The 230,686-nt window shown below is 44.7% G+C and carries 205 protein-coding genes, 1 tRNA gene and 1 other RNA gene (1 of these 207 cut by a window edge); 122 read left to right on the forward strand and 85 right to left on the reverse strand.

The features are described from left to right. The first annotated feature begins 486 nt into the window (after positions 1 to 486). From MMA19_RS13330 to luxS, 8 genes are all read left to right on the forward strand, one after another. Complete coding sequence (locus MMA19_RS13330; protein ID WP_006075158.1) at positions 487 to 744, forward strand: oxaloacetate decarboxylase subunit gamma; 258 nt, start codon at positions 487 to 489, stop codon at positions 742 to 744. A 32-nt stretch (positions 745 to 776) separates the two neighbouring features. Next, positions 777 to 2,564: a sodium-extruding oxaloacetate decarboxylase subunit alpha gene (gene oadA, locus MMA19_RS13335; protein WP_240206443.1), complete on the forward strand. Its 1,788-nt coding sequence runs from the start codon at positions 777 to 779 to the stop codon at positions 2,562 to 2,564. Positions 2,565 to 2,573: 9 nt separating this feature from the next. Next, the gene (locus tag MMA19_RS13340) at positions 2,574 to 3,704 is read left to right on the forward strand and encodes a sodium ion-translocating decarboxylase subunit beta (RefSeq protein ID WP_006075160.1); all 1,131 of its coding nucleotides are present in this window, start codon (positions 2,574 to 2,576) and stop codon (positions 3,702 to 3,704) included. A gap of 192 nt (positions 3,705 to 3,896) precedes the next feature. Further along, positions 3,897 to 4,847, forward strand: coding sequence for an NADP-dependent oxidoreductase (locus MMA19_RS13345; protein ID WP_031495420.1), 951 nt, complete (start codon positions 3,897 to 3,899; stop codon positions 4,845 to 4,847). Beyond that, positions 4,841 to 5,296 (forward strand): YqaA family protein, encoded by a 456-nt coding sequence (locus MMA19_RS13350; RefSeq protein ID WP_031495418.1) that lies wholly within the window; start codon positions 4,841 to 4,843, stop codon positions 5,294 to 5,296. Before MMA19_RS13345 ends, MMA19_RS13350 begins: the two co-directional genes overlap by 7 nt. A gap of 9 nt (positions 5,297 to 5,305) precedes the next feature. Continuing rightward, positions 5,306 to 8,164 (forward strand): pitrilysin family protein, encoded by a 2,859-nt coding sequence (locus MMA19_RS13355; RefSeq protein WP_240206444.1) that lies wholly within the window; start codon positions 5,306 to 5,308, stop codon positions 8,162 to 8,164. 111 nt (positions 8,165 to 8,275) lie between these two features. Continuing rightward, on the forward strand, positions 8,276 to 9,868 hold the full coding sequence (gshA, locus tag MMA19_RS13360; RefSeq protein ID WP_240206445.1) for a glutamate--cysteine ligase: 1,593 nt from the start codon (positions 8,276 to 8,278) through the stop codon (positions 9,866 to 9,868). 94 nt (positions 9,869 to 9,962) lie between these two features. After that, the gene (luxS, locus tag MMA19_RS13365) at positions 9,963 to 10,481 is read left to right on the forward strand and encodes an S-ribosylhomocysteine lyase (protein ID WP_031493706.1); all 519 of its coding nucleotides are present in this window, start codon (positions 9,963 to 9,965) and stop codon (positions 10,479 to 10,481) included. A gap of 90 nt (positions 10,482 to 10,571) precedes the next feature. Here luxS and ruvX read toward each other — a convergent pair whose 3' ends face one another. The 8 genes from ruvX to metK all read right to left on the reverse strand — a co-directional run bounded on the left by ruvX (position 10,572) and on the right by metK (position 17,104). Next, complete coding sequence (ruvX, locus tag MMA19_RS13370) at positions 10,572 to 10,997, reverse strand: Holliday junction resolvase RuvX (protein ID WP_006075166.1); 426 nt, start codon at positions 10,995 to 10,997, stop codon at positions 10,572 to 10,574. A gap of 42 nt (positions 10,998 to 11,039) precedes the next feature. Continuing rightward, a complete protein-coding gene (locus MMA19_RS13375) occupies positions 11,040 to 11,609 on the reverse strand; it encodes a YqgE/AlgH family protein (RefSeq protein WP_031493705.1) in 570 nt (189 codons plus the stop codon). A 17-nt stretch (positions 11,610 to 11,626) separates the two neighbouring features. Further along, entirely contained in the window at positions 11,627 to 12,574 is a 948-nt protein-coding gene (gene gshB, locus MMA19_RS13380; protein ID WP_063605854.1) for a glutathione synthase, read from the reverse strand. A gap of 13 nt (positions 12,575 to 12,587) precedes the next feature. Continuing rightward, positions 12,588 to 13,319 carry a 16S rRNA (uracil(1498)-N(3))-methyltransferase gene (gene rsmE, locus MMA19_RS13385; protein ID WP_240206446.1) on the reverse strand — a complete coding sequence of 244 codons (732 nt, stop codon included), beginning with the start codon at positions 13,317 to 13,319 and terminating at the stop codon, positions 12,588 to 12,590. An 80-nt stretch (positions 13,320 to 13,399) separates the two neighbouring features. Continuing rightward, the gene (locus MMA19_RS13390; protein WP_240206447.1) at positions 13,400 to 14,110 is read right to left on the reverse strand and encodes an endonuclease; all 711 of its coding nucleotides are present in this window, start codon (positions 14,108 to 14,110) and stop codon (positions 13,400 to 13,402) included. Between the two features lie 97 nt (positions 14,111 to 14,207). Then, positions 14,208 to 14,717, reverse strand: a complete 510-nt coding sequence (locus tag MMA19_RS13395; RefSeq protein ID WP_006075171.1) for a SprT family zinc-dependent metalloprotease — start codon at positions 14,715 to 14,717, stop codon at positions 14,208 to 14,210. 82 nt (positions 14,718 to 14,799) lie between these two features. After that, positions 14,800 to 15,594, reverse strand: coding sequence for a DUF2189 domain-containing protein (locus MMA19_RS13400; RefSeq protein WP_240206448.1), 795 nt, complete (start codon positions 15,592 to 15,594; stop codon positions 14,800 to 14,802). 358 nt (positions 15,595 to 15,952) lie between these two features. Further along, positions 15,953 to 17,104, reverse strand: a complete 1,152-nt coding sequence (gene metK / locus MMA19_RS13405; protein WP_006075173.1) for a methionine adenosyltransferase — start codon at positions 17,102 to 17,104, stop codon at positions 15,953 to 15,955. Between the two features lie 307 nt (positions 17,105 to 17,411). On the opposite strand from metK, the gene tkt reads away from it, so the two are divergent. After that, positions 17,412 to 19,424: a transketolase gene (gene tkt / locus MMA19_RS13410; RefSeq protein WP_240206576.1), complete on the forward strand. Its 2,013-nt coding sequence runs from the start codon at positions 17,412 to 17,414 to the stop codon at positions 19,422 to 19,424. Positions 19,425 to 19,491: 67 nt separating this feature from the next. Here tkt and MMA19_RS13415 read toward each other — a convergent pair whose 3' ends face one another. Next, positions 19,492 to 19,722 (reverse strand): hypothetical protein, encoded by a 231-nt coding sequence (locus tag MMA19_RS13415; protein WP_240206449.1) that lies wholly within the window; start codon positions 19,720 to 19,722, stop codon positions 19,492 to 19,494. A gap of 189 nt (positions 19,723 to 19,911) precedes the next feature. Here MMA19_RS13415 and epd point away from each other — a divergent pair, with 189 nt between their 5' ends. The 4 genes from epd to mscS all read left to right on the forward strand — a co-directional run bounded on the left by epd (position 19,912) and on the right by mscS (position 24,594). Next, positions 19,912 to 20,937, forward strand: a complete 1,026-nt coding sequence (epd, locus tag MMA19_RS13420; RefSeq protein WP_240206450.1) for an erythrose-4-phosphate dehydrogenase — start codon at positions 19,912 to 19,914, stop codon at positions 20,935 to 20,937. A 152-nt stretch (positions 20,938 to 21,089) separates the two neighbouring features. Then, positions 21,090 to 22,253 carry a phosphoglycerate kinase gene (locus MMA19_RS13425; RefSeq protein WP_006075685.1) on the forward strand — a complete coding sequence of 388 codons (1,164 nt, stop codon included), beginning with the start codon at positions 21,090 to 21,092 and terminating at the stop codon, positions 22,251 to 22,253. A gap of 136 nt (positions 22,254 to 22,389) precedes the next feature. Then, entirely contained in the window at positions 22,390 to 23,466 is a 1,077-nt protein-coding gene (gene fbaA, locus MMA19_RS13430) for a class II fructose-bisphosphate aldolase (RefSeq protein WP_031494713.1), read from the forward strand. 261 nt (positions 23,467 to 23,727) lie between these two features. Then, the gene (mscS, locus tag MMA19_RS13435) at positions 23,728 to 24,594 is read left to right on the forward strand and encodes a small-conductance mechanosensitive channel MscS (protein ID WP_038228944.1); all 867 of its coding nucleotides are present in this window, start codon (positions 23,728 to 23,730) and stop codon (positions 24,592 to 24,594) included. A 37-nt stretch (positions 24,595 to 24,631) separates the two neighbouring features. On the opposite strand, the gene MMA19_RS13440 is transcribed toward mscS, so the two are convergent. Then, on the reverse strand, positions 24,632 to 25,135 hold the full coding sequence (locus MMA19_RS13440; protein WP_038228947.1) for a YbaK/EbsC family protein: 504 nt from the start codon (positions 25,133 to 25,135) through the stop codon (positions 24,632 to 24,634). A gap of 2 nt (positions 25,136 to 25,137) precedes the next feature. Next, complete coding sequence (locus tag MMA19_RS13445; RefSeq protein WP_240206451.1) at positions 25,138 to 25,758, reverse strand: LysE/ArgO family amino acid transporter; 621 nt, start codon at positions 25,756 to 25,758, stop codon at positions 25,138 to 25,140. 142 nt (positions 25,759 to 25,900) lie between these two features. Between MMA19_RS13445 and MMA19_RS13450 the strand changes: the two genes are divergently transcribed. Both MMA19_RS13450 and MMA19_RS13455 read left to right on the forward strand, forming a co-directional pair. Beyond that, positions 25,901 to 26,797 (forward strand): LysR family transcriptional regulator ArgP, encoded by an 897-nt coding sequence (locus tag MMA19_RS13450; protein ID WP_006075602.1) that lies wholly within the window; start codon positions 25,901 to 25,903, stop codon positions 26,795 to 26,797. A 104-nt stretch (positions 26,798 to 26,901) separates the two neighbouring features. Continuing rightward, positions 26,902 to 27,597 carry an oxidative stress defense protein gene (locus tag MMA19_RS13455; protein ID WP_038228953.1) on the forward strand — a complete coding sequence of 232 codons (696 nt, stop codon included), beginning with the start codon at positions 26,902 to 26,904 and terminating at the stop codon, positions 27,595 to 27,597. 45 nt (positions 27,598 to 27,642) lie between these two features. On the opposite strand, the gene serA is transcribed toward MMA19_RS13455, so the two are convergent. The 5 genes from serA to zapA form a co-directional block, all read right to left on the reverse strand. Further along, positions 27,643 to 28,872, reverse strand: coding sequence for a phosphoglycerate dehydrogenase (gene serA, locus MMA19_RS13460; RefSeq protein ID WP_031493620.1), 1,230 nt, complete (start codon positions 28,870 to 28,872; stop codon positions 27,643 to 27,645). A gap of 291 nt (positions 28,873 to 29,163) precedes the next feature. Beyond that, positions 29,164 to 29,820: a ribose-5-phosphate isomerase RpiA gene (gene rpiA, locus MMA19_RS13465; RefSeq protein WP_006075606.1), complete on the reverse strand. Its 657-nt coding sequence runs from the start codon at positions 29,818 to 29,820 to the stop codon at positions 29,164 to 29,166. A 151-nt stretch (positions 29,821 to 29,971) separates the two neighbouring features. Further along, the gene (locus MMA19_RS13470) at positions 29,972 to 30,565 is read right to left on the reverse strand and encodes a 5-formyltetrahydrofolate cyclo-ligase (RefSeq protein WP_240206452.1); all 594 of its coding nucleotides are present in this window, start codon (positions 30,563 to 30,565) and stop codon (positions 29,972 to 29,974) included. A gap of 3 nt (positions 30,566 to 30,568) precedes the next feature. Further along, positions 30,569 to 30,752, reverse strand: a non-coding RNA gene (gene ssrS / locus MMA19_RS13475) — 6S RNA. Between the two features lies 1 nt (position 30,753). After that, on the reverse strand, positions 30,754 to 31,065 hold the full coding sequence (gene zapA / locus MMA19_RS13480) for a cell division protein ZapA (RefSeq protein WP_240206453.1): 312 nt from the start codon (positions 31,063 to 31,065) through the stop codon (positions 30,754 to 30,756). 285 nt (positions 31,066 to 31,350) lie between these two features. Here zapA and MMA19_RS13485 point away from each other — a divergent pair, with 285 nt between their 5' ends. From MMA19_RS13485 to MMA19_RS13495, 3 genes are read left to right on the forward strand one after another with little or no spacing between them, the layout of a single operon-like run. Beyond that, complete coding sequence (locus tag MMA19_RS13485; RefSeq protein ID WP_006075507.1) at positions 31,351 to 31,932, forward strand: YecA family protein; 582 nt, start codon at positions 31,351 to 31,353, stop codon at positions 31,930 to 31,932. A 32-nt stretch (positions 31,933 to 31,964) separates the two neighbouring features. Next, positions 31,965 to 33,158: a 2-octaprenyl-6-methoxyphenyl hydroxylase gene (gene ubiH, locus MMA19_RS13490; RefSeq protein WP_261359905.1), complete on the forward strand. Its 1,194-nt coding sequence runs from the start codon at positions 31,965 to 31,967 to the stop codon at positions 33,156 to 33,158. A 9-nt stretch (positions 33,159 to 33,167) separates the two neighbouring features. Next, positions 33,168 to 34,388, forward strand: coding sequence for an FAD-dependent 2-octaprenylphenol hydroxylase (locus MMA19_RS13495; RefSeq protein ID WP_031494012.1), 1,221 nt, complete (start codon positions 33,168 to 33,170; stop codon positions 34,386 to 34,388). A gap of 131 nt (positions 34,389 to 34,519) precedes the next feature. On the opposite strand, the gene MMA19_RS13500 is transcribed toward MMA19_RS13495, so the two are convergent. From MMA19_RS13500 to ygfZ, 3 genes are all read right to left on the reverse strand, one after another. Next, positions 34,520 to 34,726, reverse strand: a complete 207-nt coding sequence (locus MMA19_RS13500) for a DUF1107 domain-containing protein (RefSeq protein ID WP_006075511.1) — start codon at positions 34,724 to 34,726, stop codon at positions 34,520 to 34,522. 683 nt (positions 34,727 to 35,409) lie between these two features. Beyond that, a complete protein-coding gene (locus MMA19_RS13505; protein ID WP_038228967.1) occupies positions 35,410 to 35,874 on the reverse strand; it encodes a YbaK/EbsC family protein in 465 nt (154 codons plus the stop codon). 3 nt (positions 35,875 to 35,877) lie between these two features. Further along, positions 35,878 to 36,849, reverse strand: a complete 972-nt coding sequence (gene ygfZ / locus MMA19_RS13510) for a tRNA-modifying protein YgfZ (protein WP_240206454.1) — start codon at positions 36,847 to 36,849, stop codon at positions 35,878 to 35,880. 178 nt (positions 36,850 to 37,027) lie between these two features. On the opposite strand from ygfZ, the gene MMA19_RS13515 reads away from it, so the two are divergent. Further along, positions 37,028 to 37,288, forward strand: coding sequence for a succinate dehydrogenase assembly factor 2 (locus MMA19_RS13515; RefSeq protein WP_006075514.1), 261 nt, complete (start codon positions 37,028 to 37,030; stop codon positions 37,286 to 37,288). 440 nt (positions 37,289 to 37,728) lie between these two features. On the opposite strand, the gene nadB is transcribed toward MMA19_RS13515, so the two are convergent. Then, positions 37,729 to 39,351, reverse strand: a complete 1,623-nt coding sequence (gene nadB / locus MMA19_RS13520) for an L-aspartate oxidase (protein ID WP_006075515.1) — start codon at positions 39,349 to 39,351, stop codon at positions 37,729 to 37,731. 372 nt (positions 39,352 to 39,723) lie between these two features. On the opposite strand from nadB, the gene rpoE reads away from it, so the two are divergent. From rpoE to acpS, 11 genes are all read left to right on the forward strand, one after another. Next, positions 39,724 to 40,302, forward strand: a complete 579-nt coding sequence (gene rpoE / locus MMA19_RS13525) for an RNA polymerase sigma factor RpoE (RefSeq protein WP_038228970.1) — start codon at positions 39,724 to 39,726, stop codon at positions 40,300 to 40,302. Positions 40,303 to 40,328: 26 nt separating this feature from the next. Further along, positions 40,329 to 40,931: an RseA family anti-sigma factor gene (locus tag MMA19_RS13530; RefSeq protein ID WP_240206455.1), complete on the forward strand. Its 603-nt coding sequence runs from the start codon at positions 40,329 to 40,331 to the stop codon at positions 40,929 to 40,931. After that, positions 40,928 to 41,905, forward strand: coding sequence for a sigma-E factor regulatory protein RseB (gene rseB, locus MMA19_RS13535; protein ID WP_240206456.1), 978 nt, complete (start codon positions 40,928 to 40,930; stop codon positions 41,903 to 41,905). Before MMA19_RS13530 ends, rseB begins: the two co-directional genes overlap by 4 nt. Further along, on the forward strand, positions 41,902 to 42,372 hold the full coding sequence (locus MMA19_RS13540; protein WP_124940592.1) for a SoxR reducing system RseC family protein: 471 nt from the start codon (positions 41,902 to 41,904) through the stop codon (positions 42,370 to 42,372). The genes rseB and MMA19_RS13540 overlap by 4 nt, the downstream gene beginning before the upstream one ends. 124 nt (positions 42,373 to 42,496) lie before the next feature. Further along, positions 42,497 to 44,290 carry a translation elongation factor 4 gene (gene lepA / locus MMA19_RS13545; RefSeq protein ID WP_006075276.1) on the forward strand — a complete coding sequence of 598 codons (1,794 nt, stop codon included), beginning with the start codon at positions 42,497 to 42,499 and terminating at the stop codon, positions 44,288 to 44,290. Between the two features lie 101 nt (positions 44,291 to 44,391). Continuing rightward, on the forward strand, positions 44,392 to 45,288 hold the full coding sequence (lepB, locus tag MMA19_RS13550) for a signal peptidase I (RefSeq protein WP_031493910.1): 897 nt from the start codon (positions 44,392 to 44,394) through the stop codon (positions 45,286 to 45,288). A 10-nt stretch (positions 45,289 to 45,298) separates the two neighbouring features. Next, on the forward strand, positions 45,299 to 45,976 hold the full coding sequence (gene rnc / locus MMA19_RS13555; protein ID WP_006075278.1) for a ribonuclease III: 678 nt from the start codon (positions 45,299 to 45,301) through the stop codon (positions 45,974 to 45,976). Next, the gene (gene era, locus MMA19_RS13560; protein WP_006075279.1) at positions 45,969 to 46,958 is read left to right on the forward strand and encodes a GTPase Era; all 990 of its coding nucleotides are present in this window, start codon (positions 45,969 to 45,971) and stop codon (positions 46,956 to 46,958) included. Before rnc ends, era begins: the two co-directional genes overlap by 8 nt. Before the next feature lie 60 nt (positions 46,959 to 47,018). Then, positions 47,019 to 47,723 (forward strand): DNA repair protein RecO, encoded by a 705-nt coding sequence (gene recO, locus MMA19_RS13565; RefSeq protein ID WP_006075280.1) that lies wholly within the window; start codon positions 47,019 to 47,021, stop codon positions 47,721 to 47,723. Positions 47,724 to 47,740: 17 nt separating this feature from the next. Next, entirely contained in the window at positions 47,741 to 48,475 is a 735-nt protein-coding gene (pdxJ, locus tag MMA19_RS13570) for a pyridoxine 5'-phosphate synthase (protein WP_006075281.1), read from the forward strand. Between the two features lie 6 nt (positions 48,476 to 48,481). After that, entirely contained in the window at positions 48,482 to 48,862 is a 381-nt protein-coding gene (gene acpS, locus MMA19_RS13575) for a holo-ACP synthase (protein ID WP_006075282.1), read from the forward strand. 15 nt (positions 48,863 to 48,877) lie between these two features. Here acpS and barA read toward each other — a convergent pair whose 3' ends face one another. Next, on the reverse strand, positions 48,878 to 51,697 hold the full coding sequence (barA, locus tag MMA19_RS13580) for a two-component sensor histidine kinase BarA (protein WP_240206457.1): 2,820 nt from the start codon (positions 51,695 to 51,697) through the stop codon (positions 48,878 to 48,880). A 197-nt stretch (positions 51,698 to 51,894) separates the two neighbouring features. On the opposite strand from barA, the gene rlmD reads away from it, so the two are divergent. The 6 genes from rlmD (at position 51,895) to MMA19_RS13610 (ending at position 60,956) form a co-directional block, all read left to right on the forward strand. Beyond that, positions 51,895 to 53,208, forward strand: a complete 1,314-nt coding sequence (gene rlmD, locus MMA19_RS13585; RefSeq protein WP_240206458.1) for a 23S rRNA (uracil(1939)-C(5))-methyltransferase RlmD — start codon at positions 51,895 to 51,897, stop codon at positions 53,206 to 53,208. 69 nt (positions 53,209 to 53,277) lie between these two features. Then, positions 53,278 to 55,500 carry a GTP diphosphokinase gene (gene relA / locus MMA19_RS13590; protein ID WP_107306343.1) on the forward strand — a complete coding sequence of 741 codons (2,223 nt, stop codon included), beginning with the start codon at positions 53,278 to 53,280 and terminating at the stop codon, positions 55,498 to 55,500. A gap of 95 nt (positions 55,501 to 55,595) precedes the next feature. Then, positions 55,596 to 56,402 carry a nucleoside triphosphate pyrophosphohydrolase gene (mazG, locus tag MMA19_RS13595; RefSeq protein WP_240206459.1) on the forward strand — a complete coding sequence of 269 codons (807 nt, stop codon included), beginning with the start codon at positions 55,596 to 55,598 and terminating at the stop codon, positions 56,400 to 56,402. Positions 56,403 to 56,564: 162 nt separating this feature from the next. Then, positions 56,565 to 58,205: a CTP synthase gene (locus MMA19_RS13600; RefSeq protein WP_038228988.1), complete on the forward strand. Its 1,641-nt coding sequence runs from the start codon at positions 56,565 to 56,567 to the stop codon at positions 58,203 to 58,205. Between the two features lie 75 nt (positions 58,206 to 58,280). Then, positions 58,281 to 59,582: a phosphopyruvate hydratase gene (gene eno / locus MMA19_RS13605; protein ID WP_063605881.1), complete on the forward strand. Its 1,302-nt coding sequence runs from the start codon at positions 58,281 to 58,283 to the stop codon at positions 59,580 to 59,582. A gap of 198 nt (positions 59,583 to 59,780) precedes the next feature. After that, positions 59,781 to 60,956 (forward strand): Ldh family oxidoreductase, encoded by a 1,176-nt coding sequence (locus MMA19_RS13610; RefSeq protein ID WP_006075619.1) that lies wholly within the window; start codon positions 59,781 to 59,783, stop codon positions 60,954 to 60,956. A 24-nt stretch (positions 60,957 to 60,980) separates the two neighbouring features. Here the strand turns inward: MMA19_RS13610 and MMA19_RS13615 are convergent, their stop codons facing one another. Further along, positions 60,981 to 62,033: an AraC family transcriptional regulator gene (locus MMA19_RS13615; RefSeq protein ID WP_006075618.1), complete on the reverse strand. Its 1,053-nt coding sequence runs from the start codon at positions 62,031 to 62,033 to the stop codon at positions 60,981 to 60,983. A gap of 113 nt (positions 62,034 to 62,146) precedes the next feature. On the opposite strand from MMA19_RS13615, the gene MMA19_RS13620 reads away from it, so the two are divergent. Next, on the forward strand, positions 62,147 to 63,286 hold the full coding sequence (locus MMA19_RS13620) for an arginase family protein (RefSeq protein ID WP_006075617.1): 1,140 nt from the start codon (positions 62,147 to 62,149) through the stop codon (positions 63,284 to 63,286). Between the two features lie 88 nt (positions 63,287 to 63,374). On the opposite strand, the gene MMA19_RS13625 is transcribed toward MMA19_RS13620, so the two are convergent. From MMA19_RS13625 to MMA19_RS13635, 3 genes are all read right to left on the reverse strand, one after another. Continuing rightward, entirely contained in the window at positions 63,375 to 64,514 is a 1,140-nt protein-coding gene (locus tag MMA19_RS13625; protein ID WP_240206460.1) for a glycerate kinase, read from the reverse strand. A gap of 9 nt (positions 64,515 to 64,523) precedes the next feature. Then, entirely contained in the window at positions 64,524 to 65,789 is a 1,266-nt protein-coding gene (locus MMA19_RS13630) for a GntP family permease (RefSeq protein ID WP_031495021.1), read from the reverse strand. 161 nt (positions 65,790 to 65,950) lie between these two features. Continuing rightward, entirely contained in the window at positions 65,951 to 67,093 is a 1,143-nt protein-coding gene (locus tag MMA19_RS13635) for a sugar diacid recognition domain-containing protein (RefSeq protein ID WP_240206461.1), read from the reverse strand. A gap of 93 nt (positions 67,094 to 67,186) precedes the next feature. On the opposite strand from MMA19_RS13635, the gene MMA19_RS13640 reads away from it, so the two are divergent. The 6 genes from MMA19_RS13640 (at position 67,187) to MMA19_RS13665 (ending at position 73,239) form a co-directional block, all read left to right on the forward strand. Continuing rightward, on the forward strand, positions 67,187 to 67,558 hold the full coding sequence (locus MMA19_RS13640; protein WP_240206462.1) for a YacL family protein: 372 nt from the start codon (positions 67,187 to 67,189) through the stop codon (positions 67,556 to 67,558). A 207-nt stretch (positions 67,559 to 67,765) separates the two neighbouring features. Then, complete coding sequence (locus tag MMA19_RS13645) at positions 67,766 to 68,104, forward strand: P-II family nitrogen regulator (protein WP_038229080.1); 339 nt, start codon at positions 67,766 to 67,768, stop codon at positions 68,102 to 68,104. An 18-nt stretch (positions 68,105 to 68,122) separates the two neighbouring features. Then, positions 68,123 to 69,352: an ammonium transporter gene (locus tag MMA19_RS13650; protein WP_038229081.1), complete on the forward strand. Its 1,230-nt coding sequence runs from the start codon at positions 68,123 to 68,125 to the stop codon at positions 69,350 to 69,352. Between the two features lie 136 nt (positions 69,353 to 69,488). Further along, the gene (locus MMA19_RS13655) at positions 69,489 to 70,499 is read left to right on the forward strand and encodes a Fe(3+) ABC transporter substrate-binding protein (RefSeq protein WP_240206463.1); all 1,011 of its coding nucleotides are present in this window, start codon (positions 69,489 to 69,491) and stop codon (positions 70,497 to 70,499) included. Positions 70,500 to 70,582: 83 nt separating this feature from the next. Then, a complete protein-coding gene (locus tag MMA19_RS13660) occupies positions 70,583 to 72,208 on the forward strand; it encodes an iron ABC transporter permease (RefSeq protein ID WP_124940596.1) in 1,626 nt (541 codons plus the stop codon). Then, positions 72,208 to 73,239 carry an ABC transporter ATP-binding protein gene (locus MMA19_RS13665; RefSeq protein ID WP_240206464.1) on the forward strand — a complete coding sequence of 344 codons (1,032 nt, stop codon included), beginning with the start codon at positions 72,208 to 72,210 and terminating at the stop codon, positions 73,237 to 73,239. The genes MMA19_RS13660 and MMA19_RS13665 overlap by 1 nt, the downstream gene beginning before the upstream one ends. 209 nt (positions 73,240 to 73,448) lie before the next feature. Here the strand turns inward: MMA19_RS13665 and MMA19_RS13670 are convergent, their stop codons facing one another. The 16 genes from MMA19_RS13670 to rpsU all read right to left on the reverse strand — a co-directional run bounded on the left by MMA19_RS13670 (position 73,449) and on the right by rpsU (position 94,190). After that, positions 73,449 to 74,861, reverse strand: coding sequence for a phosphoglucomutase/phosphomannomutase family protein (locus tag MMA19_RS13670; RefSeq protein WP_240206465.1), 1,413 nt, complete (start codon positions 74,859 to 74,861; stop codon positions 73,449 to 73,451). A gap of 60 nt (positions 74,862 to 74,921) precedes the next feature. Further along, positions 74,922 to 77,327, reverse strand: a complete 2,406-nt coding sequence (locus tag MMA19_RS13675) for a N,N'-diacetylchitobiose phosphorylase (RefSeq protein ID WP_240206466.1) — start codon at positions 77,325 to 77,327, stop codon at positions 74,922 to 74,924. 21 nt (positions 77,328 to 77,348) lie between these two features. After that, positions 77,349 to 79,319 (reverse strand): beta-N-acetylhexosaminidase, encoded by a 1,971-nt coding sequence (locus tag MMA19_RS13680; RefSeq protein ID WP_240206467.1) that lies wholly within the window; start codon positions 79,317 to 79,319, stop codon positions 77,349 to 77,351. Between the two features lie 9 nt (positions 79,320 to 79,328). Then, a complete protein-coding gene (locus MMA19_RS13685) occupies positions 79,329 to 80,207 on the reverse strand; it encodes an N-acetylglucosamine kinase (protein WP_239920161.1) in 879 nt (292 codons plus the stop codon). Next, positions 80,200 to 81,921: a glycoside hydrolase family 9 protein gene (locus MMA19_RS13690; protein ID WP_240206468.1), complete on the reverse strand. Its 1,722-nt coding sequence runs from the start codon at positions 81,919 to 81,921 to the stop codon at positions 80,200 to 80,202. The genes MMA19_RS13685 and MMA19_RS13690 overlap by 8 nt, the downstream gene beginning before the upstream one ends. A gap of 53 nt (positions 81,922 to 81,974) precedes the next feature. Further along, complete coding sequence (locus MMA19_RS13695) at positions 81,975 to 82,967, reverse strand: ABC transporter ATP-binding protein (RefSeq protein ID WP_240206469.1); 993 nt, start codon at positions 82,965 to 82,967, stop codon at positions 81,975 to 81,977. 52 nt (positions 82,968 to 83,019) lie between these two features. After that, positions 83,020 to 84,009 (reverse strand): ABC transporter ATP-binding protein, encoded by a 990-nt coding sequence (locus MMA19_RS13700; RefSeq protein WP_006075060.1) that lies wholly within the window; start codon positions 84,007 to 84,009, stop codon positions 83,020 to 83,022. A gap of 2 nt (positions 84,010 to 84,011) precedes the next feature. Further along, on the reverse strand, positions 84,012 to 85,037 hold the full coding sequence (locus MMA19_RS13705; protein ID WP_006075061.1) for an ABC transporter permease: 1,026 nt from the start codon (positions 85,035 to 85,037) through the stop codon (positions 84,012 to 84,014). Positions 85,038 to 85,039: 2 nt separating this feature from the next. Then, positions 85,040 to 86,026: an ABC transporter permease gene (locus tag MMA19_RS13710; RefSeq protein WP_006075062.1), complete on the reverse strand. Its 987-nt coding sequence runs from the start codon at positions 86,024 to 86,026 to the stop codon at positions 85,040 to 85,042. A gap of 149 nt (positions 86,027 to 86,175) precedes the next feature. Beyond that, positions 86,176 to 87,858: an ABC transporter substrate-binding protein gene (locus MMA19_RS13715; protein WP_240206470.1), complete on the reverse strand. Its 1,683-nt coding sequence runs from the start codon at positions 87,856 to 87,858 to the stop codon at positions 86,176 to 86,178. Between the two features lie 693 nt (positions 87,859 to 88,551). Next, on the reverse strand, positions 88,552 to 89,247 hold the full coding sequence (locus MMA19_RS13720) for a VC0807 family protein (protein ID WP_006075064.1): 696 nt from the start codon (positions 89,245 to 89,247) through the stop codon (positions 88,552 to 88,554). Between the two features lie 241 nt (positions 89,248 to 89,488). After that, positions 89,489 to 89,564, reverse strand: a tRNA-Ile gene (locus tag MMA19_RS13725). 141 nt (positions 89,565 to 89,705) lie between these two features. Further along, positions 89,706 to 91,556 (reverse strand): RNA polymerase sigma factor RpoD, encoded by a 1,851-nt coding sequence (rpoD, locus tag MMA19_RS13730; RefSeq protein WP_006075065.1) that lies wholly within the window; start codon positions 91,554 to 91,556, stop codon positions 89,706 to 89,708. A 100-nt stretch (positions 91,557 to 91,656) separates the two neighbouring features. Then, on the reverse strand, positions 91,657 to 93,423 hold the full coding sequence (gene dnaG, locus MMA19_RS13735; protein ID WP_006075066.1) for a DNA primase: 1,767 nt from the start codon (positions 93,421 to 93,423) through the stop codon (positions 91,657 to 91,659). Positions 93,424 to 93,504: 81 nt separating this feature from the next. Then, complete coding sequence (locus MMA19_RS13740; protein ID WP_006075067.1) at positions 93,505 to 93,948, reverse strand: GatB/YqeY domain-containing protein; 444 nt, start codon at positions 93,946 to 93,948, stop codon at positions 93,505 to 93,507. A 26-nt stretch (positions 93,949 to 93,974) separates the two neighbouring features. Continuing rightward, positions 93,975 to 94,190 carry a 30S ribosomal protein S21 gene (rpsU, locus tag MMA19_RS13745; RefSeq protein WP_001145625.1) on the reverse strand — a complete coding sequence of 72 codons (216 nt, stop codon included), beginning with the start codon at positions 94,188 to 94,190 and terminating at the stop codon, positions 93,975 to 93,977. A gap of 242 nt (positions 94,191 to 94,432) precedes the next feature. Between rpsU and tsaD the strand changes: the two genes are divergently transcribed. Further along, positions 94,433 to 95,452 carry a tRNA (adenosine(37)-N6)-threonylcarbamoyltransferase complex transferase subunit TsaD gene (gene tsaD, locus MMA19_RS13750; RefSeq protein ID WP_038229098.1) on the forward strand — a complete coding sequence of 340 codons (1,020 nt, stop codon included), beginning with the start codon at positions 94,433 to 94,435 and terminating at the stop codon, positions 95,450 to 95,452. A gap of 111 nt (positions 95,453 to 95,563) precedes the next feature. Further along, positions 95,564 to 96,376 (forward strand): alpha/beta fold hydrolase, encoded by an 813-nt coding sequence (locus tag MMA19_RS13755; RefSeq protein ID WP_240206471.1) that lies wholly within the window; start codon positions 95,564 to 95,566, stop codon positions 96,374 to 96,376. A 78-nt stretch (positions 96,377 to 96,454) separates the two neighbouring features. Here the strand turns inward: MMA19_RS13755 and plsY are convergent, their stop codons facing one another. Beyond that, positions 96,455 to 97,051, reverse strand: coding sequence for a glycerol-3-phosphate 1-O-acyltransferase PlsY (plsY, locus tag MMA19_RS13760; RefSeq protein WP_038229101.1), 597 nt, complete (start codon positions 97,049 to 97,051; stop codon positions 96,455 to 96,457). A gap of 105 nt (positions 97,052 to 97,156) precedes the next feature. On the opposite strand from plsY, the gene folB reads away from it, so the two are divergent. Genes folB through MMA19_RS13775 form a run of 3 tightly spaced genes read left to right on the forward strand, consistent with a single transcriptional unit; the run spans position 97,157 to position 98,812 of the window. Next, positions 97,157 to 97,516 (forward strand): dihydroneopterin aldolase, encoded by a 360-nt coding sequence (gene folB, locus MMA19_RS13765; protein WP_240206472.1) that lies wholly within the window; start codon positions 97,157 to 97,159, stop codon positions 97,514 to 97,516. Continuing rightward, positions 97,513 to 97,995: a 2-amino-4-hydroxy-6-hydroxymethyldihydropteridine diphosphokinase gene (folK, locus tag MMA19_RS13770; RefSeq protein WP_038229104.1), complete on the forward strand. Its 483-nt coding sequence runs from the start codon at positions 97,513 to 97,515 to the stop codon at positions 97,993 to 97,995. Before folB ends, folK begins: the two co-directional genes overlap by 4 nt. A gap of 13 nt (positions 97,996 to 98,008) precedes the next feature. Next, positions 98,009 to 98,812 (forward strand): undecaprenyl-diphosphate phosphatase, encoded by an 804-nt coding sequence (locus tag MMA19_RS13775; protein ID WP_038229107.1) that lies wholly within the window; start codon positions 98,009 to 98,011, stop codon positions 98,810 to 98,812. Between the two features lie 11 nt (positions 98,813 to 98,823). Here the strand turns inward: MMA19_RS13775 and MMA19_RS13780 are convergent, their stop codons facing one another. Next, the gene (locus MMA19_RS13780; protein WP_240206473.1) at positions 98,824 to 100,050 is read right to left on the reverse strand and encodes a multifunctional CCA addition/repair protein; all 1,227 of its coding nucleotides are present in this window, start codon (positions 100,048 to 100,050) and stop codon (positions 98,824 to 98,826) included. An 86-nt stretch (positions 100,051 to 100,136) separates the two neighbouring features. Between MMA19_RS13780 and MMA19_RS13785 the strand changes: the two genes are divergently transcribed. Then, complete coding sequence (locus MMA19_RS13785; protein ID WP_171391568.1) at positions 100,137 to 101,801, forward strand: ExeA family protein; 1,665 nt, start codon at positions 100,137 to 100,139, stop codon at positions 101,799 to 101,801. Beyond that, positions 101,798 to 102,400, forward strand: a complete 603-nt coding sequence (locus MMA19_RS13790) for a general secretion pathway protein GspB (RefSeq protein WP_239914201.1) — start codon at positions 101,798 to 101,800, stop codon at positions 102,398 to 102,400. The genes MMA19_RS13785 and MMA19_RS13790 overlap by 4 nt, the downstream gene beginning before the upstream one ends. A 48-nt stretch (positions 102,401 to 102,448) precedes the next feature. On the opposite strand, the gene MMA19_RS13795 is transcribed toward MMA19_RS13790, so the two are convergent. From MMA19_RS13795 to MMA19_RS13810, 4 genes are all read right to left on the reverse strand, one after another. Further along, entirely contained in the window at positions 102,449 to 104,215 is a 1,767-nt protein-coding gene (locus MMA19_RS13795) for a PglL family O-oligosaccharyltransferase (protein ID WP_240206474.1), read from the reverse strand. A 70-nt stretch (positions 104,216 to 104,285) separates the two neighbouring features. After that, the gene (gene uvrA / locus MMA19_RS13800; RefSeq protein ID WP_038229114.1) at positions 104,286 to 107,114 is read right to left on the reverse strand and encodes an excinuclease ABC subunit UvrA; all 2,829 of its coding nucleotides are present in this window, start codon (positions 107,112 to 107,114) and stop codon (positions 104,286 to 104,288) included. Between the two features lie 163 nt (positions 107,115 to 107,277). Next, the gene (galU, locus tag MMA19_RS13805; RefSeq protein ID WP_006070978.1) at positions 107,278 to 108,147 is read right to left on the reverse strand and encodes a UTP--glucose-1-phosphate uridylyltransferase GalU; all 870 of its coding nucleotides are present in this window, start codon (positions 108,145 to 108,147) and stop codon (positions 107,278 to 107,280) included. Between the two features lie 176 nt (positions 108,148 to 108,323). Continuing rightward, entirely contained in the window at positions 108,324 to 108,974 is a 651-nt protein-coding gene (locus MMA19_RS13810) for a LuxR C-terminal-related transcriptional regulator (RefSeq protein WP_240206475.1), read from the reverse strand. Positions 108,975 to 109,234: 260 nt separating this feature from the next. Between MMA19_RS13810 and MMA19_RS13815 the strand changes: the two genes are divergently transcribed. The 26 genes from MMA19_RS13815 (at position 109,235) to tldD (ending at position 139,978) form a co-directional block, all read left to right on the forward strand. After that, positions 109,235 to 109,786, forward strand: a complete 552-nt coding sequence (locus MMA19_RS13815; protein WP_240206476.1) for a single-stranded DNA-binding protein — start codon at positions 109,235 to 109,237, stop codon at positions 109,784 to 109,786. A gap of 262 nt (positions 109,787 to 110,048) precedes the next feature. Further along, positions 110,049 to 112,040, forward strand: a complete 1,992-nt coding sequence (gene csrD, locus MMA19_RS13820) for an RNase E specificity factor CsrD (RefSeq protein WP_240206477.1) — start codon at positions 110,049 to 110,051, stop codon at positions 112,038 to 112,040. A gap of 12 nt (positions 112,041 to 112,052) precedes the next feature. After that, positions 112,053 to 113,561: an MSHA biogenesis protein MshI gene (locus MMA19_RS13825; RefSeq protein ID WP_240206478.1), complete on the forward strand. Its 1,509-nt coding sequence runs from the start codon at positions 112,053 to 112,055 to the stop codon at positions 113,559 to 113,561. Continuing rightward, a complete protein-coding gene (gene gspM / locus MMA19_RS13830) occupies positions 113,558 to 114,208 on the forward strand; it encodes a type II secretion system protein GspM (protein WP_088876670.1) in 651 nt (216 codons plus the stop codon). The genes MMA19_RS13825 and gspM overlap by 4 nt, the downstream gene beginning before the upstream one ends. Continuing rightward, a complete protein-coding gene (locus tag MMA19_RS13835; RefSeq protein ID WP_088876671.1) occupies positions 114,201 to 114,527 on the forward strand; it encodes an MSHA biogenesis protein MshK in 327 nt (108 codons plus the stop codon). Before gspM ends, MMA19_RS13835 begins: the two co-directional genes overlap by 8 nt. Before the next feature lie 15 nt (positions 114,528 to 114,542). After that, the gene (gene mshL, locus MMA19_RS13840) at positions 114,543 to 116,216 is read left to right on the forward strand and encodes a pilus (MSHA type) biogenesis protein MshL (RefSeq protein WP_088876672.1); all 1,674 of its coding nucleotides are present in this window, start codon (positions 114,543 to 114,545) and stop codon (positions 116,214 to 116,216) included. Positions 116,217 to 116,264: 48 nt separating this feature from the next. Further along, the gene (locus MMA19_RS13845) at positions 116,265 to 117,104 is read left to right on the forward strand and encodes an AAA family ATPase (protein WP_088876673.1); all 840 of its coding nucleotides are present in this window, start codon (positions 116,265 to 116,267) and stop codon (positions 117,102 to 117,104) included. Positions 117,105 to 117,106: 2 nt separating this feature from the next. Then, positions 117,107 to 118,180: a tetratricopeptide repeat protein gene (locus MMA19_RS13850; protein ID WP_240206479.1), complete on the forward strand. Its 1,074-nt coding sequence runs from the start codon at positions 117,107 to 117,109 to the stop codon at positions 118,178 to 118,180. Then, entirely contained in the window at positions 118,170 to 119,894 is a 1,725-nt protein-coding gene (locus MMA19_RS13855; RefSeq protein ID WP_240206480.1) for a GspE/PulE family protein, read from the forward strand. Before MMA19_RS13850 ends, MMA19_RS13855 begins: the two co-directional genes overlap by 11 nt. A gap of 29 nt (positions 119,895 to 119,923) precedes the next feature. Continuing rightward, on the forward strand, positions 119,924 to 121,147 hold the full coding sequence (locus tag MMA19_RS13860; RefSeq protein ID WP_240206481.1) for a type II secretion system F family protein: 1,224 nt from the start codon (positions 119,924 to 119,926) through the stop codon (positions 121,145 to 121,147). A gap of 6 nt (positions 121,148 to 121,153) precedes the next feature. After that, positions 121,154 to 121,552, forward strand: coding sequence for a hypothetical protein (locus MMA19_RS13865; RefSeq protein ID WP_240206482.1), 399 nt, complete (start codon positions 121,154 to 121,156; stop codon positions 121,550 to 121,552). A gap of 160 nt (positions 121,553 to 121,712) precedes the next feature. Continuing rightward, on the forward strand, positions 121,713 to 122,246 hold the full coding sequence (locus MMA19_RS13870) for a prepilin-type N-terminal cleavage/methylation domain-containing protein (RefSeq protein WP_082795477.1): 534 nt from the start codon (positions 121,713 to 121,715) through the stop codon (positions 122,244 to 122,246). A gap of 17 nt (positions 122,247 to 122,263) precedes the next feature. Further along, a complete protein-coding gene (locus MMA19_RS13875) occupies positions 122,264 to 122,740 on the forward strand; it encodes a type II secretion system protein (protein ID WP_038229135.1) in 477 nt (158 codons plus the stop codon). A gap of 147 nt (positions 122,741 to 122,887) precedes the next feature. After that, a complete protein-coding gene (locus MMA19_RS13880; protein WP_240206483.1) occupies positions 122,888 to 123,361 on the forward strand; it encodes a prepilin-type N-terminal cleavage/methylation domain-containing protein in 474 nt (157 codons plus the stop codon). Next, positions 123,351 to 123,929, forward strand: coding sequence for a type II secretion system protein (locus tag MMA19_RS13885; RefSeq protein WP_240206484.1), 579 nt, complete (start codon positions 123,351 to 123,353; stop codon positions 123,927 to 123,929). The genes MMA19_RS13880 and MMA19_RS13885 overlap by 11 nt, the downstream gene beginning before the upstream one ends. Beyond that, positions 123,929 to 124,657, forward strand: coding sequence for a type II secretion system protein (locus MMA19_RS13890; protein WP_240206485.1), 729 nt, complete (start codon positions 123,929 to 123,931; stop codon positions 124,655 to 124,657). Before MMA19_RS13885 ends, MMA19_RS13890 begins: the two co-directional genes overlap by 1 nt. Beyond that, positions 124,647 to 125,120, forward strand: a complete 474-nt coding sequence (locus tag MMA19_RS13895) for a hypothetical protein (RefSeq protein WP_038222235.1) — start codon at positions 124,647 to 124,649, stop codon at positions 125,118 to 125,120. Before MMA19_RS13890 ends, MMA19_RS13895 begins: the two co-directional genes overlap by 11 nt. Continuing rightward, a complete protein-coding gene (locus tag MMA19_RS13900; protein WP_240206486.1) occupies positions 125,117 to 129,091 on the forward strand; it encodes a DUF6701 domain-containing protein in 3,975 nt (1,324 codons plus the stop codon). The genes MMA19_RS13895 and MMA19_RS13900 overlap by 4 nt, the downstream gene beginning before the upstream one ends. 151 nt (positions 129,092 to 129,242) lie before the next feature. Further along, positions 129,243 to 130,286 carry a rod shape-determining protein gene (locus tag MMA19_RS13905; RefSeq protein WP_006071009.1) on the forward strand — a complete coding sequence of 348 codons (1,044 nt, stop codon included), beginning with the start codon at positions 129,243 to 129,245 and terminating at the stop codon, positions 130,284 to 130,286. Positions 130,287 to 130,347: 61 nt separating this feature from the next. Beyond that, complete coding sequence (gene mreC, locus MMA19_RS13910) at positions 130,348 to 131,211, forward strand: rod shape-determining protein MreC (protein ID WP_031493049.1); 864 nt, start codon at positions 130,348 to 130,350, stop codon at positions 131,209 to 131,211. A gap of 17 nt (positions 131,212 to 131,228) precedes the next feature. Further along, positions 131,229 to 131,717: a rod shape-determining protein MreD gene (gene mreD, locus MMA19_RS13915; RefSeq protein WP_240206487.1), complete on the forward strand. Its 489-nt coding sequence runs from the start codon at positions 131,229 to 131,231 to the stop codon at positions 131,715 to 131,717. 4 nt (positions 131,718 to 131,721) lie between these two features. Beyond that, positions 131,722 to 132,291, forward strand: coding sequence for a Maf family protein (locus MMA19_RS13920; protein ID WP_031493050.1), 570 nt, complete (start codon positions 131,722 to 131,724; stop codon positions 132,289 to 132,291). Between the two features lie 18 nt (positions 132,292 to 132,309). Next, a complete protein-coding gene (gene rng / locus MMA19_RS13925; protein ID WP_006071014.1) occupies positions 132,310 to 133,779 on the forward strand; it encodes a ribonuclease G in 1,470 nt (489 codons plus the stop codon). Between the two features lie 10 nt (positions 133,780 to 133,789). After that, positions 133,790 to 137,683, forward strand: coding sequence for a YhdP family protein (locus tag MMA19_RS13930; protein ID WP_240206488.1), 3,894 nt, complete (start codon positions 133,790 to 133,792; stop codon positions 137,681 to 137,683). A 4-nt stretch (positions 137,684 to 137,687) separates the two neighbouring features. Then, entirely contained in the window at positions 137,688 to 138,512 is an 825-nt protein-coding gene (locus tag MMA19_RS13935) for a carbon-nitrogen hydrolase family protein (RefSeq protein WP_006071019.1), read from the forward strand. 26 nt (positions 138,513 to 138,538) lie between these two features. Further along, on the forward strand, positions 138,539 to 139,978 hold the full coding sequence (gene tldD / locus MMA19_RS13940) for a metalloprotease TldD (protein WP_006071021.1): 1,440 nt from the start codon (positions 138,539 to 138,541) through the stop codon (positions 139,976 to 139,978). A 64-nt stretch (positions 139,979 to 140,042) separates the two neighbouring features. Here tldD and MMA19_RS13945 read toward each other — a convergent pair whose 3' ends face one another. After that, positions 140,043 to 141,419, reverse strand: a complete 1,377-nt coding sequence (locus tag MMA19_RS13945; protein WP_038229151.1) for a PhoH family protein — start codon at positions 141,417 to 141,419, stop codon at positions 140,043 to 140,045. 491 nt (positions 141,420 to 141,910) lie between these two features. On the opposite strand from MMA19_RS13945, the gene rapA reads away from it, so the two are divergent. From rapA to MMA19_RS13960, 3 genes are read left to right on the forward strand one after another with little or no spacing between them, the layout of a single operon-like run. Continuing rightward, positions 141,911 to 144,820, forward strand: coding sequence for an RNA polymerase-associated protein RapA (gene rapA / locus MMA19_RS13950; RefSeq protein WP_240206489.1), 2,910 nt, complete (start codon positions 141,911 to 141,913; stop codon positions 144,818 to 144,820). Positions 144,821 to 144,879: 59 nt separating this feature from the next. Next, positions 144,880 to 145,617 (forward strand): bifunctional tRNA pseudouridine(32) synthase/23S rRNA pseudouridine(746) synthase RluA, encoded by a 738-nt coding sequence (gene rluA, locus MMA19_RS13955; RefSeq protein WP_240206490.1) that lies wholly within the window; start codon positions 144,880 to 144,882, stop codon positions 145,615 to 145,617. A 32-nt stretch (positions 145,618 to 145,649) separates the two neighbouring features. Next, the gene (locus MMA19_RS13960; protein ID WP_240206491.1) at positions 145,650 to 146,612 is read left to right on the forward strand and encodes a D-2-hydroxyacid dehydrogenase; all 963 of its coding nucleotides are present in this window, start codon (positions 145,650 to 145,652) and stop codon (positions 146,610 to 146,612) included. A gap of 35 nt (positions 146,613 to 146,647) precedes the next feature. Here the strand turns inward: MMA19_RS13960 and MMA19_RS13965 are convergent, their stop codons facing one another. The 4 genes from MMA19_RS13965 to argR form a co-directional block, all read right to left on the reverse strand. Further along, positions 146,648 to 147,088: a universal stress protein gene (locus MMA19_RS13965; protein WP_006072878.1), complete on the reverse strand. Its 441-nt coding sequence runs from the start codon at positions 147,086 to 147,088 to the stop codon at positions 146,648 to 146,650. A gap of 125 nt (positions 147,089 to 147,213) precedes the next feature. Next, positions 147,214 to 149,793 carry a TRAP transporter permease gene (locus tag MMA19_RS13970; protein WP_006072879.1) on the reverse strand — a complete coding sequence of 860 codons (2,580 nt, stop codon included), beginning with the start codon at positions 149,791 to 149,793 and terminating at the stop codon, positions 147,214 to 147,216. Positions 149,794 to 150,047: 254 nt separating this feature from the next. After that, positions 150,048 to 151,016 carry a TAXI family TRAP transporter solute-binding subunit gene (locus MMA19_RS13975; protein WP_006072880.1) on the reverse strand — a complete coding sequence of 323 codons (969 nt, stop codon included), beginning with the start codon at positions 151,014 to 151,016 and terminating at the stop codon, positions 150,048 to 150,050. A gap of 334 nt (positions 151,017 to 151,350) precedes the next feature. Next, positions 151,351 to 151,821 carry a transcriptional regulator ArgR gene (gene argR / locus MMA19_RS13980; protein WP_006072881.1) on the reverse strand — a complete coding sequence of 157 codons (471 nt, stop codon included), beginning with the start codon at positions 151,819 to 151,821 and terminating at the stop codon, positions 151,351 to 151,353. 338 nt (positions 151,822 to 152,159) lie between these two features. Between argR and mdh the strand changes: the two genes are divergently transcribed. Both mdh and MMA19_RS13990 read left to right on the forward strand, forming a co-directional pair. Next, the gene (mdh, locus tag MMA19_RS13985) at positions 152,160 to 153,095 is read left to right on the forward strand and encodes a malate dehydrogenase (protein ID WP_038229161.1); all 936 of its coding nucleotides are present in this window, start codon (positions 152,160 to 152,162) and stop codon (positions 153,093 to 153,095) included. A 105-nt stretch (positions 153,096 to 153,200) separates the two neighbouring features. After that, positions 153,201 to 153,392: a hypothetical protein gene (locus MMA19_RS13990; RefSeq protein ID WP_031496916.1), complete on the forward strand. Its 192-nt coding sequence runs from the start codon at positions 153,201 to 153,203 to the stop codon at positions 153,390 to 153,392. Between the two features lie 55 nt (positions 153,393 to 153,447). On the opposite strand, the gene ispB is transcribed toward MMA19_RS13990, so the two are convergent. Further along, the gene (gene ispB, locus MMA19_RS13995; RefSeq protein ID WP_062456728.1) at positions 153,448 to 154,419 is read right to left on the reverse strand and encodes an octaprenyl diphosphate synthase; all 972 of its coding nucleotides are present in this window, start codon (positions 154,417 to 154,419) and stop codon (positions 153,448 to 153,450) included. A 272-nt stretch (positions 154,420 to 154,691) separates the two neighbouring features. Between ispB and rplU the strand changes: the two genes are divergently transcribed. The 7 genes from rplU (at position 154,692) to folA (ending at position 159,762) form a co-directional block, all read left to right on the forward strand. Then, a complete protein-coding gene (gene rplU / locus MMA19_RS14000; protein WP_006074830.1) occupies positions 154,692 to 155,003 on the forward strand; it encodes a 50S ribosomal protein L21 in 312 nt (103 codons plus the stop codon). Positions 155,004 to 155,024: 21 nt separating this feature from the next. After that, positions 155,025 to 155,282, forward strand: a complete 258-nt coding sequence (gene rpmA / locus MMA19_RS14005; protein WP_004409945.1) for a 50S ribosomal protein L27 — start codon at positions 155,025 to 155,027, stop codon at positions 155,280 to 155,282. A 268-nt stretch (positions 155,283 to 155,550) separates the two neighbouring features. After that, positions 155,551 to 156,717 carry an Obg family GTPase CgtA gene (gene cgtA / locus MMA19_RS14010; protein WP_240206492.1) on the forward strand — a complete coding sequence of 389 codons (1,167 nt, stop codon included), beginning with the start codon at positions 155,551 to 155,553 and terminating at the stop codon, positions 156,715 to 156,717. Between the two features lie 140 nt (positions 156,718 to 156,857). Next, positions 156,858 to 157,913, forward strand: coding sequence for an FUSC family protein (locus MMA19_RS14015; RefSeq protein ID WP_006074833.1), 1,056 nt, complete (start codon positions 156,858 to 156,860; stop codon positions 157,911 to 157,913). Positions 157,914 to 158,022: 109 nt separating this feature from the next. After that, the gene (locus MMA19_RS14020; RefSeq protein ID WP_031493074.1) at positions 158,023 to 158,790 is read left to right on the forward strand and encodes a threonine/serine exporter ThrE family protein; all 768 of its coding nucleotides are present in this window, start codon (positions 158,023 to 158,025) and stop codon (positions 158,788 to 158,790) included. Continuing rightward, a complete protein-coding gene (locus MMA19_RS14025; RefSeq protein ID WP_006074835.1) occupies positions 158,790 to 159,263 on the forward strand; it encodes a threonine/serine exporter family protein in 474 nt (157 codons plus the stop codon). The genes MMA19_RS14020 and MMA19_RS14025 overlap by 1 nt, the downstream gene beginning before the upstream one ends. 19 nt (positions 159,264 to 159,282) lie before the next feature. Then, entirely contained in the window at positions 159,283 to 159,762 is a 480-nt protein-coding gene (gene folA, locus MMA19_RS14030) for a type 3 dihydrofolate reductase (RefSeq protein ID WP_107306321.1), read from the forward strand. Positions 159,763 to 159,808: 46 nt separating this feature from the next. On the opposite strand, the gene MMA19_RS14035 is transcribed toward folA, so the two are convergent. The 6 genes from MMA19_RS14035 to lptD all read right to left on the reverse strand — a co-directional run bounded on the left by MMA19_RS14035 (position 159,809) and on the right by lptD (position 166,597). Beyond that, a complete protein-coding gene (locus MMA19_RS14035; protein ID WP_240206493.1) occupies positions 159,809 to 160,615 on the reverse strand; it encodes a symmetrical bis(5'-nucleosyl)-tetraphosphatase in 807 nt (268 codons plus the stop codon). Between the two features lie 8 nt (positions 160,616 to 160,623). Beyond that, the gene (gene apaG / locus MMA19_RS14040; RefSeq protein ID WP_006074838.1) at positions 160,624 to 161,004 is read right to left on the reverse strand and encodes a Co2+/Mg2+ efflux protein ApaG; all 381 of its coding nucleotides are present in this window, start codon (positions 161,002 to 161,004) and stop codon (positions 160,624 to 160,626) included. An 89-nt stretch (positions 161,005 to 161,093) separates the two neighbouring features. Next, positions 161,094 to 161,900, reverse strand: a complete 807-nt coding sequence (rsmA, locus tag MMA19_RS14045; RefSeq protein ID WP_006074840.1) for a 16S rRNA (adenine(1518)-N(6)/adenine(1519)-N(6))-dimethyltransferase RsmA — start codon at positions 161,898 to 161,900, stop codon at positions 161,094 to 161,096. After that, positions 161,897 to 162,883, reverse strand: coding sequence for a 4-hydroxythreonine-4-phosphate dehydrogenase PdxA (gene pdxA / locus MMA19_RS14050; protein WP_240206494.1), 987 nt, complete (start codon positions 162,881 to 162,883; stop codon positions 161,897 to 161,899). The genes rsmA and pdxA overlap by 4 nt, the downstream gene beginning before the upstream one ends. After that, entirely contained in the window at positions 162,873 to 164,177 is a 1,305-nt protein-coding gene (gene surA / locus MMA19_RS14055) for a peptidylprolyl isomerase SurA (protein ID WP_038223090.1), read from the reverse strand. Before surA ends, pdxA begins: the two co-directional genes overlap by 11 nt. Before the next feature lie 89 nt (positions 164,178 to 164,266). Further along, the gene (gene lptD, locus MMA19_RS14060; RefSeq protein ID WP_240206495.1) at positions 164,267 to 166,597 is read right to left on the reverse strand and encodes an LPS assembly protein LptD; all 2,331 of its coding nucleotides are present in this window, start codon (positions 166,595 to 166,597) and stop codon (positions 164,267 to 164,269) included. A 159-nt stretch (positions 166,598 to 166,756) separates the two neighbouring features. On the opposite strand from lptD, the gene djlA reads away from it, so the two are divergent. Together djlA and MMA19_RS14070 are read left to right on the forward strand one after the other, a co-directional pair. Further along, positions 166,757 to 167,605, forward strand: a complete 849-nt coding sequence (gene djlA, locus MMA19_RS14065) for a co-chaperone DjlA (protein WP_240206496.1) — start codon at positions 166,757 to 166,759, stop codon at positions 167,603 to 167,605. Continuing rightward, positions 167,605 to 168,147, forward strand: coding sequence for a DUF924 family protein (locus MMA19_RS14070; RefSeq protein WP_198557317.1), 543 nt, complete (start codon positions 167,605 to 167,607; stop codon positions 168,145 to 168,147). The genes djlA and MMA19_RS14070 overlap by 1 nt, the downstream gene beginning before the upstream one ends. A 40-nt stretch (positions 168,148 to 168,187) precedes the next feature. On the opposite strand, the gene MMA19_RS14075 is transcribed toward MMA19_RS14070, so the two are convergent. From MMA19_RS14075 to leuA, 5 genes are all read right to left on the reverse strand, one after another. Continuing rightward, the gene (locus MMA19_RS14075) at positions 168,188 to 168,979 is read right to left on the reverse strand and encodes a DUF547 domain-containing protein (RefSeq protein ID WP_240206497.1); all 792 of its coding nucleotides are present in this window, start codon (positions 168,977 to 168,979) and stop codon (positions 168,188 to 168,190) included. A gap of 118 nt (positions 168,980 to 169,097) precedes the next feature. Then, positions 169,098 to 169,700 (reverse strand): 3-isopropylmalate dehydratase small subunit, encoded by a 603-nt coding sequence (gene leuD, locus MMA19_RS14080; RefSeq protein ID WP_006074847.1) that lies wholly within the window; start codon positions 169,698 to 169,700, stop codon positions 169,098 to 169,100. A gap of 13 nt (positions 169,701 to 169,713) precedes the next feature. Further along, entirely contained in the window at positions 169,714 to 171,114 is a 1,401-nt protein-coding gene (gene leuC, locus MMA19_RS14085; RefSeq protein ID WP_006074848.1) for a 3-isopropylmalate dehydratase large subunit, read from the reverse strand. A 60-nt stretch (positions 171,115 to 171,174) separates the two neighbouring features. Then, positions 171,175 to 172,263, reverse strand: a complete 1,089-nt coding sequence (gene leuB, locus MMA19_RS14090; protein WP_240206498.1) for a 3-isopropylmalate dehydrogenase — start codon at positions 172,261 to 172,263, stop codon at positions 171,175 to 171,177. 120 nt (positions 172,264 to 172,383) lie between these two features. Next, the gene (leuA, locus tag MMA19_RS14095; protein ID WP_006074850.1) at positions 172,384 to 173,931 is read right to left on the reverse strand and encodes a 2-isopropylmalate synthase; all 1,548 of its coding nucleotides are present in this window, start codon (positions 173,929 to 173,931) and stop codon (positions 172,384 to 172,386) included. Between the two features lie 404 nt (positions 173,932 to 174,335). Here leuA and MMA19_RS14100 point away from each other — a divergent pair, with 404 nt between their 5' ends. The 7 genes from MMA19_RS14100 to MMA19_RS14130 all read left to right on the forward strand — a co-directional run bounded on the left by MMA19_RS14100 (position 174,336) and on the right by MMA19_RS14130 (position 184,655). Next, positions 174,336 to 174,992 (forward strand): TetR/AcrR family transcriptional regulator, encoded by a 657-nt coding sequence (locus tag MMA19_RS14100; RefSeq protein ID WP_006074851.1) that lies wholly within the window; start codon positions 174,336 to 174,338, stop codon positions 174,990 to 174,992. Positions 174,993 to 175,007: 15 nt separating this feature from the next. Then, complete coding sequence (locus MMA19_RS14105) at positions 175,008 to 176,309, forward strand: HlyD family efflux transporter periplasmic adaptor subunit (RefSeq protein ID WP_240206499.1); 1,302 nt, start codon at positions 175,008 to 175,010, stop codon at positions 176,307 to 176,309. Continuing rightward, complete coding sequence (locus MMA19_RS14110) at positions 176,306 to 179,407, forward strand: efflux RND transporter permease subunit (RefSeq protein ID WP_124940640.1); 3,102 nt, start codon at positions 176,306 to 176,308, stop codon at positions 179,405 to 179,407. The genes MMA19_RS14105 and MMA19_RS14110 overlap by 4 nt, the downstream gene beginning before the upstream one ends. Before the next feature lie 160 nt (positions 179,408 to 179,567). Then, on the forward strand, positions 179,568 to 180,101 hold the full coding sequence (locus MMA19_RS14115; RefSeq protein ID WP_038229191.1) for a phosphatase PAP2 family protein: 534 nt from the start codon (positions 179,568 to 179,570) through the stop codon (positions 180,099 to 180,101). Positions 180,102 to 180,113: 12 nt separating this feature from the next. Further along, a complete protein-coding gene (locus MMA19_RS14120) occupies positions 180,114 to 181,157 on the forward strand; it encodes an MJ1255/VC2487 family glycosyltransferase (protein ID WP_240206500.1) in 1,044 nt (347 codons plus the stop codon). 522 nt (positions 181,158 to 181,679) lie between these two features. Then, on the forward strand, positions 181,680 to 182,639 hold the full coding sequence (gene leuO, locus MMA19_RS14125; RefSeq protein ID WP_006074856.1) for a transcriptional regulator LeuO: 960 nt from the start codon (positions 181,680 to 181,682) through the stop codon (positions 182,637 to 182,639). A 204-nt stretch (positions 182,640 to 182,843) separates the two neighbouring features. After that, on the forward strand, positions 182,844 to 184,655 hold the full coding sequence (locus tag MMA19_RS14130) for a long-chain fatty acid--CoA ligase (RefSeq protein WP_038229195.1): 1,812 nt from the start codon (positions 182,844 to 182,846) through the stop codon (positions 184,653 to 184,655). Positions 184,656 to 184,739: 84 nt separating this feature from the next. On the opposite strand, the gene MMA19_RS14135 is transcribed toward MMA19_RS14130, so the two are convergent. Continuing rightward, positions 184,740 to 186,029, reverse strand: a complete 1,290-nt coding sequence (locus MMA19_RS14135) for a peptidoglycan DD-metalloendopeptidase family protein (RefSeq protein ID WP_107306313.1) — start codon at positions 186,027 to 186,029, stop codon at positions 184,740 to 184,742. A gap of 129 nt (positions 186,030 to 186,158) precedes the next feature. On the opposite strand from MMA19_RS14135, the gene tyrS reads away from it, so the two are divergent. Further along, positions 186,159 to 187,346: a tyrosine--tRNA ligase gene (gene tyrS, locus MMA19_RS14140; protein WP_240206501.1), complete on the forward strand. Its 1,188-nt coding sequence runs from the start codon at positions 186,159 to 186,161 to the stop codon at positions 187,344 to 187,346. A gap of 252 nt (positions 187,347 to 187,598) precedes the next feature. Here tyrS and grcA read toward each other — a convergent pair whose 3' ends face one another. Then, positions 187,599 to 187,976, reverse strand: coding sequence for an autonomous glycyl radical cofactor GrcA (grcA, locus tag MMA19_RS14145; RefSeq protein ID WP_031494358.1), 378 nt, complete (start codon positions 187,974 to 187,976; stop codon positions 187,599 to 187,601). Positions 187,977 to 188,348: 372 nt separating this feature from the next. Here grcA and nfo point away from each other — a divergent pair, with 372 nt between their 5' ends. The 3 genes from nfo to MMA19_RS14160 all read left to right on the forward strand — a co-directional run bounded on the left by nfo (position 188,349) and on the right by MMA19_RS14160 (position 190,874). After that, entirely contained in the window at positions 188,349 to 189,200 is an 852-nt protein-coding gene (gene nfo / locus MMA19_RS14150; RefSeq protein ID WP_240206502.1) for a deoxyribonuclease IV, read from the forward strand. A gap of 347 nt (positions 189,201 to 189,547) precedes the next feature. After that, on the forward strand, positions 189,548 to 190,222 hold the full coding sequence (gene ung / locus MMA19_RS14155; protein WP_240206503.1) for a uracil-DNA glycosylase: 675 nt from the start codon (positions 189,548 to 189,550) through the stop codon (positions 190,220 to 190,222). Between the two features lie 100 nt (positions 190,223 to 190,322). After that, on the forward strand, positions 190,323 to 190,874 hold the full coding sequence (locus tag MMA19_RS14160; protein WP_240206504.1) for a hemerythrin domain-containing protein: 552 nt from the start codon (positions 190,323 to 190,325) through the stop codon (positions 190,872 to 190,874). Positions 190,875 to 190,935: 61 nt separating this feature from the next. On the opposite strand, the gene MMA19_RS14165 is transcribed toward MMA19_RS14160, so the two are convergent. The 10 genes from MMA19_RS14165 to MMA19_RS14210 form a co-directional block, all read right to left on the reverse strand. After that, positions 190,936 to 192,123 (reverse strand): hypothetical protein, encoded by a 1,188-nt coding sequence (locus MMA19_RS14165; RefSeq protein ID WP_038225558.1) that lies wholly within the window; start codon positions 192,121 to 192,123, stop codon positions 190,936 to 190,938. Next, on the reverse strand, positions 192,120 to 192,746 hold the full coding sequence (locus tag MMA19_RS14170; RefSeq protein WP_006075431.1) for an energy transducer TonB: 627 nt from the start codon (positions 192,744 to 192,746) through the stop codon (positions 192,120 to 192,122). The genes MMA19_RS14165 and MMA19_RS14170 overlap by 4 nt, the downstream gene beginning before the upstream one ends. After that, positions 192,746 to 193,150, reverse strand: a complete 405-nt coding sequence (locus MMA19_RS14175) for a biopolymer transporter ExbD (RefSeq protein ID WP_006075432.1) — start codon at positions 193,148 to 193,150, stop codon at positions 192,746 to 192,748. The genes MMA19_RS14170 and MMA19_RS14175 overlap by 1 nt, the downstream gene beginning before the upstream one ends. Further along, positions 193,147 to 193,725: a MotA/TolQ/ExbB proton channel family protein gene (locus MMA19_RS14180; protein ID WP_038225556.1), complete on the reverse strand. Its 579-nt coding sequence runs from the start codon at positions 193,723 to 193,725 to the stop codon at positions 193,147 to 193,149. Before MMA19_RS14180 ends, MMA19_RS14175 begins: the two co-directional genes overlap by 4 nt. Further along, positions 193,715 to 195,040 carry a MotA/TolQ/ExbB proton channel family protein gene (locus MMA19_RS14185; RefSeq protein WP_240206578.1) on the reverse strand — a complete coding sequence of 442 codons (1,326 nt, stop codon included), beginning with the start codon at positions 195,038 to 195,040 and terminating at the stop codon, positions 193,715 to 193,717. Before MMA19_RS14185 ends, MMA19_RS14180 begins: the two co-directional genes overlap by 11 nt. Positions 195,041 to 195,072: 32 nt before the next feature. Further along, positions 195,073 to 195,855, reverse strand: coding sequence for a DUF3450 domain-containing protein (locus tag MMA19_RS14190; protein WP_088876712.1), 783 nt, complete (start codon positions 195,853 to 195,855; stop codon positions 195,073 to 195,075). A 339-nt stretch (positions 195,856 to 196,194) separates the two neighbouring features. Beyond that, on the reverse strand, positions 196,195 to 196,935 hold the full coding sequence (locus MMA19_RS14195) for a siderophore ferric iron reductase (RefSeq protein ID WP_240206505.1): 741 nt from the start codon (positions 196,933 to 196,935) through the stop codon (positions 196,195 to 196,197). A gap of 6 nt (positions 196,936 to 196,941) precedes the next feature. Next, on the reverse strand, positions 196,942 to 199,086 hold the full coding sequence (locus MMA19_RS14200) for a TonB-dependent siderophore receptor (RefSeq protein WP_206379133.1): 2,145 nt from the start codon (positions 199,084 to 199,086) through the stop codon (positions 196,942 to 196,944). A gap of 132 nt (positions 199,087 to 199,218) precedes the next feature. Further along, positions 199,219 to 200,136, reverse strand: coding sequence for an AraC family transcriptional regulator (locus tag MMA19_RS14205; protein WP_236109137.1), 918 nt, complete (start codon positions 200,134 to 200,136; stop codon positions 199,219 to 199,221). A gap of 152 nt (positions 200,137 to 200,288) precedes the next feature. Next, positions 200,289 to 200,474: a DUF3545 family protein gene (locus tag MMA19_RS14210; protein WP_006075440.1), complete on the reverse strand. Its 186-nt coding sequence runs from the start codon at positions 200,472 to 200,474 to the stop codon at positions 200,289 to 200,291. Between the two features lie 704 nt (positions 200,475 to 201,178). Between MMA19_RS14210 and MMA19_RS14215 the strand changes: the two genes are divergently transcribed. Continuing rightward, entirely contained in the window at positions 201,179 to 202,615 is a 1,437-nt protein-coding gene (locus MMA19_RS14215) for a sodium:alanine symporter family protein (RefSeq protein WP_038225549.1), read from the forward strand. 107 nt (positions 202,616 to 202,722) lie between these two features. After that, positions 202,723 to 203,496 carry a peroxide stress protein YaaA gene (yaaA, locus tag MMA19_RS14220; protein ID WP_240206579.1) on the forward strand — a complete coding sequence of 258 codons (774 nt, stop codon included), beginning with the start codon at positions 202,723 to 202,725 and terminating at the stop codon, positions 203,494 to 203,496. 99 nt (positions 203,497 to 203,595) lie between these two features. Here the strand turns inward: yaaA and srmB are convergent, their stop codons facing one another. Further along, positions 203,596 to 204,819, reverse strand: coding sequence for an ATP-dependent RNA helicase SrmB (gene srmB / locus MMA19_RS14225; protein ID WP_006075412.1), 1,224 nt, complete (start codon positions 204,817 to 204,819; stop codon positions 203,596 to 203,598). Positions 204,820 to 204,918: 99 nt separating this feature from the next. Next, positions 204,919 to 205,641, reverse strand: a complete 723-nt coding sequence (locus tag MMA19_RS14230) for a tRNA1(Val) (adenine(37)-N6)-methyltransferase (RefSeq protein WP_240206506.1) — start codon at positions 205,639 to 205,641, stop codon at positions 204,919 to 204,921. A 297-nt stretch (positions 205,642 to 205,938) separates the two neighbouring features. On the opposite strand from MMA19_RS14230, the gene brnQ reads away from it, so the two are divergent. Then, the gene (gene brnQ, locus MMA19_RS14235) at positions 205,939 to 207,249 is read left to right on the forward strand and encodes a branched-chain amino acid transport system II carrier protein (RefSeq protein WP_006075410.1); all 1,311 of its coding nucleotides are present in this window, start codon (positions 205,939 to 205,941) and stop codon (positions 207,247 to 207,249) included. Positions 207,250 to 207,324: 75 nt separating this feature from the next. Here brnQ and fldB read toward each other — a convergent pair whose 3' ends face one another. Then, positions 207,325 to 207,843, reverse strand: a complete 519-nt coding sequence (gene fldB / locus MMA19_RS14240; RefSeq protein ID WP_038225584.1) for a flavodoxin FldB — start codon at positions 207,841 to 207,843, stop codon at positions 207,325 to 207,327. A 141-nt stretch (positions 207,844 to 207,984) separates the two neighbouring features. Here fldB and xerD point away from each other — a divergent pair, with 141 nt between their 5' ends. The 8 genes from xerD to MMA19_RS14275 all read left to right on the forward strand — a co-directional run bounded on the left by xerD (position 207,985) and on the right by MMA19_RS14275 (position 216,647). Further along, positions 207,985 to 208,908 carry a site-specific tyrosine recombinase XerD gene (gene xerD / locus MMA19_RS14245; RefSeq protein ID WP_240206580.1) on the forward strand — a complete coding sequence of 308 codons (924 nt, stop codon included), beginning with the start codon at positions 207,985 to 207,987 and terminating at the stop codon, positions 208,906 to 208,908. 30 nt (positions 208,909 to 208,938) lie between these two features. Beyond that, positions 208,939 to 209,724, forward strand: coding sequence for a bifunctional protein-disulfide isomerase/oxidoreductase DsbC (gene dsbC, locus MMA19_RS14250; RefSeq protein ID WP_038225545.1), 786 nt, complete (start codon positions 208,939 to 208,941; stop codon positions 209,722 to 209,724). Positions 209,725 to 209,766: 42 nt separating this feature from the next. Beyond that, positions 209,767 to 211,506: a single-stranded-DNA-specific exonuclease RecJ gene (gene recJ, locus MMA19_RS14255; RefSeq protein ID WP_006075405.1), complete on the forward strand. Its 1,740-nt coding sequence runs from the start codon at positions 209,767 to 209,769 to the stop codon at positions 211,504 to 211,506. Between the two features lie 104 nt (positions 211,507 to 211,610). Beyond that, positions 211,611 to 212,709 (forward strand): peptide chain release factor 2 gene (gene prfB, locus MMA19_RS14260; RefSeq protein WP_096441785.1). Its coding sequence is split into 2 segments (ribosomal slippage): positions 211,611 to 211,685 and positions 211,687 to 212,709, totalling 1,098 coding nucleotides; the frame shifts between segments, so codons are not numbered across the junction. 34 nt (positions 212,710 to 212,743) lie between these two features. After that, positions 212,744 to 214,261 carry a lysine--tRNA ligase gene (gene lysS, locus MMA19_RS14265; RefSeq protein ID WP_006075403.1) on the forward strand — a complete coding sequence of 506 codons (1,518 nt, stop codon included), beginning with the start codon at positions 212,744 to 212,746 and terminating at the stop codon, positions 214,259 to 214,261. 216 nt (positions 214,262 to 214,477) lie between these two features. Beyond that, entirely contained in the window at positions 214,478 to 215,806 is a 1,329-nt protein-coding gene (locus MMA19_RS14270) for a sigma-54 dependent transcriptional regulator (protein ID WP_006075402.1), read from the forward strand. A 349-nt stretch (positions 215,807 to 216,155) separates the two neighbouring features. After that, positions 216,156 to 216,281 carry a hypothetical protein gene (locus MMA19_RS26560; RefSeq protein ID WP_256200709.1) on the forward strand — a complete coding sequence of 42 codons (126 nt, stop codon included), beginning with the start codon at positions 216,156 to 216,158 and terminating at the stop codon, positions 216,279 to 216,281. 114 nt (positions 216,282 to 216,395) lie between these two features. After that, on the forward strand, positions 216,396 to 216,647 hold the full coding sequence (locus MMA19_RS14275) for a hypothetical protein (protein WP_038225532.1): 252 nt from the start codon (positions 216,396 to 216,398) through the stop codon (positions 216,645 to 216,647). Positions 216,648 to 216,699: 52 nt separating this feature from the next. Here the strand turns inward: MMA19_RS14275 and MMA19_RS14280 are convergent, their stop codons facing one another. Next, complete coding sequence (locus tag MMA19_RS14280; RefSeq protein WP_171388977.1) at positions 216,700 to 217,734, reverse strand: NADP(H)-dependent aldo-keto reductase; 1,035 nt, start codon at positions 217,732 to 217,734, stop codon at positions 216,700 to 216,702. 146 nt (positions 217,735 to 217,880) lie between these two features. On the opposite strand from MMA19_RS14280, the gene MMA19_RS14285 reads away from it, so the two are divergent. Then, a complete protein-coding gene (locus tag MMA19_RS14285) occupies positions 217,881 to 218,186 on the forward strand; it encodes a DUF6482 family protein (protein ID WP_006075661.1) in 306 nt (101 codons plus the stop codon). A 20-nt stretch (positions 218,187 to 218,206) separates the two neighbouring features. Here MMA19_RS14285 and mutH read toward each other — a convergent pair whose 3' ends face one another. Then, positions 218,207 to 218,872 (reverse strand): DNA mismatch repair endonuclease MutH, encoded by a 666-nt coding sequence (gene mutH / locus MMA19_RS14290; RefSeq protein WP_031493629.1) that lies wholly within the window; start codon positions 218,870 to 218,872, stop codon positions 218,207 to 218,209. Between the two features lie 628 nt (positions 218,873 to 219,500). On the opposite strand from mutH, the gene rppH reads away from it, so the two are divergent. Genes rppH through MMA19_RS14315 form a run of 5 tightly spaced genes read left to right on the forward strand, consistent with a single transcriptional unit; the run spans position 219,501 to position 224,796 of the window. Next, a complete protein-coding gene (gene rppH, locus MMA19_RS14295) occupies positions 219,501 to 220,019 on the forward strand; it encodes an RNA pyrophosphohydrolase (RefSeq protein WP_038225527.1) in 519 nt (172 codons plus the stop codon). Between the two features lie 2 nt (positions 220,020 to 220,021). Further along, positions 220,022 to 222,271, forward strand: a complete 2,250-nt coding sequence (gene ptsP, locus MMA19_RS14300) for a phosphoenolpyruvate--protein phosphotransferase (protein ID WP_240206507.1) — start codon at positions 220,022 to 220,024, stop codon at positions 222,269 to 222,271. Between the two features lie 21 nt (positions 222,272 to 222,292). After that, positions 222,293 to 223,084 carry a sulfite exporter TauE/SafE family protein gene (locus MMA19_RS14305; RefSeq protein ID WP_006075641.1) on the forward strand — a complete coding sequence of 264 codons (792 nt, stop codon included), beginning with the start codon at positions 222,293 to 222,295 and terminating at the stop codon, positions 223,082 to 223,084. Positions 223,085 to 223,117: 33 nt separating this feature from the next. Beyond that, the gene (gene lgt, locus MMA19_RS14310; RefSeq protein WP_038225522.1) at positions 223,118 to 223,933 is read left to right on the forward strand and encodes a prolipoprotein diacylglyceryl transferase; all 816 of its coding nucleotides are present in this window, start codon (positions 223,118 to 223,120) and stop codon (positions 223,931 to 223,933) included. A gap of 11 nt (positions 223,934 to 223,944) precedes the next feature. Next, entirely contained in the window at positions 223,945 to 224,796 is an 852-nt protein-coding gene (locus tag MMA19_RS14315; RefSeq protein ID WP_240206508.1) for a thymidylate synthase, read from the forward strand. Between the two features lie 42 nt (positions 224,797 to 224,838). Here the strand turns inward: MMA19_RS14315 and MMA19_RS14320 are convergent, their stop codons facing one another. Together MMA19_RS14320 and MMA19_RS14325 are read right to left on the reverse strand one after the other, a co-directional pair. Then, a complete protein-coding gene (locus MMA19_RS14320) occupies positions 224,839 to 225,579 on the reverse strand; it encodes an SDR family NAD(P)-dependent oxidoreductase (RefSeq protein ID WP_240206509.1) in 741 nt (246 codons plus the stop codon). Between the two features lie 113 nt (positions 225,580 to 225,692). Then, positions 225,693 to 226,016 carry a hypothetical protein gene (locus tag MMA19_RS14325; RefSeq protein WP_240206510.1) on the reverse strand — a complete coding sequence of 108 codons (324 nt, stop codon included), beginning with the start codon at positions 226,014 to 226,016 and terminating at the stop codon, positions 225,693 to 225,695. 245 nt (positions 226,017 to 226,261) lie between these two features. On the opposite strand from MMA19_RS14325, the gene MMA19_RS14330 reads away from it, so the two are divergent. Next, complete coding sequence (locus MMA19_RS14330; RefSeq protein ID WP_240206511.1) at positions 226,262 to 226,831, forward strand: Slp family lipoprotein; 570 nt, start codon at positions 226,262 to 226,264, stop codon at positions 226,829 to 226,831. A 68-nt stretch (positions 226,832 to 226,899) separates the two neighbouring features. Here the strand turns inward: MMA19_RS14330 and MMA19_RS14335 are convergent, their stop codons facing one another. Beyond that, positions 226,900 to 228,045 (reverse strand): Na/Pi symporter, encoded by a 1,146-nt coding sequence (locus MMA19_RS14335; RefSeq protein WP_031493676.1) that lies wholly within the window; start codon positions 228,043 to 228,045, stop codon positions 226,900 to 226,902. A gap of 406 nt (positions 228,046 to 228,451) precedes the next feature. On the opposite strand from MMA19_RS14335, the gene nhaR reads away from it, so the two are divergent. Both nhaR and MMA19_RS14345 read left to right on the forward strand, forming a co-directional pair. Then, positions 228,452 to 229,345, forward strand: coding sequence for a transcriptional activator NhaR (gene nhaR / locus MMA19_RS14340; protein WP_006075376.1), 894 nt, complete (start codon positions 228,452 to 228,454; stop codon positions 229,343 to 229,345). Positions 229,346 to 229,522: 177 nt separating this feature from the next. Then, the gene (locus MMA19_RS14345) at positions 229,523 to 229,822 is read left to right on the forward strand and encodes a metalloregulator ArsR/SmtB family transcription factor (RefSeq protein WP_006075375.1); all 300 of its coding nucleotides are present in this window, start codon (positions 229,523 to 229,525) and stop codon (positions 229,820 to 229,822) included. A gap of 64 nt (positions 229,823 to 229,886) precedes the next feature. Here the strand turns inward: MMA19_RS14345 and rpsT are convergent, their stop codons facing one another. Then, a complete protein-coding gene (gene rpsT / locus MMA19_RS14350) occupies positions 229,887 to 230,147 on the reverse strand; it encodes a 30S ribosomal protein S20 (protein ID WP_031493675.1) in 261 nt (86 codons plus the stop codon). Positions 230,148 to 230,405: 258 nt separating this feature from the next. Between rpsT and murJ the strand changes: the two genes are divergently transcribed. Beyond that, on the forward strand, positions 230,406 to 230,686 hold the 5' portion of the coding sequence (gene murJ / locus MMA19_RS14355; protein ID WP_006075373.1) for a murein biosynthesis integral membrane protein MurJ. It continues 1,282 nt past the right edge of the window; the window shows 281 of its 1,563 coding nt (coding positions 1-281); the start codon lies at positions 230,406 to 230,408; its stop codon lies beyond the right edge, outside the window.

The raw sequence follows: 230,686 nt of genomic DNA on the forward strand, positions 1-230,686 counted from the left end.
GCTCGTAGCTCAGCTGGATAGAGTACCTGGCTACGAACCAGGCGGTCGAAGGTTCGAATCCTTCCGAGCGCGCCATTATTTAGAAACCTCGCTTAGGCGGGGTTTTTTATTAACAAAAATTTATCATATCAATAACCTTGTGATTACAACGTGATGTTTTTTAAGGATAAATCGCGGTAATTTTAAGCCTGTCTCAGTTTTCCAACCCCAGTTTGTTTATGTTGAAATCTATGGTTGAGTCATAGTATGAAGTTCTGTGTAAGTACAAATACACCATAAATTGTCGTGCTCATCATAGTTTTTCATTTGAATGACGTTTTAATGACGACTGTAGATTAAACAAAATTGACAAACTTTCACCAATCGAGATAATCCTAGACCTCTTGCAATGGATCAATGCAAGAACCATTGCTTGTCAATCTGTGTGCAGTGACGCCACGTTTTATGATTGAGTAACTTGTCAGGATGACAAAGAAAGGACGCAACATGACTAATATTGGAAGCCTGCTAGGAGACGCAGCCGCCCTAATGTTCACGGGTATGGCTGTTGTATTTGTATTCCTAACAATCCTCGTTTATCTCGTTCGGTTAATGTCGAAATTGGTACCAGAAGAAGTGCCCGAACCGATCGCAGTTCCTACAAAAATTAAAACACAACAATCCCCCTCAAATGGTGTTAGCCCAAGTGTTGTTGCAGCGATTTCTGCCGCTGTTCATCAATACCGCACTTCGGCCGCTAAATAGATTGAGTTAAAGCTTAAAAGGAGTTAATGAGCATGTCTAAACCACTAGCTATCACGGACGTGGTACTTCGTGACGCCCACCAGTCTCTGTTCGCAACGCGGATGCGTATTGAAGATATGTTACCTATCGCAGCTGAGCTCGATAAAGTGGGGTATTGGTCTTTAGAAACTTGGGGGGGCGCAACCTTTGATGCGTGTATTCGTTTCTTAGGGGAAGATCCTTGGGAACGCTTACGCGAACTTAAAAAAGCCATGCCAAACACACCAATGCAGATGCTATTGCGTGGACAAAACCTATTGGGTTACCGCCACTATGCTGATGATGTGGTGGAAGAATTTGTTGAACGTGCCCATGCCAATGGTATGGACGTGTTTCGTATTTTTGACGCGATGAATGATGTACGCAACTTTGAAAAAGCAGTAAAAGCTGCTGTTGATGTTGGTGCTCACGCGCAAGGTACACTGTCTTATACGACAAGCCCTGTACATAACACGGATACATGGGTTGATTTAGCCAAGCGCTTAGAAGACTTAGGTTGTCATTCTTTATGTATTAAAGACATGTCTGGCTTACTTAAACCTTATGAAGCCGAAGAACTTATCTCACGCATAAAATCATCATGTGAAGTGCCACTTGCGCTGCACTGTCATGCAACAACCGGGCTATCAACGGCAACGGCGGTTAAAGCAGTCGAAGCTGGGATAGATATTCTAGATACGGCTATCTCTTCAATGAGTCAGACTTATGGCCACACGCCTACAGAGACCGTTGTGGCAATGCTGCAAGGCACTGAACGTGATACTAATCTTAAGCTCGAGCAGATTGAACCTATCGCAGCGTATTTCCGTGAAGTTCGTAAGAAGTATGCGAAATGGGAGGGTCAACTGAAAGGTGTTGATTCACGTATCCTTATTGCGCAAGTTCCAGGTGGCATGCTGACCAATATGGAAGGGCAGCTAAAAGAACAAGGTGCAGCGGATCGTATTGATGAAGTTCTCGAAGAAATCCCAAGAGTTCGTGAAGATCTTGGCTTTATTCCTTTGGTGACGCCAACATCACAGATTGTTGGTACTCAAGCGGTGATCAACGTATTAACGGGTGAGCGCTATAAGAGTATTACTAAAGAGACAGCTGGTGTGCTTAAAGGGGAATACGGTAAGGCGCCAGCAGAAGTTAACGCTGAACTTCAAGCAAAAGTGCTCGATGGTGCCCAAGCGATTACCTGTCGTCCAGCTGATTTATTGGAAGCGGAACTCGACACATTGACGGAAGACCTACTGCAAAAAGCAAAATCCGATGGTATTTCCCTTGCCGAAGATACAGTGGATGATGTTCTTACTTATGCGCTCTTCCCTCAAGTAGGGCTTAAGTTCTTGAAAAATCGCCATAACCCTGATGCGTTTGAGCCTGCTCCTGGTAAAGAAGAAGCAAAACCTGCTGTCCCTGTTGCAGCTCCAACAGCAAGTGCCGCGGGAATTGAGTCTTATAGCGTGAAAGTCGATGGTCAGGTTTACGATGTTGAAGTGGGTCCAAAAGGTGAGCTTACTTCAGTGACACCTGCGTCCGTAGCACCTGCCACCACTCCAGCTCCTGCTGCTGCAACGAATGTTGAAGCGGTTTCTGCTCCGTTAGCGGGGAATATCTTTAAAGTTAATGTTGCATCTGGTGCTCAGGTTCAAGAAGGTGATGTGCTACTTATCTTAGAAGCGATGAAGATGGAAACAGAAGTGCGTGCTGCGCAAAGCGGCGTGGTTCAAGATGTACACGTGAAAGAAGGTGATGCTGTTGTTGTAGGCGCACCTCTTGTTAGCTTAGCGTAAGGGAGCACCATGGAAGGATTGATGACCTTATGGTCAGAAACAGGGATCGCTAACTTTGAATTCGGCCAAATCTGCATGATCTTGGTCGGATGCACCTTGCTGTTCTTAGCGATTCGTAAGGGCTTTGAACCACTACTACTTTTACCTATTGGCTTTGGCGCTATTTTAGCGAACATTCCAAATGCTGGTTTTACCGAGCCGGGTGGTTTGCTGTACTACGTCTATTATATCGGTATCGAGTCTGGCGTGTTCCCATTACTCATCTTTATGGGTGTCGGAGCAATGACTGACTTTGGAGCATTAATCGCTAACCCGAAAACCTTATGGTTAGGGGCTGCGGCTCAGTTTGGTATCTTCGCTACCTTGTTTGGTGCAATTTTGCTGAACTATGTACCGGGTATGGAGTTCTCGATGCAAGATGCTGCTTCCATTGCCATCATCGGTGGTGCGGATGGTCCAACAGCTATCTTCTTAGCAAGCCGACTTTCACCGGATCTTCTCGGTGCAATTGCGGTCGCTGCATATAGCTACATGGCATTGGTTCCTATTATCCAGCCACCGATTATGAAAGCACTGACCACGCCAGAAGAACGTACTATTAAGATGGCGCAACTTCGCCATGTTAGTAAAGGTGAAAAGATATTATTCCCATTGGCCGTCTTGTTGATGACTATCTTGTTCCTCCCTTCAGCAACACCTTTAGTGGGTATGTTCTGTCTGGGTAACTTGATGCGAGAGGCCGGCGTTGTCGACCGATTATCGAAGACGGCACAAAATGAGCTCATCAATATTGTGACGATCTTCTTAGGTCTTGGTGTGGGCTCGAAGCTTCAAGCAGAAGAGTTCCTAAATTTTGAGACCTTGGGTATTCTCGCTCTCGGCGCTGTTGCCTTTAGTATCGGTACTGGGGCTGGGGTGTTAATGGCGAAGCTGCTTAACAAATACTCTAAAGAAGATATTAACCCGTTGATTGGTGCAGCTGGTGTTTCTGCGGTACCTATGGCTGCGCGTGTCGTAAATAAGGTGGGCTTACAAGCTAACCCACAAAACTTCCTTTTGATGCATGCAATGGGTCCTAACGTAGCTGGCGTATTAGGCTCGGCAGTAGCTGCAGGTATCTTGTTAGCTCTGGTAGGCTAAATGCGAATCCATATTGTATTAATCGGGGGAGCTTAGGCTCCCCCTTTTTTATCTTTGGTTATCAGGCCAAGATAATGAGTCACAAAAGTGATTGAATTTGTTACATACTGGATGTGGGTTGATGAAAAGATAATCTAGACTCAAACAGGTATTTCGTTACTATGGAATCTCAAATTGGAAGAGGAAGCCGCGATGAAGTGTAAACAAATAGTCATCCCAGAATTTGGTTCAGCAGAAGTATTGGCATTTCAGGAGGTCGATATTCCTCAACCAAAAGCCGGTGAGGTGCTGGTAAAAGTCGCCTATGCTGGCATTAATCCTATTGATGTGAAGACGCGTGCTGGATTGGGGTGGGCGGCAGCTGAAAACAAAGATAACTTACCTTGGGTACCGGGTTATGATATCTCGGGCTCAATTGCTGGTTTAGGTAAAGGCGCACAGGCGTTTGAAGTAGGCCAAGAGGTCGTGGGATTTATTGGGTTTCCTCTTCGTGCAGGTGGTTATAGTCAATATGTGTGTGTACCCGAAACAGAGCTTACTGCGTTGCCTAACACGGTTGCCTTAGAGGCAGCAGCAGCGTTGCCATTGGCTGGGCAAACAGCAGCACAAGCAATTAATAAAGCTCAGGTGCAAGAGGGCGAGCGAGTGTTAATCCTAGCGGGTGCAGGTGGCGTTGGTCACATCGCGGTTCAACTAGCAGTGGCGACTAAAGCAGAGGTGTACACCACTTGCAGTGAGCGCAATCTCGATTATTTGGCTACATTAGGCGCTCATGCTATCAATTATGAATTCGCGCCAGCTTCAGAGCGACTAAGCGATGTCGATGTACTGATTGACCTAGTCGGTGGTGATGTCGCGTTAGATGCACTTAAGTGTCTTAAAGATAATGCTAGAGTTATCACCATTCCGACGATTACGGCAGAGCTAGTATGCGAAAAAGCCAAACTTCTTGGTTTTGAAGCGAGTGGAATGCTAGTGTCTCCCGATACCAAACAAATGGAAACCTTACTGTATATGGTAGGTGTTGGACTGTTAAAAACCGAAATTCAGCACGTTTTCCCTTATTCACAAGTGGTTGAGGCTCACCAACAAGTCGAAACCAGCCGCACTCGCGGCAAAGTCCTACTTGATATGCAATGCTAGAAACATTTTCTCAATACCTAGCGGAGTCATGGTTTGCCGACTCCGCACTCGCGGTTCTTTTTATTTCTGGGTTTTTAAGTGCGACCTTGCTTCCAGGTGGCTCAGAAGCCGGGCTAGTGGCAACCTTAAGTTTGCAACAATACACTCCGGCCATGGTGATTTTGGTTGCTACCATAGGGAATACTCTTGGAGGGTTAACCAACTACTGGATTGGTATTTGGTTGCCAAATCGAACTCAGGAAGAGAAACATGGTCATAAAGCCATGGCATGGATACAGAAATATGGTTACTGGACGTTATTGTTGAGTTGGTTACCCGTCATTGGCGACCCTTTGTGTTTAGCAGCAGGTTGGCTGCGGATGAAGTTTCTGCCATGTGTTGTGCTTATTGCGATTGGTAAAGCGCTACGTTATATCGCGCTGACCGCTATCTTCTACGGTCTTTTCTAAGGAGCATTTATGAAAAAGATCTGGCTCGGCGTTCTATCGCTGGTCTTTCTATACGGTTGCAGTAGTAACGAACCGTCAAATCAAGCCAGTAGTGTTTTACCTAAAGGTGTCACTCTAATTGAAGAGGCCAAAGCTGACCCAGACAAGGTCATGATTCCTTATTCTAAATACCGTTTGGAAAATGGCCTCACTGTTATCTTAGCGCCCGATGACTCGGATCCTTTAGTACATGTGGATGTCACCTATCATGTGGGATCGGCTCGTGAAGAGGTCGGAAAGTCCGGTTTCGCACACTTCTTTGAACATATGATGTTCCAGGGTTCAGAACACGTCGGTGATCAGCAACATTTTAAGATCATTACCGAAGCGGGTGGCACTTTAAACGGTACGACCACGCGCGATCGCACTAATTATTTTGAAACTGTTCCATCTAACCAATTAGAGAAAATGTTGTGGCTTGAAGCGGATCGTATGGGCTTTTTGCTTGGAGCAGTTTCTCAGAAAAAATTTGAAATTCAGCGTGATACGGTAAAAAACGAACGTGCTCAAAACTACGATAACCGTCCTTATGGCCTGATATGGGAGAAAATGGGTGAAGCCATGTTCCCTGAAGGGCACCCCTATTCTTGGCAGCCAATTGGGTATGTTGAAGATCTTGATCGTGTTGACGTGAATGATCTTAAAGCATTTTTCCTACGTTGGTATGGACCAAACAATGCCGTGCTCACCATTGGTGGTGACATCGATAAAGCACAAACATTGGCATGGGTAGAAAAATACTTCGGTTCTATTCCGAGAGGACCTGAAGTCGACAAAGCACCAAAACAGCCAGCAGTGCTGCCAAACGATCGTTACGTGACGTTAGAAGATCGTATTCGTCAGCCGATGGTAGTGATTGGTTGGCCTACGACGAGCTATCGAGGCGCAAAAGATCAAGCCGTGCTCGAGGCAATGGCTGACGCCATCGGTGGTGGCACCAATAGCTTGTTGTATCAAAAACTAATCAAGACGCAAAAGGCGCTCGATGCTGGGGCATTCAACGATTGTAATGAGCTAGCTTGTAACTTCTACGTGTACGCTATGGGCGCTTCAACAGATAAAGATGGTCTAAAAGCGCTATACAACGAGTTGTTAGCGACGTTAAATGAGTTTGAAAAACAAGGCATCAGTGAAGAGAGGCTGAAACAGATCACTGGCCTTTCTGAATCAGGTGCTGTTTTCGCACTGCAAAGTGTCAAAGGTAAGGTCTCTCAGTTAGCCTCTAACGAAACCTTCTTTGGGCAACCAGATCGCTTAGAACAGCAATTAAAGCAGATACGTGCGGTTACTCCTCAGGATGTGGCTAATGCTTACGACACCTTCATCAACGATAAGCATAAAGTCACCTTGAGTGTGGTGCCTAAAGGCCGTAAAGATATGGCGGTAGAGCCTGCTAACTTCGTGACTCCGCCTAGAACATTACCGAAATATAGCAAAGTGACGGAAGAGCAATTGGTATTCCGACGACCTGTTGACACCTTTGATCGCAGCGTTATGCCTAAAGTAGCGGAAGGGGTTAAAGCTAAGATGCCAGCACTTTACAGCTTGCAGTTTGATAATGGCAGTGAGCTACTAGGTACAGAAACACGAGAAACACCAACGGTGGAGATTCACTTCCAATTGCCTGCAGGCGATCGCTATGTTGCGAAAGGAAAAGAAGGCTTAGCGGGGCTAACAGCTTCCATGATGGAGGAAGGAACCACAACACGCAGCGTGGAAGAACTGCAAGCAGAGCTCGATCGATTAGGTAGCCGAATTGGGTTTAGCGCAGGAGCTTACACCACACGCGTGTCGGTCTCGGCTCTAGCGAAGAACTTGCCAGAGACCTTAGCGCTGCTCGAGGATGCGCTATTCCACCCTGCCATGAAACAGGAAGACTTTGACCGCTTGAAAGCACAAACGCTAGAAGGCTTGGTTTACCAACATCAGAAACCAAGCTGGATGGCATCACAAGCGACAAGAGAGGTGTTGTTTGGAGACTCTGTATTTGGCCGCTCATCTGATGGTACTGAAGCGTCGATTGCTTCAATTACGCTTGATGACGTGAAGCGCTTCTATCGCAAGCACTACACACCACAAGGGGCTCAAATAGTGGTGGTTGGCGATATTTCCCAGAAACAGATCAAGAAGCAATTGGCATTTTGGCAGTCTTGGAACGGAGAAGCGACACCACTGATTCGTCCGGAAGCAGTAGCGCCTTTAACTGGTCAACATATCTTCTTGGTAGATAAGCCAGCTGCACCACAAAGTATTGTACGGTTGGTGCGCCGAGGGTTGCCGTTTGACGCAACGGGCGAGCTGTATTTGAGTCGACTGGCTAACTTTAATTTGGCGGGTAACTTCAATAGCAGGATCAATCAGAATTTGCGAGAGGACAAAGGTTACACCTATGGTGCGAGTGGTTATTTCGCGAGTAATCGTGAAATTGGAGCGATTGTCTTTAGTGCTCAAGTGAGAGCTAACGCGACGATTCCTTCAATTGAAGAGCTCATTAAAGAGTTAAAAGACTACAGCCAAAATGGTATGACCGATGAAGAACTAGAGTTTATGCGCCTTGCTGTGGGACAACAAGATGCATTGACTTACGAAACACCAAGTCAAAAAGCCAGTTTGTTGTCGTCAATTTTAACCTATAGTTTGGATAAGGATTACCTCCAGCAGCGCAATGACATTGTAGAATCGGTCGACAAATCGGTGCTTAATGAGCTGGCTGCGAAGTGGTTCGATCCAAACCAATACCAAATCATAGTTGTGGGAGACGCGAAGAGTCTAAAACCGCAACTTGAGAAACTGAATATTCCAATTGAAGAACTTGAAATCACACAATAGAGTGACCATATAGAAGGGATGGGTGGCATCGGCTCTTGTTTATTCAATAAGATAGCGTGTATGGTGTCCCCAGTCTTCAATTGGAATAACGAACTATAAGCGAATCGCATTGTGACTAAATTTGCTGCGCGACTGGATCAAGTTGCTAAAGACCAAACCATTTTTAAACAGTTTGGACGAGGTGTGGAAAGGGAATCGTTGCGTTATACCGACGATGGCCACTTAGCGACAACGCCGCATCCAGAGGCGCTAGGCTCAGCCCTAACGAACGAATACATTACGACGGATTTCTCCGAATCACTACTGGAGTTTATTACACCAGTTTCTCGTGATGTTGATACGCTGATCAATCAGTTATCTGATATCCATCATTTTACTCAGACGAAATTAGGCAACGAGAAATTGTGGCCACTGTCTATGCCCTGTTATGTGGGCAGTGAAGATGATATCGCCTTAGCTCAATATGGCAGCTCGAACTCTGGACGTATGAAGACACTTTATCGTCAAGGACTAAAGCATCGCTACGGTAGCTTAATGCAGATCATTTCCGGCGTGCATTTTAACTTCTCATTCCCAGAGTCATTCTGGGATGCGCTATTTGGTGAGCAAGACGAAAAAGCACGCCAAGATGCGAAATCGGAAGCCTACTTCGGTCTTATCCGAAACTATTACCGTTTTGGCTGGTTAATTCCTTATTTCTTTGGTGCGTCACCGGCCATTTGCGCGTCTTTCCTGCAAGGAAAGGAGACTAAACTGCCATTTGAAAAAGTGGGCGGCACGCTCTATTTGCCAAAAGCAACGTCGCTGAGACTGAGTGATTTGGGTTATACCAATAGCGCTCAGAGTGCACTTAAAATTGGTTTTAACAGTCTTGACCAGTACCTTGAAGGGCTAAACCAAGCGATCCACACTCCTTCTGAAGATTTTGCCAAGATTGGCGTAAAAGTGGATGGAAAGTATCGCCAGCTTAACGACTATGTGTTGCAGATTGAGAATGAGCTGTATGCTCCGATTCGTCCTAAACGTGTGGCTCAAAGCGGTGAAAAACCATCAGAAGCGCTATCACGTGCAGGTGTTGAGTACATTGAAGTTCGCTCTTTAGATGTGAATCCATTTAGTCCAATTGGAATTACTGCGGATCAGATTCGTTTCTTAGATCTCTTCTTAACTTGGTGTGTTTTGAAAGACTCTGAGCCTATGGACAATTGTGAACTTGAATGTTGGCGTGAAAACTGGAACAAAGTGATTGTTGAAGGCCGACAAGTTGGACTTGAACTGAAAATCGGTTGTGACGGTGAAGTGCTTGATAGCCAATCATGGGTAAAACGTGTGTTCGTGGACCTTCGAGAAATCGCTAAACATATGGATGCTGCTCACGGTGGCAACGAATATCAAAAAGTGTGTGACACACTGGAAGCTTGGAACGACGACCCTGAACTGTCCATTTCTGGCCGTTTACTTGAGAAAACAAAGGCATTAGGTGGTCTAGGTAAAGTGGGTTGCGAGCTTGGTAAAGAATACCGCCAGAAGAACTTAGATCATCAATATCATGCTTATTCGTCTGATCTTATGGAAACGGAAGTGATTCGTTCGGTTGAAGTTCAGAAAGTGATTGAAGCTTCAGACAAAGAAAGTTTCGATGATTTCTTAACGAACTATTTTGCGTATCTCACCCCAGAACGTATGCAGGCGATTAACAAGTAAGTGTGGTTGCACCTCTAGGTGTAGCCCCTTACAATCGAGCCACTAATCACTTACTCACGGCTTTTGCGGTGAATAACGCTAAGGAGAATCAATCATGCCACTACTGGATAGCTTCACGGTAGACCACACAAAGATGCACGCACCAGCCGTACGTGTAGCGAAAACAATGCAAACCCCAAAAGGCGACACCATCACGGTGTTTGACTTACGTTTCACGGCGCCAAACAAAGATATCCTTTCTGAGAAAGGCATCCACACGCTTGAGCACCTATACGCTGGCTTTATGCGTGCACACCTAAATGGTGATGCTGTTGAAATCATCGATATTTCTCCAATGGGCTGCCGTACAGGTTTCTACATGAGCTTAATCGGTACACCTTCAGAGCAACAAGTAGCTGACGCTTGGTTAAGCGCGATGCAAGACGTTCTGAAAGTAGAAAGCCAGAACAAGATTCCTGAGCTAAATGAGTATCAGTGTGGTACGGCGGCTATGCACTCTTTAGAAGAGGCAAAAGCGATTGCGGAAGCGATTATTGCTGCGGGTATTCAAGTAAACAAAAACGACGAACTGGCTCTGCCAGAGTCAATGCTTCAAGAATTGAAAGTCGATTAATTACGTGTTTAATTAATGACCTTAGTAGGTTGAGTAGACATAATCGATTAAAAAGGATGACTCATTGGTCATCCTTTTTTGTTACTGAACTTAAGCCCATTGCGCTTCAAACCAGCTTTCTAAAATCACTACCGCTGACTGACAGTCAACATTGCCCTTCGATAGAGCTTTATAACCACCCATCTCAAATAATTCTGCTCGCGCTTCCGCGGTGGATAGACGCTCATCGTGCAACTCTACTTGAAGCCCAAATCGGCCATGAACTCGATTAGCAAACTTTTTCGCTCGTGCGGTAATTTCCTCTAGTGCTTTGCCATGCAGATCCGTCGGTAATCCAACAACGATCAGATCTGGTTGCCACTCTTTGAGCATAGCCTCAATATCATCCCAGTTTGGAATGCCGTCTTTGGCTTTGAAGGCTTTCAGTGGACTTGCGGTGCCAGTGACTTCTTGACCAATGGCGCTACCAATACTCTTGGTTCCATAATCGAAGGCGATAATGGTTCTGGATGTCATAGTGTTTTGTCTCTTACGTCGTACAGTAAACGATTCGGGAGGTTAGGCATGCCCGACTTGCGTGGATAACTGGGCAATATCAATGCCAAGCATAGCAACGGCGGTACTCCATCTTTCTTCGACTGGAGTATCAAAAATGATGCTAGGATCAGCTTCAATGGTTAACCAAGAGTTTTCAGCCAACTCAGATTCAAGTTGGCCGGCACTCCATCCAGAGTAGCCGAGAGCCACCAGATAGTTATCAGGCTGAGCATCAGTACCGAGTACCGCCAGAATATCTTTTGAGGTCGTGACAGAAACCTTGTCCGTGATCTGTATGCTTGATTGATATTTATCTTTAGGTTTATGGAGGATAAAACCTCGATCTTCAGACACTGGGCCTCCATTTAGCACCGGCTCATCGAGGCTCTTGCTGTGAGTGGTTTGAGAGGCAATGGGTAACTCGACCTGCACTTGCTTGAGCATGTTGGCAACGGTGACATCAATAGGGGTATTGATCATAATCCCCATTGCGCCTTCTTCATTATGTTCACACACATAAATGACGCTGCGCTGAAAGTAGGGATCTTGCATCCCCGGCATAGCAACAAGAAAATGGTTGGCTAGGTTCATCATGGCCTCTCCCACGGTTACTTCCCTAAACGGCGCTCGATGGCATCCATCAGCTTGCCAGTAATAGAGATGTCAAAGGCGGCCTCAATCTCACGAATGCAAGTTGGGCTGGTGACATTGATTTCAGTTAGTTTGTCGCCAATCACATCCAGACCTACAAATATTAGGCCTTTCTCTTTTAAAGTTGGAGCAACGGCTTCGGCTATTTGCTTATCTGTCTCACTTAAGGGACGAGCTTCACCACGGCCACCTGCAGCCAGGTTACCACGTGTTTCACCTTTCGCTGGAATGCGAGCTAAGCAATATGGCATAGGCTCTCCGTCAACGACGAGGATGCGCTTGTCACCATTGCTGATGTCAGGAACAAAAGTCTGTGCCATTGCGTAATTTTGACCGTGATTAGTCAACGTTTCAATAATAACGGACACGTTAGGGTCATCTTGCTTAACGCGGAAAATGGAGGCACCGCCCATACCATCTAGTGGCTTAAGAATAACGTCACCATGCTGGTCACGGAACTGCTTAATCTTGTCTGCTTTGCGGGTCACAATCGTCGTTGGAGTAAGCTCTGGGAACCAAGCTGTGAATAGCTTTTCGTTGCAGTCACGTAGACTTTGTGGCTTGTTAACGATTAATGTGCCTTTCTCCTCTGCGCGCTCGAGGATGTATGTCGCGTAAATGTATTCAGTATCAAATGGTGGATCCTTGCGCATCAATACGGCATCAAGTTCTGACAGCTCAATAGTTTGCTCAGAAGTGAATTCATACCAACCATTTGGGTCTTCTTTCAGCGTGACAATCTTGGTATCGGCAACGGCTGTACCTTGATCTAAATGCAGATCGTTCATTTCCATATAATGGATTTCATAACCACGACGTTGGGCTTCCAACATCATTGCGAAACTAGAATCTTTCTTAATGTTGATGGATGAAATTGGATCCATCACGATACCGAGTTTGAGCATTATTTTTCTCCCGTTAACCTAAATCGCCAAAGCGTACTTGCAGTGCAGTGATGGCTGTTAATGCCGCCGTTTCTGTTCGCAAAACACGAGGACCAAGCAGGGTTTCTTCGAATTGATATTGTTCTGTCATTTCAATTTCTTGCGCCGATAGACCTCCTTCAGGGCCTATAAGCAGGCGAACCTTAGTAACAGGTTCTGGCAAGGTATTGATTGAATATTTCGCTCTTGGATGTAGGTTGAGCTTAAGGGCTTCCGATGGCTCCGCACACCATTGCTCTAACGACATAATCGGTCGAATTTCAGGAATGGTGTTACGCCCGCATTGTTCGCAAGCACTGATAGCAATCTTTTGCCATTGCTGCAGTTTCTTTTCAAAGCGTTTAGCATCGAGCTTAACGCCGCAGCGCTCTGAGATAAGCGGGGTGATGGTATTGACGCCTAACTCAACCGACTTTTGAATAGTGAACTCCATTTTGTCACCACGAGAAATGACCTGACCTAAATGCAGATCCAAAGGTGATTCTATGCTGGCCGACGCTTTTTCTTGTATGTCGACGTCCACATTCTTTTTGCCAATCTGAGTAATAGTGGCTGGAAATTCATGGCCCGAGCCATCAAATAACAACACTTCTTGACCTTCTTTCATGCGCAATACGCGGCCCACATGGCCAGCGGCATCTTCACTTAGTGCAAGAGTCCCTAAAGCGTGGATTGGTTCAGGGTGATAGATACGAGGTATACGCATAAAAACTTCCAAAGAACAAAACTGTATAGAGGTATAAGATGGATGCCCGCCCATAAAATTACAAGGGCTGGCGTCTCGATTTAGCTAGGATTTTTACAGGCTTCTGCCACAAATGGGTTATCGTTGCCTTGAATACGCTTGATGCGTTCATTGCGAGTGCACTCCCAAGTGTCGACAGGGTAAGTTTTATTCCAGGCTTGCATTAACTGTGTTTGTTGTTTGGATAGCTTAAACCCGTACTCTTTACTCATATATAAGTAGGTGCGGGCGATGGAACCTTTAGCTCGGTCTGGTGGCATGACTTTGCGTTGTTTGAAGTTAACTTGCATCTCGCAACGACCATAACTGACGCCATCAATACCATTCCACTGAGAGAAGTTGTAATTGGAGCGGTCGCCATTGACTTCACCGATAGCCGGTGTGAGATTGTGTAAATCTGCCTCCATTAATTTGAAAGCTTTATCGTTTCGAGTGCAGTTCTTCCGGCCACCTTCTTGCCAGCATTGGCGCTGGTGGCCAAATTGCCATGCGGGAACGACATGTTCCCATTCAATACGACTCGCACGTTTCTGCTGTTTGCGGACTTGATAACCACAAGATGACAGGTCTGGAACGCCTTTTTTGCCTTGCCATTGAATATCACACCCACAGTAAAAACTGATAGGGTGATCCGCATAGATTTTGACGGCTTCTTTCTTCGCTTTGCTAAAGCTACTAGGTGGAGCACTAAGCGCTGAGAATGAGGTAAAACCGATGAATAGCGCCAAGACAAAAGATAAATAACGATTCATTGCAAGTCTTTAAAAAGGTTGAGATAACCTAGTTTAACTCGCAAAAAGTGCCTAATCTACCGATAGATATGTAGATTACTCGGCAAAGACCCTCAATTTAACTGAGTTGTTTGCCCGTGAATTCAATTTGGCTGCCACATTTTCGGCAACGATAACTGGCCTGCTGACGCATCACTTTGTTGTGTCTTCTTATGGATACGGGGAAAGTGTCGCACTGACAGCGGTATTCGAAGGTACGACCTTGAACGGATTGAACATTCATAGAATGTGTGGTCTTGGGTGTTAACGAAAAGACTTGGTTCATAACCATTTGCCACTCCATTCCATGTGGGCGCACTCGACCAAAGCAAGCAAACGTAATGAGGTGAGCGACTTCATGTGGAATCACTTCGTTGATAAAAGCTTGTTGGTTCTCGGCAAACAAGACAGGATTTAAACGTATCTCCCACGCTTGCAAGTAGGCTTTTCCCGCCGCTTTGCCACGAAGTTGGTAGTTGAGCGCGGGCATGCGAAAGTCTCGCTCAAAGTAGTGACGAGCCTTTTCGATACATTGTGCTAGTTTTTTTACTGCGAGGTAGTGCAGCTCTTCGGATGGAGATGATTTCATTTAACTCAATCAAAAAATAACGCCCAAATGAGGGCGTTATTCTAGAGACATTGGTTATGTTTGCAATATATTGCTCGATGGCTTAAGGATGATGTTTTTTCTTAATGGTCTCGTGATAAGCGTGCCATGTACCATAGCCTAGGATTGGCATAGTAATGATCATCCCAATGCCATAGGTAGCGAAGCCAATCAAGATACCGCCACAGATTACCAAAGCCCAAACAATCATGGCTGGTATATTCGATTTGACCGCATTGAAGCTAGTAAACACGGCGGTCATCACATCGACGCGTCTCTCCATCATGAGTGGAATCGAGAACGCTGAAATGCTGAAGATAATCGAAGCAATCACAGCTCCAATAACACTACCCGTAATCAAAAATGGTGCAAAATCAGTCAAGGGTGCGCCTTGCACAGAAGGGTAGAGAGCGTGCAACAAGGCTGCGATTCTCATCCAGAAAATCATCGCTACAGCGAGTAAAACAGCAAATGCCCACTGTGAGGTGGAATTTCTACCGATGGCGTTCATGGAGTGGAACAGACTGGGTTTGTGTCCTTTTTCTCTTTCCCAAGCAGCGTCATACAATCCAAGTGCCAAAAATGGCCCTATGAGCATATAAACCACCAAACTTGGCATGATGACCAGATGAGTTCCTTGCCATTGTACTAATAGCACAATCGCGACAGCGGCAGCAGTAAAGCATAAGCCATAAAATGCGCTGATAATTGGCATCCGAATAAGGTCATGCAAACCAAGTGCTAACCAGTGAAATGGTGCTGATACACTCAGTTGATTGCAAGGAATAGTTTTAGCGTAATCTTGATCCCTGACTTCGTGTTTCTTGTGGAAGTCGTCGGTATTTACAGTTCGAGGCATATGTCCTCCCTGATTTGACAAACTGGCCTACGTTTCTCAGGGCATGGCGCTAACTATGCTGGTCATTCAGCACGAACAGATCTAGCAAAATGTCGTTGTTTAGCGTCTTCCCCTCATAAGTGCTCTATTTACAGTACGAACCACAGACCTGAAAAGGTCTGTTTGCAAGGGCACTTTTGATTAACTATTAACCGAGTTGTGAGAAAACACAATTTTTAGAAGGGTATAAATCACGTGCTGCAATATCTATTTTTAACAATATTGCAACAAAGTGTTTGAAATGGTTAGCAATAAATACTAAAAAGCCTTCAAAAAATATTTTGAAGGCTTTTTAGAGTATTAGTTCAGAGTTGGCAGATTATAAACCAGCAAAGTCGCGTAGGATTGCTGCTTTGTCTGTCGCTTCCCATGGGAACTCTTCACGACCGAAGTGACCGTATGCTGCTGTCTTCTTATAAATTGGCTGAAGAAGGTTTAGCATCTCTTGCAGACCATATGGACGTAGGTCGAAGTTTTGACGTACTGCTTCGACGATGATGTCGTGAGATACTTTTTCAGTACCGAATGTTTCCACCATGATAGAGGTTGGATCAGCAACACCGATAGCGTAAGAAAGTTGGATTTCACAACGATCTGCCATACCAGCAGCAACAATGTTTTTCGCTACATAACGTGCTGCATATGCTGCAGAGCGGTCTACTTTTGATGGATCTTTACCAGAGAATGCACCACCACCGTGACGAGCTGCGCCGCCGTATGTATCAACGATGATCTTACGACCTGTTAGACCACAGTCACCCATTGGACCACCGATTACGAAACGACCGGTTGGGTTGATGAAGAAGTTAGTTTCTTTGTTGATCCACTCTGATGGTAGTACTGGTTTGATGATCTCTTCCATTACCGCTTCGCGTAGGTCTGGTGTAGAGATTGAATCACAGTGCTGAGTTGAAAGAACAACGGCATCGATACCAACTATCTTACCTTGGTCATATTGGAACGTTACTTGAGATTTAGCGTCAGGACGCAACCAAGGTAGAGTACCGTTCTTACGCACTTCTGCTTGTTTTTGAACAAGACGATGAGAGTAAGTAATAGGAGCTGGCATTAGGATGTCAGTTTCGTTAGTTGCGTAACCGAACATGATGCCTTGGTCACCAGCGCCTTGTTCTTTAGGGTCTGCTTTATCAACGCCCTGGTTGATGTCTGGAGACTGTTTACCGATAGTATTTAGTACCGCACAAGAATCAGCGTCAAAGCCCATATCTGAATGAACGTAACCGATCTCACGAACAGTTTCACGAGTCAATTCTTCGATATCAACCCATGCTGAAGTAGTGATCTCACCACCTACCATCACCATGCCAGTCTTAACGTACGTTTCACAAGCAACACGTGCTTTTGGGTCTTGTTCTAGGATTGCATCAAGTACCGCATCAGAAATTTGGTCAGCGATTTTATCTGGATGGCCTTCTGATACAGATTCAGAAGTAAACAGGTGCTTAGCCATGAGAGCTCCAATTACATTTTAAAGTGAGAATATCGTACTCACTTATAGAAAATTCAATGATATATTGTAGGTGTATCTACATCTAGACGTCTATTCTATTCATCAATGTTCGATTAGCAAGCGATTTTTGCTTTTAAGTTATAGCCAATCGTTTGCCTATTTTTGTCAACGAAACGCGCTTTAGTACGACATTATCGCGGCAAAAAGCCAAAAAATGACGGTAAAACGTTTGCAGAGAGTATGGGGCTTTGCGACAATAGCGCCGCTGATTATTCGTTCAGCTTATGAAAAACTTGGAATTCGCTTAATGCACTCAGGAGCCTACATGTCTTCTCGTAAACAACTCGCTAATGCAATCCGCGCGCTAAGCATGGATGGTGTTCAACAAGCTAACTCAGGTCACCCAGGTGCGCCAATGGGTATGGCTGATATCGCTGAAGTTCTTTGGCGTTCTCACCTAAATCACAACCCGTCAAACCCAGAGTGGGCTGACCGCGACCGTTTCGTACTATCAAACGGCCACGGCTCAATGCTGATTTACTCTCTGCTTCACCTAAGCGGCTACGAGCTATCAATTGACGATTTGAAAAACTTCCGTCAACTGCACTCTAAAACGCCAGGTCACCCAGAGTACGGCTATGCACCAGGTATCGAGACGACGACTGGTCCTCTAGGTCAAGGCATTACCAACGCGGTTGGTATGGCGATTGCTGAGAAATCTCTTGCAGCACAATTCAACAAAGAAGGTCACGACATCGTTGACCACTTCACTTATGTCTTCATGGGTGACGGCTGTCTGATGGAAGGTATCTCTCACGAAGCATGTTCTCTAGCAGGTACGCTAGGTCTAGGTAAGCTGATTGCTTTCTGGGATGACAACGGTATTTCTATCGATGGTGAAGTGGAAGGTTGGTTCTCTGATGACACACCTAAGCGCTTCGAAGCATACGGCTGGCACGTAATTCCTGCAGTAGACGGTCACGATGCTGATGCAATCAATGCAGCGATTGAAGCGGCAAAAGCGGATCCTCGTCCAACACTAATTTGTACTAAAACCATCATCGGTTTTGGTTCACCAAACAAAGCGGGCTCTCACGACTGTCACGGTGCACCACTAGGTCACGACGAAATTGCAGCAGCACGTGAATTCCTGGGTTGGGAACACGGTCCATTCGAAATCCCTGCTGACATTAAAGCAGAGTGGGATGCAAACGAAGCGGGTAGCGCAAAAGAAGCAGCTTGGAACGAGAAGCTAGCGGCTTATGAAGCGGCTTACCCAGAACTAGCGGCTGAGTTTAAGCGTCGTGTGAACGGTGAGCTTCCAGCTCAGTGGGAACAAGAAGCAAGCAAGATCATTGCTGATCTTCAAGCGAACCCAGCAAACATTGCATCTCGTAAAGCGTCTCAAAATGCTCTAGAAGCGTTCGGTAAGATGCTTCCAGAATTCATGGGCGGCTCTGCTGACCTAGCACCATCAAACCTCACCATGTGGTCTGGCTCTCAGTCGCTAACGGCTGACGATGCGTCTGGTAACTACATCCACTACGGTGTACGTGAATTCGGTATGACCGCGATCATCAATGGTATCGCTCTGCACGGTGGTTTCGTACCATACGGTGCAACCTTCTTAATGTTCATGGAATACGCTCGTAACGCAATGCGCATGGCTGCACTGATGAAAGTGCAAAACATCCAAGTTTACACTCACGATTCTATCGGTCTGGGTGAAGATGGCCCAACACACCAACCGGTTGAGCAAATCGCATCACTACGCGTAACACCAAACATGAGCACATGGCGTCCATGTGACCAAGTAGAGTCTGCGGTTGCTTGGAAATACGCGATTGAGCGTAAAGACGGTCCAACATCGCTCATCTTCTCTCGTCAAAATCTTGCACAACAAGCTCGTAACGCAGAGCAGCTAGCCAATGTTGCCAAGGGTGGTTACATCCTGAAAGACTGTGAAGGTACACCTGAGCTGATCCTTATCGCTACAGGCTCTGAAGTTGAGCTAGCAACAAACGCTTACGCTGAACTGACGGCTGAAGGTAAAAAGGTACGCGTAGTGTCTCTTCCTTCTACTGACGTATTTGATGCGCAAGATGAAGCATACCGTGAAGCAGTTCTTCCAGCGGCAGTGACTAAGCGTATTGCAGTTGAAGCAGGTATTGCGGATTACTGGTATAAGTATGTTGGCTTCGGTGGCAAGATTATCGGCATGACAACATTCGGTGAATCTGCGCCAGCGGGTGAGCTGTTTAAGATGTTTGGCTTCACAACTGAAAACGTTGTAAACACAGCAAAAGAGCTACTTGCTTAATTTAGAAGACTCAATAAGCATCGTTAGTACATGAAAAGCCGAGCCCTAGAGCTCGGCTTTTTTATGACTATTCAAATTCACTACCTTTGTTATCCAACTCGCGTCTGCCACAGGTTTGGCAAGTGACATAGCGGTCCATATCATAGTAGTGCCCGCCATTGATAAACGCGTGCAGCAATAACTTAATTCGACCAAGGATCTTTGGGTCTTTGTAATAGCGACTTGGTTTACGTATCAAGACTTCGTTATGAACAGTTTCTTTATTACATGATTGGCAGTAATGCTGACCAGTAAACATGGGGCACCTCCTGTGCAGTGAAAACGAGGTCGTTAAATGGCACGAGAGATGAACCCTTTAACCATGGTAGCAGAGTGAACTTTTAGTGGATGGCGTGTTTTGGAGACTTGCCTCGCAACTGTTAATGCGAAATGACAGTTGATCGGTTACTATGCACACCTTCATAACGTGAACTAAGGATGTAGTGCGATGTTAAAAGTGGCTATTAATGGCTTTGGTCGCATTGGACGAAATGTACTTCGAGCAATCTATGAAAGCGGTAAAAACGATAAAATACAAGTCGTCGCGGTCAACGAGCTTGCTCAACCTGAAGCAATGGCACATTTGCTTCAATACGATACTAGTCATGGTCGATTTGCCAAGAAGATCTCTCACGATCAAGAGCACCTGTATGTTAATCACAGCGATGGCAAGTTCGATACGATTCGAATTTTACACTCTGCTGAGATAAATTTGCTGCCTTGGCGTAATTTGGACGTTGAATTCGTCTTGGATTGCACCGGGGTATTTGGTTGCCGTGCCGATGGCCTAGAACATATCGCTGCGGGTGCTAAAAAAGTGCTATTTTCTCACCCTGGTTCACACGATCTTGATAACACTATTATTTATGGTGTGAATCATGACTCTTTGACACAAGAGCAGGTTATTGTTTCTAACGGCTCTTGCACCACTAACTGTATTGTTCCTGTCATTCAAGCGTTAGACGAAGCATTCGGCATCGATTCCGGTACCATTACCACTATTCACTCGGCGATGAATGACCAACAAGTTATTGATGCTTATCATAGTGACTTACGAAGAACGCGTGCTGCGAGCCATTCTATTATTCCAGTTGATACTAAATTGCATAAAGGTATTGAACGCATTTTTCCGAAATTTTCTAACAAATTTGAAGCAATTTCTGTCAGAGTGCCAACAATTAACGTCACCGCTATGGATTTAAGTGTAACTATAAATACGAATGTGAAAGTTAATGACGTAAATCAAGTCATTATTAACGCATCTCGGTGTACATTAGACGGCATTGTTGACTATACTGAAGCACCGCTGGTTTCGATAGACTTTAACCATGACCCACACAGTGCCATTGTCGATGGGACACAGACCCGAGTAAGCGATGGTCGCTTGGTCAAGATGTTGGTTTGGTGTGACAACGAGTGGGGCTTTGCTAATCGTATGTTAGACACTGCTTTAGCAATGCAGGCGTCCAAGTAGTATCAAGGGCGCAATTTGGGAAAATATTAATTTTGATGCTTGAAATTAATATTCATAAGCCCAATATAAGTAAGCAGTTGATGAATTCCAAAACTTGGCAAGAAGCCGGGTTTTCAAAAACTTTATTTATTTTTTAGTTGAGAGGACTAAACATGTCTGTAATCAAGATGACTGACCTGGAACTAGCAGGTAAACGCGTATTTATCCGTGCGGATCTGAACGTACCTGTAAAAGACGGTAAAGTAACTTCTGACGCGCGTATCCTAGCGTCTCTACCAACCATTAAGCACTGTCTAGAAGCTGGCGCTAAAGTAATGGTTACGTCTCACCTAGGTCGTCCTACTGAAGGCGAGTACGCAGAAGAGTTCTCTCTACAACCAGTTGTAAACTACCTAAACGACGCTCTTGATTGTGAAGTTAAGCTAGCAAAAGACTACCTAGAAGGTCTTGAGCTGAACACAGGTGAACTTGTTGTTCTTGAAAACGTTCGCTTCAACAAAGGCGAGAAGAAGAACGAGGAAGAGCTATCTAAGAAATACGCAGCACTATGTGACATCTTCGTTATGGATGCATTCGGTACAGCTCACCGTGCACAAGCATCTACTCACGGCGTTGGCATGAACGCACCAGTTGCGTGTGCAGGTCCTCTGCTAGCTAACGAACTAGAAGCGCTAGGTAAAGCAATGGATAAGCCAGCTCGTCCAATGGTTGCTATCGTAGGTGGTTCTAAAGTTTCTACTAAGCTAACGGTTCTTGAATCTCTATCTAAAATCGCTGACCAACTTGTTGTTGGTGGTGGTATTGCGAACACGTTCATCGCCGCTGCGGGTCACAACGTAGGTAAGTCTCTTTACGAAGCAGACCTAGTAGACACGGCTAAGAAGCTAATGGATGAGTGTGCAATTCCAGTGGCAACTGACGTTGCATGTGCAAAAGCATTCGACGAGAACGCTGAAGCAGAAATCAAACACGTTTCTGAAGTTCAAGACGACGATATGATTTTCGACCTAGGTCCAGACTCAACTGCTGAACTAGCGAAAATCCTAAAAGATGCTAAAACTATCCTATGGAACGGCCCTGTAGGTGTATTCGAGTTTAAGAACTTCGAAGCAGGTACTGAAGGCATTTCTAAAGCGATCGCTGAATCAGACGGTTTCTCTGTAGCAGGTGGTGGTGACACGCTAGCGGCTATCGACAAGTTCGGTATCAAAGCTGACGTTTCTTACATCTCTACAGGTGGCGGTGCATTCCTTGAGTTCGTTGAAGGTAAAGTACTACCAGCAGTAGCAATGCTTGAAGAGCGTGCTAAAGCATAATCATCTTTATAGAGCGGGCTTATTGGTCCGCTTTTATCTATGCTGCAATGGGTGATTAACTTTGATACAATGCCGCCCATTGTGAGCAAACGATTGCCAATTTTTATTTAAAACGACAGAAAATAGGACTTATTCCATGTCTAAGATCTTCGACTTCGTAAAACCAGGTGTTATCTCTGGCGATGACGTTCAAAAAGTATTTGAAGTTGCTAAAGAGAACAACTTCGCTCTTCCTGCAGTAAACGTAGTTAACACTGACTCTATCAACGGTGTTCTTGAAGCAGCAGCTAAAGTTAAAGCTCCAGTTGTTGTTCAGTTCTCTAACGGCGGTGCTGGCTTCTTCGCTGGTAAAGGCGTTAAGCTTGAAGGTCAAGGCGCGCAAATCCTAGGTGCAGTTGCTGGTGCAAAATACGTTCACGCAGTTGCTGAATCTTACGGTATCCCAGTAATCCTTCACACTGACCACGCTGCTAAGAAACTTCTACCTTGGATCGACGGTCTTCTAGATGCGGGTGAAGAGTTCTTCGCTCAAACTGGTAAGCCACTATTCTCTTCTCACATGATCGACCTTTCTGAAGAGTCTCTAGAAGAGAACATCGAAATCTCTGCTAAGTACCTAGCTCGCATGGCGAAAATGGGTATGACTCTTGAGATCGAACTAGGTTGTACTGGTGGTGAAGAAGATGGCGTTGATAACTCTCACATGGACGCATCTGAGCTATACACTTCTCCAGAAGACGTAGCATACGCATACGAGAAACTACACGCTGTTAGCCCACGTTTCACTATCGCTGCTTCTTTCGGGAACGTACACGGTGTATACAAGCCAGGTAACGTTGTTCTAACTCCAACTATCCTACGTGACTCTCAAGCATACTGTGCAGAGAAGTTCGGTATTGCACCTAACGCTCTAAACTTCGTATTCCACGGTGGTTCTGGTTCTACTGAAGCAGAAATCCAAGAGTCTATCGGCTACGGTGTTATCAAAATGAACATCGATACTGATACACAGTGGGCAACTTGGGATGGTATCCGTTCTTACGAAGCTGAGAACCACGATTACCTACAAGGTCAAATCGGTAACCCAACTGGTGAAGATGCGCCAAACAAGAAGTATTACGACCCACGCGTATGGCTACGTGCTGGTCAATCTTCAATGGTTGCTCGTCTAGAGAAAGCATTCGCTGACCTAAACGCTATCGACGTACTATAAGATTAAATCGTATAAGATTTAACTGATAGTCAGATTAAAAAAGTCGCTCTTTAGAGCGGCTTTTTTTGTGTCTGATGAAAATTATGTGATTGTGCTTAAAAAAACTGGCATAAACGTATATGTTTGCGTAACCTTTTGTTAAGTAATGTGTATTGGTATTCATACTCTCAATACATCTCACCAAGTGCACCTTTGCTAATAGTACAGTGGTATTAGCTAAGGTTCGCTACGCACTATTTATATTTTCAAGAGGTAAACAATATGGCCAATGAGTCAGTTGATATCCAAGCACCTATTGTGGATGGATTGTCGAAAGCGGAGCAGTGGTTAACCAACAACTCCGATTTACTTGTTCAATATGGCGTGAATATCATTTCAGCTATTCTGATTCTGTTTATTGGTAATATCGTTGTAAAAGCGGTGGCTAATAGCGTTTCTAAATTGCTGCATAAGAAGAAAATGGATAAGGCCGTTGTTGAGTTTATCCACGGTATTGTTCGCTACACATTATTCGTTATTGTTTTAATTGCCGCATTAAGCCGAATTGGTGTTCAAACTGCGTCAGTGGTAGCGGTAATTGGTGCCGCTGGTTTAGCCATCGGTCTAGCACTGCAAGGTTCACTATCAAACTTTGCAGCAGGTGTCTTGATTGTGGGTTTCCGTCCTTTCAAATCAGGTGACTATGTTGAGATCGGTGGAGTGGCTGGTTCAGTGGACTCTATTCAAATATTCCAAACGATTCTAACTACTCCAGATAATAAGATGGTTGTTGTGCCTAATGCTTCGGTTATTGGCTCACCAATCACGAACTACTCTCGTCATGCCACGCGTCGTATCGACCATGTTATCGGTGTCTCTTACGGTGCAGATCTGAAGAAGACTCAAGAAGTGATTCGTAGAACACTAGAGGCAGATGAGCGCATTCTAAAAGAGCCGGGTACTACGATTGGCGTTGTAGCCCTTGCAGACTCTTCAGTGAACTTTGTTGTACGTCCTTGGGTTCGTACCGAGCAGTACTGGGATGTATATTTTGACTCGCTCCAAGCAATCAAAGAAGCATTAGACGCAGAAGGCATCGAAATTCCATTCCCTCAAATGGATGTTCATTTGAACAAAGTTGAGAGCTAATCAGCGTTTTACTGTCAATAAAGCAAAAGGTGAAGCATTATGCTTCACCTTTTTTCATGTCTATTTCTATGATGTCATTGGGCAGCAGAGACAGTACTCGTTGTAAATCTGTTCCTGACAAACCGAAAGTCCATTCAGGTAACCCCGGGGTGTATAAGACTTCCTGAGCTGAAAACAAAGCCTTATCAACGACAATCATTATCTCGTCTGGTAACCCAATAGGACAGACCGCTCCTGGTACACAACCTATTTGTTCAGTCATATCTTCGTTGCTGCAAATTGAAGTGCGCTTCCCCACCGCTTGCTTCAATAGAGCTTTGTCGAGTCGGGTATCTTTATCGGTGAGAAAGAGTGCAAACCCGCCTCCTTTCTTCTTCAAAAATAGACTCTTACTATGAGTGCCTGTCCATCCTAGCTCTTTGGCAATTCGTTCATCAGTGGCAAAGTCGAGAATAGGCTCATGTTGCCATTGATTAAATGAAATAGCATGCTCATTGAGTAGGGCGACATTGGTCAAATATATCTGCTGGGTATTATCCATCGTTAGGCCATCAATCCTTTAGTCAGTAGCAAGGCGATAGTAAACATCATAGCGGCCACTGCCAAGTCGATACCTTTCTTCACTTTTGGTTTAGACAAGGTTGGTCCCAGTTTTGCGGCGCCAAGTGATAAGGAATAAAACCAAACAAACGATGCGAGTACAGTACCAATTGCAAAAGCGATACGATCATTTCCTTCAAACTGACCACCAATGGAGCCTAGAATGACCACGGTATCCAGATACAGGTGAGGATTTAATACCGTAACCGCTAATGCTCCTAGAACGACAGTGCGGCGACCGCGAGCTAAGACTTCACCTGAAGACTCTTGAGCCGATGGCTTTTTAAAAGCGCTCTTTAGAGAGAGCAGACCATAGCCAGTTAAAAATGCAATGCCGCCTAATGTTACCCCGGTAAGCAACAATTCATTTTGCGATAATATCGCACCGCCACCGAAGACCCCCAAAGAGATAAACGTCATATCTAGCAGGCTACAAACCGTTGCCGTCGTAAGATGATGATTACGCTTAATTCCTTGATTTAAAACATAAGCGTTCTGAGCGCCAATTGGGATAATCATTGTCGCGCCCAATCCGAAACCTTGAAGAAGCACCCAAAAATTCACTTTAATTTCCTCACCGCAGCATAAAAGAGAGCGTGAGAATAGCGATTCGTTTATGATTAGGATAGTTAATAATATTAATGAGAAATAAGTCATACTTATGATGTGTGATTTGTAATCAAAGCGATGAAAAAGAGGGCGATTTATGCGCGGATTAGATTACAAATGGATCGAAGCGTTGGACGCAATTGTTGAGCAACGAAGCTTCGATAAAGCGGCAGAACACCTGTATATTTCTCAGTCTGCCGTGTCTCAGCGAGTTAAGCAATTAGAAAAATGGCTGGCTCAGCCTGTCCTTGTTCGAGAGCAGCCACCAAGACCGACCGCTGTAGGGAAAAAGCTCTTAGGCTTATATCGTCGAGTGCGGCTACTTGAGCAAGAACTGGTGCCAGAACTCGCGGCTGACTTGGGGGATAAACCGCTTTCTGTGTCATTAGCAACCAACGCTGATAGCTTAGCGACGTGGCTGCTTCCGAGTTTGTTTCCGCTTTTGGAAGCGAAACGAGTTGAGCTCAATCTCATTGTTGATGATGAAGGTCGCACCATCGAAAAGCTCAAAAACGGTGAAGTAGTCGGCGCAATAAGTTTAGAGTCGCAATCTATCCCTGGGTGTGTGGCTGACTATTTAGGGCGAGTCGATTATCTTTGTGTGGCAAGCCCAAGCTTTATTAAACGCTACTTCAGCCAAGGAGTGAACCGAGAAAGTTTAATTAAAGCGCCAGCAGTGGCTTTTGACCAACATGATAAGATGCATCAGCGATTTGTTAATCAACACTTTAATATTATGCCGGGCAGCATACTCAAACATACGGTGCGCAGCTCAGAAGCCTTTGTGAAGCTTGCGGTCGCCGGTGTGGCTTACTGTCTTATCCCCAAGTTACAAATTCAAGATGAACTGGCATCGGGGGCGTTAATTGAGCTTACGCCTAATATTTTGCTGTCTCATCAAATTTATTGGCACCACTGGCAACTTGAAAGTGGGGTGCTTGGTGAGGTTTCAGACGCCATTATTAGTCACGCGAGACAGTACTTGCCTCAGTAGTGGAACGTCATGTTTGTGTCAGTGTTTACTTTTTAGGGAACCTATATTCTCAACTTATGCCTAATCTTGAGTATAAAGGTTAAAAACAGAACGAGGATTCTTCAATGAAACGCTCATTTGCACTAGGTACATTAGTCGTTGCCCTGTTTGCTGCGCCAGTTTTTGCTAACCAACCGGATTTCCCTCATATCTCGACCACGGGTTATGGTGAGATAGAGGCAACACCAGATATGGCAGAGTTTTCAGTGCGAGTTGTACAGTCTCAAATGAATGCTGACCAAGCAAAACAAGGTGTTGACTCTGTGGTAGACAAGTTTCTTTCTGGCTTGATGTCTGAAGGCATCGAAAAGAAAGATATTCAGAGCTCAAACCTGTACTTATCGCCTCAGTACCATTATCCAGAAAAAGGTAAACCTGAGTTGGTTGGCTATCGTGCATCGCGTACAGTGACTGTTCAGGTGATGGACTTAGAGAATCTTAATAACTATCTCGATCTTGCGCTTGAATCAGGGATTAACCAAGTTGACAACATTCAACTTAAAGTGAAAGACCAAGGTCAATACCAGGAAGCGGCACGCATGGCGGCCATTAAAGATGCGCAAAGCAAAGCTGCTTCTTTAGCGAAAGGATTTGATCAAAATCTTGGCAAAGTATGGCGCATTGAATATCGTCAACCGATGAACCAACCCGTAGTGATGCGCAGTATGGCGATGGATAGTAAAATGGAGTCTAATAGCTACCAAGACTCGGTAATTACTATTCGTGACCGAGTGGATGTTACCTATCAAATTGGAAAATAAAAAAACGCCCTGACTAGTCAGGGCGTTTTTTTAGCTGTTGTTCGCTTAGTGCAGAATACGAGCTCGTAGTGTGCCTTCAATCAACTTTAGCTTAGCCAGCGCTTCTTCAGAGCGTGCTGTTTCGACATCAATAACCACATAACCGATATCTGAAGCTGTCTGCAAATATTGACCTGCAATGTTGATACCTTCATCCGCAAAGATGGTGTTTATCTGAGTTAGAATACCAGGGCGGTTTTTGTGAATGTGCAATAGTCGTGAACACTCGGTGTGCTCTGGCAGTGATACTTCTGGGAAGTTCACACTTGAAAGCGTTGAGCCATTGTCAGAATATTTCGCCAGTTTTCCAGCCACTTCTACACCGATGTTCTCTTGAGCTTCTTGCGTAGAGCCACCGACGTGCGGCGTTAGGATCACATTGTCGAATTTCATCAATGGAGACTCAAATGGGTCTGCATTGGTCTTTGGTTCTTCAGGGAATACGTCAATTGCAGCCCCTGCAAGGTGACCTGCTTCGAGGGAATCGCACAGAGCAGGGATATCCACCACGGTGCCACGGGCAGCGTTAATGAAGATGGCGCCCGGCTTCATTCTTTCAAACTCAGCGGCTCCCATCATATTCTTGGTTCCTGGGGTCTCTGGTACATGCAGAGAGATAACATCACACTTATTTAGTAGCTCAGTCATGGTATGAACCTGAGTTGCATTACCAAGTGATAGTTTGTTCTCAATATCGTAGAAGTACACACGCATACCTAAGTTTTCAGCAATAATGCCAAGCTGGGTACCGATGTGACCGTAGCCAATGATACCGAGTCGCTTACCACGCGCTTCGTATGAGTTATCGGCACTCTTCTTCCAGATTCCACGATGGGCAAGGGCATTTTTCTCAGGGATACCGCGCAGTAGTAACAGGATTTGACCAAGAACCAATTCTGCAACACTTCGCGTGTTAGAAAATGGTGCGTTGAAAACAGGGACGCCACGTTTCGCAGCAGCATCAAGGTTAACCTGGTTGGTACCAATACAGAAACAGCCGATTGCGACTAATTTGTCTGCGGCATTAATCACTTCTTCAGTCAGGTTAGTTCGTGAACGAATCCCGATAAAGTGAACGTCTTTAACGGCTTCAATCAGCTCTTCTTCTGGTAAGGAGCCTTTATGATAGGTGATATTGGTGTATCCAGCCGCTTGCAAAACTTCTACTGAAGATGGATGTAAACCTTCAAGTAGCAGAATCTTTATCTTATCTTTTTCCAGTGAAACTTTGGCCATTTAACTCATCCTTAACATGGGAAATTCGGGCTTAATTAGCGCACATTTGACAGTGAGAATATCGAGGAGGGAGCTTCCAACTGCTTGAGGCAAACGTTTTCCTTGTGCGTCTTGTGACCAATAAAGTAACAAAAAAGTTGTACGTTGGGTAAGAAAATTACGGAATAAGGCATAATTTTCTTATAGAAAAACGAAAAAACGGCACCTAAGGTGCCGTTTGTAGTCTAATGACGTAATCGCGTTTAATATATTGACCAGCTTTGCTAGGTACTATTAGAACCCGTTTAGTCTTTATTCTTCGATTTTTGCACCTTCTGGAGTGCCAGTAATGATCACATCAGCGCCACGGTGTGCAAATAAACCTACCGTTACCACGCCTGCTAGAGCGTTGATCTTGTCTTCCATATCTTTAGCATCAGTGATTTGCATACCGTGTACGTCTAAAATGACGTTACCGTTGTCTGTAATCACACCTTCACGGTAAACCGGGTCACCACCAAGTTTCACTAGTTCGCGAGCCACGTAAGAACGTGCCATTGGGATAACTTCTACAGGTAGTGGGAACTGGCCAAGAACATCAACGGCCTTAGTACCATCAACGATACATACAAACTTGTCAGAGATAGCGGCTACGATCTTCTCACGTGTTAGTGCTGCACCACCGCCCTTGATCATGTCACGAGTTGGGTTGATTTCATCTGCGCCATCAACGTAAACATCAAGATAAGCCACATCGTTGCAGTCGAAGACTTCAATGCCTAGCGCTTCTAGCTTCTCTGTTGAAGCAATCGAACTGGATACTGCACCTTTGATATCTTCTTTGATTGTGCCTAGTGCATCAATGAAGTGGTTTACAGTTGAGCCTGTACCAACACCAACAATGCTATCTTTTTCGACATACTTTAGTGCCGCCCAACCAGCAGCTTTCTTCATCTCGTCTTGAGTCATGGTTGAATCCCAGTTTTGATTTAAGGTGAAAATGCGGGCGAATTATATATCAATTTCGACGACAAATGCGCTGAAAAAATAGCGATATGACAAAAAACTGCGAAAAACAGCAATCGATTGCTCTATTTCTCTTTGGAGGTGAAGTAGGAAGCTATTTGTTCCAGTACCAGATCTTACTTGGTGTGACTATGGTGGCTAGTGGAATGTCCCATGACTCGCTAGGCAGTGTATCTACTTGTTGGCAATCATGCGCAAGGCCAATAGCAGTCGGGCCTAAATCAGTGTTTTCCCAAGGAGCCAACGTTCGATCATAGTATCCCCCCCCCATGCCTAAGCGTTGACCTGAATCATCAAAGGCGACCAAAGGGGTAAAGATAATATCCAACTCGGACACTGGACAGATAGCTCGCTGATCAAGTTTGGGCTCTAAAATCTTATATTGATTGAGGACTAAAGGCGTATCTTGAGCGTAGCGAAGGAAAAGTAACTGACCTTTTGAGAAGGGGTGAATCACTGGCAAATAGGTTTCGATACCCTGTTGCCAAAACCATTGAATGGTCGGTAACGTATCCAGTTCACCATCTGTGGCTAGGTACAAAGCGACTTTTCTGGCAGTACTAAGGATGCTCAATTCGCCAACTCTTGTCATTAAGTTATTGGCGTGAATGGATTGTTGGTCTTGGTTTATCGATTGGCGACGAGAGCGTACAAGAGTACGTATTTGTTGTCTTGTAGAAAGAGACATTAGGAATACCCCAGAGTGCCGTTGAGGATTGTGGCCCTTGAACCAGCTGGTTCAAGGCGGATCAGCAATGTTAACCGTAGGCTTCTCGGTACGAGCCGAGCTTGCTCAATAGTTATCAAATACTAACCCTTTGGTATTGCTTATCGGCTCAGGGACTTAAATCCACTGACGTACACCCCAGGGTAAAATTAGGTTTGCTGTCCTTGCTTTACTTTACTAATTGCATCTTCTAGAGATGCGGTGAGCTGTTCCATACGCTCGTTCATTTGTGCCACTTCTTGTTGTGACTCATCGCTACGATTATTGAGTTCATACGACATGTTCAATGCAGCAATGGTAAGCAGTTTAAGCTCGTTGGTTACTTTAGTCCTTTGGGACATTTCTTGCAATCGATTATCTAGGTCTTGGGCTGCTTTAATCAGGGTTTCTCTCTGATCTGGGGGGCAATTCACCCGTGTCAGTTTTCCCAAGATTTCGACTTCGACAGCTTGATTTTCCATAATGACAAGAACTCTTTTAAGTATCACCACATTAGGTAATGTTGAGGAAGAAACTATAGGTAAACGAGCATTAAGATTCAAGCTTTTCTGTAGTGTCGGTGCCAATTGCGTGGCTAACAACACACGAAATCGACAATTCGCACAAAAGCTACTCAGAAACGTGTGGGATGGCGTTTTCGCCAGAGGTGGGAAGTGATAGCATTGCAGGTCAGATTCAAAAATCTATGTTATGAATAGCGAGCTTATTCATAAACATGGTGCTAATTCATTGAAACGAGTATTGCTATGAGTGAAACAACACTACCTAATTACATTACGATTGCTACTGAGCTGCAGCAGGCGGGGTTGGCAGTATCGCCAGCGGAACTTCATGGCTTGCTTGTGGGTATGGTAAGTGGTGGATTAGGGCTGAGCGATGACAGCTGGCAGCCACTTATTTTCGATTACACCAATGATGGTATGGGTTGGCCGCAATCCAATTTGGCTACGGCGAAATCTCTACTCGCTTTTTCAATCAAAGAACTAACGGCAGAACAGGGTTTTGAGCTTTCATTGCTTATCCCTGGAGAAGAGGTTGAAGCAAGTGTCTTTGAAATTGCCGATGGTTTGAGTGAATGGGTAAACCACTTTATTTCCGGACTGGGCTTAATTAATGCGCCTCTAAAAAAGGCATCTGCTGATGCCAAAGAAGCGCTTGCTGATTTGGAAGAAATCGCAAGACTGGGCATCGATGAAGATGATGATCTAGAAGAACAAGCTCAGCTGTTAGAGCAGGTAATCGAGCACGTAAAAGCGTGTGCATTGACCATTCATGCTGAGTTTGGCGTAAAACCAAGTAAACCGTCAGAAACACCGACCATTCACTAATTAGTTCGTCCGTCTTATCAAGGAGAAAGGCAGTGTCAAATAAGTATGATGTTGTAATTGCAGGAGGAGCAATGGCAGGGGCTACTCTAGCTATGGCTCTCGACTACTGCAGTAATCATGCGTTGAAGATTGCTGTTATCGAACCATTTCTTTCGGACAGTCAGTCGCACCCTGGCTTTGACGCTCGTTCGATCGCTCTTTCCCATGGGACCGTAGAGATTCTCAAGCAGTATAAGTTGTGGTCGTTGATTCAAGACCATGCCACACCTATTACTCATATTCATGTCTCAGATCGCGGTCACGCAGCCATGACTGACTTCTACGCGGCGAAAGAAGGGTTAAAGGCAATGGGGTATGTGGTCGAACTTGCGGAGCTAGGGCGCCGATTTAATCAAAGACTCACCAGTAGCTCGAACATTGATTTCCTTTGCCCTTGCTCGGTAGAGGATGTGGCTCAACACCAGCATCATGTTGCCGTCTCAGTCAAAGATGAGTCTGGCAGCGTCAGCCTACTTGAAGCAAAACTTCTTGTGGCTGCTGATGGAGCAGACTCAAAGAGCTGTCAAGCTGTAGGTTTAGAGCAGCTGAGTCATGATTTCGGACAAGTTGCGATCATCGCTAACGTCAAAACCAGTGAAGATCCTAATGGTCGCGCCTTCGAGCGTTTCACTGAACATGGTCCGTTAGCCTTGTTGCCTATGTCTGATGAGCGAAGTTCTTTAGTATGGTGTATGACTCCGGAGCGTGCACAGCAAGTCGTGAACCTTCCTGACACTGACTTCTTGTCCCTTCTTCAACAAGAGTTCGGCTGGCGTTTAGGTCGTTTTACTAAGGTAGGGGCGGTTGCCAGTTACCCACTTTTGCTACGTCATCGACCACAAATCGTTAAACATCGAGTCGCGGCTGTCGGTAATGCAGCTCAGACTCTACACCCTATTGCAGGGCAAGGCTTTAACCTTGGGATTCGCGATATTGCGACTTTGGTCGATTCGTTGCTTGAAAGCCTTCAAGATGTAGGTGAATACGCTAATCTAAATAGATTCCAAAGCAATCGCCAGCAAGACCGAGAGCTGACGATCACCATGACGTCTGGGTTAGTACACATATTTTCAAATGACTTTTTTGCCCTTCGATTAGGCCGAAATTTAGGTTTAGGGCTAATGGATAATTTTCCACAGCTTAAGTCGCCGATTTTTAATCGAGCACTTGGAGTTGTGAATAGGTAGTACAGAGATATGCAAAGTTTTGACTTAGCCATTATAGGTGGCGGAATGGTGGGCCTTGCTCTCGCCCGCGCACTGAAAGACACCGATCTGCGAATCGCAGTCGTAGAAGGGAATACTCCAGACAAAGATATTTCAGGAGACCCTGATATCCGTGTCTCGGCACTAAGCCGTGCCAGTGAGACCATCTTGAAAAACCTCGGCGCATGGGATGCAATTCAAAAACATCGCTGTGCTCCTTATTACGCGATGGAAGTGTGGGAGCAGGACAGTTTTGCTCGTATTGAGTTCTCTGCTAGTCAGATGTCTCAACCAGACCTCGGTCATATCGTTGAAAATCGTGTGATTCAGTTGGCCTTGCTAGAGCAGGTTGAAGGACAAAATAACGTGACGCTCTTTATGCCGCATCGTTGTCAGTCAATGGCTGTAGGTGAAAGTGAAGTGTGGATGACGTTAGATAATGGACAGTCATTTACTAGCAAATTGGTAGTGGGTGCAGACGGTGCCAACTCATGGGTGAGAAAGCAACAAGATATCCCACTTACTCATTGGGATTATGGACACAGTGCCCTGGTTGCAAATATATCGGTTGATGACTTTCATGATTGTGTTGCGAGACAAGTGTTTACACCGCAAGGACCGCTTGCATTTTTACCATTAGATGATCGCAGTCTCTGTTCTATCGTTTGGTCAACCGAGCCTCAACGAGCTGAGAAACTTGCCAAAATGTCGGAAGCCGAATTCAACAAAGCGCTGACCGCTGAATTTGATAGCCGCTTAGGTCTTTGCCATGTTAAGTCTGAGCGACGAGTTTTTCCTTTGAAGATGCGCTATGCACGTGACTTTGTTACCGAGCGAGTTGCGCTTGTTGGTGATGCTGCACACACTATCCACCCACTCGCAGGGCAAGGCGTTAACCTTGGATTACTTGATGCTGCTAGTCTGTCACAAGAAATATTCAAGTTATGGCGCGCAGGAAAAGATATTGGCCGCAAGCGCAATCTACGTGAATATGAACGTTGGCGTAAAGCGGAGGCGGCTAAAATGATCGCTGCCATGCAAGGCTTTAAAGACCTGTTTGAAGGTGATAACCCTGCGAAGAAACTTATCCGCGGTATCGGTATGAGCTTGGTAGGACAGTTACCTGGTGCGAAGCAAGAAATTATGAGCCGTGCTTTGGGGATGAGGGGACACCTACCAGAACTAGCAAAGACAGAAGTCAGTCAAAGCTAACCATTGCGTTAAAGATAAAGATTAAAAAAGGGGCAGCTTGGCTGCCCCTTTTAGATGGTTGTAGTTGTTGCCCATCTTGGTGGGCTTAAGTTTAGCGTAGGGTTGTTATCGTTATTTGATTGTAATGTTCTTTATGCATATGCACAGCGGAGTTTCATAACTTCTTGATTTATCTCTTTTACCGCTTGAAAATGACGTTTTTCGGCGCGTTCAGGGATAATCAACTTTCCATTATCAAACTCAAATCCGCCTAAACCATAAATATAGATTCTGCCTCTGAATAGTCGACTCACATGTTTAGCAATCATACCTGGTGTATAGCGCTTAAACAGTCTCATTTAGCCTTCCTTATAATGTTACCTAGCGAACGAATTATAGTTAAAACCTCAATCTAAATGTGTGATAGCACGGGCTTTACGAGCGTGCTGCTACAGCTAAGTGAGCGTTTTGTGGAGCGTTTTGCAATTCCATCGCGATGTCACTATATCTCCGTGATATCTAGCACAAAAGCTTCGATTGGGGTCTTCCATTCTCGATTTTTGCTCTATTTGAATAGCTTAGTATTACAGTGGTATGAATCGAGCTTTTTATTCGCTCTGCAATCAGCAACCTGTATGTTCCATTGACTATTACTAATAGGTACGTATATGTAGACCGAGCAAATCAGAAAAAGTTGTGACGAGGACACACTCTTTTACAAAACCCGGACATGGAGGGGAGAAACTGTGCGAAAGGTAGCAAGTGAACTCAAAAAAAAGCCCGCATAGCGGGCCAAATGTCACAGATGCATTACACAAAAGTGGAGTTACTGCCTGAGCAGAGATTCACTCTAGTGTTGCCACCAAGTAGCCTTGAAGTGCTAACTGGCGACAATATGTACAATACCCCAAAAAAACACCAATGACTATTTATGCTTAAAAAATGTATAAAATCTCAATGCATCTAAGTGTTAAATTAGATCCATTTCACGCTTCTATGATCTAACACGACATTAATTTGCATCGATTGGTTACGGAAACCGCTACCGAGTGATATCCGACCATTGAGGAGAACAGTGAGCAACGAGATCATTGAGCGCTATCTCAAGACCCGCAATGCGTTGCCCGCTGCTGATGGTGACTAAGGTGTTTTGTTTTAATTCATTATCAAAAATGATAGGCATGGGGGTTTTTAACAGCAAGGGAGTGACAGTGCCAATAGTAAAGCCGGTAAGAGCTTCCACTTGTTCACTGGAAACACAGGTCATTCGACGAGTATTCAATAAAGCGCGTACTTTTTTCGGATCCACTTGTTTGTTGCCCTGACAGCAGGCAAGGGCAAGTTGGTTATCCATATCTCGCAGTAACAAGGTTTTGACCATTTTATGAGTTTCGATACCACGCAATTTGGCAGCATCCTCAATGGATACTGCCTCACGGGATTGCATCAAGACTCTATAGGGAATATCACGTTCATCCAGATAGGCAGTTATGCGTGTATCAATCATCCCTTACTCTTGGTCGAGTGGGTAAGGTGGCAGTTCCAGGCTCAAACGACTGTCGGGTTGAGAAGCTAAACGGAACTGAGAATCTTCATCGAGATTGTTGGCAATAACCATAGCGGCAACGAATTCACCATTGCTGTATTGGTAATGTGCCAGTACCTCTCCGGCCTTACGCCAGTTTTCTCCCACTGAACGCTCGATGTCAATAATGTCGTCATCGCTAAGTTGAGAATCGAGTAGACCTCTCACATTTGCCAGCATGCGTTTGTTGATGCCACGATATTTCGCTCTTGCGACGGTCTCTTGACCTGTGTAGCAGCCTTTATTGAAGCTAATTCCATCTAGTGCTTGTAAATTCAAGGCTTGAGGTATGTGTTGATTTTGTTGCCCTGCTTCTAAGATAGGTAGCCCTTGCTCAATATCGAACTTGGTCCATAGTGATTCCGCGACCCAAAGTAACTCAGAATCAGAAGAAAGTAATGATTGCAGGTCATCATCAACTAACAGCATCCAACGCTCATCATTAATTTGAATAGCGGTGCTGCCCTTGTTTTGGCGCACAGCACCAGAGGTTGGGAATTGTTGATCAACCCATTGTTGAGCGCTTTTTCCCATCACACCTATAAGTGCTTTGGTGCTAATAATGAGTTCTACCTTAGAAAAAACGGCATATTTCTTGAGTTCCGTCAGTTCTTTCTCTAGTGCCGATTGAGGTTGAATCATGGCGTATCCGTTCTCAATGTGACACAGTCTAAAAGCACTCCACACTTTACCTTTAGCGTCACAATGCGCTCCAAAGGTGGATTGATTCTGCTCCAGCGAAACCACATCACAGGTAACCTGACCTTGAAGGTAAGACTTACGATCGTCGCCGGTCATTTCGAGAGCACCCCAACGATTCAGTTTGGTAAACAACAAATCGGGTAGTTCTGTGGTAGGTGTTATTTCAATTGCCTGTGTGTTTGGTTGCCAATCCATAGTTCTTGGTCTCGTTGGTAAACATATCACCCATGTTAATCTTCAGGATGGATTTTGTCAGCTGAATGTTGTTGCACGAAATCTTGTGATGAAAGTAGAGTTTGTGTGATGCAGACAGTGGTGAGCGATAAACTTGCTTGTTACACTCGGCCGATATTAGTTGTAGATGGAGAATGGAATGTACTCTAGTGAAGAAAAAGCTCGAATTAAGTGGGCATGTCGTCGGGGTATGTTAGAACTGGACGTAGTGATTATGCCGTTCTTTGAGGAATGCTTTGACACTCTCAACGATCAAGAACAGAAAGACTTTGTCTCTCTGTTAGAGTGTGACGATCCAGATTTATTTACTTGGGTAATGGGCCATGGTCGTAGTGAAAACTTAGGACACGCCTCTATGGTTGATAAAATCGTTGCTCATAACCTCAGCAAGGTCCGCTAAGCTCTTTTCAAGTCATGCAGGTAAGGCTGCGCTCGATAATGCCTACCTGCAGATTCATCCCTCATGTCTCGCTGCGATTATTAATAGTTCACTTACTATTCTAGTATTGGCAGCTTGCATCGCGTCGTCCGCCCCGCTTTTACTCACACTTTACGTCATCGCTATATTCGGTCGGACTTATTGGTTGCATCCTGCCTTAATTGGCCAATTAATTTTGAAGTCATCTTTGGTCACATTAAATAATATCGAGCTTAACTCCCCCCGTTACTTTCTTGCTTTTCGCTACTGGCTTATAGGAATTTATGATCAAGACAATGGCTGGCGCTTAATCTGGCGGGATAGTTGTGATGAGTCGGCGTATCGTCGTTTGATTTTGGTAATAAAAAAGCAGTCACATCAGTGACTGCTTCGATATCATGGTGACGAGATAGGTCCCCAGATCAGACCGTTGGAGCTTGGTCTTGAGGCGATAGTATCGTTGGTCCGCTATTTTCTAACATATCAGGGTAGTCGAGAGTATAGTGCAGTCCGCGACTTTCTTTACGCTGCATTGCGCATCTCACCATCAATTCGGCAACTTGCAGTAAGTTACGCAGTTCAAGCAAGTTATTCGACACTTTGAAATTGCTGTAGTACTCATGTGTTTCTTGTTGCAACATTTGAATACGGCGAAGTGCTCGCTCTAGTCGCTTGTCTGTGCGTACGATACCCATGTAATCCCACATAAATAGGCGTAACTCGTGCCAATTATGTTGAATAATGACTTCTTCATCAGAACAGCTAACTTGGCTTTCATCCCAAGCTGGAAGACCATCAACCAGAGCTGCATCGTCGAATTTCTCTAGAATGTCATTGGCTGCAGCCCAAGCATAGACCACACATTCAAGTAGAGAGTTTGATGCCATACGGTTCGCACCGTGAAGTCCGGTATAACTTACTTCACCGATGGCGTACAACTGTTCAAGGTCTGTTTTACCAGACTTATCCACCATGACACCGCCGCAGGTATAGTGAGCGGCCGGAACGATTGGAATTGGCTCCTTCGTCATATCGATGCCAAGGTCTTGAAGGCGCATATGGATGGTTGGGAAGTGTTTAATAATAAACTCTTCAGGCTTATGGCTGATATCCAAATACATGCAATCTGCACCGAGACGCTTCATCTCGAAGTCGATAGCGCGAGCCACAACATCACGAGGAGCAAGTTCTTCACGCTCATCGAAATCGGGCATAAAACGCGTTCCATCAGGGCGTTTTAAGTAAGCGCCTTCGCCACGTAAAGCTTCCGTCAACAGGAAGTTTCGCGCGTCAGGGTGGAATAGACAAGTTGGGTGGAATTGGTTGAATTCTAAGTTAGCAACACGACAGCCTGAGCGCCAAGCCATAGCGATACCGTCACCAGAAGAGACATCAGGGTTAGATGTGTACTGATACACTTTTGATGCACCACCTGTGGCTAAGACAACAAACTTAGCGCGTACCGTTTCAACGTGCTCTTTATTGCGGTTCCAAATATAGGCGCCAACCACTTTGTCTTTATCACCGCCAACCTTGTCTTCAGTAATAAGGTCTAGTGCGTTGTAGCGTTCGAAGATTTCGATATTAGGATGGCTATTAACGTTATCTTGCAGAGTGGTTTGCATTGCCATGCCTGTGGCATCGGCGGCATGCAGAATCCTACGATGGCTATGACCACCTTCACGAGTCAGGTGATAACGAGGTTCTTCGTCTTTGGCGGTTTCTACTTGGTCAAAAGGAACACCACCATCGATTAACCATTGCACGCACTCTTTCGCATTTTCTGCGATAAACTGAACGGTGTCTTGTTCACAAAGCCCGGCTCCAGCGATATTGGTATCGTTAACGTGAGACTCGATGCTGTCTGTCTCATCGAATACCGCAGCAATGCCACCCTGGGCGTAGTAGGTCGCCCCTTCACTTCTTGGGCCTTTACTTAATACGATAACTTTAGCGCGTTCGGCGACTCGTAAAGCCAACGATAAACCTGCGGCGCCACTTCCTATGACTAAAACATCACAAAGATGCTCTCGGTTTGTGTTCATAATTACTTTAAAATCCTGACCTATCGTAGAGTAAAATCACTCTACCTAGATAAAAGTGCGCGATAGGAAGCTGCATAGACAGCTGGCGAAGGGCACTTGCATCAAGGATTACCTACCTGAGATAACACGTTGAAAAATCGATTGTGTTAAGGAGCTAAGTAATCCATTCTTGTAAATTGACAACATTGTAGTTGACGCCAAATCACATTGTGAATGATTAATGACAAAAAAACTGAGAAAGTTTTGAACTTTCCTATCTGCCTAGAGTCACAATAGTGCTCATGTTAGCGGTGGTGTCAAGACTACAATATGCATAATTAATACTCATATCTGTGAAGGTAAGGGTAATAACGAATAGGAGTGAACGCTCGCATGAACGAGCAGCCGACCGATCAGGTGTTGATTGAGCGCGTTCAAAGTGGAGATAAACAAGCATTTAACCTATTGGTTTTGCGCTATCAAAACAAGGTTTGCAATCTCATATCAAGATACGTGAGCAATTCGGGTGATGTAGCGGATATCGCCCAAGAAGCGTTTATAAAGGCGTATCGTGCGATCCCGACGTTTAGAGGTGAGAGTGCCTTCTATACTTGGTTGTATCGCATAGCAGTGAACACCGCAAAGAATCACATTGTGGCTCAGAGCCGTAGGCCGCCAGCCAGCGATGTTGATGCAGAAGATGCCGAATTTTTTGAAGCCGGTAACGCTTTGAAAGAAATTTCGAACCCAGAGAACTTAACGTTGTCGAATGAATTGAAGCGAACTGTTTTCGCTGCAATTGAAGCGTTACCTGAAGATTTGAAGACTGCAATGACGCTTCGAGAGCTTGATGGTTTGAGCTACGAAGAAATTGCAGAAGTAATGGATTGCCCAGTAGGAACGGTACGTTCGCGTATCTTCCGTGCTCGTGAAGCGGTAGAGAAGAAGATTAAGCCTCTTCTTCAACGCTAAAACTAGTTACAACTATGGTGAATATAATGGCTGACAAACATAAGCTTTCAGCATTCATGGATGGAGACCTGATCGATGACGCGCTTATTGAAGCGTTGGAAAAAGATCAGGAGAGCAAAGAAACTTGGCATAATTATCATCTTATTGGTGATGTCATGCGTGGTGATGAGCCACAAAGTTTAGATTGGAATATTGCTGAAAGTGTGGCGTCTGCGCTCGAAAATGAGCCAGCGCATACGAGTGATATCGTAATGCCTATCGAGTCACAACCTACGCCTTCACAAGCGAAGCGCTTATTACCAGCTTGGATAACACAGTTTGGTCAAGTAGCGGTAGCGGCGTGTGTGTCTTTGGCAGTTATTTTAGGAGTACAGCAGTACTCTGGCCAAGATCCAGCACAGCCTGAAGCTGAGCAATTACCTGTTTTGCAGACTATTCCGTTTGCGGGCAGTGCTGAGCCAGTCAGCTTGACACGTGATTCGGTTGCAAAAAGCTCGAATGAAAGTGTCAACGTGCAAGAACAGCGTCGTCGTATCAACGCATTACTGCAAGATTACGAGTTACAGCTAAGACTAAACAGCGAAGATAATGCTTCGCACTCTGCTGATACAGAATCGGTAATTGAATGAAAAAATTTCTGACCAGTTCATTATTGCTGTTCAGTTTATTTGGTACCCAAGCCTTTGCAGAAGAGTCTTCTGCGGAGGCTTTGTTGCATCAAATGAACGATGCCAGCCAGCAATTGAATTATGAACTGTCCTACATCCTTATCAAAAAGAACAGCATAGAGCCGTTACTTTACCGACACGCGAAAAGCGATACTCAACAATTAGCCCATCTTGTTTATCTAAGTGGTCCAGTAAGAGAAGTGATTCGACGCGGTAATGAAGTCAGTTACATCGAACCGGGTGTCGATCCGTTCACGATTGAATCTGGCAAGATGGTGGCTCCGTTGATGCCTTTACTCAACAGTGATGTAAAGCAGCTGAGTGAATACTATGATTACGTTCGAGTAGGTCGTGCTCGTGAAGCGGGAGCGCCAACACAAGTATTTAGAGTCGTTCCAAAAGATGGACTGCGTTACTCTTATGTATTGTGGGTGGATGAAAAGAGCAAGCTTCCGTTACGTGCTGATCTATTGGATCGTGACGGTGAAATCTTAGAGCAGTACCGTGTGATCTCATATGCGGTGAATGATCATATTGCCACAATGTTGAGCTCGCTTGATGACGTGCAGCTTCCGGCGGTTCTATCACTACCGAAAGGTAATATTGAGCAAACATTTTGGCATGTGGGTTGGGTTCCCAATGGTTTTCAACCTAAAGATCTTAATCGCTACCGTATGCTAGCAACTGAAGATGTGGTTGAGAGCCAAATGTTCACTGATGGTTTGTTCAGCTTTTCGGTCTATATCTCTGATCGTGATAGTAATTCTCTAAAAGGTCAGTTGATCCGCCAAGGCCGACGTACGGTTCATAGCATTGTTCTTAATGACAAACAAATTTCAGTCGTTGGTGATATCCCTCCTGCCACAGCGCAGCGTATTGCACAATCTGTTACACTTAACAAAGTAAATAAGGCAGATGAAGGCATTACCCCATGATGACCGCACTCGCGACGGTGACCTCGGTTGAACCCCAGGGTCACCAGCTCCACGTTGAACTAAGCTGTGATCAGCAAACCAGTTGTAGCTCCTGCCAGTCAAAGAGTAGTTGTGGAACTGGTATTGTTAGTAAAGCAGTGGGTAAGAAGCAACTTCATTGGCAGCTTGCTACGTCTAAACCTGTAAAGGCAGGCGATGTGGTTGAAATTGCGTTTCCGGAAAAGAGCTTACTTCAATCCGCAGCGTTGATTTACCTACTACCACTGCTGTTTTTGTTCATTGGAGCTATTGTGGGTCAATTGTGGTTAGCGCCATTATTAGGTGCTGGCGAGCTGGTGGTCATACTGACTTCAGCGTGTTTTGCTTTTATTGGCTTTAGGTTAGCCAAAAAGTGGGTTACCCCAATGGAGCGAGCTTCTTTCCAGCAAGTGAAGTTGGTCAGAGTGCTTGGTGAGTCGATTCTCTAGCCCATTGTCTAAATAAGGTGCGAACCGCATCGAAATTGGGTAGAATCTGCCAACTTAATTGAAATGCGCGTTTTTTCCGCATTTTCTATTCCTTTTTGTTTAAGAGTTTAGCTACATCAAATCTATGAAGCACATTCGTAACTTTTCGATTATCGCCCACATCGACCATGGTAAATCAACCTTGTCGGACCGTTTGATCCAGGTTTGCGGCGGCTTAAGCGACCGTGAAATGGCGGCCCAGGTTCTTGATTCTATGGACCTAGAGCGTGAGCGCGGTATTACCATCAAAGCTCAGAGTGTTACTCTGGATTACACGGCGAAAGATGGGGAAACCTATCAGCTAAACTTTATCGATACTCCAGGGCACGTAGACTTCTCGTATGAAGTATCTCGTTCTCTAGCCGCTTGTGAAGGTGCGCTTCTTGTTGTTGATGCGGGCCAGGGTGTGGAAGCACAAACACTGGCGAACTGCTACACAGCCATTGAAATGGAGCTGGAAGTTGTTCCTGTATTGAACAAAATCGACTTACCAGCTGCGGAACCAGAGCGTGTCGCTGAAGAGATCGAAGAAATTGTTGGTATCGACGCAATGGAAGCAGTGCGTTGTTCAGCAAAAACAGGCCTTGGTGTTGACGATGTTCTAGAAGAAATCGTCAAAGCGATTCCTGCGCCAGAAGGCGATCCAGAAGCGCCACTTCAAGCACTGATTATTGACTCTTGGTTCGATAACTACCTTGGCGTAGTTTCTTTGGTTCGTATTAAAAACGGTAAACTGAAGAAAAACGACAAGATCAAAGTGATGAGTACTGGTCAAGTTTGGGGTGTAGACCGTTTAGGTATCTTCACACCAAAACAGATTGATACGACAGAGCTCAACACCGGTGAAGTAGGCTGGGTTGTTTGTGGTATTAAAGACATTTTAGGTGCGCCAGTTGGTGATACGCTGACTACCGCGAAAAACGGTTGTGAACAAGCGTTACCTGGTTTCCAAAAAGTGAAACCACAGGTTTATGCAGGTCTGTTCCCAGTCTCCTCTGACGATTATGAGAACTTCCGTGATGCACTTGGTAAGCTAAGTCTAAACGACGCATCTCTATTCTACGAGCCAGAGAGCTCTGCAGCACTTGGTTTTGGTTTCCGTTGTGGCTTCTTGGGTATGCTTCACATGGAAATCATCCAAGAACGTCTAGAGCGTGAATACGATCTGGATCTGATTACAACAGCTCCAACCGTAGTCTACGAAGTAGAGAAAACCGACGGTTCACTTCACTACGTGGATAGCCCAGCTAAGCTACCTGCTACCAATGATATTGAAGAGATTCGTGAGCCAATCGCACGCTGTAATATCTTAGTGCCGTCGGACTACCTAGGTAACGTGATTACATTATGCGTTGAGAAACGTGGTACTCAGGTTGATATGGTTTATCACGGAAACCAAGTTGCGGTGACTTACGATATTCCGATGGCAGAAGTGGTATTGGACTTCTTTGACCGTCTAAAATCAACGTCTCGTGGTTATGCATCACTGGACTACAACTTCCAACGTTTTGAAGCGTCAAACATGGTACGTGTTGACGTGTTGCTGAACGGTGACACAGTTGATGCATTGGCGATCATCACTCACAAAGACCAATCACAAAGTCGTGGTCGTCAGCTTGTTGAGAAGATGAAAGAGTTTATCCCTCGTCAGATGTTTGATATTGCGATTCAAGCGGCAATTGGTAACCACATCATCGCGCGCTCTACCGTTAAGCAGCTACGTAAAAACGTAATTGCAAAGTGTTACGGTGGTGACGTGAGTCGTAAGAAGAAGCTGTTGAAGAAACAGAAAGAAGGTAAGAAACGTATGAAGCAGATCGGTAACGTCGAGCTGCCACAAGAAGCGTTCCTTGCAATTCTGCACGTTGGCAAAGACTAATTCTTTGTTTTACGACGACATAATTTAAGTTTGAAGTGAAAGTGCCGTTGTGGTGCTTTCACTTTCGTTATTTTTATAGATACGAAAATTAAGGGAATGAAATGGCAAATACCTTCTCATTGATCCTCGTCATCGTGACGTTAGTGACAGGTGTCGTTTGGGTGCTGGATAAGCTCGTATTGAGAAAAAAACGTGAGCAAAAGCTCGCGGATATCCAAGCTCAAGCTACCCAAATCGATGAAGCAACCGCAAACAAAGCTGTTGCCCCATCATGGTTTGTTGAGAACAGTGTTTCTATTTTCCCTGTTATCGCCTTTGTTTTGGTATTGCGTTCATTCATTTATGAACCATTCCAAATTCCATCTGGTTCGATGATGCCTACGCTTTTGGTTGGCGACTTCATCTTGGTTGAGAAATATGCTTATGGTCTAAAAGATCCAGTATGGCGTACTCAGCTAGTTGAAACCGGTAAACCAGAGCGTGGCGATATTGTGGTATTTAAATACCCACCTCAGCCAAGCATCGACTACATCAAGCGTGTTGTTGGCTTACCAGGTGATACTGTTCGATATAGCGCGCGTAAGGATATTTGCATCCAAACCAAAGGTACATCGACGTGTAAACCGGTGAAGCTATCCAATGTGGAAGATAGCCCATTTGTACAAAATGGTATCCCTCTGATTCAGATGGATGAAAAGCTGGGTAAAGTGGAACACCAAATCTTGGTTAACCCTTTGCGTCGTGACCGTGTTGACCAGTATCAACCACGTAACGGTGTGAATGAATGGGTGGTTCCAGAAGGCCATTACTTTGTAATGGGTGACAACCGCGATAACAGTGCTGACAGCCGCTACTGGGGATTTGTGCCAGAAGGTAACTTAGTGGGCAAAGCTGTTGGTATCTGGATTAGTTTTGAATTTGAACGTGGCGCAGATAGCATTCTGCCTACATGGATCCCAACCGGTGTAAGATTTAATCGCATCGGTGGAATAGACTGAACGAGAGAGCATGAATTCTTCTATTGAACGATTAGAAAAAAAGCTCGGCTATCATTTCAATGATAGCGAGCTGCTCATGTTGGCGCTGACTCACCGTAGCGCCAATGGTAACCATAATGAACGACTAGAATTTCTGGGCGATTCAATTTTAAGTTTTGTCATCGCTGACGATCTTTATCACCGCTTTCCTAAAGTGAATGAAGGGGATATGAGTCGAATGCGTGCCACCTTAGTGAGAGGGAATACTCTGGCTGAACTAGGGCGCGAGTTTGTCTTGGGAGATTACTTAAAATTAGGTCCAGGCGAATTGAAGAGCGGTGGTTTCCGTCGTGACTCAATTTTAGCGGATGCCGTTGAAGCGATCATTGGCGCGATTTATCTCGACAGCGATGTAGAGATGGTTCGTAAAATTGTATTGAGCTGGTATATGACTCGCTTAGAAGCAATTAAGCCAGGTGTTTCCCAAAAAGATCCAAAAACTCGCTTACAAGAGTTCTTACAAGGTCGAAGAAAACCACTACCAGTCTATACAGTGACTAATATTAAAGGGGAAGCGCATAACCAAGAGTTTACCGTTTCCTGTGAAGTGGCAGGTGTGGATGAACCTGTTATCGGTCGAGGCACCAGTCGCCGCAAGGCAGAACAAGCGGCTGCGGAACTGGCTTTAGAGAAAGTGACCAATGTCTGATAAACCTGAGTCTGAACAAGAATTCGATATTGATGCATACTTTGCATCATCTGGCGAAGCGACAACCAGCGCAGAAAACCAACACTGTGGTTTTGTTGCGATTGTTGGTCGTCCAAATGTAGGTAAATCAACGCTGCTAAATCATATTTTAGGGCAAAAGATTTCCATCACATCGCGTAAACCGCAAACCACTCGTCACCGTATTATGGGTGTCGATACTGATGGGGATTACCAAGCGATTTATGTGGATACGCCAGGGCTACATATTGAAGAGAAGCGAGCGATTAACCGTTTGATGAATCGTGCAGCTAATAGCTCATTGAGTGATGTGAACCTAGTGTTATTCCTAGTTGATGGCACTCACTGGACTGATGATGACGAAATGGTACTGAATAAGCTGCGTAAGTCAGACTTCCCAGTCATCCTATGTATGAACAAAGTCGATAACGTGAAAGATCGTAACGACGTAATGCTGCATATGCATGAGCTGTCGAAGAAGATGGACTTCGTGGATGTAGTGCCTATTTCTGCCAAACATGGTAAGAACACAGATGTGCTTCGTAAGCATGTACGCGAACATCTACCTGAAGCGGTACATCATTTCCCTGAAGAGTATGTCACGGACCGTTCTCAGCGTTTCATGGCGTCAGAAATCCTGCGTGAGAAACTCATGCGTTTTACGGGTGATGAACTGCCTTATTCAGTGACGGTTGAGATTGAGCGTTTTGATTACAACCCAGACACTGATGGCTTCCATATCAATGCTTTGATTCTTGTTGAGCGTAACGGCCAGAAGAAAATGGTTATTGGTAAAGGCGGCGAAAAGATCAAGACGATTGGTCGTGAGGCTCGTCTAGATATGGAAGAGCTGTTCGATCGTAAGGTTTACCTTGAGACTTGGGTAAAAGTGAAATCGGGCTGGGCTGATGATGAGCGTGCTCTGCGTTCATTGGGCTATATCGACGATATCGAAAACAAATAATACTATTAGGTAGCGAGGACGCTGAGCGTCCTGCTCCGAGACCTTAGACAAGATAAAGTTATGGATGGATTACAACGCTGTTTTGTTTTGCATCGAAGACCCTACAGTGAGTCGAGTCTTATTCTTGACGTATTCAGTGAAGAGTATGGTCGAGTTACGCTTTTGTCTAAAGGTGCTAGAAGTAAGCGCTCCAACCTTAAAGGGGCGCTGCAACCTTTTACCCCTCTCCTGTTAAAATGGTCCGGCGGCGGTTCCATGAAGACCCTTCGTCAAGCTGAAGCCATCAGCCTTGGGTTACCTTTATCTGGTATCAACCTTTACTCAGCTATGTATGTGAACGAACTCATTGCCCGTGTTCTCGCCAGTGAAATCCCGTTTCCCGCTTTATTTCATGACTATCTTCAAGCTTTAACAGAACTGGCTCACAATACCAATCCTGAGCCCGCTTTACGGCGATTTGAACTCGCTCTCCTTTCTGCAATGGGATACGGTGTAGACTTCCTTCACTGTGCCGGAACAGGTGAACCTATTGAGCCAACGATGACTTATCGTTATCGAGAGCAAAAGGGGTTCATTGCTAGTGTGCGTAAAGACAATCTCACCTTTCTCGGTGAGGAATTGATTGCCATCAGTGAGCGTCGTTTTAACAGTAAAACACAGTTACAAGCGGCAAAACGCTTTACACGCATAGCATTAAAGCCGTATCTTGGCGGGAAACCATTAAAAAGCAGGGAGTTGTTTCTTCCGAGACTGAAACAGCTCTGACCATGGAGTAAACATCGATGAGTTCTATCCTTTTAGGTATCAATATTGACCATATCGCTACGCTACGTAATGCGCGCGGTACTAAGTATCCAGACCCAGTTCATGCTGCAGAGATTGCCGAGCGTGCCGGCGCTGACGGTATTACTATTCACCTTCGTGAAGACCGTCGCCACATCTTAGATCGTGATGTACGCATTTTGCGCGAAACACTACAGACTCGTATGAACTTAGAGATGGCGGTCACCGATGAGATGATCGATATTGCCCTAAAAACTCAACCTGAGTTTGTTTGCTTAGTACCTGAAAAACGTGAAGAATTGACGACCGAGGGTGGGTTAGATGTAAAAGGTCAGCTTGAAAAAATCAAAGCGGCAACGGAGAAGTTGTCTGCAGCAGGCATTAAAGTGTCGCTATTTATTGATGCCGACCGTGAGCAGATTGATGCCGCTAAGGCAGCAGGTGCACCATTCATTGAACTGCATACTGGTCATTATGCGGATGCAGAAACTGAAGAAGATCAGCAAGACGAACTGAAAAAAATCGCGGCTGGCGCAAGCTACGCTGCGGATATCGGCATCACAGTGAATGCTGGTCATGGTTTGACTTACCACAACGTTGCACCTATTGCGGCATTGCCTGAGATTTATGAGTTAAACATTGGTCACTCTATCATTGGTCGCGCGGTATTCGATGGCCTACATAAAGCCGTTGCAGATATGAAAGCGGTCATGGAATCGGCTCGTCGAGGTTAATGAATAGTGGCAATTCAAGGTCTAGGTACCGATATCGCAGAAATTGAACGTGTTGAGAAAGCCTTAGCGCGTTCAGGCGAGGCGTTTGCGCAGCGTATTTTGACCGATAATGAGTTGGTTCAGTTTCAGCAATTGAAACAGCAAGGTCGCTTTCTTGCTAAGCGCTTTGCTGTAAAAGAGGCGGCATCAAAGGCATTGGGGACCGGGATTGCTCATGGTGTGACTTTCCAAGATTTTGAAGTCTCTAATGACGAAAACGGCAAGCCAATACTCACCCTGACAAAAAAAGCCGCAGAAATTGCGGCTTCAATGGGTGTGACGTCCAATCATTTGTCTATCTCTGACGAGCGTCACTACGCTGTCGCTACCGTCATCTTCGAAAGCTAAACGATAGAACCTAACCTAGTCGTTAGGTTCTCTATTTCCCTTCAAGTAAAGCTCAGACGTTTTTAGCACTTTTTCCATTTCATCTTGCAGTTCAAAGAGCTCTGGCTCGATATCTTCTAAGCTGTCGCCAGCGCGCAAGGCTTTCTCTATGGTCGCGCAGATAGATTTAAGTCTCGGCACGCCGCAATAAGAGCAACTGCCATGCAATTTGTGGATTAGATGGATAACCTGTTCCTTATCATCGAAATCAGTGTCCAACACTTGCTCTGAAAGTGCATACACTTCAGGGATAAAGTCCACTAACATTTGCAGCATATCGACGGCTAAGTCTTCTTTGTTAGCGGCTTGTTTGAGTGCCGCTCCCCAATCGATCACCAAATTAGTTTCCGTTTCCGCTTTAGGCTGAATGTTTGGCTCATCAGATGTTATGTCTACTTCATTTGGAGCAACGAAATCCAAGCTGGCATCAGTGTCATGATTGCGAACTGGTACCCATTTGTTGAGTACTTGCAATAACATTTTTTCATCGATAGGTTTGGTGAGGTAGTCGTCCATTCCTTCAGATAAAAGTCGGTCTCGTTCACCCGTCATAGCGTGTGCAGTGACGGCGACAACAGGTGTCTGGCTGTTCTGCTGGGTCTCTTTAATTAGTTTGCAGGCAGTAACCCCATCCATGTGAGGCATTTGAATGTCCATAAATACCATATCAAAGTGCTGCTCTTGGGCTTTCTCAACCGATACTTGGCCGTTGGTGCAAGAGACCACGCTCTCAACACGCTCCGACAATAATGCTGTAATGAGCTTGAGGTTGGCAGGGTTATCATCCACTGCCATTACGGTGAGTGCGCGCTTTTCGGTAGACTCAACTTCCATAACAGGTGCGAGTATTGCTGGCTGTTTTTCCACTAACGATTGCAGCAACTTCTTACGTGATAATGGTTTGGTTAAGCACTGTACTTGATGGGTTTGCATCAAGTAGTCAGATAGGGCGAGCTGGGTGCTGGCAGTACCGATGATGATGTTTGATGTAGCTTCCTGACAACGGGTGATCCAACTTTCAATCACCGTCAATGGCACTTCTTCATTGGTAGGCAAACACAAAATGATGTAGTCGAACGCTTCCACTTTATCTGGCAACGTTGAGCGATAGGTCACCATAACCCCTTCATTAGTAAGGGTCTGTTGTAATACCGATGCCGCTTGCATATTTGGTTCAATCAGTAGTAGTCGCTTGTTATGGATGACCGCAGGATCGATAAGGTCGATCATTGGAATATCTGTAGAGTTCAGTTTAACCGTAAACCAGAATGTTGAACCTTGGTGCAGGCGGCTGGTTAAGCTAATTTCACCGCCCATTTGTCCAACTAGCTTTTGGGTAATAACCAAACCAAGTCCAGTACCGCCATAACGTCGAGAGATACTGGCGTCCGCTTGACTGAAGGCTTGGAATAACTGCGCTTGTTGTCGCTCTGAGATACCAATACCTGTATCGCGAACCATAAACTGCAGTTCAACACGGTCTTCTTTCTGAGATTTGAGTTCAACGCTGATATCAATGTTGCCACGCTCAGTAAACTTGATGGAGTTACCCACAAGGTTGGTCAAAATCTGTTGAATACGAAGTGGGTCACCAACAAGGCCGCTTGGAATTTTCGAGTCAACTTTTAAGGTTAGTTCCAAGCCTTTTTCATGGGCACTGGTTGCTTGAAGGGCGACAACTTCCTCAAGACTGTCTTGGAATTCAAATGGAATATTCTCAAGTGCCAGTTTACCGGCTTCGAGTTTGGAGAAGTCTAAAATGTCATTGATGATGTTAAGCAGGTTATTTGCCGATTTCTCAATGGTCTGTAGATAGTCTGTTTGACTGTTGGTCAGCTGAGTTTTCAGCATCTGACGAGTAAAACCAATTACACCATTAAGTGGGGTTCTTAGCTCATGAGACATGTTAGCAAGGAACTCTGACTTCACTCGTGCCGCTTCTTGCGCACGCTTTTTGGCGATATCCAATTCAACGTTTTGAATTTCAAGCTGTTCTAATGTCTCACGTAGATCGGACGTTGCTTGGTCGATACTGTGCTGCATTTCTACATGATATTCGGACAGCGAGACTGCCATGGCATTGATACCATTTTTCAACGAGTCCAGCTCGCCGTGCATTTTGCCTTCGATACGAACATCCAAGTGACCACGACGAATACGGTCTACCATATTTTTCATGTGAGAAATTGGACGCGTCACATCGTACATCAAACGGTAGGCAAAGATTCCCGATAGGATAAGACCAAGAACAAGGACTAGAATCGCAGAGAAGACTTCCTGATATTGTTGTAAACGCAGTGAAGAAAGGTCGAGCTCTACAGCGATATAACCGAGCGTCTTATTGGTTGAGGTCAATTCTCGCGTATCTGATACCAGCTGACTTTCAGCTAGAATAGGGGCTCTCAAAATTAACGTATTGTCGTGAATTTCGTAGGAGCTTAAAAAAGGAATCGGCTGATCTTTCGGGTAGGTTAACGTATCAAAGTTGGGATGAAAGTTTGAGGTTACAAACAGCTCATGAGAAGCATCGAATACCGCAATACTGCGAACGAATTTAGAATTCTTACGGTGGGCGTAACTAATCAGGCGTCTAACCGATTCACGACTTTGGTTGATAAGACCTTGTTCACTGGCAATCGCCAGCGGTTCAATAATGCTGGAGCCGGCGTTAAGTACTTGTGATTCTAGGTCGTGGTAGCGATTGTAAGAGAAGAAGGCACTCAAAAGGAGACCGATAATTAAGGTCGGTGCCAAAGTCAATGTGATTACGCGAGCGCGCAGGCCGTATCTTGTCATTTTAATTCGAAGTCATTATTTGCCAACAGAGTTACATCTGCTGGGTGGATATGGGACAATAGCCAGTATTGCATCCTCAAGATGACGTAAGCTTAATCAAAGCAGCGCTGTTCGACAATCATTCAAATAAAGAATAGTGAAACTCTAACAAATTTTTATCGAAGCAGCGCGTTACGCTCTGCTCACTGGGTACAGTAATGGCACGTTTTTTTAAACCAACAAAGAAAACTTCATTCTCAAAAAAGCACCAAGAGGTGAACATTGAACGCATGGACCATCATGGTGCAGGTATTGGTTACTTAAATAACAAACCGGTATTTGTTGAAGGCGCGCTCACAGATGAGAAGGTGTTGGTGCAGTTAACGGAAAGCAAAGCAAAGTTTGCTAAGGCTACCTTGATCAAAGTACTAGAAGCTTCTGAGCAACGCGTGAAGCCATTTTGTCCTCATTACCATGAGTGTGGCGGCTGCAATCAGCAGCATGTAGAACGTCAGCAGCAGCTTGAAAACAAACAAGTAGCTTTATCACAATTGATGAATAAGTTAGCAGGCCAATCTGTGCCGTTAGCTCCCTCTATCACTGGAGAAGGCCTTGGTTATCGCCGTCGTGCTCGTTTGAGTATTCACCTCGATAAGCAGCGCAACTTAGTCATGGGGTTTCGCCGTAAGCAGAGCAATCACATTGTTGAGATTGACCACTGTCCGGTATTGAATGCGCAATTAAACGCATTGATACCGCCATTACGAGACATTTTCGCAGGCTTTAAACAGCAACAGTCACTTGGCCACCTTGAATTGGTCATGGGTGATAATGGACCTGTGGTTGTTGTTAGGCACATCAAACCTTTGACTAATCACGATCAAAAACGCTTGGTCGATTTTGCTGACAGTCAGGCACTCACGCTTTACCTGATGCCAGAGTCAGGGCAGTTACAACTAATAACGGGTGAACAGCCTTATTATTCGGAAGTAGGGGTTGAATTACCCTTCCTGCCGACACACTTTATTCAAGTGAACCGCGAGATAAATAGCAAAATGGTCGCTCAAGCACTGGAGTGGCTAGCGCCTGAATCCAGTGACAATGTACTCGACCTTTTTTGCGGCTTGGGTAACTTCACTTTACCTTTGGCGAAACTATGTCAACGTGTCGTAGGTGTTGAAGGTATTCAAGATATGGTGGATTGGGCGCAGCAAAATGCCGCGCTTAATCACCTAACGAATGTTGAATTTTATCAAGCAAATCTCGAGCAAGATCTCTCTGAGATGTCATGGGCAAAACAACAGTTTGATAAAATCCTGCTTGACCCTGCCAGAGCAGGCGCAAGCGGCGTGATAGATCAAGTTTCTGCACTAGGAGCAACGCGAGTGCTTTATGTTTCTTGCAATCCTGCTACCCTTGCCAGAGATACTCAAAGCTTGATTGAGCAGGGCTATAAGTTGGTTCGATTGGGTATGATGGATATGTTCCCTCACACCAGTCATCTAGAATCCATGGCGCTGTTTGAGAAGTAGCTGAATTAAAATGAGAACAAGCTAACTGGGATAGGTTAGTTAACCAATAAAACTAGGAAGAAAAAAGAAATGGTTGCGGTAAGAAGCGCGCATTTGAACCCTAACGAACAGTTCGAGCTAGACAAATGGATTGCTTCTCTAAAGCAAGACAAGAACACCTCGAAAAGGCTTAAAGAAGTTTACCGTCAGTGCGAAGATATTGTCGCTGGCAGTGAACAGGGGTCCTTGTTGTTGTGGCGCGGCAGAGAGATGATTGAGATCCTCATTACCCTTTCGATGGATAAAGCCACGCTGGTGGCTGCTCAGTTGTACCCTGTTGTTTCTAGTGGCATCTACGATAGAGAGCAGCTAGAAGAAAACTATGGCAAAGAAACCATTAAGCTGATTGATGGCGTCGAAGAGATGGCGGCTATTGGTCAACTTAACGTGACGCTAGAAGGCTCAGAGGCGTCGGGTCAAGTCGATAATGTCCGCAGAATGTTGCTGGCGATGGTGGATGATTTCCGTTGTGTGGTCATCAAGCTGGCTGAGCGTATTTGTAACCTTCGTGAAGTCAAAGATGAGTCTGACGAAGTTCGCCGAGCCGCCGCTAAAGAATGCGCCAACATATATGCTCCTCTTGCCAACCGTTTAGGGATTGGTCAGCTAAAATGGGAAATCGAAGATTACGCTTTCCGTTATCAGCAACCAGATACTTATAAACAGATTGCTAAACAACTGTCTGAGCGCCGCATTGTTCGTGAGCAATATATCAAAGACTTTGTGGATGATTTGACGGCTGAAATGAAGGTGTCGAACATCCTTGCTGAAGTCAGTGGTCGCCCTAAGCATATCTACAGCATTTGGCGAAAAATGCAGAAGAAAAGCCTCGATTTTGATGAGCTTTTTGACGTGCGCGCTGTACGTATCATCGCTGAGCGATTGCAAGATTGTTATGCAGCACTCGGGGTTGTTCACACCAAATACAAGCACCTTCCTAGTGAATTTGATGACTATGTGGCGAACCCTAAGCCCAATGGTTATCAGTCTATTCATACCGTTATTCTTGGTCCTGAAGGTAAAACGATAGAGATCCAAATCCGAACTAAGCAAATGCATGAGGATTCGGAGCTAGGTGTTGCTGCACACTGGAAATATAAAGAAGGTGGTAGTGGCGGCCGTAGCGGATACGACGAGAAAATTACCTGGTTGCGTAAGCTACTGGATTGGCAGGAAGAGATGTCAGACTCTGGCGAAATGCTGGATGAGCTTCGTAGCCAAGTATTTGATGACCGTGTGTATGCCTTTACGCCTCGTGGTGATGTGGTTGATTTGCCTATGGGGGCAACACCACTGGATTTTGCTTACCACATTCACTCCGAAGTGGGACACCGCTGTATCGGTGCCAAAGTGGCAGGTCGCATTGTTCCATTTACTCATAAGCTATCTATGGGTGATCAGGTTGAGATCATTACTGCCAAAGAGCCAAACCCGTCTCGTGACTGGTTAAACCCATCGCTTGGCTTTGTTCACTCTGGTCGTGCGCGCGCCAAAATTAACGCTTGGTTTAGAAAGCAAAGTCGTGAGAAGAACTTAGAAGCTGGCCGTGAAATTCTTGAAGATGAATTAGCCAAAATCGGTGCAACGATCAAAGACGCTGAACAATATGCCTTGAAGCGTTTTAACGTTAACACTCCAGATGAGCTGTATGTTGGTATTGGTAGTGGTGATTTACGAATAAACCAAATCATTAATCACATCAACGCATTGGTTAATAAGCCAACGGCCGAAGAAGAAGATCAACAAGCGCTTGAGAAACTTCAAGAGTCAGAAGGCAAAGCGCCAGCTCAAAGCCGACCGCATAAAGACGCAGTTGTCGTGGAAGGTGTCGATAACTTGATGACGCATTTGGCACGCTGCTGTCAGCCAATTCCGGGCGATCAAATCAAAGGTTATATTACTCAAGGTCGTGGTATTTCGGTTCACCGAGCTGATTGTGAGCAGCTAGAAGAACTCAGCCATCACGCACCAGAGCGTATTATTGATACCGTTTGGGGTAGTGGCTTTGTTGGCTCTTATATTTTGACTATTCGCGTTGAAGCTATGGAACGTGGCGGATTACTAAAAGACATCACCACACTGCTTACTAACGAAAAGATCAAAGTGACTACTATGAAGAGTCGCAGTGATTACAAGCGTCAGTTATCGATTATGGATTTTGATCTAGAGCTGACGAATATCGAAGTGTTGTCACGCGTGACTAAGCGTATTGAACAAATTAAAGACGTCATGAGTGTGAAGCGCTTGGGTTAAGCAAGACTCAAGTGAGCGTTATACTGACGTAATCACATCATGTTGAACAATAATAAAAGGTTGGTTTTCCAACCTTTTTGTTTAGGAATCTAACTATGTCTCAACCCATTGAACAACTTCTCACTATTATGGCTCAGCTTCGAGATGAGCAGCATGGCTGTCCATGGGATCGCAAACAGACCTTCGAAACCATCGTACCGCACACCATCGAAGAAACGTTTGAAGTGGTCGACGCTATTCATAACCAAGACTGGCAAAATCTAAAAGAAGAGCTGGGCGATCTGTTGTTTCAAGTGATTTTCTATAGCCAGATGGCAAAAGAGCAAGGGTTATTTGACTTCAACGAGGTTGTTGAGGGATTGAATGACAAGCTCACTAGACGTCATCCGCACGTTTTTTCTGATGTGGAATTTGCAGATGAAGCCGCTATCAATGCCAATTGGGAAGCTGAGAAAAAGAAGGAAAAGGCTGAGGTAGGCAAAAACGAAGAAAGTATTCTAGACTCAATACCACAATCGTTACCTGCACTTTCAAAGGCCAATAAAATCCAGAAACGTTGCGCTAAATATGGCTTTGATTGGTATGCGTTAGGACCTGTCGTTGACAAGGTTCAGGAAGAAGTTGAAGAGGTGGTTCAGGAGGCGATTCAGGTTGATGTTGATGAAGAGAAGCTGGAAGAAGAGGTCGGAGATCTTTTGTTTGCCGTAGTGAATCTTTCTCGACATTTGAAAAAAGATCCTGAGGTTGCGCTGAGAAAAGCGAACAATAAATTTTCTCGTCGCTTTAAAGGTGTTGAGGCAAGGGCTGGCGAAGATGGTAAATCCCTTACAGACTTTAGCCTTCAAGAGCTTGACCAGTTTTGGAATGACGTAAAAAAACAAGAAAAGTCCTCGGATTTGTGAACCGCTTCTCATTGGTGTAAGTTTCTACAATTGATTTGAAGCAAAAAATAAAAATTTTGAATGTGATAAGTTTCACGTTGTGGCGGTAAAGGGCTTCTGGTATATTTGCATCCCGTCCAGAAGAAATCCATTTTCCCTCATTCAACCAACTTCAGGTTAAACATGACGACAAATTATATTTTTGTTACTGGCGGGGTAGTATCCTCTCTAGGTAAAGGTATTGCAGCAGCATCTCTTGCAGCAATTTTAGAAGCACGTGGTCTTAAAGTGACCATGATGAAGCTTGACCCTTACATCAACGTTGACCCGGGCACAATGAGCCCAACTCAGCACGGTGAAGTGTTCGTCACGGAAGATGGCGCTGAAACTGACCTTGACCTTGGTCACTACGAGCGTTTCATCCGTACCAAGATGACAAAACGCAACAACTTCACTGCTGGTCGTGTTTACGCTGATGTTCTTCGCAAAGAGCGTCGTGGTGACTACCTAGGTGCAACTATTCAGGTAATCCCTCACATTACTAATGCTATTAAAGATCGCGTGATCGCTGGCTCTGAAGGCCACGATGTCGCTATCGTTGAAGTTGGTGGTACAGTAGGTGATATCGAATCACTACCGTTTATGGAAGCCATTCGTCAGTTAGCCGTTGAGCTTGGTCGTGAGCGTGCAATGTTTATGCACCTAACTTTGGTTCCTTACCTAGCAGCAGCTGGTGAAGTGAAAACCAAGCCGACTCAGCACTCTGTAAAAGAGCTACTGTCTATCGGTATCCAACCAGACATTCTTGTTTGCCGTAGTGATCGTATGATCCCTGCAAACGAGCGTAAGAAGATTGCGCTTTTCTGTAACGTTCAAGAAAAAGCGGTAATCTCAATGAAGGACGTAGATTCTATCTACAAGATCCCTCAACTAATTAAAGCGCAAGGTCTAGACGACCTAGTATGTTCACGCTTTGGTATCTCTGCTCCAGAAGCTGATCTTTCTGAGTGGGAGCAGGTAATTTACGAAGAAGCTAACCCAACGGCTGAAGTAGTTATCGGTATGGTAGGTAAATACATCGAACTACCAGATGCTTATAAGTCTGTAAACGAAGCGCTAAAACATGCAGGCCTTAAAAACCGCCTGAGTGTGAAGATTAAGTACGTTGATTCACAAGACGTGGAAACAAAAGGCGAAGAAGCGCTAGCAGGTCTAGACGCAATCCTTGTACCTGGTGGCTTCGGTGACCGTGGCGTTGAAGGTAAGATCCTTGCTGCAAAATACGCTCGTGAAAACAAAGTACCTTATCTAGGCATCTGTCTAGGTATGCAAGTGGCACTTATCGAATACGCGCGTAACGTTGCGGGTATGGAAGGTGCACATTCAACAGAATTTAACAAAGAGACTAAATACCCTGTGGTAGGCTTGATCACAGAGTGGGTAGATGGTGAAGGTAAAGTTGAAGAACGTACCGAAACGTCTGATCTTGGCGGTACAATGCGCCTTGGTTCTCAGCTATGTCACCTAGAAAAAGGGACAAAAGCGTACGAACTATATGGCAACGCGAAGATCCATGAGCGTCACCGTCACCGTTACGAAGTGAACAACGTACTTCGTCCACAAATTGAAAAAGCAGGTCTTAAAGTTTCTGGTCTGTCAGCAGACAAGAAACTGGTTGAAGTGATTGAGAACCCAGCTCACCCATGGTTTGTAGCTGCGCAGTTCCACCCAGAGTTCACTTCAACGCCTCGCGATGGTCACCCGTTATTTACAGGCTTTGTGAAAGCGGCGGGCGAATTCCAGCGCGGTACTGAAGAAAAGTAAAAGGATACGGGCGGTTGCGAAGGTTGTGCGGCTGCCCTTAATTTTGACATTTATATTCAATGAGAGGAAACATTAATGTCTAAGATCGTTAAAGTTCTAGGTCGTGAAATCATCGACTCACGTGGTAACCCAACTGTAGAAGCTGAAGTACACCTAGAAGGCGGTTTCGTAGGTATGGCGGCAGCTCCATCTGGCGCATCTACTGGTTCTCGTGAAGCTCTTGAGCTACGTGACGGTGACAAAGCACGTTTCCTAGGTAAAGGTGTTCTTAAAGCTGTTGAAGCTGTTAACGGTGCAATCGCTGAAGCTCTAGTTGGTAAAGACGCTAAAGCTCAAGCTGAGATCGACCAAGTGATGATCGACCTTGACGGTACTGAAAACAAGTCTAAGTTCGGCGCGAACGCTATCCTAGCAGTTTCTCTAGCAAACGCTAAAGCAGCAGCTGCTGCTAAAGGCATGCCTCTATTTGAGCACATCGCTGAGCTTAACGGCACTGCTGGCGTATTCTCTATGCCTCTTCCAATGATGAACATCATCAACGGTGGTGAGCACGCAGACAACAACGTTGACATCCAAGAGTTCATGATCCAACCAGTTGGTGCTAAGACTCTTAAAGAAGGTCTACGTATCGGTGCGGAAGTATTCCACAACCTAGCTAAAGTTCTTAAGTCTAAAGGCTACAGCACTGCAGTTGGTGACGAAGGTGGTTTCGCTCCTAACCTTAAGTCTAACGCTGAAGCTCTAGAAGTTATCGCAGAAGCTGTTGCAGCTGCTGGTTACGAACTAGGCAAAGACGTTACTCTAGCTATGGACTGTGCAGCATCTGAGTTCTTCGACAAAGAAGCTGGCATCTACAACATGAAAGGCGAAGGTAAGACTTTCTCTTCTGAAGAGTTCAACCACTACCTAGCTGAGCTAGCTAACCAATTCCCAATCGTTTCTATCGAAGACGGTCTAGACGAGTCTGACTGGGATGGCTTCAAGCACCAAACTGAACTACTAGGTGACAAGCTTCAACTAGTAGGTGACGATCTATTCGTTACTAACACTAAGATCCTTGCTGAAGGTATCGAGAAAGGCGTAGCTAACTCTATCCTTATCAAGTTCAACCAAATCGGTTCTCTAACTGAGACTCTAGCTGCTATCAAGATGGCTAAAGACGCAGGTTACACAGCTGTAATCTCTCACCGTTCTGGCGAAACTGAAGATGCAACTATCGCTGATCTAGCGGTAGGTACTGCTGCAGGTCAAATCAAAACTGGTTCTATGAGCCGTTCTGACCGTGTTGCTAAGTACAACCAGCTAATTCGTATCGAAGAAGCTCTAGGTGAAAAAGCACCTTACAACGGTCTTAAAGAAGTTAAAGGTCAAGCTTAATCGCTGATTTTTAAATAGCTTTTGTAAAGCCGCTCTTTATAGAGCGGCTTTTTTTATGCCTGAATATTATTGAATAGGACATCCAACGGGGTAACGAAGGAGTAACAGTATCCAGTATGTTACTTATGAAATAACTCAGATGCGCTAAAGTGATTACAGTTCAATAAAACGTATCCCTACTTACTAGAGGAAAAGATCATGGCTAAAGTGACCAGCCCTACTACTACGTTTAATAACGAGTATTTTTCATTCATTGTTTCTGAGTCATGGAAACACATCGGTGCTGACCAAACTCACGCTGATATCCTTGCTCACAACCTATTGGTTGGTGGCCTACAAGGTAAACTTCACCAAGGTCTTGGCGTTATCGAAGCAGTAACGATTCCATACGAAGCAGGCATCCTAGATCCTACATCGACGCCAGAGCTAGAGTCTGAAGGTGATACTTGGGCAGTATACAACGGTAAGAAATCTTCTGGTCACTACGTTTGTACGCTAATGGCTCAAACGGCTATCGAGAAAGCACGCAAACACGGTATCTCAATCGTATTTGGTTACGACCACTGTGACGGCGGTAACTTCTCTAACTACACACAGATGGCAATGAAAGAAGGCATGTTTGCGATGTCTTCAAACAACTCTGTACCTCTTAATGCACCATTCGGTGGTATGGATCCAGCAATGTCTTGCCCTCCGTTCGATGCAGCTCTAGTTGGTGGTGAAGAACTACCTCTAGTCACATCTATCATGATCGGTGAAGGCTACGACTCTCACATCTGTGACGCTATCGTAAACGACCGCGACCTACACGTTGCTGCGCTTGTTGACCAAGACACTGGTGAGCTAACAGCTGACGCTCGTAAGTGGGGCTCACTAATCGAAGGTTACGGCCGTGTAGCTGACTGTAAAGCACCGTGGACATTCCTAACACCACGCCTTTACTCTCTAAACATCTGGAATGAAGTGATGACGGCAATCATCAACCCGAAAGGTAAGATTGCTCCTGAGCTTCCAGCAGTGCCAAGTGACTTCTTCACGATGGAAGATGCACCATGTCCAGTAGGCGGTTCTTACATTCTAGTCATCGACCCAAGCCACTTTGGCCCAATCGAAGAAGTGAAACGTAAGAGCGACATGTTCGTGAAAGCGATTAAAGAAAACCGTCCTCGTGCTGGCTTCAACGAAGTTTACATTCCAGATGAATGGGGCTTAAAAGCACTCTCTACGGCAACCGATGAGCACCAAGTTATGGACGCTCACTGGGTTGGTTTCAAAGACTTCCTAAAACGCTCTGGCACTTCTATCGAAGAGTTGAACGCGAAATGGGAAGCGAAAGTTGGCGCTGAACGCGCAGCTGAAACTATCCGCAAATAATTTTAAAATCAGACGCACTTGATTTTATGCCCAGTCTCCCTCGGACTGGGCTTTTTTCGTTTCTAGCTTGAATTGTGAAGGCGAAACCTGATGATAAGCTTTGAACGCGCGAATAAACGGTGGTGCCGAGTGATAGTCGAGGAGGTTGGCAATATCAGATAACGATAATGAAGTCTTCAGTAAATACTCATTGGCCATTTGCATTCGAACGTCGAGCACGAGTTGTTTGTAAGTTTTACCTTCATCATGAAGTCGTCGTCGTAAGGTTCTTGCGGTGAAGCCTAAATCTTCAGCCATTTGTTCCATGGTGGGCACTCCGGAAGAGAGAAGAGCGTACAGGCGCATTCTTATCTGATCGCAACTGGTGCTGGCTCGTGATTGCTGGTTCATCTCCGCACTGTGCTTCGCTGCGATATTGGCGACTAAGGATTCATTCGCAGAGATGGGCATATCGATCCACTCAATGGGGAGCCTAATTTGATTACTCGCTGCGTTGAAGGTCGGCATGATACCTAAATACTGGTGATAGAGGTGTTTATAACTTGGCGCGGCATAACTAAGGGAAATCGAGACTTTATCTTTATCAAATTGCTCTCCCAAGAGCTTTTTTATTCCAAGGTAGTAATGACCAATGCTGTCTTCGATAGTGTAGGGCTGCGGCGTCCAAAATGCGGAACGATCTTCGGCAGTGATATAGGCATATTCTCGGTCGTAGGCAATACGAATATCCACGTAGTCACTGGTCATCCAGGGTATATGAATGATCGTTTCTAATAGTTGCTTAAGTGTCTTACAGCCTAGCATGGCAAAGCCCAAAGCTCCGGTGTCTTCAATGGTAAGCCTACTTGCGATGCGTAATCCGATACCGTCGATGTTCAACTGTTCCATGGACAATTTCATTAACGTCAGCACTTGTTGAGTCGTCATCAATTCATAATGACCATAGCTAATACGTCTGATTTTAGCGCGGCGAAGAAACGGATCGATAGCCAGTGGCTGTTTCGCCAAATCTCTGAGTAATGATTCCCAGTGGCCAACAATGGCTTGCAAAAACTGCTGCTGATGTAGTGAGCTCATGTTGTTGTCCTGAAATGTAATCTCATTGGCCGGAAATGTAATTATAGTAAGCGAGGTGAGTGGATACAATACAGACATCGCTGAAAAGCAGACAAAACAATGAGGACAACAATATGTTCAAGCCAAAACGTGTAGAAATTTCAAAAGAGAAACTCGAACTTTACCAAGATATCTATTGGAATAAGTCGGATGCAGACTTTTATATCAATGAAGACATCGCTCCAATGCAGCAGCGTATGGCGGAACAAGGTGTAGAAGCATTCAGCTTACTGGGTAAAGAGCATGTTGGTGCATTTGGAGCACCGTATGTGAACAGCTTTGAAAACGCGGACATTGTTATGTATGGCTTGACCATGGATAAGTGTTCTCCAAACGCTGGTGGTCATAAATTTGGTCCTGGTGCGATTCGTGACGCTTCTAAAACTGGTATGGGCCTTATTCACCAAGATGGCACGATGCCATTTGAACTATGTAACATCATCGATTACGGAAACTGGGATGGCCTTGGTCAGTTCAACTTAGATGAAGAAATGCGCAATGCGCAGAAAGTGGTTGATGACATGGTGATCAACCACGGCTGTACTCCATTCTTCTTTGGTGGCGACCATACCGTTGCTTACCCAGGGCCTGCGGCACTTGCGAAAGTGCACGGTCCTGTTTCACTTATTCATATTGATGGTCACTTTGACCTACTCACACGTGCTGACTTTGATTACGAGTCATATTCAGGTAACTGGTATTGCCGCTTAGCATCAGAAGGCGCTATCGACCCAACGACCAGTGTCAGTATGGGTATGCGCGGTCGCTGGTGTGCATCTCAACAAGGCAAAGCGAAGGCGATTGGCGGTAACTTCTACTTGGCTGATGAAATTTACGATTTAGGCGTGGATTACATCGTAGAACAGATCCTTGAGAAACAAGGTGATGGTCGTCCGGTGTACCTAACCTTTGACTTAGATGGTCTAGATCTTCTTGATCACAGTGCAAACTCAAGCCCAGATCCATTTGGTGTTTCTGCTCGCATGTATTACGACATCTTCCGTAAACTTCGCGCGACTAAGCGCATTAACTTAGTGGGCGCTGATATTGCCGAGTTTGCGCCTCAGAAAAACTCTGACGAGAAAGATGCGCTGCTTACTGCTGCATTCGGTTGGGAGCTTCTAGTATGGCTAGCTGAATGTCGCCACATCCGCGAAGGTAAGAAAAACCCAACAGAATGGCCAATGAGCTTCGGTCGTAACATCGAGTTCTAACAGCATTTTTTGCGCTTAACGTGACGGTAAGTATGATAATAAAAAATGCCCACTCAATTGAGTGGGCATTTTGTGTTTCTAAAGCGGATTATTTGCTGAAGTTCATCGCCATTGCCGCTGCAATATTACGAGAGGTCATTTCAACGTTGAACGCCGCTTCTTTTAAGGCGGTTGGTAGGTCAGTCGCACCTAGTACTACGCTGTACGCCGCATCAATACCGTGTTCGTGAACCACTGCGCAGTCTTTTGCTGTGCTACCTGCAATGGCTATCACAGGAATGTCGTATTGCTTCGCAGTACGTGCCACACCAATAGGCGTCTTACCATGAATGGTTTGGCTGTCAATTCGGCCTTCACCGGTAATCACAAGGTCTGCATCTTTTACCACTTCGCTTAGGTTCACCGCATCCATCACAATTTGGATACCTGGACGTAGTGATGCATCAAACAAACCAAGTAGCGCTGCTCCGAGGCCACCAGCAGCACCGGCGCCTGCGGTATCAATGACGTCACGACCGTTAGTAGCTTTGATGACATTGGCATAATGCGCTAGGTTGCTATCGAGGGTTGCCACGATCTCTGGTGTTGCGCCTTTTTGTGGACCAAACACGTGCGAGGCGCCTTTAGGACCACACAGAGGATTATCAACGTCGCACGCGACTTCCAAGCGGATGTCTTTCAGGCGAGCATCAAGGCCTGATAGGTCAATGCTGGCCAGCTTATCGAGTTCTCCACCGCCAAAGCCAAGTTCATTACCTCGTTGGTCCAGCAATTTAGCACCAAGAGCCTGCGCCATACCTATGCCGCCATCATTGGTAGCGCTGCCGCCAATACCAACAATAATGTGCTTCACACCGCGCTCTAGCGCCGCTTTGATTAATTCGCCAGTTCCATAAGTTGTGGTAACAAGCGGGTTGCGTAGCTCAGGTTCAACCAGATGTAGGCCTGATGCCGCAGCCATTTCAATAATAGCTGTAGAACCATCCCCCATAAGGCCGTAGAAGCCTTCAACTTGCTGACCTAAGGGGCCAGTAATTTGGCAAGTAACAATCGAGCCTTCAGTAGCATCAACCAATGATTGAACCGTACCTTCACCACCGTCCGCCATTGGAAGTTTGATATATTCAGCATCGGCAAAGATTTTCTTAAAACCGGTTTCGATCGCTTCGGCAACTTCCATGGCCGTTAAGCTTTCTTTGTATGAATCTGGAGCAATAATAATTTTCATAATAGGACCTTATACAAATAGACCGAACACACCAAAGATCATTACAGAGACAAAGGCGATCACTAGACCAACCGCAGACTCGTAAGGAATGAGTTTGAGACGCTCGCGAATATCCATATGCACAGCGCCACCAGTGGCGTGGAAGAAACTACCGTGTGGCATGTGATCCAATACGGTAGCACCTGAGTGAATCATGGCTGCACCGGCTAATGCTGGAACGCCAAGCTCAAGAATTGTGGAACTAAACACACTAGACGCAACGGCGGTACCGGCTGTAGTAGAAGCGGTAGCAAGCGCCATCATTGCACCTGAAATTGGTGCCAATAGATAAGAAGGAAGGCCTGATGCAGTTAGGGAATCGATAAGCACATCTTTCAGACCAGAGTTAGCAATAATGCCAGCTAAGGTACCGGTACCTAATAACATAACTGCGACAGGTGCCATACGTGATAGACCGGAAACGGCAAAGTGGTTAGTGTCAGCAAAACGACCCATGACGACGGCACCAAGTAAACCACCTAATGGAAGCGCGATAAGTGGGTCTACGTTAATACCAGCAATTGGGCGAAGAGAAAGTAGAGCGATCGCTACAAGTGGAGCAACAATCGATGCGCCAAATGACGGTAGTCTAGAGTGATCAACAGCAACCACTTCGCTTTCTGCTACTTTAGAGCCTTTGTTGACGAGCTTTTTCGCGAGGAAGTAAGCGAAGATCATGCCGCAAAGTCCTGGAATCACACCTGCAGCCATCACCGAAGTTAGTGGAACGTTGAAAGCGTCAGCTGCTGCAATTGAGTTTGGGTTAGGTGACATGACGTTACCGGCTTTACCGCCGCCAACCATAGCAAGCAAAATTGCTGTTTTAGAGATGTCCGCGCGGCGAGCAATGGCAAGAGCAATTGGAGAAACGGTAATAACTGCAACATCGACGAATACGCCAACGGCAGTCAGAATCATGGTGGCGATAGCCAGAGCAAGAAGGGCGCGAGTCTCACCGACTTTCTTAACGATGGTCTCTGCGATAGAGGTTGCCGCCCCTGATTCAATTAGAACGCCAGCAAGAACACCAGCAGCAAGAATACGCAATACAGCAGTAACAATGCCTTGTGCACCGCCAATCATTAGAGCAACCGTATCGGTTAATGACACGCCACCTACAACACCGCCGATCAGGGCACCGATGATCATGCCATAAGCTGGTGGAACTTTTTTGAGAATAAGGGCAATGGCAACAACAAGAGCTGCGAGTGCGCCTAAGGTAGAGACTTCAATCATGGTTTAGTTTTCCGCTAATTTAATAATTTTTTTATTGGGTGTTTGCACCCTTTATGAGCGGAAGATTAGCTATTCAGGCGAGGATTTTCTTTATGCGAATTGACGAATTTATCATTGTGGGTAATAGATAATTTGTGCAAATGCACAAATTAACGTAATGTTTACAAACATTTTAACGCAAGATAAAGCTGGATTTTGTCATCTAAATTATTGATATCTAAATTTGTTTCTTGTTGTATTTTGTCTAGGCGGTATCGCAAAGTGTTACGATGAATATGGAGGGATTCACAAGTTTGAGCCAGATCGCAATTTTGAGCAAAAAAGGTGCTCAGGGTTTTCAATAGGACCTTTTTGCTGTCGGCTGCCATTAATTTCTCGATGGGTGCTTTAAGCTGAGTAGCTCGCCATGGGTCTTGTTTGATACTGCTGACCAGTACCGAAAGTTTGCGATCTTGATAGAACATGACAGCATCATCATTACTGGTACTACTCTCTATCGTTGCTTTGGCCGTTTCATATGAGCGCGCAAGGCCGATTAGACCCGGAAAATAATCACCAATCGCCATTTGAATCGAAAAGTCACACTCATTGTCGATGCGTTTTACCAGTTTAGCGACTCGCTTCTGCTCTTCTTTACGATTCCAAGTGTGATTAACAATAGTCACGGGCTTAAGAACCACGATCTCATTCATAGAAACTGAAGCAATACCGACTATATTGTCGCGCTCCGGGTGTTCCAATAGATGAACCAGTTTTTGTAAGTGTTCTAGTGTGACTGGTTCGCCTGCGCGTGGAATTACTTTAATAACAGTGGCGACTCTTGGCTGGGAAAGATCGAGGTCCAGCCTTTGGGCAATGGAGAGCAACTGGCCATCATTCAAGCTCGAGCCTTCGATAAGTTGTAGCAGCAGCTCTTCCCTATGACGTTTATTCCACTGGACCTGAGACATTAATGCCGCTTGTTCGACGATCAGCTCAGCCGTCATTTTAACCAGTTCACCGTAGCTTCTTACCTCTTCCGGTGTCCCAGAAATACCCACTACGCCAATAACATGTTCGCTGTAAATAATAGGGAGGTTAATACCAGTTTTTACGCCAGAAAGAGTGGAGGCAACAGAGTCATTGATCTCAATCGTGCGGTTATCACGAATGGCCAACAGTGCACCTTCGTGTGTTTGATGCAGTCGACTAGGATCGCTTGAGCCAATGATCACGCCATTTTCATCCATAACGTTAATGGAGTAGGCAATGATCTTTTTTGCACGATCAACAATTTGCTTAGCAATGAGAGAGTTAAGTTGCATGGTATTGGCTCTTCTAAGGAATTGTTGTTGAGTATACCTGATTGCTAGTGATTCTGAGGTATAATCGGCGCGAGTTTACAGAGAGAAAAAGTGATGGAATTCGAGTTTATTAAAAACAGTTTCACTGGTGAATATCTGGTGAAGTGCGAAATGGGTCAAGAAGTGATCGCTAGATTACTTCAAGAAGCAGTTAGTACCGACGACCGCACCATCATGGAAATAAAAGCACTGCTATCGAAAGCGTCACAATTTTCTGGTAATGAACACAAGTGGCAGGGCAAAGAGATTTCTTTGAGTATTCTCGAGTCTGAAGTCCATGTGTATGAAAATACGTTAGCTTTTGAGACGTTAACAGAGTCCGAAGAAGAGTTTTCACTGTATGAAAGTGAAAGCTACAGTGAGTGCGGTTTGGAGGATTTCTTGTCTGTTATCGAGCAGTGGGAGCGCTTTATACATAATCGCTAAGTGGATAATACGGTTATTTTGCACATTCTTAGTGCTAATAACATTTAACGCATTATTTTTGTGAATACCTTGCACCAATAAAGTGCAAGGTATTTTCATTTTTATAACATACAAACCTCGAATCCTTATATTTCAATAGGTTAAAAAGTTGGCACGCACCTTGATTGCTGTTCTAAGCAACAGGGATAAAAAGGCGAAGGGGATGCCATGAAACTTATTAACGCAATCATTAAACCATTCAAGCTGGATGATGTAAGAGAAGCACTTGCAGATGTAGGCATTGAAGGGATGACAGTTTCTGAGGTCAAAGGATTTGGTCGTCAGAAAGGTCACACAGAATTATATCGCGGTGCAGAGTATCAAGTGGACTTTCTACCGAAAGTGAAGCTGGAAATTGCAACGCACGCAGACAACGTAGACCGAGTTATAGAAGCTATCACTAATGCGGCTCAAACTGGCAAGATTGGCGACGGAAAAATATTTGTGTACGACCTAGCCCAAGCAGTACGCATTCGTACGGGCGAAATGGATGCTGAAGCACTTTAAGGGATTGGAGAACATATTATGGAATTAGCAACAACAGTCAGCGAACTGCGTTATGCGCTAGACACTTTTTACTTTCTTATTTCAGGCGCGCTCGTAATGTGGATGGCGGCAGGCTTTGCCATGTTAGAGGCTGGCCTAGTTCGCTCAAAAAACACCACTGAAATCTTAACCAAAAACTTCTGTTTGTACGCTATCGCATGTACTTGTTATCTCATCGTGGGTTACAACATTATGTATGTGGACAATGGCGAAGGCGGCTGGCTTCCATCGTTTGGTGCGCTAATCGGCACTCAAGGTGAAGGTGCAGACCACTCTCTAGAGTCGGACTTCTTCTTCCAAGTTGTTTTCGTAGCAACAGCAATGTCAGTGGTATCCGGTGCGGTTGCTGAGCGTATGAAGCTTTGGTCTTTCCTTATCTTCTCTGTCGTACTAACGGCATTTATTTATCCTATGGAAGGTTATTGGACTTGGGGTGGTGGTTTCCTATCAGAAGCAGGCTTTAGTGACTTTGCTGGCTCAGGTATCGTTCATATGGCGGGTGCAGCGGCTGCATTAGCTGGTGTCCTGTTGCTAGGTGCTCGTAAAGGCAAGTACGGCAAGAATGGTGAAATCTACCCAATTCCAGGTTCAAATATGCCTTTAGCTACTCTAGGTACGTTTATCCTATGGTTAGGCTGGTTCGGCTTCAACGGTGGCTCTCAATTAATGGTTTCAGATTTTGAGAACGCGACAGCAGTAGGTCAAATCTTCCTTAACACTAACGCAGCAGCAGCAGCGGGTGCTATTGCAGCAATGCTAGTGTGCAAAACAACGTGGGGTAAAGCTGACTTAACTATGATTCTCAATGGTGCGTTAGCGGGTCTTGTTGCTATCACTGCTGATCCTCTATCTCCTTCACCTGTATACTCAGTAGCTATTGGTGCAGTAGGCGGTGCGCTAGTCGTATTCAGCATCATTGGCCTAGACAAGCTTAAGATTGATGATCCAGTTGGTGCTATCTCTGTTCACGGTGTGTGTGGTTTCTTCGGCCTAATGGTAGTGCCACTGAGCAACGGCGATGCAACGTTTGGTGCTCAGCTTTTAGGCGCAGCAGTTATCTTCGGTTGGGTGTTCGCGGCAAGTCTTGCTGTCTGGGCAGTGCTGAAAGCGACAATCGGTATTCGTGTAACAGAAGAAGAAGAATTAGAGGGTATGGACATGCACGATTGTGGTGTAGGTGCTTATCCGGAGTTTGTTAGTGTTAAGTAATGTTTTGTTACAAACTTAATCAAAACCTGCCTTTTATGGCAGGTTTTTTTATATCAGATCATTGTTTTCAGAATTAATATGAATATAATAACGCAACTGATAAACGTTCTCATTATGAATTAAAGGAACTAAAACGATGAAAAAACTGCTAACTCTTTCAGCAATTGCAGCTAGCTTTGCAGTACCAGCGATGGCCGCTGAAGAAGTCAACGTTTACTCTTACCGCCAACCTTTCCTTGTTGAGCCTATGTTTAACGAGTTCACTAAAGAAACGGGCATTAAAGTAAACGTAAAGTTTGCTAAGAAAGGTCTGGCAGAAAAACTTCAGCAAGAGGGCGAATACAGCCCGGCTGACGTAGTGTTAACAACAGATATTAGCCGTCTAGCGGAATTGACTGACAAGGATGTAGTTCAAGCGGTAGATAGTGACGTAATCAACGCTAACGTTCCTGCTCAATATCGCGATAAAGAGAATGAGTGGTTTGCATTAACACTGCGTACTCGTAACGTATACTCTTCTCGTGACCGCGTAGGCAAACTAGGTAATGATTTTGATTATATCGACCTAGCAAACGCTGAGTACAAAGGCAAAATCTGTACTCGTAGCGGTAAGCACCCTTACAACGTATCTCTTGTGTCTTCTATGATTGCTCACCACGGTGAAGCGGAGACAAAAGAGTGGCTAGAAGGCGTAAAAGCTAACCTAGCCCGCAAACCACAAGGCAATGACCGCGCTCAAGTGAAAGCGATCAGCGAAGGCCTGTGTGACGTATCTCTAGGTAACAGCTACTACCTAGGTAAGATGGTTAATGACAAAGAGCAAAAAGCTTGGGCTGATGCGGTATACATTAACTTCCCGAACCAAAACACAACGGGTACTCACGTAAATATCAGTGGTATGGCGATGGCGAAATACTCGCCAAACAAAGACAACGCATTGAAGCTAATGGAGTTCTTAACAGGCGACAAAGCTCAGCAAATGTATGCAGAAGTTAACTATGAGTACCCGGTAAAAGAAGGCGTTAAGCGCTCTGAGCTTGTGGCGTCATGGGGTGATTTCAAAGCCGATAAAATCTCGCTTGATGAGATTGCTGAATATCACAGTGCTGCAATCAAATTGTTAGACGAAGTTAAGTTCGACCTATAATCGATAGAAAGGGGGTATAATACCCCCTTTGTTATTCTGGTTAAGAACTTCCGACTTCGTGTCGCCTGCTGTATGTTTAGGCAATGAAAGAAAAAAATGATGTTTGGAAAACCAGTAGTGGAGTACTTACTCTGCTACTGGTTTTGCCTATTTTAGCGATCTTCTATACTGCACTTGGTGAATCAAGTGATCTCTTCTCGCACCTTCTTGCGACGGTGATGCCCACCTACATCTTAAATACGGTCAAATTGGTCGCTGGTGTCTTGGTTCTCTCTTTGTTTCTGGGGGTTCCTAGTGCATGGTTGATGGCTATGTGCAAACTGCCAAGTGAAAAAGTGTTGCAGTGGGCCTTGGTGCTACCACTAGCCATGCCGGGGTATATCATTGGCTACATCTTTACTGATTGGTTTGACTTTGCTGGTCCCATCCAAATTTGGTTACGAGATGTATTTAGCTGGCAAGCAGGGGACTACTGGTTTCCTGATATTCGCACCGTTGGAGGTGCTACAGTTGTCTTGTCGCTAGTGCTGTACCCTTATGTCTATCTGCTGTGCCGTGCGGCATTTATGGAGCAGAACGTCTCACTGTTGCAATCGGCACGTTTGTTAAAGTGTTCTCCGTTGGCAAGCTTTTGGCGCATTTCATTACCACTCGCTAGACCATCTATCGCCGTTGGTTTGTCATTGGTGGCGATGGAGACCATAGGCGATTTTGGTACCGTGAGCTATTTTGCCGTGAGTACTTTAACCACGGCGGTCTACGACACTTGGTTGGGGTATTCTAATTTAAGTGCTGCTGCGAAGATCTCGGCCATGATGATGGTGGTGATCGTGTTGTTACTCGGCGCCGAGCGCTATAGTCGACGTAAGCAAAAGCTATTTCAAAGCCAATACAACAGTCACGAAGACTTTCGCTATGAGCTATCGGGCTGGAAAAAATGGTTAGCGCTGTTCTGGTGTTGGGGCCTAGTGTCGATTGCATTTATCTTGCCGCTTGGTCAGTTGATGATTTACGCCTACAAGTATTTTGCACAAAGCTGGACCGAAGAATTTCAGACCTATGCCATGAACAGTCTCAAAGTGTCATTGATGGCAGCGATTATTGGTGTCTTTGTTGCTATCGTCGTGAACTTCTATCGTAGGCTTTCACCAAATAGAAAAAGTGTGGTCTTTATGCGCGCTTCTTCGCTTGGCTATGCCGTACCGGGAACCGTCTTGGCAATTGGGGTTATGGTCACCGTGTTATTTATGGATCACAGCGTCAACGATTTTGCTAAATGGATGGATTGGCAACGCCCTGGATTGATTTTCTCTGGTTCCATGTTTGCACTTGTTTTTGCAATGGTGGTGCGCTTTTCTGCCGTTGCTATCGGTAGTATTGAAACCAGCTTAAGTAAGGTATCGCCGTCTCTTGATATGGCTTCACGCACTATGGGATGTAAGAAGAACCAAATGCTGCTTCGAGTGCATTTACCGCTTATTAAACGGGGCGTGTTGATCGCTGGTTTATTGGTGTTTATCGAATCCATGAAAGAACTAAATGCAGCCCTGTTATTGCGTCCTTTCAATTTCGAGACTCTGGCTACTTACGTGTACAACTTTGCTTCTGACGAGCACTTAGAACTTGCCGCGATGCCAGCGGTATTGTTAGTGTTGGTCGGCCTACTACCTCTTATTATTGTTAACCGTTCACTGGAGCAAAACCACTAATGACTACGGCTTTGTCTATCAAAAACCTATCTTGCCAATATGATGGTCAGACGATTTTAGAGTCCTTATCGCTTCAGGTTGAACAAGGTGAAATTGTTTGCTTGTTGGGCGCGAGTGGTTGCGGAAAGACCACGCTACTCAAAGCGGTGGCAGGCTTATTGCCTCTTTCTCAAGGTGTGATGACGCTTGGTGAGCGCGTGATCGACAATGGTGAGACATGGCTAGCGCCAGAGCAGCGTAATATCGGTATGATCTTTCAAGATTATGCGCTATTTCCTCACTTAACCGTAGCTCAAAATGTAGCGTTTGGTCTAAAGGGAATGGCTAAGCAAGAACAAGACGCGATTGTCGAGGAGATGCTGAGTTTGGTTCATTTGGATCAGTTTAGCGATCGTTATCCTCATCAGCTATCGGGCGGACAACAGCAGCGTGTCGCCATTGCTCGTAGTTTAGCTTATAAACCCGATCTACTTCTGCTTGATGAACCATTTTCTAATATCGATACACAAGTACGACATGAGCTGATTCGAGAGATCCGCAAGATTTTCAAAAAGCAGGGTGTAACAGCCATCTTTGTGACTCACAGTCGAGAAGAAGCGTTTGCGTTTGCCGATAAAATGGCGGTGATGAACCAAGGTGTGATTGAGCAGTACGGTACAGCATCAGAGCTGTATTTCTGTCCATCGAGCAAGTTCGTTGCTGACTTTTTAGGTGGCGGAAGCTATCTAGCCGCAACGTACTTGTCAGGCTCTACATTTAATACGGCCATTGGTCAGATAGAAGCATCGTCATGCACCTTGATTGATCAGGGAGCAAAATGCCAGTTGCTTGTTCGACCGCAGCACGTTCAGTTAAGCGCCTCAGATAGCAGCTCGATCGCTATTCTTGAGCAGCACTTCATGGGTGATCATTGTCGCTATGTGGTAGAAATTGAGGGCACTAAGGTATTGGGTACTTCGATGGAAGCCTTGGATGTCGGCCAGAACGTGGCTGTGAGCGTAGAGTCACAAGGTATTGTGGCTTTTGCCTAATTACTCAAGTGTAGTTCATTTGCTCTGCTCAAATACGCACGAAAGGTCACTCTCTTGCAATAAAGTGGCATCCCCAATGACTAGGTACAAAAAAGCCCGGCGACAGTCACCGGGCAAAATGTTCTTCACCTATAGGAAGCTTCTCACTATTTACTTGGATTGAAAGGTGACTCAACCCACTATACGGTAAGAAGACGCGGACGCAGAGACTATAAAGACAAGAAGTCTTTCATCTGCTGAAGAACATATTCTGCTTGCGATTTATCTTCCATCTCACAAAAAATACGCAATAGTGGCTCGGTACCAGAAAAGCGAGCAATGACCCAACCACCGTTTTTGAAGTAAACTTTTGCTCCATCGGAGTAGCTGACTTTCTCTACCTCATAATCGAACTCAGGCAGAGACTTTTCGACATAAATCTTATGGTAAAGGCTGTCCTTTTGAGCCGGCTTGAAGGTGCAATCACCTTCTGCCGTGTAGGCATAACCGTATTTGCTATAGATCTCATCAAGTAGTTCAGAGAGCTTTTTGTTGGTGACACTAAGCATCTCCACCAATAAGCTAGAAGCAAACACGCCATCCTTACCTTTGATATGGCCACGAATGGTTAAACCGCCGGAGCTTTCACCGCCGATTAATGAGTCGTCTGCCTCCATTTGGGCACTGATGTGCTTAAAGCCTACGGGAACCTCAAAGCTCTTTTCACCATAACTCTGTGCGATTATATCGAGTAAGTGGGTTGTGGCGATGTTACGCACTACTGAGCCTTTCCAACCTTTGTATTCAAGAAGGTAGTAATAAAGCAGCATTAAGACTTCATTAGGGTGAATAAAATTACCTTTTTCATCAATAATCCCTAAGCGATCAGCGTCGCCATCAGTACCAATACCAATATCGTACCCTTCTGCTGCCACCAAGTGTTTCAGGCGATATAGGGTTGCAGCACTAGGGGATGGCATAAGCCCACCGAAATCAGGGTTCTTCCCATCGTTAATCACATCGACATCACAGCGACCATTAATCAGTACAGTTTGTAGTGCATTTTTGGCTACGCCAAACATAGGGTCGATCAACACGCGTAGATTAGCTTTTTTAATGGATTCAATATCAATAAGCTCAATGATTGAATCGACAAACTCGTTCATTGGGTTTATTTCGATGATCTGTTGTTTGTCCACGGCGTGCTCGAAGTCGATAGATTTGACCTCCGTAGTAGTTAAGGTCGCGATTTGAGACTCTATCTTTTCAGTAATCACTTCATCGGCATCGCGACCACCTTCAATAAATACTTTAATGCCGTTGTAATCAGCAGGGTTGTGAGATGCGGTGATGCAAGCCGAGTAAGCGCAGTTCATGCTCTTGGCTTTAAACATAACGATAGGCGTTGGCACAAACTTATTGATAAAGTGCACTGGGATTTGGTTCGCGGCTAGCACTTCGGCAAACCAGCGGCCCGCTTTGTCCGATAAAAAACGTCGGTCATAGCCGATGATAAATCCTCGTTCTGCGACGTTTTCATCATTGATGATGTTAGCCAGCGCTTGCGCTACCAGTTTGACGTTATCACGAGTGAACTCTTCACCAATAAAAGCGCGCCACCCGCCTGTTCCAAATTTGATCATACATTGCTCCTTGAGAAGAGCCCCGCAGGGCTCATTATTATGGTCAACTCAGGCTTTTGATTAGCCGAGAACAACGTTGACTTGGTTTACACTACCCGCAGGTTGTGCAGGAATAGCACCTTCAATATCGTCACCGTTTAAGGTGATACTTGTGACGCCTTTGCTGACATGGTTGGGGTTGGTAACTTTGATATGGTAAGTTGCGCCTTGCCATTCTCGAGTGACGTCAAACTCAGGCCAGCTTGTTGGAATGCATGGGTCAACGATAAGGCCGTCAAAGCTTAAGCGAACCCCAAGGATGTAATTAGTCGCGGCAAAGTAAGCCCATCCTGAGGTACCGGTTAACCATGGATGATTGGCGCGGCCATGATCCTGATGGTCACGTCCCATAATAAACTGCACATAGGAGTACGGTTCGGTAACTCGAGTTTCAATCATGTCATTCTGGTTATACGGATTTAGAGCGTCATAGAACTTCATCGCTTGATCACCGCGTCCTAACTTAGCTTCGGCGACCCAAGCCCATGGATTAGGGTGAGAGAATATTGCCCCGTTCTCTTTTACTCCTTGGTAAACCCGAGTAACGAAGCCAATATCGTCGTTCGGAGTGGCGAAAGATGGTGCGTTGAGATGTAAGCCATAATCGGAGTAGAGATATTCATCGACCGCGTCCATGGCTTTCTTACCACGTTCTTCGGATACAGCACCCGAAACTACCGCCCAAGTGTTTGATTCTAAATGAACCTTGCCTTCGGTCTGTTCGTTGGTTCCGACTTTATCGCCATTTTTGGTAATACCACGGATGTACCAACCACCATCCTTATCCCAAAGGTGAGTCTCGCAGGCATCTTGAACTTTTTTCGCCATCTGCCCATAGTGCGCCACATCGTCAAGTTGCCCCAATTTACGAGCTAAGTCGACAAACTCTTGCAGCGCCCAGTAGTGAAGGAATGCCACCATGGAGGATTCTCCTCCGCCTAAGTTGAGGCAGTCGTTCCAATCGGCACGCAGACCTTTTGCAATACCAGTAGCACCAACATGTTTGTCTGTGAAATCAAGCGCTGCCTTCATATGCTCATACACAGTGGCATCACCACCATCTGCGTAAGGTATGACGTCATTGAAGAAGTCCATTTCACCAGTTTCCATCACATAGCGGCAGATAGTTGGTACCAACCATAGGTGGTCATCAGAACAGGTATCTGCGATACCGTGGATCTTATCTTCATCACTAGGTGTTGGTACTACCGTCGGTGATTTAGAAGGTTTAACGTCCGCTTTTTCTGGATCGAACCAATCAGGATCGAACAGGTGCAAGCCATAGCCAGCCTTAACTTGGCCACGAAGCAGATCGACAATGCGTTTTTTAGTCATTTCAGGAGCAGAATGAGGGACGGCCATAGCGTCTTGGGCTGTATCTCGGTACCCCAAGCCAGTGCGACCTCCCACCTCGATAAATGAAGCAAAGCGAGACCAAACCACACAGGTTTCAGCTTGGTACAGAGTCCAAGTATTCAACATGGTATCTAAGCCTTCATTCGGAGAGCTGACTTGGAATTTCGCGCAGCGTGTCTCCCAGTGAGCCTTGATGGCCTCAAAGGCACTATCCACTTCAGATAGGTTTTGATATTTATCGCGAAGTCTGGCCCCGTTGCCCTTGCCAATACCTAGAATGTAAGCGAAACGAACCTCTTCTCCTGGCTGAATAGTGAATTGTTTATGCAGGGAACCGCAATGGTTATAACAGGTTTGCGTATGATTCGAACAACGTCCTAGTTCAACGGCAATAGGGTTCGATTCATCTCGGTAAGCACCAAGGAAATTATCTCTTTGACCATCGTAGCTATCGGGTTCAAAGGTTGATGCTAGATAGTAGAAGCCTTCAAAATCGTTGGTGTTGTAGAACAAGTCATACTCAATCACACCATCGTTATAATCGGTGCCTGCTGAGTAAAGTGACATCTGGTGGTTTTGGTTATCAGAGGCGATATGACTGAATGAGAACTCAACAAAAGAAAAGGCACTGATAGTGCGAGGCTTATTACTGGTATTACGAATGACAACATCCCAAATCTCAGCATCTTCACCCTTAGGAACAAACAAGGTTTTGGTTGCCTCTATTCCCGCATAGTCACATTTAAATTTCGAGTAAGAAAGACCGTGACGAACCTCATATTGAGCCTCGTCGAGACTCTTTGCTACAGGCTGCCAAGAGATAGACCAGTAGTCTCCGGTTTCATCATCGCGTAGGTACACATAGTGCCCTGGGCGGTCAAAGCTGGCATTGGGTCTGAATTTGGTGACTCGATTGTATTCCGGTGAGTTGTAGAACGAGTAGCCACCGGCATTATGAGAAATCACAGTACAGAATTTTTCAGTACCAAGGTAATTGGTCCATGGCGCAGGAGCATCGGGACGAGTGATGACGTATTCACGATTCTCGTTGTCAAAGTAGCCGTATTGCATGTCTATATCCTTATGGGGAAATTAAATTCTATCGTTGTTATTGTTGTTCGTCTGGAGATGCGCGTTTTCAGTTTCCTCGATCTGAGTCCAAGGATCGCGATATTGAACACCTTGGCGTTGCAACAAGCTAAGGTGAGCTTTCAGTCTTGCTAAAAATGCGCTGTAGTTTTTTCGATTCTCTGGACACCAAGTAGTCTCTGCTAGAGCGAGTAGTCGGGGGAATATCATGTAATCTAGGCGTTGCTGGTGGCTGACTATTTCAGTCCACAGCGCAGCTTGCATGCCTAGTATCCGTTTTTTGATTGGGTCATCAGAGCTCAGCTCAGAGAGAGGTTCATATAGGTAAGCTTGCTCCAGTGTGATGACGTTTGCCCAATCAACACCAGGTTCTGTTGGGCAGTGATCTTGTGCCATATCCAGATAGGTGGTTTGACCCGGCTGCAGTACGACGTCATAGCCGAGTTTGGCGCAGTTAATAGCTGCTTCTTCGCTTAGCCACGAGTATATGACCGTGTCTTTGCTAACTTTGTGTCCAAAGTGTGCTTCTTCCCAGCCCAGCATGCGTTTACCCAGAGACTTCAGTTTGTCTTCAGCGTAACGGAGTAAATGACCTTGCAGCTCTTTAGAACTGCTGTAGCCGTGAGTCTCCATTAAAGCTTGGCAACTTGGGCTTTTCTCCCAAACACCCACAGGCACTTCATCTGCACCAATATGAACGTAAGGAGCAGGGAATAGCTCGCTAATCTCTTCTAAGACGATATCAAGGAAGCGATATGTGCCATCGATACCTGGCGACAGCGTATTGTCGTTGTAATGTTGGACACTGCGGTAGATAGAGCGGTCATCAGGATCAACCAGCATATTTGGCAATGACTTGATGGCGGCACGGCAGTGACCTGGAATATCGATTTCGGGAATCACTTGGATGCCGCGTTGTGCTGCAAATGAGACGACGTCCTTAATCTCTTCTTGGCTATAAAATCCGCCATAACGCTGATTGATATGATGGAACTGAGCCTCAAGGGTTTCATTTGGGCCTCGCCAAGCGCCAATCTCAGTAAGCTCAGGTAGCGCTTTTATTTCAACACGCCACCCTTCATCATCCGTTAAATGCCAATGGAAGGTATTCAATTTATAATGAGCAAACAGGTTGATAAGGCGTTTGATCTCTTCAACCGGTTGGAAGCTACGCGCACTGTCTATCATCATTCCACGATAAGCAAAACGAGGTTTATCATGTATTTGGCAGAAAGGAATGTAGAGAGTATGGCGCGCCACATCAAAATCCATCAATTGAATTAAGGTCGCTGCACCATAAATAAAGCCAGACTGACTGGTTGATTCAATGACCACACCGTTATCATTTACGATCAGCTTATATTCTTCAGGATCCAGTACTGGTGAATGCCTAAAATGAATATCTTGCTGACCAATAGACTTGGATTCGATACTGAACAAGCGAGTTACTTCTTCGGCTAACCAATTGGCAGCAGATTGAAACTCACCATTGTCGACGGTTATCTGACTATAACGAGTTAGCTCATAGACACCACTATTAAAGTTAGCTGACATCGGCTCTGGAATAAGCTTATGTCTTGCTGCTTTGACGCTAGGTACTTCAGTTGGTTGGTCGATCGCTTCTTTCAACACAATAGGTGACACAGATACCGTGCACTGCGTACCGGAATCTGTGGTTAGGTACGCTTCTTTTATACCATCAGAGAGCAATTTGAATGGTGATGTAGAAATAGCAAACTCTACGTAGCAGTGGTTGTTGGCATAAAGTGGCGTGTTATTTATCGATAAAGAGCAGAGACTGCCTACTTGCTTCAGCGTTCCATGAGATAAACTGGTTTTCTCAATATGCCTGTCGAAAGCAAAATTGAGTTGCCAATTAGCCACGCTTTTTTCAGAGAGATTGTGCAGTGTAAGCCCAAAACGGCTGCCTTTGGGTAAGATTTCAATCACTGCTAAGTCGATACGAAAGTCCATAGATATACCTCAATCGTAAAGATTGTGACTTGGCTGTCCTGCCATCATCAACGCACCGTCCATTGCGTCTCCTTTTGGAGACACTATCCAACGTTGCGCTGCTGGCGATAACCAATCAAAAATACGTTCGGCAATACTGCCCATTAAACAGATGTTTTCTGCCCCACGTTGATGCAAGGCGGTAAGAAACATCTCAATATCACTGGCGGTTTGCATCAGTAATTTTTTTGCAAGAGGATCATTGAGATAGGCATACTCAAAAATCTGTGGTGAAAACTGACCGTAATCTCTAGGCAAGGCGGTCTTTGACCATTCAACAATATTGTCAATGTCATTGTTAAAATGCGTCATTACGATGTCGGCCAAAGGAGAAGAATCCAAAATACCGTCTTGAATAAGCAACACATCTTGAATCAACCTTAGCCCCATGATAGCGCCGCCTCCTTGGTCAGAAATCGGAAACTCGCGCCCACCAACGACGTGCTGCGTTGTACCTGAAATAAACAGACCAACAGAGCCTGTGCCCGCTATCATGATGGCGCCATCTTTGCCTTCATGAGCGCCCAAACATGCACCGTAGCCGTCGGTATTTAAAGTGATACTGGCAAATGGATGCGGGGCTGATAGGAAAGCGAGGTAACTGGCTTTATGCTCTGCGCCTGCTAGTGCTAGACCCACGTCGACTTGGTTAAAGTAGGAGTTATCCAAACCACCTTGTGTCAGCGCAATGGAGATCGCTTCAATGATTGAGGTTAAAGCAACCTCAGCACCCAACATGATATTGGCGCTACCACTTTTGCCTTCACCGATAATCGTGCCATCTTTATCTAGAACTCTGGCGCGACACGAGGTGCCGCCCCCGTCGATCCCCGCGATGAATCTAGCCATGATGCTCACCTTTGTTATCGCTATGCTGTAGTGCCACGGCCAACAGATACCATGCAGCATGAGGAATCCACTGCTCACCCCAACGCCAGTTTTGCAGCATGTCGTCTTTTTGATTTCTGGGGTTAAATGCAATATCTCGTTCATCGTCAAAGCCGCCAGTAATGCCGTTACAGATACCGCCATGGGCATTGAAAAATCCTAGCTGCGGTAGATAATCGGGGTTATTAAAACCGTAACCGTCTAACATACACATGTCATAAGGGTTCAACCCTAATATCCAGTCGAGGCAGTGAGTAGCATAGCTCTCTAGCTGTTGCCTTAATGAACTGTCCGAGACTACGTCCTTGGCAATCAAAGCCATGGATGCGAGAGAAGCAATACGGGCATTTTCACCTTGCCACCAATATCCAGATTCGTTGTTATGTGGAATGAAAAAGGCAGAGCGTTTCGGCTCATCAACACCTTTTACATACTGTCTTGGGTAGCTAAAGGGGTTAAATAGTTCAGCGGTTACTGTTAGTTCAAATTGACAGGCTTGTGTGACTAATTGCGCGAAACGTTGCTGACGTTCAAGGTTAGTTTCAATAGCGAGATATTCTGCTAATGCAATGACAGGTAATCCAGCTTCAGCAGCGTGGTAAAACGGGCGAGAACCGTCACAATCACTAGACCAGAAGAAATCGTAGTTGTCGTCGGCTTTGGCCCGCAAGGCTAATGAGTCCGCCCAGATTCTCGCTTGATCTAAATAAAGCTCTTCACCGCTCGCTTTATAAAGCTCGACCGTCGCCAGCAGTGCACAGTACTCATCAATGATATTAGCAATGCCGTCGTTGAGATATTGCGTATTATGTTCTTGTAAGTGCCAATAGCCTTTTCGGGCTAGCTCAATAAAATTCGCTGCTTGGGAACAGGTGGCCGACTCAGATTGGCTCGCTTTGGCAAGAGCGGCAATAGCGATGCCAGCACCTTGTCGAAAACCCGCTTGATAGTCTTGTTTCTTGTGACCTAATTGAGTCTCGTAGGCACAGATATCGCGCTGTTCGACATCTTTGCTCCACTTATCAAATACGGTCATGTAAAAGTAACCGTCGCTATGTTGCATGCGAGCAAGAAACTCGGCGCCGTAAAGCGCTTCCTCTTGTAAACGTGCACGCACAAAATTTGGAGTGTCTTGTTGTGCGAACAGGATATCGTCCGCTTTCAGCATATTCCAAACCACCATTGGAGTTTGCTGTGGATTGAGGTAATTGGCGTAGGAAAGGTGGCTTAGATATTTACTGACATCTCCAGAAGCATCATACCAACCACCGTGCACATCGGCGGTGTCATCGCTGCCGATAATACGCGCTTGCTTATCGTGCTCATCGAATTGTCCACCGCAGCGTTGAGATTTGAAATAGTGAATGACATCAGAAAAACTGCGCGTTAATAGGTTATGTTCTTCAATCACAAAATCATGAGAGTGAACGGACTGATAGCGAAGGTAGTAACGTCCCGCCTGCTGATACTGACTGAAGTCGATAGTAAAAAACCCCCCACAATGCCAGTTGTCGACAGATTGTCCGCCTTCGAGTGTGAGCTCTAGAACGGTGTTTTCAGAATACGCATCAACTAAATATGCAGTCGTCACTGGATGATGTGGATCAGTACACATCAACACTGCGCGTTTCGCATTGTTTACCTGATAGCCAATATGATTAGTGAGCAATTGCATCGTTTTTTCATTCACCTGTCGAGAAGAAGCGCTCCCATTACAGGAGCGTTTAATTAGTTTTCGTAGAGATAACAACGTACAAAATGGTTGTCGGCGAGTTTGGTTACTGGCGGCAAGGCTTCCGTACATTTACTGGTTGCGTGTTTGCATCGACCCGAAAATGGGCAACCAACGGAGGCTGGTGTCCAGAGTGGAATCTCGCCTTTATTACCTTCTAGCTTCTCATGAATAGATTTCTTTGGATCCGGTACTGCAGAAACAAGAAGTTGGGTGTAGGGATGTTGAGGGTTGGCGATGACCTCATCGGTATCGCCCCATTCCACCATATGGCCGACGTACATCACCGAGATATCTTCTGCGATATAGCGAGCTGTTGCGATATCGTGAGTGATGTAAAGCAATGACATTTGTTTCTCAAACTTCATCTCTTCCATCAGGTTGAGAACGCCAGCGCGAATCGAGACATCGAGCATAGAAGTTGGCTCATCAGCCAGTACCACTTCTGCTCCAACCGCAATATTCCTTGCTAAGTTGACACGCTGCCTTTGACCACCTGAAAGTTGATGAGGGTATTTGGCTGCGGTTTCTTTAGGTGGAATTAAGCCCACTTGATCTAGCAGATCGTATACTCGCTCTTCTAGCTCTTTTTTGTTGCTTTTCGACACCTTATTGTGGATCAGCAGTGGACGCGCAATATGATGAAAGATCGTGTGTGTTGGGTTTAATGAACCGAACGGATCTTGCCATACCATCTGCACGCCTTCGCGGTATTTCATCAACTCGCTGCGCGCTTTGATCTCTTGAATATCACGGCCGCGATATTTAATTTCACCACCACTTGGGGCATACATTTTGGCGATCATTTTTGCCGTTGTTGATTTGCCAGAGCCTGACTCACCAACCACCGCAAGGCCGCGACTTTTGTACATTTTGAATGAGACGTCATTGATAGCACGCATCATTGGTTGTTTTAGCGTATTACTGTTTATTGCGAAATCTTTGACAACATTTTTGCCTTCAATCAGCAGTTCACCATAGTTGCTCATAATGTTTCTCCAGAAATTCCTTGTATAACTTGCTCAGTTCGTTGCTGGTTGCTTATGACAACTCTTGCGATACAGCGATGGTGTCGCCATATAAGTGGCAGTTAGAAAAACGGTTCGGTTCAATTTGGCGTAACTTCGTTGGTACGCGGGTACACGTTTCATGGACACGATCGCACCGTGCTTGGAAGCGGCAGCCTTGTGGAATCTCCAATAGGTTTAGTGGATTACCTGGAATGCCCGTTAACTTGGTTTTAGGACCTGTTAAAGGAGGGAATGAACTTCCCAGTCCTTTTGTGTACGGGTGGTAAGGTGAATCTAAAATCTGTTGTGAAGGGGCAACTTCAATAAGCTCACCGGAATACATGATCCCAATGCGATCTGAGAACTCCACCATAAGTGAAATGTCGTGGGTGATGAACAAGATCGAAAATCCAAACTCCTCTTTGAGGGCATAGATCTTTTGCAGAATCTCACGCTGTACAACCACATCAAGCGCAGTGGTTGGCTCATCCATGATGATCATTTTCGGGTTGAGGGCGAGTGCAATCGCAATCACCAAGCGCTGACGCATACCACCAGAAAACTGGTGCGGGTAGTCGTTTAGACGGCTCGGATGAATATCAACAATCTCCAATAAGCCTTGAGCACGTCTTACGGCCTGTTCACGAGTCATATTGGTATGGCGCATAATAACGTCACAGAACTGCTCTTCCATGGTAAGTACAGGGTTCAAAGCATTCATGGCGCTTTGGAACACCATAGACATTTGGCTCCAGCGGAAGGTTTGCATACGATCATCACTGTATTGAAGGATATCTTCGCCATTGAAGATCACTTCTCCACCTGAAATAAACGCGGGTGGCTTGTGCAAGCGCATTAGTGAGAAGGCAACGGTTGATTTGCCACAACCAGATTCCCCTGCAAGACCAAACACTTCGCCTTTACCGATATCGAAACTAACATTGTTGCACGCTCGAACATCGCCTGCCTCAGTGATGTAATCTACGCACAAATTGCGGACTGAAATTAGTGGTTCTGACATGATTAACGATCTCCGCTCCAAAGTGCATTTTGTGGCGCGACTTGTACTTCGCGTTCCTGTTTGTCTTGTTCTGCGATTTTCTTCCAGCGTTTAAGGCCTTTGTGAGAACGAAGTTGCGGGTTGGCAATTTCATCGACGGCAAAGTTAAGCAGTGCTAAGCCGGTAACAAGAAGAGTCAACGCGATACATGGAGCTAGAATTTCCCACCATGCGCCAATCAGCATGGCTGAGGAAGTTTGTACGTTATAAAGCATGATGCCCCAGCTGATGGTATTTGGATCGCCCATTCCCAAGAAAGAGATAATGGCTTCCATCAAGATGGCGTAAGACACTGAGCCGATGAAACTTGCACCAACAATTGAGATTAGGTTTGGTAGCAGCTCAACAAAAATGATGCGTAGTCGTGATTCACCAAGTACTTCAGCTGCTTTTACAAACTCTTTTTCTCGAAGTGATAAGGTTTGTGCACGAATAACTCTTGCTCCCCATGCCCAAGAGATAGAGGCAATAACGACCGCGATGGTCATTGGCCCCGCTTCACCAACGAAGGCGGCAACAACAAAGAGAAGAGGCCAGGGCGGAATCACCAGCATGATGTTCATTGCCGAGGTCAGTACACTATCAACACGGCCGCCAAAGTAACCCGCGGAAATTCCGATTACCGTGGCTAACACGCATACGATTAGGCCAGCACTAAAACCCACCATCAGTGATACGCGAGCGCCGTAAGCTACTTGAGACCATACATCACGCCCCATACGTGTGGTTCCCAATACATGATCTGCCTTTTTCGACATGAGTAACGTTCTACGATCATCCGCTAGATTTTGCGCTACCCAGCCGTCTGGGTTAGCTTGTGCTAACTTAACCACCGCTGATGGGTATTCGTGAGGGTTACCAGTACGTTTGTCTGGGGCATGTTTGGTGACTAATGGCGCAGCAATGGCCACAAACATAAATAAGCCAATGATAATAAGTCCAATGCGCGCAGTGGTGTTACGCCAAACTAAAGAGAGAAAACCTTTCATGACTATTTGCCTCCTTTGCGTAGACGTGGGTCTAGCACGACATACAACATGTCTGCAGCTAAGTTAAAGAACAGCATAAAGAGCGTCATAATAAGAAGTTGTCCTTGCAGTACTTGGTAGTCACGAGCATGAATCGCATTTAGCATGACACTGCCAAGCCCTGGATAGTTGAAGATGATTTCGACAATTAACTGACCACCAATCGCCATACCTAACGCCATGGAAAGCGCGGTGACACTTGGTAGGAGCGCGTTACGCGCTGCGTAGTTGAATACTACGCGGTTTTCACTTAAGCCCTTACCGCGAGCCATGGTGATGTAGTCTTCTCCCAACAAGTTGATCATGTTGTTACGCATGTTCACTAGAAAGCCGCCGATTTGAATGATTGTGGCGCAGAATAGGGGAAGCGCTGCGTGATAAAGCATATCTTTGATAAATGCCCAGCTTGTCCATTCAGGAATGGTGCCTGGGGTATACGCATAGCCCGTAGGAAACCATTTCAGGCCTATCGCAAAGATGAACATAGCTAACATGGCAATAACCACAGGTGGAATCGCCTGAATAATGAGCATTCCAGGGGTAACGAATGTGTCGAAACGAGAACCGCGCTTCCAAGCTGCGAAAATGCCAAGAACCGAGCCGATAGAGAAAGACATCACGACAGCGGTGCCCGCCAGAAACAGTGACCAACCGAATGCGCCGCCTAACAGCTCACTAACTGTTAATGGGAAGAACTGAACCGAAACACCAAGCTCCCAACTTAAAATGTTCTTCATGTACGTTAGATATTGAACGAATAAATTACCGTCAACAAAGCCCAGCAGCTCTCTCATTGCTGCAATACGCTCCGGTGTAATTTGCACCGTTGTATGGGCGAACATCATAGTGACCGGATCGCCCGGCATCGCCCTTGGAATAATAAAGTTGATAGTAGCCGCAACTAATAGTGCTACTGCATATAATGACAAACGTCTTAAAAAATAACCCATAACTCACACCTTAATTACCCAGCTTTTCCTTGGCTGGCTACGCCGCCTCCAAATTAGAGACGAGCAATCCCCTGACGACGAGCGCCAAACATCAAATAGACATAGAGAGGGGAAGAAAGCGGTACGGATGTACCGCTTTTAGTTTGTGTTTACTTAACTGGTTTTAGGTCCAGTACGTGTAATAGACGCTCTGGAATACCTGCCCAGATATTTGGACGACCTTTAGGATTTTGCTCGTTCCACCAACCCGCAAAACGAGTGGTGTTGTATTGGTACATGTAAGCACCTGACATCACTGGAATAGTGACTTGGTCTTGAGCAATGATCTTCTGGATGCCATGAGCAATTTCTAGCTGCTCATCTTTATCTGCCGTCTTGTAGAAGCTATTTAGCAAGTTATCTAGCTCAGCATTTTTATAGAAGTGCATTGCAAAGCGAGGCATACCGTCACCAGCTTGAAGCGTTGAGTTATAACCAGAGTTCCAATACGTGTATGGATCTGCACCGTGGAAGTAGTTGGTATAAGCGACGTCGTAGTTACCTTCTAACATTGCTTGATTATAAACAGAGAAATCAGGCGTACGAGCTTTGGCTTTGATGCCCGCTTCAGCTAGTTGCTCTACAGCAAGTTGAACCGTGTTGTTAAAGTCTGTCCAGCCGTTCGGTGATTGGATAAAGAGCTCAAATGATTTACCTGATGGAGTGTCTACAAAGCCATCGCCATTCACATCTTTAAAGCCTGCTTTTTCTAGCAATGCTTTTGCACCGTCAACATCGTAGCTGTTGTAGCTTTTGTATTTATTGTGAATCGCTTCGTCAGACCAAGTGGCGAATGCGTAGCCAAGGCCAGAAGCGAAGTCATTCACAGTACCGCCGCCATAGAAGGCGATGTCGATGATAGTTTGACGGTCAAGAGCCATTGAGAATGCACGACGGAAGTCGACGTTAGTAAGGGCTTCTTTTTTCGCAGCATCATGGTTTTTGAAGTTAACAACAAATGCTTGTGTACCCGCTGGTGGATACCAGTATTGATGGTTTGGAGAAGCGGCAGCATAAGTGCGGTCGATGTCAGGAATGAACGATGATGTCCAATCCATTTCTGAGTTAACAACTTTGCCTAGGAACTGGTCGTTGTTAGCAATTTGTGGAACACGCAGACAATCAACCTCTAGGTTGTCGTTGTCCCAGTAGTTAGGATTACGACATTGAACGTATAGCTGTGGAGTGAATGTATCGATCTCAGTAAATGGACCAGAACCTACAGGATTTTCGTTAGTGAAGGTCGTTGGGTCTTTAACGTCTTTCCACACGTGCTCAGGAACCACTGGCACTTTAACAATCTCGTATGGGACGTTAGAGTTTGCTTCTGTTAGATAGAACTTCACTTGGTAGTCATTCAGCTTTTCAACTTTCTCTACCCAAGAGTTGATGCCGCTTTGGTCTAGTGCTGGATTTTGCTGCACTAGATTGAATGAGAATAGAACATCATCGGCGTCGAATGTTTCACCGTCAGACCATTTCACGCCTTTGCGGATATCAAAGGTCACTGTTTTTAGGTCATCAGACATTTTGAAGCCTTCAGCCAAACGGAATACTGGTTTGTTGCCGTGCATTTCGTTGAAAACAACTAAAGGTTCGAATAGGAAATCTGTCGTAGTGTGTAGGTTGGTCGCACCCAGATAAGGGTTAAAGTTGCGTACAAAAGTGTTGAACTCTTTCGGGTGGATGGTCAGTTCGCTGCGTTCCGCTGCGACGGTAACAGAGCTAAAGCCTGTTACTGAGGTTGCGATAATTGCTGTCGCTAGTGCTGTTTTTTTAATATGCGCAAGCATAGCTATTCCTTACTATTTGCTTTTGTTTCACTGGAAGGTAAGCCTACCTTCCTCACATTGTGCTAAAGCCTACCTCTTAATATGTGTCCTAAAGAGTGGCCTGTAGGCCTTAGGCGTTATTAAGAAAACACCTTAAAAGATAATTTATCAATTACTGTTCCCGTTAAAAACGTCAAAATAGTATTTTGACACGTCAAAAACGTCAAAAACCGATAGTTGTGAGTGTTTTTTAAACAGGTTTAGTGGTGGGTAAATATCACGTTTTTAAGTGGTAGTAATATGGTTTGTTAGTGGTTACAAACTAGATGAATCTTTATTTATATGGCCTTGGTTTGGTTTTAGATTGGCTGTGACTGTGATCACTAGGTGAATTTAGACGTTAATTTTTAATGGAAAATTGAGTGGGCTATTTGTTGTGATTACTATCGCAAATTGATGAATAATCCATTTTTCGGCCGCCCTTATCGCGACGAATCCACTCAAATAGATTCGATTAATATGTTTCTTGATACTTAATTTACGACGAGAAAATTAAGTGTTCTGCTCAACAGATGCTTTAGATTTACGTGGTCACTGGAGATTTAAGTAACACCAACAAAGAGAATTTTCGAACAGCAGAGGACTGCTTCTGTATGTGAGGGAAAGTCTGTGTAAATGTGCCTGAGAGAAAAAAGACTCTCAGGCGTTGGAGAATTATTCGCTATGGAAGATCTGCTCGGTCTCTAATGACGTCATTTGTCTGATTTGGCGCCACAGGTAGTAGAAGATGCCAACCATCATCAACATACTTGGAATAGCGATGATAGGGTAACTATAAAGTGTGAGCTTACCAAGCTCCTCGTTAAATGCAGGTGTTCCTGCTGGGCTAGTAACAATCCATGTTGCTAAGAAATAGTTCATTGCTGAGGAAAAGGCAAAAGTACTCGCAAATAAGTAGTTTGAGGAGACTAAGCAACGTTCGAAGCCTTCGGTATTACCATTCTCATTCAAGCGCTGTTTGATTAATGACAGATTAAACACGCTGTCATTCAGAATCATCTTTTGCATGAATGGGTAACGAGTAAACGTTGAGCCTAGTACCGCTAGACCGATTAGGCCAGGAATCAGGGCTTCTTTAAAGGCCAACCAGCGCGTGTCTAGTTCTAATAGGCCTATACCACCAGTCAATAGGACGCTCACGAAGCCTAGCGCAGCGATAAAGTTAAACTTATTATTGCGGATTAGGTCCATGCCACCGTACACGACAGGGAAGAGTAAAGCGACAACCAACGCCATGGTCGTCCCGAGGTGTTCATCACCGCTGAATTTCATCAAAATGAAGGACGGGATGAAAACGTTAAATAGGATTTCAAATAGGGGATTCGACTTTTTAGCCGTCGTGTTATTCATAATATCTTTCAGACTCTACTTTATTGACTGCTAACTACACGTTGCAAGGCAGTGTTCAACGCCAAGAAGCAAGTGTAAAGCGTTAACTGGTGAAGTTATGTAACGATATATTAACTAGCAGGGTTTCGATGCTCATTTGATAACGTTACTCGCTTAGCGTATTGAGTGCTAGCAGTAATTGTTTAGTACGACTGAAAAACGAAAAAGGCGCATGGATTTCTCCATGCGCCTTCTCTAAATTTGGTGGCCCCTCGCAGACTTGAACTGCGGACCAATCGATTATGAGTCGACTGCTCTAACCACTGAGCTAAGGGGCCGATAGGTGGATGATTATAGGGGAAGGGACGCTGGGTGTCTAGACGCAATAAGGGGTAATTGCGCTTGCTTTTTAATCACTTAAACCGCATAAAACAAAAAAGGTGAGCTAGTGCTCACCTTTTTGCTAAATTGCTTACGAATTACTCGTCAAGGAAGCTGCGCAGGGTCTCTGAGCGGCTTGGGTGACGCAGTTTACGTAGTGCTTTCGCTTCGATCTGACGGATACGCTCACGCGTTACGTCGAACTGTTTACCCACTTCTTCTAGAGTGTGGTCAGTATTCATGTCGATACCGAAACGCATGCGTAATACTTTTGCTTCACGAGGAGTAAGACCTGCTAGCACGTCTTTAGTCGCCACTCGTAGGCTAGTCATTGTTGCTGAATCAACAGGCAGCTCTAGAGTAGTATCCTCAATGAAATCACCTAGATGCGAATCTTCGTCGTCACCAATTGGTGTCTCCATAGAGATAGGCTCTTTAGCGATTTTTAGTACTTTACGAATCTTATCTTCCGGCATTTGCATACGTTCTGCCAACTCTTCTGGAAGAGGCTCACGGCCCATTTCTTGAAGCATTTGGCGAGAAATACGGTTCAGCTTGTTGATCGTTTCGATCATATGCACTGGAATACGGATGGTACGAGCTTGGTCTGCGATAGAGCGAGTGATTGCCTGACGGATCCACCATGTCGCATAAGTTGAGAACTTATAACCACGGCGATATTCAAACTTATCTACTGCCTTCATTAGACCGATGTTACCTTCTTGGATCAGATCCAAGAACTGTAGACCGCGGTTAGTGTACTTTTTAGCAATCGAAATTACGAGACGTAAGTTCGCTTCAACCATCTCTTTCTTCGCACGACGAGCTTTCGCTTCACCGATAGACATACGACGGCTGATGTCTTTGATGTTTTGAACAGAAAGCGATGTTTCTTCTTCAATGATGTCTAGTTTTTGAATCGAACGACGAATGTCATCTTCGTAACGTTTGATTTTCTCTGCGTAAGGCTTGTCAGAGGCAAGTACTTCATCTAGCCAAGCTTCACTTGACTCATTACCAGTAAAGACGGCAATGAAAGACTTCTTAGGCATCTTGCCGTATTCAACAGCTTGACGCATGATCAGACGCTCTTGAGTACGTACACGATCCATAGAAGTGCGCAATTCGTTCACTAGGTGATCAAATTGTTTTGGTGTCAGACGGAATTCTTTAAAGACTTCTTGGACCAACTCATGTGACTTAGCCACCTGTGGGCTGTCGTAACCATATTCGTTGATAACCAGTTGAAGGTCTTGATAGCTATTGCGAAGCGCTGTGAACTTCTCTAGAGCAAGTTCAGGGTCGATACCTGTATCTTCTTCCTCTTCCTCACTATCGTCATCTTCATCAACGTCTTCGTCGTCTTCGTCTTCCAGATCTGCTTCAGAAAGCTCAGAACCGATGTGAGTCGCCGTTGGCGCTGTCGTTTCTTCTTCGTTTGGATCGACGAAGCCTGTGATTACGTCGGTAAGGCGAAGCTCTTCAGCTTGAACCTTGTCAAACTGTTCAAGAATATAAGGGATAGTGCCTGGGTATTCAGCTACAGAGCTTTGAACTTGGTTGATACCGTCTTCAATACGTTTCGCAATGTCGATCTCGCCTTCGCGAGTCAATAGCTCAACGGTACCCATTTCACGCATGTACATGCGCACTGGGTCAGTTGTACGGCCGATTTCACTTTCTACACTTGAAAGCGCTGCAGCAGCAGCTTCGGCAGCATCTTCATCAGTGATGTTGTTGTCATCATTCAGAGCAAGGTCATCAGCATCAGGAGCAGTTTCTACTACCTTAATACCCATGTCATTAATCATCTGAATAATATCTTCTACCTGTTCAGAATCGACGATTTCTTCAGGTAGGTGGTCATTTACTTCTGCGTAGGTCAGATAGCCTTGTTCCTTGCCCTTAATGACAAGTAATTTTAGCTGTGACTGCGGATTTTGGTCCATAGACGATATCCAACTTAAGATCTGGTGAAGGAATTTTAGTATGCGAAATGCAAACCACTAATATTAACAAATTTATTCATTGCTGACTAACTGAATTGGGTTACGCTTTTAAGTCTAGCATCAAGGCTAGCAGCTCCCGTTTTTCTTCGACTGATAAGCCGACACTTCTTTCTTTGGCCTGCAGGTTTTCAATTTGTTTTTCGATGCACTGAGACAATATCTTGTCCAATGAATCGATAAATACGTCTTCTTGATTGTCGTCGTCAAGTGGAATAACCCAACTTGCGAGACGAGACAGAAGTGCCTCATTGTTGCTACCACGCCATTGTTCTAATAACTGGCCTGTAGTCATATGGGGATGCGCTTGACATTTATCAACCACTTCCACGAATAAATTCAACCCCGGTAATGATAAATCTCTTACCGTTGAGAGGTCAGGTACCATTTCAGCATAGCTCGGATTTTGCAAAAGGAGAGCTATCACTTCACGCATTGGTGTGCGTTTAATCTCTTTATGAGGCTGAGCTCGCGTTTCTTGTTGGCCTTGTCGGTCAATTAGTTGCTGAAGCTGCCTTTCATCAACAAGCCCAAGTTTGCGTCCGAGAAGTTCTCTCAAGTATAGACGCAGGGTTCCACCTGGCACTTTATCAATGAGTGGAACGGCTAGCGTACTAAGCTTCGCCATTCCTTCTTTTGTTCGACTATCTACCTGCTGCATTAGCGAGGAGAACATAAAGTCAGAGAGAGGCATTGCATTTTGTACTTCAGTTTCAAATGCCTCTTTACCGTTTTGACGAATGAAGGAATCGGGATCCTCGCCATCCGGCAAAAACATAAATTTTAGTTGTCGGCCATCGTTTAGATACGGCAATGCATTTTCCATGGCGCGCCATGCTGCATCTCGTCCCGCTCGGTCACCGTCGTAACAGCACACCACGGTGCTTGTTTGACGAAACAAGACCTGAAGGTGATCGCCTGTGGTTGATGTGCCGAGTGAGGCGACGGAGTAATCAACACCGTATTGAGCTAAGGCAACCACGTCCATATAGCCTTCAACAACCAAGACTTGTGGAGGCTCTCTATACGCCTGCAACACTTCATAAAGGCCGTACAGCTCTTTACCTTTATGGAAAATCGGTGTTTCGGGTGAGTTGAGATACTTAGGCGTGTCGTTACCAAGAACGCGTCCGCCAAACCCAATTACTCTTCCGCGCCTATCGCGGATTGGGAACATGATACGTCCTCTAAATCGGTCGTATCGGTTACCTTTATCGTTCTCAATTAGCATACCGCCGGACACCAACATGTCTTGGGTAGCTTTCTGTTGACCGAAGTTCTTTCGAACACTGTCCCACTCGTCAGGCACGTAACCAATGCCAAACTTTTGGACAATTTCTCCAGAGAGTCCACGACCCTTTAAGTACTCTATAGCGGCTTTATTTGATGAAACTTTAAGCTGATCTCGGTAGTACTGTCCGATCGTACCCATGAGATCATACAAAGATCGTTTCTGCTCACTATTGGCTGTAGGCCCTTTGGAAAAATTGCCTGAGCTGCCATTACGTTGTTCACGAGGGACATCTAACCCAAGTGAAGCGGCCAGCTCTTCGATCGCCTCAACGAACTCAAGGCGTTCATATTCCATAAGAAAGTCAATCGCATTACCGTGTACACCACAGCCAAAACAATGATAGAACTGTTTCTCTTGGCTAACACTAAATGACGGTGTTTTCTCGTTATGGAAAGGGCAGCAAGCACCGTAGTTCTTGCCTTGTTTTTTCAGTTTTACGCGCGCATCAATGATGTCGACTATATCGAGACGAGCCAACAGATCATCAATAAAGCTACGAGGGATAATTCCTGCCATAAAACCTTTTTACGAGAGTGAGATACAAACAAGCCGTGCGTTCCAAAGGATAGCACGGCTTGTTGCAATTTGATTGGGAGATTAAGCGAGTTTAGCGCGAACTAGACCACTTACTTTACCCATATCTGCACGGCCTTGAATTTGTGGCTTAAGCACACCCATTACCTTACCCATGTCTTGCATGCCCGCAGCACCAGATTCGGTAATCGCACTTTCAATCAGTGCAGATACTTCCTCGTCAGTCAGCGGTTGAGGCATAAAGTCCTCAAGTACGGCAATTTCAGCTTGCTCAGCTTCAGCAAGGTCTTGACGACCAGCTGCTTCAAATTGCGTAACAGAGTCGCGACGTTGTTTAACCATTTTAGTCAACACTGCAAGAATGTCGTCTTCGCCCAGAGTAATCTGTTCGTCAACTTCACGTTGCTTAATGGCGGCTAAAGCTAAACGAATAGTGCCAAGGCGCGGTTTGTCCTTAGCTTTCATCGCTAGTTTTTGCTCGTCTTTGAGTTTATCAATCAGAGCCATAACTTAAATCCTATTGGACCTAGTTATTAGTACAGGCGAACGCGACGAGCGTTTTCGCGAGCTAGCTTCTTAGCGTGACGCTTTTGAGCTGCTGCTTTAGCGCGTTTGCGAACTGTAGTTGGTTTTTCATAGTGCTCACGACGACGCACTTCAGAAAGGATACCTGCTTTTTCGCAAGAGCGCTTGAAACGACGTAGTGCAACGTCGAACGGTTCGTTTTCACGTACTTTAACTACTGGCATATGCCTTTCACCTCAGGGGTTAACTATTCATTAATGCTGGCGCTTGTTTGTTAGGTCTAAGACGTTCCTATCGAAGTTCTTAGTTCTAAGCGATAAACCAGCTAGATCAAAAATGGTGCGGAATTTTAATCCGATCAGATAGGCTTTGTAAAGTACTTTGTCGTCTATCTCTTGTACAAAATTTGTTTGAGAGCCAATGACGAGGTAATATTGCGCCAATTTCGAAATATGTCGAGAACAATATGCGCATTTTAGGTATTGAAACCTCTTGTGATGAAACTGGCATCGCAATCTATGACGATGAGAAAGGATTGCTTTCGCATCAACTATATAGCCAAGTGAAACTGCACGCCGATTATGGTGGTGTGGTTCCTGAACTGGCGTCTCGTGATCATGTTAAAAAAACGATCCCGTTGATCAAAGCTGCATTAGCGGAAGCGAATTTAACGCCAAAAGATATTGATGGTGTCGCGTATACCGCCGGTCCGGGTCTGGTTGGTGCACTGTTAGTGGGTACTACGATTGGTCGAAGCATGGCGTACGCGTGGGGAGTTCCGGCTATTCCTGTACATCATATGGAAGGTCACCTGCTTGCCCCAATGTTAGAGGACAACCCACCGCCATTTCCATTTATTGCGCTTTTGGTCTCTGGTGGCCACAGTATGATCGTTGAAGTAAAAGGCATTGGTGAATATCAGATCCTTGGTGAGTCTATTGACGATGCTGCGGGTGAGGCCTTTGATAAAACCGCTAAATTGATGGGGTTGGATTATCCAGGCGGACCTTTGTTGTCTAAATTAGCTGACAAAGGCACACCGGGTCGATTTAAGTTCCCGCGTCCAATGACGGATCGTCCAGGTTTGGATATGAGTTTCTCTGGTTTGAAGACTTTTGCTGCGAATACAATCGCGGCCAATGATGATAGCGAACAAACCCGTGCAGATATCGCTTATGCATTCCAAGAAGCGGTGTGCGATACATTGGCCATCAAATGTAAGCGTGCTCTAAAACAAACTGGCATGAAGCGCATTGTTATTGCTGGTGGTGTGAGTGCTAACAAATTCTTGCGTCAAGAGCTTGAAACTCTCGCGAATAAAATTGGAGGCGAAGTCTATTATCCTCGTACTGAATTTTGTACCGATAATGGTGCTATGATAGCTTATGCTGGTATGCAGCGACTGAAAAATGGTGAAGCCGCTGAGCTCTCAGTAGAGGCTACGCCACGTTGGCCAATTGACCAACTAAAGCCAATTAAAGCGTAAAGAAAAGGTCACTTAGGTGACCTTTTTTAACGACATATTTTAACAAAATAGCGAAAGTCTGTGACTTACCATCTGTGTTAACCTGTTAAAAAACATAGGGAATGAACGAATATGAAACAATTCAAGGTTGATGGCCAAACCATGGCATATCAAGATGTGGGTCAAGGACCAGTAGTTCTTTTTGGTCACAGCTATTTGTGGGACAGTGCGATGTGGCAACCGCAAGTAGAAGCGCTAAGCCAACACTATCGCTGCATTGTTCCAGACCTTTGGGCACATGGCGAGTCAGAGGCAGCGCCAACTTCGATGTCGAATCTTAAAGATTACGCGCAACATCTCTTGGCGTTAATGGATGAGCTTGAAATTGATGAGTTTTCTATCGTTGGTTTGTCCGTTGGCGGGATGTGGGGCGCAGAGCTAACCGCATTAGCACCAGCGAGAGTCAAGAGCTTAGTCCTTATGGACACGTTTGTAGGTCTAGAGCCTGAAGTTGCTCATGCTAAATATTTTGCCATGCTAGCAACGATCACCGAGCTTAAAGCCGTGCCAGCACCGATTGTTGAAGCAGTGGTGCCACTGTTCTTTGCCAATAATGCCAAACAGGTTAATGCTGAGCTTGTTGATGGTTTTGAAACTAAGTTGTCTGCATTAAGCGGTGACAGAGCGGTTGAAGTTGCACGGATTGGTCGTATGGTCTTCGGTCGACGTGATTTGTGCGATGAAATTGAGAAATTCGCGCTACCTGCTCTAGTCGCAGTCGGAGCAGAAGATAAGCCACGTCCGGTACTTGAATCGTATTTGATGAATGATCTGATTTCTGGCAGTGCGATCAATGTGATCCCAGACGCTGGTCATATCAGTAATTTAGAGCAGCCACAATACGTGACTGCCATGCTGACAGAGTTCTTAGCTCAGCATAGCTAACAGTAATAACTCTCCATGCTCGAATAGTGTTTAGCGGTGCCAATTGGCGCCGCTTTTTGCTATTTGGTTAGCTGCCAACTACGAGATTTTTTTCTTACCAAGTTTGGGTTCACTTCCATCAAACAATCGGCGAATGTTTTGGTGATGCCTCAGTAAAATAAGACAGCTCAACATAGCAACGGGAAGCGTAAAGAGTGGTCTTGCCATCCAAGTGTAAACTGGTGCGAGCAAAACAGTGACTATGGCCGCTAAGGACGAATAACGAAAGATCACAGCAACCAGTAGCCAAGTGCCAGTGATAAGTCCGGTGAGATCCCAGCCGATAGGTGCAATCGCGCCAAGTGCGGTCGCGACTCCTTTTCCGCCTTTGAAGTGAAAGAAAATAGGGTACATGTGCCCAAGACACGCAGCAATCGCAATGACACCAAGAATGACAGGGTCGATCCCCAGATAGTAGCCACTCCAAACCGGAATTGTACCTTTGAGCATATCGCACAATAGTACACCTACCGCAGCCCCTTTGCCTCCGATACGAAGCACATTGGTAGCGCCTGGGTTATTTGAGCCTACTGTTCTTGGATCGGGTAATCGCAGCAAACGACAGATCAGCACTGCACTTGAGACTGAACCAAGTAAGTAAGCTGCGATGATCATAGCAAACGCTAACGGGGTCATTAGGCACCTTTTCGCAAGAAATTATCTAAGGGGACTGATATCATATCGAAAATAGTACGTTTTTTCCCAACAAATGGGTATCCGACCTCTAATAAAGGACAAATCATGGCATTGGATAAAGTATTTATAGAACAGCTTGAAGTCATTTCTACTATTGGTGTTTATGACTGGGAACAAGAAATAAAACAAAAGCTTATATTAGATATAGAGATGGCTCACGACAATGCTCCAGCTGGAAAAAGCGACGATGTCATTGATGCATTAGATTACTCAAAGGTGAGCGAAGCCGTACTCAACCATATTGAAAACGGCCGTTTTCTGCTGGTAGAAAGAGTTGCTGAAGAAATTGCTGAGTTAATTCAAACTCAATTTTCAGTGCCTTGGGTGAAAATTCGTTTAGCGAAACCGGGTGCAGTACCACAGGCCAAAAGTGTTGGTGTTGTCATCGAAAGAGGCGAGGCATGATTACTGCCTTTATTGGTGTGGGCTCTAATGTGGATCGTGAAAAACACATTCGCGCTGCGTGCCAAGAGCTATCGCTCATCGCTAGTAACTTAAAGATGTCACCGGTGTATGCTTGTGAATCTTTTGGTTTCTCTGGTAATGATTTCTACAACATGGTGGTTCGTTTAGATACATCGCTGAACTTGGTTGAGTTTAGTGCTGCTCTGAAAGAGATCGAAGTAAAGTGGGGGCGAGATATTGACGCGGCTAAGTTTCAAAATCGCACCATAGATCTCGATATCCTGTTGTTTGGAAATGAAATCTCACAAAAAAAGCCGCTTGTTCCGCGTGAAGACATTTTTAAATATTCATTTGTCACACAACCTCTGTATGATCTTGCTCCAGATTTGGTCATTCCAAATGATGAGCGCACACTCTGTCAGATCTTAGCGGCGATTCCAGCTCCTGTGGCTTTAAGAAGAATCGATTTTCAATTTTAGTTGGTAGTTAATAATGAGTTATTTTGAAGCCTTTATATTGGCTCTAATTCAGGGACTTACTGAGTTTTTACCTATCTCAAGTTCGGCTCACCTGATTTTACCTTCAGCGGTTTTAGGATGGGAAGACCAAGGTTTAGCCTTTGATGTGGCAGTACACGTAGGTACGTTAGCTGCGGTGGTTATCTATTTCCGCAAGGAAGTGGTTACTTTATTTGGCGCTCTATTCGGCTCTATTTTCAAAGGGGAGCGCAGTAAAGAGGCTAAGTTGGCTTGGATGATTGTCCTTGCAACTATTCCTGCGTGTATCTTTGGTTTGCTGATGAAGGACATCGTGGAACTGTATTTGCGTAGTGCTTATGTGATTGCGACAACGACAATAGTGTTTGGTTTGCTGCTTTGGTGGGTAGACAAAAACTCCAAGTTAGCAGACGATGAATACCAAGCGGGTTGGAAGAAAGCGTTATTTATTGGCTTAGCACAAGCTTTGGCGATCATACCTGGTACTTCTCGCTCTGGTGCGACCATCACGGCTGCGTTGTATCTCGGATTTACTCGCGAAGCGGCAGCGCGTTTCTCGTTTCTGATGTCTATCCCAATTATCACTCTGGCTGGTGCTTATCTTGGGCTAAAACTGGTGACAGGCTCTGAGCCCATTCATGTTGGTTTCCTACTAACTGGCATCATCGTGTCTTTTATTAGCGCCTACATTTGTATTCACTTCTTCCTAAAATTGATCTCAAGAATGGGTATGACACCATTTGTTATCTATCGACTGATTTTAGGTGTGGGCCTATTTGCGTTTCTACTGATGAGCTAAGACGACAAAGCCTAAGCCTTAGGGCTTAGGCTTTGTTCTACGGCCTTAACACGACGCTTATCAAGTTCTTCTTTAATTGCTTGCCCTTTAAAACTATCTGCTATGATGTCTTGCACTTCCACACTGATTGCCGCTTGGTAAGCTTGCATGAAACGTTCGGCTTGTGGATACGGGGCTCTCTCCAGTCCTTTTCGTCCTTTATGATCGGCCTCACAGCACACCAAGACTTGCTGTAATTTTTCAGGTTTACGCCACACATCGAGTTGGCCAAAAATCTTAATGAAGGTTGCCGGCCTTAGCTCGGCCGCACGATGAACGTTGGAGTGCTGAGCGCAAACCGCAACAGCTAAATCACGGTACTCATTAGGTACACGTACGCGACTACAAAGAGACTTTATAGCTTTTTGTCCAGTGTGTGTATGAAGCTTATGGCTTGGCCACTCTTCTGGAGGCGTTAGAGCTTTTCCGAGGTCATGAACTTGAGCGGCAAAACGGACGATTGGCGATGTGCTTAGCAATGCGGCTTGCTGTGCAACCATCAGCGTGTGTATACCTGTATCGATCTCAGGATGCCACTTTTCAGGTTGTGGAACACCAAACAGTGCGTCTAATTCTGGCAAAACAACTGCAAGAGCTCCGCAGGAACGAAGTACATCTAAAAACACCTCAGGATGACGAGTTGTCAGTGATTTGTGCCACTCTTGCCACACTCGCTCGGCGGTTAAGTGCTGCAATTCCCCATCGTTAACGATTGATTTCATTAGATCCATGGTTTCTTGAGCGACAGTAAATCCGAGGTGAGCAAGCTTGGCCGCGAAACGAGCGACTCGCAGCACCCTAAGTGGATCTTCAACGAATGCCGGTGAGACATGACGTAACACTTTATTTTTTATGTCTTGCTGTCCGTTGTAAGGATCAATAATACGTCCTGAATCGTCCTGTGCAATGGCGTTAATGGTAAGATCGCGGCGCATTAAGTCCTGTTCTAGAGTAACATCTGGCGATGAAAAGCATTCGAAACCGGTATAGCCTTTGCCAGCTTTGCGTTCAGTGCGAGCGAGAGCGTGTTCCTGTTTCGACTTAGGATGCAAGAAGACAGGAAATTCCTTGCCTACAGCTTGAAAGCCGTCAGCCAACATTTGTTCTGGTGTTGCGCCAACCACGACCCAATCTTTGTCATAGACCTCAAGTTTAAGCAATTGGTCGCGTACTGCGCCCCCAACAAGATAGACTTGCAAATTGGCTCCCCTTTTTCGTACTTAGCCGTTGGCATTCATCTAGCTCAATGGTACTTTGCTTTGACTGATATTGTAAGGTTGAATGGATGTATAAGGATTATTTTGGTTTTTACGAGGTGCCATTTTCAATAGTACCGAGCTCTCGTTATTTATTCTTGAGTCAGCGACATCGAGAAGCAATGCAGCACCTTCAAGCTGGTCTTGGCCAAGGTGGTGGATTCGCCATGTTAACGGGAGAAGTGGGGACAGGAAAAACCACCGTAGCCAAAGCCATGTTAGCGTCACTGGATGATAAAACGGCATCTGGATTGATCCTAAATCCTACGTTTTCAAGCCAAGATCTGCTGGAAGCCATCTGCGACGAGTTTTCACTTAGTTACCCTGAAAGGGCTTCCTTAAAACAGCTCAGCCAAGCCATATACCAATATTTAATCGATAATGATCAACAAGGCATTAATACGCTACTTGTGATCGATGAAGCGCAGCATCTCTCTGCGGAAGTTCTCGAGCAGTTGCGACTGTTGACTAACCTTGAAACGGATGATCATAAGTTACTGAAAGTTTTGTTGATTGGACAACCTGAGTTACAAGACAAACTGCGCACAACCCAATTACGCCAATTGGCCCAACGAATCACCGGACGCTATCACCTATTGCCGCTTACGGAAGGGGAGACTCGCCAATATATAGAGTTTCGCTTGTCGACGGCTGGCGGTGACATTTCACTGTTTTCGAAGGGGGCAGTGGCTGCCATAAATAACGCCAGTCAGGGCATTCCGCGTTTGATTAATCTCATCGGAGATAAAGCGTTACAGTATGCTTATCACTCAGGAGAGAAAAAAGTATCTAAGTCTTTGGCTCATAAAGCTTGTGAAGATATTCTGTCGTTCCAAGCTCCTGGTGTGGGACATTCGGTGCAAAACACAGGTGGTGGTTTGTCAGAGCTATTGTCGACTTATGCAATGCCTGCGCTACTAGGCATTGCAGTTGCTGGGGGACTGTACTGGAAAGGTGCCGAAGGATTAGCGTGGTTGTCATCATTATCAAACCAACAGCAAGTTGCTGAGCCAGTCAGTGCCTCAAGCTCTTCCTCCAAAGAAGTGATAATACCTGTTAATAATGTTGATGAACCTTATCCCAAAGAGCTACTACAAGATCTGTTTAAACGAAAAGATAAAATATCTGCGATTCAAGAGCTTTATGCGGTTTGGGGCTACAAAGCAGGTGTACTTGATGGCATGTGCGAAGAGTCACCGAGCAGTAGTTTTGAGTGCCAAAAGTATTTAGGTACCTTGTCTCAGATAGAGCAACAGAATCTGCCTGTTGTGATGTCTTTGTATTTGGATGGACGACAAAGTTATGTGGTGCTGTATCAAGTTTCAGACGACCAAGTGCAAGTGCTGAATGGTCAGCAACGTATCTCTTTGCCGAAATCATGGCTTGAGCAGTTATGGACTGGTGAATACTACTCTATTTGGCAACGTGAACTGCAAACCACGCTCCGATTGAATCAACAGGGAGCGCAAGTTCGGTTATTGGATGAAAAATTGTCAAAAGTGCTTGGAGGTACACCTTCTGGTAGCGATATTTTCGACGAAGCACTAAAACGTAAAGTGGAAGTCTTTCAGCGTTGGCAGAATATTGATGTTGATGGCATAGCTGGGCGCAATACGCTGCGTAAATTGGAGCTGTTAACCCAGAATAACCCACCTTCCATCGAAGCCAAGCAGAACCAAGAGGGGTCACTATGAAGTCTCTAATCTGGAGTAGTTTAGTGCTCGTTTCTGTCGGTGCAATAGCCTCTCAGAGTGCACTGGAGGACCCACAGAAACCAAGCGAATCATACTCTATTTTGGCATACCCTGATTTTTCGCAGCTTAAACCGTTGCCACAAGTCAGCGTGCCCGTTGCTACGACTCAGGTCACTCAAGTTGTAAACACGACGAGTGCTAGTTCACCTATTGATGTTGTGCCAGATACCAACACGGCTTCAGAACAGTCTTTTGATTTAGAGAACTTAGATCTGAGTGGTTTAGACCCTGAGATTGCTCGCAAAGTCGCGTCTGCCATCAATAAGACAGAACCTACTTTAGTACCAAGTAATTCAGATCATATCGCTCTGGAAGATAATCAAGCTCGTTATCGTGGACGTCTGCCTGCATTGAATCTACAAACTCATATGTATTCGTCTGATGCTCAGCGACGTTGGGTTAAAATCAATGGTCAAGAGTTAAAAGAAGGGGATAGAATGAATAATATCCAGTTGCTCGCTATAGAGCCTCAGTTCATTACCATTCGCTTTGATAACGATATCATTGATATTCCTGCCTTGTATGAATGGGGCGGATAAAAAACGGGACGCTAGGTAGCGTCCCATTTTCATTGTCATTGAGTATATTTAGTTTGCAGCAGAGACTTTGGGAAGCTTCGCCTGTAATGGCTCGGTAGCAACTAGCTCAAACTGCTGATAAGGGAATAGATATTCTGCTTCGGTTTTTACTTGCTGAGCTTTGCTCGTATCTCCCATCCCTTGGTAAGCCGTTATCAGATTACGATAAAAAGCAGGACGTGGCTTGTGACGGATAATATCCACAGACCAGTCAATATAAGGTTGAATTAGCGTTTTATCACCAGTGCGTAACCCGAGCTTTAGGTAAGTGCTATAGACATCCCAGTCATAACGATCTTGCCATGCCATAGGGTTACTGACTTGCTCTAAGATGGTGACATCGACTGGGTCAGATTTTTCAAACTTAGTTAACACATAATTAGTATGCAAAGACGCAACCATATAGGTGATGACCAAAATTGGTATCAATAGAGACATCACTCTCGTCAGTGTCTTAGTTACACCGGATAACGAAGCTTGTTTTAATCGAGGCGTACGTTGGTCTACCCAATAAATCAGTATGATAAAGGTAATCCAGTGTATCAGTGAATGATAAAACGGATACTCCGTTTGACTGTGCAGCACAATGGGTAAGAATAGAGCGAATATAGCCAAGCGTGTCCCGGGTTTCGCGGTGTAAATTCGGCTTAGGATGAAAAGAGCCGCGAGCAAAATACCAAGAATCGGCAGCAATCCCCCCTCAATCCCCCAAAACAACAATTCGTTATGTGGGTGATCCAGAGCAGGTACGCCAGCAGAAAAATTGTTGTTGAGCTGGTGCTGCCGAGCCGTATACACCATGTATTCCGGTTCAAACTTTCCCAATCCATAGCCAGTAAATGGCTTCTCGATTAGCATATCTATGGACTGGCTGTAAATCGTTGTACGAATGTCGGTAAAGCTGGCTTTTTGTTCGATAAGATTTTGGCTACTGCTGTTGCCAAATCCAAGCAAAAGTCCTAATGCTACGCCGGCTAAACTAGCAAAAGACCAGCCTCGAAAGCGCTTCCTAGTTGAGTGTCGATACAGATAAGGGATAAGCAGCAATGTTCCGATTAGTGCACCTAGCCAGCCTGTTCTTGAGCCTAAAACGACAATTAGAGGTAAGGTAATAACGGGTGTTAAATATAAGATGGAGACATCGCTGATATGCCAGTTATATTTATGTCGTTGACGTGCGAGCAGATAACCAGACAGAACCAGAGCGGTGGCGAGAAAGCTAGCCATCACATTAGGCTGTTGGAAGATCCCATAAGGGCGGTTAATGACTACGTTATATCCCATGAAATTATCATCGGACAGCAAGAAATATTGGCCATAGCCAATTGCAGACTCAATCAGAGCCGCTAGGACAACCAACCACAAAAACCGTTGTTTCTGCTTATTGGTGAAGCGAAATTGCTGCAAAACAATGAACAACAACATGCCACTCCACAGAGCAATAAATCGAGGAGCGACGGAAACCATGTCGGGTTTGCTGTAGAACAGTGGAACACTTAACAGAATACAAGAGAGCAACAAACCAATAGTAAGTTTGCTATAACGCAATATTTGGTTGCTACCGAGTTGATAAAGCCCAATAGCTAAAGCGACGCTAAACGCAATCCATGCTGTGTTATTGAAGGTGAGTGCAAGCCCCAAGCCGCCTGGATTTGGCCAGAAAACATGTGTCGCGATGAGATAAAGCATCGCCATAGCGGCCATGAACTTTCGATTGAGCGGGGGACGAACTCGATTTTCAGCCAGTTCTGTACCGTTGGTATGAATAATTGCCATGCTTGCTACTAGTTAATGAACAAGAAAGAGAGTGACGTAACCATACGTCACTCTTCTAAGATGCCCTAATTTAACCTTTTAGCATAGGTTTTAGGAAGCGTGCTGTGTGAGAACCTTCGACTTGAGACACATTTTCTGGGGTCCCTTGAGCGATAATTTCTCCTCCTCCCTGTCCACCTTCTGGCCCTAAATCGATGATCCAGTCAGAAGTTTTAATGACATCAAGGTTGTGCTCGATAACCACGACGGTATTGCCATGGTCACGAAGACGGTGCAGAACGGACAAGAGCAGCTCGATATCGTGGAAATGCAGACCTGTTGTTGGCTCATCTAAAATATAGAGCGTTTTACCCGTATCACGTTTAGAGAGTTCTCTAGCCAGTTTAACCCGCTGAGCTTCACCACCTGAAAGTGTTGTCGCAGCTTGACCGAGACGAATGTACGAAAGACCTACGTCCATTAGGGTTTGTAGTTTTCTAGCAATTACAGGAACCGGATCGAAGAACTCACGAGCATCTTCTACAGTCATTTGTAGCACTTCATCAATGGTCTTACCCTTGTAGCGAACTTCTAACGTTTCACGGTTATAACGCTTCCCTTTACATACGTCACATGGCACGTATACATCAGGTAAAAAGTGCATTTCTACCTTGATAACGCCGTCACCTTGACATGCTTCACAGCGGCCGCCGCGAACATTGAAGCTAAAGCGACCTGGTTTGTAGCCACGAGAGCGTGACTCTTGAGTGCCTGCAAACAGTTCGCGAATGGGGGTGAAGATACCAGTATAAGTAGCAGGGTTAGAGCGAGGTGTACGACCTATTGGACTTTGGTCAATATCGATCACTTTATCGAAATGCTCTAAACCTTCAATCTTCTTATAAGGGGATGGTTCGGCAGTTGTTGCTCCATTGAGCTGAGTGTGCGCTATCTTAAAGAAGGTATCATTAATCAAGGTGGATTTACCTGAACCGGAAACACCAGTAATACAGCTAAATAGACCAACTGGAATAGTCAAATCGACATTTTTAAGATTATTGCCTGTTGCACCTTGCAGCTTCACCACCTTCTTGGCATCCATTGGCGTACGCTGTTGAGGAATCGCGATTTCTCGTTTCCCGCTTAGGTACTGACCGGTTAGTGATTCTTCTGATTGGATAATGTCTTCAATAGTACCTTCAGCTACTACAGAACCACCATGTACGCCTGCGCCAGGGCCAATATCAATGACGTGGTCTGCCGTTCGGATAGCATCTTCGTCGTGTTCAACAACCAATACGGTGTTACCTAGATCTCTTAAATGCGTTAGCGTATTAAGAAGACGTTCATTGTCGCGCTGGTGGAGACCAATAGAAGGCTCATCAAGAACGTACATTACCCCGACTAGACCTGCACCAATTTGACTTGCCAAGCGGATACGCTGCGCTTCCCCGCCTGAAAGTGTTTCGGCACTGCGTGACAGGTTTAAGTAGTTAAGGCCTACATTAACGAGGAAGTGCAGACGATCATTGATCTCTTTCATGACTTTCTCTGCTATTTGGGCGCGTTGCCCCTCAAGCTCTAATGAACGGAAAAAGTCCATGGCACCACTGATGCTCATTTCGACGATTTCTGGCAATGTGGTATCAGCGATAAAGACATTACGTGCTTCTTCACGCAGCCGAGTACCACCACAAGAACCACAGGATTTTGTCGAGATATATTTCGCGAGATCTTCACGTACTGAGTTAGATTCAGTATCACGATAACGGCGCTCAAGGGTATTTAGGATCCCTTCAAATGGATGGCGTTTCACGCGGATATCACCGCGATCGTTAACGTAGTTAAATTCTACCTCTGTACGGCCTGAGCCTGTGAGCACCACATCTTTGATCTTTTTCGGCAGAGACTTAAAGGGCGCGTATAAATCAAAGTCGTAATGCTTGGCCAGTGAGGTCAGCATTTGGAAGTAGTAGTAGTTCTTCTGATCCCAACCACGAATCGCACCTTCAGCAATGCTCAGTTCTTCATCCATCACGACTCGGGCTGGATCGAAGTATTGTTGGACTCCTAAACCATCACACGTGTGGCAGGCCCCAGCAGGGTTGTTAAACGAAAACAGGCGAGGCTCAAGCTCTTGCAAGCTATAGCCACAGTAAGGGCAAGCGAAATTAGCAGAAAAGATGATGTCCTCTTTTTCAGGTTCATCCATCCAAGCGACACCGACGATGCCTCCTGAGAGTTCTAGTGCGGTTTCAAAAGATTCGGCAAGACGCTGCTGTAAGTTATCTCGAACTTTAAAGCGGTCGACAACCACCTCAATGGTGTGCTTTTTATGCAGCTCAAGTGTCGGCGGATCGGAAAGATCGCAGGTTTCTCCGTCGATACGGGCGCGAATAAAACCTTGAGCTGAGAGGTTTTCTAGAGTTTTAACATGCTCACCTTTACGCTCCTTAACAATTGGAGCTAGCAACATCATTTTAGAGCCTTCTGGTAGCTCTAGAACCTTATCAACCATTTGGCTAACGGTTTGTGCGGCTAGTGGTGTTTTGTGTTCTGGGCAGCGTGGCTCGCCCACTCGAGCATACAGCAAGCGCAAGTAGTCATAGACTTCTGTAATGGTACCCACAGTTGAGCGAGGGTTATGCGAGGTGGATTTTTGCTCTATAGATATAGCTGGAGACAAGCCTTCGATGTGGTCAACATCAGGCTTTTCCATCAAGGATAAAAACTGTCTTGCATAAGCGGATAAGGATTCCACATAACGACGTTGCCCTTCTGCGTACAGAGTATCAAAGGCGAGTGAAGACTTACCTGAGCCCGAAAGGCCAGTGATAACGGTCAGTTTGTCGCGAGGAATTGTCAGATTGACGTTTTTTAGGTTATGGGTTCGAGCACCCCTAACTTCGATCTTATCCATTGTTGCCACTCATGTAATACGTAGTGTGACAAGTATTACATAGTGTGAAGTTTGTGCAAAGAAATACTGGATAAAAAAACAGGTCTGTAAATGTAAAAAAGCGCCACTTCTCGATGAAAATGGCGCTACTGCTTATCGTTTGTTTTGTGAGCTCAAGCTTATATTACGCTTTCTTAGTTGCGTGTTTGCCAAGCTCTGCTGTTTTCTCATCTTTTAGGTAAAGATTCTCAAAGCAGTAGTTCGTTGCTTCGATATAGCCTTCTACGCTACCGCAGTCAAAACGTTGACCTTTAAATTTGTAGGCCAAAACGCAGCCAGCTTTTGCTTGTTTAAGCAAGGCGTCGGTGATTTGGATTTCACCGCCTTTGCCAGGCTCTGTTTGTTCAATTAGCTCGAAAATATCTGGAGTAAGAATATAACGACCAATGATTGCTAGGTTGCTAGGCGCTGTGCCTTGCTCAGGTTTTTCAACCATATCATCTACACGGAAAAGATCGTCTTTAATCATTTCACCGGAGATAACACCGTATTTGTGCGTTTCATCTTCAGGTACTTCTTGAACCGCAACGATTGAGCAGCGGAACTGTTTGTAGAGCGCGACCATTTGAGCCAGTACACCTTGATCTTCGTTAACACAAAGGTCGTCCGCTAGAACGACGGCAAATGGTTCGTCACCTACAAGCTCACGACCAGTCAAAATCGCATGACCCAGGCCCTTCATTTCACGTTGGCGAATGTAGGTGAATTGTGCCGAATCAATGATGTCGCGGATATCAACAAGAAGCTCTTCTTTATTAGTGCCACTAATTTGGTGTTCAAGTTCGTAGTTTTTATCGAAGTGATCCATGATGGAGTGTTTACCACGACCGGTAACAATACACATTCCGTCCATTCCCGCTTGAATGGCTTCTTCCACACCGTATTCAATCAATGGTTTGTTAACCACTGGCATCATTTCTTTAGGCATAGATTTTGTAGCGGGTAGGAAGCGAGTTCCGTAACCAGCTGCCGGGAATAGGCACTTCTTGATCATGATAAAACCCTTTATCTTTATTCGTTTTAATTTGTTGCCACTGACGGGCGATTGGACCTAAGTCTACATATTATCGCCGGTTTATGACAGTAGAAATGTGTCAGAGTTCGCTCTGTTTTGCATTGAAAAACAGAGCGCACTCTCTACGTAGATGAAGATGTGTTTTGTGTGTATTGCTAGGAGAGAAGGTTTTGATTGGCCCAAGCTATCGCTTGTAGGCGGTTTTTTACAGAAAGCTTTCTAAAGACTTGATAAAGATGAGATTTTACTGTGGACTCAGTAATAAATAGGTCTTCAGGTATTTGTAAGTTGCTGGCTCCCGATTGCAGACACCGCAGGATCTCGATTTCTCTAGCCGTCAAATCTACCACAGTGGGAGAGGTATTTGCTGAAACCACATGGCGATAGTGGTGTAACAGTTGGCTGGTTACTTCTCGAGGTAGCCAGTTTTTGCCGTTAATGATTTCTCCCAGACCAATCACGATTTTCTTAGCGTCTTCGTGGCTGTAAAAGAGCCCTTTGATATGACCATATCTAAGGATCTCCTCGGTCGTTAGCCGATGCGGAACATTGATCAGTACGGTCTCAAAATTTTTGCTTGCTAAAGGCAGGTTTAACACTTGTTGGAAAAGATCTAAGGATTCTTCGTAATCAAAGAGCAAAATACGATTACGAGAACCGGAGGTGGTTGAAAGTAGATCTTGAGGAGTGATGGCTTGAATAGCATTAATACTTAGATGGGATAAGCGCTTGACCGTTTTGGTAACTGAGTCCTCTTGATTAAGAGTGACATGTTGAATGACGCGTTGGTAATTATTTCTTCTCATAGCACACTTTTACTCGTGGTTTTTATGCATATTGACGAGTATGTAGTTTATGTTCTAGTGATAAAAAAGTAGTTTGAGAGTGACTTAAAACTATCTAAGTAATTGATATAAATATAAAGTTTATCATTGTTTGCTTCGCTCGTAATAACGAGGGGAAAGGGGTTATTTTGGTATCCTCAGGATAAGCGCTGTTGCGGTACCAGTGGTTCGTGTTATCCTACTGGGCTAATTTGAAACACACTGTGGTTACGGAGCAAAACATGGCAAGCCGTGGAGTAAACAAAGTCATTCTAGTGGGTAACTTAGGTAACGACCCAGAAATTCGTTACATGCCAAACGGCGGTGCCGTGGCGAATATTACAATCGCAACCTCTGAATCTTGGCGTGATAAAGCGACAGGCGAGCAGCGTGAAAAAACTGAGTGGCACCGTGTTGCTCTGTTTGGCAAGCTAGCGGAAGTTGCTGGTGAATATCTGCGTAAGGGCTCTCAAGTTTATATTGAAGGTCAACTGCAAACTCGTAAGTGGCAAGATCAAAGTGGTCAAGACCGCTACACAACGGAAGTCGTTGTTCAAGGCTTCAACGGCGTGATGCAAATGCTAGGTGGCCGCCAAGGTGGTGGTACTCCTATGCAGGGTGGTATGCAAGGCGGCATGAACCAAGGTGGTGGCATGCAGCAGCAAGCTCCTCAACAACAGGGTTGGGGACAGCCTCAACAACCTGTACAACAACCAGCTCAGCAAAAACCTGCTCAACAGCAGCCGCAATACAATGAACCACCAATGGACTTCGATGACGATATCCCGTTCTAATCAGTGCTGAATATCAAGTCAAATTAAGTTCTATTTGATTTTTGCATAGAAAAGCCGCGATGAATTCGCGGTTTTTTTTGTTTCTTAGAGACAACGCATTGCTTGTTGCTTAACGGGTTATAGTAAATTTGATATAACAAACAGTTAACGCGATAGCTTATTTTATATAATGTGCGCATGAATCTCTCTTGTTGCATCAACGAGTTGAGTTCGGACGACAAACGTTAATGACATCATCGGTTCAAAAAGGACTTTAGTACCTATGAGGCAAACTCCCACCCTCAAACTGAGCACTCGCTTAGTGGCTTTTGTGACAGTAATTGTCATGAGTGCCGTATTTATTCTGTTTGTTGGCGGAACACTATCCATTAAAAGGATGGGCCAAGAGTACCTCAATCACCACTTGGCTGGCATTGTTCGAGTTATCGATAAAGAATTAGAAGACCCCGATGCAGCCTATATGATGCAGCGTTGGATGCCTAAGATGCTGCAAGCTAGTAATATCATTGAGATGCAGCTGACCTCTTCAGCTGGCGTGGTATACCGATACAAAAACACCTCTCCAACCATAGATCGCACCATTGTGTATCGAGAAGGTTTTGATTTAGAGCGCAATGATGGCTATCGCGTCGAATTTACCGCGCTGCCTCCTTATTTGGATGTGCGTTATTCCATTGAAGCCATGTGGTCGGTCACTTTAGCTTTTGGGTTGATTGTCTTTTGTCTAATGCAAGGGGTGAAGTGGCTTCGTAAACAGCTAGTTGGCTCAGAGTTATTGGAAGAGCGAGGTCGGATGATCTTAGGCGGTCGCGTAGAGCAGTTTGCTAAAGGAGATGAAAGAGAATGGCCTTATACCGCTAGTGAGGCTTTGGACATTCTAATCGAAGAATTGCAAGATGCTCGCCAAGAGCGCAGTCGATTCGACACCTTTATTCGCACACAAACCTTCCTTGATCCATTGACTGGCAGCGCAAATCGAATGCTATTTGATAGCAAACTAGAATCAGCGATACATGAAAGCGGCGCTCAAGGCGGCGTTATGCTATTTCGCATTGAAGACTGGGATCAAGTACAGGAGGTTCAAGGTAAATCGACGTCAGATGACTTCCTTGTGGAAGTTGGTGAAGTGATTTCCAACGCGGTTCAGAAATATCCTGATGTGATTTTCTCCCGTTACTATGACGCCGATTTTGCCGTATTTATCCCGCATCAAAGCAGCAAAGATGTTGCTAACCTAGCAAACCAATGTATTCGTCAGCTTGAAAAAATCACGCCGCCAATGCCTCTTGATGAAGAGAACTGGTGTCACATTGGTGTCAGTATGTATTCCGAAGGTGAACGCCAAGGGCGCATCATGGAAGAGGCTGAAACGGCGCTGAAAAGTGCTCAACTGCAAAAGGTAAATAACTGGAGTCGCTTTAGCAAGCAAGTCCAAAAATTCGATGAGCGTGGCAGTGTGCGTTGGCGTACATTGTTTGATAAAGCACTTCTGCCTGAAAATCTACTTATTTTTTCACAGCCCTGCTATTTGTACGAAAAAGGGAAGGAGCTCGACGTACTTCACAAAGAATTGTTTGCGCGAATTGAAGATCCGGAACGAGGTATTGTTAAAGCGTCACGATTCCATTCCGCTTTACTTCAAGTAGGCTACGAGTCCAATTTTGATCGTGCAGTACTAAATAAAGTGTTACGAAACATTAAGAAAAGTCCGGCTATTCTACCGATTTCTATCAATCTTTATGTCGTGCCATTTGCTAATAAAGGCTATTTTAAGTGGTTTCGTGATGAGTTGTTGCAATTGCCTATCGCGGTACGCTCACAATTAAGCTTTGAATTTTCCGAGGCAAGACTAGTTCAACATCTGGACTATATTCGCCCAGTTGTTAGAATGCTGTCCGGTTTAGGGTGCACAGTAATCGTAGGTCAGGCTGGTCGTTCGATTGTGAGTACTCATTACATCAAAGATCTGAAAGTAGATTATCTTAAATTGCATCGCAGCTTAATTAAGAAAATTGATCAACGGGATGAAAACCAATTGTTTGTTCGCAGCATGGTTGGTGCTTGTGGGGACTCCAAAACACAAGTTATTGCCGTAGGCGTGGAAAATAAAAAAGAGTGGTATACGCTGCTTGATCTTGGTGTTAGCGGTGGTCAAGGACGTTATTTTGCAGCTGAAACACAACTCATGCCAGATCCTAAGCCAAAAGCGGCAATGATAAAGCCTGGACGAAGAAATCGTTGGAAAAGAACCTAACGCGGAAATGTTATGACGTTTAAAAACATCGTTGCTCGATTTGGGTCGAAACAAGCGAATACTTCCCCAATGGTAGTTATTATGCAGTCGGATGGCGTCTTTTTGTCAGAGAAAGGACAGCTTAAGGTTAGTAACTGTGATATTACTGCCAACAATTGGCAAAAGGCGCTTGAGCAACTTCTGCAGCCTAAAGCAACCAAGGGCCAAAGCGTCAATGTTGTCATTGGTAGCGACCTTTATCATACCTATCAAATAGACACGCCAAGAATACCAAAATCTGAGTGGCCTCAAGCTCTGCCTTTTTTATTGAAGGATGTTATCAGTGAGCGAGTGACTGAGATTGTTGCCGATGGTCTAGAGCTGCCAAGCTTGAATAAAACAATTGCCTATGTGATTCAGAAATCCTGGCTGTTACAGCTTCGCGGTGTATTAGAAAAGTTAGGATTGGAACTGGCTCAAGTTATTCCAGAAGAGCTATTTTGGGCAAGAGCTCAAAAAGAGAGTCACAGCGCTGTTTTACTGCAAAGAAGTCGTTTTCATCACTATCGAGTCAGTGCTTTTGTTGAACAATTGCCGATTTTTCATCGAACCATTCGTAGTGTTTCTGGCCCTGTTATTCAAGATGAAACCATTGGACTTGATGTCGACAGCTTGGCTCTTGAGTTGCAAAGGTCTCTTGACTATCTGTCATCGCAATTAAAAACAGGTGGCGTGCATGCGTTGCAAGTTTGTTGTGATGAAGAATCGGAAACCCAACTGGCTGAAGCGCTCACTGCACGATTGAATGTCAAAGTAATGCCTCTAGTTTCTGAGCGTACGGGTTGGTCTGGAGCGTTATTAGCTCAAATCGCCAGTGAGCAGTTGGAAGGACCAGCAGTTAACCTGTATCCATCGTATTTAAAGCCTAAACAAGAGTATTTTACCTTAGCTCGAGTTGCGTCTGTAATGGCTCTGACGGTAACAGCTGCTGTTGCGGTGTACGGGTATCTTTCAGTTTCAACAGCTCAATTAGAAAGCGAGCTTGCACACTCGGAGTCTCGCGCAGACTCGTTACACGATGAATTAAGTCAGCAAAAATCGGCGTTGGAGTCACATCGACCTTCTCCGGTTAAAGTTGCCGCCGTAGAGCGCTTAAAACAGGAGATCACCGCGAAAAAAGATGCGTTGGATGCGGTAGATGACTATGACAAAGAGCAGCAAGTTGGTTATTCAAGCGTGATGAACTCGCTTGCGACGTTGGGAAGAAACGACATTTCAATTCAACATATTTACCTTGATAAAAGCAATATTGATATTTCTGGATTAGCACGAAACGCCAGTGTGATTCCAAACTGGGTTGGGCAATTCAAGCAAGAGCAAAGTCTGGTTGGTAGAACCTTTAAGACCTTGAAAATTGGTCGTAATACTAATGATGTCGTGACATTTGAATTGCGTACCAGTCCAGAAAATCGATCTCTAGATACTGTGGTAAATGCGGGTGAAAAAGTGGATGCGACACAAGTATTGGAGGCTCAGCAGTGAAGGACTATTGGCTGAAGTTAGATCAGAAGTTCCTCGCCTTAAGTACAAGAGAAAAATCGTTACTCTCAATCTGTGCTTTCGTCATTGTGGTTATGATGCTTTATCTGCTGTTGCTAGAACCTAGTTTATTGCAAAAGAGCCGTTTGGAACGACAGCTTCAACAAGTTTCCAGTGAAAACATGGAATTAGAGGGGCAGCTTTCAGTATTGAGCAGCCAACTTAAACAAGATCCAGACAAAGACATTAATCTTGAGTTCAATCGACTAATTGATGAGAGCCAAGCGTTATCAGAACAGCTCTCTGGATTGGTGGATAATCTTATCTCACCGGTTCAAATGACGAACCTGCTTGAATTGGTGCTAAGCAAGAGCCAAGGCTTGAAACTTGTTGCTCTTGAGTCGCTACCACCAGAGCCTATTACTGGTACTGATGGAGCAAGTGAGTACTCCGGTTACTTTGTTCATCCGGTTAAGATTGAATTGACGGGTAACTATTTTGCTATCGCCAAATATCTGTCTGAGTTGGAGCAAATGCCGGTTAAATATTATTGGCGTAGCTTTAAATATGATGTGGAAAAACATCCCAAAGCTCGCTTGATTTTAGAAGTGTACACACTAGGTACTCGCAAGGAGTTTATCGGTGGTTAGAGCAATATTTATCGCCTTATTGAGTGTTTCCATGTCTTCGTGGGCGACCCAAGATCCCACTGCACCTTTAGGGTGGGCTCAGCCAACACAAGTACAAACGAAACCGAAGAAAAAAGTGGTGTACCGATTGCCGACATTGCAAAGCATAGTCTGCGAGCAGGCAATGCCGTGTTCAGCCGTGATGAATGACAAAGTGGTTGAAGAAGGTGATGTCATCAACGGTTACAAAGTCGTCAATATCAACAGTGAAAATCTCTTCCTTCAGCGCGCAGGCAAGCAGTGGAAACTTGGCTTATTTGCGATGGACGTAAAAAACTAAGGCTATAAGAATATGATGCGTAAGGTAGTAGTCGGTATATGTATCGCAGCATTGGTGGGATGTTCAATGGGACATCGAGATCCGGTTGAAATAAAGCAAAGTCTCAATGAATCGGTGAACAATGCAAATAACAAGAGCCTAGATGAGTTGCCCCCGACGGTGGAAGCCGACCTAATGCCTGAGCTAGACACTCAGGCAGGCTCACATTCGAGCCGAACGCTGAAGCGTTTCCGAGTGCAAGCCAATGGCGTCGAAGCCAAGGCATTTTTCACCAGTTTGGTAAAAGGAACCGAGTACAGCGTGTCTATTCACCCGAGCGTATCGGGTAAAATTACTGCTAACTTGAGCGATGTGACGTTAGATGAAGTGCTGGATAATGTTAGTGACATGTATGGTTATGACATTGAGAAAAAAGGTCGAATCATCCAAGTGTATCCAGCGGGTTTACGCACAGTTTCTATTCCAGTGGATTACTTGCAGTTCAAGCGTTCAGGTCGCTCATTAACCTCGATAACGACCGGAACCATCTCCAGCAGAGATTCGAGCAATAACAACAATAGCAGTAATTCAAACAATAACTCGAGCTCGAACAGCTCAAATTCGAACTCGTCCAGTTCATCAAGCTCAAATAACGTTAATGGTGGCAATAGCAACAATAATGAGCAAGGTGGAACTCGTATTGAAACCACCAGTGAAAGTGATTTCTGGCCTTCGCTTGAGCAAGCGGTAAGTAAGTTGATAGGTACTGGTGACGGTCGCAGTGTGGTGGTTACCCCTCAAGCCAGTTTACTTACTTTACGTGCTTATCCCGATGAAATTCGTCAGGTTAGAGAGTTTTTAGATATGTCGCAGCAGCGACTTCATCGTCAAGTGATTCTGGAAGCAAAGATTCTAGAAGTAACGCTGAGCGACGGTTATCAACAAGGCATCAGCTGGAGCAATATTGGTGCGGCAATTGGTAGTGGTGGTGTGTCTATCTCCCGACCAGCACAAAACCCAGTGCCACCTTTAAATCAGATTGGCACCCTGTTAGGTGGGCAAACCAACGTGACCATTACGGACGGACACTTTGAAGCCGTATTGAGCTTTATGGCGACGCAAGGCGATCTCAATGTCCTTTCTAGTCCTCGAATCACCGCCGCCAACAACCAAAAATCGGTTATCAAAGTGGGTACCGATGAGTACTTCGTTACTGATATCTCAACAGTTATTGGTTCTGGTGAAAATGCCAACGTAGCGCCTCAAGTTGAATTAACACCCTTCTTCTCGGGTATTTCTTTGGACGTGACGCCGCAAATTGATGAAAAAGGTAATGTTCTGCTACATGTTCATCCTGCGGTTATTGAAGTTCAAGAAGAGAAAAAAGAGATAGAAGTGTTAGGGGATTCTATCATTGTGCCGCTAGCGAAAAGCTCTATTCGTGAATCAGATTCTGTTATCCGTGCAGCTGACGGCGACGTTGTGGTGATTGGTGGACTGATGAAATCGGCAACCACTGAAATGGTCTCTAAAGTGCCATATCTTGGGGATATCCCTGCACTGGGACACTTGTTTAGAAATACGCAAAACGTGACGGAAAAAACAGAGTTGGTCATCTTGCTACGTCCGACTGTTGTTGGTGTGAATACATGGCAGAAAGAAGTTGAGCGTTCTCGTGACTTACTTAACGAGTGGTTCCCAGAAGATTAAAAGGCTTAGGGCTTGACGTTTGAGTTGAAGCGATTGGAACGATAAACGGTGTACTTAGACTATTTCGGATTTGAGCAATACCCATTTGCGCTGACGCCCAATACTGCGCTGTTTTTTGGTCTGTCGCCGCATTATGAGGCGATACAGACTGTGACGGCGGGCGTGGCACTTGGTGAAGGAGTCCTCAAAGTCACGGGCGAAGTAGGTACTGGAAAAACCTTAGTCTGCCGAATGTTAATCAAACAGCTCGAGGCTGATTACAGCTTAGTTTATCTGCCCAATCCGGTGTTGTCCGGTGCCGAGTTAAGAATTGCTATTGCTAAAGAACTTGGCATAGAGCAAAGCCAGCAACATACGTTGCTCGAAGATATTCAGAAAAAACTTATCGAAGCCAAACAGTCGAAGCGACCAGTAGTAGCTTTGATTGATGAAGCTCAGGCCTTATCTGATGAAGCACTAGAGACGCTTCGTTTATTAGGAAATCTAGAAACCGAAGACAGCAAATTGATGCACTTAGTGCTGTTTGGGCAGCCTGAATTGGATACGCGACTTGAACAGCATCACCTAAGGCAATTTAGACAGCGAATCACCTTCAGCGCCACATTACGTACTATGGCAAAAGCTGAGTGTTTTGCTTATGTCCAACAGAGAACGATGAGCGCTGGACGTGAGGAACATCTGTTCAGTCATCATCAACTCGCTGCCATTTGGCGAGCAAGTAAAGGCGTTCCAAGATTGGTGCACCAAATTTGCCATAAAACACTGTTGTTAGCGTTTGGTGACAACAGCCAGCAGGTATTAAACCGCCACTTGTATCTGGCGATAAAAGATACTTTTGATGCCACCAAGCCGATATTCAAATACCCAGTACTCTGGGGATGGAAATAACTATGAGTGCGATTAATAAAGCCTTATCAAATCTGACTAGTAAACCCAATAATTCTCACGTGAATATTGAGCAAGCTGTAATACCCAAAGTGAGGAATACCTCTCCCATTGTGTGGATTGGGGTTGGAGTCTTAGTCAGTTTAGCGATGGGAAGCTGGGCGTTTTCTACGGCAAATACGTCACCTTCTATGAGTGTACCTCAAGAAGGTGCACGCTCTTTAGCGCAGTCTCGTGCTCAATTAAACTCACCGACAGCGAATTTAGGCTCCGCTTCTTCTGCTGTGTTCGACTTACCAAATGCAAAGCTGACTGATAATAAACGTGTATCGCTAGTCAAAGACCAGTCAAAAGCTGTCACTACGATGGCAGATACGCACGTGTTGCCGTCCTCTGCTGAACCTATTCTGTTAGCCCAACTATCTCCAAATAAAGCTGAGCCTCAAGCCAATGGTGGAGAGATGGTGGTTGAGCAAGTAGAACTCAGCTCGGAACAGTTAGCGGAAAAAGCCATTCAACGAGCCAAGAAATCGATTGATGCCAATGATATTAATGGTGCACTTGAGAATTATACCGCTGCACTTAGGTACGCTCCGGAAAATGAGCAAGTGAGACAACGATTGTCGGCGCTCTACTACGGTAAAGGTCAGACCCGAAAATCGTATGAACTTTTGCAAGAAGGGATTAATCGTAACCCTTCTGGTGAAAGGTTACGTTTGGCGTTAACGAAATTGCTTATCAAGGAGAATCAGCAGGAGGCTGCCCTCACGCCGTTGGTTTATCTGCCTGAGTATCCATCGATTGAATACTTATCACTCAGAGCCGGTCTCGCGCAGCGAAATAAACAAGCCGATATGGCCTATCAAAGCTATGAGTTGCTTACCCAACAAGACGGTGAAAATGCTCGTTGGTGGATGGGGCTTGCTATTCAGCAGGAGCGTAAAATGGAGTTTTCACTGGCTAAAAACTCTTATGAAAACGCGCTCGAAAAGATAGGTGTTTCAAGCCAATCGAAAGCATTTATTCGCGACAGACTTAAGGTCATAGAAAGCCTCGAAGGAAGTAATGATGCAAATTAAACTTCGTAAACGTCTCGGTGATCTACTGGTTGAAGAAGGCATTATCAGTGAACAGCAGCTACAGCAGGCTTTGTCGATTCAGCGTAATACAGGCCGAAAACTTGGTGCAACATTGATAGAGCTGGCTGCCCTGTCTGAACAGCAGATGCTAACGTTTTTGTCGCAGCAATTAGCTTTACCATTGATCGATTTAAGTCGGGCACAAGTCGATGTGGATGCGGTTCAGCTTCTTCCTGAAGTTCATGCAAGACGCTTGCGAGCACTTGTGATTGGTCGTCTAGACGATACATTACGAGTCGCGATGAGCGATCCTGCGGATCTTTTTGTTCAGGAATCGTTGTTAAACCAACTTGGTCAATACGCTATCGAGTTTGTTATTGCCCCCGAAAAGCAATTGCTTGACGGTTTTGACCGCTACTATCGCCGTACCAAAGAAATCGCTTCATTTGCAGAGCAGCTTCATGCTGAGCATCAGGCGACGGATGTTTTTGACTTCAATATTGAAGAAGATGAAAGCGAAGAGGTGACGGTGGTTAAGCTGATTAACTCTTTGTTTGAAGACGCCATTCAAGTAGGTGCTTCTGATATTCATATTGAGCCAGATGCCGACGTGTTGCGTCTTAGACAGCGTATTGATGGCGTGTTACATGAGACGTTATTAAATGAAGTGAATGTTGCGCCAGCAATGGTATTGCGACTGAAGCTTATGGCAAATTTGGATATTTCGGAAAAGCGTCTACCTCAAGATGGCCGATTTAATATTAGAGCCAAAGGACAATCGGTTGATATTCGTATGTCGACTATGCCCGTTGAACATGGCGAATCTGTGGTCATGCGTCTGCTCAACCAATCAACAGGTGTCAGAAGGCTTGAAGAGTCGGGGATTCCAAATGATCTGCTGATTAAATTGCGAAAGCAGTTGCGTCGCCCTCATGGAATGATCTTGGTCACTGGACCAACGGGGTCCGGCAAAACCACGACTTTATATGGTGCGCTGACGGAGTTAAATAGTCCTGGAAAAAAGATCATTACTGCAGAAGATCCGGTTGAATATCGTTTGCCTCGACTCAATCAGGTTCAAGTAAACCCAAAAATTAATTTGGATTTTTCATCGATCCTGAGAACTTTCCTGCGCCAAGATCCCGATATCATTCTTGTTGGCGAGATGCGTGACCAAGAAACCGTGGAAATTGGTTTGCGTGCTGCATTAACCGGGCACTTGGTTCTTACAACCTTGCATACTAATGATTCTGTCGATAGTGCTTTACGCATGATGGATATGGGGGCTCCAGGGTACTTAGTTGCTAGTGCCGTAAGAGCAGTCATTGCCCAACGTTTAGTGAGAAGAATTTGCCCCGATTGCAAACGTGAGCATCCAACTGATGAGCATGTAAAGCAATGGCTGATGACTCGCTTCCCTAATCAAACGGAGATGACCTTCCATAAAGGGCAGGGGTGCCAAAACTGTAATCTAACCGGCTATCGAGGACGGATAGGCGTATTTGAAATGCTGGAACTCGATCAAGGAATGATGGACGCCTTACGGGCGAATGATGCTGTACTGTTCTCACAGCGAGCTAGAGCCTCGAAAGAATATAAACCCTTGCTCGCGTCCGCAATGGAACTCGCAATTCAAGGAACCGTCAGCCTAGATGAAGTGATGGCACTGGGTGAAGGGGATGCTTCCGGTAGCATCGAACCTATTTACATTTAGTTTGATGGTTTATAGCTAGAGATAAGACAATGCCAACCTATCGTTATAAAGGGCGCAATCTTGATGGTTCAGAGATTTCTGGTCATCTAGAGTCTGCCAATGAAGAAACTGCGGCGGAGATTTTGATCTCTCGTGGGGTGATTCCAACGTCGATCTCACAAGGTGGTAAGTCAACGTCATTTAGTGACAGCCTAAGTGTATTGATAGCGCCGGCGGTACCTTTAGAAGTGCTGGTTATTTTCTGTCGTCAGTTGTTCAGTTTAACGAAAGCTGGTGTGCCATTGTTACGCTCCATGAAGGGCCTGACGCAAAACTGCACCAACAAGCAGCTGAAATACGCATTGGAAGAAGTCGTTAATGAACTAACTAATGGGCGTAACTTATCGAGTTGTATGCAGCTTCATCCTCGCGTGTTTAGTCCACTTTTTGTTTCCATGATTGCTGTGGGTGAAAATACGGGACGTTTAGACCAAGCATTAGAGCAATTGGCTGCCTATTATGAGCAAGAAGTCGAAACTCGTAAGCGTATTAAGGCGGCAATGCGCTACCCAACGTTCGTGTTGACCTTTATCGTTGCCGCGTTGTTTGTACTGAATATCAAAGTTATCCCTCAGTTTGCTGATATGTTTGCCAGGTTTGGCGTCGATCTTCCTCTTCCCACTCGTATTCTGATTACTACCTCGAATTTCTTCGTCGGTTATTGGCCGCTGTTATTGGGTGCGATAGCTGGCAGTTTGTTTGCATTTCGTGCTTGGCTTGCTACGGCCGCGGGTAGGGAAAAGTGGGATCATATTAAGTTGAGGCTGCCTATTGTCGGCGGCATTGTAAATCGTGCTCAACTTTCACGTTTCTCAAGAACATTTGCTCTTATGCTTCGTGCTGGTGTGCCTTTGAATCAGTCATTGGCGTTATCGGCTGAAGCAATAGACAACAAATATTTGGAAAACCGCATTATGGAAATGAAGGCGGCTATTGAGGCCGGAAGCACGGTGTCTTCAACTGCTATTAATGCCAATATTTTCACGCTGCTTGTTATTCAGATGATCTCTGTCGGAGAGGAAACGGGTCGTATTGATGAGCTTCTGTTAGAAGTTTCGGATTTTTACGATCGAGAAGTTGATTATGATCTGAAGACCCTAACCGCCAGAATTGAGCCGATTTTGCTCACTGTGGTTGCTGGAATGGTATTAATACTGGCTCTTGGCATTTTCCTGCCTATGTGGGGCATGCTCGATGCCATGAAAGGAATGTAACGAGCGATGGCTATCAAAAGTGTCTTTTTCCAAAGAGATGCGCTGCGCTGGCTAATTTGGAGTTGTGTGATTCTAGCGCTTGTAGGGTTTTTCTTATCTACGGTGAATCGTAATCAAGAAAAAATCACCCGTACGCAAGCGGTAGTGATCGGCAAAGTTATGCAACAGCGCATTAATGAATTGCATCAAGCTTGGCTAATAGAGAAGCAACCAAATTATCTACAAGTTGATAATACCGTCGTAAAATTTGACCAAACCGGTTGGATTACCCTATCAAATAATGAAAATAGAAACTGTAACTACTTGTTATCAATACTTTACAACGATGCGGATTCTATAAAACACAATCTATTTATAAAATCAGAGCAAATTGATAAAAAAACTATAGTTGTGTATACGGTATAAATACTGATATTGAAATTAAAGCAATTAAAATTAAAAACTTGCATATGGAAGTCATTTTTTTGACTTGAGTAAAAAAATTGACGTTAATGCTTTGTAATAATTATTCAACTAGTTATAATTTGGGCAGAAAATCACACTTTTGATATAAATGGATCAAATAATGAAAAAAGCTCAAGGTTTTACACTAGTCGAGTTAGTCGTGGTTATTGTGGTATTAGGCCTACTGGCAGTAGCGGCTCTACCACGATTTGTTGATGTAACAGAAAGCGCAAAAGAATCTAGCGTTGAAGCGGTTGCTGGTGGTTTTGCAACTGGTGTGTTATCAGCTCGCGCGCAATGGGAAGCTAATGGCCGAACTAAGTCAGGTATAAATAACTACGTTGATTACGATGGCACTCGTTTCTGGTTAACTCGCTCGGAAGATGGCACAACAGGCTTCCGTGATGGTTACCCTAGTAATACTAACGCTAACAATAGCAACAACGTAAATGTCGAAGCGTGCGTATTCCTGATGGAGAACTTACTGCAAAACTCTCCAGCGGTTGAGCAGTATACAAACAGTCCTTCAAAAGGCACTAAGTACTTAGCGCAGGCAGTAAGCAGCACTAAATGTCGCTATACACAAAACGAAAGTAACCGTCATTACTTCGAGTACGATATTCGTACCGGTAAAGTTACTGTTGAACTTAAATAAGTTGTAGGAATATAAAAATGAAAAGACAAAGTGGTTTCACGCTAATTGAAATGGTCGTGGTGATCGTTATTTTGGGTATTCTTGCAGTAACTGCAGCACCTCGTTTTTTAAATCTACAAGGTGATGCCCGCGAATCATCTCTTAATGGTTTAAAAGGTGCTATTTCTGGCGCAAATGGCATTGTTTACGGCAAAGCAGCAGTAGAAGGCGTTGAGCAGCAAGCAGCGGCCACCATTAATGCAGGTACAAATGAAGCAGTAACGGTTGCATTTGGTTACCCAACTGCTGATGCAGCTGGCCTTGTAAGTGCAGTAGATGGCTTGCAACAAGATTGGATGTTTGCGACTCGTCGTGACGCGCTAATTGCTACCTTTGATGATGGTTCAAATGCTAACTTCCGTACGATTCGCCAATCTAACTGTTTTGTAAGATACGACGAATCAACTCAAGCGGGTACAGCACCTAGAGTAACCGTTGATGCGTCAGGTTGCTAATTAGCCAAGACGCAAAAAGGTCAGCTCCGGCTGGCCTTTTTTGTGTTGTGATAGGTATTCTGATTTTTAACGATTTCTAATGATAGATAGATGAGTTAGTACTGTCCTTTTGTATATTATTTATCAATCATTTTCGCAGGTACTACTATGTTAATCCCACAACGTAAGTTATCCGGATTTACGCTAATCGAACTGATCGTAGTGATCGTTTTAGTTTCGATTGTGTCGGTAGTGGCTGCGAGTCGATTTGTAAACCGTTCTGGCTTTTCTGTGATTGCAGCACAAGAGCAAGCTATTGCGATTACTCAGCAAATACAGCTTGGGCGAATGCAATCCAATATCAGCGATATCGGTGAGCTCAATAGCCGCTACCAACTGGCGATTAAAGATGGTTGTTTTGGCTCTCGGTACAGTTGCACTCTTGTGAACCCTGAAGAGCAATCGGACTATTTAGCGTTGGATAACATTCAGGTCTCTGCTCCCACTAGCTTGCTGAATTTTGACTTACTTGGTCGTCCAGTATGTGAATCTTGTACTTACCCCATGACGATTCAATTCACTCAATTTAGTGAATCGGCATCCATTTGTATTAATTCAGAAGGTTTTGTCGATGCGTGCTAGAAAAATGAGTCAAGGAATGACGCTGATCGAAAGCGTACTTGCCATAGTGATCTTGGCCATCGCTTTGATTACATTGACGAGCTTCTTATTCCCTAGTGTGCAGAAAAGCGCATTACCGCACTACCAAGTACGAGCCGCTTCATTAGGACAAGCGGTATTGAACCAGATATTAGCTGTGAGTTTTGATGAGCAGAGCGATCGTAACGGCAGTCTATGGCGTTGCGATGAACTTGATAAGCAATGCACATTACCCGCTTCATTAGGTCCGGACAAGAACGAGCAGCCCGCCTTCTATAATGATATCGATGACTATATAGGCTGCTGGTACGGTGCCAACGCCCAGCAGCAGTGCCAGCAAGGCTTATCTATTACAAGACTTCTCGGTGGTGATGAGCAAGACGACTACCGCAATTTTGTCGTTAATATTCTGGTTAGCTACGACTACGATAACGCACTCAGTGGTCAAGTAACTCCGCATCAAACAAGCTCGTTCAAAAAGATCATTGTCCGTGTGTCAGCGAGTAATTTCACCGAGTATGAGTTTGTTGCGTATAAGGGGAATTACTAATGTCATTCTCCGTTAAGCAATCAGGCGGTTTTACCTTACTAGAAATGATCATCACCATGGTGGTGGTTGGAATTCTGTTTTTAGGAATTGCTGGTTTTGTCGAGTTTGGTGCCCGTGGTTATGTGGATTCAGTAGCGCGCACTAAAATCCAGAACCAAGCACAGTTTGTTATTGAGAAAATGTCCCGTGAGCTTAGGCACGCCGTCCCCAACAGCATTCAAACCTCTTTGAACGGTCAATGTGTCTCATTTTATCCAATAACCTTTTCCGGCTTTTATCATTTGGATGAGAAGTTAGGAAAAACTGAGTTTGTGGTGGGTAACATTAACCAATATCCCCATAAATTTGCCAATACCGAAAGGTTGATCATTAATCCAAGTCGACAGCAAGATCTTGAAGGTCGTCGAGCGATAAGTTTGGCAGGGGTCAGCTCTGTGGTCGAAGCACGATATTTTACGTTAAATCAACTACCAGAACAGAACTCGGTTGGGCAGCGTTTGTATATCTACAATTCAGCAAACAAGGTCGATTATTGCATTACCACGTCTGGTCAGATAGAGCGAAACGGTATTCGTGTTGCCACCAATATCGAACCAGTAAAAAGCAGTTTTACTCACCTGGAAGCGTCACTACTTCGCTCAGCTTTAGTTCGTCTAAATCTAGTATTTAATCAAGCGGGAGAAGCGTCTAACTTCCAACATGATGTACAGGTGCTCAATGTCCCCTAGAAAACGTTCACAGCAAGGGAGTGTCTACATCGTTGCCATTTTTGTTGTGGTGGTAATGGGTATGTTGGCAATGAATCTCAATAGAATTCAATGGTCAAGTAACGAGACGCTATCACGTGAGTTGATTGGTACCAAAGCTTGGTTTTTGGCGAACTCTGGTGTTGAGTGGGCGTTGACGCAGCTCTATCCATTAAATGAATCGAGTCTAACAGAAGAGCTAGAAATCAGATGTAACCAGCTTCAACCATCGTCATCTGTAGCAATGTCTTATTTAATTTCTCAAGTGGGTATTAACTGCCGTAGCCTTTCAGTTCAGTGTGAAACGGTTAATGGTGGCGACCTAGAACTTATTCCAAAACAGCTCAGCTATTTTAAAATTACCAGCACGGCAATATGCGGAGATGGACAAGGGTTTGATATTCAGCGTCAGCAAGAAGCTTGGGTAAAAGGATTCTCTGAATGAAGCAATTGATCGTTCTATTTATTAGCTTGTTCGTCGTAGCAAATAGTTATGCAATAGAATATTGCGACTACTTTCCAGAATCAGTTCAAACTAACTATCGCCAAGATGGTTACCCTTACGTCTCTCAAGTGGACTTTTCGGGGCATGACCAGACGCTTATTTTTGATGTGGATGGTTTTAAAATGCCATTCAATTATCTAGCGAACAGTCCAGCTCATAGCGGTACAGCGGCCCATTGTTACTATCCAAATGCTCCAACTGATAGTTGTGCAGTGAACCCAACTAATCATGCGCCCACTTTACCAGTTGATTTACCTGCCTTTCCTACGAACCTTGAACCCTCAAGTTGTAGTGATAAGCACTGCTCATTGCCAAGTGGTAGTAAAGTGCAATCTATAACGATGAGGCAAGGTAAGACTCTTACATTAGAAGGAGGGGAGATTTGGATTGGCTCGTTGACCTTGGAGCATGCAGCAAAAATCAAAGTGAGTGCGCCAACAATCCTGCACTACCGCCAGTTCTACATAAGTGGCCATTCACATATCAATAAAGATGGCGCAATAACTGATCTTATTTTAATTGGACACGGCTCTAACGCGGCTATCAATCTGACGAATCACAATAAGATCTCTGCTGCCCTATACGTAGATCCATCTAGTTTTCAAAAGGGGTTTAGGGTAAGCGGTGAGCACAACGATCTTAATATGAATATTACGGTCAATCATATGTCGGTCACAGGTAAGAAGAATACCTTTAATTTACCTAAGTTGTGCGATGACACACCACCCCCACCTGAGTTTAAGCTTGATCTTTGCCCCTATTTCAAAGAAGAAGTGCAGACTACCCTTTATGACACATCTGGATCGCCACAAGGGCTTCTGAACGTGAATAGTGAATATGACGATGATAGAGACGAATGGTTTGATGATTTTGATGTCAACGCTATCGTTTTACCGCGCAATAACACTGGCCTCGCGTTCTCTCGCTTTACTAATAACAGCACTTATGGCGGCTGCTTTTATACGTCTTCATCCATTGGTTTACGTGGCTTTGGTTGGCAAAACTGTCAAGTGGAGCCCACGAAGAGCTTTGAAAACTATCCACCGCAATTGGATGATTTTCCAGGTGGTGACTATTCGAGCGACTTTAAGTGTAAAGACGGCAAAATATGTCATTTGAAATGGACTAATAATAAGATCAAGAAGTTAGAGGTTAAAGATGACGGTAAGCTTATTATTGACTCTGGCGAGTATTGGGTTAATGAGCATATACATCTGGAAGATGCGGAGATCCAACTGATCAATGGGCCAGTTAAGATCAATTATCGAGGAATAAAAGCAAACGGAGAGCTGTATCCACCTCACTTCAAAGATGAGCTAAAAATCAATACATTAGGAAACAGTGAAGATTTACTTTTTGTCGGGCATGGCGCGGGCAGTGACATTGAAATAGAGAGTGAAGACTCTGTTATCAAAGCCTATTTTTATGTCCCTCCTGAAGCTGCTACTGTCGGAACGCGAGGTTTCTTAGTCAATGGTGAAGACAACTACATCTTTGGTGGGGTTGCTGCTCCAAATGTGACGCTTGGTGAGCGTGACTATGATGATCGGAAACGACATAAAGACAGAGATGATAACGATATTGAAGGTGAAGGTAATGTGTTGTTTGCGCGTATTCCTGCGCAATGTAAAGCGCCACCACCAAGTCAAGACTACTATTTGGAACTAGAGCCATTAAAAGGTATCGCATTGAGTTGTGAAACCCAACGAGTCACGTTTAATGTGGTAGATAAGTACGGTAAGCCTATTGAAGACTACACCAAAGGCGTCAGAATTACAGCGCCTGCCTCTGCCACAATGCAATTGATAGAAGGGGTTCGTATTAGCGAGGGGCTATACAACCCAAGTACTAACGGCCGGGTTATATTTGATGTGAGTAGCCAACATATCGAACAGCTCAGCGTGTCCGGTGAATTGGTGGAGAGTGCGAACAATACGCTTGTGACAGGTAACTACGAGTTTACGGCAAACAAGTTTGAATTTACGCCGCAAGCGTCTAGTTTGATTGCTGGAAAATCGGCAACGCTCGAAGTACGCCCTGTGACCTGTAATGTAACGCGTTCAGGTCTGTCCCAAGTTGTAGCGGCAAAAAACTATTCTGGAGTGCAAAACGTTAATATTGCAGCGACACGTTATCTAGAACCCAAATCTCCAACAGTACAGGCATCAGTTAAAGTCAAAGCTGCACAGAGTAATGATTTTGTGCCAATTCCAGTGACGGATCTCGCACTAGATTTTTCTCATGGCAGCAGCACCCCTGATGCTGGTCGCAGTGCTTTGATGGATATTCAGTACGATGAAGCTGGGCGAGTTTCTTTTGAGTTATCTCAGACGCGTTGTGTCAATGAGAGTGAGCATAACCCTTCAGACCAACAAGGTGCGGACGCCGCGAAGCAATGCGTCACATATAAAGGAGTTCACGAGCTAAAAGTAAGGCCGTGGACGTTCGCGATCTGTGATGCATCAAACTACCAATTAGCATTAGATGGTACTTCATCTCAAGGCAGTGGCTATAAAGCAGCAGGGGAACGCTTTAACCTAGATGCCGTTCCAATTCGATGGCAGAAAAATGGCGCGACTCAAGGTGAAATTCCGATATTGCCATCCTTTTGCCAGTCGCAATTTATCACCAAAAATTACTTCGATAATGATGCGCCTGTCTCCAGTGTTTTACTCACTGCCACTGAGAACACGCCTGCAGTTAGACCTGTCGACGAAAGATTCCCTATTAAAATGGATGGTGAGGACGGGTCAACATTTGTTCGTAGTAATCGAGGTAGTAATGGTGCGTTGCCATTTTACGCTCTCTATTGGGAAGACGTCGGAAGTCTTCTAGTACAGACTCAAAGTCAATCGAACTATTTGGGGATGGTAATCAATCCAAGTAGCCGTAGTATCGGCCGCTTCTATCCTCATCATCTTGCTATGGTCTCCAATCAATGGGGCTATGAGTCAGGGCATTCAGGGTTTGCATATATGGGCCAACCAATAAAACCAAGCTTTGTTGTGGAGGCGCGTAATCTAGAAAAATCACCTACCCCTAACTATGGTTATTTTGCCTCCAATTTGATAGTGACCTTAAATCATGTTGCTGCCAATGAAAGTGGTGATAGTTACTTACCGAGAATAAGTGCGACGGCAACGAGTTGGGATAGTGAAGCTTGGAAGTGCGATTCTACTGACTTGTCATGCAGCACTTCACGAGCTCGACTTGAGGCTAGCTTTGGTGATTATGTTTTCTCTAAACGTTATCAACTGGATGGTGTTACCTCGATAAAAGAACTGCCTGTTAAAGGGCACTTTGGGGTACAGTCTAATTTAGTTGACGGTGTAGATTTTGAAAGCCCTTCTTTAACCGTAAATGGTACCAACGCGAAAGCGTTCCCAATACAACCCGAGTTTCGTTATGGCCGTATGGTGATAGATAACGTTGGTGGCGATTTGACAACGGACATCAATATCCCTTTGAGAACAGAATATTGGACTGAGACTGGGTTTGTGCTCAATGATGAAGACAGTGGTTCTGTATTCAATGGTAAGCACTACTGCCGGCAGATCTTGTGGTCAGGTCAGCTAGAGACGGATGCAAAGCTGTTTAATAAAGACGGCAATACTATAACCACAGAAGATGCTGCCATCAGCCAAGGTAGCAGCAGCCAACTCTTTGCAAGCAACAATAGGATTCGCGAACAAGTTAATTTGTGGTTAAGGCTTGATCAAAGTGCCCCAATTAAACTGAACCAAAACGATAGTGCTGTTAAGTGTTTTGACAGTAATGCCGGTCGTTCTTGGTTGAGATATAACTGGCGCGGTGTGGGTGATGAAGATCCACATGCTGTAGTGACCTTCGGATCACATAGAGGAAATGATAGAGTCATTTATCGAGGTGAGCCACGCCTTATCGGACAATAAATCCTGTGAATTTTTTGCGTTAAGTAAGGAAACTGTAAGAAAATGCGGGTTTCACCCCATGTTTCTGCTTCAATACCTTGCTGTGATGGCAAGGCATTGGTACATTTAGTGCAATTTTTGTCTTCTCATTCTTGCAGGACGAGCGAAGAATATGTTTAAAAAACTGCGTGGCATGTTTTCTAACGACCTATCGATAGATCTAGGTACTGCCAACACACTGATTTATGTAAAAGGACAGGGTATCGTCCTTGACGAGCCTTCTGTAGTAGCAATCCGCCAAGATCGTGCGGGTTCAGCCAAAAGCGTTGCGGCGGTAGGCCATGCAGCGAAGCAGATGCTAGGTCGAACGCCTGGTAATATTTCTGCGATTCGTCCAATGAAAGATGGCGTTATTGCTGACTTCTATGTGACCGAAAAAATGCTTCAGCACTTTATCAAACAAGTGCACGACAACAGCGTTCTTAAACCAAGCCCACGTGTTCTAGTTTGTGTCCCTTGCGGTTCAACACAAGTAGAGCGTCGTGCTATCCGTGAGTCTGCACTGGGTGCAGGTGCTCGTGAAGTGTATTTGATCGATGAACCTATGGCTGCTGCTATTGGTGCAGGTCTACGCGTCTCTGAGCCAACAGGTTCTATGGTTGTTGATATCGGTGGTGGTACAACAGAAGTTGCGGTTATCTCACTTAACGGTGTGGTTTACTCTTCTTCAGTACGTATCGGCGGTGACCGATTTGACGAAGCGGTTATCAACTATGTGCGCCGAAACTACGGCAGCTTGATTGGTGAAGCGACTGCTGAGAAGATCAAGCACGAAATCGGTTCTGCGTATCCAGGTGATACGGTTGAAGAGATTGAAGTACGTGGTCGTAACCTTGCAGAAGGTGTGCCTCGTAGCTTTAGCCTAAACTCAAATGAAATTCTAGAAGCGTTGCAAGAGCCATTAACTGGTATTGTATCGGCAGTGATGGTTGCGCTTGAGCAATGTCCGCCAGAACTTGCTTCTGATATTTCTGAAAACGGTATGGTACTAACAGGTGGCGGTGCACTGCTACGCGATCTAGACCGATTGCTCACTGAAGAAACTGGTATCCCTGTTGTTATCGCTGAAGACCCACTAACATGTGTGGCTCGTGGTGGCGGTAAAGCTCTAGAAATGATCGACATGCATGGTGGCGATCTATTTACAGAAGAATAATGGTTTCACTCTAGTTTTGGTGTGGCACTGAAACTAGAGTCCACATCAGGATTATGAGTACATGAAACCAATATTTGGTCGAGGTCCTTCTTTACAACTTCGGTTATTTCTTGCTGTTACTTTATCAGCCGGCTTAATGCTGGCTGATAGTCGTTTAGATACATTCTCAAATTTCCGTTACTTATTAAACAGTGCAGTCGCACCGATTCAGTATGCCGCGAACCTTCCTCGTACCATGTTTGATGGCGTCTATGAAAGGCTAAATACTCGACAAGGTCTAGCCGAGCAAAACGTAAACTTAAAACGCGAAGTGTTGCGCCTTAAAAGTGACTTGATTTTGCTTGATCAATACCGTGAAGAGAACCAGCGTTTTCGTGAGCTTTTGGGCTCATCTTTCGTCCGAGATGAAAAGAAGATGGTGACAGAGGTGATGGCTGTGGACACGTCACCATATCGTCACCAAGTGGTGATTGATAAAGGTCGTATCGACGGTGTTTACGAAGGTCAGCCGGTTATTAATGAAAATGGTATCGTTGGTCAAGTGACCTTCGTTGGCGCTCACAACAGCCGTATTATGCTACTGACAGACTCTAACAGCGCAATACCAGTGCAAGTCATTCGTAACGATATTCGAGTTATTGCATCAGGCAATGGGTCTATCGATGAGATTCAACTAGAGCACATTCCAACAAGTACTGACATTCAGAAAGATGACCTGTTGGTGACCTCTGGTCTGGGTGGAATCTATCCCGAAGGCTATCCAGTTGCTCATGTTAAATCGGTACAACGAGACAATCGACGAGAGTTTGCCAGCATTATTGCGGAGCCCGTGGTCGACTTTGATCGACTGCGATACTTACTGTTGATTTGGCCGAGTAATGATAGACAGCAACAAGCGGTTGAAGAGACGCTGAACGCGCAATAAAGGATTCTTATACTATTATGGCTAATAGTTCATTTCGCAGTCACTTAGTGATCAGTGTGTCACTGATAGTGGCGCTTGTATTGCAAACCATACCTTGGCCAGGCGTGCTAGACTTCGTAAGACCGTCATGGTTGTTCTTGGTTCTAGGGTACTGGGTATTAGCACTTCCGCACCGAGTAAATGTGGGTACCGCATTGATTGTTGGTCTGACTTGGGATCTACTGGTCGGTTCTACCTTGGGTATTCGCGGGATGATGATGTCGATTGTCATCTATATCGTGGCTCTTAATTTCTTGGTACTTAGAAACATGGCACTTTGGCAGCAAGCCACGATCATGGCCTTGATATCTATACTGCTAGAAGTGTTTATCTTTTTTGGTGAGTATTTGATCCAAGACGTCACTTTTAATCCGATGTCGCTGTGGAGTGGTCTGATTAACTGTATACTTTGGCCATGGATGTTTTTACTGTTGCGTCGTGTAAGACGGCATTGGCATGTCAGGTAAATCAATGACTACAAAGATAGTATTGGCGTCAACTTCACCAAGACGCAGAGAGCTGTTAAGCCAGCTCGGATACCAATTCTCAGTGGTGAGCCCTGATATTGAAGAAGTGAAACAAGCCCAAGAAAGTGCTCAACAGTACGTTGAGCGCTTGTCGTTAGAGAAAGCGATGGCTGGGCTTGAGCTGAGCGACTCCAGATCTGTAGTTGTCGGTTCTGATACGGTCGTCGTTTTAAACGAACATGTACTAGAAAAACCCAATGATTTCGAACATGCCAAAGCTATGCTTCAAGGGATGTCGGGAGAAAAACATCAGGTGCTCACTGCTGTCAGTGTTGTATCTAAGAATAAGCAGTCATCGGTCGTGGTAACGACGGATGTATGGTTCAAAACACTTAGCGAAAAAGAAATCGAACAATACTGGTTAAGTGGAGAACCTCAAGATAAAGCTGGCAGTTATGGAATCCAAGGATTAGGGGGACGCTTCGTAACTCGAATCGAGGGCAGCTATTACGCTGTAGTTGGACTGCCACTGTATGAAACTGACCAGCTCTTGCAAGAATTTATAAATAATTAAAAATATTGAGGTGCGCTCATGAGTGCAGAGCTGTTAATAAACGTAACCCCTAGTGAAACAAGGGTTGCCATGATTGAAGGTGGGGTTCTCCAAGAAGTCCACATTGAGCGCGAAGCAAAGCGTGGAATTGTTGGCAACATCTATAAAGGTAAAGTGAGCCGAGTCTTGCCTGGAATGCAGGCTGCTTTCGTGGATATCGGCCTCGAAAAAGCGGCGTTTCTGCATGCTTCCGACATCGTACCGCACACTGAGTGTGTGGCTGAAAATGAAAAGAAGCAGTTTCAAGTCCGTGATATTTCTGAGTTAGTTCGTCAAGGTCAAGACATCATAGTGCAAGTGGTCAAAGACCCGCTTGGAACTAAAGGTGCTCGTTTAACCACGGATATCACCCTCCCATCCCGTTACCTCGTCTTTATGCCTGGCGCGAGTCATGTCGGTGTTTCTCAACGTATCGAGAGCGAAGAAGAGCGTAACCGTTTAAAGAATGTGGTTGCTGACTACTGCGATGAAAACGGTGGCTTTATTATTCGAACTGCAGCAGAAGGAGCGAATGAAAAAGAACTGGCGCAAGATGCTGCATTCCTTAAGCGTTTGTGGACCAAAATCAATGAACGTCGTACTAAATATAAAACGCGTTCAACGTTATATGGTGAATTGGGTCTAGCGCATCGTATTCTTCGTGATTTCGTTGGGACGGAAATTACTCGTGTTCAAGTGGATTCAAGACTGATTTTTGAGAGCTTAAAAGAGTTTACTAGCGAGTTTGTACCTGAACTGGAGAGTTTGCTTGAACTATATGAAGGCGATAAGCCCATTTTCGATATGTACGATACCGAGAATGAGATTCAACGTTCACTTGAACGTAAAGTCGACTTAAAGTCTGGCGGTTACTTGATTATTGATCAAACAGAAGCGATGACAACGGTTGATATTAACACCGGTGCATTCGTAGGTCGTCGCAACTTAGAAGAGACTATCTTCAACACCAATGTCGAAGCAACGCAAGCTATTGCTCGACAGCTTAGACTGCGTAACTTAGGCGGTATCATCATCATCGACTTTATCGATATGGGTCTTGAAGAGCATCGTCAACGTGTGTTGAACTCTCTAGAAGGGGCACTTTCTAAAGATCGAGTGAAGACGAATATCAATGGATTCACCCAGTTAGGGTTGGTTGAGATGACACGAAAAAGAACTAGAGAAAGTATTGAACATGTTCTTTGTAGTGGTTGTCCAACTTGTGAAGGCCGAGGTTCGGTTAAAACTGTCGAAACAGTTTGCTATGAGATTTTACGCGAGATTACGCGTGTTAATCGAGCTTACGATGCCGACAAATTCGTGGCTTATGCGTCTCCTGCTGTTGCTGAAGCACTTGAAGGCGATGAATCTCATGCATTGGCTGAACTGGAAGTCTTTATAGGTAAACAGGTTCGAATTCAAGCTGAGCCTTTATATATTCAAGAACAATTTGATGTTGTTATGATGTAATGAGTAATTTGTGAGTTCTCGCGTTAATCGGATTGTCCGTTTTTTTCTCTGGTTACTACTGATCGTATTGGTATTACTTGCCTCTGCGGTCACAGTGTTGCGTGTGGGTTTGCCACAGCTAAACAAAATTCAACCAGAAATTGTGACTTGGGTAAACCAAGGAACAGGTCTCAATATTTCTTTGAAAGATGTACGTGGTTTCTGGCGTAACACTCACCCTTCTATTTCTCTTCAAGGTGTTGTTGTAGGTCTTCCAGAAAGTCCTGAAACCAAATTCGAAGTCGGGAACTTAGAACTCGAATTTGATTTGATTCAAACCATTATTCAAAGACAGCCTGTCTTAGCGGATATGGTCATTAATGACATGATGCTGGACATTCGTTCGGTCGATTTACTAAAAGCGACTGAGCCAAAAACGGTTTCACAACCCAAGCAACCCGCAGCGAGTGGCGAGCAGTTGGTCAACCGCCTAGATAACTTGTTATTAAGGCAGTTAGATCGCTTTGCTGTCGCTAATTCAACTGTGTTGTATCAATCTATATCTGGTGAAGAACGTCAGTTAGATATAGAGAATCTGCAATGGCGGAATCAAAAGGCACGCCATTTAGCACAGGGCACCATCTCCATTGCCGATGCAAACTTAAACTCGCTAGAAGTTAGAGCGGACTTTATTGATAAAGGTTCGCTGTCGAATGTCTCTGGCGACTTTTACGTGGCCGTGGACCAAATGTCACTGTCCCCGTGGCTGTCTGAAACTCAAAAGCAGCAAACTGGTATTAAAGATGGTGAAGTAAGCTTACGCAGCTGGATTACATTGGATAACAGCACTGCAAAAGAAGCTTATCTTGAAGTGTTACCATCTGAGCTTAGTTGGTCTAAAGATGGCAAAGACCACGATCTATTCGTCGAGTCTGCGGTTATGCATTTATTGCCATCAGATGCTGGTTGGCAGCTGAATGTTCATGAAGTTCAAGCCAGAACTAATGATGTTCCGTGGCCTGAACTGGATATTGCAGCAGAATGGAATCGCCAACAGCAATGGCAAGTGAATATTTCTCAGCTCGATGTGAATGCGTTAAAGCCATTGGCATCACTAAGTCCTGACCCGAGTGTGGAAGAGTGGTTAACTAAACTCAACCCGGGTGGGCTGATTGAAGATATTCGACTGTCCCAAACTAATGGTACTGACTCTCTGAAATATTCGGCACACCTTGAGAATATGTCAATGTCGCAATGGGAACTTTTACCGGGCTTCTCTCATGTCTCAGGATCGGTGCGCGGTAATATGAAGCAAGCTCATGCTCGCGTTAACGTTATTGATGATCGTTTCCCTTATGGTGATGTGTTTCAAGCTCCACTAAATATTAAGCAAGGTTTGGTTGATATTCATTGGCAAAATAACGGCGAGCAAGGTTGGTCGTTATGGTCTGATAAAGTGACGGCTGCGACGCCAGACTTGCAAGTGCTTGGTGCTTTTAGACTTGATTTCCCTAAGAATGACAGCCCATTCTTGTCATTCTATGCCGAAGCGGATCTTTACAACGCAGGTGAGGTTTGGCGTTATCTGCCAACTTTAGCTATGGGGCAAAGTCTTACGGACTACTTATCGGCAGCGATTCAAGCGGGTCGAGTCAATACATCTAAGCTGTTGTGGTATGGCAAACTGTCAGACTTCCCATATCGAGAACATAACGGCATGTTCCAAGCTTGGGTGGGACTTCGCGATGCTAAATTTAGTTTTGATACCAATTGGCCACCACTGACTGACTTACAACTCGATTTGTTGTTCCAGAATGAGACCATGTATTTGGACTCTCGTTCTGCGACACTGATGAATGTTAAAGGCCAGCGAATCACGGGTCGAATTCCAGTACTCAGTGGTGATGGGCACCTTGAAATAGAAGCGAAGGCAACAGGTCAAGGCAGTGCCGTCAGGGATTATATGACCGCTTCGCCGCTGGTGGACTCGGTTGGTGCCGCGTTAACCGCGGTTCAAGTTAGTGGCGATGTGAATGCCGACTTCCAGTTGTATATTCCGTTTTCTGGCGACGATACGCCGTCCAGAGCTTGGGGGTATGCGCAGCTAAAAGACAATCATGTCGAAATTGATGCTCCCCCAATGACGCTGGAAAAAGTGTCCGGTAGAGTTGAGTTTGACAATGATGTGGTGAAAGCGACAGGGCTGTCTGCAAACTTGCTGAACCAGCCGATTTTCCTTGATTTTCAAGGGCAGAATGCTGGCAAAGGTTATTCGGTTGGAATTGATGCGGTTGGAGATTGGAAAACCGCACCTCTAGAGCCTTATGTTGGTGATAAGGTGGTCAGTCGACTGGCAGGGCATTCGCCTTGGAACCTAGACGTGGATATTCAGCTTAACGATGTCGGCTTTACTTACCAGCTTGACCTGAATGCTAACCTTGCAACCATTGCGAGTGACTATCCTTATCCACTCAAAAAAGCGTTTGGTGAATCAGGTAAAGCAAGGCTTCAAGCTTCCGGAAACCAACAAGCTATAACCGCTAGATTGCAGTTACCCTCCGTTAAATACCAAACTGAGATTGATATCACAGGAAAGGTTCCGGTTCTTAAGGCGACTAACTTAGTGTTGGGGAAAGGTGGGTTCAAAATCAGCCCTATAGTTGGCCATCACTTCCAAGTACGGTCCGATAAGTTCAATGTCGACCAGTGGAGCAAGTTGTTTAAAGAGCCGCCGAGTGAAAAGAAAGCATTACTAGATGAGCTGAATAAACCGGAGCTTCCATTACCTAAACGGGTAAACGTGGAAGCGAAAGAACTGATGTTAGGTGGTATTGAGTGGCACGATGTGAACTTCAATGCCAGATACAAAAAAGGTGGCTGGCAGTTCGATCTTGATAGCCAAGAGGCAAAAGGGCAGGCGAGTTACAGCGACAACAACGAGTTGTATGTTGCGTTGAAGCGTCTGCATATCTACGTGCCAGAATTTGATAAGAAGGCACAGGATGATGAGTCGCTGATCACTCAGGAAAACCTTGAAGCACCATTAGTAACTGAGTTTGATAAAACCTTCTTTGATATCATGCCGGATACTCAACTGACGATTGATAACTTCTGGTTCCAAGGTTACAAAGTCGGCAAAGTGGATATGGATGTTGAACGACAAGGTAATAAGCTCGTTTGGAAAAAATTGGACTTATCGAGTGGGACAAACAAAGTACATATTGACGGCAACTGGATGGTCGCTGGTCAGCAAAATAAAACACAGATCAACTTAGCAGTCAGTGGTGAGAACAACAGCGATCTTATGGAACGATTTGGTATTACCTCTGGTATCCAACGTGCACCATTTGATCTCGACTCAAAGCTAACGTGGGATGGCGCACCATGGTCGATGCGAGTAAATACCGTCAGTGGTGAAATCAGTACTAAGCTAGGTAAAGGTATTATCTCTGATGTGAGCGGTGCCGCACGCTTGCTTGGTTTGTTTAGCTTGGATTCCATTATTCGTAAGATGCAGCTCGATTTTACCGATGTATTTGATAAAGGGATGGCATTTAACTCAATTACGGGTAGCGGCAAAATCAGAGATGGCGTGTTTGTGACCAATGACATTAAGATGGATGCGGTCGCTGGTGAAATGACGATTAAAGGATTGGCTGACCTCTCGACTCAAACCGTCGACGCTGAAGTAAACTTTACGCCTGACATGACTTCAGGGATCCCTATCATTACGGCTTTTGCGGTGACGCCTCAGACAGCATTGGTTGTGCTTGCCGTGACGACAGTGATATCACCAGTGGTTGAGGTCGTGACACAAGTTAACTACTCAGTTAAAGGTCCACTGGACTCACCAACGGTAAGTGAGATTTCGAGGAGTCAGGGAGAGTATAAGTTACCTGAAAACCTCAAGAAGGAGATTAAGTAACACCATGAGCAAGGAACGCTTTGGCATCATACAAATGACATCAGGACCTGAACCAGAAGAGAACTTCAAGTTCATTGAACATAAGGTTGAGTTTCTTTCTGCTAAGGGGATGAAGTGGATTCTTACCCCAGAGAACTCGCTGGTTTTTGGTTCCCGTGACGATTATCACCGTCACGCGGAATTTTTAGGAAAAGGCAAGTATCAAGACAAGTTATCTGACTTAGCAAGACGCCATCAGATTCACCTTATTATTGGCAGCTTTCCTATTCGGGTTTCTGAAACGGAAGTGACTACAACAACGCTGGTCTTTGACGTAAATGGGCAGCGTATGAATCATTATGATAAGCTGCATATGTTTGATGTAGACGTCAATGATGGTCACAAAAATTACCGTGAATCAGAAACGTTTAAAGCGGGTACAAGCATTGCGATGGTGCCGACTGATTTTGGTGCGGTGGGCTTAACCATCTGCTATGACCTGCGTTTCCCACATCTATTCAGTGCGTTGAGGGCTCAAGGGGCGAGCGTAATTGTTGTGCCTGCGGCATTTACTGCGGTGACTGGAAAGGCACATTGGGAAGTCCTGTTGCGTGCTAGAGCGATTGAAAACCAATGTTGGATAGTCGCAGCTAATCAATGTGGCACCCACCCGTGTGGAAGAGAAACCTGGGGACACTCTATGGTGATATCGCCTTGGGGAGAGGTTCAAGGACAGCTTGAGCAGCAGACAGGTACAATAACCGCCGAACTGAATTTTGATGTTGTTGAAGAAGTGAGACAGAGTATGCCTGTCGCTAAACACATTCGATTTGAACAGCACTTACACTAATTATATTTACTATAAAGAGTAATCATATGGAACGCATAGAAGACGCGCTATTAGGGCCTACAGGTCTGTCTGAGCAAGATATTGAAGCTACGCTTGCGAGCATTGCAACTCGCCAGATTGACTATGCGGATATCTATTTTCAATCCAGCTGGCACGAATCTCTAGTGCTAGAAGACAGCATCATCAAGGACGGTTCATTTAATATCGACCGCGGTGTTGGTGTTAGAGCGGTTGCTGGCGAAAAAACGGGTTTTGCATACTCAGACCAAATCACACTGGATGGTCTGAAGCAAAGTGCAGTAGCGGCAAGAGGCATTGCACAGCAAGGTCAAAGCGCGCAAGTTAACGCGCTTACTCGTCGCGATAATCAAGCTTACTATGCAGCGGTTAACCCATTAGAAAGTTGGGAAAAACAACAAAAAACTGAACTGCTAAAGCAGCTTGATGCCTACATTCGTACTAAAGAGCCTTTAGTTAAAGAAGTCTCTGTCAGCTTAAGTGGCGTCTATGAGCAAATGCTGGTGGCGGCAACCGATGGAACCTTTGCTGGAGATGTGCGCCCATTGGTGCGCTTATCTATCAGTGTATTAGCACAGAAAGGTGACCGTCGTGAGCGTGGTAGTGCCGGTGGTGGTGGCCGCTATGGTTACGATTTCTTCCTCTCAACAGAAGAAGGTCAACAAGTCGCTTACAACTATGCCGATGAAGCCATTCGCCAAGCGCTAGTCAATCTGGAAGCGATTGACGCACCTGCTGGTACTATGCCAGTTGTACTAGGTTCTGGTTGGCCGGGAGTACTGTTACACGAAGCCGTAGGTCATGGCCTAGAGGGTGATTTTAACCGTAAAGAGTCATCAGTATTTTCTGGCAAGGTAGGTCAGCAAGTCACATCAAACCTGTGTACGATTGTTGATGATGGAACACTGCAAGATCTTCGTGGTTCGCTTAACGTGGACGATGAGGGTGTTCATGGACAGTACAATACGTTGATTGAAAATGGCACTCTGAAAGGTTACATGCAAGACAAGCTTAATGCGCGTCTAATGGGAGTAAACCCTACAGGTAACGCCCGTCGTGAATCCTATGCCCACTTACCTATGCCTCGTATGACCAACACTTATATGTTGCCGGGTGAGCATTCTCCAGAAGAAATTATCTCTACCGTGAAGAAAGGTCTTTATGCACCAAACTTTGGTGGTGGTCAGGTTGATATTACCTCTGGCAAGTTTGTGTTCTCAGCATCAGAAGCGTATCTCATCGAAGACGGTAAGATTACTGCGCCAGTGAAAGGTGCGACGCTAATTGGCTCTGGTATCGAAGCGATGCAGCAAGTCTCTATGGTGGGTAATGACCTGAGTATCGACCGCGGTGTTGGCGTCTGTGGTAAGGCTGGGCAAAGTGTGCCAGTTGGTGTTGGTCAGCCAAGCTTGAAGTTAGATGCACTAACTGTCGGCGGTACTGACTGAGTTCACAAGTATAAAGCAAAAACTACCGTCATCCCCTTTTTCAAGGGGATGACGTCTCAGCCACTTACAAGTTTTCCTCTGCAAATTCGGCCAATCTACTTCTTACCACACCATTTAAGTGAATGTTGGCACTGCCTCCGAAGTTCTTAAAGCGCTCAACCATATATGTTAACCCTGATGTTACTGGCGTTAAGTACGGGGAATCAATTTGTGCTAAGTTACCCGAGCAGACAATCTTAGTCCCCTCACCACAGCGAGTAATGATGGTTTTAATCTGAGAGGCTGTTAAGTTCTGGCACTCATCGAGTAAAACAAACGCATTTTGGATTGAACGTCCGCGCATGAAGTTAATAGATTTGAACTGAATGTTCGCTTTATCACAGATGTATTTCAGTGAGCCCTCAGTGCAGTGATCGTTCTTGTGTAGCGCTTCGAGTGTATCGGTAATGGCAGCCAACCAAGGCATCATTTTTTCTTCCTCAGTACCCGGAAGAAAACCGATGGACTCGCCAATATCTGGTGTATTTCGGGTGACGATGATCTTATCGAACATACCTCTCTCTATCGTCATCTCTAGCGCTGCAGCCATAGCGAGTAGCGTCTTACCACTACCAGCGGCACCTGTGAGAATCACTAAATCGATATCAGGGTCGAGTAAAGCATCCATGGCCATGCCTTGGTAGATATTCTTAGGGCGAATGTCCCACGCTTGTCGACACAATAGGCGTTCTTGGCTCAGATCTCGAATTGTCACTTTATCACTATCAATGTCGGCTACTCGTCCAGCAAAATCACTACTGTCATCGATCAAGTATTGATTGATAAACGTTGGGTCAATCGCGGCTCTGTCGAAAGTGTGATACGTCTTGTTGGCGAGGGTTTTGGTTTCCACCTCGTCAATATGTTCCCAAAACGCCCCTTCAGATTTTTGAAAACCTTTTGTGAGGTACTGAACATCATCGATTAGTTGATCAGTACGGTAGTCTTCAACAAAGCGAACACCAGCTCCTTTAGCTCTTAAGCGCATGTTGATGTCTTTAGTGACTAAAACGACTTCTCGAGGAGAGCGTTTATTTTGCAAGTAGAGCACCGCATTGAGAATCCGGTTGTCGCCTTCCTTGTCGGCGAAGGCTTTGACTGTTTCTTGCAGCACATAGTCTGCCAATATTGAAATGGTTCCTGTTGCTTCCATTTGGTGAGAGAAGGGAATCCCTTCAGAAATTTCATCAGGCGTCGCTTCTTTAAAGATATCTTCAAGAGCTCTAATTGCGACGCGTGCATCACGAGCAACATCGCGTTTGCTGTCCTTAATGCGATCGAGTTCTTCAAGTACGGTCATGGGTATGACGACGTCGTGTTCTTTGAACGAAAAAATGGCGTGGGGTTCGTGGAGAAGGATGTTGGTGTCGAGAACGAAAAATTTACGGTCGGTATCGCCCATAGAGTCTCCTTGCCGCAACTGGCGCTTGTCCTTTGCGGTTAACTCGGATTGGGAACGAGTCAGACTGGGATCAATGCTGGCTCGGATTTCCTATCTTAGTGAGTCAACCTTGCTATGTTCAATCGATGGTTAGTCTGATTGAACCTGATACCCTTGTATCCAATTAAAACATGGTTCTTTGGTAACATGTTATTAACGTTTACAATTTGAGTATAAGTGAAAAAACTCACTTTGGTCTTTACATTTGCCACTATTTTTTTGCAGTTTGATGTCAGCCACGACAATACAAAAAAAACTTAGGATTTCCTTGTAATTGGCGTGACCTGCATCACGCCTTCAAGTAAGATTAGCGACCTTTCACCCTAGGGTGAAAATGAGCAATATTTGCTCTATCACCTACTATTATTTGGGCGGGGTTTTGAGCTTAGTTTTCGACTGAGTTACCGTTTGAATGACCAAAAGATATCGATACGAGTTGAGGTAGTCTCTCTATGACATTTGCTTTAGGGCAGCGCTGGATTAGCGATACGGAAAGTGATTTAGGTTTAGGTACGGTCGTCGCATTGGATGCGAGAACAGTGTCTCTTATGTTTGCTGCATCAGAAGAAAACCGTGTGTACGCACGCAGTGATGCGCCAGTCACCAGAGTTATCTTTAATGTTGGCGATGTCATAGATAGCCAAGAAGGTTGGACGCTTCTAGTTGAAGAAGTGCTCGAAGACCAAGGCGTATTAACGTATGTCGGTATACGTCAAGATACAGAAGAGCAGGGCGTTGCATTACGCGAGATCTTCTTGAGCCACCAAATTCGTTTTAACAAGCCGCAAGACAAATTGTTTGCAGGTCAAATCGACCGAATGGATAACTTTGTACTGCGCTATCGTGCACTAAGCAATCAATACGAACAACACAAAAGTCCAATGCGCGGTCTTTGTGGCATGCGTGCAGGCTTGATTCCTCATCAGCTCTTTATTGCTCATGAAGTGGGGCGTCGTTATGCGCCACGTGTATTACTGGCTGATGAAGTTGGTCTCGGAAAAACCATTGAAGCAGGTATGATCATTCACCAGCAAGTGCTGTCTGGCCGTGCTCAACGTGTTTTGATTGTGGTACCAGAGACACTACAGCATCAATGGTTGGTAGAAATGATGCGTCGTTTCAATCTGCATTTCTCTATTTTTGATGAAGAACGCTGCATTGAGGCATACGCAGAGGCGGATAACCCGTTTGATACTCAACAGTTTGTCCTATGCTCTTTGGACTTTTTACGTAAGAGTCGTAAACGTTTTGAACAAGCATTGGAAGGCGAATGGGATCTGCTGGTCGTGGATGAAGCGCACCACCTTGAGTGGAGTCAAGACAATCCAAGTCGTCAGTACCAAGTCATTGAAGCGTTGGCCGAAAAGACACCGGGTGTCCTTTTGCTAACAGCAACACCAGAGCAGTTGGGACGCGAAAGCCACTTTGCACGATTGCGCCTTCTCGATTCAGACCGTTTCTTTGATTATGAATCTTTCGTTAAAGAAGAAGAGCAATATGCGCCAGTTGCCGATGCAGTAACAGCTCTGTTCTCAGGGGAAGCGCTGAGCAATGAGGCGAAAAACCAAATTACTGAGCTATTGTCTGAGCAAGACGTTGAGCCATTGTTCAACGTTCTAGATAGCAATGCCAGTGATGAAGAAAAAGCCACGGCACGTCAAGAGCTTATCGACAACCTAATGGATCGCCACGGTACTGGACGAGTGCTGTTCCGAAATACGCGTGCCGCGATTAAAGGCTTTCCAAAGCGTAACGTAAACCTTGTGCCGATGCCGATTCCACAGCAATACACCACCTCTATGCGCGTATCAGGCATGATTGGTGGCAAGATGGCACCAGAAGCACGCGCGATGAAAATGCTTTACCCTGAAGAGATTTTCCAAGAGTTTGAAGGCGAAGACTCTAGCTGGTGGCAGTTCGATTCTCGTGTTAACTGGCTGATTGAAAAGATCACAGCAAAGCGCAGCGAGAAAGTGTTGGTGATTGCATCACGTGCAAGTACCGCTCTTCAGCTTGAGCAAGCGTTGCGTGAACGTGAAGGTATCCGTGCAACTGTGTTCCATGAAGGTATGTCGATTCTTGAACGTGATAAAGCAGCAGCCTACTTCGCTCAAGAAGAAGGTGGTGCTCAGGTCTTGATCTGTAGTGAAATTGGTTCTGAAGGTCGTAACTTCCAGTTTGCGAACCAACTGGTGATGTTTGATTTACCATTCAACCCAGACTTGCTAGAACAGCGTATTGGCCGTTTGGACCGTATTGGTCAGAAGCGTGATATTGACGTGCACGTTCCCTATTTAGAGAACACCTCTCAAGCGATACTAGCACGTTGGTTCGATGAAGGACTCAATGCATTTGCTGAGACGTGTCCAACGGGACGTATGGTGTATGACCGCTATGAAGAGAGCATTATCAACATGCTTGCGAGTGGCGATACGACCGAGCTGGATGAGGTGATTGAAGGCTCAAGACATTACAACCAAGAGCTTAAGCATGAACTTGAGCAAGGCCGTGACCGTTTACTTGAGATGCATTCTAATGGTGGTGAAGCAGCGCAAGAGATTGTCGAAAAGATTGCAGCGACCGATGGCGATACTAACTTAGTCACATTCGCACTGAGTTTGTTTGACACCATTGGTTTAAACCAAGATGACAAAGGTGAAAACGCTCTGGTGGTGACGCCTTCTGAGCATATGATGGTACCGAGCTATCCAGGCCTACCGTATGAAGGAGCAACCATTACGTTTGACCGTGATACGGCGCTTTCTCGTGAAGATATGAACTTTATTAGTTGGGAACATCCAATGATTCAGGGTGGTATCGATCTCGTGATGAGTGAAGGCGTAGGGACGTGCGCCGTTTCGCTTCTGAAAAACAAAGCACTGCCAGTCGGTACTATCTTATTGGAGTTGGTGTATGTTGTGGATGCGCAAGCACCAAAACAGAGTGGTATTAGCCGCTTCTTACCACCAACACCGATTCGCTTGATGATGGATGCTCGCGGTAATGATCTCTCTTTACAAGTAGAGTTTGAAGGCTTCAACCGTCAGCTCAGCCCTGTGAATCGCCATTTGGGCAGTAAGTTGGTGACGTCTGTTCAAGCCGATGTTCATCGATTGATTGAATCGGGTAATGAGGCGGTAGAAGAGAAAGTCGTGGCGGTTCGCGAGCAAGCGCATAAAGCGATGTATGCGAGCTTGAATGGTGAACTAGAACGCTTACAGGCGCTAAAAGCGGTAAACCCAAATATTCGTGACGAGGAAATCGAAGCGATTGAAGCTCAAATCAAAGAGCTTGATGGTTATATTGCGAAAGCTCAAGTCCAACTGGATTCACTACGTCTGATCGTTGTCAGCCACAACTAATAACACAAAATAGGACGCAGATATCTGCGTCCTACTTCATTGTGATGCGGTAAATTATTATGGCCATGCTTAGCTACACACCTCCAACAGATCCTTGGATAGATACTGTATTTGAAGATGAACATATTCTCGCGGTAAACAAACCTTCAGGCTTGTTATCTGTACCAGGGAAAGCGCCCGAGCATTATGACAGTATGTGGAGTCGTCTTGTTGAGGTGTATCCCGAGATTCAAGTAGTGCATCGTTTAGACATGTCGACCTCTGGGCTGATGTTACTAGCGAAAAACAAAGAAGCAGAACGTTCTTTAAAGAAACAATTTCAGTATCGGCTTACTCGTAAAGTCTACTATGCCCGAGTTTGGGGAACACCTGCTGAATCGGAAGGGTTAATCGATTTACCGCTTATTTGTGATTGGCCGAATCGTCCAAGGCAAAAAGTGTGCTACGAACATGGCAAGCCGTCGCAAACATACTATCAGGTGGTAAAGCAGGAACAACAGACAAGTATAGTGCGCTTATTCCCTGTTACCGGACGTTCACATCAACTAAGAGTGCATTTATTGGAACTGGGGCATCCTATCGTTGGTGATGAATTCTACGCCCATGAAGAAGCGATGAGTTTCTCAGATAGATTAGAGCTACATGCGGCAGAGCTGTGTTTCTACCATCCTGAAACTGAAAAGCTACAATCCATTTTCGTGCCATGCGATTTTCATCAAGTGTCTGAGCCATTAGTGGTGCAACACTTTGACCCCGCGACAGATTTACCGGATTATAAGACCTTGCCTCGGTCATAAAGTGTGTGGCCGTACGACATCAAGGAGAAGTCATGGCCACCAAGAAAATTGTCTTTTTAGATCGTGATACCATTCCAGCATCCATCGCGATTCCCACTCCAAATTTCGTACATCAATGGGTCGAATATCAGTCGACCTCGCCTGAACAAGTGTTAGAACGCATTTATGATGCAGATGTCGTCATTAGCAATAAAGTCTATTTAGGTTCAGACATTCTTGAACAGGCCAAGCAAGTAAAACATATTGCGGTGGCTGCCACTGGGGTTAATAACGTTGAGCTTGATTACTGCGCGCAACGCGGTATTACCGTTACCAATGTCCAAGGTTACGCGACTCAATCGGTGCCTGAGCATGTGATTGCATTGCTATTTACTTTGATGCGAAATATTCCTGCTTACCACAACGATATCCGCAATGGTGAGTGGCAACGTCAGAATAAGTTTTGTTTCTTCACTCATCCTATTCAAGATATTGCTCACTCTACCTTAGGTATTATTGGTAGCGGAGCCCTAGGGCAGGCGACAGCGGCGTTGGCTAGAGCAATTGGTATGAATGTGCAGTTCTCCGAACGCAAAGGTGTAACACAATGCCGCGAGGGCTATGTGCCTTTTGAACGATTTTTGAAAACGAGCGATGCCATTGCCCTTTTGTGTCCTTTGACCGAGGAAACGACCAATCTTATCGATAGTGAAGCGTTGTCGAATATGAAGTCTACGGCAGTATTGATTAATACTGGACGCGGTGGCTTGGTTAACGAAGCGGATTTGGTTTGTGCTTTAAAGGAGAATCACATTGCTGGAGCAGGAGTGGATGTTTTTACAGAAGAGCCAGCGCCTCAAACCAATCCTCTAGTCGAGAATATGGATTTGCCCAATCTCATTTTAACGCCGCATGTCGCATGGGGAAGCCGCTCTTCCATAGACAAGCTTTGTGAAATATTAGTGAGTAATATTGAAGCGGTAGAACAAGGCAAAACGCAAAATAGAGTGGTCTAGAAATAACTCGCCCCACGTAAAGTGGGGCGAGGAAATTAATCTGCTTGTGGTTTAACGACCAGTACATTGATGGGTGAGTTCTGAACCACTTTACTTGCAACAGAGCCAAGAACTACCTTGTCGATCTTAGAGCGTTTGTGACTTGGCATAACAATTAAGTCTGCGCCTAAGCGCTCCGCATAATCAAGTATAGTTGCATAAGGTTTACCCTCAGCAACATGAACTTTATAGACGACTTCATCAGGGATGTGCTGATCAGCAAATGATTTAAGTTGCGCTTTGACATCATTTTTCATTTGCGAGGCGGCATCTTTAGGGAAATACGTAGCCACCATAGACATATGGATACCCGGCAGAACATTTAGTAAATGCACTTCGGCATTAGAGTGCTTAGCATGCCAGACCGCGATTTCTACAGCTTTGTCTGAAAAGCCTTTATCGTTTAAATCGACAGGAACAAGGATTTGCTTGTACATGTGTTTTCTCTTTTTGGTTTGTACCCTACTAGCATAGGGTAAAGCATACGCTTGGCTAGTTTTATCCGTTCCGTATTAAGGTTTTTAGGCTCTGGGTTCAAAAGCGAGTCCAGAGCCTGATACCTTTATGCGCTCAAGTTTTCACGACGAGCACGACGCTTTTGGTTCATCGCCATCGCGAGAAGCAAGAGCAACGCAGGTACAAATACCCACTCTTTCATTGGTCTATCGGCATCCTGCACAATAGATTTAATTTCCCAGTCAAAGTCTAGACCGGATGCTTCTGCTGGGCTTCCAAACTCAACCATATCGATGATCATTTTATCAGCATCTTTGTCGAGCATTAGTCCCATCGAAGCGATACGCTCTTCTGCGGTGACAGCGCTATCATCAAAAGGTAGTCGAACGGTTTTTTCAACGTACTTACCTTCGAGGGTTTCACCTGCAACACGTAACTCGATGGATTGTCCAACATTTAGCTTCTCAACAACTTGAGCTATCTCAACACCTGGCGAAAGAACTTTCGCAGGGAAAGCCATATCCCACCAAAAACCTGGTCTGAAGAAGGTAAACGTTAATACAAGTAGCAATACAGTCTCCCACCACTTGTTCTTAGTAAACCACCAACCTTGAGTGGCCGCTGAGAAAATAAGCATCGCAATAACCGCAGAGATAACCGTCAGAGCAAGGTGCCACCACGAGTCAATTCCCATCATCAATAATTGAGTGTTAAAGATGAACATGAAAGGCAAAATTGCAGTTCGAATATCGTAGGTGAAGCCTTGAATACCGGTGCGAATTGGATCGGACTTAGCAATTGCAGCTGCGGCAAAAGCAGCAAGACCAACTGGTGGTGTGTCATCGGCTAAGATGCCGAAGTAGAACACAAATAGGTGAACGGCAATCAGTGGGATGATCAAACCGTGTGCTGCACCCAATGTGACGATAACAGGCGCCATGAGAGTTGAAACAACAATGTAGTTTGCTGTTGTTGGTAGACCCATCCCGAGGATGAGAGAGATGACGGCGGTAAATAGCAGCATCAAGATAATGCTACCACCTGAGATAAACTCAACGAAGTCGGTCATTACAAGGCCAATACCCGTTAGTGTAACCACACCCACTACGGTACCCGCAGCAGCCGTCGCCACACCGATACCAATCATGTTGCGTGCACCAGACACTAGGCTTTCTGCCAAATCGACAAAACCAGCTTTGATCTCTGCATTGACATCACTGGTTTTCGACATGATTGCGATCAGTGGACGCTGGGTAATCAGAATGAAGATCATAAAGACCGTTGCCCAGAATGCTGAGAGACCCGGAGAAAAGCGCTCAACCGTCAAACACCACACTAAAACCACGATTGGCAGTAGGAAATGTAAACCAGACTTGATGGTTGGACCTGGATCTGGCACTTCAGTAAGTTCTGCATCAATTTCAATACCACCTTCTTTCGCGTACTTAGCTGAGACACGCAGTAACGCGATATAAGATATCAAGAGAGCAACACCTACGATTGGGGTCGCAGCGTCACCAAACACGTCTTTGGTCCAGCCAATGCCGTAGTACACCACAGCACTAATGACACAAAGACCAAGAATGGTGCCGGTAAATGATAAGAGACTTTGAACAAGCGTCGGGTTATGGCGGCGCGGTAGGCCAGTCATACCCGCTTTGCAAGCTTCAAGGTGAACAATGTAAATCAAAGCGATATAAGAAATCAGCGCAGGTAGTAGCGCCGCTTTGATTACTTCAACGTATGAAATCCCCACATACTCAACCATCAGGAATGCCGCAGCGCCCATGATCGGTGGCGTTAGCTGACCGTTGGTTGATGCAGCAACTTCCACAGCCCCCGCTTTCGTCCCCGGAAAGCCAACGCGCTTCATTAGAGGTATGGTAAAGGTACCTGTAGTTACTACGTTGGCGATGGAAGAACCAGAAACCAAGCCTGACAGACCTGATGCCACAACGGCCGCTTTTGCGGGACCACCACGCATGTGACCTAATAGAGAAAATGCGACTTTAATAAAGTAAGCACCTGCTCCAGCTCGCTCCAACATGGCTCCGAACAAAACGAATAAGAATACAAATGACGTTGAAACACCAAGAGCAACACCAAATACACCTTCTGTCGTTAGCCACAGGTGTGACATCGCTTTGTTTAAGCTTGCGCCTTTGTGAGCGATAACATCCGGCATGTATGGACCGCCAAAGGTATACAACAAGAATACTGCAGCGACGACCATTAGCGGCGGACCTAAAGCACGACGTGTTGCTTCAAGTAGTAGAACCATACCTGTACAGGCAACGACAATGTCCATTGTCGTTGGTGCGCCCGAGCGGCCTGCTAATTGAGTATAAAAGAGGTAAATGTAGGCAGCAGATAAACTACCTGCCAGTGCTAAAATCCAGTCGATGGCAGGGATTCGATCGCGCGGTGACCCCTTCATTGCAGGATAAGCGGTAAACGCTAGAAAAATAGCAAACGTTAAGTGAATTGAACGTGCTTCTGTGTCGTTTAGTACGCCAAAGTTAAAAATGAACGGCAGTGGGGATGCGTACCAAAGTTGAAATAGCGACCAACATAGTGGAACAAACCAAAGTATTTTTGCGGGAATCCCTTTCGGGCTTCTTGCTCCAGTGTCAGCTTGTGCGACCATTTCTTGCACATCTTGCGACGGTTGTGTTGTCTGCGTCATGTACTTTTTCCTTTATTATTTTATGGTCCAGTGTTTTTCAAACAAAATGAACGAACCATATTTCGCATTTAACATTGTAGTCAATGGATGCAAACGTGTGGTTTTAGTTGTGTTTCTTAAGGCTCTAAAAATGACGGGCTTGGAAAGAGAGCCCAAATAGCCACACCAATTGGGTTAATTGGTGTTGATTGTTTTGAGTGATACTCATATTAGAAAAGTGATAGGGGAAGGGAGCCTTCCCCTACGGAGTCGTCTTACTTAAGAAGACCAACTTCTTTGTAGTACTTCTCTGCACCTGGGTGAAGAGGAATAGATAGGCCTGCTTGTACCATGTCCTCCTTCTTCAGGTTAGCAAATGCAGGGTGCAGACGTTTGAACGTGTCAAAGTTTTCAAACACTGCTTTTGCAACGTTGTAAGCCACTTCATCAGAAACATCTGATGTGGTTACCATTGTTGCTGCTACACCAAAGCTCTTCACATCTTGATCCGTGCCACGGTACATACCTGCTGGTACATTGCTGTACGCGTAGTATGGGTTTGCCGCTACGATCTCATCGATTTGTGCGCCTGTTGCTGGAACTAGCTTAGCATCACAAGATGTTGTTGCTTCTTTGATTGATCCGTTTGGATGACCAACCACATAAACGAATGCGTCGATTTTATTGTCACAAAGTGCTTGAGAACGCTCTGAACCTTTAAGCTCTGATGCAAGTTTAAAGTCTGCGTTGGTCCAACCCATTGCATCCATAACAACGCCCATTGTCGCACGGTCACCTGAGCCTGGGTTACCGATGTTCACGCGCTTACCTTTAAGGTCAGTTACGTTTTCGATACCAGCATCAGTGCGAGCGATAATGTTGAATGGTTCTGTGTGCAGAGAGAACATTGCACGAAGCTTTTTGTAAGGGCCTTGCTCTTCAAATTTGCTTGTGCCGTTGTAGCCGTGATATTGCCAGTCAGATTGAACGATACCGAAATCTAACTCACCAGCACGCATTGTGTTGACATTGTAGATAGAACCACCAGTGGACTCTACTGAACAACGAATATTGTGTTCCTTACGGCCTTTATTCACAAGCTTACAGATTGCGCCACCAGTTGGGTAATAAACACCTGTTACCGAACCTGTACCAATTGTGATGAACTCTTGAGCGTTAACAGCGCCAGTGCCCATAACTGCAGCGGCAATAGCACCAATTTTAACAAGTTTCTTAAATGCCATGAATTTCCCTTCCTTATTCATTATTAGCCCTGAATAACTATAGATGTCTTCAGAGGTTTCCTATGTGGAAACGGCATCTTTTTCAATCCATATGTTGAAAAAGTGGCGCAATCATACCAAAAAAATTGGCAGAAAATTACTGAATTGTTAATGAATATAGGGGAATTGTCTGTGCTAGAGGATTTAGAAGGATAGGGGTGATTAGGGTGTTATTCAATAAAAACAGGTAATTAGGTGTTTTTTGTGGCTTATTTTTCGATTTATCAAGATGTGATATAAATCACGGAACAATCATGTTCCGTGATACTTTATTCTAAATGTTAATGTTTAAAACTTAGCCAGCGTAATCAAATAGATCACATACCGATTCAAACAATTGTTGGGTAGACACACTCAAGGTTGGTGTGATGAAGATGGTATCGTCGCCTGCAACGACCCCTAGAATCCCTTCTGCTTTACCCAGAGAATCGAGCAATCGAGCAATCAACTGTGCAGCACCAGGGCCAGTGTGAATAACGACGATAGCGTTGTTGTAATCTATATCAAGAACCAATTCACGTAGAGAGCTAGAGACAGTTGGAACGCCAAGCTCTGCTGGTAGGCAGTACACCATTTCCATTTTTGCGTTGCGGGTCCTCACTGCGCCAAACTTAGTCAACATGCGTGACACTTTTGATTGGTTGATGTTCTCAAACCCTTCAAGTTTTAATGCGTCGACAATCTCGCCCTGAGAACCAAAACGCTCTTCTTTTAGTAACGCTTTAAACGCGCGAACCAGGTTGTCTTGTTTGTCATTATTGCGCATAAACGCCTCTTATTTTTGTTCAACTAGCAGTGATCCGGCTATTGTGGCACAGAACCTCGATCTTGACCAAATAATCCATGGTTTATGCCAACGGTATCACTATTATCAATGCTGAAGTCAGCGATGATAACCTTATAATTAGCAAGGGGAAAAATGGGTTCTCATCACCCTCTTGTCATGATAGCGTAGTAGCACGTAATCAGTGAGTTGCGCGAGCTCGCAAAGCTGAGGTTAATTGATTGTAATCGATTAGTGATTACTATAACTTTTTAGCTAATCGACGAAAAATTACCCTACAAGACTATTAATAAGAGATATAAATCTCAAGGAGAACTCCCATGAAAGTAGCTGTTATTGGTGCCGCAGGTGGCATCGGCCAAGCCCTAGCCCTATTGCTAAAAAACCGTCTTCCTGCTGGTTCTGATCTAGCCCTGTATGATATTGCTCCCGTCACTCCAGGTGTTGCAGCTGATCTAAGCCACATCCCAACGCCTGTTTCTATTAAAGGCTATGCGGGTGAAGATCCAACACCAGCACTTGAAGGTGCTGATGTGGTTCTAATTTCTGCGGGTGTTGCGCGTAAGCCAGGTATGGATCGCTCAGACCTATTCAATGTCAATGCAGGTATCGTTAAGTCATTGGCCGAGAAAATCGCGGTCGTGTGTCCTACTGCTTGTGTTGGTATCATCACTAACCCTGTTAACACCACAGTGCCTATCGCAGCTGAAGTCCTTAAGAAAGCAGGTGTGTATGACAAGCGTAGACTGTTCGGTGTGACGACGCTTGACGTTATTCGCTCTGAGACATTTGTAGCTGATCTGAAAGCGAAAGATCCAGGTGATATTCGCGTACCAGTTATTGGTGGTCACTCTGGTGTGACTATTTTACCGCTACTTTCTCAAGTTGAAGGTGTTGAGTTTACTGCGGAAGAAGTAGAAGCGTTAACTAAGCGTATTCAAAACGCTGGTACTGAAGTGGTTGAAGCGAAGGCGGGTGGCGGCTCTGCGACCTTGTCTATGGGTCAGGCAGCGTGTCGCTTTGGTTTAGCTCTTGTTAAAGGCCTTCAAGGCGAAGAGAACGTTATTGAGTGTGCTTATGTGGAAGGTGATGGTGAGCACGCTCCATTCTTCGCACAACCAGTTAAGCTAGGTAAAGACGGCGCAGAAGCTATCCTTAGCTACGGTGAACTCAGTGATTACGAGAAAGCAGCACTAGATGGCATGCTAGAGACGCTTAATAAAGATATTGAAATTGGTGTAGAGTTCGCTAAGTAAACTCCTACATTAATTTAAATAGCAAAAGCCGGTCTTTTTAAGATCGGCTTTTTTGATCTATACCCTATAAGACTCCGTAATAAATCGGAGCGGGGAGGAAGGGTCATGGAAATGAAAGATGTAGTAAAAGGTATGTGGGTGGATTCACAACATGGCGCTGGCAGAGTGCTTGTTGTCGACGAGCAGTCACAGTCCGTTTTGGTCGAACCAATAGGAAGCGAGGAGCAATGGGCACTATCTGTTGACGAAGTCGAAGAAGAGCTGCAGCTTCATAACGGTTGTGATAAATACTACTAAAACTTGGTCTCAGAAACGGAAAAGGGCAGTGATGCACAATCACTGCCCTTTGACTTTATGCCGTTCTTTTCACTGCCATGTAGGCAAGCGCGATTAAGGCTTCTTTATATTCACTGTCAGGCACGATAGAAAGTGCTTCAATGGCCTTATCAGCTTCTTTAAAAGCCATGTCTTCAGTGTACTTTAATGAGCCCACACGATTCATTGTTGCCATAATGGTATCGAGCTTATCAATCCCATTACCTTTTTCAATTGCTTCGCGAATCATCGCACTTTCGTGTTCTTCACCGTGCTGCATGGCGTGGATAAGCGGTAATGTTGGTTTACCTTCAGCTAGGTCGTCACCGACATTTTTACCCATGTCTTCACCCGTAGAGGTGTAATCCATGACGTCATCAATAAGCTGGAACGCGGTTCCAAGGTACTTACCGTAATTCTGTAGTGCAAGTTCGACTTCTGGAGAGGCATCGTTGAGGATAGCTCCAACTTGAGTCGCGGCTTCAAACAAACGTGCCGTCTTAGAGTAGATGACTTGCATGTAGCTTGCTTCAGAAGTATTAGGGTCATTGCAGTTCATTAGCTGCTGAACTTCACCTTCTGCGATGACATTCACGGCATCACTCATAAGCTCTAAAATGCGCAATGAGCCAAGACCCGTCATCATTTGGAAAGAACGAGTATAGATGTAGTCACCTACTAGAACACTCGCAGCGTTACCAAAAGCAGCGTTTGCTGTTGCTTTACCTCGTCGCATATCAGACTCATCTACTACGTCGTCGTGCAATAACGTCGCAGTATGGATGAACTCAATAAACGCAGCAGCCGTCGTATGTGCGTTACCTTGATATCCTAAAGCTTTCGCTGAAAGCAACGCGAGTAGCGGTCTTAAGCGCTTGCCGCCACTACTTACAATATAGAAACCAAGTTGATTGATTAGACTAACTTCTGAGTTTAATTGTGCTTGTATTGTTTCATTCACTTTTGCCATATCATCGGCAGTCAGTGCTTGGATAGCTTTAAAATCCATTACGTACCCGGTTGAGCTTAGAGCCAATAAGGCTTAGTCGTTGGTTATAATCTGTGAATAATACACTAAAAAACGTTGATTAATATATGGTGAAAGGGCATTATTGCCGCACTTTTCATTGGCGATTAGTGTTTCGCCAATTTTTTCAAAATATGGCTTGTCATAGGGTAATCATTCGCGTAGAATCTGCGCCCTATTGATGATTAGTTTAGCGCACACCCTATTTGTTGAAATAACAATCAAAAGGCTGTGCGGAAAAAGCGGAGTAAAATATGTACGCTGTTTTCCAATCTGGTGGTAAACAACACCGTGTAAGCGAAGGTCAAACTCTTCGTTTAGAGAAATTAGACGTTGAAACTGGTGCAACTGTTGAATTTGATAAAGTTCTTCTTGTTGCTAACGGTGAAGACATTCAAGTTGGCGCTCCTCTTGTTGAGGGCGGCAAGGTAGTTGCTGAAGTGGTACAACACGGTCGTGGCGATAAAGTAAAAATCGTTAAGTTCCGTCGTCGTAAGCACTCTCGTAAGCAACAAGGTCACCGTCAGTGGTTCACGGAAGTGAAAATCACTGGCATCAACGCTTAATTCGATTAGGAGAGTTTAACAATGGCACACAAAAAAGCTGGTGGTTCTACTCGTAACGGCCGCGATTCAGAAAGCAAACGTCTAGGTGTTAAGCGTTTCGGTGGTGAGTCTGTTCTTGCAGGTAACATCATCGTACGTCAACGTGGTACTAAGTTCCACGCTGGTACTAACGTTGGTATCGGTAAAGACCATACTCTTTTCGCTCTTACTGAAGGTAAAGTGAAATTCGAAGTTAAAGGTCCTAAGAACCGTAAATTCGTTAGCATCGAAGCTGAGTAATTTTAGCGCTAAGCTAAATTACGAATAAGCTTTCTAGCTGAATTCAAAAGCCCTGCCGAGTCGGCGGGGTTTTTTATTTATATGGGCAGTCGATAGAGACGAGTCTCTAGGCATAGCTATGTTGAAACAACAAGCTCTGCACCATGGGGAATCGTCTCTGTCATCTGCTAAAATGTAGTGATAATTGATTGAGCCCACAAAGTGATCTTATGTCTTTTCGTCAGGATGGCTTTGGTGGTGGGTAGCGAAGAAGTAGTCGGAGTAAGAGATGAAGTTCGTTGATGAAGCGGTAGTAAAAGTCCAAGCGGGCGATGGCGGTAGCGGTGTCGTTAGTTTTTGGCGTGAAAAATTCGTAGCGAAAGGTGGTCCTGACGGTGGCGATGGCGGCGACGGTGGCGACATCTATATCGAAGCAGATGAGAACCTAAATACGCTCATTGACTATCGCTTCCAACGCTTTTACGAAGCTGAGCGTGGCGAAAATGGTCGCGGTGGTAACTGTACTGGTAAGCGTGGTAAAGATAAGGTACTTAAAGTGCCTGTCGGTACTCGAGCTGTAGATATTCACACTAATGAAATCGTTGCTGAAGTTGCTGAACATGGCAAAAAAGTGATGGTTGCAAAGGGTGGTTGGCACGGCCTAGGTAATACTCGATTTAAGTCATCGGTTAACCGAGCTCCTCGCCAGAAAACACTGGGTACTAAAGGCGAAATTCGTGAATTGCGTTTAGAGCTGTTGCTACTTGCTGACGTGGGTATGCTTGGTTTGCCAAATGCGGGCAAATCAACATTTATCCGTGCAGTTTCGGCGGCTAAGCCAAAAGTAGCCGACTATCCATTTACTACACTGATCCCTAGTTTAGGTGTGGTTAGCGTTGTTCCTGAGAAAAGCTTTGTTGTGGCGGATATCCCAGGTCTGATTGAAGGTGCCGCAGACGGTGCTGGCTTAGGTATTCGTTTCCTTAAGCACTTAGAGCGCTGCCGAGTATTGCTGCACATGATCGATATTATGCCTATCGATCAAAGTAACCCTATCGAGAACGCACTGACGATTATCGATGAGCTAGAGCAGTACAGCGAAAAGCTAGCGGATAAACCGCGCTGGCTAGTATTCAATAAAGTCGATCTTATGCCAGAAGAAGAAGCGAATGAAGTGATCCAAGAGATCCTCGACGCACTTGGTTGGGAAGATGAGTACTTCAAGATATCTGCAGTGAATAAGCAAGGAACTAAAGAGCTTTGCTATAAGCTTGCTGACTTTATGGAAACACTGCCACGCGCTGAAGAAGAGATTTCTGAGGAAGAGAAAGTCGACTTTATGTGGGACGATTACCACAAAGGTGCAATGTCTGGTAAAGACGTGATTACTGAAGACGATTGGGATGATTGGGACGACGAAGAAGATGACGGCCACGTTGTCTACGTCCGTGACTGATTGTTACCTCAATGATTTAAAAAGCTGCAAAGTTACTTTGCAGCTTTTTTTGTACTCAAATTATTTCAGTGTGGCTTGTACTAAGGCAAACTGATACAAACTCTCTTTTCTCCCCCTTTATGCTAAAGGAAGCCTTTTAAATGGATTTAAATCGGCGAATTTCGGATGTGGATGCTCTGATATTTAAACACTACCGTGTTGTACATGGTATTCGGATTTCCGTGGCATTCGTTTTAACTCTAGCTTTAACCAGTTATTTTCAGATTCCCGAAAGCACCTGGATACTCATTACGTTAGTAGTAGTGATTGGCCCTATCTCGTATTTAGGTAATGTTTTACCACGAGCTTGGCATCGCACTATGGGAACGATTATTGGAGCATTGTCAGGGATTACCGCCATTTTACTTGGACAATGGTCAATGTTGGCTATGTATGCTTGGTGCGGCGCTGTGATGTTTTGTAGTGCCTATTTTGCGTTAGGTAAACGCCCTTATGTGGGTTTGCTGATTGGTATTACCCTTGCGGTCACTATTGGAGCAGGTAATCACGATATTGAAGTTGCGTTGTGGCGTGGTCTTGATGTAACGATTGGCTGTGTATTAGCGGTGTTGTTTTGCATTATTTATCCGCAAAGAGCGTTTATTCATTGGCGCATGCGTCTAGGCGCCACGCTGGACCGGTTTGCTAAGGTCTATCAAATATCCACATCATTGAACATGCTTGAACAGCCGAACCTTGAGCGCTACCAGCAAACGCTAATGAAGGAGATGGTAACCTTGAGAAGTCTCATTTCTCCTTCAGTTAAAGAGTCAAAGCTAAGTGCACAATTATTAGAAGCGATTCAAGTACAGCTTCGCAACATGCTTTACTCCATTGAACTTTTGAACACCTCTTATTGGAGCGACAGGCACAGTCATTTGAATATGCTTTGGTCCAAACCCCTTAATGATTGCCAGAAAATCATTGAGAAAGAATTCGAAGCACTTGCAACATTAATAATGACCGGGAAATTAGAGACCGAGCTTTCAGGTAAAGAAATTGCGACAGCAAGAGAGACCTTAAAAAACAGTTTGCCAAAGATTGATGGTGAGGAGACGAGCATCAATGGCTACTTATGGCTTAATTTGAAGCTAATGGAAGACCTTGTAAGCCTAAAACGACTGTTAGTTTATTCGCTGAATCTGTCTCAAGAGTAGTTTTCACAAATTTGTTGTTTTCTGTCAATCGTGCCCCAGTTTTTAGTTCATCAACAATGAAAATGCCCCTAAAATGGATTCAATACTGAATGACCACGAAAAAACTGGAATGGATTCTAAGCAACGAGCCGTCTCTCGGCTGATTGCGCAAGCAGGGCAAATGTTACTTGCTCATGGCGCAGAAAGTACGTTAGTTGGCGATATTACTCGAAGAATGGGTATTGCTGCTTCTATGGACGAAGTAGAAGTATCACTGTCAGCAAGTTCATTAGTGATTACCACGGTTTACAAAGAACATTGTGTTACGACGGCAAGACGAAGCCCAGATCGTGGGCTTAATATGCGTGTTGTGACTCAGGTTCAACGTATCTGTATCATGATGGAGAAAGGCATTCTTGACTATCAACTAGCTCAGAAAAAACTGAATAAGATCAGTCCTGAACGCTATAATCGTTGGCTAGTCGTGGTGATGATAGGGCTATCATGCGCTGCTTTTAGTCGTCTCGCTGGCGGTGACTGGTCAGTGTTTGCAATGACTTTTCTAGCTTCAGCCGTTGGTATGACGGTACGTCAAGAAATCGGCCATCGCCATTTTAACCCACTCTTAAACTTCTCCGTCACGGCGTTTGTTACCACACTTATTTCTGCCCAAGCAGTTATCTATAGCATCGGAGCGCAGCCTCAGCTAGTGATGGCGTCATCAGTGCTCATGTTAGTCCCCGGCTTTCCACTAATTAACTCTGTTGCTGATATGGTCAAAGGTTATGTCAACATGGGGATTGCTCGTTTTGTGTTTGCCAGCTTATTAACCCTAGCAACCTGCTTGGGGATAATTGGTGCCATGAGTCTGACGGATGTTCTAGGGTGGGCTCAGTAATGACAATAGTGGAATTATTATTTGCTCTGCTTAACGACATGTTCTTTGCCGCTATTCCAGCAGTAGGGTTTGCGTTGGTATTTAATGTTCCTCAAAATGCGTTAGCTTATTGCGCGATTGGTGGGGCAGTTGGCCATGGCTCTCGCTTTTTGATGATGCATTATGGTGTTCCGATTGAATGGGCTACTTTTTTTGCCGCAACGATTGTCGGTATGATTGGCGTTCATTGGTCGCATAAGTTTCTAGCTCATCCTAAAGTGTTTACGGTGGCCGCGCTAATACCGATGGTTCCTGGGGTGTTTGCCTATAAAGCTATGATTGCTATGGTGGAAATCAATCATCTTGGTTATACCCCAGAGCTTCTGGCTACTCTAATGGAGAACTTCCTAAAGGCGATGTTTATAATTGCTGGTTTGGCTATTGGTCTTGCCATGCCGGGACTGTTATTCTATCGCAGCCGACCCGTCGTTTAATTAGGAATACAGTACCTCAATGATTATTAGCATGATTGCCGCTATGGCAGACAATCGAGTCATAGGCAAAGATAACCAAATGCCTTGGCACTTACCTGCCGACTTTATCTGGTTCAAAAAGTGCACCATGGGAAAACCCGTTATTATGGGTAGAAAAACCTATGAATCTATAGGGCGCCCTTTACCTGGTCGTCAAAACATTGTCGTTAGTCGAAATTCTGAGCTTCGCATAGATGGAGTGGAGACGGTAACTTCATTGGAACAAGCTTTGAGCTTAGTGAATGATGTGGAAGAAGCGATGATCATTGGTGGCGGTAGCTTTTACGAGCACTGTATGCCGATGGCAAACAAGCTTTATCTAACCTATATCGATGCAAATGTTGATGGCGATACTCAATTTCCTGATTGGGGAGAAGGCTGGAAACAAGTGCATAGTGAGCAATATCAAGCGGATGAGAAAAACGCGTACGACATGCAGTTCGTCATTCTTGAGCGCTAATATTCGCCGCCTAAGAGAGGTTTCTTAGGCGTCTTTTATTGAATATTTAACCTAAGGCTGGTTGTTCAAAAACGGCCTTATCTTCCCAACGAATCATAGTAAGGCTACCTCCCCAAACACACCCGGTATCCAATCCTATAATCTGTTCACTGATGTAGCCTCCTAGTGCTGCCCAATGCCCAAAAATTACGGTTTTATTAAGCGGGACTCGATTTTTTAATTGGAACCACGGAACATATTCTAGAGGGTTTACGTCACTAGGAGGTAGCTTACAGGCCATATCTAAGCGCCCATCTGGATAACAAAAACGCATTCGGGTGTAGGCATTAATGATGTAACGCCAACGTTCGAAACCGGTGAGTCCTGATTGCCAGAAGTTGGGGTCATTGCTGTACATATTATGGATGAGTGCTTGCCAATCATCACTTTGTAGTTGTTGCTCAACTTCTCGAGCATTGACTCTCGCCTGTTCTAAAGTCCACTGAGGAGAAATACCTGCATGACAAACGACAAATTCATCATGTTCTAAGAGCAAAGGCTGGTGTCTGAGCCAGTCTAATAAATCTGTCTTGTCTAGAGCTTCTAAAATCGGAAGTGTTTTGTCTTTGGGCTTCGCTTTGTGTACGCCAAGCGATACGGCTAATAAGTGAAGATCATGATTGCCCAGACAGACTTTTGCAGCTTCTCCCATGGCTTTGACGAAGCGGAGCGTTTCCAGTGATTTAGGGCCTCTAGCGACGAGATCTCCAGCAATCCAAAGGGTATCTTTTTGTTTGTCGAAATGACTTTTCGACAACAGTAGTTCCAATTCATCCAAGCAACCTTGAATGTCACCAACAATGTAATTTGCCACAAAAAACCTTAATTTAGAATATTGGGAATAGCTAAGCGGAATGGCTCTATTTCGGTAATGAATTCTTTGCCGTTGGCATCGATCATTATGTAATGACCTTGCATCACGCCAACAGGTGTCTCAATAGCCGTGCCACTGGTATACGTGTACTCATCACTTTTTTCGATTATTGGTTGTTGGCCGATCACACCTTCACCCTCGACACTGATCTGTTTTCCGTTAGCATCAGTAATCAGCCAACGTCGACTCATTAATTGCACAGTTTGCTGACTTAGGTTTTTTATCGTGATGACGTAAGCAAAGACAAAGCGCTTATTGTCTGGGTCAGATTGCTCCTCAACGTATTTGGTATGTACTTGGCATTTCACGCATGGCGAAGTTGTATCCATATGACTCTCCTATGCTGTTGAAAGGGCTACCTATTCACTATGACAAAAAAAAACGCCCATTAGCAAGCTAGTGAGCGTTTTTTAATGAATTAGTTATGATTTTCATCTAACCAGTTAGCCATGGCTACGAACTGTTGTAATGTTAGATTCTCTGGTCGCATAGAAGGGTTTACGCCCAGTTCTTCCAGCGTTTCTGCCGACATAAGAGACTTGTAGCAATTACGAACGGTTTTACGACGCTGGTTAAAGCCATCACGACAGACTCTATCTAGCCATTTCAAACTAGTCGCAGGATAAGGTAGTTCTTCATAAGGAACCAATCTTACTACCGCTGAATCTACTTTCGGTGGTGGAACAAATGCTGTTGGTGGTACTTCAAGTACTGGAACCACTTTGCAGTAATACTGAGCCATGACAGTCAGACGGCCGTAAGCTTTTGTGCCTGGACCGGCGGCAAGGCGATTCACCACTTCTTTTTGTAGCATAAAGTGCATATCTTGGATGTCTTTATGGAACTCAAATAAGTGGAACATCAAAGGTGTAGAGATGTTGTACGGCAGGTTACCGAAGATACGCAGCTTGTTATTTGGATTAACAAGTTGAGTAAAGTCAAAACGCATAGCGTCACCTTCGTGAATGGTGAGCTTATCTCCCAAATCTGGGTGATTGCGTAGACGCTCCGCAAGATCTCGGTCTAATTCAATAACTGTAAACTTGTCGACTTCTTTGCCTACTGGTTCAGTAATCGCACCAAGACCTGGGCCAATCTCAACTAAGTTTTGACCTGGACGCGGATTAATTGCTGATACAATCCCGTCGATAACGTAAGGATCATTTAGGAAGTTTTGACCAAAACGCTTTCTTGCTTTGTGCCCTAGGTGGACATCATTTCTCATTGTCTGCTCTCTACTAAATCTATTGCGTACGCCAGTGCTGTCTCAAAGCTGCCAAAATCTGCTTGACCAGTGCCAGCAAGATCCAATGCAGTGCCATGATCGACCGATGTCCTTATAAAGGGTAGACCAAGAGTGATGTTTACTGAACGACCGAAGCCCTTGTATTTAAGTACAGGGAGAACTTGATCGTGATACATGCCTAAGACAGCATCCGCATCGCGTAAATATTTGTCATTAAATATCGTATCGGCGGGTAATGGGCCGATAAGTTGATAATCTTTTTCTGTGCGAAGTTTCTCTAGGGTAGGAGTGATAGTTTCTATCTCTTCCATACCTAAGCAGCCATCTTCACCTGCGTGAGGGTTGAGGCCACAGACATAGATATTGGGTTTGGTAATACCAAACTTGGTGACCAAGTCGTGATGCAATATATCAGCAATGCGTGTAACACGATCTTCGGTGATGGCTGCAGGTACTTCCGATAATGGAAGGTGAGTCGTGACAAGTGCGGTTCTTAATCCTTCCGTTGCCAGCATCATGACCACAAGTGGTGTATTTGATACTTCTGCAAAGAACTCAGTATGGCCACTAAAGCTGACACCAGCTCGATTGATCACCCCTTTATGCACAGGGCCGGTGACAATAGCATCAAATTCACCTTTCATACAGCCTTTTGCTGCTTTTTCTAAGGTATTTAATACGTATTGTCCATTGGCTTCATCTAGCTTCCCAGCTTGGGCTGGGTTTTGCAGCGGCACATGTAAAATAACTAAGCGGCCTTTGCTATGTGTATTGTGAGCAGTGGGATCATAATCGATAAGCTCGACTTCAATCCCAAGTTGATGTGCACGCTCGGCAATTAAGTTCTTATCAGCACAGACAACAACCTGATGCGGCCAATCTCGCTGTGAGAGAGCAACAGCAAGATCGGGACCTATACCTGCGGGCTCTCCTGCGGTAACAACAATACGCTTAGTTGGCATTGTTATCTTCCTCATCATCGTTCACCATTTCTACGAATGCACTGGCGCGAAGTTCTTGAATCCAGGCCGAAGCTTCTTCATTGAACTTACGATTGAACAAGATGCGGTATGCGCGGTTCTGCATGGCTGAGCCTGTCTTGTCGACATCTCTACGATCTAGAACTTCGACGATGTGCCAACCGTGTACGGTTTTAAATGGTTTACTGATTTGGCCAATAGGTAAGGTTTCAACCTGATGCTTGAACTCCGGAACGTATAGTTCTGGTGTTTGGTAACCCAGTTCGCCGCCTTGGACGGCTGAGCCAGGGTCTTGGCTATATTGCTCGGCCATTTCAGCAAAGGTAGATTCACCAGATTGAACTTTAGCGATGATATTGTTGAGCTCTCTTTGAACCCCTTCATCACTTAAAATAACCGTAGGTTTGATAAGAATGTGTCGTGCGTTTACTTCAGTAACAGACACCGTCTCTAAGCCTTTAACGTCTTCAATTTTTAAGATGTGAAAACCAACACCGCTGCGGAATGGACCAATAATAGTGCCTTTAGTTTGCATCTTAATTTGGTCAGCAAAGATGGTTGGCATCTCTTCTTTACGCATCCAGCCCCAATCACCGCCTTCTAGCGCTTTCGGACCTTTTGAGTAGGTATATGCCATAGTGGCAAAATCTTCACCCGATTTTAGGCGTGCAACTAGATCCTTCGCTTGCTGCTCTTGAACGCTTTTATCTTCGCCATCATTAAAGCGCAATTGAATGTGACGAATCTTATAGGTCACAGTGGCGTCGCTTTCTTTAGCAAGCAGCTCTGCGAGGTTATCGACTTCAGCTGGTAGAATGTTGATTCGTTGTCTTACCATAGCGTTACGAGCTTCACTGGCGGCGATTTCATCACGAATTTGTTCACGAAATGCTTCCCACGTTAGTCCTTCTTCACGTACGGTTTGGCGAAGTTGCTCGATGGTTTGATTGTTGTTTTTAGCAATATCGTTAAGCGTGCTTTCTAGTCGGTTATCATCGATACGAACACCAATGCGATCAGCTTCTTGTAATTGCAGCTTTTCTAAGATCAGTTTATCGAGGATTTGCTCTTGGATAATATCTGCAGAAGGTAGCTCTTGGTCATTTTTTCGAGCGTTGGCAGTAAGAGTCTTAGTGGCAGAATCAATATCACTTTGTAGGATAACGCCATCGTTGACGATAACACGAACGCGATCAAGCTCAACGGGTTCGGCAATGGCATGTAAAGCCATCACCGACAAAAGACATGTTGAAAGGAGTTTGCTTATAAATTTCATCGATATTCCTAGTGAAAACTTCACAGACTAAGAGTCTGTGAAGTTAATAAAGTTCCTAACTTGATATTATTACGCGAGCACTATCATGCTTAGTCATTAAGTATAAATGGTCGACCATACTTTAGTGCGTTGCCATTTGGCGGCTCAGGTGCTTTTGAGCTACCTCCAAGACCTGTAATGCCAAAGCTTAGGCGAATATTATCTTCAAAGTTGGCTGCACCTATTCCGACGATGCCAGACTCCCAGCTTCTTAATTGACGACTATAGTCTACGCCAAGATACCAACAATCAGAGTGGTACTCTAGCTTAGCTAACCACTCGATAGAAACTCGTTCAGTCATATCGTAGTAGTATTGACCCGTTGCCAACCAATTGCGGTTGATCTTATACCCACCTAATAAGCCAACTTGGTTGATACCATCTCGTGTCAGCTTGTCCAATTCGGCGGGAGTATAGCTGTTGACACTTTCAATGTACTCTTTCGTGACATAGCGATAGTTCGCTTGAATGAAGTCATCATTGACACGGTATTCTAGCGCGCTATTTCCAAGAGCTACGGCTGAAGAGTCAATATCATATTGAACACCGCCGTGGTAGAACACTCGGTCATTAATATTAAAATCGGTCTCAATTGCCCAAGAAGAGTAGTTAGATGAATCCGTATCTGCAACACTATTTGGGTTCTTACTAGCAGCATCTAAATAATAGATTTGACCAAATGAAACGGCCAAACGTTCTTTTTGTCCGCTATCATAAAAGCGAGTGGTTGCACCGTAGCTGATCTGATTGGCAGCTGCAATTTTGTCGACACCACTGAAACGACGACTGCGGAACAAACCATAGTAATCAGTCTGTAGTAAAGTGGTATCGTAGTTATATATGTCACTCTGGTCTACTTCTGGTACATATAGATACTGCACTTGAGGTTCTAATGTCTGAGTATACCCATTTATAAAGGTGGTATCGCGTTCTAGGACCATTCCTGCGTGAGTTCTGAATTCAGGCAAAGCGCGGTCAACAGTTTCTTTTAAAGGACCTAGGCTGGTTCCCTCTCCGACAACACGACCATCGAGGTCTTGTTGATAATGTGTGAGCATGTAACGTGCTTCAGTCGTCCATGTACCCCAAGTGTTTGATAATGGGAGCGTTAGTCCAGGTTCTATGTGTACACGAGTAGCTGATGGCTTTTCTTGATCATCAGTTTCAAAGCGCGATATATGGGAAATCATATCGAAGTTGAGCGTCTTATAGATCTCTGGACGATAGTAATTAAACTCAAATTGCGGCATTAATTGATACGGTTTGGTATCGTCCACAAGAATTTGGAAGTCTTGGACGGTTAATGCCGCATCCCAAAATTGCTCACGATATCCGATGGTACCTTTTTGTGATAACTGGCCTTCAGAGCGACTACCAATACTAGAATCAAGGTCTTGGAAGTACTCGTTGTCACTCACTTGAGAGTAGTCGAGGTCGAGCTTCCAATGTTGGCCAAAATTACTGTTGTTTTTATATTGGAAGGCCCAACGATCACCTTTTTCAGGGTATTTCTGGTCATTAGCCAAGTACTCGCCAAGCAAATTTCCTCGGCTGGTCTCGGTTAAGTACCTAAAATCACCTTTGAGCTGAAGACCACGAGTTTGCATGTAGTGAAAATTCGTTAGCAAGTCATAGTTTGGTGCGAGATTCCAATAGACAGGAATATCTAATTCAAGGCCGTTTTTAGAACCCAGTGAAAATGATGGGAAGAGCACCCCCGTCTTTCTTTTATTACTGGTCGGCATCGTCATATAAGGCATGTAAAAGATAGGAACATCTTTTACTTCAACACGACTTCCATAAAGCGTTGCAGATTCTTCATCTTGATTAACACGGATATCATCAGCAACAAAGCGCCAAGAGTTATCATCTTCTGGGCATGTTGTAATAGAGCCGTCATCGATTTGATACAAAGATTTACCAGTTTTCGAAATAAATACGGCGTCTCCACGACCACCGCCACACAGCATTTTGTATTTAGTGTTCTCTGCTGTTATTTCATCTTTGTTCAGATTATTGGTTATTTTGTCGGAAACCGCTTTGAACTGTCCGTCTTCTAAGGTGACATTACCTTCTGCGACGACAACATTTTCATCTTGGTGAAGCGTAACGCTGTCGGCAGTAATAGTTTTATTGCCCTGAACCACAACAACATCACCTTTATAGGTGGCTCTTTGACCATTAATGGCTTCCAAAGAATCCGCTTCTATATTGATTGGCTCTTGATTGGAGTCAGAACTTTGTGCAGTATCAACAGAGCACTGCTCTGCTGGTGGCATAGTTTGCCCACTATTTTTCGATGTTTCTTCGGCATGTGCGTAAGACGCTAGCAGCGCAGCACCTATTGAGGCCGCTAGATATGTGCGGGAAAAACGTGACATCGAGTTGTACTATCCTGTTTAACTTGATTCATTCAGTTGAATTCGATTGATATTGAATCGTTTATAAGACGGTCTCTATCATAAAGGAAATTGACCTTAACGACACTAGTAGACTGCGAATCAGCGCAAAAATTCATAAATAAAGAGCACATAAATCACATGATAGGTAAAATTTTAGGCGTATTTTTCGGCATGTTATTTGGCGGACCGTTAGGTGCGCTGTTCGGTTTATTCATTGGGTACCAGTTCGACAAAGCGAGACGATTAAATCAAGGTGGTTTTGCACGAGGTGGATTTGGCGGTGCAGATCAAGCTAAACGACAAGAAGAATTTCTCACCTCTGCCTATGCTGTGATGGGGCATGTTGCCAAAGCGAAAGGACAAGTCACTAAAGAAGAGATTCAACTAGCGACCATTATGATGGATCGTATGAACCTTAATAGTGAGCAAAAAAGAGCAGCTCAAGAAGCGTTCCGCGAAGGGAAGTCGGCGGATTTTCCGTTAGAACGTATTCTTGATAAGGTCCGTATTTCGTCGGGCGGTCGTCATGATCTGCTTCAGTTCTTTTTGGAATTGCAAATTTCAGCAGCCTTTGCTGACGGAAGTGTTCACCCTGCTGAACGAGAAGTGTTGCACAGGATTGCACAAGGACTTGGCTTTTCAGCTCAGCAGTTAGAGCAGCGATTACGAATGCAAGAAGCGGCGTTCCGATTCCAACAAGGTGGTAATTTCGGTGGTGGTCACTATCAAGGTGGTCAACAATCAGGAAGTTGGCAGCAAGCGAGCAGTGCGTCGCAGCTTTCTGATGCGTATGATGTGCTTGGTGTGTCTGAAGATGCCGATGCGAAAACACTCAAACGAGCTTATCGTAAACTGATGAATGAGCATCATCCAGATAAACTGATGGCTAAAGGTTTGCCACCTGAAATGATGAATATGGCAAAAGAAAAATCTCAAGAGATTCAAAATGCCTATGATTTAATTAAGAAGGTGAAGGGATTTAAATAATGCAGACAGACAAGGATGTACTGGACTTTTGGTTTGGTGAATTAACGCCTGCAGATTGGTTCTCAGGCGATGAGGCACTAGATAGCCTTATAGAGCAGCGCTTTTTGGCGCTGCATAATAAAGCCGCGCTCGGTGAACTGTATACGTGGCGTCAAAGCCCACAAGGACGCCTAGCTGAAATCATAGTATTAGACCAGTTTTCTCGGAATTTATATCGTGGTAAGCCTCAGTCATTTTTGTCCGACCCAATGGCGTTGGTACTCGCCCAAGAAGCGGTAGCATTAGGCGAAGATATGAAGCTAAGTGAAGAGCAACGTAGCTTCTTATACATGCCTTATATGCATAGCGAATCTTTGGTTGTTCATGAAGAGGCTGTGCGCTTGTTTAAACAAAGCGGTCTTGAAAATAACCTGGATTTTGAATATCGCCACAAAGTGATTATCGAGCGATTTGGCCGCTACCCACATCGGAATAAGATTTTAGGGCGACAATCTAGTGAGGAAGAGCTGGAATTTCTTACCCAGCCCGGCTCTAGTTTTTGAAGTGTAGTAAGGTCTAGGCAAGCAAGCCTGGACCCTAATACTATTTTTTGTTTAAAGCCCAATCGTAATCGTAGTCAATTTTACCCGCAAACCCTGTTAGTTTAGGGCTGTATTTTGCCATATGAGCAATGACGCCACCTTGAGCTTTGAAGTCCTCAGCAAACCAGTCGTAAATCGACGAAAGTGTTGCCTTGTCACCTTTGATTTTTACGCCTTTATTTGAGTTGATAAAAGTGCTTGCCGCCTGTTCCAGTAACGCTTCTGTATTGCTTGATGTGAATGCTTGAGGTTGCAGGTTTGGACACCCTAAACTGGCGCAGTTAACGGCGTAATGGGTTCTTGGGTCATTCCAAATAGGACGAAGGATTCTATGCTCAATATCATTAAGCGTCAGTGTCTGACCTGTAATTGTAATGACATCATCTCCCCAAGGTCCAAAGCTAAATAAACCACCCAGCTTTGTAATCGATTTTACTGGGTAATTATCCAAAATTAGGTCAACGGTAATCGCATTGTAGAGGTTCACCCAGTAAGCGTATTGCTCCGCTTTATTCAGTGTTCTTGGGTCGATGGCTGCGAGTTCCGACAGATAACTTTTTAATTGCTGCTTATCGTTTGGAGAAACTCGAACGTAACGTACCAAGGTGTTATCACCTTCTACTACCAAATACTTATCAAGAAAGGCTTGCCAACTTTGGTGTGACACGTTTTGAAGGTTTGCTTCATTACTTGAATTCCAGTAAGCCCAAAGCTCAGATTTCGGCGCGGAAAACGCAGTAAAACTAAATAATAAGAGAGAAGCCGTGAGTGCTTTAAGCAGTGTTTTGACCATAGCAACGATCCATTTTATGTAAGGCTAATCCATCAGACCTGTAAAGATGCCAAGTTATTTCAATTGAGTGAAAAAAAATCCCAGCACTTGGCTGGGATTTATCAATTCGTTTTGACTTTTATTTTAGGAAGCTAGGAATGTTGGCTTCATAAGCTGCAATTTTGTCTTCGTGCTGCAACGTTAGACCAATGTTGTCTAGACCGTTTAATAGGCAGTGGCGACGGAATTCGTCAATCTCAAAGCTGTAAGACTTACCGTTAGCTGTTACTTTCATTGCTTCTAGGTCGACAGTTATTTCTGCACCTTCGTTTGCTTCGACGTATTGGAACAGTTCATCCACCTCTTGCTCCGTTAAGCGAACTGGTACCATTTGGTTGTTGATAGAGTTGCCATAGAAGATATCGGCAAAGCTTGGAGCGATCATTACTTGGATGCCGTAATCAGCTAGTGCCCAGGGAGCGTGTTCACGCGAAGAGCCACAGCCAAAGTTTTCACGAGCAAGTAAGATGCTAGCGCCTTGATAGCGAGGAGCATTCATGACAAATTCTGGATTGTCTTGCTCGCCTGCGTCGTCCAAGAAGCGCCAGTCGTGGAATAGATGTTTACCAAAACCAGTGCGAGTTACTTTCTGTAAAAATTGCTTAGGGATGATGGCGTCGGTATCGACATTCGCTGCATCTAAAGGTACGACTAAGCCGGTGTGTTGTTTAAATCCTGACATGTGGGTTTCCTTCTTAGTCTAGCTCTCTGATATCAACAAAATGACCTGCGATAGCCGCTGCGGCTGCCATTGCAGGACTCACTAGGTGTGTGCGACCGTCACGGCCTTGACGACCTTCAAAGTTACGGTTACTAGTAGAGGCACAGCGCTCCTGTGGGCCTAGGCGGTCATTGTTCATCGCCAGACACATTGAGCAGCCTGGCAAGCGCCATTCAAAGCCCGCTTCTTTAAAGATAGAGTCTAAGCCTTCCGCTTCAGCCTGAGCTTTTACCTGCTCTGAGCCAGGGACAATCAAAGCTTGCACATGATCTGCGACTTTACGACCTTTAGCAACAGCGGCTGCAGCACGCATATCTTCGATACGAGAGTTAGTACAAGAACCTACAAATACTTTGTCTACTGGGTAGTCTTTAAGTGATTTTCCCGCTTCTAGACCCATATAAGCCAGCGCTTTTTCTGCAGATGCTTTTTCTACTGGGTCAGTAAAGCTTTCCGGTGATGGAATAGGTTGGTCAACGGCAATAACTTGGCCAGGGTTAGTACCCCAAGTAACCTGAGGTTTAATATCGGCCCCGTTTAGTGTAACGACAGCGTCAAACTTAGCATCGTCATCGGTTTTAAAAGTTTTCCAGTATTCAACGGCAGCATCCCAGTCAGCGCCTTGAGGAGCGAACTTACGGCCTTTTAGATACTCAAACGTCGTCTCATCAGGAGCGATAAGACCTGCTTTCGCACCGAGTTCGATAGCCATGTTACATACCGTCATACGACCTTCCATAGAAAGGTCAGTAATCGCTTCACCACAGAACTCAACGACGTAACCCGTACCACCTGCTGCTGTAGTTTCACCGATAATGGCTAGGACGATATCTTTTGCCGTTACACCGGGAGCCACTTTACCTTTGACTTCAATCTTCATCGCTTTAGCGCGAGATTGTTTTAGTGTCTGAGTCGCTAGGACGTGCTCTACTTCTGAGGTACCAATGCCAAATGCCAATGAACCAAATGCACCGTGAGTAGCCGTATGCGAATCACCACAAACAATGGTCATCGCTGGTAGCGTAATACCAAGCTCTGGGCCCATAACATGAACAATACCTTGGTACTTATGATTGATATCGTAAAGTGTCACCCCGAATTCTTCGCAGTTCTTGGATAGCGTTTCCATCTGGATACGTGCCATTTCACCAGAGGCGTTGATGTCTTTGGTCGTTGTCGAAACGTTGTGGTCCATCGTCGCGAAAGTCTTACCTACTTGGCGCACTTGGCGACCTTTTTCGCGCAGACCATCAAATGCTTGAGGAGATGTCACTTCATGAACCAAGTGACGATCGATATATAGGATTGGGTTTTCACCCTCCGCTTCTACGGCGACGTGTGCATCGTAGACTTTTTCGTATAGTGTTTTTGACATTGCTAAATTCCTTGCTTCTTCCGCCACGCCCCTATAGGCGCAGCGAAGGCGATGTTGTAATTATGAGTTCAATACGTAACTTGCGATCTTGTCACCCATCTCAGAGGTGCTAAGTGCTGGCTTATCGCCTGCTAGATCCGCCGTTAACTCGCCTGCAGATAGTGCCTTACTAACTGCGGCTTCGATGTCTTGCGCTGCGGCCTCTTCACCTAAGCTGTAACGAAGCATTAGCGCAGCAGAAAGAATTTGTGCTACTGGGTTAGCAATGTTTTTACCAGCGATGTCTGGTGCACTGCCGCCAGCTGGCTCGTAGAGACCGAATTGACTTTCATTAAGACTTGCTGATGGCAACATGCCCATAGAACCTGTGATCATCGCACACTCATCAGAAATGATGTCACCAAAGATGTTAGAGCAAAGCATGATGTCAAACTGAGCCGGATCTTTGATTAATTGCATGGTCGCGTTATCGATGTACATGTGGTTTAGAGTGACATCTGGGTACTCTTTTGCTACTTCTTCAACGACTTCACGCCATAGGATAGAGCTTTGTAAAACATTCGCTTTATCGATGGAGTAAACGTTTTTACTGCGAAGACGTGCGGACTCAAAGGCAATCTTGGCAATGCGTTCAATTTCAAAACGGTGGTAGATCTCAGTATCAAACGCTTTTTCTGTCGGGCCTTCACCTTCACGACCTTTTGGCTGACCAAAGTAGATGCCACCTGTTAACTCACGAACCACTACAATATCGAAGCCTTTTGCTGAAATATCAGCACGAAGAGGTGAAAAGTCTTCTAAACCAGCGTGAATTTGCGCTGGACGTAAATTACAGAATAGTTGGAAGTGTTTGCGAAGTGGTAGAAGGGCGCCACGTTCTGGCTGGTCATTGGGTGGAAGGTGCTCCCACTTGGGACCTCCAACTGAACCGAATAGGATTGCGTTTGATTCTTCACAGCCTTTCACTGTGCTCTCTGGAAGAGGGCAACCGTGATTATCGATGGCGATACCACCTACATCGTATTCTTCACGTTCTAGTGTAATGCTGTGCTTCTCTGAAATCGCATCCAACACTTTATGTGCTTGAGCCATAACTTCTGGGCCAATACCATCACCTGGTAGAACTGCAATCTTGTAAGTACCTGCCATGGGGCTAATTTCCTTAAATGTTGTATTTGCTTATATTTCTTAAGCCCCTTGAAACCTATTGTCTGGACAACAACAGCAAGGGGCTAAATTTTCCTGTGGTCTTGGGAATGAACGCTTACCTTAGACCGCTTCTACTTTTTTCTGCTTCATCTCTTCAATCTGATCAGCGCGATGAATACTATTGATAACATGAAGTAGGGCTTGACCAGAAGCTTCAACGATATCCGTTGAGACACCAGTCCCGTGATATTTGCGACCCTTGTAGTTAGCAATAATATCGGCTTGGCCCAAACCATCTTCGCCTTCACCTTTTGCAGTCAAATCAAACTTATCTAGAACAATGTCGTAACCCGTCACGCGATAGATACATTGATAAAGCGCATCAACTGGGCCGTTACCGACGGCCGCCTCGCATTTCTCTTCATCACCACATTGAATCTTGATGCTTGTCGTTGCCATGATGCTACCAGATTGAACGCTTAGATAGTTCAACTTAAAGAAGTCGTCTTCGGCACGCAAGTTCGCAAAGTGCATTAATGCTTCTAAATCGTAATCAAAGACCTGACCTTTACGATCCGCTAGCTTCAAGAAATCCTCATATAGCGTGTCTAGATTGTATTCATTCTCGTTGTAACCCATCGCATCCATATGACTCTTAACAGCAGCTCGACCAGAACGACTCGTTAGGTTCAATGCTTTGTCTTTTAGGCCAATGGATTCCGGTGTCATGATCTCGTAGGTATTTTTGTTCTTCAACATACCGTCTTGGTGAATGCCTGAAGAGTGGCTAAATGCATTCGCACCAACAATGGCTTTGTTGTCTTGAATTGGCATGTTGCATAGCTGGGAAACCAGTTTACTGGTGCGATGGATTTCTTGATGTTGCAGGCCAGTATGAACACCTAGAAGCTCTTGGCGCGTTTTAATAATCATCGCAATTTCTTCTAGAGAACAGTTACCTGCGCGCTCACCGATACCATTGATGGTGCCTTCAATTTGGCGAGCACCTGCTTGGACTGCTGCGATAGAGTTCGCCACCGACATGCCTAAGTCATCATGGCAGTGCACCGAAATAATCGCTTTGTCGATGTTAGGAACGCGATTGAAAAGGGTTTGGATGATACCACCGAATTCGTTTGGAACCGTGTAGCCTACCGTGTCTGGAATATTGATAGTACTTGCGCCAGCGTCAATAGCGGCTTCGACCATACGGCAAAGATTGTCGATTGGTGTGCGTCCTGCATCTTCACAAGAGAACTCAACGTCGTCGGTATAGTTACGTGCATGTTTCACCGCTTTTACGCCCATCTCGACTACATCGTCATAACTACGACGCAATTTATCTTGAACGTGAACCGTTGAGGTAGAGATGAACGTGTGAATACGGAATGCTTCTGCGACTTTTAACGCTTCAGCGGCGGCATCAATATCTTTAGCCACTGCGCGTGACAATGCACAAACTCGACTGTTTTTGATGTGTTTAGCGATGGTTTGTACTGACTCAAAGTCACCTGGAGAGGAGATAGGGAAGCCAGCTTCAATAACATCAACACCTAGACGCTCGAGCGCATAAGCAATTTGCAGTTTCTCTTTAACTGTCAGACTTGCTGAAAGTGCTTGCTCGCCGTCACGCAATGTGGTGTCGAATATTATCACCTGATCTTTCATAGTTGCTTCCTCTTTGTACAGGTTAATCGTTTACGTCCAGTTCAATCGATATAAAAAAACCCGCTTGTCTAAGCGGGTTTTTTTAGAATTCTTAGTGGTGTTTTTCGTCCACAACCTACCCGCGCGATGTTTTCACGATAAGGAGGAGGTTCAGGAGTAGAGAAAAACGTAATGACACTGTTATGCATTCCACAAAATTAAGTTACAAGATTAGTACCGCACTCAAGCTCATGCGTCAAGGGTTAATCTGATTTTTCTTGGATATCGGATCAGTGAGCACTGCAGTCTCAGCCTTTTCAATAGTAAATTAATCAAATGATTAAATTGTGATGAATTATTGTTCTGCATAAAGCAAAGGTATCAGTCCTATAATTAATCTTGTGATTAATAATTAAGGTTAAATTATGCAGCCTGTGGAACAAGAGAAGAGAAAGGTAGGCCGCCCTAGAAAGCAAACTGACGCGCGACAAAAGCTGCTAGAGCATGCTCGTGAACTGTTTGTTGTCATGCCATACGATAAGGTATCGACTCGCCTGATTGCGCAACGAGCGGGCGTCAATATTGCGATGATTCGTTACTACTTTGGCAACAAAGAGGGGCTCTTCGAAACCATGGTTCGTGAGACCATCGCCCCGATGAAAAACAAAATGGATGAAGTTTTTATGAAAGGCGATCATCGTAACTTGTTTGATTTTATGCGTATTTATTATCACGAAATGAACAAAGTTCCACAGTTCCCGCGTTTAGTCGCTCAAATCATGCATATGCCTCCCTCGGCGACACAGAGACGACTGTTTGAAAAAGTGTTTGTTGATCTTGCTCGCCCAGACCATGACCTGATGTTTGGTCGACTGCAACAGGCAGGATATTTACGTGATGATATTGATCCGAAGCTTTGTAAAGTATCGTTCATATCACTCATGGTGTTTCCGTTTGTCGCGCCACCTGCCATGTTGCAACTACACGGAATCGAACTGAATGAAGCCTTTCTAGATGAGTTGCTCGAACACAACATCTCATTGCTATCACGTGCGCTGTTACGCGACCCTACTAACGACTAATCAGAATGTGACCTTATGACGTCTAAAAATAAAAAGCTGTTGTTTTTTCCTGCCTTTGCAGTTGGTGTAATTGCGCTCATTGCAGCAATAAACCTGAGACCCGATGTGCCAACGAAACCCGCTGGAGATCGTTCAAGAGTAGTGGATACCATGACTCTAGCACCGCAGATGTCAGCGCCTATCGCAATTGGCTTTGGTCGAGCTGAACCGAAAGTTGAGTGGAAGGCCATCGCTGAGGTGACAGGAGCGGTTGTTTACAAGCATCCAAATTTAGAAAAAGGCACCGTGGTAACGGCGGGAACGGAAATTCTTCGTATTGACCCTTTAGATTACGAACTCAAATTATCACAGGCGATTGCCGACCTTAAATCAAGCGAAACTCAATTGGCTCGTTTAGACCAAGAAGAGGCGAACCTGAAACAAACACTATCTATTGAGATAAACCGCTTACAACTCGCGGAAAACGAATACCAGCGTCGTGTGGACCTCAATAAGCGTGGCTTAACGTCTCAGTCTGATGTCGATACTCAAAAACAAAATATGCTGTCGCAGAAAAAGTTGGTTCAAGATATTGAAAACCAATTGGCGTTGATGCCGGATGAAAGAGGTGTCTCCCAAGCTTTGGTGAAAGTGAACCAAGCGAAAGTAGATGAAGCGAAGCGCTCATTGGAAAAGACTCGTATTGTTTTGCCCGTTACGATGCGTGTTTCTGAAGTGGATGCTGAGTTAAACCAAGTAGTGAACTTGCAGCAAACCATGGTTACAGCACACCTAAACGATGTGATGGAAGTAGAAGCGCAGTTGTCGATTCACGATTTGCAGCTGTTGTCGAATACCCTGAATTGGGATGAGAGCCAAAGCGGTAATGTTGAATTAGATAAGCTGCAAGCCACTGTGGAATTGAGTAGCGGAAACCTTACGGCAACGTGGCCAGCTAAAGTGGCACGTGTCAGCGAAACCGTTGATGCCAACCAAGCGACAGCAGGTGTGATTCTGGAAGTTTCTCAATTACCAAGCAACAACGGCCTTGCGGGTACGCCAGTGCTGGTCAATGGGATGTTTGTAAAAGCAACCATTGAAGGACAGAAACAGCCATCTTGGCTCGTGCCTGAACGCGCATTGCACGGCGATAAAATCTATTTGATGAACGATGAAAATCGCCTCGAAATGCGGTCGGTACAAGTCTCTTACCGTAGGGATAATCAAGTGATCATCACTGGTGACCTACAGCAAGGTGAAAAAGTGATTCTGAACGATATTTTGCCCGCTATTGAAGGAATGTTAGTCAGAGAGAGCATCGACGAGGCAAGCCAATGATTCGATTTTTCTCTAAGCACCCAACTGCTGCCAATTTGCTGATGTTGGCATTGTTGATATTGGGTATCTCGTCGTTGTCGACCATAAAACGTGAAACCTTCCCGGAGTTTGATCCGCCTTATATTATGGCAGCTATCACTTATCCGGGGGCATCGCCACAGGAAGTGGAAGAGAGTCTCTGCGTACGAATGGAAGATGCCGTCGATGGCCTATCAAATATTGAAGAAACCAAATGTGAAGCGATTGAAGGTTCTGCGCGTTTAACGCTTAAACTCAATGAGCGAGCAGACATCGGCCGTATGCTAGTGGATGTGCAAACTCAAATTAATGCTATCAACGATTTTCCTGACGAGATTGAATCTCCAGTAGTTCAAGAGCTGGATTGGAATGAGCCTGTAGTAGACGTTGCTATTACAGCGGACACCAGTTGGCCAGAGTTAAAGGCATACGCCGAGCAGCTTAAGCGCACTCTCAAGCTGGATTACGGTGTGTCACTTGTTGATGTGAGCGGTTTCTCGGATCACCAATATCGTGTGGAGTTGAACACTCAAATCATGCGCCAAATGGGGCTCAGTATCAGTGATATCGCGGTACAAATTGGTAATCAGAACATCAAGTTACCGAGTGGTAATGTTGAAACTGAAGACAAAAATTTCTTAATTCGTTTTGATGAACGACGAGTAACCCCGCAAGAGTTGGAGTCTATTGTTGTCGGTTCAAGTCCCAGCGGTGCACTTATTCGCCTGAAAGATGTAGCGACCATTACCGACCGCTTTGAGCTGGATGAGCAAAAGGTACTGTTCAACGGTAAGCCTTCTGCAGTGCTGAAGATCAGTAAAAACAAAGAAGATGATGCACTGCGTGTAAAAGAGCAGGTCACCAAATTTGTGGATGCACAGCGACTTATCGCACCAGAAGGCGTGACGTTAGAAATGACCAACGATATGTCATCGGTACTTTGGGATCGTCTGACCATGATGGTCAAAAATGGCTGGCAGGGGATCTTATTAGTCTTTGCGACGATGTGGTTGTTCTTTAGTTTCCGTTATTCGTTTTGGGTTGCCGCTGGCTTACCGGTGGCATTTCTTGGTGGTCTTTTCTTGATGGCTAACCTCGGGCTGTCGATCAATATCATGTCGCTAGTTGGGCTATTAATGGCCATCGGTATCATGATGGATGATGCTATCGTTATCGCAGAGTCGATTCAATCTCACCTTGACCGAGGACAGAGTATCGATGATGCGGTCATCAATGGAGTGAAGAAAGTCCTACCCGGTGTTATCTCCTCGTTTTTGACTACTGTGTGTATTTTCGGCAGCTTGCTCTTCCTGCAAGGAGAAATGGGGGCGGTGCTGCGTGCTGTGCCACAAGTGTTGATTTTGGTGTTGTCGCTTAGTCTGGTTGAAGCATTTTTGATTTTGCCGAATCACTTGTCTCACTCGCTGCATAAACATAATAAAGATAAGCCTCCCGTAAAGTTCAAACGCGTATTACTCGAGCGGTTTGAGCATTTTCGCAATACAACATTAGTGAATGCGGTCGACAAAGTCGTTTCCTACCGCTATGCCTTTATGGGCAGTGTCTTTGCGATGTTACTTATCTCGGTGAGCTTAATCGCTGGTGGAGTAGTGAAGTTCCACCCATTCCCTTCATTAGATGGCGATATTGCTGAAGCGAGGATCATCCTGCCACCAGGAGCTTCCTTGTCTCAAACAGAGCGTGTTGTTGATAAAATTGTAGCGTCGGCTGAAAAACTCAATAAGCAGTGGAGCGACGAAATGGAAGGTGGCGAACCACTGGTAAAACAAATTACCAGTCAGTTCAATACCAACCGTGATGCTAACGAATCAGGGCCACATATTGCTACTGTGAGACTGGATTTGCTCAGTGCTGAGCAGCGAAATACCTTGATCGATGATTTTATTGCGGCTTGGAGAGAAGATGTGGGAGAGCTTGCTGATCCGATCTCATTAGTTTTCAAGCAGCCGACAATGGGGCCGGGTGGCCGTGCATTGGAAATTCGCATTAAGCATGATGACCTAGACATGCTAAAAGCGGCGTCCGTTGAGATACAGCAATACTTGAATGAGTTTGATGGTGTCAGTGGTGTCTTGGACGATATGCGTTTAGGTAAAGAAGAAATTCTGGTCAAATTACGCCCAGGTGCCGAGAGCTTTGGTGTTAATGGTCAGCTGATTGCTAGCCAGCTTCGAGCCGCGTTTTTTGGTCAAACTGCCGATGAAATTCAGGTAGGGGTGGAGAACATTAAAATTGAGGTGAAACTCAACAAACAAGATATTGGGGATATCCAGCAGCTGGCTAATTTCCCGATTTTCCTGGCGGACGGTTCACAAGTACCTCTGGCTTCTGTCGCGACGTTAGATTTTCAGCGTAACTATGTGCGTATCCAACGTGTTGATGGTTTGAGAACCGTGAGCGTATTTGGTGACGTTGACGCATCTAAAGCTAGCTCGACCGATATTATCAGCCAGTTCCGCGCTGAAGAAGTCAGTAAACTACAGCAGGAATACCCAGGATTGAGATTCGACTTCGAAGGGGAAACCAAAGACAGTGCAGAAACTGGGGCGTCAATGGCAAAAGGGTTCCTATTAGGATTGTTTGGCGTATTCACCATTCTGAGTTATCAGTTCAGAAGTTACCTTGAACCTTTTGTGGTTATGTTGGCGATTCCTTTAGCCTTTATTGGTGTGGTATGGGGACACTTGCTGTTAGGACACTCAATGAGTATGCCAAGTATTATGGGATTTGTGTCGCTAGCCGGTATTGTAGTGAATGACTCGATTCTCTTGGTGCAGTACATACGTCACCATGTGGATGAAGGCGATTCAGTGCATGACTCTGTGGTTAAAGCGAGCCGTGAACGTTTTCGTGCGGTGTTCTTAACGTCAATGACTACGGCGGCAGGTTTATTGCCTCTACTTACCGAGACCAGCTTGCAAGCTCAGGTTATTCAGCCGCTCGTTATTTCGATTGTGTTTGGTATTTTTGCTTCGACAGCCTTGGTGTTATTTATGATTCCATCGGCGTACGCTATATTGGCTGACTGGGGATTGGTCCACAAACACGAAGAAATCTAATTCGCGTAAACATAATATTCCTTACTTCCATTCTACAAGTTAGTGAGCTGAGTTCCTCAGCCACTAACTTTCATCATTTCTCCAATAAATCGTCACCTAATTGTCATTGTTGCTGACTACTTTTTGATCATGAGTTACTCGTTATCGCAAGGAGTGAGTTATGAGAACCATTGAGCCAATTGCGCGAATGGATTTAGCCTTTTCATTGTTTTGTTTGCAGCATCGCTTTAATGCTCCGGTCGCTAAGATCAGCCGTTGGGTGTCCAGAACTGGAGATGGTCATCTTTACCTAATATTAGGATTGATGATTTGGTTTATGGACGATGTGGCAGGGCGTTTGTTCTTTGCTGCTGCGTTGCTGGCTTTCGCCATTGAGCTACCTATTTATTGGTTAACGAAGAACAGTTTTAAACGCCGCCGTCCTGAAGAGTTCTCTCATCTTCTTCAGGCCTTCATCACACCTTCTGATCGTTACAGCCTGCCTTCAGGGCATACCGCAGCGGCGTTTCTAATGGCAACAATAATCGGGCACTTCTATCCAGCTTGGTATGACGCTGCTTTGATATGGGCGTTGCTGATTGGTGCGTCACGAATTCTGCTCGGGGTTCACTTTCTTACTGATGTGGTTATTGGTGCTGTCTTAGGTGTATCCGCTGCGCATGTATCGATCAGTTACGTGCTTGAGTTAGTTTAAAAGGTGATATTGATGAAGATTCTTTACGGTGTTCAGGGGACTGGAAATGGACATATTGCCAGAGCGAGAGCGATGTCTCAGGCACTGAAGTTTCATGATGTCGAGGTAGATTTTCTATTTTCCGGACGCGACAAAGACAAGTATTTTTCCATGGAGCAATTTGGTGATTACCAAACCCGGCGGGGATTTAGTTTTGTCACCGAGGATGGCAAGGTTAATTACTTGAAAACAGTAATGGAAAATAGTTTGACCAGCTTTTTTAGTGAAGTGAGACAAATGGATGTCTCGGACTATGACTTAGTCATCAACGACTTTGAGCCAATCACGGCTTGGGCAGCACGCTCTCAAAACATACCAACCGTCAGCATCAGCCATCAAAATGCGTTTCTATTTGATGTGCCACAAAAGGGGGCGAACTGGATTGATGACTCAGTTATCCAACATTTTGCACCTTCCCAGTATCAACTGGGTTTGCATTGGTATCATTTTGGCCAACCTATCTTACCGCCTATTGTTCATACCAACGGACATGATGTGACCTCGGAAGACTTCGTATTAATTTACCTGCCTTTTGAAAACACACAAACCATTATCGATGTGCTATTGCGCTTCGTAAATCAAAGCTTTATCTGTTATCACCCTGAGATTATTGAGCAGCAACAAGTCGAAAACATTCTGATGAAGCCGCTGAATCATGAGCAGTTTCAGCGCGATCTGCACCGTTGCCAAGGGGTAATCGCCAATGGTGGGTTTGAGCTGCCGTCTGAAGCACTGAGCTTAGGTAAGAAGCTATTGGTAAAACCACTTGATGGTCAGTTTGAACAACAAAGTAATGCCGCAACGCTAGAGAGCTTAGGGCTTGCTCAGTCCATGGACTTCCTTGATGCATCAGTCATTCGTGCTTGGTTAGATGAAAAGCAAGCTGAACGAGTAACCTATCCAGATGTTGCTAACGAGATTGCGGAGTGGCTAATAGCTGGAAACTGGGATTGTAGCCAGCAGCTACGTCATCGTTTATGGGAGAAAGTTGATTTTCCGAGCTACGCTTCCATTTAACGATCGTTTAGCCACCTTTATCACTTTAACGAAAAGCCGCATTGAGCGGCTTTTTTGCGATTAAAGCCCTGTAATACGTCGTTGTTGTATTTGCTATAAGCATCAATTCATTTTGAATGATAGATATGATGTATCTATTATGCGAATACTTTGAAAGTGGTTCTATATGGTAGTTAGATATAGCTAATGCGTTGGAAATTTCGAAAGATATACTTACTAGTTATGGTTTTAGAAGTTGTAACGGACAAAAGTTATTAAAAATGTAATTTATCTTTTTTTATATATAATATAACTTATTGTTGTTAATGGATAATGTATTTATATCGATAAAATTTGGTGATTCTTTGTCAAACTTGTTGGTGTTGGGTTTGTTATTAGTAGATAGTTTGTTTTGTCCTCGAACTATGCAGAGGATTAATAGAACGTTGTAAGGTACGTAGTGGTAGCGAGTAAATAACTCCTGTTGCTAACCATTAATCCTTACTCACATATTCGAGATTGAAATTACACGAGGCTTACTAAATGTTAGACAAAAAAGATGCTATGAGCGCTATCGCTAGCTACCGCATGGAAAGCACATTACGCGGCGTAGATCTAAACCTATTGACTGTTTTCGACGCAGTGATGCAAGAGCAGAATATCACTCGCGCGGCACACAATTTGGGTATGTCGCAACCAGCAGTTAGTAATGCCGTTGCGCGCCTTAAAGTGATGTTCAACGATGAGCTATTTATGCGTCAGGGCCGTGGTATTCAACCAACACAACGTGCTCGTCAGCTGTTTGGTCCTGTGCGCCAAGCATTGCAGTTGATTCGCAATGAACTACCGAGTTCTATTTTTACACCAGAAACATCAACTCGCCTGTTCAAAATGGCAATTTGTTCTCCATGTGATATGCGTTTTGCTCCAAAAATCATGCACACTATTTCCGAGCAAGCGCCTCACGTTCAATTGCACTTGGACGCTGAAGCTGACCGTCAACTGGCAGATCGCATGCGCTATCAAGAAATTGATTTTGTCATTGATTACGCTCGTTATGATGCGCAAGGCTTCTCAAGCACAGAGATCTTCCAAGATGAACTGGTTGTAGTTGCTGCCAAGAATCACCCACGAATTCATGGTGTAGTGAGCACTGCTCAGTTAGCACATGAAAAGCACGCTAAGTTATCTAAAGTACACGGTGTTCGCAGCTTCTCTGAGCAAGCATATCGTGAACTGGAGTGCCAAGCATCTTATGAAGGCACCAGTCTAAGCAACGTGCTTTATGTGGTTGGTCAATCTGAGCTTGTGACTATCGCACCACGTTGGTTGGTAGAAAATGCGGTTAATAAAGAGCAGCTACAAGTACTTTCACTGCCATTAGAAAACACCAAAATCAGCGGCTACTTGAGTTGGCATGAGTCGAGTGAGAAAGATAAAGGTCACATCTGGTTGCGTGATCAGTTGATGGTCATCTGCGGCGAAGTTGTCGCGTTGTCATAGTCTATTACAACTTTCTAGAGCAAGCCCTGAACAGTATCTGTACAGGGCTTTTTTAGTTTTTACAGAAAGTTATTATCATTGAATGATTAAACCGATAACTATTATTGATAACTTTGATATAGGTCGGTTGCCTTTTTTACGAGCATAGGTACACTTGTGCGCTCAAAAAGCTTACATGTGTAAGCTAAAAGGTAAAGATAGAACATGGCTAATTTAGATTTCCATATTGTAAAGAAGATTCGTGACCGAATCGCACAAGGTGGCGACAAGATCGCCTTACGACATAAAATCAACAATGTGTGGCAAGGGATTAGCTGGAAGGAGTTTGGGGTAAACGTTGATGCGTTATCTCTGGCTCTACTTGGAAAAGGAATCCAACCTCAAGACAAAATCGGTATCATTTCCAATAACATGCCGAAGTGGACAATTGCTGACTTAGCAGCATTGCAAATTCGCGCGGTAACCGTACCGCTATACCCTACAAATACCCCAGCTCAAACCAGCTATATCGTTCAGAACGCTGACGTTCGTATCTTATTCGTTGGAGAGCAAGCGCAGTATGATGCGGCTTTATCTATCTATGAAGAGTGCAGTCAGTTAGAGCTTATCGTTGCGATGAGTGATGACATCGTTCTGGCTGAAAATGATTTCAGTGTGAGCTGGCAAAGCTTTATGTCTGATGCCAGCATTGAACAACAGTCCACGCTATCAGAGCGACTAGAACAGGCCAATTACGATGATCTGCTAACACTGATTTATACGTCTGGTACCACAGGTCAACCTAAAGGTGTAATGCTAGATTACGCTAACATCGCAGCACAGTTGAAAGGTCATGATGCAAGGTTAAGTCTTACTGATCGAGACGTATCATTGTGCTTCTTACCGCTATCACACGTGTTCGAGCGTGCTTGGACGTTCTATGTATTGTATCAAGGCGGCACCAACTGCTATCTACAAGATACAATGCAGGTTCGTGATGCATTGAGTGAGATTCGTCCTACAGTAATGAGTGCGGTGCCTCGTTTCTACGAAAAAATCTTCTCAGCTATTCATGAACGTGTTTCTAAAGCGCCCGTTCATCGCAAGATTATGTTTACCTGGGCGGTCAACATGGGGGCGAAAATGGCACAATGCCGTCAGGACAACGTTGAGCCTTCATTGATTCTTAAGAAGAGCCATGCATTGGCAGACAAGTTGGTGTTGAGTAAGTTACGTGAGCTACTAGGTGGACGTATTAACTTTATGCCTTGTGGCGGGGCTAAACTTGATGAAACCATTGGTCGCTTTTTTCAAGCCATTGGTATCAATGTCAAGCTTGGCTACGGTATGACCGAAACAACGGCAACCGTCTCGTGCTGGGACGATACTTGTTATAACCCAGACTCTATCGGTATGCCGATGCCTGGTGCGGAAGTGAAAATTGGCGAGAACAATGAAATATTAGTTCGCGGACCAATGGTTATGCGTGGCTACTATAAATTGCCGGAAGAAACAGCGCAGACGTTTGATGCCGATGGTTTCCTAAAAACTGGTGATGCGGGTCAATTTGATGAACGAGGTAATCTGTTTATCACTGACCGTATTAAAGAGTTAATGAAAACCTCAAATGGTAAGTATATTGCCCCACAAGCGATTGAAGGTGCGATTGGTAAAGACCATTACATCGAGCAAATTGCTGTTATTGCCGATACCCGTAAATTCGTGTCGGCGCTGATCGTGCCATGTTTTGATACGTTAGAAGAGTACGCTAAAGAGCTTAATATTAAATATCATGATCGTCTTGAGCTGATTAAGCACAATGAAGTGGTTGAAATGTTTGAGAAGCGTATTACTGAACTGCAAAAAGAGCTGGCAAAGTTTGAGCAGGTGAAAAAATTCAAGTTGCTGCCGACGGGTTTCTCTATGGATAAAGGTGAGCTGACGCCAACGCAAAAGCTTCGCCGTAAAGTGATCAACGATCGCTACCAAGATGAAATTGAAGAGATGTATCGCGATACCCCAAATAAGCCACACTGAGCTCTAGCGATTAAGCAGCAGTAGTAAAAGAAAAACCCTAGCTATTCACTAGGGTTTTCTATTTTGGTGTTCCGGATTTTGAACTTAGTTATTGGCGTACAACAATTCACTGTATCTATCTAAGGTGTTGAGTCGGTTCTCAGCATTGGCTAGGAAGGTCTGCTTAGCTTTACCTGTTAACGACTTAGACTGCGGCAGTTTTACCGTTCTCGGGTTCTTGTGGACGCCATTTACTAAGAATTCATAGTGAAGGTGAGGACCGGTTACACGACCTGTTCCGCCAAGTGTACCAATAGTTTGACCTTGTTTTACTCGTTGTCCGGTTTTTACGGTTCGTTTCGTCAAGTGCAAGTACTTGGTGATATACGTATTGCTGTGTTTGATGAATACATAATTACCATTGAACTGGTTATAACTGGACTTCTGGACAATACCGTCACCGGCAGCCCAAATTGGTGTGCCGACTGGCGCGGCATAATCGGTGCCTCTGTGGGCGCGAACTTTTCCGGTCACTGGGTGGCGACGAGTTGGGTTAAAGTTTGAGGTTACACGGCGAAAATCGAGTGGGGAACGCAAGAACGCTTTCTTCATTGCGCGACCATTTTCGTCGTAATAGTTACCCGTCTTATCGTCTAATATTGCCTTGAAGGTATCGCCTTGGTTTTTAAAAATCGCGGCGATAATTTTGCCACGGCCGATCACTTCTCCTTCCACGACTTTTTCTTGGTATAGCAATTGAAAACTGTCACCGGAGCGAATATCTAACGCGAAGTCGATATCCCAACCGAAAATACCGGCCAACTCCATAATTTGATTAGCAGTTAATCCAGCTGAAATCCCAGCGTTCCAAAAGTTAGATGAAATTTGTGCTTGTGCGTAATTGTATTGATAGTCGACCTCTTTTTTATCCCAAGTCGAGGTAAATCCGTCATCAGTACGAGTGATCTTGAACGTTTCATAGTCGTTAATCCTACGTTTTAGCTGAATAAAGTCGCTATTCTCGTCGAATCCGAATGTTAGCTTATCTCCCGGTCTCAATTTCGAGAGCTGCTGTTTAATATCGTTATTGGTATAAATTAACTCATGCAGCAAGCGTGGTGACAGTCCTAAACGTTGAAAGAGAATGGCAGCGCTTTCTCCAGAGCGAACAGTATGCTCTTCCCAATTGAGTACAACGGTTGGTGGAATGGCATCACCAATAGGAAAGGCGCTATTGTCAATCGTTAGGGCGTAATGCTTGCCGACTTCAAGTCGGTCATTCCCATCATCCAGCTCAGTTACGTCTGGCAGGAACAAGGCAATAACGATTAGTGCCGTAAAAAAGGCGATGAGCGCACGGTGAAGCCAAGGCAGGCGCTTAAAAACAGATACCATGAGAGTTCAATTCAACATTATTTTTGAAATTTCCTAAACCAATTAGTCTAACTGGTTTCAAAAAACATCGCTATTCAAGTAAGATGTCCAACTATTATATTTTTGCCAAATCTGTGGGAGTGAACAAGAATGGCGAACCTTGAAGCAGCGTTGGCTGAGATCAAACGTGGTGTTGACGAGCTAATTCCAGAAGAAGAACTGATTGCTAAGTTAAAAGAGGACCGTCCTCTACGCATCAAACTGGGTGCCGATCCTACAGCACCAGATATTCACCTAGGCCACACAGTAATTTTGAATAAGTTACGTGCATTCCAAGACCTAGGTCATGATGTGACTTTCTTAATCGGTGACTTCACTGGTATGGTTGGTGACCCAACGGGCAAAAACACGACGCGTCCACCGCTAACTCGTGAAGACGTTTTGCGTAACGCTGAAACGTACAAAGAGCAAGTGTTTAAGATCCTAGATCCAGCGAAAACGACGATCGCATTTAACTCTGAGTGGCTATCAGAACTGGGTGCTGAGGGCATGATTCGCCTTGCAGCTAACCAAACTGTAGCTCGTATGCTAGAGCGTGATGACTTTAGAAAGCGCTATGGCAACAACCAGCCAATCGCAATTCATGAGTTTATGTATCCACTGCTACAAGGTTACGATTCAGTAGCGATGAAAACGGATGTAGAGCTTGGTGGTACAGACCAGAAGTTCAACCTATTAATGGGCCGTGAGCTTCAAAAATCACATGGTCAGAAACCACAGGTTGTGCTGACTATGCCGCTTCTAGTAGGTTTGGACGGCGAGAAGAAGATGTCCAAGTCTGCACACAACTACATTGGTGTCAGCGAAGCGCCGTCAGAGATGTTTGGTAAGATCATGTCTATCTCTGATGAGCTAATGTGGAGCTACTATGAGCTGCTGTCATTCCGTCCTCTAGGCGAGATTGAACAGTTCAAAGCCGATGTTGAGGGTGGCGCAAACCCTCGAGATATTAAGATTCTACTTGCGAAGGAAATCATCGCACGCTTCCATACTGAAGCGGATGCCGATGCGGCTGAGCAAGAGTTCATCAATCGTTTCCAAAAAGGTGCGATGCCGGATGAAATGCCAGAATTCGAATTCGAAGCAGGCCTTCCAATTGGTAACCTTTTAAAAGAAGCAGCACTGGTTAACTCAACATCGGATGCAATGCGCATGATTCGTCAAGGCGCAGTGAAGATCGATGGCGAGAAAGTGGAAGATACTAAGCTAGTACCAGCTGCGGGCCAAGCGGTTTACCAAGTCGGTAAACGTAAGTTTGCTCGAGTGACACTGAAATAATCGGTGATATTGTAAGCGCATTAGTTAGCTCCCAGCCTGCGCAGGGATGACATCTCTAAGATAGAGGAGATGTCTAATATAGATGACATGCCTAAGGTGGATGGCATGATTGAAATATTAGTGTGTGCTTGATGTGCTTTGAAAACCTCCTTCGAGAGGTTTTTTTGTATGTGTCGGACACCATTTTACGTACATAAAAAAACAGACGCTTGCGCGTCTGTTTTTCTGTATTTGCTTACATCACGTCTCTAATTATAGAGACTCAGTAAATGTACGAGCGATAACGTCACGTTGTTGTTCTGGAGTTAGCGAGTTAAAACGTACTGCGTAACCAGAAACACGGATAGTTAGCTGTGGGTAGTTCTCTGGGTTAGCAACAGCGTCTTCTAGAGTTTCACGCTTAAGAACGTTTACGTTTAGGTGTTGGCCACCTTCGATGCGAGGTGCAGCTTCGATTGCTACTTCGCGGCTTTCGTATTCGCCTAAGTCGCTAACAGAGATAACTTGGTCAGCTTCAAAACCAGCATTTGCTGCAACGCAACGTGCTTCGTTTTTGTCACCGTCGATCAACCAGATTGAGTTTAGTAGATCGTCATTTGCTGCTTTAGTAATTTGGATACCTTGAATCATCACTATCTCCTAATCCACTTTCAGAGTGGCATTTTTGTGGTGTTAATTTTCAATTCTTGTCGAGCTGGCTTATATATAACCCGTTATGGGTATTCTAGTATTGATTTGGATCAAAATACAACAAAAAACATTAATGAAGTTGTGGTTAATTTTTTGATTGAGGTCAATCAAACCTTTAAAAATGGTGCTTTAAAATGATATTTTAATAATTAAAAATTATTTGAATTTCCATTTTGTAGTAATAAAACAACAAAAACACCGTAAGAAGCTAGCTATCTAGGTAAAATCAATGGCTTCCATAACCAAAACTGAAAGTATAAGATCGCTAAATAACAGTTCAAAAACTGTGAACTCGATCAGGTAGTCAATCATATGAAAAAATTTATTGGTGCACATGTCTCCGCCGCTGGTGGGGTTGATAATGTGCCACAAAGGGCAAATGAAATCGGTGCGAACGCATTTGCTCTTTTTACTAAGAATCAGCGACAGTGGGTGGCAAAACCGTTGACCGAAGAGGTTATCCAACGGTTTAAATTGGAATGCCAAAAGTACGGCTTCCGTGCGGAACAAATTCTTCCACATGACTCTTATCTCATTAACTTAGGTGCGCCGGAGTTGGATAAACTTGAAAAGTCTCGAGCTGCTTTTATCGATGAGATGGAGCGGTGCCAACAATTGGGGCTTACACTACTTAACTTTCATCCGGGCAGTCATTTAAAAAAGTTGTCTGAGAGTGATTGTTTAGACCGTATTGCCGAGTCCATTAACTTAGCGCATCAAGAAGTACCGGATGTCATCGCGGTCATTGAAAACACCGCAGGTCAGGGCACTAACCTTGGCTGGCGCTTCGAACACTTAGCTCACATCATTGATAAGGTAGAAGATAAATCGAGGGTCGGCGTATGTCTTGATACCTGTCATACCTTTACAGCTGGCTACGACTTACGAACTAAAGAGGCATGCGAGCACACATTTGCAGAGTTTGACCGAATTGTTGGCATGCACTATTTGCGAACCATGCACCTTAATGATTCAAAGATCCCATTGGGAGGTAAGGTCGATAGGCATCACTCGCTTGGTAAAGGAGAGATTGGATGGGCGTGCTTTGAGTACATCATGCAAGATCAACGATTTGATTCTATCCCACTGATTTTAGAAACAATAGAGCCCACTATTTGGCCTGATGAGATCCAACAATTGAGACATTTTTCAATAAATTGCTGATTTTTTCGTGTGCTACATGGCATTTTGGCATCTTTCTTTCATACTATGTTACATGCATGTTGCATAAATGTGTGATTCGATAAGATAGGTGCCATTATGACTCGTCCAGTAACTCCTAGACCAAATGCTACGCGTTCTACTCGCTTTCCGACCCCAAACCGACATATTCATGGTCAAGGTCATTACCGAACACCGCAAATAAAGCATCCTAATCATTGAGCGATAAATAATATAATAAGCACTGCCTCTGGCGAGGAAAAGTGCATGGCGACACGCCAAATTGACAGTAGTGGTGACCCTTCGTTGAGTGATAGACTACCTGAAGTATTCATCTTCAGGGACCCACAATGACAACACTCACATGGCACGACGTTATCGGTAATGAAAAGCAACAAGAGTACTTTCAACAGACCATAGCGTATGTTGAAGCACAGCGTACTCAAGGGAAGGCGATTTTCCCTCCTGCTCAAGATGTATTTAATGCATTTCGATTTACTGAGTTCTCGGATGTGAATGTAGTGATGTTGGGGCAAGATCCCTATCATGGACCCAATCAGGCTCACGGACTTTGTTTTTCCGTTTTACCAGGCGTAAAGACACCACCTTCTTTGGTCAATATGTATAAAGAGCTCGCTCAAGATATTGAGGGTTTTGAGATACCTGCGCACGGTTATCTGAAGAGCTGGGCAGAGCAAGGTGTGTTGATGTTAAACACGGTCTTGACTGTGGAGCAAGGGCAGGCACATTCTCATGCTAAATTAGGTTGGGAGACATTTACTGATCGAGTTATAGAAGCTTTGAATCAGAACGGTGAAGGCATTGTCTTCCTGCTATGGGGTTCGCATGCTCAAAAGAAAGGTAAGATGATAGACCGTAGTAAACATCACGTATTGACTGCACCTCATCCTTCCCCATTGTCTGCACATAGAGGCTTCTTCGGTAGCGGCCACTTTTCTAAAACAAATCAAATACTTCAAAGTATGGGTAAGCGACCTGTTGATTGGCAACCACGACTAGATTAAGCAATCTTAGTCAATTGGTGGTTTTTCGAGCATCCTCAAAACATGATCCTACTTTCTCTTATACACTTGCAAAGAGTGTGGAAAATTAGGGAGAAGGATCATGATAATCGAAAGGATTAGACGCGAGCATGGTTATATGGTGCGATTGCTCGCGATTTTAAATCGAAAATTGCACTTACTAGAAAAAGAGCAGCCAATTAACTACAGTATCGTCAAAGAGATTGTCGATTACTTAGCCAATCATTCTGAAAAAATACATCACCCCAAAGAAGACATTCTCTATCACTACTTTATCGAAAAATACGGTGCTCAAGAACAAGTAGAGAACCTTGAGACAGACCATCTAGATCTATCAGAGAAGACGCATGCTTTTCTAGATGTTGTCGAGATGATTCTCCAAGACTCAGTGGTGCCTCAAGAAGTATTCATGGGGCGTTTATCGGAGTTTATTCAAGACCAAAAACGCCACCTTGATTTGGAAGAACAATCCGTACTGCCTTTGATCGAAAAACGGTTTACTACCCAAGATTGGCAAGTAGTGGAAAGCCAATGGACGGTGACTGAAGACGACCCGGTCTTTGGTGATACGATAGCTGACCGTTACAAACAGCTAGCTGCTCGCGTCAGGCAAAATGATGTCGAAAGTGTTTAGTTTTGACATTTGGAAATGAAAGAACAATAAAAAACCCAAGCTGAGCTTGGGTTTTTTATTGTTAGCGAGGTTGACTCATTTGTTCTAAATACTGCAACCAGTCTGCGGTTTGTGTGGTTGGCTTTTCTCTATGCGCTGCTTGAGCTACCTTGGTCGCCTTGGCGTAATCTTTCAGGCCCACATAGGCTCTCACTTGCAGTAACAGTTTCTCTTGTTGATTAATGCCAGTGACTTTATTGAGCGAACTTAGCGCCTGATTGAATGCGCCTTGCTGAAGCTCCAACCTTGCCACCTCTTCATAGTACTTACCATTAAGCCTTGCTGCAGCTAGCCAAGCCGTTTGAGCGTTGGACCACTCACGAGCCATTTGCCAATGCCTTGCCTGCTTGATAATGGTGTCAATATCGCTCTCTTTAACTTGTAAATTGGCATAGGACTCAGCAGCCTTCTCGGGAATACCTTGCTGAGAATAAAGCTGAGCTTTGCTGACCTGAAGATTCTCTGGTAACTCAATACCAGCGCGTTCGGCGGATACTAAGGTTGCCAGTGCCAATTTGTACTGCCTAGTTTGCATATAGAGTGAGCTCAACTGCTGCCACCACATTAGGTTATCCGGCTGTAACGCCAATAACTTTTGTGTCGTCAAAATCGCACTCTTCAAGCGTTTTAACTGCATCTCACCCGTTAATTGCAAACTTAATGGCTGTAGCTTAGGGGTATTGTCACGCCTGTGATATTCATTAATTGCCGCCAATAAAGGTTTCCATTGCTGCAATAAGTAATGAGTTCGCGCTTTATTGAGCCATACTCCGGTGATTTGGTCTTTGCTGATGTTGTTTGCTTCAGCGGTTTTGGTCAGCTGATTGAAGTGCACTAAGGCCTGTTCAGGTTTATCTTCAGAGAGTAAAAGTTCTGCCAGCATACGTTCCGTTTGCCAACCTTGTTCATCTTCGAATGCCCCCGTATTCACGGCTATTTGCAGCTGTTTAACGGCTTTGTCAGCTTGTTCAGCTTGCCAATAATAGATGCCTAGCATACGTGCCACATACGCTTTGTCGTAATTGGCACTCGGCTTCAGTCCTTCTAAAAGCTTAATGGCTTCGCTTAGTTTATCCTCTTGCTCCAGCTCATAGGCCTTGGAAACTTGCGTTGCTGTTCGCATACCAAGTTGCGGGGCAGCAGCTACGCTAGTGGTCACTAAGAGACTGCTCAGAGCTAGGGCGGAGATAACAAATAGACGCTTTATCATTGATTCAACTTAAACTCTAATTTGACGGTTTGGCCAATGCGCGGAGTCGCTTTGCCATTCACAATCATCGGTTGATATTTCCATTGTTTAAGCGCCACCATCGCCTCACGTTCAAACATTCGTCTTGGTTTTGCTTCTACCACTTGAACATCCGTCGGGCGACCACTTTCATCGATAGTAAAAGACATCACCACATAACCTTCGACATTACGCTGTAATGCGCGACGCGGATAGCGAGGCTCCTTACGGTGTAATGGCATGACCTGCTGGTTTTGACCTATATCTGGAACGGTTGGAGCATTGAGCGCCACGCCCGCCACTTGAGTTGAAATAGCGATGTTGGGTAGTTGCGGTGTACTTGGGGTTTGTACACTTGATACCTGTGAGCTTTGCTCTACCACCGCTGCCGAAGGCGGCGTTGAAGGCATTTTGGGTGGCTCAGGGAGCACACGTTGGCGCCTTGCTGTTTCACTATCTGGTTCCACCATAACTAAATCATAACTCAGCCTTGGCTTATCATCGGGCTTAGCTTTAGGCCCAATATCGATCATCCAACTCATAAAAGAGAACAGGGCAAAAGCTAACGCGGCTGCAAGTGGGACACTAGCCAGTAGTCGAACCATTATGGGCTCTCCGTCGCCAATGCAATTTTAGTGACTCCTGCTCCTTTAGCGCTGTCCATCACTTCTACCACTGTGCCGTTGAAAGCGTGCTTGTCAGCCTGAATTACCATCGAAGCATTAGGTTGTTCTAACAACAGTTTCTCAATTGTTGCTTGCACACGTTCCACATCCACGCGACGTTTATCAATGTAGATATCGTTAGCAGAAGTAATGGCCACAAAGATCCCTGCATCTTTCTGGCTAACGGCGTGGCTTGCCTGTGGTCGATTAACATCTACGCCAGACTCACGAACGAACGAACTGGTGACAATAAAGAAGATCAACATGATAAATACAATATCGAGCATTGATGTCATATCGATATTGGCTTCTTCGGTCTGTTTTCTACGATGACCTAGTCTCATAGAGAGTCTCCTGAGTGAGTCACATTGGAAGATAAGTGACGTTCACTTCTAAGTAACTGTTCAAGTTGAAGTAGGCTTTTGCTACTCCATTTTTGAATACGTGAATAGGCGAGCATGCCCGAGAGTGCGGCGACCATGCCTGCCATAGTCGGAATCGTCGCCATTGAAATACCCGCTGCCATTAAGCGAGGCTGTGCGCTACCTTGAGCTGCCAGGGTGTCAAATACGGTGATCATACCGGTGACCGTTCCAAGCAGTCCCAGCATGGGACACAAGCTAAGTAGGCACTTCAGCAAGTTTAAGTTTTGCTTAAGCTTATTCTCTGCTTCACTTAGCATGGCATTGCGCTGTGACTGAGCGTACCAAGAGTAATGATCTTGGCGTGCTACCCATTTCTCAACCCAGCTTTTTTTCTCGGTAGGAAAGACCTTGGCGAAATAGATCACTCGTTCAAAGGCCACTAACCAAAAAATAAACACCACCGCGGCGAGCCACCATAATACTGGCCCACCTTGCGTCATAAACTGGTTCAGATGCTCGCTACCGGGTAGCCAACTGAATAGGTTATGCGGCATACGCTTCCTTATGCTCAATGGTTTGAACTTCGGCTTGCTCTGCAACAAGACCAACACTCTGACGTTCTAGGATATTGCGAATCGTTTCGGCCTTAGAACTCAGTAAGTTGTGAGCAAGAAGTAGTGGCATCGCAGTAATCAGACCGAGTACGGTTGTGACCAATGCCATAGAGATACCACCTGCCATGACGCGAGGCTCGGCATTACCAAACTGGGTAATAACTTGGAAGGTTTCGATCATACCGGTAACTGTACCTAACAGACCTAGCATTGGTGCCAGAGCTGCCAATAGCTTAAGCATGCTCAGACCACGTTCAAGGTGCTGTTGCTCATCCATAATGGACTCAAGCAGTCGTAGCTCAAGCGCTTCAACATGAAGCTGTTTCTCGCTGTTGTAGACGCTAAGAACACGACCTAGTGGGTTATCAGTAGGGGTGCTCGGTGATTTTAGTTGTTTGTTGATCTTTTGCTCAGTGGTAATCAGAACAGCTGCTCGATATAGAGCGATGATCATGCCTAGAGCAAAGAGCCCTGCAATGATCTTACCGACAATACCACCGTGTTCGAATCGCTCGGCTAAGGTCGGGTTATCCGCCAGCTGCTTGTAGATATCACCACGGCTTGGGTCGATAAGGGCGGCTGTTTGGCCTGTCACAATACCAGCAGCATCTGCTGAGGTCGGAACGTTTTTAGGAAGGCGAGGGAAATCACTGGCCAACTTGCCATCCCAATCAATAGGACCATGGTTCGACAGTAAAGCAAAGTTGCCTAAACGAACCGCATCGAGTTGGGTGATTTCACCGTTACCCGCAACAAAGGGAACTTGGACGTTGGCGTAGGTCGCGCTGGTGGCTATTTGGGCTTGATAAGCACGCCACAGTCCCGTCAGCTCCTGAATGGATGGCAATGTTTTCGCCGCGACGATACCATTGATGTCAGCGATTTGCTTAGCTTGCTCAGTATTGGCGACAGAATGATCGAGTTCCACTTGAAGCTCTTTGGCTGATTGTCTGACTACGCCAAACAGTTCTCCTAAGCTGCCTGTTTCTAAATGCAGCTTCTTTTGTTGCTCTGCTAAGGTACGTTCATTATCAGAAAATGCAGTGCTGAGCGATTCAATGCTTGCGTCCAGTTGAGCTTTACGTTTCTCGAGTTCAGCTTTACGGGCCGCTAGTTGCTGCTCTTGCTTCTTAAACTCAGCTTCACGGTTTGCATTGTGCTGACTCTCTTGTTGCTGAGCAGTTTTGGCTTTTGAAGTTAGACTCTCTGCGGCTAAAGAAGGTTGTGCTAATCCAAGGCTTAGCAGCGCAACCATAAGCGGAAATTTATGCAATGATAACGTACGCATTAGCTAGGATCCTGTGTTTGAGTCGCTGGGGTCAATGATACTGGAAGTTCAACAAGCGATGGAGACGCTTGCTTGTGAGCAATAGCAAAGGCTTTGTCAATCTGTGGGGCTAACGCACTATCAACGGCAACCCAGCGGTTTTGGTTGATATCCCATGACCAATATTGGTTTCTGTCTAGACTGCGAGCGACCAGAGAAAGGCGGCCTAAATAAAGCTGCTCAGCTTCAATGTCGTTGCCAACATGGATAAGGCCTCGGTAACTACCTAGCTTAATGCCGTAGTCCATTTCAATCTGATACGCTTCTAAAATACGACGGTACTTTTCAGCATCACTGACATCAGCTTGAGGCATCAAAGCCTTCAACTCATCAAGTCTCGCTAGACGTGTATCAATTCGAATTGGTTTGTCCTGCTTAATATGTGCTTCAAGCCCTGCAAGCATTTGATACATCAATGGCACAACACCTTGGCGAGTTGCACTGATCTGCTCTAACTGAGTATCAATACTAGCCATCTCTTCTTCTTGATTAGCAACAACGGCTTGCAAGTGCTTTTCGTATACTTCTAAGTTCGCCACTTCTTGCTCAAGCATCGCGATATCAGACTTCAGTTCAAATGCTTTATCGCTACTTTTGTTGATGCGAGTTTGGCTTTGTGCACTTTGCGTGATGGTTTGCGCCTCGACATTTCGAGCACTATTAAGATCGTTGGCGGTCGCGAAGCTGCTTACGGACAGCAGTGGGAGCGAACACAAGGTCAGGCGAAGAGCCGTTTTGTTCATTTCAAGAGCCTTCTGCTTTCTAGTAGAAAGTACCAGTTATTTAGTTGAATTCGGGTTCCAAATGTCTGCTACTGATTTGCGGAGTTAACGCAGTGAATCGAGTCAGAAAGAATGGCATTAAACGAGTCGTGTTACCGTTTTCATGTCTGCATTGGAAGCGCGGTTATTGTATTGCAACTGCGTGGAGAAATACAGTCTAAATGATATTGATATGAGTTATCATTTGTTATCTCTTAATCAATATCTTGTAACGAAATATCATCAGTTTTTGGTTAAGGATAAATAACTCATATAAATCAATATCTTTAATAATGTTATGTTATGTTATGTTATGTTATGTTATTTATTTTGAGGACACCCTTGGCAATAATCACCGTCTGCACGTCGGTAATGCATGCAGCAGGCGCGTCGTTGGACGAAATATTCCCCGTCGATGGAGACATCGAGCCGTCCAAAGCGAGTAAGCGGCAATTCCAGAGCCTGTTGCCAATGCTGAAGTTCATGAGCAAAGGTAGGGTGCAGTTGTTCTTTGGTTAGTAGATTTACGCTAACCATATGATTGAGTCCGCGAAGCAACATTTCCATCACAGTGTCAGCAAGCAGCTTCTCTTGAGTGGCTGGGCTCATTCTGCATACGTCACTGAGTTGTCGCGCTAGATCGGCAATAAGTAATTTTAGCTCTTTGGCGGCAATGGCTAAGCGCTGATATTGGTCGCCAAGTTGCCAATTGTGTTCAGCAAAATCAAACTGCCCAACAACACCATTATCAAGATTTACCGCTTGTTTCATTGTGCTGATTGGCGGTACGTGTTCGGCATAATAAGTAGTGACTAAAGCGATGGTAATTGGCTGCCAAACTAACATGGTCCAAGTACGTGTTTGCCAGTAGACCGCACCAGCTTCGGGATAGTGTTGCTTCCAGTATTGATAAAGCGACTGTACTTCTTGGCGTGATGTTGAATTGGGTTCAATAACGTGTGCTCCCTCTGTCAGTTCAACTAACAGAGGGGAGACTTGTTGTGAGACATGCGTCAACGCCTCAAGGCGTGACGCATGTTGATTAGCGAGTGAGGTTTGCATTAACCATTAAAAACCAAATTTCAACCTAGCAACGATGCGACGTTCGTCATTTGCCCAACAGTTTAATGAGTCATAGCATGTGTATGTTTCGTTATTGAACAAGTTGGTAACCGCAACGGATGCAGATGACCCTTTCATACTGCTTCCTAGTGTGCCTAGGTCATAACCTAAAGATAAGTCGACAACAGTGTATCCCGGAATAGTTCCAGAGTTAGCCGCATCGAGCTGAGTTTCACCGATGTAGCGCACGCCACCACCAAGAATGGCACCGTCTAGCGCAGTTCCGTAGAAGTTATAGTTAGCCCATAAGTTGGCCATTTGATCTGGTACCCACACCGGTTTTTTACCAATTTGAGTCGGATCGGTATCTTCCGTAATTTCCACATTTTGGTAGGTATAGTTAGCTGCGAGATCTAAACGATCCGTCGCGTACCATTTACTTTCAACTTCGACCCCTTTAGAAACGCTTTCACCGACCTGTATTTGATGCTGTGGTAACGAGCCATTTGGATCTTTGACTAGTGCACCTTTCTTAGTGATATGGAACGCAGCAATATTTAGCATCTTGGTCATGTCGGCAGAGTTGTACTTCACACCTGCTTCCCATTGATGACCTGTGGATGGCTTGAAGGCATTACCGTCTTTATCCGTTCCTGCAACAGGCTCAAAGCTATCTGCGTAGTTGATGTATGGCGATATACCGTTGTCGAACTCGTACAAAGCACCAACACGATATGAGGTGTTATTTTGGTCTAGGGTGGTTGTCGCGCCTGTTGAGTTGGCTGTTGTATCGCTCTTGTAATTGTCAAATCGAACACCAGCGATCATAACAAGGCGGTTAAGACGCATCTGATCTTGTAAGTACAGTCCCAGCTGTTTCGAATCGACTTGGTTGCCGTAATTCGTTGCACTGGCCATCTGCTTTTTGATCTCTTCTTCACTTAGCTGATTATTGTTAGGGTTATAGATATCAATGGTCGATGTGGCAACGTCAAAGTAGTCCACTTTTGAATCTAGCTGCTGATAATCCAAACCAATAAGCAAGTTGTGCATCAAGTTGCCAGTATTAAAATTACCGTTTACCTGTGCATCAGACACCCAACCTTTGGACTTTTCATCGGTTAGATAGGCGTTACGACTTAAGGTTCGACCGTCGGCAGCTAAGCCAGTACCGTAGGTATTGTGCTGTAGAGCCGAGCCATCCATGTAGCGAGTATTTACTAATAAGGTCCAGTCATTACTGAATTCATGATTCAGTTTAACCCCGTAGAGACCAACTTCTTTTTCAAACTTGTTCCAGTTTTGATCGCCGGTGAAGAGATTTTTGCTGAGATCACCGTTTGGATTAGGCAGTACCGTTCCGTAGCCTGGCATAGAAGTATAAATGCCCGCTTTAGGGTCATTTTGATAGTAGGCATTAAAGTTAATCAGTGTTTTGTCACTGACGTTCCAATCGACAGAAGGTGCGATTAAGTAACGCTCTTCTTCGGAAGTATCTGCCATCCCGTCTCTTTTTAGAGCTTTTCCTAAGAAACGGTAATTAAAGTTGCTATCGCCAATCTGGCCGCGAGAATCGATAGTGAACTCTTTGTGAGCGTGAGAACCACCCGCTACGCTAATGTCTGTAGCGCGCTCTTGTGTTGGTCTTTTGGCCACTAAGTTGACCATACCACCAGGAGGCATCGCTCCATAGAGCACGGATGTTGGACCTTTAAATACTTCTATTTGCTCAACAGCGAACGCGTCCACTTGAGGTTGAAGGTTCCATGCATTGTATTGGAGTTGGAGACCGTCGTAATAATTCTGGTAGTTGGTAAAACCGCGTATGTTAAATAGGTCCAGACGACCTACTGCGCCGCCACGCAGCTGAGTATGTACCCCTGGCGTATAACGTAGGGCCTCAGCAACGGAGTTAACGCCGCGCAGATCGAGTGTTTCTCGATCAATGACTGAGATGCTTTGCGGTGTCTCTTCCGGCGTCAATGAAGTTTTAGTGGCAGTATTACGATAAGTCTTACCCAGTACTGTCATTTGCTCGTCGGTTTGAGGTGTTTGACTTGTCTGGTTATCTTCTGCAACTGAAAGTGTAGGCACGGCGATTAGCATGCTTACGGCCACTGCTATTGGGCTAAGTTTTGTTTTTAACATCATAGAAAAAGATTCTTAAAGAGTATGTAAATGTTATTGATAATTACTTTCATTTACAATTCTAAGGATTTTGATTCTGTGATACTTAACAATTTGGTGCAAGTTTTTTTTGGAAACGATTTGTCGAAAGTACTGCTATAACGATTGAATAGGTAACCAAAACTCCATTTTAGCGTCTTGGCTTTCCAGTTGATAATCTCTTGGATAGCACTCGAGTTCAAACCCCTCCAGACCCATGTAACCTGAGCTTGGGAGCCAACTTTGTAGTACCCACTCGAGTGTTTTTGGAAACGTAGCAGCAGGCCCTACGTGGGTAATGACGGCATACATCTGTGCAGGGATGGTAACGTGCTCAAGCTGTGAAATTTGAGAAAATGCTGGGTTATCACTGGCTGCCCAATACACTAGCTGTGAGTTGGGCAATACTCGCACTGTATCGACAATACCGTAATAGAAGTGATTTGGGGCGATCGAATGTTGCAGTGCGATTTGAGTAAAGGTGCCCCAAATATCGAGAACTTGCTGACTAAATTGTGGATTCGCTGCATAGATGGAGTCGATGGGCCCATACACGCCCCAAAACTGAGTTTCTGGTTTACTTTCTATTCGAACGACTTGCGTTGCGGCTTGATCAAGAGGCAATTCTGGACTCATGACTAGAGGTAGCCTGATACCATTAAGTTTACCTACTAGGCGATATTGTCTTGGAGAGATGGCAAAAAGCTGCTTGAAGGCACGGCTAAAGCTCACTTCAGAATTAAAACCAAAATCGAGCGCAATGTCGGTGACCTTTTGGTCACTCTTTAAAAGTTGCTCTGCTGCGCGGCTGAGCTTTTGTTCTCGCACGTACTGGGCAAGGTTGTGATTGGTTTGCTCTTGAAACACACGTTGTAACTGCCAGCGAGACCAGCAGCTTATATCGGCAAGTTCAGTGACCGTAAGCGGTTTATCTAAATTCTGATGAATATAATCAACGATCTTTTCGACGCGATTTAGATGAATAGGTTTTCGCTTTGAGACCATAACCGAAGTCAACGTGGTTAAACATCGCACTATCTTGACACTTTTGTCACCGGAGGTCGAATACAACGTACTGTTCGAGAAAAAACAAAACCCTCTATAAAGAGGGTTTTGTATGTTATCACTTATGAAGTTTCAGGCTCTTCATAAGCGAAAATTCTTATTGAGATTGAATCAGTGGTGGTTTAGAGATCAACGTCATCAAGTGAGAAGTCGAGTCCGATATCCATATCGTTCAGTTCTTTTTGTAAGCGCTGTCTGTCTTTAATAGCTTCAATTTCTCGCCATTTCCTTTTTACCGGTTTAGAGCGTCCTGCGCGAGCACGTGGAGCACCTAGTTCCGCAATGTCATCCAGTTCAAAGCCTTCCATAAGCTACCTCTACTATTGTTATTCTCCTCACGGAGACCTTTTAGTACCACATTACAAGGCAGACTAACTTTGATTTGTTTCTCATTTGTTTCGCAAGTATGAAGTTTTTATGCCATTTTGAATGCAACCTCACACTTTTTAGTAACGCATTTGTCTAAAAAACAACCGATTGAATCACATTATGAAAAAGAAATTGTTCGATGAGATTGTTAATACCGTGTGCTGAGAAGGGAGTAGATAGCGAATCGTGTGCTACGAGAAAGGTTCTCATTGCATGATAATGTCTAAAAAGTATTCCATTTGGTAAAACAACGTTCATCCGTTGCTATGTCTAGGCTTGCCCGCAAACAAGCGAATGCAAAGGTGATTACTTGCTATGCTTACCTATTGTTAAGGAAACAAGTCGAATTTGATAATGACAAGTAATGAAGTTGCTTTGTAAAGTGTTAACTTTTCGTGATTTTATGGTGAAAAATAACAATGATATACCTCTTGTTGCGTATTGATTTTTACGCGTCATGACTGCAAAATCCGCCCGTCAAAAAATAAGCCGACTTGTGTGTCGTTCCCAATGGGTAAGAAATACAAGCTAAGTTGCAGTGAAAAACAGTGAAATTAACAAAACCACATGGATGGGATAACCACGCAATTTAGGACGCACTTGGATGTGCAGCTCGGTACTCTAACTTTAAGTGAGGTTTAAAGTGACAGACGTTATTAATCTAATGAATGATCTTCTTTGGGGATCGATTCTGGTTTACTTACTCGTAGGTGTGGGGATTTACTTTACAGTACGCCTAGGGTTTATTCAGTTCCGCCATTTTGGTCACATGTTCAGTGTGCTAAAGAACAGCCGCAAAGCAGACAGCGCTGGTATCTCTTCTTTCCAAGCTCTTTGTACCAGTCTTGCAGCACGTGTTGGCACCGGTAATATGGCAGGGGTTGCCGTTGCGCTAACCGCAGGTGGCCCAGGTGCAATCTTCTGGATGTGGCTCATTGCCATGCTAGGTATGGCGACATCATTTGCTGAAAGTACGCTTGCACAGTTATACAAAACCAAAGATGACGACGGCAACTACCGTGGTGGTCCTGCTTACTACATGGAAAAAGGTTTAGGCATGCGCTGGATGGGCGTGTTGTTCTCAATCTTCCTGATTATTGCTTTTGGTTTGGTATTTAATGCCGTACAAGCGAATGCTATTGCAAACGCAATGAACACGGCATTTGGCTTCGACCCAATGATTGTCGGCGTTGCCATTGTACTTATCTCTGCGTTCGTTATTTTCGGTGGTGTTCGCAAGATTGCTCGTACTGCTGAACTTATCGTTCCAATTATGGCGCTGGCTTATCTTGCGCTTGCGATTGTGGTAATGGTAATGAACCTTGAGAAAGTGCCAGAAGTTATTGCGTATATCTTCAAGAGTGCCTTCGGTCTACAAGAAGCCGCTGCTGGTGGTCTAGGTTACGCTATTGCACAAGCGATGATTCAAGGTATCAAGCGAGGTCTGTTCTCAAACGAAGCTGGTATGGGTTCTGCGCCTAATGCTGCAGCGTCTGCTACGCCTTATCCGCCACACCCTGCGTCACAAGGTTATGTGCAAATGCTTGGTGTGTTTACCGATACCATCGTAATTTGTAGTGCAACAGTAGCGATTATCCTGATGTCAGGAGAGTACGTGCCTCACGGTGAAGTGACAGGTATTGAACTGACCCAACGTGCCTTGAGTTCACAAGTGGGTGAGTGGGGTGGCATTTTTGTTGCTGTGGCGATTTTCTTCTTCGCATTCACATCAATCATTGCTAACTACTCTTATGCAGAAACCAACCTTATCTTCCTAGAGCACAACCACAAAGCGGGTCTTGGCCTGTTCCGTATTATCGTACTAGGTATGGTAATGTTTGGCTCAGTGGCGACGCTGCCAATGGTTTGGGCTTTGGCCGATGTTTCGATGGGCTTGATGGCTATCGTTAACTTGATTGCGATTATCTTACTATCGGGCATCGTGATTAAGCTTGCTAAAGATTACAACAGACAGCTAAAAGCGGGCAAAGTGCCTACATTTGATGCTAACGACTACCCTGAGCTTAAGTCTCAACTTGAGGAAGGTATTTGGTATAGCAAAGAGACAGATAACAAGTAATCACTTTTACCTATCTCAAAAATAGATTAAGCCATGCACTATTTGATTGAAGAAAGTGCATGGCTTTTTTTATACTGGGTAAAACCATTATTAAAAAGAGTACAGTCATGCTTATCGTTGTTTCACCAGCAAAGACCTTAGATTACGAGTCACCACTCGCAACTGAACGATTCACTCAACCAGAACTTGTCGAGCAGTCAGCGGAGCTTATCGAAGTGTGCCGCAAGCTGACGCCTGCCGATGTATCAGCGTTGATGAAAGTCAGCGATAAGATTGCAGGGCTGAATGTGGCTCGATTTGAACAATGGTCTCCGACATTTACCACCGACAATGCTCGTCCTGCCATTCTGGCTTTCAAAGGCGATGTGTACACGGGCTTAGCCGCAGAGACGTTATCTGAAGATGATTTTGACTACGCACAGCAGCACCTGCGTATGCTGTCTGGTCTTTACGGTCTTTTAAAGCCATTAGACTTAATGCAGCCATATCGTCTAGAGATGGGAACCAAGCTCGCTAACGCACGTGGGACCAACCTTTATCAGTTCTGGGGCAATATTATTACTGATAAGCTGAATGAAGCTTTGAATGCGCAAGGTGATAATGTGTTGATCAATCTTGCCTCGAACGAATACTTTAAAGCGGTAAAGCCTAAGCAGTTAGACGGCAAGGTTATTACTCCGATCTTTAAAGACTGTAAGAACGGTCAATACAAAGTGATCAGTTTCTACGCTAAAAAGGCGCGAGGCATGATGGCTCGTTATATTATTGACAACCGTATTGACTCTATTGAAAAACTCACCGCATTTGATGTGGCGGGTTACTACTTTGTTGAAGAAGAGTCGACGGCAACAGAGCTAGTTTTCAAGCGAGAAGAGCAGTAAGTTTCTTTTCCTGCTTCGCGTGATTACAGGTTACAACAATGAAAAAAGGCTCTAATGTTTCATCATTAGAGCCTTTTAGATTATTGAGAGAAAGTTAACTTACTTCTTCTTGCCATTTTTCTTTTTCACGGCTTTCTTCTTGTCTTCTTTCTTCTTCTTTTTCTTAAACACAGGCTTTTTGTGTGTAGGACGTAAGCCATCAATAAAGCGCTCTTTGATCAGCTCTTTAGTGTAACGACCTACACGATCCATCATTGGCTGGTCGTGAGCTTCCACAATAGAGATTGCTGTACCTTTTTTACCAGCACGTGCAGTACGGCCAATACGGTGCAGATAAACATCAGCACTGCGTGGTAAGTCGTAGTTGATCACGTGTGAAACGTCGGGAAGGTCAATACCACGAGCAGCAACATCAGTTGCCAGTAGGATATTCACGCTACCGTCACGGAAACGGCTGATCGCATTGTTACGGCGATCTTGAGGCATTTCACCTTGAATCCATGAACATGGGATTTGTGCACTGTCTAGTTGCTGACGAAGTTCACCTAAGCGTTCACGGGTCTTTAAAAATACGATAGTGCGCTGAGCTTGTTCTGTGAGTATGTGCTTGAGCAATGCCAGTTTGTGCTCAGCATTGTCGGCACGGTGATACCACTGAGTGATTTTTTTGCGTTCACGCGTTGATGGCTCTGCAGAAATCTCAGCAGGAGCTTTCAGTAGATCGGCAGTAAAGCCTTCTACACCACGACCTTCCAATGTGGCAGAGAATAGTAACGTTTGCTTGCGCCATCGGCATTCTGCAGACAAGCGGTCTACGGTTGGTCCAAAACCAAGATCGAGCATGCGATCTGCTTCGTCCAATACCAACCATTCAATCGCGCGGCAATCAAAACGCTCTGATTCGATGTATTCCATCAGACGTCCTGGTGTCGCTACCACGATATCTTGGGTTTGAGCGAGCGTGTCAGCATGAGTGTCGTAAGTCACGCCACCAGTAATGGTCGCAACCTTTAGACGAGTGTGTTTTGCCAGAGCTTTGGTGTGCTCAGCCACTTGCATCGCTAGTTCACGCGTTGGCGTTAAAACTAGAATACGTGCAGGGCCAGCTTTTTTGCGTGGAAAATCCAGCAGATATTGAATCGCTGGAATAGCAAAGGAAGCCGTTTTACCAGTCCCTGTTGGCGCTGAGGCTAAGATGTCTTTGGCATCAAGTGCTTGTGGGATAGCCTGTGCTTGGATCTCTGTAGGGCGGCTATAGCCCATTTCCTCTATCGCTTCTAAAAGGACAGGATCTAAATCTAATTCAGCGAAGGTTCTGATCACTATGGTGTCTCCACAAGACGTAAGTTAGCCCTGAGCAAAAAAACAGCAATCAGGGGAAAAGTAGGGCGGCTATTATACTCAAACAGAGCCAGAGCGCACTTACATTTTAAGGTAAAAGTCTTTGGTTAGGGCAATAAAGTCTTTGGAATAGCCCCCAGTCTCGGAATGAATGATCAAATGCTCTGTATTTAATGAGATTGCCTGTTTACAAAGGGTAAATAGCAGCCGATGACACGACTTTTTTGTTGTCGATTGGATTTGGCAAATTCGGTTTAAATGCCAGCCTTTTTGTCGTGCGATATCAATAAACTGTTCGCCCTCTACTTTAGGCAGAACAAAACTGGCTTCGCCCTCATCCGATAACAGATTAAAACAGGCGTCGAGTAATTGATCGTGAGAGAGTGTATCAGTGTGACGGGCTGTTGCTCGGTGCTGGTTCTTAGATTGCTCACCGCTATTAAAATATGGTGGGTTGCAGATAATGCCACTAAATGACTCAGAAAATGGTGTAGTTAACACATCACTATGAAGAAGAGATACTCTTGAATGCCAAGGTGAGCGATTGATATTGATCTCGGCATCTTGAATCGCCACTGGATCGATATCGATAGAGGTGATTTGAGCGTCGCTATATCGCTGAGCAATCATTAAGGATAGTAAACCTGTCCCCGTTCCAATATCCAAAATATGTGTTGAATCGCGGTATTGTGCCCACGCTCCTAATAACACTCCGTCGGTGCTCACTGGCATACCGGAATGACCATCGAGGATGGAGAACTGTTTGAACTGAAAACCTTTGGTTTTTGTTGTGCTAGAAGTCATGGTTTATTTTGTTAATCGTTTGCTTTTGAGTAAATATCACTATTGTTAAATAATTGAGTAGTGATATGTTCTGTCTGTGATCGACTTGTTTGAATTTTGGGTTAGTATAAATAATTGCTTATTTGTTTTAATCTAGAGAATCTAACTGCTTTTTTAAGGTCAAAGCAAATTAATGTAGTGTTTATTTCTACATCTATTGCTTATTGACTAGTGATTCGTCATCATGCCCGCCTTATTTTTACGGTAGAGCAAAGACTCTTCCGGCTAACACACAACATAACAAGTAAGGACATATCTGTGAAACAGACGTTGAAAACAACAGATATTATAGCAGTCGGCTTTATGCTGTTTGCATTTTTCCTTGGCGCGGGAAACATCATCTTCCCTCCATTGGCAGGTCAATTAGCGGGTGATCATTTATTACCAGCAATGACTGGCTTCCTTCTCACTGCTGTAGGTCTTCCTCTTATTACCATTATTGCCGTTGCAGTGGCTGGGGGCTCATGGGAGCACTTGACTAAGGATCTTCCTAAACGAGCGGCAACATTGATTGCTGTACTTATCTTTATCATTATTGGCCCTGCATTTGCGGCGCCACGTACTGGCTTAGTGGCTTATGAAATGGCCGTTCGTCCATTCTTTGCTGACGCTGCTCAAATGCACCTGACTGTGTTCTCCATCCTGTTCTTTGCTATCGCCATGGCATTTGCTTGGTCTCAAGGCAAGTTGATTGATGTGATTGGTAAAGTGTTAACGCCTGTGCTTTTTGTTGGTTTGATTGTGTTGGCTGGCGCGGTATTCATTGATCCTCAAGGTGAAATGATTGCACCGGTAGGTGATTATCTTACTCAACCTCTGACTAAAGGTTTCCTAGAAGGTTATAACACCATGGATACGTTTGGTTCACTGATGTTCGGTATGTTGATCGTCGATGCGCTTCGCAAGAAAGGCATTACGGAACAAGCGGCAACGACTAAGTATTTAATCAGCTCAGCGCTTATTGCTGCGGCTGGTCTGGCGTTTGTTTATATCTCTCTATTCTACTTAGGCGCGACCAGTGCGACAGTGGCAGCAGGGGCTGACAACGGCGGTGCGATTCTAAGTCAATATGTTCAAGCGCTATTTGGTCCATACGGTCAAATCGTGTTATCAGTAATTGTATTACTGGCTTGTTTAACAACAGCAATTGGTCTGATCTCTGCGTGTTCTGATTACTTCAGCTCACTCACGTCTATCAGCTATCACAAGTGGGTCATCATTATCGGCGTTGCTTGTGCAACCGTTGCGAACATCGGCCTAGCTCAGCTTATTTCGCTGTCTGTACCGGTTCTGTTTGCATTGTACCCAGTAGCTATTGCATTGGTTGCCTTGACGTTTGCACGCAAGAAACTAGCAAACCCTAAACTGGCGTATCGTGTGGTGGTACTTGTTGCACTGACCTTTGCACTGATTGATGCTGCAAAAGTATCGGGTATCGATGTATCGTTCTTCAACGTGCTACCACTGTTTAGTGTTGGTATGGGTTGGGTAATGCCAACATTTGCAGCGATTATCTGTATGTGTTTCATTGGTCGAAATGATCAAGAATTCACGCAAGAAACGGCGTAATTGACTAATTGATTACAAAAATGGCGCTTCTTAAGAAGCGCCATTTTTTATGCGTGAGAATGTACAAGGTAGGACTTACAGCAGCGCTTGGTATTCCACTAAGATCTGTTCACACCAAGTTGCAATGCGTTCGTCACTGAGTTCGTATTGAGAGTCTTCATCTAATGCTAAACCAACAAACTGGCTGCCATCTTCCGTTAAAGCTTTTGACGCATCAAATTCGTACCCAACATTAGGCCAGTAGCCAACGAATTTCGCTCCAGTGACCTTTAGTTCATCGTGAAGCATGCCCATTGCATCAAGGTACCATTCACCATAGCCTTCTTGATCGCCAAGACCGAATAGGGCAACCACTTTTCCTTGCAGTGATACGCCAGAAACTTGATCCCAAATCGCGCCCCAGTCTTCTTGAATTTCACCAAAGTCCCAAGTCGAAATACCAAGAATTAACAGGTCATAGTCACTCATATGAGAAATAGGCGTATCTTTTACGTTGAAAATGTCGACGATGTCTGGACCTATAATCTCGCGAATTTTCTCCGACGCCATTTCGGTATAGCAGGTTGACGAACCGTAAAACAAACCTATTTTCATCATTCTTTCTTGCTGTCGTTCTATATGATTCGAGATTCTACCCTTAATCTGACCATCTTTGCAGCGCTTATTCATCTTCTATAGGTTTTTTATGGCATTATCGTTTCTTCTCGCATACTCTGTTGAAAGTACTGTATAAACATCCAAGAGGTGGTTGTGAGCGACGTAAATATCCAAGATCAAGGCTTAGTGGAGCAATTTTTAGACTCCATGTGGATGGAGCGAGGGCTGTCTGAGAATACCCTTTCTTCGTATCGCAATGATCTCTTTAAGCTATTGAAATGGATGAATGAGCACAATTACCGACTAGACTTTATTAGCCTGTCGGGATTGCAGGAGTATCAAACGTGGTTAATGGACCAGAATTATCAGCAGAGCTCACGGGCAAGAATGCTCTCTGCTATTCGTCGTTTGTTTCAATACCTCCATCGTGAAAAGCTGCGCTCCGACGACCCAACGGCACTATTGGTGAGCCCTAAGTTACCCAAACGATTACCGAAAGATTTGACGGAAGGTCAGGTGACAGCTTTATTGGAAGCGCCAGATCCTAATGACCCCATTGAACTTCGTGATAAGGCGATGCTGGAGCTGTTGTATGCTACGGGGCTACGTGTGACTGAACTGGTTAGTCTAACTATGGAAAACATCAGTTTGCGTCAAGGCGTGGTGCGAGTGATTGGTAAGGGCAATAAAGAGCGCTTGGTGCCAATGGGTGAAAATGCGATTGATTGGATTAGCGAGTTTATTGAAAAAGGGCGTCCGGCATTACTCGGAGATAAAACCTCTGACGTTGTATTCCCAAGTAAACGTGCAAGGCAAATGACCCGACAAACCTTCTGGCACCGTATTAAGTTTTACGCCGTATTGGCGGATATTGATACCGAATTGCTTTCACCGCATGTTCTTCGCCACGCTTTCGCGACGCACTTATTGAACTATGGCGCTGATCTTCGTGTCGTACAGATGTTGTTAGGGCATAGTGACTTATCGACCACACAAATTTATACTCACGTAGCAACAGAACGATTGAAAAATATTCATAGCCAGCATCATCCAAGGGCTTAACTTAACGTTTTTTATACAAAGGTGATTTTAATGAGCGTAATGCGCCGTTTGACTCTACTTACTCTTCCACTTTTTGTAACTGCTTGCGGTGCGGAAGAAACACAAGCGACTCCTCAGAAAGCGGAAACGATGGCGGTTGCTGCCGTGCAGGCTGATGAGGCTGCTATTAAGGCTCGATTTGCCAAGATCGGTATCGAAGTCGATGAGATTGTTGCTTCAGACATTAATGGTTTGGTTGAAATACGCACTGCTGGAGGTGTTCTGTTTGCTTCGCCAAACGGCGAGCACTTTATTGCTGGGACACTGTACTCTTTGGATGAAAACGGTAACTACAAAGACGTCATTGCTGAGCGTCAGGCTCCAATCAATGCAGAAAAAATCGCGCAGTTTAGCGACAGCATGATTGAGTACAAAGCCAAAGACGAAAAATACGTTGTGACTATCTTTACTGATATTACTTGCGGCTACTGCGTTCGTCTCCACAGTCAAATGCAGGGTTATAACGATCTAGGTATCACAGTACGTTATCTTGCTTATCCACGCCAAGGCGCAACAGGTCCAGTAGCAGAGCAAATGGCGAAAATCTGGTGTTCAGAAGACCCTGCAGCGGCAATGCATGATGCTAAAGTCAACCGTCAAGAGCCTCAGTTTGATGGCGACCTAAAACAGTGCAAAGAAACAATAGCTAAACATTACAACTTAGGGCGTGAGCTAGGCATTAGCGGTACACCTGCTATTTTCCTACCAAACGGTGAAATGGTTGGTGGTTACTTACCACCAGCTGACCTTCTTAAGCGCCTAGAGCAAATCAAATAACTATTAGGATAAGGGCTCGATAATACGAGCCCATTTTTGTTTATGATAGAAATTCAACGTCGTCCTGAAGTCGATATTTCCGCTTTACCTGATTCTATTCCTTCGCTGCTAAGACGCCTGTACTTATCGCGAGGTGTTACCGATGTTGCTCAGCTAGAAAAAACAGCACGCGGCCTTATTTCATACCAACAATTGGCTGGTATCGATGCGGCTGTTGCTTTACTGTTTGAGGCGATTAAGCAACAAAAACGCATCATCGTTGTGGGTGATTTTGATGCCGATGGCGCAACGAGCTCCGCGTTATCAGTTCTAGCTCTGCGAATGCTAGGCAGTCGAAATGTCGATTATTTGGTACCAAACCGCTTTGAAGATGGCTATGGTTTGAGCCCTGAAGTAGTGGACCAAGCAATCGAAATTGGCGCCGAAGTGATCATGACCGTTGACAATGGTGTGTCTTCGATTTCTGGCGTGCAATACGCTAAAGACAATGGCTTACAAGTGTTGGTCACCGACCACCATTTACCAGGGGCAGAACTTCCCAATGTGGATGCCATGGTGAACCCAAACCTTAATGAATGCGGCTTCCCTTCTAAGGCATTAGCTGGTGTTGGCGTGGCATTTTACCTCATGATGGCGCTTTGCGTGTTCATGCGTAAACAAGGTTGGTTTGCCAAGCAAGGTATGGCGGAACCTAAGCTGATGGAGCTCATTGATTTAGTTGCGCTTGGTACAGTCGCAGACGTAGTGCCATTGGATGAAAATAACCGAATTTTGGTGCATCAAGGTTTGCAGCGTATTCGTGCTGGTAAGGCTCGTCCCGGTATACAAGCGTTAATTGAAATCGCCAAACGCGATGCGCGTAAATTGGTGGCATCAGACTTTGGTTTTGCGTTAGGGCCAAGAATTAATGCCGCAGGACGACTTGATGATATGTCGTTTGGCGTTGAATTGCTGATGTCCGATAACATTCATGCGGCACGACGTATGGCGAGTGAACTTGATGGTTTGAACCAAACTCGTAAAGACATTGAAGAAGGCATGAAGCAAGAGGCGCTGGCGTTTTGTGAGCGTTTGCAAATCAGTGATAAATCCGAGCTTCCTTACGGCTTAGCCCTGTTTCAGCGAGATTGGCACCAAGGCGTTATTGGAATTCTAGCATCTCGAATTAAAGATAAATTTCATCGACCTGTTATTGCGTTTGCTGATGGCGGAGAAGGAACCATCAAAGGCTCTTGCCGTTCCATCCAAGGATTACATATGCGAGACGCTTTGGATCGAATCGATACGCAAAATCCGGGACTTATCTTGAAGTTTGGTGGGCACGCGATGGCGGCCGGTCTGACTATCATGGAGAAAGACTACGAACGTTTCAGTAAGTTGTTCGATGAAGTGGTTCGTGCTGAGTTAGGGGATACCGCACTAAAAGGCATTATTTTGTCTGATGGCGAGTTAACACCTGAAGAGTTTTCTATGCACACGGCGGAGCAGCTTCGTGCCGGTGGACCTTGGGGTCAAGCGTTCCCCGATCCGTTGTTTGATGGTGAATTTAAAGTGCTCCATCAAAAGCTGGTGGGCGAAAAACACCTAAAACTGATGGTTGAGCCAATGCACAAAGGGTTTGGCACTAATATTATGTTGGATGCAATAGCCTTCAACGTAGATTTACGCCGCTGGCCAGATGCTTCAGTGAAAACGGTTACGTTGGCATATAAATTGGACATTAACGAGTTTCGCGGAAACCAATCGTTACAGTTGATGGTAGACCATATAGAACCTCGTTAGAGCTGGATATTTTAGGTCAAGGAAGTTCGATATTTTTCTGTATCTTCGTCACATTTTTGAGTAGAATTCTTCGGTTAAATTCTACTCATAAATGCTGAGCAAATATGTTTGAAATCAATCCAATTAAAAACCGCCTACAGGATGTGACCGAGCGCACTAATATCCTGAGGGGGTATCTTTGACTATGACGCCAAGAAAGAGCGTCTAGAAGAAGTTAATGCAGAACTAGAGCAACCGGATGTATGGAATGAACCTGAGCGTGCTCAAGCGCTAGGTAAAGAGCGTGCATCACTTGAAGCTGTCGTAGAGACTATCGACCAACTTGACCAAGGTGTTGAGGATGTTGATGGCCTTCTAGAGCTTGCGGTTGAAGAAGAAGACCAAGAAACCTTCGACGAAATTGAACCTGAACTTGCTGAACTGGAAGCCAAGTTAGCTAAGCTAGAGTTCCGTCGTATGTTCTCGGGTGACCATGACGCATCAGATTGCTATATCGACTTGCAATCTGGTTCTGGTGGTACTGAAGCACAAGACTGGACCAACATGATGCTACGCATGTACTTGCGTTGGGCTGAAGCGAAAGGCTTCAAGACCGAAGTGATTGAAGTATCTGAAGGTGAAGTCGCAGGTCTAAAAGGCGCAACAGTAAAGATCTCTGGTGAGTATGCTTATGGCTGGCTTCGTACTGAAACGGGTGTACACCGTTTAGTTCGTAAATCACCTTTTGATTCTAGTGGTCGTCGTCATACTTCATTTGCCTCTGCATTTGTTTATCCTGAGATTGATGACAACATTCAAATCGATATTAACCCTTCTGATCTTCGTATTGACGTATACCGCGCTTCGGGTGCAGGTGGTCAGCACGTCAACACGACAGAATCTGCGGTACGTATTACTCACGTTCCAACCAATATCGTAGTGCAGTGTCAGAATGACCGTTCTCAGCACAAGAACAAAGACCAGGCGATGAAACAGCTTCGTGCAAAACTGTTCGAATTTGAACTTCAAAAGCAAAATGCTGAGAAGCAAGCGAACGAAGATGCGAAATCTGACATCGGCTGGGGTAGCCAAATTCGTTCGTACGTTTTAGATGACTCGCGCATCAAAGACTTACGTACAGGTGTCGAAAATCGTAACACTCAAGCAGTACTTGATGGCGATCTAGACAAGTTTATCGAAGCTAGCCTTAAATCAGGCCTTTAAGCTTTTCACCAATTTAAAACGGGATACATCGAAAATGACTGATGATGTTCAAAATGAAAACCTACAAGAAGAAAACAAGCTGATTGCTGAGCGCCGCGCTAAATTGGAACAAATCCGAAAGAGCTGCAAGGCGAACGGACATCCGAACGATTTCCGTCGTGATGCGCTTGCTGGTGATCTGCAAAAAGAATTTGGTGAAAAGAGCAAGGAAGAGCTGGAAGCACTAAACCATGTAGTGTCAATTGCTGGCCGTATCATGGCGAAACGTGGTCCATTCCTTGTGATTCAAGAAACTTCTGGTCGTATTCAAGCGTATGCTGCAAAAGACGTTCAGAAAGAACTTAAAGAAAAATACCAAGGTCTAGATATCGGTGACATCATCGGTGTGAAAGGTGCGCTTCACAAATCAGGTAAAGGCGATCTTTACGTAAACATGGAAGAGTATGAGTTGCTAACTAAAGCACTTCGTCCACTTCCTGAGAAGTTCCACGGTCTGACGGACCAAGAGATGCGTTACCGTCAGCGTTATGTTGACCTGATCGTAAACGAAGATTCTCGCCAAGCGTTTATTGTACGTTCTAAGCTTGTGTCATCGATTCGTAACTTCATGAGCTCGAAAGGTTACCTAGAAGTTGAAACGCCAATGATGCACGTGATCCCAGGCGGTGCGACGGCTCGCCCATTCATCACGCACCATAATGCACTGGATATCGACATGTACCTACGTGTTGCGCCTGAGCTATACCTTAAGCGTCTAGTGGTTGGCGGTTTTGATCGCGTATTCGAGATCAACCGTAACTTCCGTAACGAAGGTCTTTCTCCTCGTCACAACCCAGAATTCACAATGATGGAATTCTACCAAGCTTACGCAGACTACAAAGATTTGATGGATCTTACTGAAGAAATGCTAAGCACAGTTGCGATGGATGTTCTAGGTTCTACTTCTATGCCTTACGGTGATGAGACGGTAGAATTTGGTGGTAAATATGCTCGTATGAGCATGTTTGATGCGATCAAACACTACAACCCTGAGCATGAGCAAATTCAAGCGCTAACAGAAGAAGACCTAACTAATCGTGAGCTTATGGTTTCTATTGCGAAATCAGTACACGTTGAAGTGGAAACGTTTTGGACATGTGGTCAGCTTCTAGAGGAAATCTTTGGTGAAACGGCAGAACCAAAACTGATTCAGCCAACCTTCATCACGGGTTACCCAGCGGATATTTCTCCATTGGCTCGTCGTAGCGATGATAATCCATTCTTCACGGACCGTTTCGAGTTCTTTATCGGTGGCCGTGAAGTAGCTAACGGTTTCTCTGAGCTTAACGATGCAGAAGACCAAGACGCTCGCTTTAAAGCACAAGTTGACGCAAAAGACGCAGGTGATGATGAAGCTATGTATTACGATGCAGACTACATCACAGCTCTAGAGCACGGTCTACCGCCAACAGCAGGTCAAGGTATTGGTATTGACCGTCTGGCAATGCTGTTTACTAACACTCACACGATTCGTGACGTGATTCTGTTCCCTGCAATGCGTCCACAGCAATAAGCTGAAACGGTGACTCATTCTTACAAAGCCTCTCATTGAGAGGCTTTTTTCATGCCATATTTCTAAAAATGTTTATAGAAAAGTCATAAATCGTGCACTAGTCTTAATTATGAGACAGTAGCGATTGTGTTAATTGCGATAGTTCTATTTGATAGCTATGACGAATTCAATAGAATTAACAAGTTGAATCTAAAAGCAATAATAAGGAATGATGTAATGGGAACCGAGTTTCGGATGGATTCTATCCCCGGCTCTTTAGTCGTAGTGGGTGGAACCTATGAGCCATGGCTATCTGTATTGGAGCAGGCTGGATGGCGATGCACGCAATGTTCCGACTTGCGAAAAGCCGATGCCTTGTTTTCAGAAATAGGCCCTTGTATTGGGATTGTAGACTTAACGAGGGATGATTTTAGCCTTAATGGCATTGCGAAACTTGTAAGTACACACAAGCAAGTTCGTTGGATTGCGTTTATCCGTGAATCGCAGCTGAGTTCGGATACTATTTGCCAATTTATAGTTAACTTCTGTATTGATTTTTTCACTACGCCTATTCCAGATTCGCGTTTAATGAGCACAATAGGTCACCAGTTAGGAATGCTAAAACTGGAACAAAAAGTGTGGCCTCATAATGGAAATGACAATGACCTTGGTTTGGTTGGTCAGTCATTACCAGTGAGACGGTTGCGTGATCAAATTAGACGTATCGGCCCCACCGATGTCAGTATAATGATTCATGGCGAAGTTGGATCAGGCAAGGAGTCAGTAGCTAAAGCCATTCATCGCTGTTCTGCGCGTTCTCAAAAACCCTTCATCGCCGTCAACTGTCGAGCATTTTCCGACGCGCGTTTTGAAAATGAATTCTTTGGCATGCATGATGCCGACCGAGCATCGCTTTTAGATCAAGCCTCGGGCGGAACCATTGTTCTGAATGACATTTTTACCTTACCTCCCAAACAGCAACTTAACCTGCTTAAGTTCTATCAAGATGGTCAAATAGAGACGGCTAAGGGCATCAAAGAATTTGATGTGCGTATTTTAGCAGCGGATACATCTGATATTGAAAAAGCACTAGGTGATGGCATGTTCAACGAAGAGCTATTCCATTGCATAAATGTTCTTCGTATCAATGTACCAAGCCTTAAAGAGCGTGCGACGGACATTGGTTTGCTGGTCAGTCACCATATCGGTCAGTTTGCTAAAGAGTTTAATTCTCCAGTCAAATCTATCGATGATGATGCTCTGAAAACGCTGACGTATTACCATTGGCCTGGAAATGTGAAAGAGCTGATGAATCAGGTGAAACGTGCGGTGCTGATGACGGAAGAAGAAGTGCTGACTAAAAAGCATTTTGAGCTGCCCGGTACTTTCTCTGGCAAGCGCAGCTTGAAGAGTATTCGAGAACGTTCTGAGCGTGATGCGTTGATCTTAGTGCTAGATAGCCACAATGGACAAGTTACACTAGCTGCCAAAGAGTTGGGCATTTCTAGGGCGACGATGTATCGTTTGCTCAATAAGCATAATTTGATTACTGAAGAGACGGTGTAGTCGTTGTTCATGATTAAAAAAGGCGCGGTCGCGCCTTTTTTAGTTTCTGTCGGGATATTTGGTATTACTGTTAATTAAGTGATGTGAATCGAAAGATTACAGAGTCATACAATATCTAGTTGTTTTATTTGGAAATAAAACGAATCACTAACACAAGCTATTTCTACAGTTCAATACATTGGGTATAAGTTATTACAACGGAATATATTGAAATATTCCTTTGTTTTTTACATTTCTTGTTACATGTCTGTTGAAATTATCATCAATTTGCATAAGAATTACCCCTGAGCACTACGCTCAACCTTTCAAATTTATTTCGGATTATTAAGTGAGTATGGAGGCACAGAAAATGATGAATCGTATTTCTTTTATCAATATTTGTGCTGGCCGTTTTACTCATGCGGATCGAATCGCGACTGATCTATCTACTGCAATGGCAGCGGATAAACCGTCAATCGATACAGCACACGCTTAATTAGTCCGTAACCTCAAGAGGCTGCGGAAATAGCAGTCAACTGAGGAATAACAACATTTCTCCTTATATCCTGACCGCTATTTCTCTCCTCAAATTATTTTCTAGGAGAAAATTATGCGTACTTCAATTTACTTAACTGTTGCAACTTGGCTTATTAAAGCAGACATCCAAAAAGAAGAGCGTGAGTGGAGACGACGCTACCGTCGCAATGCACACCACTTGCCACTCCACAATGAGCACTTGTTAAAGGACATTGGTTTCGATAAACATGGCCGCCCACTTGGCCAAGTTGCTCCACCTCACATTGTAGCGAAACGTAAAACTCGTCATCTTCGTCGAGAATTACACTCTAGAATAGCTACGTAAAAAAAGGGCAGGTCGCTTATCGCGACCTGCCCATACTGAGTGAAAAACCTATTTAGGGGCATGGGTTAGAATATTTAGCCCCTATTTCTTGAAGTTCATTCAAGAGTTCATCAGAGAGTTCCACGTCGATGCTGTTTATGTTGCTTTCTAACTGCTCAAGATTGGTTGCACCAATAATATTAGAAGCAACAAATGGACGTTGATTAACAAAGGCTAGTGCCATCTGAGCTGGGTCAAGGTTATGCTCGCGAGCTAGGTTCACATAAGCTTGTGTTGCTTCAATACCTTGCGGAGTAAAGTAACGGACAAATCGCTCAAATAGACTGCAACGCGCTCCCTCCGGACGTTGTCCATCGAGATATTTTCCGCTCAAACAGCCAAAAGCGAGTGGTGAGTAAGCGAGTAATTCCACACCTTCGTGGTGGCTAATTTCAGAAAGGCCAACCTCAAAGCTACGGTTGAGTAGGTTGTAAGGGTTTTGGATCGAGACAATTCTTGGCAGATCATGTTTTTCGGCCAATTTAAGTAGCGTCATGACTCCCCAAGGTGTTTCATTAGAGACTCCGATATAGCGTATTTTTCCAGCTTTGATGAGTTCGTTCAGTGCTTCTAATGTTTCGATTAGTGTAACTTCTTCATTTCCTTCAGGATAAGGGTAGTTAAGCTGTCCAAAACAGTTGGTTTTTCTTTGTGGCCAGTGCAATTGGTATAAATCGATATAATCGGTTTTTAAACGACTTAAACTATCGTCTACTGCCAAATGTATATTGCGTCTATCTAGACTCATATTGTCGCGAATATAAGGAATATTTCGCGGTCCAGCTACTTTAGTCGCTAAGACTACTTTTTGTCTTTTATCTGAATGCGAAAGCCAATCGCCAATATATTGTTCAGTTTTTCCTTGAGTCTTAGCACTTGGAGGAACGGGATACATCTCTGCAGTATCAATAAAATTAACACCGCGTTCTAGAGCAAAATCGAGCTGACTGAATGCTTCCTGCTTGGTGTTTTGCTCACCAAACGTCATTGTCCCTAAAGCTATCTTGCTGATTTCTAGCGAAGAGTGCGGGAGGTTATGATATTTCATTGAGCCTTCCTTGTTTGTTGTTGTTTTTATCCACTATACCTCGTTTTGGTAAAAGATCTGCTTGTTTAGTACCTAATGCGATTATTTTTACTAAACTGACTTTTATCAGTAACGCATTATCCACAAAAATAGTAAGGGGGTGGAATATGCAAAAACATCAGCTCGATCGTTGGCTACATGGGTATCACAAAGACACTTATAAACAACCCAAAGTTTTTGTGATTGGTTGTGCTGATATTTCACACTATCTGTTAGCAGTGGAATACAAACATAAATTAGAACCAATTAAACAAGATGATGAGCCAATTCATTTTGAGTCGTTGGACTCGGTGAAAGAGGAGTTGCATCGATTAGGTATCGAAAAAGCGTACCTTAGGTTGCATAACGCTTACGATGAATGTGGCAGTGCAGAAATGAATCGTTATTGTGATATCGAACTAAAACTTCATTAACTGGTTCGAAAATCTTCTGTTTAGACAAAGTACTGTTCAAGTATATGAGCAGTAAAGCGTGCTCTGAGATAGAAACCTCGGGGCAGGGTACGTATTTTTTGTCCTGACGTACCGTAAGCTTCTGTTTTCACGCGGCTATTGGCTGCTTTAGGGCGAATTTGTAACACCTCGCCGGTATGGGCCGTGATCTGATTGATTTGACCTAATGAAATAAGCTCCATCAATTCTTCCCAATCATTTTTCAACATGGTTTCTTCCTCTGGAGATGGGCTCCAGATTAATGGAGAGCCAACATGTCGCTCTGCAACGGGGATCTCTCGTTCACCCTCAACCGGTAGCCAAAGGACACGAGACAGCTTATTGCGTATATGGCTAGTTTCCCACGTTACTCCATGAATGCCGGTAAGCGGTGCAACACAAACGAAAGTTGATTCTAAGGGCTTGCCGGTATGGCTAATAGGGAGGCTCTTGAGCTCAATACCAATGTCGGGAAAGTCTTGAACTGGCTTACTACCGGCCTTTGCACCTAAGTGCCACTCAAGTAGTTGTCCTACCCAACCTTTATCGCGCTTAAGATTATCTGGTACACACATGCCTGCCTGTGCAGCGAGTTCGCCAAATGTTAATCCTGCGATATCACGAGCGCGTTGTAATAGTTCTGTTTCGGAGGTCGGAGTTGGTTTCATAAATACGTTGCAGGTTAATTTAGGCCCAATAGGGAGCTAACTATTCTATCATGGCGATGAAGAATTTATCGGTATAAAAAAAGATCAGTCTGTTTGAGATTTGATCTATTCATGACTTATCCACAGAAAATTTATTCTCTAAGTTGAATTTGCCATGTGCTGTATGAATAATCAGTGTTTTAACGCGGATTAACACTTGATAAATCGAGGTTTGTTTGAAACCCGACAGTTTCAGTGTGGATAAAATAGCCATAGGTTGATCTTTGACCGATCTGAGTGTGTGTATTTATTTGTAGTAAATTAGAGACTTTTACTTGATTGATTTGATTTTAAGTTTATGAAAATTATAAGTTTAATATTCTCACGTCGATCTTGGAAAAATTAGGCTTGGTAGAAAAAGAACCAAAAACTCGTAAAGATCATAGATTCTTCACATGGTTATTCACAGAAAAGGTGAATAAATGTGGACTGGGTCTCATTGTTGTGTTGATAACTAAGGCTTTGCGCGAAACTTATCCAGTATGGCAGCATTTAATGGTAATTGTTCAAATTTACGGGCGACTAAGTTTGCTCAACTTGGGGATATGTGGAAAAATCAGGGTAATGAAAATTTAATTGAGGTTGGCCAGTGATAGATGGCGATGGTTACCGACTTAATGTTGGTATTGTGATTTGTAACAACCATGGTCAGGTCTTCTGGGCTAAGCGATACGGACAACATTCATGGCAGTTTCCTCAGGGCGGCATTGACGATGGTGAATCCCCTGAGCAAGCCATGTATCGAGAACTTTATGAAGAGGTGGGATTAACCAAGAACGACGTCAAAATCGTTGCAGTTAGTCGCCATTGGCTGAGATATAAGTTACCCAAGCGATTAGTACGCTGGGATTCGAAGCCAGTCTGTATTGGGCAAAAACAGAAATGGTTTTTACTGCGTTTAGATTGTGATGAATCTAAGATCAACATGCAGCGTGGTAATACCCCTGAATTTGATGGTTGGCGCTGGGTAAGTTATTGGTATCCAGTCAGGCAAGTGGTTTCTTTTAAACGGGATGTGTATCGACGTGCGATGAAAGAGTTTGCATCATTGGCAATGCCGTTTAAGGAACGTAAATTTAAAGGCAAGAGAAAGCATCGAAGAGGGTAAGTATGCTATCGCAACTAAGGGATATAGTTGAGCACGTTTCAAAGGTTGAAGATGTGCACGCCGCCCTCGAAATTCTTGTTCAACAAACTTGTGCAGCTATGCATACTGAATGCTGCACAATTTATTTGGCAAATAACGATAAACAGCGTTTGGAGTTAATGGCTACACAGGGCCTGACCTTCAAGGGCGACACTATCCATATCGATTTTAACGAAGGTCTAGTCGGCCTCGTAAAACGAACTGCCGAACCGATTAACTTGGCAGAAGCTGCCAAACATCCCGCATTTAAATTCTTCCCAGAACTTGGTGAAGATATCTACCATTCTTTCCTCGGTACACCGATTATTCATCGTAAACAGGTCCTTGGCGTTTTGGTTATCCAGCAAAAAACGTCGCGTCAGTTTAGCGAGATGGAAGAGTCTTTCTTAGTCACACTCGCAGCTCAGATAGCGGTTTTGATAGCACATGCAACTGCACAAGGGCATGGCTTCTTTGACGATAATAAAACGGCGGTGATTAAAGGGATTGGGGCGTCATCGGGAGTAGCTATTGGCCCAATCTGGTGGGACAACACTCAACCTGACTTAAGCAATGTATTTCCAGCTTCCGCGTTGGATATTGCGCGTGAACACGAAACGTTATCGGTCGCCATCGAAAATGCATTGGCTGACTTTAAGCGCATGCGTAAGAAGTTGGATCTTGAATTAAATAAAGATGCACTAGCAATATTTGATCTGTTCACTCACTTACTAAATGATCCTATGCTGCGCAATGATTTAAAAGCGCAGATACAAAAAGGCGATCGAGCAGACTGGGCTTTGCGCCAAGTAGTAGAAAGTTATGCGAACCGTTTTGCCAAGATGTCTGATGTATACATGCGCGAGCGTGCTCAAGATGTCAAAGAACTTGGCCAACGTTTGCTGTTTTTCTTGCACAATACTGAGCAGCCTATTCATGAGTTCAATGAGCCTGTTATTCTTGTTGTGCGTGAACTTACTGCGTCCATTCTCGCTTCAGTACCCAAGGAACAGCTACTAGCTGTGGTGTCTCTTGAGGGGGCGGCGAACTCTCATGCGGCTATCTTATCCCGGGCGATGGGAATTCCTGCCGTTATGGGAGTGAACACTAACCCTGAGCTCCTAAGTGGCAAGGTTGGTATTGTTGATGGGTATAGCGGTGAGATTTTCCCTGATCCTAGTAATGAATTACTACTTGAATACCAAGAGTTAGTGACAGAAGAGACTGAGTTGTCTCGAATGGTTGAACAAACCGTTGATCTTGAAGCAAGTACAAATGATGGTAAACGCATCCAAATTATGCTGAATGCTGGCCTTAGCGCTGATACTAGTATTTCTTTGAATAAGAATGTCGATGGTGTGGGGTTATATCGAACCGAAATTTCCTTCTTGCTTCAGCAGCAGTTCCCTTCGGAAGAAGAACAGGTGCATCAGTATCGTTCGGTGCTCGGTGCTTATCCGACGAAGCGTGTTGTGATGCGTACGCTTGATATCGGCGGCGACAAGCCTTTGCCTTATCTGCCTATTGATGAAGACAATCCTTTCTTAGGTTGGCGCGGTATCCGCTTTACTCTCGATCATCCTGATATTTTCTTGATTCAGTTGCGCGCTATGCTTCGTGCGAGCGAGGGATTAGATAACTTAAGCATTCTTTTGCCTATGGTGTCGTCGGTACAAGAACTTGACGGAGCGACGGCGCTTATTGAGCAAGCTTATCAAGAAGTATCCACAGAACATCCGAAGGTAAAACGCCCGGAAATTGGCGTTATGATCGAAGTACCTTCTATGCTGTATCTCTTACCATTTATGGCACAGAAGGTGGATTTTGTATCGGTTGGAACGAACGACTTAACGCAATATTTATTGGCTGTTGACCGCAACAACGCTCAGGTGGCCGATATTTACGAAACCCTGCATCCTTCCGTATTGGCGGCAATGAAACATATTTTTGAAACTTGTCAGTCGTATCATCTTCCTGTTTGCATTTGTGGTGAGCTGGCGGGTGACCCTATTGGTGCATTGCTGCTGGTGGGGCTTGGTTACGATACTTTAAGTATGAACACGTCGAACGTCGCGAAAGTGAAGTACTTACTCAGACAAACCTCACAGCAGGAGCTTAAATTACTTGCTGACAAAGCATTGATGCAACCGTATGGTGAAACCATTTATAATCAAATGCGTGATTACTTTGAGGATAAAGGACTAGCTGGCTTCATCCGTGCCGGTAAGTCTTAAACCAACCTTTTTGGAATACATGTGAACTACGAACTGATCTTATTACTACTGTGTCTTGGCGCAGTAGTCGGCACTATGTCCGGGTTGCTCGGCATTGGTGGTGGACTTATTGTTGTCCCAGCGCTGGCTTTCATCCTACCTAAATTTGGTATCGCGAGTGATATGGTTATGCATATTGCACTGGCGACTTCCTTAGCCTCTATCATTATTACATCAGGCTCTTCGGCAGTTAACCATCTTAAACTGGGTAACGTTGATTTGTTTGTTATTAAATGGCTTATGCCCGGCGTGGTGATTGGCGGATTTGCGGGCTCCAATGTCGCAGAGTGGATTCCTTCTCACTATCTACCGAAGGTGTTTGCTGTCATTGTACTGCTTCTAGCAATTCAGATGTTTTTGTCTATCAAATCGCAAGTGACGCGTAATCTCCCTAGTCCTTTTATCACAACATGTTGTGGCGCGGGAATCGGTATGGTATCGAGTTTAGCGGGGATTGGTGGGGGATCAATGTCGGTTCCTTTTCTTAGTAAACATGGCGTTGAGATGAGAAAAGCGGTAGGCTCTTCGTCAGTATGTGGTTGCGTGATCGCGATCGCAGGTATGATTGGCTTTATTATGCATGGCGCTAAAGTACAAGGGCTACCGGAATACAGTATCGGCTATGTCTACTTGCCGGCTTTACTGTCCATTGCTGCTACCTCAATGTTAACAACGAAATTTGGTGCAAAATTGGCGACAACTATGCCAACACCGAAACTAAAGAAGATTTTTGCAGTCTTCTTATTATTCGTTGCATTTTCAATGATGTTTTAATCTCAATACTCAAACCTGATAAGTGAGCGTTTTATGTCTCAGGGATATATCCAGTTTCCTAATATCGACCCAGTTCTTGTTGAATTAGGTCCCATTTCTATTCGTTGGTACGGCTTGATGTATCTTGTCGGCTTTGCATTCGCGATGTGGTTAGCTAATCGTAGAGCCGACAAGCCAAACTCAGGATGGACGCGCGAGCAAGTATCAGATCTGTTGTTTGCAGGTTTCTTAGGGGTGGTGCTAGGTGGCCGCATAGGATACGTCCTATTTTATGGTTTTGATGAACTGCTACGTGACCCGCTCTACTTGTTCAAAGTATGGACTGGTGGTATGTCGTTCCATGGTGGCTTGTTAGGCGTTATTACCGCTATGTTCTGGTATGGCAGAAAGAACGGACGCACGTTTTTTAATGTCGCAGACTTCATCGCGCCTCTTGTTCCTTTTGGTTTAGGTATGGGGCGTCTAGGTAACTTTATGAACAGTGAACTTTGGGGACGAGTGACTGATGTGCCATGGGCGATCATCTTCCCTAATGGCGGACCTTTACCACGTCACCCGTCTCAACTGTACGAATTTGCCTTAGAAGGTGTTGTACTGTTCTTAATTTTGAATTGGTTTATCAAGAAACCTCGCCCAGAAGGGGCTGTGTCAGGTTTATTCCTTCTTGGTTATGGTACATTTAGATTCTTGGTCGAGTTCGTACGTGAACCGGATGCACAATTAGGACTGTTTGGTGGCTTTATTTCTATGGGCCAAATCTTGTCTTCACCAATGATTATCCTTGGTGCACTAATGATTGCATGGGCATACAAAGTCAACGGACCGAAACTACAAAAAGTATCAAAGTAATAGGAATTGTCGTGAAGCAGTATTTAGACTTATGTCAGCGAATCGTTGACGAAGGTGTTTGGATTGAAAATGAGCGTACGGGTAAACGTTGTTTAACCGTAATCAACGCAGATCTGACCTATGATGTCGCCAACAACGCATTTCCTCTAGTTACTACAAGAAAGAGCTTTTGGAAAGCAGCCGTAGCTGAGCTATTGGGATATATTCGCGGCTACGATAACGCTGAAGACTTTCGCAAGTTAGGAACCAAAACATGGGATGCTAACGCGAACTTAAATGAAGCGTGGCTGAACAATCTTTACCGTAAAGGTGAAGATGATATGGGCCGTGTCTATGGTGTGCAGGGTCGTGCATGGGCTAAGCCAGATGGTGGTCATATAGATCAACTTCGTAAGATTGTGGATGACTTAAGCAAAGGGGTTGATGATCGTGGTGAGATCTTAAACTTCTACAATCCAGGCGAGTTTCATATGGGGTGTTTGCGCCCATGCATGTACAGCCATCACTTTTCGCTATTAGGTGATACGCTGTATTTAAACAGTACGCAACGTTCGTGTGACGTACCCCTTGGTTTAAACTTCAATATGGTTCAAGTCTATGTGTTCCTAGCGATTATGGCTCAGATTACCGGTAAAAAGCCGGGACAAGCATTTCATAAGATCGTTAATGCGCATATTTATGAAGACCAATTGGAGTTGATGCGAGATGTTCAGCTAAAACGTGAACCACTGGCGGCTCCGACGCTCCGTATCAACCCAAAGATTAAGACGCTTGAAGACTTAGAAACCTGGGTGACGCTTGATGACTTTGAAGTAGAAGGTTACGAGTGTCACGAGCCTATTCGCTATCCATTCTCTGTCTGAAAATAAGGCCGAGCATTGCTCGGCCTTATTTTTTAACGAGAGCTACCAGTTAATTTTCTCTCTTTCACTAAAGAATCCCGCCGTTGGTCCATCGGCATCGAGCGTTGCTAACCAAATGGCTGTATCTGCGCCTTCTTTGGGGGACTTTAATTGAATATGTTCACCATAATCAGGCAACTCATCCAAATTCATTCCTGAATCAACCCACCCAGGACAGTATGAGTTTACTTTAATTCCAAATGGCTCTAGCTCTTTTGCGAATAATACTGTGTTGGCATTCACACCAATCTTTGAGGATTGATAGGCTGCGCATACATCATCTTTAATCGGTGAGGCCATGTCAGAAAGTTGAGCAAGTTGCCCAGCTTGACTTGATACATTGACTATTCTGGCTTGTGAGGACTTTTTGAGGAGTGGTGTTAGAGCACGAGTCAGTAAGAAAGGACCAATTTGGTTGACCTCAATCACTCGGCGGTAGGTATCTTCATCAATAAGAGAAGGATGTCTACCAAGATCGACTAAGATAGCTGCATTATTAACGAGTACATCAAGGCGACCAAACTGCTCTTCGATCTTATTAGCAACCGCAGGAAAGACCGATGACATGGCGAGGTCCAATTTAAGGTGGGAGGCGGTATAGCCTTTCTGGCGAAAATCATTAACTAATGCTGAGCAGGATTGAATGTCGGCCATGATGACATGAAAGCCTTGTTCCATTAATAACTCAGAGGTGGCTAAGCCGATACCCTGATAAGCACCGGTGACTAAGGCAATTTTCTGCATGACTGACCTTTTTGTTGACGACATATAGGCCAGTCTATCGATGGGACTATCAAAAGGGGAGTAACAAGGGGAATGTTACTCTGTCCCATACATTATGCTGTCAATGGTAATGCTTAGTCGTAATAGGCGTCCTCGATAATTTCCTCTTCAACGATTTCTTCTTCAATAATCTCTTCTTCTACGACAACATCCGTCTCCACTTCACAGGCTCCTTCATCGTATGCACCGTCGATGGTTCCCGCCACTGCGCCAGCACCGCCACCAATAGCTGCTCCAGCAGCAGCGCCAGAACCACCATCTACAATACCGCCAACGACTGCGCCAGTAATCGCCCCGTCGACTGCACCATCAATAGCGCCTTCAGCGGTTTGGTCACAGTAATAGGCATAACTCGGTGAAGATAAGATTAGAGCTAGGGCAAAGAACTTGAGTTTCATGGTTTGTTTCTCGGTTGATGAGTTTGCCTATTAGCCTAAGTGATTGAATTGGTTATTATAAGTAACATCTCGTCAAACCTTGGTTAGTTTAGAGTGTGTTTATTGTTGAGCGTAATTAACAGAAGGGAATGGATTTTCCTCACTGATAGTATCGTTAATAAATCCAGAAAAGGAGTTATAAGGCACTTGCGAGATAGTAAATAAGTCACTCATACTTTAGTTAAAAGAACCAGTGGAGACGGAGCATGCGATTACTAGGGATGGCGTTGAGTCTTATATTAATGGGATGCAGCGGTGCGCCTAACGAAATCCAAGTCGCTGATGAGAAGTTATTGGTTGAGTTTAACCAAGCGGTAAAAGAGGCGACACCGTATGTCGGCCAGCCAGCTAGATGGGGTGGAGTGATTGCAAATTTGACCAATTTAACCCCTAACACCAGTGAGCTACAAATTAGTCAATTTGCATTGGACTCAAAAGCTCGTCCTGATGATACTCAGCAGGGCAGTCAGCGATTTGTCGTCAATGTCGATAGGTTCTTAGACCCTGAGGTGTTTACTCAAGGTAAATCAATGACATTTGTTGGTGTTATAGAAGGCATGACTTCAATTACGGTTGGGCAACAGGAGCTTAAGGTTCCGGTATTAAAAGCTTCAAACTACTATCTTTGGACTGAAGATAAACGCATTAAAACTTATTATGTTGGTGACCCATATTATAACTACTATTACGACAGCTATTATTACTGGGATGATATCGACGACGCCGATTTGATCGAGCACTATGATGACTTTGATTATGACTACGGTGATTTCTAGATAGTAAAAGGCCCAGCTAAATGTAGCTGGGCCTTTTTAGTAGAGCTTAGCGTCTGGCTGCTTAGTGTCTATGCTGTTAGCGCTAGAATAGTGCCTGGAATAACAACAAAGATAGAAGCGAGGTAACCAGCGACGACGGCTTTGTTCTTGATAGCCATGTCCGAGATATAGTCTGCACCTTTCACTGGCAGTTCTCTCAAGAATGGAATACCGAAGATAAAGACGGTTGCCATGATATTAAATACCAGGTGCACCAGCGCGATTTGCAATGCGAATACTGCGTATTCTCCAGAAACTGCTGTCGCTGCTAGTAAGCCAGTGATACATGTACCGATATTCGCACCTAGTGTAAATGGGTAAACATCACGAACTTTCAGCGCACCTGAGCCAACGAGAGGCACCATTAAGCTGGTCGTTGTTGATGAAGATTGCACAAGAATCGTAACGATAGAGCCTGATGCGATACCATGTAGCGGACCACGACCAATAGCGTTTTTCAAAATTTCACGTGCACGGCCAACCATCAGGCTCTTCATTAGCTTACCCATAACAGTAATCGCCACGAAGATAGTTGCAATACCAAGAACAATCAGTAGTACGCCACCTGTTACGCTACCAAATGAGCTTAATGGCTCCTGAATCGCACTTACAACAGGCTTGGTGATTGGCTTGATGAAGTTCAGGCCTTTCATGCTCATGTCACCTGTTGCTAGCATTGGTGATACAAGCCAGCTAGAGATTTTGTCTAGAATGCCAAACATCATCTCCAATGGAAGGAAGATAGCAACGGCTAGCAGGTTAAAGAAGTCATGGATCGTTGCACTTGCAAAAGCACGTTTAAACTCAGTGTTACAACGAACGTGACCCAAACTTACTAGTGTATTGGTAACCGTAGTACCAATGTTTGCACCCATGATCATAGGGATGGCTGTCGTTACAGGTAAACCACCAGCAACCAAACCAACAATAATCGAAGTGACGGTACTAGAAGACTGAATTAGTGCAGTAGCAACTAGACCAATCATTAACCCAGCTACAGGGTGCGAGGCAAATTCAAATAGGACTTTTGCATGTTCACCTGTTGCCATTTTAAAGCCACTACCCACCATTGAAACAGCAAGTAGCAATAAATAAAGCATGAACGCCAAGTTAGCCCAGCGTAACCAACGCGTCGTATTCGACATTGGAGTCGCAGCTGTTGTTGCTTGGTTCATCATAGTTTTCTCCATTTGGCCGTGTAATTCGTAAGTTGGCCTGTTGTTGAATCTGAGGCGATATTAGATCTCAAATATTACAGAAATATGACGTTTCTATTTCTGTGTTAATTAACTGCGATGTTTGCTTGGTTTTTGTACTTGTCGGTATTTTTTGTTTATATAAACTATTGATTTTTAAAAACTGTTTTCTTTAGGAGAAAAAGAGATTAATTTGCCGTCATCAATGAATAAATTCGATTTAGAGCGAGAATTATGATGCTTATATGACAGTGAGATGGCGAATGTGACAATTAAATATTCGGAAATTTCATTGTATTTTAATTGTAACGTAAGTTTTATCGAATATTGTCGCTTGAGGCAGATTTTGCTATAAATGAAACACACTCATTTTAGGCGATATCGCATGTCACACCTTAACTATAATCACCTCTATTATTTCTGGATGGTCTGCAAACAGGGTTCAGTTACGAAAGCTGCCGATGCGTTATTTTTAACGCCTCAAACAGTAACAGGGCAGATTAAAGCATTAGAAGAGAGAATGGACGGTAAGCTCACTAAGCGAAATGGACGTAGCGTTGAGCCAACTGAGTTAGGGCAGTTGGTATATAAGTATGCTGACCGCATGTTTGGTTTAAGCTATGAAATGTTGGATATCGTAAACTATAGCCAGCGTTCGAATGTACTGTTCGATGTTGGTGTGGCCGATGCTCTTTCTAAACGTCTGGTCAGTAAAATATTGATGACCACTATCCCGCCAGACAACAGTATTCATCTACGCTGTTTTGAATCCACTCACGAAATGTTGCTGGAACAATTGGCTCAGCATAAATTGGATATGATCCTATCGGACTGTCCTGTGGATTCAAGTCAAAGTCCTGGTTTGTTTAGTAAGAAGTTAGGTGAAAGCCGCATGAGTTTCTTTACGTCGGGCTATATCGATAATGTGAGTTTCCCTGAGATTCTTGAACAAAGACGTTTGCTGATACCCGGTAGTCGTACCTCGATGGGACGTAAAGTACTGCAGTGGTTTGATCAACAGGGTATTCAACCGAATATTCTTGGTGAATTTGATGATGTCGCATTGATGAAAGCCTTCTCAATGTATAAAGAGGATGTCATTTTTCTTGCTCCAAGTATTTACATGTCAGAGATGAGAGACAAACGCCACCTTCAACTGATCGGCGATATTGAAGATCTGAAAGAAGAATATTACGTTATTTTTGCTGAGCGAATGATTCAACATCCGGCGGTAAAGAGTGTTTGTGAGGCAGATTTCACCGATTTGTTAGCGTTCTAAGATTCGTGTTAGGTAACAAATTGGTAAAGAGAAATACACTATTTTAAACAAAGCGCTACTAACAACATTTTTATCCATGTAAAATGTGATGAGATTTATGGATTTATTACGAGAAAGATGGTTAGTGTCTAAGTGATAAAGAAGTAAATAAAGACGGATAAAACATAGAGGTAAAGTATGAACTTGCAGGAGATGGAAAAAAACGCATCACAAGCGGTAGTTCTCCTTAAGGCGATGGCTAATGAGAGACGCCTGCAAATTCTGTGCATGCTCCACAATACAGAGTTATCAGTAGGGGAATTGTGTACTCGATTAGAACTCAGTCAGTCAGCATTGTCACAGCATTTGGCCTGGCTGCGTCGAGATGGCTTAGTGTCGACGAGAAAAGAAGCGCAAACGGTCTACTACACATTAAGTAGTAAAGAAGTTCGTCAGTTGATTGAACTATTACACGGCCTTTATTGCAGCTCAGAATAGTGTGATTTACAGATACAAAAAAACCGGCATTAGCCGGTTTTTTTAACACAATACAAAGTCTAAATTATAGAGCTTTGATTGCAGCAGAGAAGCGTGCCTTGTGACGAGCTGCTTTATTCTTATGAATAAGGCCTTTAGTCGCCATGCGGTCAAGGATTGGAGTAACTTCTGCAAATGCTGAAGTTGCTGCTTCTTTATCGCCAGCTGCGATAGCTGCGATTGTTTTCTTCATGTAAGTGCGCATCATAGAGCGACGGCTAGCGTTGTGCTGACGACGTTTCTCAGCTTGGATAGCGCGCTTCTTAGCAGATTTACTGTTTGCCAAGGGTCTAACTCCCAAAAACTTAGTTCGGTGACAATTTAAGGGCGAGGAATATCCCTCATTTGCGCTTAATTGTCAAATGATTTGTGCAAAAACCCGACGATACAAAACAACTTTTGATATCTGTGGGCTATCGCGGTTAAGATGGCGGGGATTCTAACAGTATTTTTCGACCAATGCTAATACTAATCCTCTCTTCAATAACAAACGCTATTGAATCCGATAAATAGCAGGCATTGGCTAGGTAATTCAGAGGTTATTGTGAGTAAACGCCTTCTTAAGTCAGGCATGATTGTTAGTGCCATGACGCTGGTGTCTCGTGTATTGGGACTCGTTCGAGACGTTGTAGTTGCCAACCTTATGGGGGCAGGTGCAAGCGCAGATGTTTTCTTCTTTGCTAATAAGATTCCTAATTTTCTACGTCGTCTGTTTGCTGAGGGGGCTTTTTCCCAAGCATTTGTTCCGGTGTTAACGGAGTATCACGCATCAGGAGATAAAGATAAAACTCGTGATTTAATAGCGAAAGCGTCAGGTACCTTAGG

The sequence above is a fragment of the Vibrio sp. CyArs1 genome, from assembly GCF_022432925.1.
Classification (GTDB): Bacteria; Pseudomonadota; Gammaproteobacteria; order Enterobacterales; family Vibrionaceae; genus Vibrio; species Vibrio mediterranei.

Excerpts from the sequence above, each read along its gene's own strand:
- MMA19_RS14105 (WP_240206499.1), top strand. The coding sequence starts at position 175,008 with ATGACGTCTAAAAATAAAAAGCTGTTGTTTTTTCCTGCCTTTGCAGTT.
- lgt (WP_038225522.1), top strand. The coding sequence starts at position 223,118 with ATGTCTCAGGGATATATCCAGTTTCCTAATATCGACCCAGTTCTTGTT.
- dsbC (WP_038225545.1), top strand. The coding sequence starts at position 208,939 with ATGAGCGTAATGCGCCGTTTGACTCTACTTACTCTTCCACTTTTTGTA.
- surA (WP_038223090.1), bottom strand. The coding sequence starts at position 164,177 with ATGAAATTTATAAGCAAACTCCTTTCAACATGTCTTTTGTCGGTGATG.
- MMA19_RS13440 (WP_038228947.1), bottom strand. The coding sequence starts at position 25,135 with ATGGATAATACCCAGCAGATATATTTGACCAATGTCGCCCTACTCAAT.
- MMA19_RS13680 (WP_240206467.1), bottom strand. The coding sequence starts at position 79,319 with ATGGACTTTCGTATCGACTTAGCAGTGATTGAAATCTTACCCAAAGGC.
- MMA19_RS13640 (WP_240206462.1), top strand. The coding sequence starts at position 67,187 with ATGGAATTCGAGTTTATTAAAAACAGTTTCACTGGTGAATATCTGGTG.
- MMA19_RS13790 (WP_239914201.1), top strand. The coding sequence starts at position 101,798 with ATGAAGTCTCTAATCTGGAGTAGTTTAGTGCTCGTTTCTGTCGGTGCA.
- uvrA (WP_038229114.1), bottom strand. The coding sequence starts at position 107,114 with ATGGATAAGATCGAAGTTAGGGGTGCTCGAACCCATAACCTAAAAAAC.
- rpmA (WP_004409945.1), top strand. The coding sequence starts at position 155,025 with ATGGCACACAAAAAAGCTGGTGGTTCTACTCGTAACGGCCGCGATTCA.
- relA (WP_107306343.1), top strand. The coding sequence starts at position 53,278 with ATGGTTGCGGTAAGAAGCGCGCATTTGAACCCTAACGAACAGTTCGAG.
- MMA19_RS13775 (WP_038229107.1), top strand. The coding sequence starts at position 98,009 with ATGAGTTATTTTGAAGCCTTTATATTGGCTCTAATTCAGGGACTTACT.
- MMA19_RS14130 (WP_038229195.1), top strand. The coding sequence starts at position 182,844 with ATGGCTAATTTAGATTTCCATATTGTAAAGAAGATTCGTGACCGAATC.
- MMA19_RS14270 (WP_006075402.1), top strand. The coding sequence starts at position 214,478 with ATGGGAACCGAGTTTCGGATGGATTCTATCCCCGGCTCTTTAGTCGTA.
- MMA19_RS14195 (WP_240206505.1), bottom strand. The coding sequence starts at position 196,935 with ATGCAAACCTCACTCGCTAATCAACATGCGTCACGCCTTGAGGCGTTG.
- rluA (WP_240206490.1), top strand. The coding sequence starts at position 144,880 with ATGGCCATGCTTAGCTACACACCTCCAACAGATCCTTGGATAGATACT.
- ptsP (WP_240206507.1), top strand. The coding sequence starts at position 220,022 with ATGCTATCGCAACTAAGGGATATAGTTGAGCACGTTTCAAAGGTTGAA.
- rpsU (WP_001145625.1), bottom strand. The coding sequence starts at position 94,190 with ATGCCAGTAGTTAAAGTACGTGAAAACGAACCGTTCGACGTTGCACTA.
- MMA19_RS13340 (WP_006075160.1), top strand. The coding sequence starts at position 2,574 with ATGGAAGGATTGATGACCTTATGGTCAGAAACAGGGATCGCTAACTTT.
- MMA19_RS13455 (WP_038228953.1), top strand. The coding sequence starts at position 26,902 with ATGAAACGCTCATTTGCACTAGGTACATTAGTCGTTGCCCTGTTTGCT.
- rsmA (WP_006074840.1), bottom strand. The coding sequence starts at position 161,900 with ATGAGAAATGATGTCCACCTAGGGCACAAAGCAAGAAAGCGTTTTGGT.
- MMA19_RS13960 (WP_240206491.1), top strand. The coding sequence starts at position 145,650 with ATGGCCACCAAGAAAATTGTCTTTTTAGATCGTGATACCATTCCAGCA.
- MMA19_RS13685 (WP_239920161.1), bottom strand. The coding sequence starts at position 80,207 with ATGGCTAGATTCATCGCGGGGATCGACGGGGGCGGCACCTCGTGTCGC.
- MMA19_RS13485 (WP_006075507.1), top strand. The coding sequence starts at position 31,351 with ATGAGTGAAACAACACTACCTAATTACATTACGATTGCTACTGAGCTG.
- MMA19_RS13400 (WP_240206448.1), bottom strand. The coding sequence starts at position 15,594 with ATGCCTCGAACTGTAAATACCGACGACTTCCACAAGAAACACGAAGTC.
- fbaA (WP_031494713.1), top strand. The coding sequence starts at position 22,390 with ATGTCTAAGATCTTCGACTTCGTAAAACCAGGTGTTATCTCTGGCGAT.
- leuD (WP_006074847.1), bottom strand. The coding sequence starts at position 169,700 with ATGTCAGGATTTAAACAACACACCGGCTTAGTCGTACCTTTAGATGCA.
- MMA19_RS13825 (WP_240206478.1), top strand. The coding sequence starts at position 112,053 with ATGACGTTTAAAAACATCGTTGCTCGATTTGGGTCGAAACAAGCGAAT.
- rsmE (WP_240206446.1), bottom strand. The coding sequence starts at position 13,319 with ATGCGTATACCTCGTATCTATCACCCTGAACCAATCCACGCTTTAGGG.
- MMA19_RS13600 (WP_038228988.1), top strand. The coding sequence starts at position 56,565 with ATGACGACAAATTATATTTTTGTTACTGGCGGGGTAGTATCCTCTCTA.
- MMA19_RS13690 (WP_240206468.1), bottom strand. The coding sequence starts at position 81,921 with ATGCAATTGCTCACTAATCATATTGGCTATCAGGTAAACAATGCGAAA.
- MMA19_RS13785 (WP_171391568.1), top strand. The coding sequence starts at position 100,137 with ATGTATAAGGATTATTTTGGTTTTTACGAGGTGCCATTTTCAATAGTA.
- MMA19_RS13655 (WP_240206463.1), top strand. The coding sequence starts at position 69,489 with ATGAAAAAACTGCTAACTCTTTCAGCAATTGCAGCTAGCTTTGCAGTA.
- metK (WP_006075173.1), bottom strand. The coding sequence starts at position 17,104 with ATGGCTAAGCACCTGTTTACTTCTGAATCTGTATCAGAAGGCCATCCA.
- MMA19_RS13660 (WP_124940596.1), top strand. The coding sequence starts at position 70,583 with ATGAAAGAAAAAAATGATGTTTGGAAAACCAGTAGTGGAGTACTTACT.
- MMA19_RS14335 (WP_031493676.1), bottom strand. The coding sequence starts at position 228,045 with ATGAACCAAGCAACAACAGCTGCGACTCCAATGTCGAATACGACGCGT.
- mazG (WP_240206459.1), top strand. The coding sequence starts at position 55,596 with ATGTCTCAACCCATTGAACAACTTCTCACTATTATGGCTCAGCTTCGA.
- rpiA (WP_006075606.1), bottom strand. The coding sequence starts at position 29,820 with ATGACTCAAGACGAGATGAAGAAAGCTGCTGGTTGGGCGGCACTAAAG.
- ung (WP_240206503.1), top strand. The coding sequence starts at position 189,548 with ATGACAACACTCACATGGCACGACGTTATCGGTAATGAAAAGCAACAA.
- MMA19_RS13625 (WP_240206460.1), bottom strand. The coding sequence starts at position 64,514 with ATGAAAATTATTATTGCTCCAGATTCATACAAAGAAAGCTTAACGGCC.
- rseB (WP_240206456.1), top strand. The coding sequence starts at position 40,928 with ATGAAAAAATTTCTGACCAGTTCATTATTGCTGTTCAGTTTATTTGGT.
- MMA19_RS14110 (WP_124940640.1), top strand. The coding sequence starts at position 176,306 with ATGATTCGATTTTTCTCTAAGCACCCAACTGCTGCCAATTTGCTGATG.
- lepB (WP_031493910.1), top strand. The coding sequence starts at position 44,392 with ATGGCAAATACCTTCTCATTGATCCTCGTCATCGTGACGTTAGTGACA.
- grcA (WP_031494358.1), bottom strand. The coding sequence starts at position 187,976 with ATGATTCAAGGTATCCAAATTACTAAAGCAGCAAATGACGATCTACTA.
- MMA19_RS13395 (WP_006075171.1), bottom strand. The coding sequence starts at position 14,717 with ATGAAATCATCTCCATCCGAAGAGCTGCACTACCTCGCAGTAAAAAAA.
- epd (WP_240206450.1), top strand. The coding sequence starts at position 19,912 with ATGTTAAAAGTGGCTATTAATGGCTTTGGTCGCATTGGACGAAATGTA.
- leuC (WP_006074848.1), bottom strand. The coding sequence starts at position 171,114 with ATGTCAAAAACACTATACGAAAAAGTCTACGATGCACACGTCGCCGTA.
- rnc (WP_006075278.1), top strand. The coding sequence starts at position 45,299 with ATGAATTCTTCTATTGAACGATTAGAAAAAAAGCTCGGCTATCATTTC.
- barA (WP_240206457.1), bottom strand. The coding sequence starts at position 51,697 with ATGACAAGATACGGCCTGCGCGCTCGCGTAATCACATTGACTTTGGCA.
- MMA19_RS14070 (WP_198557317.1), top strand. The coding sequence starts at position 167,605 with ATGCAGACAGACAAGGATGTACTGGACTTTTGGTTTGGTGAATTAACG.
- MMA19_RS13415 (WP_240206449.1), bottom strand. The coding sequence starts at position 19,722 with ATGTTTACTGGTCAGCATTACTGCCAATCATGTAATAAAGAAACTGTT.
- MMA19_RS14020 (WP_031493074.1), top strand. The coding sequence starts at position 158,023 with ATGGATTCTAAGCAACGAGCCGTCTCTCGGCTGATTGCGCAAGCAGGG.
- MMA19_RS13695 (WP_240206469.1), bottom strand. The coding sequence starts at position 82,967 with ATGAGCAACTATGGTGAACTGCTGATTGAAGGCAAAAATGTTGTCAAA.
- MMA19_RS13945 (WP_038229151.1), bottom strand. The coding sequence starts at position 141,419 with ATGGGCGATACCGACCGTAAATTTTTCGTTCTCGACACCAACATCCTT.
- djlA (WP_240206496.1), top strand. The coding sequence starts at position 166,757 with ATGATAGGTAAAATTTTAGGCGTATTTTTCGGCATGTTATTTGGCGGA.
- luxS (WP_031493706.1), top strand. The coding sequence starts at position 9,963 with ATGCCACTACTGGATAGCTTCACGGTAGACCACACAAAGATGCACGCA.
- MMA19_RS14345 (WP_006075375.1), top strand. The coding sequence starts at position 229,523 with ATGAACTTGCAGGAGATGGAAAAAAACGCATCACAAGCGGTAGTTCTC.
- MMA19_RS14285 (WP_006075661.1), top strand. The coding sequence starts at position 217,881 with ATGCAAAAACATCAGCTCGATCGTTGGCTACATGGGTATCACAAAGAC.
- nadB (WP_006075515.1), bottom strand. The coding sequence starts at position 39,351 with ATGAACACAAACCGAGAGCATCTTTGTGATGTTTTAGTCATAGGAAGT.
- csrD (WP_240206477.1), top strand. The coding sequence starts at position 110,049 with ATGAGGCAAACTCCCACCCTCAAACTGAGCACTCGCTTAGTGGCTTTT.
- rlmD (WP_240206458.1), top strand. The coding sequence starts at position 51,895 with ATGGCACGTTTTTTTAAACCAACAAAGAAAACTTCATTCTCAAAAAAG.
- MMA19_RS13390 (WP_240206447.1), bottom strand. The coding sequence starts at position 14,110 with ATGAATCGTTATTTATCTTTTGTCTTGGCGCTATTCATCGGTTTTACC.
- MMA19_RS13530 (WP_240206455.1), top strand. The coding sequence starts at position 40,329 with ATGGCTGACAAACATAAGCTTTCAGCATTCATGGATGGAGACCTGATC.
- MMA19_RS14165 (WP_038225558.1), bottom strand. The coding sequence starts at position 192,123 with ATGATAAAGCGTCTATTTGTTATCTCCGCCCTAGCTCTGAGCAGTCTC.
- rplU (WP_006074830.1), top strand. The coding sequence starts at position 154,692 with ATGTACGCTGTTTTCCAATCTGGTGGTAAACAACACCGTGTAAGCGAA.
- MMA19_RS14075 (WP_240206497.1), bottom strand. The coding sequence starts at position 168,979 with ATGGTCAAAACACTGCTTAAAGCACTCACGGCTTCTCTCTTATTATTT.
- MMA19_RS14320 (WP_240206509.1), bottom strand. The coding sequence starts at position 225,579 with ATGCAGAAAATTGCCTTAGTCACCGGTGCTTATCAGGGTATCGGCTTA.
- mreD (WP_240206487.1), top strand. The coding sequence starts at position 131,229 with ATGGCTAATAGTTCATTTCGCAGTCACTTAGTGATCAGTGTGTCACTG.
- rpoE (WP_038228970.1), top strand. The coding sequence starts at position 39,724 with ATGAACGAGCAGCCGACCGATCAGGTGTTGATTGAGCGCGTTCAAAGT.
- MMA19_RS13330 (WP_006075158.1), top strand. The coding sequence starts at position 487 with ATGACTAATATTGGAAGCCTGCTAGGAGACGCAGCCGCCCTAATGTTC.
- MMA19_RS14330 (WP_240206511.1), top strand. The coding sequence starts at position 226,262 with ATGCGATTACTAGGGATGGCGTTGAGTCTTATATTAATGGGATGCAGC.
- MMA19_RS13810 (WP_240206475.1), bottom strand. The coding sequence starts at position 108,974 with ATGAGAAGAAATAATTACCAACGCGTCATTCAACATGTCACTCTTAAT.
- MMA19_RS13505 (WP_038228967.1), bottom strand. The coding sequence starts at position 35,874 with ATGATTGATACACGCATAACTGCCTATCTGGATGAACGTGATATTCCC.
- MMA19_RS13755 (WP_240206471.1), top strand. The coding sequence starts at position 95,564 with ATGAAACAATTCAAGGTTGATGGCCAAACCATGGCATATCAAGATGTG.
- mshL (WP_088876672.1), top strand. The coding sequence starts at position 114,543 with ATGCGTAAGGTAGTAGTCGGTATATGTATCGCAGCATTGGTGGGATGT.
- MMA19_RS13615 (WP_006075618.1), bottom strand. The coding sequence starts at position 62,033 with ATGAGCTCACTACATCAGCAGCAGTTTTTGCAAGCCATTGTTGGCCAC.
- era (WP_006075279.1), top strand. The coding sequence starts at position 45,969 with ATGTCTGATAAACCTGAGTCTGAACAAGAATTCGATATTGATGCATAC.
- MMA19_RS14120 (WP_240206500.1), top strand. The coding sequence starts at position 180,114 with ATGAAGATTCTTTACGGTGTTCAGGGGACTGGAAATGGACATATTGCC.
- folB (WP_240206472.1), top strand. The coding sequence starts at position 97,157 with ATGGCATTGGATAAAGTATTTATAGAACAGCTTGAAGTCATTTCTACT.
- yaaA (WP_240206579.1), top strand. The coding sequence starts at position 202,723 with ATGCTTATCGTTGTTTCACCAGCAAAGACCTTAGATTACGAGTCACCA.
- dnaG (WP_006075066.1), bottom strand. The coding sequence starts at position 93,423 with ATGGCAGGAATTATCCCTCGTAGCTTTATTGATGATCTGTTGGCTCGT.
- MMA19_RS13540 (WP_124940592.1), top strand. The coding sequence starts at position 41,902 with ATGATGACCGCACTCGCGACGGTGACCTCGGTTGAACCCCAGGGTCAC.
- MMA19_RS13740 (WP_006075067.1), bottom strand. The coding sequence starts at position 93,948 with ATGGCTCTGATTGATAAACTCAAAGACGAGCAAAAACTAGCGATGAAA.
- MMA19_RS13890 (WP_240206485.1), top strand. The coding sequence starts at position 123,929 with ATGTCATTCTCCGTTAAGCAATCAGGCGGTTTTACCTTACTAGAAATG.
- MMA19_RS14015 (WP_006074833.1), top strand. The coding sequence starts at position 156,858 with ATGGATTTAAATCGGCGAATTTCGGATGTGGATGCTCTGATATTTAAA.
- ispB (WP_062456728.1), bottom strand. The coding sequence starts at position 154,419 with ATGGATTTTAAAGCTATCCAAGCACTGACTGCCGATGATATGGCAAAA.
- MMA19_RS13350 (WP_031495418.1), top strand. The coding sequence starts at position 4,841 with ATGCTAGAAACATTTTCTCAATACCTAGCGGAGTCATGGTTTGCCGAC.
- MMA19_RS13500 (WP_006075511.1), bottom strand. The coding sequence starts at position 34,726 with ATGAGACTGTTTAAGCGCTATACACCAGGTATGATTGCTAAACATGTG.
- mreC (WP_031493049.1), top strand. The coding sequence starts at position 130,348 with ATGAAACCAATATTTGGTCGAGGTCCTTCTTTACAACTTCGGTTATTT.
- MMA19_RS13630 (WP_031495021.1), bottom strand. The coding sequence starts at position 65,789 with ATGATTGAAGTCTCTACCTTAGGCGCACTCGCAGCTCTTGTTGTTGCC.
- MMA19_RS13860 (WP_240206481.1), top strand. The coding sequence starts at position 119,924 with ATGCCAACCTATCGTTATAAAGGGCGCAATCTTGATGGTTCAGAGATT.
- MMA19_RS13920 (WP_031493050.1), top strand. The coding sequence starts at position 131,722 with ATGACTACAAAGATAGTATTGGCGTCAACTTCACCAAGACGCAGAGAG.
- MMA19_RS13795 (WP_240206474.1), bottom strand. The coding sequence starts at position 104,215 with ATGGCAATTATTCATACCAACGGTACAGAACTGGCTGAAAATCGAGTT.
- pdxJ (WP_006075281.1), top strand. The coding sequence starts at position 47,741 with ATGAGTTCTATCCTTTTAGGTATCAATATTGACCATATCGCTACGCTA.
- serA (WP_031493620.1), bottom strand. The coding sequence starts at position 28,872 with ATGGCCAAAGTTTCACTGGAAAAAGATAAGATAAAGATTCTGCTACTT.
- MMA19_RS13665 (WP_240206464.1), top strand. The coding sequence starts at position 72,208 with ATGACTACGGCTTTGTCTATCAAAAACCTATCTTGCCAATATGATGGT.
- oadA (WP_240206443.1), top strand. The coding sequence starts at position 777 with ATGTCTAAACCACTAGCTATCACGGACGTGGTACTTCGTGACGCCCAC.
- MMA19_RS13345 (WP_031495420.1), top strand. The coding sequence starts at position 3,897 with ATGAAGTGTAAACAAATAGTCATCCCAGAATTTGGTTCAGCAGAAGTA.
- MMA19_RS13875 (WP_038229135.1), top strand. The coding sequence starts at position 122,264 with ATGAAAAGACAAAGTGGTTTCACGCTAATTGAAATGGTCGTGGTGATC.
- ygfZ (WP_240206454.1), bottom strand. The coding sequence starts at position 36,849 with ATGGATTGGCAACCAAACACACAGGCAATTGAAATAACACCTACCACA.
- MMA19_RS14185 (WP_240206578.1), bottom strand. The coding sequence starts at position 195,040 with ATGGTTGCGCTGCTAAGCCTTGGATTAGCACAACCTTCTTTAGCCGCA.
- galU (WP_006070978.1), bottom strand. The coding sequence starts at position 108,147 with ATGATCAAGAAGTGCCTATTCCCGGCAGCTGGTTACGGAACTCGCTTC.
- MMA19_RS13990 (WP_031496916.1), top strand. The coding sequence starts at position 153,201 with ATGGAAATGAAAGATGTAGTAAAAGGTATGTGGGTGGATTCACAACAT.
- MMA19_RS26560 (WP_256200709.1), top strand. The coding sequence starts at position 216,156 with ATGATGAATCGTATTTCTTTTATCAATATTTGTGCTGGCCGTTTTACT.
- MMA19_RS13635 (WP_240206461.1), bottom strand. The coding sequence starts at position 67,093 with ATGCAACTTAACTCTCTCATTGCTAAGCAAATTGTTGATCGTGCAAAA.
- MMA19_RS13450 (WP_006075602.1), top strand. The coding sequence starts at position 25,901 with ATGCGCGGATTAGATTACAAATGGATCGAAGCGTTGGACGCAATTGTT.
- MMA19_RS14275 (WP_038225532.1), top strand. The coding sequence starts at position 216,396 with ATGCGTACTTCAATTTACTTAACTGTTGCAACTTGGCTTATTAAAGCA.
- MMA19_RS13700 (WP_006075060.1), bottom strand. The coding sequence starts at position 84,009 with ATGTCAGAACCACTAATTTCAGTCCGCAATTTGTGCGTAGATTACATC.
- MMA19_RS13710 (WP_006075062.1), bottom strand. The coding sequence starts at position 86,026 with ATGGGTTATTTTTTAAGACGTTTGTCATTATATGCAGTAGCACTATTA.
- rpoD (WP_006075065.1), bottom strand. The coding sequence starts at position 91,556 with ATGGACCAAAATCCGCAGTCACAGCTAAAATTACTTGTCATTAAGGGC.
- lepA (WP_006075276.1), top strand. The coding sequence starts at position 42,497 with ATGAAGCACATTCGTAACTTTTCGATTATCGCCCACATCGACCATGGT.
- nfo (WP_240206502.1), top strand. The coding sequence starts at position 188,349 with ATGAAAAAATTTATTGGTGCACATGTCTCCGCCGCTGGTGGGGTTGAT.
- MMA19_RS13705 (WP_006075061.1), bottom strand. The coding sequence starts at position 85,037 with ATGAAAGGTTTTCTCTCTTTAGTTTGGCGTAACACCACTGCGCGCATT.
- MMA19_RS14175 (WP_006075432.1), bottom strand. The coding sequence starts at position 193,150 with ATGAGACTAGGTCATCGTAGAAAACAGACCGAAGAAGCCAATATCGAT.
- MMA19_RS13855 (WP_240206480.1), top strand. The coding sequence starts at position 118,170 with ATGCAAATTAAACTTCGTAAACGTCTCGGTGATCTACTGGTTGAAGAA.
- MMA19_RS13355 (WP_240206444.1), top strand. The coding sequence starts at position 5,306 with ATGAAAAAGATCTGGCTCGGCGTTCTATCGCTGGTCTTTCTATACGGT.
- tldD (WP_006071021.1), top strand. The coding sequence starts at position 138,539 with ATGGAACGCATAGAAGACGCGCTATTAGGGCCTACAGGTCTGTCTGAG.
- MMA19_RS13905 (WP_006071009.1), top strand. The coding sequence starts at position 129,243 with ATGTTTAAAAAACTGCGTGGCATGTTTTCTAACGACCTATCGATAGAT.
- recJ (WP_006075405.1), top strand. The coding sequence starts at position 209,767 with ATGATAGAAATTCAACGTCGTCCTGAAGTCGATATTTCCGCTTTACCT.
- MMA19_RS13645 (WP_038229080.1), top strand. The coding sequence starts at position 67,766 with ATGAAACTTATTAACGCAATCATTAAACCATTCAAGCTGGATGATGTA.
- MMA19_RS14025 (WP_006074835.1), top strand. The coding sequence starts at position 158,790 with ATGACAATAGTGGAATTATTATTTGCTCTGCTTAACGACATGTTCTTT.
- leuO (WP_006074856.1), top strand. The coding sequence starts at position 181,680 with ATGTTAGACAAAAAAGATGCTATGAGCGCTATCGCTAGCTACCGCATG.
- MMA19_RS13470 (WP_240206452.1), bottom strand. The coding sequence starts at position 30,565 with ATGTCTCTTTCTACAAGACAACAAATACGTACTCTTGTACGCTCTCGT.
- tkt (WP_240206576.1), top strand. The coding sequence starts at position 17,412 with ATGCACTCAGGAGCCTACATGTCTTCTCGTAAACAACTCGCTAATGCA.
- recO (WP_006075280.1), top strand. The coding sequence starts at position 47,019 with ATGGATGGATTACAACGCTGTTTTGTTTTGCATCGAAGACCCTACAGT.
- MMA19_RS13975 (WP_006072880.1), bottom strand. The coding sequence starts at position 151,016 with ATGGCATTTAAGAAACTTGTTAAAATTGGTGCTATTGCCGCTGCAGTT.
- MMA19_RS13650 (WP_038229081.1), top strand. The coding sequence starts at position 68,123 with ATGGAATTAGCAACAACAGTCAGCGAACTGCGTTATGCGCTAGACACT.
- eno (WP_063605881.1), top strand. The coding sequence starts at position 58,281 with ATGTCTAAGATCGTTAAAGTTCTAGGTCGTGAAATCATCGACTCACGT.
- MMA19_RS13870 (WP_082795477.1), top strand. The coding sequence starts at position 121,713 with ATGAAAAAAGCTCAAGGTTTTACACTAGTCGAGTTAGTCGTGGTTATT.
- lysS (WP_006075403.1), top strand. The coding sequence starts at position 212,744 with ATGACTGATGATGTTCAAAATGAAAACCTACAAGAAGAAAACAAGCTG.
- MMA19_RS13495 (WP_031494012.1), top strand. The coding sequence starts at position 33,168 with ATGCAAAGTTTTGACTTAGCCATTATAGGTGGCGGAATGGTGGGCCTT.
- mscS (WP_038228944.1), top strand. The coding sequence starts at position 23,728 with ATGGCCAATGAGTCAGTTGATATCCAAGCACCTATTGTGGATGGATTG.
- MMA19_RS14100 (WP_006074851.1), top strand. The coding sequence starts at position 174,336 with ATGCAGCCTGTGGAACAAGAGAAGAGAAAGGTAGGCCGCCCTAGAAAG.
- MMA19_RS14210 (WP_006075440.1), bottom strand. The coding sequence starts at position 200,474 with ATGGAAGGCTTTGAACTGGATGACATTGCGGAACTAGGTGCTCCACGT.
- argR (WP_006072881.1), bottom strand. The coding sequence starts at position 151,821 with ATGCGCAATAATGACAAACAAGACAACCTGGTTCGCGCGTTTAAAGCG.
- mdh (WP_038229161.1), top strand. The coding sequence starts at position 152,160 with ATGAAAGTAGCTGTTATTGGTGCCGCAGGTGGCATCGGCCAAGCCCTA.
- nhaR (WP_006075376.1), top strand. The coding sequence starts at position 228,452 with ATGTCACACCTTAACTATAATCACCTCTATTATTTCTGGATGGTCTGC.
- folK (WP_038229104.1), top strand. The coding sequence starts at position 97,513 with ATGATTACTGCCTTTATTGGTGTGGGCTCTAATGTGGATCGTGAAAAA.
- leuA (WP_006074850.1), bottom strand. The coding sequence starts at position 173,931 with ATGAAAGATCAGGTGATAATATTCGACACCACATTGCGTGACGGCGAG.
- MMA19_RS14200 (WP_206379133.1), bottom strand. The coding sequence starts at position 199,086 with ATGATGTTAAAAACAAAACTTAGCCCAATAGCAGTGGCCGTAAGCATG.
- tyrS (WP_240206501.1), top strand. The coding sequence starts at position 186,159 with ATGGCGAACCTTGAAGCAGCGTTGGCTGAGATCAAACGTGGTGTTGAC.
- MMA19_RS13715 (WP_240206470.1), bottom strand. The coding sequence starts at position 87,858 with ATGCTTGCGCATATTAAAAAAACAGCACTAGCGACAGCAATTATCGCA.
- MMA19_RS13935 (WP_006071019.1), top strand. The coding sequence starts at position 137,688 with ATGAGCAAGGAACGCTTTGGCATCATACAAATGACATCAGGACCTGAA.
- MMA19_RS13675 (WP_240206466.1), bottom strand. The coding sequence starts at position 77,327 with ATGCAATACGGCTACTTTGACAACGAGAATCGTGAATACGTCATCACT.
- MMA19_RS13610 (WP_006075619.1), top strand. The coding sequence starts at position 59,781 with ATGGCTAAAGTGACCAGCCCTACTACTACGTTTAATAACGAGTATTTT.
- MMA19_RS13425 (WP_006075685.1), top strand. The coding sequence starts at position 21,090 with ATGTCTGTAATCAAGATGACTGACCTGGAACTAGCAGGTAAACGCGTA.
- MMA19_RS14325 (WP_240206510.1), bottom strand. The coding sequence starts at position 226,016 with ATGAAACTCAAGTTCTTTGCCCTAGCTCTAATCTTATCTTCACCGAGT.
- MMA19_RS13885 (WP_240206484.1), top strand. The coding sequence starts at position 123,351 with ATGCGTGCTAGAAAAATGAGTCAAGGAATGACGCTGATCGAAAGCGTA.
- MMA19_RS13895 (WP_038222235.1), top strand. The coding sequence starts at position 124,647 with ATGTCCCCTAGAAAACGTTCACAGCAAGGGAGTGTCTACATCGTTGCC.
- mutH (WP_031493629.1), bottom strand. The coding sequence starts at position 218,872 with ATGAAACCAACTCCGACCTCCGAAACAGAACTATTACAACGCGCTCGT.
- pdxA (WP_240206494.1), bottom strand. The coding sequence starts at position 162,883 with ATGCCAACTAAGCGTATTGTTGTTACCGCAGGAGAGCCCGCAGGTATA.
- MMA19_RS14190 (WP_088876712.1), bottom strand. The coding sequence starts at position 195,855 with ATGAACAAAACGGCTCTTCGCCTGACCTTGTGTTCGCTCCCACTGCTG.
- MMA19_RS13815 (WP_240206476.1), top strand. The coding sequence starts at position 109,235 with ATGGCAAGCCGTGGAGTAAACAAAGTCATTCTAGTGGGTAACTTAGGT.
- folA (WP_107306321.1), top strand. The coding sequence starts at position 159,283 with ATGATTATTAGCATGATTGCCGCTATGGCAGACAATCGAGTCATAGGC.
- apaG (WP_006074838.1), bottom strand. The coding sequence starts at position 161,004 with ATGGATACAACTTCGCCATGCGTGAAATGCCAAGTACATACCAAATAC.
- MMA19_RS14180 (WP_038225556.1), bottom strand. The coding sequence starts at position 193,725 with ATGCCGCATAACCTATTCAGTTGGCTACCCGGTAGCGAGCATCTGAAC.
- gshB (WP_063605854.1), bottom strand. The coding sequence starts at position 12,574 with ATGCTCAAACTCGGTATCGTGATGGATCCAATTTCATCCATCAACATT.
- MMA19_RS14230 (WP_240206506.1), bottom strand. The coding sequence starts at position 205,641 with ATGACTTCTAGCACAACAAAAACCAAAGGTTTTCAGTTCAAACAGTTC.
- MMA19_RS13965 (WP_006072878.1), bottom strand. The coding sequence starts at position 147,088 with ATGTACAAGCAAATCCTTGTTCCTGTCGATTTAAACGATAAAGGCTTT.
- MMA19_RS13620 (WP_006075617.1), top strand. The coding sequence starts at position 62,147 with ATGTTCAAGCCAAAACGTGTAGAAATTTCAAAAGAGAAACTCGAACTT.
- ruvX (WP_006075166.1), bottom strand. The coding sequence starts at position 10,997 with ATGACATCCAGAACCATTATCGCCTTCGATTATGGAACCAAGAGTATT.
- MMA19_RS13515 (WP_006075514.1), top strand. The coding sequence starts at position 37,028 with ATGTACTCTAGTGAAGAAAAAGCTCGAATTAAGTGGGCATGTCGTCGG.
- MMA19_RS14170 (WP_006075431.1), bottom strand. The coding sequence starts at position 192,746 with ATGGTTCGACTACTGGCTAGTGTCCCACTTGCAGCCGCGTTAGCTTTT.
- MMA19_RS14135 (WP_107306313.1), bottom strand. The coding sequence starts at position 186,029 with ATGGTATCTGTTTTTAAGCGCCTGCCTTGGCTTCACCGTGCGCTCATC.
- MMA19_RS14160 (WP_240206504.1), top strand. The coding sequence starts at position 190,323 with ATGATAATCGAAAGGATTAGACGCGAGCATGGTTATATGGTGCGATTG.
- MMA19_RS14115 (WP_038229191.1), top strand. The coding sequence starts at position 179,568 with ATGAGAACCATTGAGCCAATTGCGCGAATGGATTTAGCCTTTTCATTG.
- rapA (WP_240206489.1), top strand. The coding sequence starts at position 141,911 with ATGACATTTGCTTTAGGGCAGCGCTGGATTAGCGATACGGAAAGTGAT.
- MMA19_RS13900 (WP_240206486.1), top strand. The coding sequence starts at position 125,117 with ATGAAGCAATTGATCGTTCTATTTATTAGCTTGTTCGTCGTAGCAAAT.
- MMA19_RS13880 (WP_240206483.1), top strand. The coding sequence starts at position 122,888 with ATGTTAATCCCACAACGTAAGTTATCCGGATTTACGCTAATCGAACTG.
- lptD (WP_240206495.1), bottom strand. The coding sequence starts at position 166,597 with ATGTCACGTTTTTCCCGCACATATCTAGCGGCCTCAATAGGTGCTGCG.
- fldB (WP_038225584.1), bottom strand. The coding sequence starts at position 207,843 with ATGAAAATAGGTTTGTTTTACGGTTCGTCAACCTGCTATACCGAAATG.
- MMA19_RS13865 (WP_240206482.1), top strand. The coding sequence starts at position 121,154 with ATGGCTATCAAAAGTGTCTTTTTCCAAAGAGATGCGCTGCGCTGGCTA.
- zapA (WP_240206453.1), bottom strand. The coding sequence starts at position 31,065 with ATGGAAAATCAAGCTGTCGAAGTCGAAATCTTGGGAAAACTGACACGG.
- MMA19_RS13670 (WP_240206465.1), bottom strand. The coding sequence starts at position 74,861 with ATGATCAAATTTGGAACAGGCGGGTGGCGCGCTTTTATTGGTGAAGAG.
- MMA19_RS13850 (WP_240206479.1), top strand. The coding sequence starts at position 117,107 with ATGAGTGCGATTAATAAAGCCTTATCAAATCTGACTAGTAAACCCAAT.
- MMA19_RS13375 (WP_031493705.1), bottom strand. The coding sequence starts at position 11,609 with ATGAACCTAGCCAACCATTTTCTTGTTGCTATGCCGGGGATGCAAGAT.
- MMA19_RS13970 (WP_006072879.1), bottom strand. The coding sequence starts at position 149,793 with ATGACGCAGACAACACAACCGTCGCAAGATGTGCAAGAAATGGTCGCA.
- MMA19_RS13720 (WP_006075064.1), bottom strand. The coding sequence starts at position 89,247 with ATGAATAACACGACGGCTAAAAAGTCGAATCCCCTATTTGAAATCCTA.
- cgtA (WP_240206492.1), top strand. The coding sequence starts at position 155,551 with ATGAAGTTCGTTGATGAAGCGGTAGTAAAAGTCCAAGCGGGCGATGGC.
- rng (WP_006071014.1), top strand. The coding sequence starts at position 132,310 with ATGAGTGCAGAGCTGTTAATAAACGTAACCCCTAGTGAAACAAGGGTT.
- leuB (WP_240206498.1), bottom strand. The coding sequence starts at position 172,263 with ATGGCAGGTACTTACAAGATTGCAGTTCTACCAGGTGATGGTATTGGC.
- MMA19_RS14280 (WP_171388977.1), bottom strand. The coding sequence starts at position 217,734 with ATGAAATATCATAACCTCCCGCACTCTTCGCTAGAAATCAGCAAGATA.
- plsY (WP_038229101.1), bottom strand. The coding sequence starts at position 97,051 with ATGACCCCGTTAGCGTTTGCTATGATCATCGCAGCTTACTTACTTGGT.
- tsaD (WP_038229098.1), top strand. The coding sequence starts at position 94,433 with ATGCGCATTTTAGGTATTGAAACCTCTTGTGATGAAACTGGCATCGCA.